Origin of the sequence: Phaeodactylibacter xiamenensis (assembly GCF_965229835.1) — a bacterium.
Classification (GTDB): domain Bacteria; phylum Bacteroidota; class Bacteroidia; order Chitinophagales; family Saprospiraceae; genus Phaeodactylibacter; species Phaeodactylibacter xiamenensis.
In genome coordinates this window covers 1,384,114-1,614,799 of the sequence record NZ_OZ245931.1, presented here as the reverse complement: position 1 = coordinate 1,614,799, position 230,686 = coordinate 1,384,114, and the positions used below count along the sequence as shown (strand labels likewise).

At 52.0% G+C, this 230,686-nt stretch carries 173 protein-coding genes and 2 tRNA genes (2 of these 175 running past the window's edge); 103 read left to right on the top strand and 72 right to left on the bottom strand.

Going from position 1 to position 230,686, the window contains the following annotated elements; translation table 11 throughout:
• Positions 1 to 581: the start of a T9SS type A sorting domain-containing protein gene (locus tag ACO08I_RS05885; protein WP_421948792.1), read on the bottom strand. The gene continues 5,281 nt to the left of window position 1, outside the view; the window shows 581 of its 5,862 coding nt (coding positions 1–581); the start codon lies at positions 579 to 581; its stop codon lies beyond the left edge, outside the window.
• A 549-nt stretch (positions 582 to 1,130) separates the two neighbouring features.
• Positions 1,131 to 5,141 (bottom strand): BspA family leucine-rich repeat surface protein, encoded by a 4,011-nt coding sequence (locus ACO08I_RS05880; RefSeq protein WP_421948791.1) that lies wholly within the window; start codon positions 5,139 to 5,141, stop codon positions 1,131 to 1,133.
• Positions 5,142 to 5,526: 385 nt separating this feature from the next.
• Between ACO08I_RS05880 and ACO08I_RS05875 the strand changes: the two genes are divergently transcribed.
• The 5 genes from ACO08I_RS05875 to ACO08I_RS05855 all read left to right on the top strand — a co-directional run bounded on the left by ACO08I_RS05875 (position 5,527) and on the right by ACO08I_RS05855 (position 11,574).
• Positions 5,527 to 5,976 (top strand): FKBP-type peptidyl-prolyl cis-trans isomerase, encoded by a 450-nt coding sequence (locus ACO08I_RS05875; RefSeq protein ID WP_282775454.1) that lies wholly within the window; start codon positions 5,527 to 5,529, stop codon positions 5,974 to 5,976.
• Positions 5,977 to 6,222: 246 nt separating this feature from the next.
• Positions 6,223 to 7,173 (top strand): GNAT family N-acetyltransferase, encoded by a 951-nt coding sequence (locus ACO08I_RS05870; RefSeq protein WP_421948790.1) that lies wholly within the window; start codon positions 6,223 to 6,225, stop codon positions 7,171 to 7,173.
• A 19-nt stretch (positions 7,174 to 7,192) separates the two neighbouring features.
• The gene (locus ACO08I_RS05865; RefSeq protein WP_421948789.1) at positions 7,193 to 7,687 is read left to right on the top strand and encodes a hypothetical protein; all 495 of its coding nucleotides are present in this window, start codon (positions 7,193 to 7,195) and stop codon (positions 7,685 to 7,687) included.
• Between the two features lie 38 nt (positions 7,688 to 7,725).
• Entirely contained in the window at positions 7,726 to 10,770 is a 3,045-nt protein-coding gene (locus ACO08I_RS05860) for a gliding motility-associated C-terminal domain-containing protein (RefSeq protein WP_421948788.1), read from the top strand.
• A 21-nt stretch (positions 10,771 to 10,791) separates the two neighbouring features.
• Positions 10,792 to 11,574 (top strand): hypothetical protein, encoded by a 783-nt coding sequence (locus ACO08I_RS05855; RefSeq protein ID WP_282775457.1) that lies wholly within the window; start codon positions 10,792 to 10,794, stop codon positions 11,572 to 11,574.
• 2 nt (positions 11,575 to 11,576) lie between these two features.
• Here the strand turns inward: ACO08I_RS05855 and ACO08I_RS05850 are convergent, their stop codons facing one another.
• The 7 genes from ACO08I_RS05850 to ACO08I_RS05820 form a co-directional block, all read right to left on the bottom strand.
• Complete coding sequence (locus ACO08I_RS05850; protein ID WP_282775458.1) at positions 11,577 to 12,587, bottom strand: patatin-like phospholipase family protein; 1,011 nt, start codon at positions 12,585 to 12,587, stop codon at positions 11,577 to 11,579.
• Positions 12,588 to 12,623: 36 nt separating this feature from the next.
• The gene (locus ACO08I_RS05845) at positions 12,624 to 13,394 is read right to left on the bottom strand and encodes a 3-hydroxybutyrate dehydrogenase (RefSeq protein ID WP_282775459.1); all 771 of its coding nucleotides are present in this window, start codon (positions 13,392 to 13,394) and stop codon (positions 12,624 to 12,626) included.
• A gap of 128 nt (positions 13,395 to 13,522) precedes the next feature.
• On the bottom strand, positions 13,523 to 15,544 hold the full coding sequence (gene glgB, locus ACO08I_RS05840; RefSeq protein WP_421948787.1) for a 1,4-alpha-glucan branching protein GlgB: 2,022 nt from the start codon (positions 15,542 to 15,544) through the stop codon (positions 13,523 to 13,525).
• Positions 15,545 to 15,647: 103 nt separating this feature from the next.
• The gene (locus ACO08I_RS05835) at positions 15,648 to 17,435 is read right to left on the bottom strand and encodes a sodium:solute symporter family protein (RefSeq protein ID WP_282775461.1); all 1,788 of its coding nucleotides are present in this window, start codon (positions 17,433 to 17,435) and stop codon (positions 15,648 to 15,650) included.
• A 69-nt stretch (positions 17,436 to 17,504) separates the two neighbouring features.
• On the bottom strand, positions 17,505 to 19,901 hold the full coding sequence (locus ACO08I_RS05830; RefSeq protein WP_282775462.1) for a beta-N-acetylhexosaminidase: 2,397 nt from the start codon (positions 19,899 to 19,901) through the stop codon (positions 17,505 to 17,507).
• A 102-nt stretch (positions 19,902 to 20,003) separates the two neighbouring features.
• The gene (nagB, locus tag ACO08I_RS05825) at positions 20,004 to 22,007 is read right to left on the bottom strand and encodes a glucosamine-6-phosphate deaminase (protein WP_421948786.1); all 2,004 of its coding nucleotides are present in this window, start codon (positions 22,005 to 22,007) and stop codon (positions 20,004 to 20,006) included.
• A 49-nt stretch (positions 22,008 to 22,056) separates the two neighbouring features.
• Entirely contained in the window at positions 22,057 to 23,010 is a 954-nt protein-coding gene (locus tag ACO08I_RS05820; RefSeq protein ID WP_282775464.1) for an ROK family protein, read from the bottom strand.
• 235 nt (positions 23,011 to 23,245) lie between these two features.
• On the opposite strand from ACO08I_RS05820, the gene ACO08I_RS05815 reads away from it, so the two are divergent.
• A complete protein-coding gene (locus ACO08I_RS05815; protein WP_044228590.1) occupies positions 23,246 to 24,331 on the top strand; it encodes a LacI family DNA-binding transcriptional regulator in 1,086 nt (361 codons plus the stop codon).
• Here the strand turns inward: ACO08I_RS05815 and ACO08I_RS05810 are convergent, their stop codons facing one another.
• From ACO08I_RS05810 to ACO08I_RS05795, 4 genes are read right to left on the bottom strand one after another with little or no spacing between them, the layout of a single operon-like run.
• Positions 24,332 to 25,957 (bottom strand): hypothetical protein, encoded by a 1,626-nt coding sequence (locus ACO08I_RS05810; RefSeq protein WP_421948785.1) that lies wholly within the window; start codon positions 25,955 to 25,957, stop codon positions 24,332 to 24,334.
• A gap of 11 nt (positions 25,958 to 25,968) precedes the next feature.
• Positions 25,969 to 27,051: a carbohydrate-binding family 9-like protein gene (locus ACO08I_RS05805; protein ID WP_282775466.1), complete on the bottom strand. Its 1,083-nt coding sequence runs from the start codon at positions 27,049 to 27,051 to the stop codon at positions 25,969 to 25,971.
• Complete coding sequence (locus ACO08I_RS05800) at positions 27,051 to 29,339, bottom strand: GH92 family glycosyl hydrolase (RefSeq protein WP_421948784.1); 2,289 nt, start codon at positions 29,337 to 29,339, stop codon at positions 27,051 to 27,053. The genes ACO08I_RS05805 and ACO08I_RS05800 overlap by 1 nt, the downstream gene beginning before the upstream one ends.
• A gap of 22 nt (positions 29,340 to 29,361) precedes the next feature.
• Positions 29,362 to 30,111: a DeoR/GlpR family DNA-binding transcription regulator gene (locus ACO08I_RS05795; protein ID WP_421948783.1), complete on the bottom strand. Its 750-nt coding sequence runs from the start codon at positions 30,109 to 30,111 to the stop codon at positions 29,362 to 29,364.
• A gap of 252 nt (positions 30,112 to 30,363) precedes the next feature.
• Between ACO08I_RS05795 and ACO08I_RS05790 the strand changes: the two genes are divergently transcribed.
• The 9 genes from ACO08I_RS05790 to ACO08I_RS05750 all read left to right on the top strand — a co-directional run bounded on the left by ACO08I_RS05790 (position 30,364) and on the right by ACO08I_RS05750 (position 47,601).
• On the top strand, positions 30,364 to 32,892 hold the full coding sequence (locus tag ACO08I_RS05790; protein ID WP_421948782.1) for a beta-mannosidase: 2,529 nt from the start codon (positions 30,364 to 30,366) through the stop codon (positions 32,890 to 32,892).
• Between the two features lie 14 nt (positions 32,893 to 32,906).
• The gene (locus ACO08I_RS05785) at positions 32,907 to 35,939 is read left to right on the top strand and encodes a GH92 family glycosyl hydrolase (protein ID WP_421948781.1); all 3,033 of its coding nucleotides are present in this window, start codon (positions 32,907 to 32,909) and stop codon (positions 35,937 to 35,939) included.
• A gap of 6 nt (positions 35,940 to 35,945) precedes the next feature.
• Positions 35,946 to 38,288, top strand: a complete 2,343-nt coding sequence (locus tag ACO08I_RS05780) for a GH92 family glycosyl hydrolase (RefSeq protein ID WP_421948780.1) — start codon at positions 35,946 to 35,948, stop codon at positions 38,286 to 38,288.
• Entirely contained in the window at positions 38,285 to 39,613 is a 1,329-nt protein-coding gene (locus tag ACO08I_RS05775) for a sulfatase (protein WP_421948779.1), read from the top strand. The genes ACO08I_RS05780 and ACO08I_RS05775 overlap by 4 nt, the downstream gene beginning before the upstream one ends.
• 249 nt (positions 39,614 to 39,862) lie before the next feature.
• On the top strand, positions 39,863 to 42,193 hold the full coding sequence (locus ACO08I_RS05770) for a PSD1 and planctomycete cytochrome C domain-containing protein (protein ID WP_421948778.1): 2,331 nt from the start codon (positions 39,863 to 39,865) through the stop codon (positions 42,191 to 42,193).
• Positions 42,194 to 42,204: 11 nt separating this feature from the next.
• Positions 42,205 to 43,683 (top strand): DUF1501 domain-containing protein, encoded by a 1,479-nt coding sequence (locus tag ACO08I_RS05765; RefSeq protein ID WP_421948777.1) that lies wholly within the window; start codon positions 42,205 to 42,207, stop codon positions 43,681 to 43,683.
• Positions 43,680 to 44,699 carry a 6-bladed beta-propeller gene (locus tag ACO08I_RS05760; RefSeq protein WP_421948776.1) on the top strand — a complete coding sequence of 340 codons (1,020 nt, stop codon included), beginning with the start codon at positions 43,680 to 43,682 and terminating at the stop codon, positions 44,697 to 44,699. The genes ACO08I_RS05765 and ACO08I_RS05760 overlap by 4 nt, the downstream gene beginning before the upstream one ends.
• Entirely contained in the window at positions 44,696 to 45,481 is a 786-nt protein-coding gene (locus ACO08I_RS05755) for a chitobiase/beta-hexosaminidase C-terminal domain-containing protein (protein WP_421948775.1), read from the top strand. The genes ACO08I_RS05760 and ACO08I_RS05755 overlap by 4 nt, the downstream gene beginning before the upstream one ends.
• Positions 45,482 to 45,483: 2 nt before the next feature.
• Positions 45,484 to 47,601 (top strand): c-type cytochrome domain-containing protein, encoded by a 2,118-nt coding sequence (locus tag ACO08I_RS05750; RefSeq protein ID WP_421948774.1) that lies wholly within the window; start codon positions 45,484 to 45,486, stop codon positions 47,599 to 47,601.
• Positions 47,602 to 47,603: 2 nt separating this feature from the next.
• On the opposite strand, the gene ACO08I_RS05745 is transcribed toward ACO08I_RS05750, so the two are convergent.
• From ACO08I_RS05745 to ACO08I_RS05705, 9 genes are all read right to left on the bottom strand, one after another.
• Entirely contained in the window at positions 47,604 to 48,236 is a 633-nt protein-coding gene (locus ACO08I_RS05745; RefSeq protein ID WP_421948773.1) for a Uma2 family endonuclease, read from the bottom strand.
• Between the two features lie 60 nt (positions 48,237 to 48,296).
• Positions 48,297 to 54,269: an alpha-2-macroglobulin family protein gene (locus ACO08I_RS05740; protein ID WP_421948772.1), complete on the bottom strand. Its 5,973-nt coding sequence runs from the start codon at positions 54,267 to 54,269 to the stop codon at positions 48,297 to 48,299.
• Between the two features lie 276 nt (positions 54,270 to 54,545).
• A complete protein-coding gene (locus tag ACO08I_RS05735) occupies positions 54,546 to 55,628 on the bottom strand; it encodes a septal ring lytic transglycosylase RlpA family protein (RefSeq protein ID WP_282777235.1) in 1,083 nt (360 codons plus the stop codon).
• 272 nt (positions 55,629 to 55,900) lie between these two features.
• Positions 55,901 to 58,774, bottom strand: coding sequence for a WD40/YVTN/BNR-like repeat-containing protein (locus ACO08I_RS05730; protein WP_421948771.1), 2,874 nt, complete (start codon positions 58,772 to 58,774; stop codon positions 55,901 to 55,903).
• Between the two features lie 110 nt (positions 58,775 to 58,884).
• A complete protein-coding gene (locus tag ACO08I_RS05725) occupies positions 58,885 to 59,409 on the bottom strand; it encodes a DUF4252 domain-containing protein (RefSeq protein ID WP_044228553.1) in 525 nt (174 codons plus the stop codon).
• Positions 59,410 to 59,442: 33 nt separating this feature from the next.
• On the bottom strand, positions 59,443 to 60,006 hold the full coding sequence (locus tag ACO08I_RS05720) for a DUF4252 domain-containing protein (RefSeq protein ID WP_160213954.1): 564 nt from the start codon (positions 60,004 to 60,006) through the stop codon (positions 59,443 to 59,445).
• Between the two features lie 74 nt (positions 60,007 to 60,080).
• On the bottom strand, positions 60,081 to 60,620 hold the full coding sequence (locus ACO08I_RS05715; protein WP_044228547.1) for a DUF4252 domain-containing protein: 540 nt from the start codon (positions 60,618 to 60,620) through the stop codon (positions 60,081 to 60,083).
• Between the two features lie 43 nt (positions 60,621 to 60,663).
• Positions 60,664 to 61,167, bottom strand: coding sequence for a hypothetical protein (locus tag ACO08I_RS05710; RefSeq protein ID WP_282777229.1), 504 nt, complete (start codon positions 61,165 to 61,167; stop codon positions 60,664 to 60,666).
• Positions 61,152 to 61,658, bottom strand: a complete 507-nt coding sequence (locus ACO08I_RS05705) for an RNA polymerase sigma factor (protein WP_282777227.1) — start codon at positions 61,656 to 61,658, stop codon at positions 61,152 to 61,154. The genes ACO08I_RS05710 and ACO08I_RS05705 overlap by 16 nt, the downstream gene beginning before the upstream one ends.
• A 314-nt stretch (positions 61,659 to 61,972) precedes the next feature.
• Between ACO08I_RS05705 and ACO08I_RS05700 the strand changes: the two genes are divergently transcribed.
• Genes ACO08I_RS05700 through ACO08I_RS05690 form a run of 3 tightly spaced genes read left to right on the top strand, consistent with a single transcriptional unit; the run spans position 61,973 to position 65,328 of the window.
• Positions 61,973 to 63,670, top strand: coding sequence for an LptF/LptG family permease (locus ACO08I_RS05700; RefSeq protein ID WP_282777225.1), 1,698 nt, complete (start codon positions 61,973 to 61,975; stop codon positions 63,668 to 63,670).
• On the top strand, positions 63,654 to 64,325 hold the full coding sequence (locus ACO08I_RS05695) for a phosphatase PAP2 family protein (RefSeq protein WP_282777223.1): 672 nt from the start codon (positions 63,654 to 63,656) through the stop codon (positions 64,323 to 64,325). The genes ACO08I_RS05700 and ACO08I_RS05695 overlap by 17 nt, the downstream gene beginning before the upstream one ends.
• Before the next feature lie 34 nt (positions 64,326 to 64,359).
• Entirely contained in the window at positions 64,360 to 65,328 is a 969-nt protein-coding gene (locus ACO08I_RS05690; protein ID WP_282777221.1) for a GNAT family N-acetyltransferase, read from the top strand.
• A gap of 47 nt (positions 65,329 to 65,375) precedes the next feature.
• Here ACO08I_RS05690 and ACO08I_RS05685 read toward each other — a convergent pair whose 3' ends face one another.
• A complete protein-coding gene (locus ACO08I_RS05685) occupies positions 65,376 to 66,926 on the bottom strand; it encodes an alanine/glycine:cation symporter family protein (protein ID WP_282777219.1) in 1,551 nt (516 codons plus the stop codon).
• 319 nt (positions 66,927 to 67,245) lie between these two features.
• Here ACO08I_RS05685 and ACO08I_RS05680 point away from each other — a divergent pair, with 319 nt between their 5' ends.
• Together ACO08I_RS05680 and ACO08I_RS05675 are read left to right on the top strand one after the other, a co-directional pair.
• On the top strand, positions 67,246 to 67,803 hold the full coding sequence (locus ACO08I_RS05680) for an RNA polymerase sigma-70 factor (RefSeq protein ID WP_282777217.1): 558 nt from the start codon (positions 67,246 to 67,248) through the stop codon (positions 67,801 to 67,803).
• A 125-nt stretch (positions 67,804 to 67,928) separates the two neighbouring features.
• On the top strand, positions 67,929 to 68,915 hold the full coding sequence (locus ACO08I_RS05675; RefSeq protein ID WP_282777215.1) for a FecR family protein: 987 nt from the start codon (positions 67,929 to 67,931) through the stop codon (positions 68,913 to 68,915).
• Positions 68,916 to 68,929: 14 nt separating this feature from the next.
• On the opposite strand, the gene ACO08I_RS05670 is transcribed toward ACO08I_RS05675, so the two are convergent.
• The 4 genes from ACO08I_RS05670 to cysC form a co-directional block, all read right to left on the bottom strand.
• Positions 68,930 to 70,027, bottom strand: coding sequence for a lectin-like domain-containing protein (locus ACO08I_RS05670; protein ID WP_282777213.1), 1,098 nt, complete (start codon positions 70,025 to 70,027; stop codon positions 68,930 to 68,932).
• A 171-nt stretch (positions 70,028 to 70,198) separates the two neighbouring features.
• Positions 70,199 to 71,458 (bottom strand): sulfate adenylyltransferase subunit CysN, encoded by a 1,260-nt coding sequence (gene cysN, locus ACO08I_RS05665; RefSeq protein WP_044228530.1) that lies wholly within the window; start codon positions 71,456 to 71,458, stop codon positions 70,199 to 70,201.
• A 36-nt stretch (positions 71,459 to 71,494) separates the two neighbouring features.
• Entirely contained in the window at positions 71,495 to 72,406 is a 912-nt protein-coding gene (gene cysD, locus ACO08I_RS05660; protein WP_345894618.1) for a sulfate adenylyltransferase subunit CysD, read from the bottom strand.
• A gap of 56 nt (positions 72,407 to 72,462) precedes the next feature.
• Positions 72,463 to 73,068: an adenylyl-sulfate kinase gene (cysC, locus tag ACO08I_RS05655; RefSeq protein WP_282777208.1), complete on the bottom strand. Its 606-nt coding sequence runs from the start codon at positions 73,066 to 73,068 to the stop codon at positions 72,463 to 72,465.
• Positions 73,069 to 73,325: 257 nt separating this feature from the next.
• On the opposite strand from cysC, the gene ACO08I_RS05650 reads away from it, so the two are divergent.
• The 4 genes from ACO08I_RS05650 to ACO08I_RS05635 all read left to right on the top strand — a co-directional run bounded on the left by ACO08I_RS05650 (position 73,326) and on the right by ACO08I_RS05635 (position 76,674).
• Positions 73,326 to 74,495, top strand: a complete 1,170-nt coding sequence (locus tag ACO08I_RS05650) for a trans-sulfuration enzyme family protein (RefSeq protein WP_282777206.1) — start codon at positions 73,326 to 73,328, stop codon at positions 74,493 to 74,495.
• A 132-nt stretch (positions 74,496 to 74,627) separates the two neighbouring features.
• Positions 74,628 to 75,665: a hypothetical protein gene (locus ACO08I_RS05645; protein WP_282777204.1), complete on the top strand. Its 1,038-nt coding sequence runs from the start codon at positions 74,628 to 74,630 to the stop codon at positions 75,663 to 75,665.
• 138 nt (positions 75,666 to 75,803) lie between these two features.
• Positions 75,804 to 76,274: a DUF2452 domain-containing protein gene (locus ACO08I_RS05640; RefSeq protein ID WP_282777202.1), complete on the top strand. Its 471-nt coding sequence runs from the start codon at positions 75,804 to 75,806 to the stop codon at positions 76,272 to 76,274.
• 43 nt (positions 76,275 to 76,317) lie between these two features.
• Complete coding sequence (locus ACO08I_RS05635; protein WP_282777200.1) at positions 76,318 to 76,674, top strand: DUF1573 domain-containing protein; 357 nt, start codon at positions 76,318 to 76,320, stop codon at positions 76,672 to 76,674.
• On the opposite strand, the gene ACO08I_RS05630 is transcribed toward ACO08I_RS05635, so the two are convergent.
• On the bottom strand, positions 76,671 to 77,201 hold the full coding sequence (locus ACO08I_RS05630) for a TrmH family RNA methyltransferase (protein WP_421948770.1): 531 nt from the start codon (positions 77,199 to 77,201) through the stop codon (positions 76,671 to 76,673). The genes ACO08I_RS05635 and ACO08I_RS05630 overlap by 4 nt on opposite strands.
• 134 nt (positions 77,202 to 77,335) lie before the next feature.
• Here ACO08I_RS05630 and ACO08I_RS05625 point away from each other — a divergent pair, with 134 nt between their 5' ends.
• A complete protein-coding gene (locus ACO08I_RS05625; protein WP_421948769.1) occupies positions 77,336 to 79,303 on the top strand; it encodes a gliding motility-associated C-terminal domain-containing protein in 1,968 nt (655 codons plus the stop codon).
• 229 nt (positions 79,304 to 79,532) lie between these two features.
• On the opposite strand, the gene pruA is transcribed toward ACO08I_RS05625, so the two are convergent.
• Together pruA and ACO08I_RS05615 are read right to left on the bottom strand one after the other, a co-directional pair.
• Positions 79,533 to 81,164: an L-glutamate gamma-semialdehyde dehydrogenase gene (gene pruA / locus ACO08I_RS05620; RefSeq protein ID WP_421948768.1), complete on the bottom strand. Its 1,632-nt coding sequence runs from the start codon at positions 81,162 to 81,164 to the stop codon at positions 79,533 to 79,535.
• Positions 81,165 to 81,233: 69 nt separating this feature from the next.
• Positions 81,234 to 81,989 (bottom strand): hypothetical protein, encoded by a 756-nt coding sequence (locus tag ACO08I_RS05615; protein ID WP_282777193.1) that lies wholly within the window; start codon positions 81,987 to 81,989, stop codon positions 81,234 to 81,236.
• An 87-nt stretch (positions 81,990 to 82,076) separates the two neighbouring features.
• Between ACO08I_RS05615 and ACO08I_RS05610 the strand changes: the two genes are divergently transcribed.
• From ACO08I_RS05610 to ACO08I_RS05600, 3 genes are all read left to right on the top strand, one after another.
• The gene (locus ACO08I_RS05610) at positions 82,077 to 84,077 is read left to right on the top strand and encodes an AMP-binding protein (RefSeq protein ID WP_421948767.1); all 2,001 of its coding nucleotides are present in this window, start codon (positions 82,077 to 82,079) and stop codon (positions 84,075 to 84,077) included.
• 9 nt (positions 84,078 to 84,086) lie between these two features.
• On the top strand, positions 84,087 to 85,538 hold the full coding sequence (locus tag ACO08I_RS05605) for an MBOAT family O-acyltransferase (protein ID WP_421948766.1): 1,452 nt from the start codon (positions 84,087 to 84,089) through the stop codon (positions 85,536 to 85,538).
• A gap of 357 nt (positions 85,539 to 85,895) precedes the next feature.
• On the top strand, positions 85,896 to 86,480 hold the full coding sequence (locus ACO08I_RS05600) for a hypothetical protein (protein ID WP_421948765.1): 585 nt from the start codon (positions 85,896 to 85,898) through the stop codon (positions 86,478 to 86,480).
• Positions 86,481 to 86,533: 53 nt separating this feature from the next.
• Here the strand turns inward: ACO08I_RS05600 and ACO08I_RS05595 are convergent, their stop codons facing one another.
• Positions 86,534 to 87,952 (bottom strand): DUF5009 domain-containing protein, encoded by a 1,419-nt coding sequence (locus tag ACO08I_RS05595; RefSeq protein ID WP_282777188.1) that lies wholly within the window; start codon positions 87,950 to 87,952, stop codon positions 86,534 to 86,536.
• Positions 87,953 to 87,992: 40 nt separating this feature from the next.
• A complete protein-coding gene (locus tag ACO08I_RS05590) occupies positions 87,993 to 89,519 on the bottom strand; it encodes an FG-GAP repeat domain-containing protein (RefSeq protein WP_421948764.1) in 1,527 nt (508 codons plus the stop codon).
• Between the two features lie 220 nt (positions 89,520 to 89,739).
• Between ACO08I_RS05590 and ACO08I_RS05585 the strand changes: the two genes are divergently transcribed.
• The 6 genes from ACO08I_RS05585 to ACO08I_RS05560 all read left to right on the top strand — a co-directional run bounded on the left by ACO08I_RS05585 (position 89,740) and on the right by ACO08I_RS05560 (position 97,105).
• On the top strand, positions 89,740 to 91,053 hold the full coding sequence (locus ACO08I_RS05585; protein WP_421948763.1) for a cytochrome-c peroxidase: 1,314 nt from the start codon (positions 89,740 to 89,742) through the stop codon (positions 91,051 to 91,053).
• Between the two features lie 271 nt (positions 91,054 to 91,324).
• Positions 91,325 to 91,618 carry a nucleotidyltransferase family protein gene (locus tag ACO08I_RS05580; protein WP_044228949.1) on the top strand — a complete coding sequence of 98 codons (294 nt, stop codon included), beginning with the start codon at positions 91,325 to 91,327 and terminating at the stop codon, positions 91,616 to 91,618.
• On the top strand, positions 91,608 to 91,961 hold the full coding sequence (locus ACO08I_RS05575) for a DUF86 domain-containing protein (RefSeq protein ID WP_421948762.1): 354 nt from the start codon (positions 91,608 to 91,610) through the stop codon (positions 91,959 to 91,961). Before ACO08I_RS05580 ends, ACO08I_RS05575 begins: the two co-directional genes overlap by 11 nt.
• Positions 91,962 to 92,065: 104 nt before the next feature.
• Positions 92,066 to 93,277 (top strand): DNA polymerase beta superfamily protein, encoded by a 1,212-nt coding sequence (locus ACO08I_RS05570; protein WP_421948761.1) that lies wholly within the window; start codon positions 92,066 to 92,068, stop codon positions 93,275 to 93,277.
• A gap of 254 nt (positions 93,278 to 93,531) precedes the next feature.
• Positions 93,532 to 94,191 carry a hypothetical protein gene (locus ACO08I_RS05565; protein ID WP_421948760.1) on the top strand — a complete coding sequence of 220 codons (660 nt, stop codon included), beginning with the start codon at positions 93,532 to 93,534 and terminating at the stop codon, positions 94,189 to 94,191.
• 16 nt (positions 94,192 to 94,207) lie between these two features.
• Positions 94,208 to 97,105: a CHAT domain-containing protein gene (locus tag ACO08I_RS05560; RefSeq protein WP_421948759.1), complete on the top strand. Its 2,898-nt coding sequence runs from the start codon at positions 94,208 to 94,210 to the stop codon at positions 97,103 to 97,105.
• A gap of 18 nt (positions 97,106 to 97,123) precedes the next feature.
• Here ACO08I_RS05560 and ACO08I_RS05555 read toward each other — a convergent pair whose 3' ends face one another.
• Positions 97,124 to 97,972 carry a tetratricopeptide repeat protein gene (locus ACO08I_RS05555; protein ID WP_421948758.1) on the bottom strand — a complete coding sequence of 283 codons (849 nt, stop codon included), beginning with the start codon at positions 97,970 to 97,972 and terminating at the stop codon, positions 97,124 to 97,126.
• Between the two features lie 51 nt (positions 97,973 to 98,023).
• Entirely contained in the window at positions 98,024 to 98,575 is a 552-nt protein-coding gene (locus ACO08I_RS05550; protein ID WP_282774831.1) for an RNA polymerase sigma factor, read from the bottom strand.
• Between the two features lie 625 nt (positions 98,576 to 99,200).
• Between ACO08I_RS05550 and ACO08I_RS05545 the strand changes: the two genes are divergently transcribed.
• Positions 99,201 to 101,339: a BspA family leucine-rich repeat surface protein gene (locus ACO08I_RS05545; protein WP_421948757.1), complete on the top strand. Its 2,139-nt coding sequence runs from the start codon at positions 99,201 to 99,203 to the stop codon at positions 101,337 to 101,339.
• 236 nt (positions 101,340 to 101,575) lie between these two features.
• On the opposite strand, the gene ACO08I_RS05540 is transcribed toward ACO08I_RS05545, so the two are convergent.
• The 4 genes from ACO08I_RS05540 to hsdR form a co-directional block, all read right to left on the bottom strand.
• Positions 101,576 to 102,130: a hypothetical protein gene (locus ACO08I_RS05540; protein WP_421948756.1), complete on the bottom strand. Its 555-nt coding sequence runs from the start codon at positions 102,128 to 102,130 to the stop codon at positions 101,576 to 101,578.
• Between the two features lie 148 nt (positions 102,131 to 102,278).
• Positions 102,279 to 103,886 (bottom strand): restriction endonuclease subunit S, encoded by a 1,608-nt coding sequence (locus tag ACO08I_RS05535; protein ID WP_421948755.1) that lies wholly within the window; start codon positions 103,884 to 103,886, stop codon positions 102,279 to 102,281.
• 83 nt (positions 103,887 to 103,969) lie between these two features.
• Positions 103,970 to 105,403: a type I restriction-modification system subunit M gene (locus tag ACO08I_RS05530; RefSeq protein WP_421948754.1), complete on the bottom strand. Its 1,434-nt coding sequence runs from the start codon at positions 105,401 to 105,403 to the stop codon at positions 103,970 to 103,972.
• 127 nt (positions 105,404 to 105,530) lie between these two features.
• The gene (hsdR, locus tag ACO08I_RS05525; RefSeq protein WP_421948753.1) at positions 105,531 to 107,891 is read right to left on the bottom strand and encodes an EcoAI/FtnUII family type I restriction enzme subunit R; all 2,361 of its coding nucleotides are present in this window, start codon (positions 107,889 to 107,891) and stop codon (positions 105,531 to 105,533) included.
• A gap of 128 nt (positions 107,892 to 108,019) precedes the next feature.
• Here hsdR and ACO08I_RS05520 point away from each other — a divergent pair, with 128 nt between their 5' ends.
• Complete coding sequence (locus ACO08I_RS05520) at positions 108,020 to 109,858, top strand: metallophosphoesterase (protein ID WP_421948752.1); 1,839 nt, start codon at positions 108,020 to 108,022, stop codon at positions 109,856 to 109,858.
• Here ACO08I_RS05520 and ACO08I_RS05515 read toward each other — a convergent pair.
• Complete coding sequence (locus ACO08I_RS05515; RefSeq protein WP_282783194.1) at positions 109,851 to 110,987, bottom strand: ATP-binding protein; 1,137 nt, start codon at positions 110,985 to 110,987, stop codon at positions 109,851 to 109,853. The two genes, ACO08I_RS05520 and ACO08I_RS05515, sit on opposite strands and share 8 nt — an antisense overlap.
• Positions 110,988 to 111,203: 216 nt before the next feature.
• Here ACO08I_RS05515 and ACO08I_RS05510 point away from each other — a divergent pair, with 216 nt between their 5' ends.
• Complete coding sequence (locus ACO08I_RS05510) at positions 111,204 to 112,214, top strand: hypothetical protein (RefSeq protein WP_421948751.1); 1,011 nt, start codon at positions 111,204 to 111,206, stop codon at positions 112,212 to 112,214.
• A gap of 36 nt (positions 112,215 to 112,250) precedes the next feature.
• Positions 112,251 to 112,715, top strand: coding sequence for a YybH family protein (locus tag ACO08I_RS05505; protein WP_044228449.1), 465 nt, complete (start codon positions 112,251 to 112,253; stop codon positions 112,713 to 112,715).
• A gap of 108 nt (positions 112,716 to 112,823) precedes the next feature.
• On the opposite strand, the gene ACO08I_RS05500 is transcribed toward ACO08I_RS05505, so the two are convergent.
• The gene (locus tag ACO08I_RS05500; RefSeq protein ID WP_044228446.1) at positions 112,824 to 113,309 is read right to left on the bottom strand and encodes a thioredoxin family protein; all 486 of its coding nucleotides are present in this window, start codon (positions 113,307 to 113,309) and stop codon (positions 112,824 to 112,826) included.
• A 158-nt stretch (positions 113,310 to 113,467) separates the two neighbouring features.
• Here ACO08I_RS05500 and ACO08I_RS05495 point away from each other — a divergent pair, with 158 nt between their 5' ends.
• Positions 113,468 to 114,697, top strand: a complete 1,230-nt coding sequence (locus ACO08I_RS05495; RefSeq protein WP_421948750.1) for a T9SS type A sorting domain-containing protein — start codon at positions 113,468 to 113,470, stop codon at positions 114,695 to 114,697.
• On the opposite strand, the gene ACO08I_RS05490 is transcribed toward ACO08I_RS05495, so the two are convergent.
• Positions 114,637 to 116,034, bottom strand: a complete 1,398-nt coding sequence (locus ACO08I_RS05490; protein WP_421948749.1) for a methyltransferase RsmF C-terminal domain-like protein — start codon at positions 116,032 to 116,034, stop codon at positions 114,637 to 114,639. The two genes, ACO08I_RS05495 and ACO08I_RS05490, sit on opposite strands and share 61 nt — an antisense overlap.
• Positions 116,035 to 116,099: 65 nt before the next feature.
• Here ACO08I_RS05490 and ACO08I_RS05485 point away from each other — a divergent pair, with 65 nt between their 5' ends.
• The 10 genes from ACO08I_RS05485 to ACO08I_RS05440 all read left to right on the top strand — a co-directional run bounded on the left by ACO08I_RS05485 (position 116,100) and on the right by ACO08I_RS05440 (position 127,862).
• Positions 116,100 to 117,896, top strand: a complete 1,797-nt coding sequence (locus ACO08I_RS05485) for a helix-turn-helix domain-containing protein (RefSeq protein ID WP_282784253.1) — start codon at positions 116,100 to 116,102, stop codon at positions 117,894 to 117,896.
• An 86-nt stretch (positions 117,897 to 117,982) separates the two neighbouring features.
• The gene (locus tag ACO08I_RS05480; RefSeq protein ID WP_421948748.1) at positions 117,983 to 118,975 is read left to right on the top strand and encodes an NAD(P)-dependent alcohol dehydrogenase; all 993 of its coding nucleotides are present in this window, start codon (positions 117,983 to 117,985) and stop codon (positions 118,973 to 118,975) included.
• A gap of 24 nt (positions 118,976 to 118,999) precedes the next feature.
• Entirely contained in the window at positions 119,000 to 119,686 is a 687-nt protein-coding gene (locus tag ACO08I_RS05475) for a DUF4386 domain-containing protein (RefSeq protein ID WP_282784249.1), read from the top strand.
• Positions 119,687 to 119,692: 6 nt separating this feature from the next.
• On the top strand, positions 119,693 to 120,550 hold the full coding sequence (locus ACO08I_RS05470; protein ID WP_421948747.1) for an alpha/beta fold hydrolase: 858 nt from the start codon (positions 119,693 to 119,695) through the stop codon (positions 120,548 to 120,550).
• A gap of 420 nt (positions 120,551 to 120,970) precedes the next feature.
• The gene (locus tag ACO08I_RS05465) at positions 120,971 to 121,549 is read left to right on the top strand and encodes an aryl-sulfate sulfotransferase (protein ID WP_421948746.1); all 579 of its coding nucleotides are present in this window, start codon (positions 120,971 to 120,973) and stop codon (positions 121,547 to 121,549) included.
• A gap of 163 nt (positions 121,550 to 121,712) precedes the next feature.
• Positions 121,713 to 123,113 (top strand): glycoside hydrolase family 53 protein, encoded by a 1,401-nt coding sequence (locus tag ACO08I_RS05460; RefSeq protein WP_421948745.1) that lies wholly within the window; start codon positions 121,713 to 121,715, stop codon positions 123,111 to 123,113.
• A gap of 91 nt (positions 123,114 to 123,204) precedes the next feature.
• On the top strand, positions 123,205 to 125,352 hold the full coding sequence (locus ACO08I_RS05455) for a TonB-dependent receptor (protein ID WP_421948744.1): 2,148 nt from the start codon (positions 123,205 to 123,207) through the stop codon (positions 125,350 to 125,352).
• Between the two features lie 28 nt (positions 125,353 to 125,380).
• On the top strand, positions 125,381 to 126,052 hold the full coding sequence (locus ACO08I_RS05450) for a hypothetical protein (RefSeq protein WP_421948743.1): 672 nt from the start codon (positions 125,381 to 125,383) through the stop codon (positions 126,050 to 126,052).
• The gene (locus tag ACO08I_RS05445) at positions 126,052 to 127,107 is read left to right on the top strand and encodes a sensor histidine kinase (RefSeq protein WP_421948742.1); all 1,056 of its coding nucleotides are present in this window, start codon (positions 126,052 to 126,054) and stop codon (positions 127,105 to 127,107) included. Before ACO08I_RS05450 ends, ACO08I_RS05445 begins: the two co-directional genes overlap by 1 nt.
• Positions 127,107 to 127,862, top strand: coding sequence for a LytR/AlgR family response regulator transcription factor (locus ACO08I_RS05440; protein ID WP_421948741.1), 756 nt, complete (start codon positions 127,107 to 127,109; stop codon positions 127,860 to 127,862). The genes ACO08I_RS05445 and ACO08I_RS05440 overlap by 1 nt, the downstream gene beginning before the upstream one ends.
• 80 nt (positions 127,863 to 127,942) lie before the next feature.
• Here the strand turns inward: ACO08I_RS05440 and ACO08I_RS05435 are convergent, their stop codons facing one another.
• Complete coding sequence (locus tag ACO08I_RS05435; protein ID WP_044228417.1) at positions 127,943 to 129,088, bottom strand: acyl-CoA dehydrogenase family protein; 1,146 nt, start codon at positions 129,086 to 129,088, stop codon at positions 127,943 to 127,945.
• A 428-nt stretch (positions 129,089 to 129,516) separates the two neighbouring features.
• Positions 129,517 to 131,694 carry a S9 family peptidase gene (locus tag ACO08I_RS05430; RefSeq protein ID WP_421948740.1) on the bottom strand — a complete coding sequence of 726 codons (2,178 nt, stop codon included), beginning with the start codon at positions 131,692 to 131,694 and terminating at the stop codon, positions 129,517 to 129,519.
• Between the two features lie 137 nt (positions 131,695 to 131,831).
• On the opposite strand from ACO08I_RS05430, the gene ACO08I_RS05425 reads away from it, so the two are divergent.
• The 12 genes from ACO08I_RS05425 to ACO08I_RS05370 all read left to right on the top strand — a co-directional run bounded on the left by ACO08I_RS05425 (position 131,832) and on the right by ACO08I_RS05370 (position 144,136).
• Positions 131,832 to 133,169 carry an MATE family efflux transporter gene (locus tag ACO08I_RS05425; RefSeq protein WP_282784232.1) on the top strand — a complete coding sequence of 446 codons (1,338 nt, stop codon included), beginning with the start codon at positions 131,832 to 131,834 and terminating at the stop codon, positions 133,167 to 133,169.
• Positions 133,170 to 133,227: 58 nt separating this feature from the next.
• On the top strand, positions 133,228 to 134,301 hold the full coding sequence (locus ACO08I_RS05420) for a T9SS type A sorting domain-containing protein (RefSeq protein WP_282784230.1): 1,074 nt from the start codon (positions 133,228 to 133,230) through the stop codon (positions 134,299 to 134,301).
• Position 134,302: 1 nt separating this feature from the next.
• On the top strand, positions 134,303 to 135,322 hold the full coding sequence (locus ACO08I_RS05415; protein WP_421948739.1) for a DUF1028 domain-containing protein: 1,020 nt from the start codon (positions 134,303 to 134,305) through the stop codon (positions 135,320 to 135,322).
• A 9-nt stretch (positions 135,323 to 135,331) separates the two neighbouring features.
• On the top strand, positions 135,332 to 135,784 hold the full coding sequence (locus ACO08I_RS05410) for a type I restriction enzyme HsdR N-terminal domain-containing protein (protein ID WP_044228402.1): 453 nt from the start codon (positions 135,332 to 135,334) through the stop codon (positions 135,782 to 135,784).
• Positions 135,785 to 135,882: 98 nt separating this feature from the next.
• A complete protein-coding gene (locus tag ACO08I_RS05405) occupies positions 135,883 to 136,833 on the top strand; it encodes an NAD-dependent epimerase/dehydratase family protein (protein WP_044228399.1) in 951 nt (316 codons plus the stop codon).
• A gap of 33 nt (positions 136,834 to 136,866) precedes the next feature.
• Positions 136,867 to 138,054 (top strand): glycine C-acetyltransferase, encoded by a 1,188-nt coding sequence (gene kbl / locus ACO08I_RS05400; RefSeq protein WP_044228397.1) that lies wholly within the window; start codon positions 136,867 to 136,869, stop codon positions 138,052 to 138,054.
• Between the two features lie 256 nt (positions 138,055 to 138,310).
• On the top strand, positions 138,311 to 138,538 hold the full coding sequence (locus ACO08I_RS05395) for a DUF433 domain-containing protein (protein ID WP_044228394.1): 228 nt from the start codon (positions 138,311 to 138,313) through the stop codon (positions 138,536 to 138,538).
• A 100-nt stretch (positions 138,539 to 138,638) separates the two neighbouring features.
• Entirely contained in the window at positions 138,639 to 138,875 is a 237-nt protein-coding gene (locus tag ACO08I_RS05390) for a DUF5615 family PIN-like protein (protein WP_421949708.1), read from the top strand.
• Between the two features lie 165 nt (positions 138,876 to 139,040).
• Positions 139,041 to 139,703: a beta-phosphoglucomutase gene (gene pgmB / locus ACO08I_RS05385; protein WP_044228388.1), complete on the top strand. Its 663-nt coding sequence runs from the start codon at positions 139,041 to 139,043 to the stop codon at positions 139,701 to 139,703.
• A 20-nt stretch (positions 139,704 to 139,723) separates the two neighbouring features.
• The gene (locus ACO08I_RS05380; RefSeq protein ID WP_421948738.1) at positions 139,724 to 142,048 is read left to right on the top strand and encodes a glycoside hydrolase family 65 protein; all 2,325 of its coding nucleotides are present in this window, start codon (positions 139,724 to 139,726) and stop codon (positions 142,046 to 142,048) included.
• Between the two features lie 102 nt (positions 142,049 to 142,150).
• The gene (locus tag ACO08I_RS05375) at positions 142,151 to 142,705 is read left to right on the top strand and encodes a hypothetical protein (protein ID WP_152605261.1); all 555 of its coding nucleotides are present in this window, start codon (positions 142,151 to 142,153) and stop codon (positions 142,703 to 142,705) included.
• A gap of 21 nt (positions 142,706 to 142,726) precedes the next feature.
• Positions 142,727 to 144,136 (top strand): alpha-amylase family glycosyl hydrolase, encoded by a 1,410-nt coding sequence (locus tag ACO08I_RS05370; RefSeq protein ID WP_421948737.1) that lies wholly within the window; start codon positions 142,727 to 142,729, stop codon positions 144,134 to 144,136.
• Positions 144,137 to 144,141: 5 nt separating this feature from the next.
• On the opposite strand, the gene ACO08I_RS05365 is transcribed toward ACO08I_RS05370, so the two are convergent.
• Positions 144,142 to 145,005: an NmrA family NAD(P)-binding protein gene (locus ACO08I_RS05365; protein WP_421948736.1), complete on the bottom strand. Its 864-nt coding sequence runs from the start codon at positions 145,003 to 145,005 to the stop codon at positions 144,142 to 144,144.
• Positions 145,006 to 145,040: 35 nt separating this feature from the next.
• Positions 145,041 to 145,670: an NAD(P)-dependent oxidoreductase gene (locus tag ACO08I_RS05360; RefSeq protein ID WP_421948735.1), complete on the bottom strand. Its 630-nt coding sequence runs from the start codon at positions 145,668 to 145,670 to the stop codon at positions 145,041 to 145,043.
• Between the two features lie 154 nt (positions 145,671 to 145,824).
• Between ACO08I_RS05360 and ACO08I_RS05355 the strand changes: the two genes are divergently transcribed.
• Entirely contained in the window at positions 145,825 to 146,175 is a 351-nt protein-coding gene (locus tag ACO08I_RS05355; protein ID WP_421948734.1) for a winged helix-turn-helix transcriptional regulator, read from the top strand.
• A gap of 35 nt (positions 146,176 to 146,210) precedes the next feature.
• Here ACO08I_RS05355 and rpsU read toward each other — a convergent pair whose 3' ends face one another.
• Entirely contained in the window at positions 146,211 to 146,402 is a 192-nt protein-coding gene (gene rpsU / locus ACO08I_RS05350; protein ID WP_044228369.1) for a 30S ribosomal protein S21, read from the bottom strand.
• 159 nt (positions 146,403 to 146,561) lie between these two features.
• Positions 146,562 to 147,617 (bottom strand): agmatinase family protein, encoded by a 1,056-nt coding sequence (locus ACO08I_RS05345; protein ID WP_421948733.1) that lies wholly within the window; start codon positions 147,615 to 147,617, stop codon positions 146,562 to 146,564.
• Positions 147,618 to 147,681: 64 nt separating this feature from the next.
• Between ACO08I_RS05345 and ACO08I_RS05340 the strand changes: the two genes are divergently transcribed.
• The 5 genes from ACO08I_RS05340 to nspC are packed head-to-tail and all read left to right on the top strand — an operon-like array spanning position 147,682 to position 151,069.
• The gene (locus tag ACO08I_RS05340; RefSeq protein ID WP_421948732.1) at positions 147,682 to 147,912 is read left to right on the top strand and encodes a DUF433 domain-containing protein; all 231 of its coding nucleotides are present in this window, start codon (positions 147,682 to 147,684) and stop codon (positions 147,910 to 147,912) included.
• 16 nt (positions 147,913 to 147,928) lie between these two features.
• The gene (locus ACO08I_RS05335; protein ID WP_421948731.1) at positions 147,929 to 149,134 is read left to right on the top strand and encodes a saccharopine dehydrogenase C-terminal domain-containing protein; all 1,206 of its coding nucleotides are present in this window, start codon (positions 147,929 to 147,931) and stop codon (positions 149,132 to 149,134) included.
• 12 nt (positions 149,135 to 149,146) lie between these two features.
• Positions 149,147 to 149,566 (top strand): XisH family protein, encoded by a 420-nt coding sequence (locus ACO08I_RS05330; protein ID WP_421948730.1) that lies wholly within the window; start codon positions 149,147 to 149,149, stop codon positions 149,564 to 149,566.
• Positions 149,554 to 149,892 (top strand): XisI protein, encoded by a 339-nt coding sequence (locus tag ACO08I_RS05325; protein ID WP_421948729.1) that lies wholly within the window; start codon positions 149,554 to 149,556, stop codon positions 149,890 to 149,892. The genes ACO08I_RS05330 and ACO08I_RS05325 overlap by 13 nt, the downstream gene beginning before the upstream one ends.
• A gap of 40 nt (positions 149,893 to 149,932) precedes the next feature.
• A complete protein-coding gene (gene nspC / locus ACO08I_RS05320; protein WP_421948728.1) occupies positions 149,933 to 151,069 on the top strand; it encodes a carboxynorspermidine decarboxylase in 1,137 nt (378 codons plus the stop codon).
• 71 nt (positions 151,070 to 151,140) lie between these two features.
• Here the strand turns inward: nspC and ACO08I_RS05315 are convergent, their stop codons facing one another.
• Entirely contained in the window at positions 151,141 to 152,025 is an 885-nt protein-coding gene (locus tag ACO08I_RS05315; protein WP_421948727.1) for a diacylglycerol/lipid kinase family protein, read from the bottom strand.
• Between the two features lie 96 nt (positions 152,026 to 152,121).
• Between ACO08I_RS05315 and ACO08I_RS05310 the strand changes: the two genes are divergently transcribed.
• On the top strand, positions 152,122 to 153,159 hold the full coding sequence (locus tag ACO08I_RS05310) for an App1 family protein (protein WP_421948726.1): 1,038 nt from the start codon (positions 152,122 to 152,124) through the stop codon (positions 153,157 to 153,159).
• Here ACO08I_RS05310 and ACO08I_RS05305 read toward each other — a convergent pair.
• Positions 153,147 to 153,653: a CIA30 family protein gene (locus ACO08I_RS05305; protein ID WP_421948725.1), complete on the bottom strand. Its 507-nt coding sequence runs from the start codon at positions 153,651 to 153,653 to the stop codon at positions 153,147 to 153,149. The two genes, ACO08I_RS05310 and ACO08I_RS05305, sit on opposite strands and share 13 nt — an antisense overlap.
• Positions 153,654 to 153,713: 60 nt before the next feature.
• The gene (locus ACO08I_RS05300; RefSeq protein ID WP_421948724.1) at positions 153,714 to 156,215 is read right to left on the bottom strand and encodes a glycoside hydrolase family 31 protein; all 2,502 of its coding nucleotides are present in this window, start codon (positions 156,213 to 156,215) and stop codon (positions 153,714 to 153,716) included.
• Between the two features lie 290 nt (positions 156,216 to 156,505).
• Between ACO08I_RS05300 and ACO08I_RS05295 the strand changes: the two genes are divergently transcribed.
• On the top strand, positions 156,506 to 156,934 hold the full coding sequence (locus tag ACO08I_RS05295) for a hypothetical protein (protein WP_421948723.1): 429 nt from the start codon (positions 156,506 to 156,508) through the stop codon (positions 156,932 to 156,934).
• Here the strand turns inward: ACO08I_RS05295 and ACO08I_RS05290 are convergent.
• On the bottom strand, positions 156,931 to 158,316 hold the full coding sequence (locus ACO08I_RS05290; protein ID WP_421948722.1) for an aminopeptidase P family protein: 1,386 nt from the start codon (positions 158,314 to 158,316) through the stop codon (positions 156,931 to 156,933). The genes ACO08I_RS05295 and ACO08I_RS05290 overlap by 4 nt on opposite strands.
• Positions 158,317 to 158,463: 147 nt before the next feature.
• Between ACO08I_RS05290 and ACO08I_RS05285 the strand changes: the two genes are divergently transcribed.
• From ACO08I_RS05285 to ACO08I_RS05275, 3 genes are read left to right on the top strand one after another with little or no spacing between them, the layout of a single operon-like run.
• Positions 158,464 to 158,967 carry a KdsC family phosphatase gene (locus ACO08I_RS05285; RefSeq protein WP_421948721.1) on the top strand — a complete coding sequence of 168 codons (504 nt, stop codon included), beginning with the start codon at positions 158,464 to 158,466 and terminating at the stop codon, positions 158,965 to 158,967.
• The gene (locus ACO08I_RS05280; RefSeq protein WP_421948720.1) at positions 158,968 to 159,909 is read left to right on the top strand and encodes a geranylgeranylglycerol-phosphate geranylgeranyltransferase; all 942 of its coding nucleotides are present in this window, start codon (positions 158,968 to 158,970) and stop codon (positions 159,907 to 159,909) included.
• A gap of 14 nt (positions 159,910 to 159,923) precedes the next feature.
• Entirely contained in the window at positions 159,924 to 160,499 is a 576-nt protein-coding gene (locus ACO08I_RS05275) for a Maf family protein (RefSeq protein WP_421948719.1), read from the top strand.
• A 4-nt stretch (positions 160,500 to 160,503) separates the two neighbouring features.
• On the opposite strand, the gene ACO08I_RS05270 is transcribed toward ACO08I_RS05275, so the two are convergent.
• Positions 160,504 to 162,258, bottom strand: coding sequence for a dynamin family protein (locus ACO08I_RS05270; RefSeq protein WP_421948718.1), 1,755 nt, complete (start codon positions 162,256 to 162,258; stop codon positions 160,504 to 160,506).
• Positions 162,255 to 162,896, bottom strand: coding sequence for a WbqC family protein (locus tag ACO08I_RS05265; protein ID WP_282774447.1), 642 nt, complete (start codon positions 162,894 to 162,896; stop codon positions 162,255 to 162,257). The genes ACO08I_RS05270 and ACO08I_RS05265 overlap by 4 nt, the downstream gene beginning before the upstream one ends.
• Before the next feature lie 120 nt (positions 162,897 to 163,016).
• Here ACO08I_RS05265 and ACO08I_RS05260 point away from each other — a divergent pair, with 120 nt between their 5' ends.
• Positions 163,017 to 164,507, top strand: coding sequence for an ArnT family glycosyltransferase (locus ACO08I_RS05260; protein WP_282774446.1), 1,491 nt, complete (start codon positions 163,017 to 163,019; stop codon positions 164,505 to 164,507).
• On the opposite strand, the gene ACO08I_RS05255 is transcribed toward ACO08I_RS05260, so the two are convergent.
• Complete coding sequence (locus ACO08I_RS05255; protein ID WP_282774445.1) at positions 164,488 to 164,733, bottom strand: hypothetical protein; 246 nt, start codon at positions 164,731 to 164,733, stop codon at positions 164,488 to 164,490. The genes ACO08I_RS05260 and ACO08I_RS05255 overlap by 20 nt on opposite strands.
• A 45-nt stretch (positions 164,734 to 164,778) precedes the next feature.
• Here ACO08I_RS05255 and glmM point away from each other — a divergent pair, with 45 nt between their 5' ends.
• The 3 genes from glmM to ACO08I_RS05240 are packed head-to-tail and all read left to right on the top strand — an operon-like array spanning position 164,779 to position 168,807.
• The gene (gene glmM, locus ACO08I_RS05250; protein WP_421948717.1) at positions 164,779 to 166,158 is read left to right on the top strand and encodes a phosphoglucosamine mutase; all 1,380 of its coding nucleotides are present in this window, start codon (positions 164,779 to 164,781) and stop codon (positions 166,156 to 166,158) included.
• Positions 166,159 to 166,169: 11 nt separating this feature from the next.
• The gene (locus tag ACO08I_RS05245) at positions 166,170 to 167,663 is read left to right on the top strand and encodes an aminotransferase class V-fold PLP-dependent enzyme (RefSeq protein WP_421948716.1); all 1,494 of its coding nucleotides are present in this window, start codon (positions 166,170 to 166,172) and stop codon (positions 167,661 to 167,663) included.
• A 1-nt stretch (position 167,664) separates the two neighbouring features.
• A complete protein-coding gene (locus ACO08I_RS05240) occupies positions 167,665 to 168,807 on the top strand; it encodes a cysteine desulfurase family protein (protein WP_282774439.1) in 1,143 nt (380 codons plus the stop codon).
• A 63-nt stretch (positions 168,808 to 168,870) separates the two neighbouring features.
• Here the strand turns inward: ACO08I_RS05240 and ACO08I_RS05235 are convergent, their stop codons facing one another.
• Complete coding sequence (locus tag ACO08I_RS05235; protein WP_282774438.1) at positions 168,871 to 169,419, bottom strand: SPOR domain-containing protein; 549 nt, start codon at positions 169,417 to 169,419, stop codon at positions 168,871 to 168,873.
• Positions 169,420 to 169,549: 130 nt separating this feature from the next.
• Here ACO08I_RS05235 and ACO08I_RS05230 point away from each other — a divergent pair.
• The 3 genes from ACO08I_RS05230 (at position 169,550) to ACO08I_RS05220 (ending at position 172,790) form a co-directional block, all read left to right on the top strand.
• Positions 169,550 to 169,624: transfer RNA gene (locus ACO08I_RS05230), tRNA-Val, on the top strand.
• 57 nt (positions 169,625 to 169,681) lie between these two features.
• Positions 169,682 to 169,903: a DUF2905 domain-containing protein gene (locus tag ACO08I_RS05225; protein ID WP_282774436.1), complete on the top strand. Its 222-nt coding sequence runs from the start codon at positions 169,682 to 169,684 to the stop codon at positions 169,901 to 169,903.
• Between the two features lie 319 nt (positions 169,904 to 170,222).
• A complete protein-coding gene (locus ACO08I_RS05220) occupies positions 170,223 to 172,790 on the top strand; it encodes an adenosylcobalamin-dependent ribonucleoside-diphosphate reductase (RefSeq protein ID WP_282774435.1) in 2,568 nt (855 codons plus the stop codon).
• Between the two features lie 251 nt (positions 172,791 to 173,041).
• Here ACO08I_RS05220 and ACO08I_RS05215 read toward each other — a convergent pair whose 3' ends face one another.
• Positions 173,042 to 176,107: a response regulator gene (locus ACO08I_RS05215; RefSeq protein WP_282774433.1), complete on the bottom strand. Its 3,066-nt coding sequence runs from the start codon at positions 176,105 to 176,107 to the stop codon at positions 173,042 to 173,044.
• 186 nt (positions 176,108 to 176,293) lie between these two features.
• On the opposite strand from ACO08I_RS05215, the gene ACO08I_RS05210 reads away from it, so the two are divergent.
• On the top strand, positions 176,294 to 179,503 hold the full coding sequence (locus tag ACO08I_RS05210; protein WP_421948715.1) for a M4 family metallopeptidase: 3,210 nt from the start codon (positions 176,294 to 176,296) through the stop codon (positions 179,501 to 179,503).
• An 80-nt stretch (positions 179,504 to 179,583) separates the two neighbouring features.
• On the opposite strand, the gene ACO08I_RS05205 is transcribed toward ACO08I_RS05210, so the two are convergent.
• Positions 179,584 to 181,968 carry a lysyl oxidase family protein gene (locus ACO08I_RS05205; protein WP_421948714.1) on the bottom strand — a complete coding sequence of 795 codons (2,385 nt, stop codon included), beginning with the start codon at positions 181,966 to 181,968 and terminating at the stop codon, positions 179,584 to 179,586.
• 217 nt (positions 181,969 to 182,185) lie between these two features.
• Between ACO08I_RS05205 and ACO08I_RS05200 the strand changes: the two genes are divergently transcribed.
• From ACO08I_RS05200 to ACO08I_RS05190, 3 genes are all read left to right on the top strand, one after another.
• Positions 182,186 to 182,258, top strand: a tRNA-Met gene (locus ACO08I_RS05200).
• Between the two features lie 388 nt (positions 182,259 to 182,646).
• A complete protein-coding gene (locus ACO08I_RS05195; RefSeq protein WP_421948713.1) occupies positions 182,647 to 184,113 on the top strand; it encodes a pyridoxal-phosphate dependent enzyme in 1,467 nt (488 codons plus the stop codon).
• Positions 184,110 to 185,000: a dimethylarginine dimethylaminohydrolase family protein gene (locus ACO08I_RS05190; protein WP_421948712.1), complete on the top strand. Its 891-nt coding sequence runs from the start codon at positions 184,110 to 184,112 to the stop codon at positions 184,998 to 185,000. Before ACO08I_RS05195 ends, ACO08I_RS05190 begins: the two co-directional genes overlap by 4 nt.
• Here the strand turns inward: ACO08I_RS05190 and ACO08I_RS05185 are convergent.
• Positions 184,997 to 186,424: a hypothetical protein gene (locus tag ACO08I_RS05185; RefSeq protein WP_421948711.1), complete on the bottom strand. Its 1,428-nt coding sequence runs from the start codon at positions 186,422 to 186,424 to the stop codon at positions 184,997 to 184,999. The two genes, ACO08I_RS05190 and ACO08I_RS05185, sit on opposite strands and share 4 nt — an antisense overlap.
• 306 nt (positions 186,425 to 186,730) lie before the next feature.
• On the opposite strand from ACO08I_RS05185, the gene ACO08I_RS05180 reads away from it, so the two are divergent.
• Positions 186,731 to 189,244 (top strand): Ig-like domain-containing protein, encoded by a 2,514-nt coding sequence (locus ACO08I_RS05180; RefSeq protein ID WP_421948710.1) that lies wholly within the window; start codon positions 186,731 to 186,733, stop codon positions 189,242 to 189,244.
• A gap of 631 nt (positions 189,245 to 189,875) precedes the next feature.
• Here ACO08I_RS05180 and ACO08I_RS05175 read toward each other — a convergent pair.
• On the bottom strand, positions 189,876 to 191,150 hold the full coding sequence (locus ACO08I_RS05175; RefSeq protein WP_421948709.1) for a replication-associated recombination protein A: 1,275 nt from the start codon (positions 191,148 to 191,150) through the stop codon (positions 189,876 to 189,878).
• Between the two features lie 115 nt (positions 191,151 to 191,265).
• On the opposite strand from ACO08I_RS05175, the gene ACO08I_RS05170 reads away from it, so the two are divergent.
• The 6 genes from ACO08I_RS05170 to ACO08I_RS05145 all read left to right on the top strand — a co-directional run bounded on the left by ACO08I_RS05170 (position 191,266) and on the right by ACO08I_RS05145 (position 198,451).
• Positions 191,266 to 193,389: a T9SS type A sorting domain-containing protein gene (locus ACO08I_RS05170; RefSeq protein ID WP_421948708.1), complete on the top strand. Its 2,124-nt coding sequence runs from the start codon at positions 191,266 to 191,268 to the stop codon at positions 193,387 to 193,389.
• Between the two features lie 87 nt (positions 193,390 to 193,476).
• Positions 193,477 to 194,040 carry an RNA polymerase sigma factor gene (locus tag ACO08I_RS05165; protein WP_044228259.1) on the top strand — a complete coding sequence of 188 codons (564 nt, stop codon included), beginning with the start codon at positions 193,477 to 193,479 and terminating at the stop codon, positions 194,038 to 194,040.
• Positions 194,040 to 195,326, top strand: coding sequence for a hypothetical protein (locus ACO08I_RS05160; RefSeq protein ID WP_421948707.1), 1,287 nt, complete (start codon positions 194,040 to 194,042; stop codon positions 195,324 to 195,326). Before ACO08I_RS05165 ends, ACO08I_RS05160 begins: the two co-directional genes overlap by 1 nt.
• On the top strand, positions 195,320 to 196,456 hold the full coding sequence (locus ACO08I_RS05155; protein WP_421948706.1) for a PKD domain-containing protein: 1,137 nt from the start codon (positions 195,320 to 195,322) through the stop codon (positions 196,454 to 196,456). Before ACO08I_RS05160 ends, ACO08I_RS05155 begins: the two co-directional genes overlap by 7 nt.
• 412 nt (positions 196,457 to 196,868) lie before the next feature.
• Positions 196,869 to 197,774 (top strand): hypothetical protein, encoded by a 906-nt coding sequence (locus ACO08I_RS05150; RefSeq protein ID WP_421948705.1) that lies wholly within the window; start codon positions 196,869 to 196,871, stop codon positions 197,772 to 197,774.
• The gene (locus tag ACO08I_RS05145) at positions 197,771 to 198,451 is read left to right on the top strand and encodes a DNA alkylation repair protein (protein WP_282774256.1); all 681 of its coding nucleotides are present in this window, start codon (positions 197,771 to 197,773) and stop codon (positions 198,449 to 198,451) included. The genes ACO08I_RS05150 and ACO08I_RS05145 overlap by 4 nt, the downstream gene beginning before the upstream one ends.
• Before the next feature lie 91 nt (positions 198,452 to 198,542).
• Here the strand turns inward: ACO08I_RS05145 and ACO08I_RS05140 are convergent, their stop codons facing one another.
• Positions 198,543 to 200,687 carry a right-handed parallel beta-helix repeat-containing protein gene (locus ACO08I_RS05140; protein WP_282774259.1) on the bottom strand — a complete coding sequence of 715 codons (2,145 nt, stop codon included), beginning with the start codon at positions 200,685 to 200,687 and terminating at the stop codon, positions 198,543 to 198,545.
• A 372-nt stretch (positions 200,688 to 201,059) separates the two neighbouring features.
• Here ACO08I_RS05140 and ACO08I_RS05135 point away from each other — a divergent pair, with 372 nt between their 5' ends.
• Entirely contained in the window at positions 201,060 to 202,337 is a 1,278-nt protein-coding gene (locus ACO08I_RS05135) for a hypothetical protein (RefSeq protein ID WP_282774261.1), read from the top strand.
• Between the two features lie 58 nt (positions 202,338 to 202,395).
• Here the strand turns inward: ACO08I_RS05135 and ACO08I_RS05130 are convergent, their stop codons facing one another.
• From ACO08I_RS05130 to lepB, 3 genes are read right to left on the bottom strand one after another with little or no spacing between them, the layout of a single operon-like run.
• The gene (locus ACO08I_RS05130) at positions 202,396 to 203,151 is read right to left on the bottom strand and encodes an SDR family NAD(P)-dependent oxidoreductase (protein WP_282774262.1); all 756 of its coding nucleotides are present in this window, start codon (positions 203,149 to 203,151) and stop codon (positions 202,396 to 202,398) included.
• Positions 203,152 to 203,164: 13 nt separating this feature from the next.
• The gene (locus ACO08I_RS05125) at positions 203,165 to 204,799 is read right to left on the bottom strand and encodes an aspartate:alanine exchanger family transporter (RefSeq protein WP_282774264.1); all 1,635 of its coding nucleotides are present in this window, start codon (positions 204,797 to 204,799) and stop codon (positions 203,165 to 203,167) included.
• A 9-nt stretch (positions 204,800 to 204,808) separates the two neighbouring features.
• Complete coding sequence (gene lepB, locus ACO08I_RS05120) at positions 204,809 to 206,419, bottom strand: signal peptidase I (RefSeq protein ID WP_282774266.1); 1,611 nt, start codon at positions 206,417 to 206,419, stop codon at positions 204,809 to 204,811.
• A gap of 469 nt (positions 206,420 to 206,888) precedes the next feature.
• On the opposite strand from lepB, the gene ACO08I_RS05115 reads away from it, so the two are divergent.
• Entirely contained in the window at positions 206,889 to 207,560 is a 672-nt protein-coding gene (locus tag ACO08I_RS05115) for a DUF697 domain-containing protein (protein WP_421948704.1), read from the top strand.
• Between the two features lie 21 nt (positions 207,561 to 207,581).
• Here the strand turns inward: ACO08I_RS05115 and tsaD are convergent, their stop codons facing one another.
• Positions 207,582 to 208,577 carry a tRNA (adenosine(37)-N6)-threonylcarbamoyltransferase complex transferase subunit TsaD gene (tsaD, locus tag ACO08I_RS05110; protein ID WP_282774269.1) on the bottom strand — a complete coding sequence of 332 codons (996 nt, stop codon included), beginning with the start codon at positions 208,575 to 208,577 and terminating at the stop codon, positions 207,582 to 207,584.
• A gap of 61 nt (positions 208,578 to 208,638) precedes the next feature.
• Here tsaD and ACO08I_RS05105 point away from each other — a divergent pair, with 61 nt between their 5' ends.
• The 7 genes from ACO08I_RS05105 (at position 208,639) to ACO08I_RS05075 (ending at position 215,460) form a co-directional block, all read left to right on the top strand.
• Positions 208,639 to 209,028 carry a bactofilin family protein gene (locus tag ACO08I_RS05105; RefSeq protein ID WP_282774271.1) on the top strand — a complete coding sequence of 130 codons (390 nt, stop codon included), beginning with the start codon at positions 208,639 to 208,641 and terminating at the stop codon, positions 209,026 to 209,028.
• 163 nt (positions 209,029 to 209,191) lie between these two features.
• Complete coding sequence (locus ACO08I_RS05100) at positions 209,192 to 209,779, top strand: hypothetical protein (protein ID WP_052516427.1); 588 nt, start codon at positions 209,192 to 209,194, stop codon at positions 209,777 to 209,779.
• Positions 209,767 to 210,603 carry a DUF3822 family protein gene (locus ACO08I_RS05095; RefSeq protein ID WP_282774274.1) on the top strand — a complete coding sequence of 279 codons (837 nt, stop codon included), beginning with the start codon at positions 209,767 to 209,769 and terminating at the stop codon, positions 210,601 to 210,603. The genes ACO08I_RS05100 and ACO08I_RS05095 overlap by 13 nt, the downstream gene beginning before the upstream one ends.
• Positions 210,604 to 210,613: 10 nt before the next feature.
• Positions 210,614 to 211,171 carry an RsmD family RNA methyltransferase gene (locus ACO08I_RS05090; protein WP_282774276.1) on the top strand — a complete coding sequence of 186 codons (558 nt, stop codon included), beginning with the start codon at positions 210,614 to 210,616 and terminating at the stop codon, positions 211,169 to 211,171.
• 98 nt (positions 211,172 to 211,269) lie between these two features.
• On the top strand, positions 211,270 to 211,704 hold the full coding sequence (locus ACO08I_RS05085) for a hypothetical protein (RefSeq protein WP_044228231.1): 435 nt from the start codon (positions 211,270 to 211,272) through the stop codon (positions 211,702 to 211,704).
• Between the two features lie 87 nt (positions 211,705 to 211,791).
• Complete coding sequence (gene argS, locus ACO08I_RS05080) at positions 211,792 to 213,738, top strand: arginine--tRNA ligase (RefSeq protein WP_421948703.1); 1,947 nt, start codon at positions 211,792 to 211,794, stop codon at positions 213,736 to 213,738.
• Between the two features lie 39 nt (positions 213,739 to 213,777).
• Positions 213,778 to 215,460 (top strand): glutamine--tRNA ligase/YqeY domain fusion protein, encoded by a 1,683-nt coding sequence (locus tag ACO08I_RS05075; RefSeq protein WP_282774279.1) that lies wholly within the window; start codon positions 213,778 to 213,780, stop codon positions 215,458 to 215,460.
• Between the two features lie 36 nt (positions 215,461 to 215,496).
• On the opposite strand, the gene ACO08I_RS05070 is transcribed toward ACO08I_RS05075, so the two are convergent.
• On the bottom strand, positions 215,497 to 215,847 hold the full coding sequence (locus ACO08I_RS05070) for a hypothetical protein (protein WP_052516426.1): 351 nt from the start codon (positions 215,845 to 215,847) through the stop codon (positions 215,497 to 215,499).
• 10 nt (positions 215,848 to 215,857) lie between these two features.
• The gene (locus ACO08I_RS05065) at positions 215,858 to 217,171 is read right to left on the bottom strand and encodes an SLC13 family permease (RefSeq protein ID WP_421948702.1); all 1,314 of its coding nucleotides are present in this window, start codon (positions 217,169 to 217,171) and stop codon (positions 215,858 to 215,860) included.
• Positions 217,172 to 217,671: 500 nt separating this feature from the next.
• On the opposite strand from ACO08I_RS05065, the gene ACO08I_RS05060 reads away from it, so the two are divergent.
• The 3 genes from ACO08I_RS05060 to ACO08I_RS05050 all read left to right on the top strand — a co-directional run bounded on the left by ACO08I_RS05060 (position 217,672) and on the right by ACO08I_RS05050 (position 224,842).
• Entirely contained in the window at positions 217,672 to 220,542 is a 2,871-nt protein-coding gene (locus ACO08I_RS05060; protein ID WP_282774283.1) for a SusC/RagA family TonB-linked outer membrane protein, read from the top strand.
• Positions 220,543 to 220,587: 45 nt separating this feature from the next.
• The gene (locus ACO08I_RS05055; RefSeq protein WP_282774285.1) at positions 220,588 to 221,895 is read left to right on the top strand and encodes a RagB/SusD family nutrient uptake outer membrane protein; all 1,308 of its coding nucleotides are present in this window, start codon (positions 220,588 to 220,590) and stop codon (positions 221,893 to 221,895) included.
• A 298-nt stretch (positions 221,896 to 222,193) separates the two neighbouring features.
• On the top strand, positions 222,194 to 224,842 hold the full coding sequence (locus tag ACO08I_RS05050) for a gliding motility-associated C-terminal domain-containing protein (RefSeq protein ID WP_421948701.1): 2,649 nt from the start codon (positions 222,194 to 222,196) through the stop codon (positions 224,840 to 224,842).
• 8 nt (positions 224,843 to 224,850) lie between these two features.
• On the opposite strand, the gene ACO08I_RS05045 is transcribed toward ACO08I_RS05050, so the two are convergent.
• The 4 genes from ACO08I_RS05045 to ACO08I_RS05030 all read right to left on the bottom strand — a co-directional run bounded on the left by ACO08I_RS05045 (position 224,851) and on the right by ACO08I_RS05030 (position 227,622).
• Entirely contained in the window at positions 224,851 to 225,909 is a 1,059-nt protein-coding gene (locus ACO08I_RS05045) for a sensor histidine kinase (protein WP_282774288.1), read from the bottom strand.
• 51 nt (positions 225,910 to 225,960) lie between these two features.
• Positions 225,961 to 226,647, bottom strand: coding sequence for a response regulator transcription factor (locus ACO08I_RS05040; protein WP_282774289.1), 687 nt, complete (start codon positions 226,645 to 226,647; stop codon positions 225,961 to 225,963).
• 124 nt (positions 226,648 to 226,771) lie between these two features.
• A complete protein-coding gene (locus ACO08I_RS05035; RefSeq protein ID WP_044228204.1) occupies positions 226,772 to 227,041 on the bottom strand; it encodes a DUF4296 domain-containing protein in 270 nt (89 codons plus the stop codon).
• Between the two features lie 83 nt (positions 227,042 to 227,124).
• Entirely contained in the window at positions 227,125 to 227,622 is a 498-nt protein-coding gene (locus tag ACO08I_RS05030; protein WP_282774291.1) for a SixA phosphatase family protein, read from the bottom strand.
• A 201-nt stretch (positions 227,623 to 227,823) separates the two neighbouring features.
• Here ACO08I_RS05030 and ACO08I_RS05025 point away from each other — a divergent pair, with 201 nt between their 5' ends.
• Positions 227,824 to 228,615 (top strand): SDR family oxidoreductase, encoded by a 792-nt coding sequence (locus tag ACO08I_RS05025; RefSeq protein ID WP_282774293.1) that lies wholly within the window; start codon positions 227,824 to 227,826, stop codon positions 228,613 to 228,615.
• Between the two features lie 86 nt (positions 228,616 to 228,701).
• On the opposite strand, the gene ACO08I_RS05020 is transcribed toward ACO08I_RS05025, so the two are convergent.
• Both ACO08I_RS05020 and ACO08I_RS05015 read right to left on the bottom strand, forming a co-directional pair.
• On the bottom strand, positions 228,702 to 230,150 hold the full coding sequence (locus ACO08I_RS05020) for a T9SS type A sorting domain-containing protein (RefSeq protein WP_421948700.1): 1,449 nt from the start codon (positions 230,148 to 230,150) through the stop codon (positions 228,702 to 228,704).
• Positions 230,151 to 230,279: 129 nt separating this feature from the next.
• Positions 230,280 to 230,686: the 3' portion of a DUF1853 family protein gene (locus ACO08I_RS05015; protein WP_421948699.1), read on the bottom strand. 403 nt of this gene lie beyond the right edge of the window; only the last 407 of its 810 coding nucleotides appear in the window; its start codon lies beyond the right edge, outside the window — the gene reads right to left on this strand; the stop codon is at positions 230,280 to 230,282.

The following is a 230,686-nucleotide window of genomic DNA, read 5'->3' as shown; positions in this document are numbered from 1 at the left end:
ATAGTGATTTCCCGGAATAAGAAAACGCCATTGGCATTAGTTGAACTAAACGTAAGCCGGATTTTATCAATATTTCCGAAGGAGGTATTGGAACTGAGATCAGCGGTCTGGTTGTTAAAATCACCTACCGGTATGGTCGTCTCAGCACCTTGTGCCTGTTCGCCATCTTTGTAACCTGTAATCGTCATATTACCATCATAGGTAGAGCTTTGTTTAAGGAATACGAAATTCTCCAGTTTAAATGCAGATCCATCTGAAGAGCCAATTTCAAAGTAACCGACAGATTGGTCGTTCGACAGTTTTATGTCCTGCCCATCACTTGATATGGTAGAAGTGCCAAAAAATGAAAAAACCTTGAACTCGTAACACTCTGCAATGCCGGATTGTGTTCCTGTCCCTGTCGCTATAGTCTCTAAATTATTCTCAAAGCTCTCCGTGCCGGTAGCAGGAGTACACTGAGACAATAGTGCATAAGGCATTGAAGTGAAAAAGAATAGCATAAGACAGAAGCGCCATAAGTGCCCTATCGATGCAGTGAGGCGTGTCACGCGGATAGGCGTGAGGGTTTTAACCGTGTACATGTGCATATTTGTTTAGTTATAAACGGGTATAGACTCCCGCCGGGCACAATAAGTGATTTTTGACTTTTTCTTTTTGTACCCTGCTGCGTTAAAAATGCTCGCCGTCTGCACGGATGCCTGTGCTTTTTGCCTTACAGGGCTCAAAAATATAGTCGTCAACATTTCACTTCTCGTGACCCAGGGTAGTATAGCTCCTGTTAGTACGCAGTGGCGTTGGAACAGGTTACCTATTTGTTTAGGTTTGTTCCGGGTGTTTGAATTTCGTGTAGACTATTTAATGCCATCAATGTATTGCACTGTAAATTTAAAAAGCTAGATCACTGCAGGTGACAGCAATTGGAAAGGGGGGAGAGGGGGAATTGAGATTATGGACTAAAAGTAGATAAAATCTGGCAATAATACGACTGCCGGGCGTCAACTAAGTTGAGTTTTTTAAACGGACTTGCTCCAACCAAAATAAAGGGGGGCAGAAGATATCAGGCACAAAGGGAACAGGTAGACAGCGCCTAATCGCCCTGCCCACCTGTTTTACTTTTCGCTTTTAAAAGCCTACTGTTTCAACAATTTCAGCGTTTCCTGATACCCATCACTTGTGGCAGTTCGGAGTAAGTAGAGCCCCGGAGGGAGCCCTGAGAGGTCGCCATCAATTTCCAGGTCGCCTGCATACAGGTCAAATTGCCGAACCCGCTGCCCCAGTTCATTAAGCAAGGTTGCGGTGCCGGCTACATGCAGCGGTTTGTTGAACGAGAGTGTGAACTGCCCGGATGCCGGGTTAGGGAAAATCGTTGCACTACACACAGAAACTGCGGTCACCTCATTGCCCCAGTCCGGAATGGAAAAGTTGCTGCTGACCTGGCTGCGCGTATTTACATTGCTGAATACGGCACTGGCATCCCCATTTGGGTCCGTTGTAAATACGGCCAGCCCCATTTCGACACACTCGTCCATGGGGAGGTATACCTGATGGAATAGCTGCCAGCTGCCAGTGTTTGTATTGCGGTAAAGGGCGCGGATATAATCGCCATTTCTTCTTAAGCGGAGCCAGGTAGCGAAAGGTGCCCATGAAGTGTTGGAAGTGCGCGGCCCATTATCCACGGTGCGCAGCTCCCGCCGAAGAAGGCTGGACAGATTGGAATACACGGCTACCATCTTAGCGCCCGGTGCATTGCTCTCTCTGATCATTAGCCCTGCATAGCCATTGCTGACACTTTCAATTTTAGCTTGAATCCCCCCGTTGCCGCAAAGGCTCTGCCAAATTAAACCTACTTCATCAGAAGTATTGGGGATCAGGTTATAGCCAACCGTGGAGATGGCAAATTCACCCCGCCCGGGGTTGTCCGTAGCACAAGGGTCATAGCCGAAGATGCTGCTTTCGCCCGGGCTGCCGATGTCGTTGCTGACCCATGGAGTTGGTAAAGCTTCCCCGGCCTTCACCGAAACCTGAGCGACACACTGATCAGTGTTTCCGCCTCCATCCTCTACGGTGACCAGCACATCGAATTGCATCTCCGTATCATCGCAGGTGTAAGTATTGCCTTCGAAATCGACGGATTCAATTGAGCCGTTATCGCTGCTCCCAATTGCATCAAAGACGTCGCTTTCCTGTAGCGTGTAGGTGCCGTTGGGCCCTAATTCTACAATAGGGCTGAGGCAGGCCGCAACTGGCGGAACGGCATCTACCAAAACATTATCGGTCGCTCCCACGCCCGATAGAGCCAGGTCTGCATCAGACCCCCAAACGCCTGTCATAGTGCCTTCGTTCAGGCCCAGGGTAGGGGTTACGGTGATGCCGTCTGTGTCTTCATCACCGTATGCGACCATGTAGGTAAAGATCAGTGCTTTGGTGCCTGTCCCTGAAGCATAATCCGCCTGTACTGTTGAGCCATCCAGGCTAATGGATAGCTGAGGCGTGCCCGATACGATGACGATCCTGTTGAAATTCACAACAAACTCCAGAACCGTACCCAAACCATACGTAGAATCGCTTGGAACGCTCACACTTATCACCTTTGGATTACAGGAAGTGCCCCAGTCTGGCTTATTGGAATCGGTAAGGGCACTATTGATAGCAAAGCCGTCAGGTTCGCTATTGAATTGAGTGACGCACCAGTTGGATAAGTCCTGATTGAAGAGGGGGGTATCTCCGAACATCCCGGTCATATCGGTCATACCGGACACATCCCAAAGTCCAAGGTCCTGGTTAAAGGCAGCCGCATCAAAGAACATCCCCGCTGCATTGGCAATGTTTTTAACATCCCAATCGCCAATGTCCTGATTGAAAGCCGAGGCACCCTGGAACATATTGTTCGTATTGGTCACGGCAGACACGTCCCAGTTGCCGATGGCTCCGTCAAAGGTTATCGCCTCTGCGAACATCCCCGCCATATTGGTGACACCCGACACCTTCCAATCGTTAAGGCTTTGGTTAAAAGAGGAGGCTTCGAAGAACATGCCCGCCATATTCGTAACGTTGACCACCTTCCAATCCCCAATATCCTGATCAAAGTCGGAGGCTCTCCCGAACATCCCATTCATGTCGGTTACGCTTGCTACATTCCAGTCCCCAATATCCTGATTGAATTTGGAGGCATCTCCAAACATGCCCGCCATATTCGTCACGTTTCCTACTTCCCAGTTACCTATGGCTCCGTTGAAGGCTGAAGCCTGGAAAAACATACCCGCCATGTTGGTGACATTTGCGACGTTCCAGTCATTAAGGTCTTGATTGAAGGCCGAAGCACCACCAAACATATTGTTCATGTTGGTAACGCTGCCCACATTCCAGCCCCCAATATCCTGATCAAACATAGTCGCCTCTCCAAACATACCAAACATGCTGGTAACGTTGCCGACATTCCAGCCCCCAATATCCTGGTTAAAGGCGGAGGCCTGGAAGAACATCCCTTGCATATTGGTCACATTGGCTACATTCCAGTCCCCGATATCCTGGTCGAAAGCAGAAGCCTGACCGAACATATTATTCATCAGCGTGACATTGGACACATCCCAGTCCCCGATGTCCTGATCAAAGGCAGAGGCCCCCTGGAACATGCCAAACATATCGGTTACATTCGATACCTCCCAGTTGCCAATGGGTTGATCAAAGGAGGAAGCCCCCAGGAACATGCCCGCCATATTGGTAACGTTAGATACATCCCAACTGCTGATGTCCTGGTCAAAACTGGCCTGATTGATAAACAGCGTCAGCATATTGGTCACCTTGGAAACGCAGACTTTGGTAAGGTCTTCATCGTTGGCAATCATAGTTTCCAGCATAGTGCGGTCTACTACAGTGTAACATTCGCCATCGAGTTCAAATTGGTCGCCCACATTGTAATTATCGCACTCCAGGCAGCCGTTGGCATTAAATGCTGCACCTGAGTTATTGGGCGGGCAGCTACCTGTACAAGCAGCACCCCACACTGGTTTTTGAGCACTGGTAAGATTAGTGAAATCTGCGAAATTATTCGGTTCAGAGGGGATATGCTCTACGCACCAACCTGACAGGTCCTGGCTAAAGATATAGTTTTCATATAACATGGCATTCATATTGACTACATTTGACACATTCCAGTCTCCGATATCTTGGTTGAAGTCATTAGCAAAATTGAACATATTGTTCATATCGGTTACTCCGGATACATCCCAGTTACCAATGTTCTGGTTAAAAATGAAAGCACCTTTAAACATCCCCGCCATATTCGTGACATTTGACACATCCCAATTGCTAATGTCCTGGTTGAAGGAATCCGCCCCAAAAAATAAATCTGACATATCAGTCACCTTGGAGACACAGACTTTGGTAAGGTCTTCATCGTTGGCAATCATGGTTTCCAGCATAGCGCGGTCTACTACGGTGTAACATTCGCCATCGAGCTCGAACTGTTCACCTACATCATAGTTGTCGCATTCAATGCAGCCACTGGCATTTTCGATAGCGCCTTTGGTGTTTTCCGGGCAACCATTTCCAGGGGCTGAAATTTCGATCTGATGGATTTCAAAGATGCCGGTTGGGTCACGGTCGGGAAAGGTTAGCCTTATGCCCTCAATGTTTTGAAATCCTGAATTGGAACTTAGGTCAACTGTTTGGGAAGAAGTTCCATTTATCGTGACTGTTTCTTCAGCTCCGTTAACAAGATTTCCATCTTTCAAACCATAAATGATCATATCTCCATCGTAAGATTCATCTTGTCTTGAAAACACGAAACTTTCCAGATTGAACGCTGAAAAATCAGAGGAACCAATATCGAAATATCCGATGCCGAAGGGGTTTGACAGTTCAATAGTCTCCCCGTTACTAGATATGGTAGAAGTGCCAAATCCTCCAGCTATAGTAAATCCATAACATTCTGCGATACCATATAATGCACCCGGTGCGGAGGCTATTTGCCCCAAGTTGTTCTCAAAGCTTTCCACACCAGTAGCAGGGGTGCATTGAGCCAGCGTGTAAAAAGGAATTAAAGAAAAGGAAACCAAAATGAGACCAGCGCGCCATAGTTGGCCCATTAACGCATAATGGTGTGCCACGCGCATAGGCGTGAAGGTTTTAAAGGTGTACATCTGCATATTTGTTTAGTTATAAATGGGTATAGTTCCAGTTAGTACGCAGCGGCATTGTAATGGGTTGCATTACAAGGCTACTGTTTAGTGTTTTTCAGCAAGTGTTTGAAATTAGTGTTGATTATGAGCGCTAATCAGGGCTCTGTACGCTAACTTTAGTATGCGTGTCCGTCATAGTTTTGGTGACTATATAAAGAGGCAGGGGATAATACGGGGTAAAAATATAAAAAGCCATCAAAACAAGAAAATGTCAGGTATGGAATAATCCTGGCCGTAGCTTTTAGTCTCTTCTCTGTCAGATTTGCAGCTACTACGGTTTTTGCAAGTACCTGTCCGGCACCTTTACTATTTTTGTAGTTTTACATTCAAACTTATCATTTTGAAGATGAAGCTAAAATATGTGTTCGCGATGCTTTTAGGCATTGCGCTGATCGCCTGCAACAAGGAGACCGATGACCGGCCTGATGAAGAGAAAATCCTGGACTTCCTGGCAGAGAACAACCTGACGGCTGACCGGCACGAGTCCGGCTTGTACTACCAAATTCAGACGCCGGGTTCGAGTGAACGGCCTGAGCTCACGGATTCTGTCACCGTGCGCTACAAAGGCACCCTGCTGGACGGGCACGTTTTTGATCAGACACCGGGCAGCAGTACCATTACTTTTCCGCTTAGAAACTTAATTCCCGCCTGGCAGATCGGCATCCCATTGGTAGGGAAAGGAGGAGAGGTTACCCTGTATTGCCCATCCAATCTGGGCTACGGCAATCGGGCTGTCGGGACTATCCCGGCCGGGTCTGTGCTGGTTTTTGAGATTGACCTTGTGGATTTCAATTAAGGAACGTTAAAAAATAGATTCGACATTTTGAGTCGGTTATTTTTGTGCTGGGCAAGGCGCGAAGAAAGAAGATAGCCAAAGCTACCTGACTGATGAGCAACGCAGACCAGCGCAAAAAGAAGCAGTCATAAATGGTGAAGTTATTATTTAAACGTTCCTAAGATAGTCTAACCGGGAAAACGTCTTGTCTTCTCAGCCCCATCATTGATATGGCAGTAGGCTTTTTGCCAATAAACCTAAATAATATTGTCGCCAAAACCAGTATACCAGGAATTCTGCCGGGACCAGGCCGTTCCTGCCTTCAATCACCCCTGGTGGCTGGATGCGGTATGCGGCCCGGACAACTGGGGTGTAGCGCTCGCTGAGGATAAGAAAGGCGAATTGGCAGCAGCATTGCCCTACCATATCCGGCGTGTTAAAGGCATACCTTTCCTGCTAACGCCACCACTGACGCCCTACCTTGGCTTGTGGCGGTATCGGGCGTATGATTCCCTTGCTCCGGCGGATCAGTTCACCTTCGACCGGCAGGTCATTCCGCAACTCCTGGAACAACTGCCCGGGCACTGGGGGCACATTCAGAAACTGCACCATGGGACCAAAAACTGGATGCCCCTGCTTTGGAAAGGCTTTCAGGCTCAACTGCGGTATCACTTTGTGGTGCCGGGACTTTCGGATAGGGAAACGGTCCACCGCCGCTTCAACCGCTCGGTAAAGTACAGCATCAAGGAAGGAGAGAAGGTCTTGGAGTTGGAAGAGAGTTCAGATCTGAATGCATTGGTGTCTATCATCGAGCATACCTTTGACCGGCAGGGGCTGTCTGCACCGGTCACCTTGTCTTTGCTGCAGCAAATGGATGGGCCCGCCCGGAAGTTTGGCGATGTGCAATTGCTCCTGGCACGTCATCAGGACGGAACGGTCCACAGCGGGGTGTACCTGATGCATACCGAAGGCGTTACTTACCCCATCACCGCGGGTAACGGGAAAGGTGCCCGGGAGAGCGGGGCATTTCCCTGGCTGATGTGGCAGGCTATACAAGCCGGTGCTGAGCAGGGGAGTGAAGCCTTTAATTTTTGCGGCAGCACCATGCCTAACGTAGCCCCGGTCCTGAATGGGTTTCGGGCGCTTCCTGTTCCTTATTTTGAAATCTATCGTGCCCGTTACCGCTGGGCGACGCCTTTTTTGCAGTGGCTTTTGTAAATTTGCCATAAAAAAAGCCATGAAAACACTGCTTGTCTTTCCTTCTCTGATTCTTCTCCTGTTAAGTTGTGGGAATAACCCTCAGCAGGCACCGCTCCCGCAGGCATCAGCGCTGCTGGCCCTGGAGACCATTCAGGAGACCGTTCAGGAGCCGGTCCGCAAGGTGACGCCGGTTGCCGCCGGGCGGAACGAAAAGTCGGCCTGCATTTTCACCATGCCTGCACGGGCAGAGATCCAAATGCTGCATTTCTATCTTTACGATCCTGCACCCGCACAAGACATTCCACAGTTGCAAATCATTGCCGGGGAATGGCAGGAGCACAATGCCGGCGCTGGCTATGAAATCCTGCAGGGGACTAGTGTGCCAATGGCCTGGTTTCCCGGTGAAACCGGCGTTTATCCAGCTACTACGATCGCGCTGTTCCGGCAGGCTACACTGGTCCTTACCGGTGTAAGTCAGGAACATGCCAAATCTCTGATCTATCAGATCATGCTGCAACATAACTGGAAATAATTTGTAGCGCACCTTCAACACTTGACAACACCAATTCCATGAAGCAATTACTACTCTCTACACTTGTTACGCTCTTTTTTGTCGGTCATCTTAACGCTCAGCTGGGAGAGTTCCGCGTGGAATGCACTACAGGGGATTCCGTGCGGGCTTTGGCCGCAACTGCCGGGCCGGATGGCAGTATTTATGTGCTTGGCTCTGTAGCTAATGGCTTTAATAACCCTGTCGGCAATGCCAACGATGCAATAGTCGCCCGTATCGACAATACCAACCAAATGGTATGGTCGCAGGAATATGATCCCGGGACTTTCCAGTCTATAACCGACATCAGCTCAACGGAAGATGGCGGCTTCGTGCTTTCCGGCACGTCCACGACCGTCTATTTTGATGGCTTTCTGGCCAAAGGCAATGCTGATGGCACCCTGCAATGGTCACAGTTCCCGGGCAATCCTGACCTTTTGGAACGGGGGTATGCCGGGCTTCAGACCTCTGATGGTGGCTATATCTTTGCTGGCCATCACAGCCCGAGTTTTGAAACAGCGCTTTATCTGGTCAAGTATGATGCCTCAGGAGCTGTGGAATGGGGGCAGTATTATCCGGTAGCCGGACAGGGTGCTACCGGGTATGATGTGGCGGAGGTGCCTGCGGGCGGGTACCTGGTGACGGGGAGCATTGGTTCGAATTTTGATAGCGAGACTTTTGTCGTCCGCCTTAATGAACAGGGCGAACAGCTCTGGGCTAATACCTATTCTTATCAGGGGTTCAACAGTGCCGGTGTGCAGATTGTACCCCTTCTGGATGGCACCTTTGCGCTGCTGCAGGGGACTTCCCTGAGTGATGCGGCTTTTGGTGGCCCGCAGGGCGCTGTTATTTCCCGGATTAATCTTGACGGTTCCGTAGTTTGGTCCAGGGTAGCCACCTTGGTGGAAGACCAGGTAACTGTAGAATTTAACGGGTTCAATTATTCTTTTTACGGACAGGCAGAAGACTTGATCGTAACGCCCGATGACCATATTTTATTCGTAGGCGGTACGGATGTGGATAACTCCGGAGACATCCGCCCCGCCCTTGCAAAAATCAGTAAGGATGGGGAAATGCTGTGGGGGCTTGAGCTTGCAGAAGAGGGCTTTTTGAGCGGCCCTTTCCGGTTTGGTGGAAGCCCGCTCACGGTCACTTCCGAGGGCTACTATGCTTACGTTTATGAGGATCTCTATGACCGCGATGGGTTCCGTTTGGTGAAGGTGGACGAACAAGGGCAGGGCATCTGCGCCGATCCTCTGCCGGATGCTTTTCTTACTCCTGTCAACCTGGACGTGGCCCCAATCTCCTTCGTTGGCAGTACGTTGACAGCCTCTACCGACCTTGATGTGAATGTTTCCGATCAGGATTTTTCCATCAATCCAAATAACAGTTCCTTTACGCTGGACCTTGGCAACGACACGCTAATTTGCAGCGGTGCGAGCTTGTTGCTCGATCCGGTGCTGGACAGCACCGCCGTCTATCAGTGGCAGGATGGTTCTACGGATTCCACATTCACCGTGAATGCCTCTGGAATTTACAGCGTGACGGTCACTCAGGACGAATGTACTGCTGTAGATTCCATTTCGGTGGTGACGCCGGAAGATGCTGTAGCACTGGGGCCAGATTTGGAAGTGTGTGACGGCGAACCTGTGACGCTGGGCCCTGTCTTTGAAGTGCCGGGTGACTATACCTGGAGCAATGGGGCCACTACGCCGCAAATCATGGTGACTGAAGATGGCACCTACACATTGGAACTCACCACCACATGTGGAGTAGTCACCGATGAGATCAACGTAGATATTCTCGAATTACCGGATGTCGGGGCGGAAGTTGTGCCGCCAAATTGTGGGGAAAACAATGGTGCTATCACCATCAATCTGTCAGGGGGGGATCCCGCGAGCGCTATTGAGTGGTTCGATAGCGAGGGTAACCTCATTGCAGAAGGCGTACAAACAATCGAAAACTTATCAGATGGAAGTTATGAGGCCATCATTACAGTAGGAGCGGATTGTTTTTCGACCTCCACTTTCTTTTTGGCCGCTCCTGATGTACCTCAGGCTGAAGCAAATGTGAGCCCACCTAACTGTCAGGGGCAGGCATCTGGTATTTTGACACTGGAGGTAACTGGCGGCATCACGCCTTATCAGTTCGAGTGGTCCCGCAACGGGCAGCCTTTCAACGAAAGTACAGCGACTATAAACGGGCTACTGCCCGGCTTGTACGCCTACACGGTTACAGACGCTACCGGATGCTCCATTTCGCAGGATAGCATCGCTTTACCGGATGTGCCCCCCATTAATTTTCAGGTGGAAACCGTAGATCCGGCTTGTCCGGGAGAAGCTACGGGCCTTATCGAATTTTCAGGGCTGAGTGGCAGCACTTCGCCTTATACTTTTGCCCTCAATGGCGGTGCCGGACAAACCGAGCCGGTATTCGAAGGCTTAGCGTCGGGGCTATATGAAGTAACCATTACCAACAGCAACAACTGCGATACAACGGTATCACTGACCCTGGCAGAGCCAAATAACCTGGCTATCGACCTGCTGGCTCAGCCCAATCCTGCTTCCTTTGGAGATTCCGTGCAGTTGGAAATTATTTCCAATGTTCCAATTGATCCTGCCTTATCAACTTTTCAGTGGGTGGCGGACTCCGGCGCTGTGCTGAGTTGTACGACCTGCCCTAACCCCAGGTTGCTGGCCACCAGCTCCGTGGATGTTGAGCTGACCTTAACGCTGGAGGGCGGCTGTACCTACTCCGCTGAGCTGTTCCTGCAAGTGGATGGCACCCGTCAGGTGTACATTCCCAATGCATTTTCCCCGAATGAAGATGGCATCAACGACCGCTTCGAAATTTATCCGGGAGCCGGCATTGCGGAGGTGCTCAACTTTCAGGTTTACGACCGTTGGGGCGGGCTGGTCTTCGAAGCCAAAGATGGCGTATCAGCATGGGATGGCACCACGAGGGGGGAAACGGCAGCGGCAGGCGTTTACGCTTACATCGTACAGGTCCGCTGGGTGGATGGATTTACCACACTTTACGAAGGAGAAGTTCAATTATTCCGATAAAATCAAGCTATGCATCTTTCCATGAAAATTATAACCTGGGCATTCCTGAGTGTTGCCCTTATGGCCTGCTCAGGAGGAACAGGTCAGGATGTGTCAAAGGCACCTGCAACCGACACAGATACCGCCGAAGCCATTCAGGAGCAGCCCGAAGCCTCCTCACCGCCATCCGATGAAGCTCCTGGAGCCGAAACGGATAAGCGGAAGAACGTACTGGATTACTATCGAAGCCTTGAGCCACCCTACAACAGCCCCTATGAGCTAACCCAAAAGGAGAATAAATGGATAGCAGAATCCACCCTTGAAATGGAAGTCGACGCGACAGTAGACCTAAAGAACGGCTTCATTGAAATCATTGACGAAGGCACCGGTGGCGGCACCTATCACGTACAGGTCGTCCTCTTTCGACTGGCCAACGGCAACCCCATGATCGCCGTGAGCAAAAAAGCCTATGATGGGTTTAGTGCTACTCAGGAATACCATTTCCTTCGCCCGGAGCATCCCGATCAGTACGATTGGACAGAGCACACGCTGGGCGCACTATCTGTTTTTGATTTCCTGGAACCGGACTATGCTGAGGATCCGAAAATACTGGAAGAAGCCTTGCCGGTGCTGCTGGATTTACCGCAGCAAGGCACTACACTCACAGCCTCCGTCTTCACCGGAAAGCGTTTTTACTACTGCGGGGATTCTGCCAGCCCGGAGGAGCAGGTTGCCTGCCCGGCCTTTGACCGCCTTCGCCGGGAGGAGATCAAGCTGCACTGGGACCGGGCGTCCGGGCAGTTTCTTTTTCCACCGGAAGAATAGTCCTACAGAAAAGTCTCCCGTATGTTACAGCTCGATGCCACGCCAACCTGATCGCTGTGCCGGGCAAGCCAGGCTTCTGCCTTCTCCCGGCCAATGGCTTTGAGCCGGAGGAGGAACTGCCAGTTGGCGTTGAGCTTGCTGGAGAGGTTCAGCCCCTGCACTTCGGCTTCCGGATTGATGTGGTGGATGAAGACTTTGTGGAAAGGCGCTCCGAGGTCTACACCAGATGACAATAGTTTGTCCACAAACGCGATGCGCCGCATCTCCAGCATCAGGCTGGAATTAAAGCTCAGCTCATTGATCCGGTCCCGGATTTCTGAGGAGGTCTGAGGCGTCCGGTCGATATTGATAGGATTGATCTGCACCAGCAGGATATCCTGACAGCCGGCATCAATGAGAGGGTAAATGGGGGGATTACCCATGAAACCGCCGTCCCAGTAGTCTTCGCCATCGATGGTAACGGCTTTGAAAACTTCCGGCAGACAGGCTGAAGCCATTACCGCATCCACCGAAATATGGGGCAGGTCGAATACCTTTGCCCGCCCCCGCCTTACATTTGTTGCACAGACAAACAACTGCGTGACCTTGCAATGCCGCAGGGCTTCAAAGTCGACAATATCTGCCAGGATATCCCGCAAAGGGTTGATGCCCATCGGATTGAACTGATAGGGCGAAACAAACATACTTGCGGCTTCTGCTGCCATAAAGCCCGGGGAGTAATCCATATTTCCACCACCAAAGAGCAAATCCCAGAGAGCAGGCTGTACCGGAGACAAAGCCGCTGATTCCGCTACCCGGCGCCAAAACTGGTCGAGCAGGGATTTCGCTTTATCCCGCCCGGAGATGTGAAGCCCGTAGGCTAATACGGCTGCATTCATGGCGCCCGCACTTGTACCCGAAAAGCCTTCAAGGTCTATGTTTTCCTCTTCCAGCAGCCGGTCCAGCACCCCCCAGGTAATGGCACCGTGCGAACCGCCACCCTGCAGGGCTAATGCTAACTTCTTCCCTTCCATATTGTGTCGTCTTTATCTTAGTTTCCTGATGTCCTGTTACCTTGCCGCCCAGCCTCCATCTACCGGAATAGCGGTACCGGTAACGGTGGCTGCGCCTTCACCCGCCAGAAAGAGAGCCAGCGCGCCCAGGGTTTCCACCTTTACAAAGTCTTTGACCGCATGAGCTTTAAGGAAGACCTTTTCCGTGACCTCTTCCTCGGTCATGCCATGGGATTTGGCCTGCTCCGGAATCTGTTTTTCAACCAGCGGGGTCTTTACATAGCCGGGGCAGATGGCGTTGGCGGTAATGCCGTGTTCTGCTCCCTCTAATGCCAGCACCTTGGTCAGGCCGACCATGCCATGCTTGGCTGCTACATAAGCTGTTTTGAAAGGAGATGCCTTAAGCCCGTGCACAGACGCGATATTGATAATCCGCCCGAAGCCCCGGCTTTGCATGCCTGGCCAGACGGCTTTGGTGGCATGAAAGGCCGCACTGAGGTTGACCCCAAGGATGAGGTCCCATTTGCTTTCCGGAAATTCCTCTATGGGGGCGACGTACTGCACACCGGCGTTATTCACCAGGACATCCACTCCGCCGAAGCGGGACTCCGCCTCTTCAACCATCTTCCTGATGGCTGCAGGGTCCATTAAATTGGTAGGGGAGAAGTAGGCTTCGATACCAAACTCCGATGCAACGCCTGCGGCAATTTCTGCGCCATTGTCTTCCAGCCCGTTAAATACGAGATTATACCCTGCCTCCGCGAAGGAGCGGGCAATACCGAGACCTATACCGCTGCTGCTGCCGGTAATCAATGCTGTTTTTGCCATGTCTACGCTTTTCCAGTTAAAAAAGCGTTAGGGCTGAGCAGGAATAAATCCTGATCGTTTGGTAAGTAATCCTGGGTTGCCTGCATCAACCGATATACAGTCTTGCAGGCAGCCCGAAGGTAGTGGATTTACTTCGATTTTTCTTTTTTAGTCGCCTTTTTAGTGGTTTTGGGTTTGACAGCGGCTTTGGCAGGGGCCTTCTTTTTAGCCGCCGTTTTTGTTGCTGTTGGTGCAATAGCTTTGTCCAGTTCCAGCACAATAATACCAAGGGGAGGCAGGGTCACTTCCGCAGAGTAAGGCCTGCCGTGATAGGTTTCCTGCGTTGTTTTGATGATTTTGGTATTGTGGTGGTCTCCTGATCCGCCGTAGGCTTTGGCGTCGCTGTTCAGGACTTCCTTCCAGTTGCCGTGCAGCGGCAAACCGATTTTATATCCCGGGCGGGCAACCGGTGTGAAATTGCAAATGACCGCTATAGGCTGATCTTTGTCTTCTCCGTAGCGGAGGTAGGAAATGGTGCTGTTTTGATTGTCGTTGTGATCAATCCACTGAAAGCCTTCGGGACTGAACTGTTTTTGGTGCAGGGCAGGGGCATTACGGTAGTAGCCGTTTAATGCTTTGATCCAGGTCTGCACTCCTTTATGGAAATCATGCTCCGTCAGCCACCACTCCAGCCCCCTCTCGATATTCCACTCGCTGGTTTGCCCAAACTCATCGCCCATGAATAGCAGCTGTGTGCCCGGGTGGGTAAACATATAGCCGTACAGCAGCCGTAGGTTGGCAAAGCGCTGCCATTCATCGCCCGGCATGCGGTCCATGATGGGGCCTTTGCCGTGTACGACCTCATCATGGGAAAGCGGCAGCATGAAGTTTTCGCTAAAGGCATAGACCAGGCTGAAAGTAATCTCCCCGTGGTGGTATTGCCGGTGTATAGGATCGTTTTTGAAATAGCTGAGGGTGTCGTGCATCCAGCCCATCATCCATTTCTGCCCAAACCCTAAGCCGCCTTCAAAGGTAGGCCGGGATACGCCCGTCCAGGCGGTTGATTCCTCCGCAATGGTAATCGTATCCGGAAATTCCTTATAGACAGTCTCATTGAATTCTCTCAGGAAAGCAATCGCTTCCAGGTTCTCATTGCCACCGTGGATGTTTGGAATCCATTCGCCTTCTTCCCGGGAGTAGTCAAGGTACAGCATGGAAGCCACCGCATCCACCCTTAGCCCGTCGATGTGGTAACGGTCCAGCCAGAACAGGGCATTGGAAATCAGGAAGGCCTTAACTTCGTGCCGGCCATAGTTGAAAATGGCACTCTTCCAGTCGGGGTGGAACCCCTTGCGTGGATCCGCATGATCATAGAGGTGCGTGCCGTCAAAATCTGCCAGTCCATGCGCATCGGTTGGGAAGTGGGAAGGTACCCAGTCCAGAATGATACCAATGCCGGCCTGATGGAAGGCGTCCACAAGGTGCATAAACTCCTGTGGTGTGCCGTACCGGCTTGTTGGGGCAAAGTAGCCCGTGATTTGATAGCCCCAGCTCGGGAAGTAGGGGTGCTCCATGACCGGCAGGAATTCCACATGGGTAAAGCCCATCTCCTTCACGTAGGCGACCATCTCATCGGCCATCTCCTTATAGCTAAGGCTGCGCAGCCCTCCGTGGGTCTTTTTCCAGGTACCCATGTGGACCTCGTACACGGAGTAAGGCTTGTCCAGCCCGGAGATGTCCTTGCGTTCGTCCATCCAGTTTTTATCCTGCCATGCATAGTCGCTGATGTCCCAAACTACAGAAGCAGTATTAGGCGGGATTTCCCAGAACAGCGCAAAGGGGTCTCCTTTTTCAAGATGGCGGCCGTCTTTGGCATGGACATGATACTTGTAAAGTTCTCCCTTGCCAATACCAGGAATAAACCCTTCCCAGATACCGGAACCATCCCATCGGGGCATAAGAGCGTGGCTCTCCCTGTTCCAGTAGTTAAAATTCCCGATCACGGAAACCGCCTGTGCATTGGGCGCCCATACAGCAAAATAGGTGCCGGCTTGCCCGTCCACTTCAAGGAGGTGGCTGCCCAGTTTTTCGTACAGCTTAAAATGGGTGCCGCTTCGGAACAAATGGATGTCAAATTCGGTAAAAAGGCTGTGGGTAAGGACGTTGGCCATGTGGGTCAGTGGTTTGTTGGTTGGCACCCAAAATAGGAATGTTTTTTTGAATCGGAAAATCCTATTCATCTAAAGCCGGAGCCAACGTCCTTACAGCCTGATTTTATACCTGTCTCAGGGCATTCAGCCGCCGCCAAAATACCATCAGTAAACCAGAACCTGTGGCAGCTACCCCAGTGGCAACTATTGCGGAAGCAGTATTGCCGTAAATCCAGAATCCAGTGGCAAAAAGCGCGGCATAAACAGTGAAGCAGGCAATGACCATAGCTGCAATTTCCATAGGCAGTTTGCCTGGCACAACATCGGCTTCCGTCAGCGCACCCTCAGCTTTGGCCTGATCGATGACCGGGCGCCAGCCACCGGGGGAGGGCTTGATGAGTTGGTAAAAAGATAACAACGTCTTATGGTCAGTAGGTGGCGTAAGGAAAGTAACGATTATCCAGCTTGCCGTTGTCACACCTACTCCAAGCAGTAGTTTGGTATGGCTGGCCAGCTCACCGGGGTGCAAAACTTCCAGATAAATGGCCATTAGGAAAGAGACGACCATCGCCGCAATTTCGCTGTATGCATTGATCCGCCACCAGAACCAGCGCAGAATGAAAATCAGACCGGTGCCTGCGCCAATTTGCAAGAGAATATTGAAGGCCTGAAGGGCATTTTCCAAAACCAGTGCAAAAAGCGCAGTAAGCACCATCAGCCCCACGGTAGACCAGCGCCCCAGGCGGACCAGTGTTTTTTCGGAGGCTTTCTCATTGATGAACCGGCGGTAAAAGTCGTGCACGATATAAGAGGCGCCCCAGTTGAGATGGGTGGATAAAGTCGACATAAACGCTGCAATCAGTGAGGCAATAACAAGCCCTAAAAGGCCACTGGGCAGGTAGGTCAGCATGGCTGGAAAAGCCAGGTCGTCTTTGACAACTTGCTCATTTATATTGGGGAACGCCTGACGAAGGGATTCCAGATCAGGAAAGACAATAATTGAAGCCAGTGCAATGAGAATCCAGGGCCAGGGGCGCAGGGCGTAGTGGGCAATATTGAACAACAGGGTAGCCCCTACGGCATTTTTCTCATCCTTGGCAGAAAGCATACGCTGCACGATATAGCCGCCCCCGCCTGGTTCTGCACCAGGGTACCAAACGCTCCACCACTGCACAGCAAGTGGAAGAATGAATAATGGGATAAGCTGGCTGCTGTCGTTGAAATCGGGCAGCAGGTGCAGCTTGGTGCGCACCTCCTCATGGCTGAAAAGCTTGTCCAGCCCGCCAACTTCAGGCAGGTTGACGATGACTATAGCCGCCCAGATGATGCCTACCATCGCCAGGATAAACTGGAAAAAGTCGGTCAGAATCACTCCGCGAAGTCCGCCCAGTGAGGTATAGACCACCGTCACAGCTGAAGCAATCAGCACGGTCTGAAGCGGGCTCAGCCCAAGCATGACGCCACCAATCTTAATAGCCGCCAGCGTCACCGTAGCCATGATCATAATATTGAAGAATACCCCCAGATAGATGGCTCGAAAACCTCGTAGGAAAGCAGCTGTTTTGCCGTGATAGCGCAGCTCGTAGAATTCAAGGTCGGTCATGATACCAGACCTTCGCCACAGCCGGGCATAGACGAAGACCGTGAGCATACCGGTAAGCAGAAACGCCCACCACACCCAGTTGCCGGCTACGCCGTTGTTGCGGACGATGTCCGTGACCAGGTTGGGGGTATCTGCCGAGAAAGTGGTAGCAACCATAGAGATACCGAGCAACCACCAGGGCATGCCCCTGCCCGAGAGAAAAAATTCCTTGTAATTCTTGCCCGACTGCCTTGAAACAATCAGGCCAATAGCTAGTGAAATCACAAAAAAGGCACCAATAATGCCCCAGTCAAGTCCTGCGAGATTCATAAGTCGTGTGCGTTGGTTTCGTTTTGAAAAATAGGGGCAGCCTGGTTTTATCCGGGCTGCCCCCTTTGGCTAATCTATTCTGATCTCATCGACAAAGAGCCAGGCTTCGTGGCCGGCGCCTTGCTTACCTGCTTCGATGTTGCCGTAGTTTTTGATCGCCACCCGAAGTTTTGAGGTACGTATGGACCCGAGGTCAATTTCGACTGTGGCAATTTTGCCGTCCGGGGTTTTTACGGTACTGTTACCTGCCGCTTTCCAGGTTTGGGCCGATTCGTCCCAGGTACTGATTTCTATGCTTTTGGGCACATAGATCCATTGGCCGGGGCTATGGAAAAATCGAAGGCTGACTTTGTTGGCAACCTGCAGTTTTTCCCACTCGATGGTGCCGACGAAGTCTTCTCCTTCAAAGCCCAGCCATTCTGAATCGCCATATCTTTCGTCGCTGCCATTCACGCCATTGAGGGCCACTTGTGGTTGACCGCCGTTGTATTTGGGGTGTGGCTTGCTCTCCAGCGTAAGCTTCTGGCCAGCTGCGAGGTGCCCTTCAAACTGAAGGGTTGCGGGGCGGCCTGTCTTAACGCCCTTCACGTAGCCCTGTACGGTATACATTCCGGATTCCGGTTCAAAGGGCTCCGTGTAGGGGAAGTCGGCATTGCCAGTTGCTGGCGCTTTGGTAACCGCAAACCGGCCTTCTTCCGCCGCATTGCTTACCGATATTCTGAGGGGGGCTCCCTGGCCGCCTACCACCTTCAGGTCTACATCGTAAATGTGGTTGGCAGCGTTGATGCCTTCTTTTTCCATCCATTTGAGATGGTGGCTGAGGCGCTTTACGAAGTTGCTGTAGCCTGGCTTTTTCTTACCCGTCCAGACCACTTCAGACAGTGCCTGCATCCTGGGGTAGGCCATGTACTGCAGTTTGGAAGGCGTGGGGATGTACTCTGTCCAGACATTGCCCTGCGCACCAAGTATGTGCTTAGCCTCCTCCTCGCTCAGTTCTTCCGGTACCGGATAGTAGTTGTATACTTTATCCAGGGGCAAATATCCGCCGATGGCCAGGGGCTCATCCGGATGGTTAGACTGATAGTAGTCGAAATAGCAATAGGTAGTAGGCGTCATCACCACGTCATGCCCCTGCTTAGCAGCTTCGATTCCGCCAGCTTCGCCCCTCCAGCTCATGACAGTGGCATTAGGGGCCAGGCCACCTTCCAGAATCTCGTCCCAGCCGATGATCTGCCGGCCCTTGCTGTTGAGGAAGCGTTCAATCCGTTGGATGAACCAGGACTGCAATTCGTGTTCGTCCTTCAAGCCTTCCTCCCCGATGATTTGCTGGCAAAGCTCGCTCTGTTCCCACTGTGTCTTAGGGCACTCATCGCCGCCAATATGGATGTATTCGCTTGGGAAAAGGGCCATGACTTCTGTCAGGACATTTTCGAGAAAGGTGAACGTCTCTTCGGAGGGGCAGTACACATCTTCAAAAATCCCCCATTTGGTAGCGACTTCCACCGGTTTGCCCGTACATCCCAGTTCGGGGTAGGCCGCAATGGCAGCCTGAGCGTGTCCGGGCAGTTCAATTTCCGGAATCACGGTGATAAAGCGTTCCTGAGCATAGCGGACAATTTCTTTGACTTCTTCCTGTGTGTAGAACCCGCCGTATCGCTTTCCATCAAACTGATGGGGCTGATCGCTGTAGTGCCCTTTCAGCGTTTCCTTGCGGTAAGCAGCCACTTCCTGCAATTTGGGGTACTGCTTGATTTCAATACGCCAGCCCTGGTCCTCGGTCAGGTGCCAGTGGAAGCGGTTCATCTTGTAACGGGCCAGCATGTCGATGTAAGACTTGACTGACTCAACGGGGAACATATGCCTGCCAACATCGAGGTGCATGCCCCGGTAGCTAAATGCTGGTTTGTCCTGTATAAATGCCATGGGCAGTTTCAGCAGGCGTGTTCTCATGATTTCCCAGGGCTCGCTGAGTTGTATGAGGCTTTGAATACCGTAAAAGACCCCTGCAGCATCAGAGGCTGAAATATTGACGCCATTCTTATTGACTAACAGGCGGTAAGCCTCCTGTTGTTCCAGGGAGTCAACAATCCGTATTCTGATTTTTGCTGCCTTCTGCCCGCTGGGTGTAGGGTCCAGGCGCTGCCCGGTAAGCCACCGCTCCAGATGTTGCACAGCTGTAGCAAGAGCTTTGTCTTCTTTGTCAAATTCGATCGTAACGTCATTGCCGATGATCGCAGCCTGGTTTTTAGTCACCTTTATGGTTTGCGGTTGTGGAATGACCGTGGGCTCCACAAGCTGCTCCGGGGGGATGTTTTTGATCCGTTCCCGCATTGCTTTTTCTTTTTCTCTTCTTTTATCTTCCTGAGTGGTTTTATCCTTGTTCTTCTGGTCCTGCGCAGAAGCCGGCAATGCTATAGCCAGCATGAGGGCAAGGAGGGGGATAAAAATGGGAATAGTACGTTGCATGAAATGTTATTTTGTTTCGTGCTGCCAATTTACAAAAGAAGGAAGGCGCAGGGCCTTCCTCTCTGAAAAATAGTGTATGAAACTTAAATTCTTAATAGTGGCTTAGGCCTTTGCTTTCGCTTTTTTTCGCTTTGAATCCGGCTCAGGGGCTTCCCTGGCCGCTTTTACAGGCTTTTCGCCAGTCTGCCAGTCAAACTTCCAGCGGCTAAAGGCTTCCATGGCTTCATACTCTGCCAGGCCCAAAGCGCGGTACTGATTGGCCAGGTGCTTGTTCCGGTCTTCGGCACGCTGCCAAAACTCCCGGGAGTCATTGCCGGGGAATGGCGGGCGGTCTTTTTGGGACTGATGCATGAAGATGGCATCCCGCTTCTTAAGAAGTTCCACCGGGCTGATAGGCACGGCCATTTCGATTTCATGTACCGGCCATTCATGCCATGCGCCGCGGTAGAGCCATAGCCATGCGTCCTGTGCCCAGTCTTTTTGCTTGATCCGGTCATAAGCCTGGAAGATGGCCTCCAGGCAGGTGGCATGGGTACCGTGTGGGTCTGCCAGGTCACCTGCAGCATACACCTGATGGGGCTTAATCTTTTCCATCAGGTCTACGATAATCTGAATATCCTGTTCGCCCAGAGGCTTTTTGCGAGTACGGCCAGTTTCATAAAACGGCATATCCAGGAAGTGGATTTGCTCATCGCCCAATCCGCAGAGACGGGCTCCCGCCCTTGCTTCCCCTCGTCTGACCAGCCCTTTGACGAGGCGGGTTTCCTGTGCGGCTATGCTGTTGGTATCTTTAGTAATCACCTGCTTCAGCATCTGGCGTACCCGGGCGTCAAGTTCCTTATAGTCGCCTTTCTCGGCGTCCATCAGCTCAATGCAGAATTCCAGAAAGTGGCGGGCATGGTGATCGTGCACAGCAATATTTCCGGATGTCTGGTAGGCTACATGCACTTCATGCCCCTGCTCAACAAGCCGCTGAAAAGTACCGCCCATTGAAATGACATCGTCATCCGGGTGTGGGCTGAATATAATGACCCGCTTTTTGGAAGGGGTTTTGCGTTCAGGGCGGGTGGTATCATCAGCATCCGGTTTTCCGCCCGGCCAGCCAGAGATAGTATGCTGCAGGCGGTTGAAAATCCGTATGTTGATATTGTAAGCCGAAGCGTGTTCTATCGTAAGGTCGCTTAGGCCATTCTCAGCGTAGTCTTCTGTAGTGAGTTTGAGAATAGGCTTTTGCACTTTTCTCGACAGCCAGGTTACAGCTTTGCAAATGAGGTCCTCATCCCAGTTGCAAATACCAATGAGCCAGGGCGCCTCGAAGCGGGTCAGCAGCTCCGCTGCACCGTAGTCCAGATGAACGCTGACATCTTTGTGCTTTTGCAGGAAAGTGGAAGGGATATTGGGTGTAATTTCCTCCTCGACAGCTTTTTGGAGAATCGCGGCTTTGTGCTGCCCCCAGCCCAGCAGGAAGATCTTGCGGGCTTCCATAATGGTCTGAATTCCCATAGTGATGGCCCGGTAGGGAATATCTTCCTCCCGGTCGAAGTCTTTGGCAGCATCCCGGCGGGTCAGGGCATCAAGGCGTACCATGCGGGTAACAGAGGTCTCCCAGGAGCCCGGCTCATTGAACCCGATATGCCCCGTCCGTCCTATACCCAGAAGTTGGATATCAATGCCTCCGTAGTATTTTATTTTACGCTCGTACTCTTCGCAATAGGATTCCACATCGTCCATTTCAAGGGTGCCATCCGGAATGTGGATGTTTTTCTTTTGGATGTCAATGTGGTCGAACAGATGTTCATTCATGAAGCGCACGTAGCTCTGCCGGGCATTGGGCTGCATAGGATAGTACTCATCAAGGTTGAAAGTGATGACATTTCTGAAGCTCAGGTCTTCTTCCTTGTGCATGCGCACCAACTCCCGGTATACCTGGATAGGAGAGGAGCCGGTTGCGAGCCCGAGCACAATGTGCTTGTTCTCCTGTTGGCGCTGCCGTATGGCGAGGGCAATCGACTTAGCTACATGAACGGAGCCATCTGTAGCTTTGGGCCAAACCGTAGTCCGCATCTTTTCTACAGATCGCAGCTGGTATTTCAGAAAATTCCTCATAAGTGAACTTGAGTTTTCGGTTTTGATTTCTTCTATTCTGTTTGTCTGTTTAGGTGACCGGGGCGCCAAGATAGACTTGTGCTGCTGCTCCCAGTGTGCCTGCGGTATCTGCGCCTAAACGGGAAACTTCTACTTTCACCTTGCCCCGGAAGGCTGGCAATAGCTGTGCATTCATATGGTGCGCCACCCGCTCAGCGAGCATTGGACCGGCATTGGAAAGCCCTCCTGATAAAAAGATGCCTTCGGGGTCGGTCTGCAAAACTATAGCCGCCAGAGCATGGCCCAGTCGCCGGGATAAATCCTCGAGAGCCATTTGTGCCAGGGGATCACCTTCCTTTGCTGCCAGGGAAATAGTCTTGGCGGTCAGTGCCGATTGGGGCAGCTCCCGAAGGGCACTGGGGATGATTTCCTGGCCCATTAGAGCCTGGCAGGTCCTGCGCAGGCCCGTTGCGGAGACGTAGGTCTCCAGGCAGCCGTGGCGCCCGCAGGAGCACTTCCGGCCATCTGGCACTGCTATGGTATGGCCCAGTTCGCTGGCCAGCCCGTGCCCGCCTTCCACTATTTTTCCGTTGATATAAAAAGCACTGCCCAGCCCAGTGCCCAGTGCCACCAGGACGAAGTTCTCCATTTGCCGGGCACCGCCCCACATTTTTTCGCCCAATGCAGCTGCGGTAGAGTCCTTTACCAATACTGTGTGCGCACACAGTTTTTGGGACAAAAAATCCCTTATTGGGAAGGGCGTAGAAAAAGGAAGGTTGACCGCATAGCTGATATAGCCGGAGACGGGATCGCAACCGGGAGCACCTACACCAATACCTTCAAGGGGATAAGGCGCGTACTGCAGCAATTTTTGCATAGCCTCTACCAAAGCAGTTGGGTAGTCTGTTTGCCCGTTACTTTGCGTGGGAAATACAGCACGCTGTAAGATGACGCCCGAGCGGTCCACCAAGCTTAGCTTGGTGCTCGTTCCTCCTATATCTACGCCTAGCGCAAGAGTGCTCAAGATGCTATTGGATTAACTGCCCAAACATGAAGGGCAATACTTGAAAAATTATGCTTACGTCTACAAAAGTATAATTTTTTCTAGTTTTAAGCGAGTAATTTGAAATATTTTAACGCTGTGTTCGGACACATATCCAATTTTATACGTATTATAGCCCCTGCGCCTGCTCACCCGGCTGTTGTAATTGCAGAGATTGCAGTTACACGTTTTAATAGGCTACAACCTAATAGGACTAATGGGAAATCGAATTCGAATAAAGGACATTGCTAAAAAAGCAAAAGTCTCCACGGGCACTGTTGACCGGGTCATTCACAACAGAGGGAACGTTTCGCCGGAGAAACGGGCAAGAGTGAAAGCCGTGATGGAAGAGTTGGGCTATGAGCCCAATATCATTGCCCGTACCCTTGCCACCCGCAAAATTATGCGTATCGCGCTGCTAATGCCGGACCCCAGCATTGACCCTTACTGGGAGTTGCCCAATGTTGGGGTGAACAAAGCCTGGCATTCGGTAAAGCACTATGGAGTGGAGCTTGAGCATTTTTATTTCAACCTTTTTGACCAGGCTGACTTTGCCCAAAAAGCCAAAGTCGCGCTCAAAACCATGCCCGAAGCTCTTGTCTTTCCTCCGGTATTCCTCAAGGCCGCCAACGAATTGCTCGAGGCTTGTGCCCGGCTTGGAATTACGGTGTCTCTGTTCAATACGGAGCTCTCGGGTGAGAATGTGCTGACTTACGTTGGACAGAATTCCTACCAAAGCGGGGTGCTGGCAGGCAAACTGCTGAGCTTCAGCATGGGGCCGACCGGACGGGTAGCTGTGGTCAACCTCTCTAAGGAACCTGCTAATGCAAAGCATCTTTCTGACAAGGCTCAGGGATTAGAAGATTACTTTCAGGCGCAGGGCATGGGCGACCGTAACCGGGTGGAAAAGGTGGTTTTTGAGGCTTTTGAAAACAAAAAAGCCCTGCGGGCTTTCCTGCTTGAACTCTTAAGAGAACAGCCTGAGCTAAAGGGCTTTTTTGTCACAAACTCCCGGGCGTATAAAATTCTGGACGCATTGGGGCAGGAGGCACTTCAGGATATCCGGATCGTAGGCTTCGATCTGCTACCGGAAAATATCGCTTACCTGAAAAAAGGCGCCATACAGTTCCTGATCAACCAAAACCCGGTGGAGCAGGGCTATCTCAGCCTGACGAGCGTCGTACAGAAACTCATTTTCGATAAGGAAGTGGATGCCATTCAGCACCTGCCCCTGGATATCGTAGTGGCCGAGAACGCCAGGTATTATCTGGAGCGGGAGGATAAGTACGCACTCGTGGTCTGATCAGGCTTTAATAGTGATCAGGATGGCAGTGGTTTCGGGTGGTGCTTCCCAGACGAGCCGTTGCAGGCGGGCCGGCAACAGCACAACTTGACCAAAGAGCAGCTGGTAACGGTCGCCATCACCGTAAGTAAGCCATGCTGTAGTGCCTTCCACCACGCATATTGCCCGCACTTGGTTGGCAGCTGCCAGTTCCAGTCTTTCACCCCCCGACAACTGTTGCAGTTCCAGGAAGTGGTCTTCATAGGGAGCACTTTCTATTGAAACAGGCTGAGACAGGGCAGGAGCCAAGGGGTAGAGGTGGCCGGCCATATCTTTCTCGGGCGCGCTCAGGTGCGGCCTTTTACCCGTCTTTTTGCTGATCAGGTGCTGCCTGAAAAAAGGAGAAGCGATCCCGATATTAAGTAGCTGGCAACCAGTACCTGTGCTATGCACCACACCCGCTGCAATACAGGCAACCGAACCTTTTTCGAGAGGGAAGGCTTGGAGTGATTTTGCCCACTCCTTGGCGTCTATATATTGTTTTTGGTCGGCAATCGCTTCCGTGGCTATGGCTCCAGCCAAAAGTGTGGCATTTTTGCGCGCCTTTACCACATAGTAGTAGTCTTGGTGCCGGGCAGTTTTGCCAAAATACCGGGCCATGGCCGAAGGGTCAGGATAGTAATTGATATCAGGGAGTTGCTGCTGAAGGTGGTCGAAAAACTGAATGTAAAAGGGCAGCCGGTCTCCATAGATTTGGCGGATGCCGGCCCCGAGGAATTCTTTGGACTTGTAGAACAAGAGATTAACAACGGGAGCTTCGATCAGCTGGTCACATATTTTAAAAAGCAGATTGTCCTCTTCTACCCGCAGGTGGAAATTGACGCCCAGCTCACCCGGTTGTTGTCGTGGGCTGGTTTCATCCCATAGCTCCGGGTCGAAAAAAGGAGAAGGATAAACCGGGCGCTCAAGGGCCAGCTCAAACCCTCTTCTGATGGCATCTCCTGCCACCATTTTCGGTCGTTGCCAGTTGTTGGTCTCCAGTATGTAGTCGCAGGCAGGTAAAAGTTGCTGCTTGATGTGGTCGCCCAGGGGCCAGTCAATGAAATAGCTCCAGGCATATTGCAAATCGTAGCCCAGCTCCCGGTTATCTACGCCGATATTGGTGATGTCTTTTCGCCTGAGCCGCTGAATCAGTTCGTAACGGCTGACATCCGAGTATACGAGTACATCGGGCCGGGCAACCAGGTGGGCCCCCACACCGTGGACAAGGATGATGCCGCTTTCAATCTCAGCAATGGTTTCCTGAATGGAGGTCAGTTTTTGGGGATCGAAGTAAGACGCAACCGTTGTGGGCAGGTTTGCATCTGCTCTTGGTGTTTTGGCAAAGCCCGTACCTATGCGCTGCCGGATTTCATTTTCCTCCAGGAAAAGGTCCTCTGCCCGGCACACCACATTGGGCGAAAGCGTTGACTTCAGGAAGCCCATATCTATACTGGCGTAGGTGCCGGGGTAGCACTCTACAGCCAATATGGTTTTAGCCTTGTCCAACTGCTGAAGATGCTGCTTCAGTGCCTTGCCAATGGCAGGCCAGCTGCCCCAGCAGGCGCCTTCCGATTCCGGTACTTCTATGTAGGGCGATTGTAGCATTCGTGGTTCGTTTATTCCTCGTCTTCCTTTGGCAGCATGTGGTCAAGTTTCCCGTCTTCCCGGATCCGCAGTTTCAGGTCGCCCAACTCGTAAATGGCCAAAAAGAAGTCGGCTCCGGCGACAACCTGAATGGGCTCGCCTTCCAGCCCGAGCTGAGCCGGGTCATCGGTGAAAGTGCCGTTGGCTTCCTTCCAGGCATGCTGTTTATAGTACAGCTGCCGCAGCTGCCAGCGGATGGCTTCCAGATTGGGCTGCCCGTTAAATCGTGCCCGCTTGCCTGCAGGTGTAGAGGAAAACTGTACCAGCCCCCAGGTTTCCGGTTGATGCATGGCAATAGCGCCCTGTGGGGACCACACCCAGTTGTGCTCGGGGTAGGGCTGTCCGGTGGCCGGGTCTTTTTCCTTTACATATTGGCCATCTTTCGCTTCGGTGCGCCATTGCACTCTTGAAAAGTTAACCCGCCAGATTTCCTGATCGTTGGGGGGCCCAGGGTGTGGAGCCAGCTCTTCAAGGACCGACCATGGGAAGGCCAGTTCCACCGTCCAGCCTTCATCTTCATCATCCGGGTTGTTAAGGGTGCCGTTCAGGTGTACGCCGGATTGCAGCCCTTTGATATCCCAGGCATCAACAGGCTGCCCGCCATCGCGGTAGGGGCGGGTGAGAATGAGGTCCCACAGCGTACCCAGAGCGTTGATTTCCAGCTCATAATAGTGATGAGTGTCCCCATCCGGATCAATGAACACTTCAAAGTCGTTCTCATGAAAAATGACCATGTCTCTTTGGTCGTAAGTCGCCCAGAGGTGGGGCTCCTCCAGCTCTACGGCAATGTAGAAATACTGGGAGTCCCAAAGCATTTTTGCCTTCGTATCGTAGTAGGGCAGGGGCCTGATGGTGCCTTCTATGTCCATGAACTTATCCGTGGATTCGGCTTGCTTCCAGGCTTTCTCATCCAGTTTGCCATCAATGGTAAGCGGGCTTTCCACGTATTGGCAAACGTACTGCCGGGGGCTGAATTGGTAGAGTTCGTGCTGTTGTGCCAGCAGACTGGCAGGCAGGATTAATGCGGCTATCCAAAAGTAAATGTGCTTTATCATTATTGTTTCTTTTTAGGTTTGGTCGTAAGGTCAAGTTGGAGCGTACCGCCTTCCACCAGCTTCTGGTGGCTCAGGAACAGCCGTTCGAGCGGTTGCCCTTCAAAGCGGGCTTTTTTGATGTAGATAGCGCTCTGCTCTTTGCGGGGCGCCTGTATTACCAGTTCCCGGCCCGGGTAGTAATCCGGGTGTAATTGCAGGCGGACTTCCTCCATAGCGGGGGTGAAGACCGCGTAGTCCATATCGGCAGGACAGACCGGATAGAGCCCCATCATGCTAAACACGAGCCAGGTGGAGAGGGTGCCGGTATCGTCGTTGCCGGGAATGCCGCCGGGTGTATTGGTGTAATGCTTGTCAATGATGTCCAATACTTGCTTTTGGGTACGCCATTCGGCACCAGGCACATAGTTGTAAAGGAATGGGTAGGTAATATCCGGTTCGTTGGCCACATCGTACTGATCATCGGCAAAGCAGGCCGTCAGGGCTTTAACAAAGGCATCTCTTCCGCCGAGGGTGTCAATCAGGAAAGGGATGTCATGGGGTACATAAAAGCGGTACTGCCAGGCGGTGCCCTCTACAAAGCCTGTCACTGGCTCGAAGTTTTTACCTTCTTCGGGGTCAAAGTTTTCGTAGAAGCGCCCATCTGCATATTTGGGACGCAGCATGCCGGTTTCGGGGTCGAAATAGTGCAGGTACCCTTTTGCCCGGCTTTCCAGCAGGTTGGCATCGGCCGTTTTGCCCAGAGCTTTAGCCAGTTGGGCGAGTGTCCAGTCTGAAAGATAATATTCGAGAGCGGTAGACACACTGCCACCGTACAGATCTTCTCCGTCCATAGGCACATACCCCAGCCGGGCGTAGGCATCAAAGTCCGGGCGCAGCGGGTTCTCTGCTTCCGGAGTGGTGGCGGCTTTCCAGGCAGCGGCATAGGCTTTCTCAACATTAAACCCTCGGATGCCCCGCAGATAGGTGTCGGCAATCACGGGGGTGGCGGGGTCGCCTACCATTACATTGGTTTCCATGCTCAGGAGCTCCCATTTAGGCAGCCACCCGCTTTCTTCGTACATGTCCACCATCGTCTGTACCATCTCTTCCTGCAGGTCAGGGTAGAGGAGGCTGAGCAGAGGATGGACATTCCGGTAGGTATCCCAGAGAGAAAAAACAGTGTACCTGTTTCGCCCGTCTTCCATTTTGCCCACGCCGGGCTGCTCCATGAGGGGGTATTCCCCGTTCACGTCCTGCAGGATATTAGGGTGGATAAGGCTATGATAAAGAGCGGTGTAGAACAAAGTTTTCTGCTCATCTGTGCCTTTCACCTGCGCTCTGCCCAGGAGTTCATCCCAGCGGTCCCTGCTGGCTTTTCGGACGCCCTCAAAGTCAAAGCCAGGTTGTTCGGCTTCCAGATTGGCCCGGGCATTCTCAATGCTGACGTAGGAAATGCCTAGCCTGACCTCAATGGATTCGCCTGCCTGCGTTTCGAAGGAGAAGTAGGCGCCAACATCATCGCCGGCCATTTCCTGTGTAAAGCCTTCATAGGGTTTCCAGGTGTTGTTGTACTTGGTCCACGCGCCTTCGGGGCCTTTGTATTCAGGCATTTTCTTCCAGGTACCAAAAGATTGTGAAGGCCGGCTGAGCTGTGCCACGAAATAGACCGGGCGCACGTCTTCCGGGTTATAGCAGAAGGTGCCAATCATGCGGTAGCCTTCCACTTCCTGAGGGGAGTTGACTTTGACCATGCCGCCGTTTTCGTTAGTCAGCCCGAGGCCGAGGTTGAGCAGGATGTGCGATTCTCCCGCAGGGAAGGTATAGCGGCTGATGCCGGTACGTAGTGTGCTGCTTACTTCAGCCTTGATGTCATATTCATTAAGGTAGCAACTGTAGTAGCCTGGAGAGGCTTCCTCGTCCTGATAAGTGCTGCCGTATGCTGCCGGGTCGAAACGGCGCTCGCCGGTGGTGGGCATCAGGAGCAAAACACCCAGTTCCGGGCAGCCCACCCCACTAAGGTTGGCGTGGCTGAAACCGGTGAGGAAGCCATTTTCCTGAATGTAGGACCGGGAGTTCCAGCCTGCGTCCTTTTCGATAGGGTTTTCGGCCCCTTCGCGGAAGGCTACATTGAAGGGAGTGACGGAAGCCAGTGCATGCGGGTACTGTGCACCGGGGTGAGTGGCACCAAAGTTAGAGGTGCCAATAAACGGATTGACCCAGTCTGACGGGGATTGCGCAGTCGTGCTTATGGCCCCGGGAAGAAGAGCGATGAAGCAAATGTATTTCAGGAGGTACCGTTTCGTATACATGAAGCAGGTGGTTTTTAGTAGATTATAGTATTTGCAAGTCCTGCCCATTCATGCCCTCCAGGGCGGAATCTTCGGGCAACAGATCAGTGATCAGTATTGAAAACCCATTAAGTTTGGCTACTTTAAAAGGCTGTATCTGGCCCAGGTGCTCAGAGGGGCAGCATACTGCGGTGTGGGCAGAGGAGGCGATCATGGCTCGTTTGACGGTTGCGATGTCCCGGTTGTTGCTCGTTAGGCCTATTGTTTCGTGCAGGCTTGAGGCATTGATGAGGCAAAGGTGAGCGTGCAATTCTTCAATAGCCCGTACGACTTCCACACCTGCGGTGAGCCGGTTGCGCCCCGTGATTTTGCCGCCCAGGAGGTAGGTGCTGATGTTGGGAAGCGTTGCCAGGCGTTCGGCAGCAGCGATGGAGTTAGTGAAAATCGTGAGTTCCAGTTCTGCCGGGATTTGGTCGATGAGGGAAAGGGTAACCGGCCCTCCGTCCATGAGCAGCACCATGCCATCACGAAGCAGGGTGGTTGCTTTCTGAGCAATAAGCGTTGCTTCCGGGCTGGGGGTACCATTTTGACGATGGACAGCCTCCGGCGTTTTAGGATTGGCCAGTGCACCGCCGTGCACCTTTTTTATAAAGCCGCCTTCTGCCAGTTCACGGAGATCACGCCGTACAGTATCTTCTGAGACCCCCAGGTGTTCACTCAGCTCCGTTGACTTGATTTTATTCCGCAGATTAATGATTTCCAGAATCATGCTCTGCCGTTCTTCCTTTAGCATAGTTTCTGTGGTTGCGGCAGGTTTTGTTTGGTTGGTGGGGCTGCCGGTTAGCACGGACTAAAGTACGTAAAAACTTGCGGGTTTTTTCTTGTTTGTGCATTTTTGAGTTAAAATCGGCAAAAAATATGCGCTTTATTGCTGGTTTTTACTTTTTTTAGTAATTTCATAGCCCAAATATCTCAAACTACGCAGTGGGCCTAATGAAAGCTGTAGCTGGCTATCAGACCGATTGCACTACTACTTAAGAACGACATGCCTCACACAAACTATCAACATCAAACAACCTCTGCATCAAGGCTGGTGCGCACCCCTCTGTTTCAGAACTGGGCTTTTCGAAAAGCAGGTGATATGGAGTGGCTGCCTGCACAAGTGCCAGGGAATAACTTTTCTGACCTCCTGCGGCAGGAGCGTATCCCGGACCCCTTTTATCGTACTAATGAAAATGAATTGCAATGGATAGAGAAAGAGGACTGGGAGTACCAAACCACTTTCGAGATAGAGGAGGGCAGGCTTGAACTGGGCCGGCATATGATGGTCTTTTATGGATTGGACACTTATGCAGATGTTTTCCTGAACGGGCAGCTCATCCTGAAAGCACAAAATATGTTCCTTGGTTACGAGGCAGAGGTTGGCACTATACTTCAAATCGGTACCAATGAGTTGCATATCCGCTTTCGTTCGCCTATTCGGGAGGTGCAGGCAAAGGCAGAGGCAGTTGGTTTTACCTACCCGGCGGGCAATGACCACGCCGAGGAAAAGCTAAGCGTATTTACCCGCAAGGCACCTTATCATTATGGATGGGACTGGGGCCCAAGGTTTGTGACTTCCGGCGTTTGGCGCCCGGTGGAGCTGATTAGTTTTGATACGGCCCGAATGAAGACGGCCAATCTGGTCACCCAATCCCTTACCGAAACAGGAGGTGTGGCACGTGCAGAGGTAACGGTAGTCACTTCGATAGCCGGCGCATATACTGTAGCGCTGAATATCGGTCAGGGTCGCTGGGTTTTTGAGCATACCGTTCAGCTGCAGCCCGGTGAGCATACGATTGCTTTTGACGTGGCCTTGCAGGGCGCAGACTATTGGTGGCCCCGCAGTTGGGGAGAGCCGGTGCTTTACGATTTGAACTGGCAGTTGAAGCATGCTGCTGAGACCATCGATCAAAAGCCGGGCCGGTTTGGTTTGTGCACTATACAGCTCATACGAGAGGCCGACGAGGAGGGCCGCAGCTTCCATTTTGAGGTCAACGGGCAGCCTCTATTCGCCAAAGGAGCCAACTATATCCCGCAGGACAGTTTTCTGGACCGGCCCACGGAAGCTCATTACCGGCAGGTATTTGAGGACATGGCGGCTGCCAACATGAATATGGTGCGCATTTGGGGCGGCGGCATTTATGAATCTGACCTCTTTTACGACCTGGCCGATGAGTACGGCATTATGGTGTGGCAGGATTTTATGTTTGCCTGCACCATGTACCCGGGCGATCCTGATTTTCTGGACAATATCAGAGCCGAAGCCATTTACAATATCCACCGTTTGAAAGGGCACCCGAGCCTGGCACTATGGTGTGGCAATAACGAAATCGCCGTGGGCTGGCAGCACTGGGGCTGGCAAAAAGAATATGGCTACAACGAATCGGACTGCCAGCTTATGGCTGATGATTACGAGCGGCTGTTTGAAGCAGTCCTGCCTGAACTTGTAGAGGGGAACGATCCGACACGCGATTACCTGCCTTCTTCACCGGTATACGATTATTCTGACCACGATAATTACGATAAAGGCGATGTCCACTATTGGGGTGTTTGGCACGAAGAAGCGCCATTTTCCACCTACAAATGGGCGGTGCCCCGCTTCATGAGCGAGTATGGGTTTCAGTCCTTCCCACTGCTGGATTCGGTCCGGCGTTATGCAGAGCCTGAAGACTGGTCGATTGAGTCGCCGGTCATGCAGCTCCACCAAAAGCATCCCCGGGGCAACGGCATTATACGTAAGTACCTGCTGCAGCACTACCGGGAGCCTAAAGACTTTGAAACCTTCCTCTACCTTAGCCAACTACTGCAGGCGGAGGGAATACGTATTGCTATCGAAGCCCACCGCAAAGCCAAGCCCTTCTGTATGGGCACGCTCTACTGGCAGCTCAATGACTGCTGGCCGGTGGCGTCCTGGGCAGGCATCGACTACTACGGGCAATGGAAAGCCCTGCATTATGCGGTCCGGCAGGCGTTCAGCCCCTTACTGGCGGTATTGGAAACAGATGAAGAGGAATGGTCGGTCACGGTGGTTTCCGATGAGCCTCAGGATAAACGCCTGCGCCTGAGCATCGGGCTCTACCGCCTGACTGGCGAACGCCTGTGGCTGGAGGAGAAAAGCCTGAATGTGCCGGCTAACGGTAAAGCGCTGGTCGGGCTGGAAGAGTTGAAAACAGCAGCAGCAGACTACGATGCCGCTGATTTGTGGATAAGGATACAGCTATCTGATACAGAAGCGGTCGTCTACGACCACACGGCCTATCTGGTGCCTGCCCGCGATTTGCACCTGCCTGCGCCTAAGGTTAAAGTCAGTACAGAGGCCAATGGGGCGCAACTCAGCGTTACCTTACAATCCAGTGTGTTGGTGATGGGGCTGTACATCAGCCTGGAAGGCCTGCCGGGCAATTTCTCCGACAACTTCTTTGATCTCTGCCCTGGTGAGCCTAAAACAGTGGAACTCACCTTGCCCGAACCACCGGAGCATGGCTGGCCGCCGGTCCGCCTGCTGTCCGTCTATGATTCCTATACCGAATAATGCAATACTCAACGATGCAGAAAAATCTAATCCTTCTCTTGCTGATGGTTATGATGGCTGCCTGCAGTGGCAGCTCAAATGAGCAAGCTGCACCATCCGGTGAAAAGTACCTGCCTTTTGTGGACCCCATGATTGGCACGGGCGGCACCGGGCACACCTTTCCCGGAGCGACGACGCCCTTTGGGATGGTGCAGCTGAGCCCTTCCAATGAGTATAAGTCCTGGGACTATTGCTCCGGCTATCACTACAACGATACCATCGTTAAAGGCTTTGCACATACGCACATTAGCGGGCCTGGCTTGTCCGGTCTGGGGGATATCCTGGTGATGCCTGCCCGGGAGGCGCATACGAGCTCAGGGGAGGACGGAAAGGCCGATTCAGGCTACCGTGCCCGGTTTTCCCACGATAACGAATCGGCCTCAGCCGGGTATTATAAACTGCTGCTGCACGAGGAAGAGGTACTGGTGGAACTTACAGCAGGTACGCGCATGGGCTATCACCGCTATACCTTCAATGGGGAAGGGGAGGATTACCTGCTCTTCGATCCCAATCATCAAATCAACGAAAACATACAGGACACCTACCTGGAGCTGATTTCCGATACCGAGCTGGTTGGCTATAAAGATTGTGATGGCTGGTCGGCAGGAGACCGGACGCAGTACTTCTATGCAAAATTTTCCCAACCGGTGGCTGGCTTTAACCTGGTACGCAAAGGGGAGCCGGTAGAAGGTAATAAAGGCAGTGGGAAAGGTCTGCTTGGGCAAGTCCGCTTCGATCTGGCACCCGGGGAAAGCGTGGAAGTCCACCTGGCGCTGTCCTCCATTTCCATAGAGGGCGCCAAAGCTAATTTTGAAGCCGAAGCGGTGGACGGATTCGATCTGGCCCACGAAAATGCCCGCCGGGAATGGGCGAAGGTCCTGAGCAAAATCGAAATTGAGGGCGCGACCGACCGTCAGATGAAGTTGTTTTACACCGGGCTCTACCACGCCTTTATCTCTCCCAACCTCATCTCTGATGCGGACGGGCGGTACTACGTTGAGGGAAAGGTGCGCCAAAGTGATATCCCGCAGTACAGTAATTTCTCCACCTGGGATACTTACCGCGGCTTACACCCCCTCTTTACCATCATTGAAACGGAAAAGACAGCCGGGTTTGTAAACAGCCTGTCCTCGCGGGTAGCCGTGGATGATGTAGGCCTGCCAAGCTGGGAGTGCCTGGGCTACGACAACCGCTGCATGATCGGTTACAGCGCCGTTTCACCCGTAGCGGATGCCGTGCTGAAGGACATCCCAGGAGTGGATGTGGAAGCTGCTTACGAAGCCATCCGCTATGCTGCTTTTGACCGCACCAAGCACAGTCAGGTGAGCGACCTCAACGGCATGGACGAATACCTCAAATACGGATATGTGACCGCAGAGACCGGCGTATCGGTTTCTAAAACCACAGAACAGAATTATTGCGATTGGGCGATAGCCCGGGTAGCCGAGAAGCTGGGCAAAACGAAAGACCAAACTTTATTTGACCGCCGTGCGATCGGCTACCGCAATTTTTTCGACCCGCAAACGGGCTATTTTATGCCCATCACGGCTACCGGAGAGCACCTGCTGCTGGATACAACGAAGTGGAATTCCCTCAAAGGGCATTACATCTCGGGCAATATCTGGGCGTATTCGGCTTACTCCCCCCACGATATGAAAGGCGTGATGCAGCTCCACGGCGGACGGGAGGCTTATGCGCAGTGGCTACAGGGGGTTTTTCAAAATGAATCGCCCCTTGAAGGGCATCAGCATGTGGATATTTCCGGATTTATCGGGAAGTACGGGCACGGGGATGAGCCCGGGCACCATATGCCTTACCTGTTCAACTACGTGGGCAAGCCCTGGCTGGCACAGCGCTACATCAATGAAGTACTGACCACTATGTACCACCCCAATCCGCAGGAAGGCTTCATCAACAACGAAGACCTGGGGCAGATGTCGGCCTGGTATATGCTCAGCGCGCTGGGAATGTATCAGGTGGCACCGGGCGATGGGGTTTTCCAGCTGACCGCGCCTCTTCATCCCAAAGCGGTCATCCATCTTGAAAGCGGCGATGACTTTACCATTCTGGCCAACAACGTTTCGACGGAAAATATTTATGTGCAGTCCGTCACCCTCAACGGGCAGCCCTATGAAAAGAACTACATCGATTACAAAACGATCATGCAGGGGGGCGAGCTGGTCTTCGAACTCGGCCCCGAGCCCAATAAGCAATGGGGCAGTGACCCGGCAGCGACCTTCCCCGGCGACTTTGAGGACACCGCTATGGCGGAAATTCCGGTGGTGGGCACACCTGCGCCCTATGATGTGGCGCCCGGTGCCTTTTTCCGGACCGAGCGTACCATTGAGCTGGCTTCCAAAAACAAGGACGCTAAGATCTACTACACCCTGGATGGGAGCGAACCAGACGACAGCAGCACGCCTTACAACGGCCCATTCACCATTCGGGAAAACACCACGGTAAAGGCCATCGCCTACGAGGAAGGGCTCAATCCAAGTGCCTTCTTTGAAAAGCCCTATTACCAGAGCATTTTGGCAGGATTGCCGGCCGGCTATCCCAAATACAGCGTAGCGCAGCACGACTTTCCCTACGGAAAGGAGGGCGCAGAGCTGATTTTTGATCAGGAAATTGGTTCCGAGAGCTACAACGACAACCGCTGGACCGGCATCAAAGACAACATCTTTCTGGATATTGACTTCGGGGAGCCTACTAATGTTAAGGAACTGGAAGTGGGCGCCCTCAAGGATACCCAATCTTACATTTTTCCACCGGATAAAATCGAAGTGCTGGCCGGGAATCAGCCCGGCGCCCTGCAGCCCATCGGCAGCCTGGATCTGCCGCCTCAGGAAGAGCATGAGCTTAAGGTTTACCGCTACAAGCTGGACCTCGAACCCGGGCAATACCGATACGTGAAAGTCAAAGTGTACAACTACGGTGCTCCTCCGGAATGGCACGGAGCACGGGGCAATGAATTGTGGACTTTCCTGGACGAAGTTATTCTCAACTAAACGAATATGAAGTACATCATTTACATCTCCCTTTTTTGTATGGCCGGGCTGGCTTTGATGCCAGCCTGTACTACTTCTGAGGCGGCTGAAAGCCCTGCCAGCGAGCCCGTAGACTACGTGAGCTACGTCAATCCGCTCATGGGCACCGATTCCGAATTCAGCCTGTCCAATGGCAATACCTATCCGGCGATTGCGATGCCCTGGGGCATGAATTTTTGGACGCCAATGACTAACAAAATGGGTGATGGCTGGACCTATCAGTACGATGCGTATAAAATCCGGGGCTTCAAGCAGACCCATCAGCCCAGCCCCTGGATTAATGACTATGCGGCTTTCTCCCTCATGCCGGTGACGGGCACGCTGAAATTTCAGGAAGAGGAGCGGGCGTCCTGGTTTTCGCACAAAGCGGAAGTGGTACAGCCACATTATTACAAGGTATACCTTGCCGACTACGATGTGGTGACCGAGATGGCCCCAACGGAAAGGGCGGTGCAATTTCGCTTTACTTTCCCGGAAACAGACTCGGCGTACATTCTGCTCGATGGCTTCTTCCGGGGCTCCATGGTGAAAATTTTGCCGGAAGAGCGGAAGATCATCGGCTACTGTCGCAACAACCACGGTGGCGTGCCTGACAATTTCCACAACTACTTTGTAGCGGAGTTCGATAAGGATTTTTCCGTCCACCACACCTGGGGCGATGGCTGGCAGCTTATGCCGAATACCCTGGACAGTGAAGGCGATCACGTTGGGGCAATCGTAGGCTTTGCAACGGAGCGGGGCGAGCAGGTAAACGTGAAGGTGGCGTCTTCCTTCATCAGCCCCGAGCAGGCACAGCGCAACCTCGATCAGGAAATCGGCAGGGCTACCTTTGAAGCTATCAAACAAGCCGGTCACGACCGCTGGCAGGACGAGCTGAGCCGCATCAAAGTGTCAGGCGGAAAAGAAGCCGATATACAGACCTTCTACTCTTGTCTGTACCGGTTGCTCCTGTTCCCGCGCACTCTGCACGAAATTGATGAAAACGGGCAAATCATACACTACAGTCCTTATAACGGAGAAGTCCGCCCCGGATACCTCTACACCGACAACGGTTTTTGGGATACTTTCCGGGCGGTTTTTCCTTTTTTTAACCTCATGTACCCTGAGCTGAACAGCCGGATCATGCAGGGGCTGGAAAACACTTACGTGGAATCGGGCTGGCTGCCGGAATGGGCAAGCCCCGGGCACCGGGATTGTATGATTGGTTCGAATTCAACGCCTATTATCGCTGATGCCTACCTCAAAGGCGTGGAAGGGTATAATGCGGAATTGCTGCTCGATGCCATGCTCAAGAATGCTGATCAGGATGAAGGGCGCCCCGTACAGTCAGTTGGGCGGGCCGGTGTGGATTACTACAACAAGCTGGGGTATGTGCCCTACGATGTGGGGATCAATGAAAATGCGGCCCGCACCCTGGAGTACGCCTACGCAGACTTCACCCTGGCGGAGATGGCCCGCGCCATGGGCAAGACGGAAGTGGCCAAACGCTTTTATCAGCAAAGTCAGCGTTACCGCAACCTCTTTGACCCGGAAACCGGGTGGATGCGCGGTAAATTGGAGAACGGTGCATTTCAATCACCCTTCAATCCGCTTAAGTGGGGCGATGCCTTTACGGAAGGCAACAGCCTGCACTATACCTGGTCGGTCTTTCATGATATTGCGGGCCTGATGGAATTGATGGGCGGGGAGGAAGCCTTCGCAGCCCGGCTCGATGAGGTGTTCACCATGCCTCCTAAGTTTGACGACAGCTACTACGGCTTCACCATTCACGAAATCCGGGAGATGCAGATTGTCAATATGGGTAATTATGCGCATGGCAATCAGCCCATACAGCACATGATTTACCTGTACAATTTTGCCGGTCAGCCCTGGAAGGCACAGGCCCGGTCCCGGGAAGTCATGGAAAAGCTCTATCAACCCGCACCCGATGGGTACTGTGGCGATGAGGACAACGGGCAGACTTCCGCCTGGTTCGTCTTCAGCGCTATGGGCTTCTATCCGGTATGCCCGGGCACGCCTCAGTATGTGCTGGGCAGCCCGCTTTTTGAGTCAGTGGAGCTGCAGTTGGAGAATGGCAATACCTTCCGGGTCAGTGCTGCGGGCAACAGCCCCGAAAATATCTATATACAGCAGGCGAGCCTCAACGGCAAGCCTCATCCTTATACCTGGCTGGACTACGATGCAGTGCAGGCTGGAGGAGAACTGCAATTCCAAATGGGCGCAGCCCCCAACCGGGAATGGGCTACCGATGCTGCCGCCCGCCCGTACTCATTATCTACCGATCCGGAACTGGAAAACTACCTGAAATGATACGCTTGTTTATAGCCCTCCTGGCACTAGGGATTTGGAATACTGCGAAAGCTCAGCAGCGCCCCAACGTCATCCTCATTTACACCGATGATCAGGGCACCCTCGATATGGGCTGCTACGGCGCCCCGGATTTGTACACGCCCAATATGGATGCGCTGGCAGCAAGCGGCGTGCGTTTCACGCAATTTTATGCGGGCTCCTCGGTCTGTTCTCCCTCCCGGGCGTCCCTGCTGACCGGGATGACGCCCACTAAAGCCGGGTTGAACAACAACGCTACCTCACAGCCGGGCGCTCACGAAGGGCTGCCCGGAGAAGCCTTCACGCTGGCAGAGGCCCTAAAGGCAGAAGGTTACCAAACCGCACACATCGGCAAATGGCACCTGGGCTATCAGCCTGATAAAATGCCAAACGCCCAGGGATTCGACTATTCTTTTGGGCACATGGGCGGCTGCATTGACAACTATTCCCACTTCTTCTACTGGAACGGCCCCAACCGGCATGACCTCTGGCGAAACGGGGAAGAAGTCTGGCACGATGGGGAATTCTTCCTTGACCTGATGGAGCAGGAAGCCCACGATTATATCCGGGCGCACCGGCAGGCGCCTTTCTTCCTGTACTATGCCATCAATATGCCGCATTACCCTTTGCAGGCTAAATCGCAGTGGCGGGAATACTATGCGGATTTGCCATCGCCCCGGAAAGAATATGCCGCATTCATCAGCACGATTGACGAGAGCCTGGGCGGCCTGATGGATCAGTTAGACCGCTACGGGCTTCGGGAAAACACCATCGTTATTTTACAGTCCGACCACGGGCACAGCACCGAAGTCCGCACCTTTGGGGGCGGGGGCTACGCGGGCCCTTACCGCGGCTGTAAGTTCTCCTTATTCGAAGCAGGCATCCGTGTGCCGGCTATGATTAGCTATCCTAAGGCAATTCCTGCCGGGCTGGTACGGGATCAAATGGCGGCGGGCATGGACTGGTTTCCGACCGTACTGGATTATGCAGGCGCGGAAAATATTTCCGGTCACCTGGAAGGCCGGTCTCTACGAGATGTCCTTGAAAAAGATGCTCCCTCACCCCATGAACATCTGATTTGGGAAGGCCCCCACCGGTGGGCGGTCCGCAAAGGCGACTGGAAGCTGCTGTATGCCCCCATTGACCCGGCAGGCAACACAGATGCGCCCTGGGAGCCGGTTGCGGATGGACTTTTCTTAGTCAACCTGACGGATGATGCTGGGGAGTCAGAAAATGTGATAGACCAATATCCTGAGAAGGGGGAAGAGCTTAAAAAAATATACCAGAAATGGTCGGAAGAAAAATAGCCGTACTTCATGCTTTGCCAGCAAGGTTTCTGAAAGCATCAACCCCAACCGGACCAATGAGCCTGCGAGGATATATTATTCTACCGCCGCAAGGGTGACAAATCCAATATAATTCCACCAAATTTCTTTGGGAGCATCGGTAAAATTCATACTTTTGATTAACCGCTAAACCGGTTTAGCAAAAATTAAAGACTGGTTTGGTGTGATGCTAAGAAAGCATCATGATACAAGTCAAAAAAGCCATCCGAAATGTCAACATTGAAATCCTGTTGCTTTGCTGTTCTTTGCACCGCCCTGTTTTTTAGCTGTGAGCAAGCGTCTACTACAGACCCAACGCTGACAGCCGCCACCCTGCCGGAAGTAGTAGATTTCAACTTCCACATCAAGCCCATCCTGTCCGACCGCTGTTTTAAGTGCCACGGGCCGGACGAGGCTACCCGGGAAGGCGGGCTGGGGCTGCATACCGAAGCCCATGCTTTCGCAGCATTGGGCAAGGCGCAAGACCACTACGCTCTGGTGCCTGGCAATCCGGAGCAGAGTACCCTCATACAGCGGATTTATACCGATGACCCGCAGGAAATCATGCCGCCTCCGGAATCTAACCTGACCCTTACCGAACACGAAAAAGCGCTGCTGCGCCAGTGGGTGGAGCAGGGGGCAGAGTGGAAAAAACACTGGGCGTTCCTGCCTCCGGAAATGCCTGAAGTGCCCGAAGCCGGGGCGGGCTGGGCGCAGAATGAGATCGATCACTTTGTTTACGCCAAACTGCAGGAACAGGGGCTGCAGCCTTCCTCAAAAGCGGAAAAAGCCAAGCTCATCCGCCGTCTCTCCTTTGACCTGCGGGGCTTACCACCTACATTGGAAGAAATCGACGCATTCGTTGGGGACGACCGCCCGGATGCCTGGGCGCGCCTGGTGGATACCTTTCTCAACTCCACCGCCTACGCTGAGCGCATGGCCCTGGACTGGATGGACATCGCCCGGTATGCCGACACCCACGGCTATCAGGATGACTTCGAGCGGGTGATGTGGCCCTGGCGTGATTGGGTTATTCATGCTTTCAAGGAAAATATGCCCTACGATCAGTTCGTCACCTGGCAGCTGGCCGGTGATCTGCTGCCGGAGCCTACCCTCGAGCAGCGTATCGCCACCGGGTTCAACCGCAATCATAAAATTACGGCCGAAGGGGGCGTTATTGATGAAGAATACAGGGTAGAGTATGTGGCGGACCGCGCACAGACCTTAGGCACTGCTTTTCTTGGACTGACTATGGAGTGTGCCAAATGCCACGACCATAAGTACGACCCTATCAGCCAAAAGGACTATTTCAGCCTCTACGGTTATTTCAATACCATCCCGGAGAAAGGCTTTGTAGGGCAGCTCAATCAGAACTTCCGCTATGCGCCCAAGCCATCGGTCCGGATCACGCAGGAAGAGATAGAAGGCATTGTCACCTTCATCAACAACCGGGACAGCCTGCCGTACATTGACCTGATGGTGATGGAAGAGCAGGAACAACCACGCAAGACCTATATCCTCAACCGGGGCAAATACGATCAGTACGGAGACGAGGTACAACCTGCCGTTCCTGCACAGCTGCCTCCAATCCCGGAAGGGGCGCCCAATAACCGGCTGGGCCTGGCGCAGTGGCTGTTTACTCCGGAGAATCCCCTGACCGGCAGGGTAACGGTAAACCGGCTCTGGCAGCAGCTGTTTGGAACGGGCATCGTAGCCACCCCCTTTGATTTTGGCAATCAGGGCGCGCTGCCTACGCACCCGGAGTTGCTGGACTTCCTGGCCATCAAGTTCCGGGAGGAGGGCTGGGATGTCAAAGCTATGCTCCGCTATATGGCGCTTTCGGCTACCTATCAGCAAACCGCAGCGGCCAGCCCTGAACTGCTGGAACAAGACCCCGAAAACCGCTGGCTGGCCCGTGCGCCCCGCCTGCGGCTCCAAGCCGAGATGATCCGGGATCAGGCATTCGCAGTCAGTGGACTGCTCAATGAGGAAGTGGGCGGCCCAAGTGTCAAGCCCTATCAGCCGGCAGGGTTGTGGGAAGAAACCACCGGAGGCGGAGGCGGAAGTACAGCCCGCTACATGGTCAGTGAGGGCCCCGACCGCTACCGCAAAAGCTTGTATACTTTCTGGAAACGTACCGTCCCCCCGCCTGGCATGCTGATTATGGACGCCCCTTCCCGCGATCTGTGCTCTGTCAAGCGGCAGGAGACCAATACGCCCCTGCAGGCTTTGCTGCTGCTCAATGACCCGCAGGTGCTAGAAGCCAGTAAAGCACTTGCGCTGCAGGCCTGGGAACAGGGTGGGGCAGATGCTGCAGAGCGAATTGCCTTCATGTTCCGTGCTGTTACCTCTGCCAGTCCGGAAGAAGCAGAGCTGCAATTGTTGCTGGATTACTTTGAAGAAGAGCGGGCGGCTTATACGGAAAAGCAGGAAGAGGCAAAGTCTTATCTGTCGGTTGGGGCTTACACCCTCCCGGACACCCTGCCGCTTGCAGATATGGCCGCCTACACCCTGGTGGCGAACACTATTTTTAACCTGGACGAGGCGATCACTCGTGGCTAAAACAATGACCAATGAATCCATTCGAAGAACGATCCTTACAACTGAACCGCCGCGCTTTCCTCTCCAAAACCGCCTTAGGGCTTGGGTCTGCCGCTTTGGGCTCTTTGCTCGGGCTGCGCTGCTTCCGGGCCAATGACAAAGGCATTATTACCGAATCCGGGCAGGGGATAGAAGGCGTACTGAAAGCCCTGCACCATCCGGCGAAAGCCAAGCGGATTATCTACCTGTTCCAAAGCGGAGGGCCTTCACAGCTCGAATTGTTTGATTATAAACCCTTGCTGCAAAAGCGGCGTGGTGAAGACCTTCCGGAATCCGTCCGGCAGGGGCAGCGCCTGACGGGCATGACCTCCGGGCAGGACAGCTTCCCGTTGGTGGGCTCTCAGTTTGGCTTTCAGCAGCATGGGCAGAGTGGTGCCTGGATTAGTGACCTGCTGCCTTATACCTCCAAGATTGCCGACGAGCTGTGCATCGTAAAGTCCATGTACACGGAGGCGATCAATCACGACCCGGCCATCACCTTCTTCCAAACCGGATCTCAGCAGCCGGGGCGGCCAAGTATTGGCTCCTGGCTGAGTTATGGTTTGGGCAGCGATAATGAAAATTTGCCTGCCTTTACCGTACTCCTGTCCCGGGGTACCGGCCGCCCGAACGGACAGCCGCTCTATTCCCGCTTGTGGGGCAACGGCTTTTTGCATTCCCTGCATCAGGGCGTGCAGTTCCGGGCAGCGAAAGACCCGGTGCTTTACCTCAATGACCCGGCGGGGCTGGGGCGTTCCGGACGTCGTAAGATGCTGGATAAACTGGAAGCCCTCAACAGCATGCACCACGAAGAAACACAGGACCCGGAAATTCAAAGCCGGATCGCGCAATACGAGATGGCCTACCGGATGCAGACTTCCGTGCCTGATGTGATGAGCGTAGAGGACGAGCCGGACTACATTTACCAGATGTATGGCCCGGATGCGATGACGCCCGGCACCTACGCAGCCAACTGCCTGCTGGCCCGGCGGCTGGCCGAGAAGGGCGTCCGCTTCATTCAGCTCTACCACATGGGCTGGGATCAGCATGAAAACCTGCCCACCGCCATCGCCAAACAAGCCAAAGATGTGGATCAGGCATCCGCTGCACTCGTGATGGACCTCAAACAGCGGGGCATGTTGGATGACACTCTGATCATCTGGGGCGGAGAGTTCGGCCGCACCAATTACTCACAGGGCACACTCACCGATACCAACTACGGGCGCGACCACCACCCCCGCTGCTTTACCATGTGGATGGCAGGAGGCGGCATTAAGCCCGGTATCGTATACGGCGACACCGATGATTTCGGCTACAACATCACTGAAAACCCGGTGCATGTCCACGATTTTCAGGCTACGATGCTACACCTGCTGGGCATCGATCACGAACAACTGACCTACAAATATCAGGGGCGGCGCTTCCGGCTCACTGATGTGGAAGGGCATGTGGTTAAAGACCTGTTGGCATGATGAAAAGACGTGAATTTCTCAAAAGCAGCCTCTGGGCAGCGGCTGGTATGGGGCTGGTTTCCTGGACGAGCCGGGGCGAGCTGGTACTCGGGCATGGCGACTTCAGGTATAAAGTTGACCTTAACTGGGGCGCGCTGAATGCACAGTTTTACCCGGTGAAAGACTGCCACGAACTGGTACAGGACAAGCAGGGGCGGATCATTTTGCTGACCAATCACACCCGCAACAACGTCCTGATCTATAATCGTGATGGCCGGCTTTTAGATGCCTGGGGTACCGATTTTCCCGGAGCCCACGGCCTGACGCTCAAAGATGAGGGCGGGGAGGAGTTCCTCTACATCACTGATACGGAGCGGCACGAGGTGATTAAGACTACGCTGAACGGGAGAGTCGTCTGGGCCTGGGCGTACCCTAAAGCATCCGGGGTTTATGATTCCCCCTCCCAATATATCCCCACGGAAACAGCAGTGGCGGATAATGGTGATGTGTATATAGCCGATGGATACGGCAGTCAGTACATTTTGCATTACAATCAAAAAGGCGAGCTGCTGAATGTCTTTGGAGGCAAAGGCGAGGGCGAGGCGCAGTTCCTGAACGCCCACGGTATCTGCATCGACCAACGCGGGCAGGCTCCGGAATTGCTCATCACCGCCCGTCAGCAGAATCAGTTGAAGCGCTTTGGTATGGATGGCGCGCTGAAAGGGGTCATCGATCTGCCCGGTGCATACATTTGCCGCCCCGTGGTGCACGGCTCTAATGTGTACCTGGCCACGATCTGGTCGGGCGATGGCAGCAGCGGTACCGGGTTTGTTTCGATTTTGGATGAACATAACCGGCTGGTCTCTGCACCCGGCGGCGTGGCTCCTGTCTATGAAGAGGATCAGCTCCGGCCGATGTATCAGGTCTTGCGCGTCTTCACGCACCCCCACGATGTATGCGTGGACGAGGATGAGAATCTCTACGTAGCGCAGTGGAATGCCGGATTTACCTATCCCATAAAACTTACCCGGGTATGAGGCGCATGTACTTTATATTTTTGATGCTATGTAGCGGGCTGGCTTTAGCGCAGCCCCGGATACAACTGAGCCCGCCCCAGGCTGTAGTGGATTCGGTGTTTTTTACTGAAACCACAACGGTACGCCTGGAACTGGATTACCCCGGCGTGGAGCTGCGGTATACCCTGGATGGAAGCCCGGTGGGTTCAAACAGCTCTGTTTACAAAGGGCCGCTTGCTTTATCTCAATCGGCTACCGTTAGCGCAAAAGCTTTTCACCCGGACTTTGAAGACAGCCCGCAAGTGAGTATAGCTGTTCGCAGCCTGAAATACAACCAGCCGCTAAGCATTACGAATGCCACCCCAAGGCCCGCGCCTCAATACACCGGAGCCGGCTTATCTGCTTTGACCGACCGCCAAAAAGGCGCCCTGAATTTTGCAGCTACCCCCAAGGCATGGCTGGGTTGGGAAACAGATACCCTGCGCATGCAGTTGAATGCCCCGGAAGCCGGAAAAGCCAATATGCTGGTATTCAGTCTGCTGGACAATGCCGGTGCCTGGATTATGCCCCCGGCGGTTGTAAAAGTTTATGATGCCGGAGAACAGATTGGGCAGATTGAAACTGCACGCCCTGAGCCTGGTGGGCCTACACAGTATCACTTTTTGGAGGTGCCACTGAAACCCCGGAGCTCTGATACCCTGGAGGTCCTTGTGCTTGCCCGGCAGTTGCCCGATTGGCACGATGGTGCCGGCCGACCGGCCTGGATTTTTCTGGATGAAATTTTGCTGACTCAAAAGCCCTGATCATGGACGTTCTTTCCATCAATTTAGCCCGTTTGCACCCACTGATTGTTCACCTGCCTATCGGCTTCCTGTTGCTGGGAATGCTAATGGAGGGGCTGCAACGATGGCAGAAACACAATAACTACCAACCGGCCATTGGGCTTTCCCTGCTGCTGGGCACGCTGGCTTCCATAGTGGCAGCGGCTACCGGCTGGTGGCTGGCGGAGGAAGGAGGGTATGAGGAAAACCTCCTGCAGTACCACCGTTGGTTAGGGATTGCAACTACAATCAGTGCCCTGCTGCTCTTCCTCGGGCATCTGGAATTTACCCGATTGCTGACCAAACTGTACCCCTACCTGCTGTGGGTTTGTGGCTTGGCTTTGTTCGCTGCCGGGCACTTCGGCGGTGCAATGACCCACGGTACCGATTACCTTTTCGAAAAACCGTCAGCGCCCCAAACGGTGGAAAACATCGAAGAAGCGCTGGTCTACGACCTCATCATACAACCCATCATGGACCAAAAGTGCACCGGCTGCCACAAGCCTTCCAAATCAAAGGGCGGGCTGGTCCTCACCGATCAGGCGGGGCTAATGGCAGGAGGCGATAGCGGGCCGTTGTTCAATACCGCAGTGCCGGCTCAGAGCCTTTTGCTGGAGCGCGTGCATTTGCCGATGGAAGTGGAGGAGCACATGCCTCCGGAGGGCAAACCTCAATTGTCAGCGGGCGAAATCCAACTGCTGGAATGGTGGATGGGCAATGGTGCCTGTTTCGACTGCAAGGTGAAAGATATGGAGGACAGAGCCGCGGTAGCCACTCTCCTGGAAGCTTATCAGGCCCCGGCAGATCACTGGGCGAAGCTGGATTTACAGCCTATGCCGCTTGAAACGGTCCAACAACTGAATGCACAAGGCCTGCGTGTGGCACTAGCTGCGGAAGAAAGCCCCTTTTTGCTGGTGGATATGGCGCGGGATACGGCGATCATTGCCCGTAGTTTTGCGCCCCTTCGCAAGTATGCTGACCGGGTCATTGAACTTCACTGTGGGCACAGTAACTTTTCGGATCAGCTGTCGGATCAGCTCGCAGCGTTTACCAACCTGAAAAAGCTCCAGCTGCAAGGCACCCGGATTACGGATGCGGGGCTGGGCTTTCTGGCGGAGCTGCCTCACTTGCAGGTGCTCAACCTGTACGGGACGGCCGTGACTGATGCAGGGCTGAAGGCAATCGGGCAATTGCCGGAGCTGAAGCAAGTCTACCTGTGGCAAACGGCCGTTTCTGATGCCGGGCTGACCGAATGGAAAGAGGCGCACCCGCAGGTGGTTGTGCAACAGGAAGCAGACCGGGAAGTCTTCGGGACGGCTGCGCTTAACCCACCTCTGCTGGAGGCCGCTTCCACGCTATTCCATGACTCCATCGTCGTGCGGGCTATCTCCAACTTTAAAGGCGTAGAGGTGCGCTACACCATTGACGGAACGCCTCCGGGACCTGGCTCGCCCCTCTTCCCGGATTCTCTTATCCTGCGAAAGACCGCAGAGGTGCAGGCCTTTGCCGTAAAGTCAGGCTGGAATGACAGCGAGGTGTCCTCCGCCCGATTTGTGAAAGCCGGGCTACGGGCGAAAACAGGGCGACTGCTCAATCCCCCTTCCGGGAAATTTCAGGCAAATGGAGGAGCATCCCTGGTCGACTTGCAAAAAGGCACAGCAGTCTTTACAACTGGCAACTGGTTGGGGTACGAAGGGGAGCACATGAGCGCGGTGATGGAATTGCCGGAGCTCACCTCCGTTAATGAAGTCACCATTAGCGCTTTGTCCAGACCGGTCAGCTGGATTTTCTTCCCGAAAAGCGCCGTCGTCTCCGTCTCTGCGGATGGGCAGCAGTTCCGGGAGGTAGGCAGGGCAGACTGGCCAACGATTGATAAGGAAGTGGTTGAAACGGAGCTGAAATACTTCCCGATCGCATTTGATCCGGTGGAGGCCCGCTATGTGAAAGTGGAAGTCCGCAGCCCCTTGCGCAACCCGGACTGGCACCCTAATCCGGGCGGCAAAAGCTGGATTTTCCTGGATGAGATTTTATTGTCCGGACCTGAGGAAGTTTTTGATCACGGAGGGATTAGCGCTTCCACCGATTATAAAACCACGAAGTAAAACTACTTTCGGCTAAAAACTTCCGCAACCGGTATCTCCAGTTCCTTCAGGATCTCCGAAGTGAGTTGGCTACCGGGTGCGAAAGGGCGTGACCCCGCGTATCGGCCACTGCTGTCCGGACGGTAAACGGTAATCGTTTGCTCATAAGGGTGAACAATCCAATATTCCGGGACGCCAGCGGATTCGTAGATGGTAAATTTTTCTTCGGTATCCTCCTTGTTATTACCCCGGGAGAGGATTTCAATAATCAGGTCCGGAGCGCCCAGGCAGCCCCGGTCATCAATTTTTGAGGGGTCGCACACCACCAGGATATCCGGTTGGACCACTGTTTCTATCTCTTCATCTGACAGGGCGGTGGAGCTTTTTCTTCTCCGGCTGGACAGGGGCGTATCAGATGGGATGATGAGCCGGACATCATAGGGCGCATGCCGGACTTCACATTCCTTTTGCCGCAAGTGATACCATATTGTCCCATGAAGAAAACTGCTGATCCGCTGATGTTCATCGCTGGGGGCGGGCGCCATTTTGCGTACATACCCCCTTAATAGCTCCACCCGCTCCCTGAGGTTCCAAGTCAGGTAGTCCGCGTAAGAATACTTTTTGTGCAAATCCAGTTGGTCCAATGAGGTAATCATAGGCGTGGGTTATGCTGTTCGCAAGATATTACGATCCTGTTTCAATAGCAATACGCAAATCTACTCCACCTTCAATCGCACCCCGGCTGAATGGCTGCTGAATTCCGGCGCGTACATGCACTGCAGGCGCGCCATGCCGTTGGTGAAATCCCCGCGATGGCTGACCCGCAGCGGGTATTCCAGCGTATAGGTTCCTTTAGGCAGGTACGAAATAAAGAAGTCGGTAGAGGCATCCCGGGTACTTTGGTAATAGCCGAGTCCTCCCTGCCATTGATACCGGCTAAGTACATTGACCGGCTCCAGGCCACTTGCCCGCATGTCCTGCAGGTGGACGTACTCCATCGCCCGGTCCACCTTGATATCGATGCGCACCACAAGCTTATCGCCAGGTTGCAGCGCCATTTCGGGCGTGACCGGTACCAAAATGGGGCCGGTGTCGCTTAGCTCTTCCCGGTAGAGCGTACGGTTCATCACCAGCGGTGTGGACTTGAAGGTTTCCACTTTATCCAGGTCTTCAAAGTACTGCCAGTAGGCGGCACCCCAGGCAATGCCGGGGTTAGGGTTGTCCACCTTGATTTGACGGAAGCCCGGCTGAACAGCTTTGCCGTCCCATTGGGTTTTGAAATAACCAGTGCCTGCCTCAGCGTTTTTTTGCGCTTCTGTGAGTTGTGCCTGGTAGACATCTTTATCCAGCTTCGGGAAGGAGACCTGCACGGGCTCGTCGTAAGCCAGCCAGTTTTCGCCGAAGCGGAGCATAGCGTAGACCGCACTGGCAGTGGCCTTGGTAGTCTCCCAGTGGTTGGTCTGTTTGTTTTTTAGCAGCCACACTTTGAGTTGCTCCACCGCTTCCTCATCCTTAGCAACGGTAGCGAAGGCCTCGATGAGCATGGCATGGGTTTCAATTGGCAGCTGATACCAATAGAAGCCATAATCGTACTTCCAGTACATGCCCATTTCCTCGTTGTGCAGGGCACGCTCGCGCAGGGACTTCATGACTTTGGTGGCTTGTTCCGGCATATCCTGCTTTTGGAAGACCACTGCCAGCATAGCCTGTTCGTAGAGGTTGCGCTCTAACCACTTATCCTCAGCCTGGTTCAGGTAGAAGTTGAATGCCTCCTTCGCAGTCCCGGAAAGTTCCTGATCAGCGGTAAGGGATCGGGTGTAGAGGTAGTGAATGGCGATATTTGGCAGCAGGCTATCCTTTCTGGCCATAGCCTTAGTGTAGTAATCTGCCATTTCTTCATCGACAAAGGCGAGGCCGCGCTCCATGATGTTCCGGGCGTTGCGGTCATTCGCAATGTCTTCTACGCCAAGCAGCTGCAGCCGTGCCAAGCCTTCCACCAGGTACTGCGTGATGTACCAGCTTTCGCGCCCGCCGGGGAACCAGGAGAACCCACCGTTAGCGGATTGGCGTTCTTTGAGCTTATTCAGGGCCTCCGCTTTTTCGTACCCCATGCGGTTGAGGTCGAACAGCAGGCCGATGCGTTTGCGCTGTGCGGTTTCGCTTTGGGCATTGCGTACCCAGGGCGTCTGCTCCAGAATGATGTTTTTCAGGTCCTGGTTTTGCTCCAGTTCGCTTAGCAGGGCATCGGTTGAGCGCCACTGCTCGAACACACGCTGCACTTCCGGGTACTGATTCGCCACGGACGAGGCCAGGCTGTTGGCGTAGTAGCGGCTGAAAATTTGCTCAGTGCATTCGTGGGGGTACTCCATGAGGTAGGGGAGTGCCTTCACTGCGTACCAGGCCGGGTTGGAGGTGAACTCCAGGGTGAACTGATGCTGCTGTAGTGTTTTGGACTGCTGCGCCTTTTTCATGGCGCTAAAGTCGAAGGTCTTACTTGCTGCCCCACTGATCGGCAGAGGCATCGTTTCCGTGACGAGGGTCCGGTTGGTCAGCACCGGCAGGGCACTTTCTTCCCCATCGGCATAGCTGCCGGCCTCAGCTGTGACCCGGTGGACGATCGCGCCGGTGAAATCTTCCGGCACTTCAAGCATCCACGAAAGCCCCTGTGACTGCCCTGCTTCGGCCGTAAAGGGCTGCTCCTGATCGGTATTTCCAAACAACGCATCAATGGGCTCCATGCTCACCGCATCGAACAATTGAAGGCGTGCGGTGCCCTGCAATGGTCCTTCCGACAGGTTGCTCACCTTAGCGGTAAAGGCAATGCGGTCGCCCTGACGCACAAAGCGGGGCGCGTTGGGCTGTACCATCAACTGCTTTTGCGTGACCACCTCCTGCTCCGAAAGGGCATACTGCAGGGAGGTCGTATGGGCAAAGGCCAGGAATTTCCAGCGCGTAAGGGCTTCGTTCATTTTGAACTGCAGAATGATATTGCCCGCCTCATCGGTACGCAGTTGCGGAAAGAAAAAGACCGTTTCCTTTAGGTTGCGGCGGATGACTGGCTCGGGTTTAGGGGCTTCCGGTTCGGCATTAGCCATCGTATCGGCTTCCGGTGCTGCCATAGCGGCTTCCGGAGCGGCGGCAGTTTTTTCTACTGATTTAGAAGAGTAATTGGCTATCTGATCACTGAATTCGACAGCTCCGTCATCAAAAGCCCGCGATTCGGCCATTACAGGTACATTCCCCCGGGCAAACCTATACCAACGGTTCCAATTGTGCCAGTCGAGCTCCCGGTACTGCCGTGCATCAGCGCTAAAGTAAGCCCCTCTGTTGTAGAAAAAGGAACGGCCATAGTCGGCTGAAAAACCCTGCTGTGCCCAGTTCGAACGGCTGTAAGCACTTGGGAAAGGGCTGAAATGCCAGTTGTGCATGCGGTAAGCATCCAGCGAAGCATCATACATGCCCGCCACCAATTCCGCCGCTACTGCTTCCTTCTCCGGGCCGCTGATTTTGAGCTCCCATGTTTCTTCCGCTCCGGGCAGTAGCTTATCCCGGAAGGTCTGATAGGTGATTTTGAGTTCCTTGTTGCTCCAGGGCACCGTGATTTGCTGCTGGAATTTGAAGAAGCGGTTGTACTGCATACCCTGAATATGGAGGAATAAATTGCCCCGGTCTTTTTCCTCAATCTTCTGGTTGATCCGTTGCCAGCGCGCTGCTTTCAGCCATTCCTGCCGGATCGTTCCACTGCGGTCTTCTACTTCGATCAGGTAGGGGATTTCCGCTGTGGCGCTGCCCAGCAGGTGCTGGTAGGTGTCGCCGGGTTGGAAAGGGCCTTCTTTAGCTGACTTTTCCCAGGCTACCATGCCATCGGGCAGGCGTTGTTTTTTGCTGTCAAACAGTGCAAAATACTTGATGGACTCTACCGTTTCGCCGCTTTCGTCCCGCAGACGGAGCGTGGCGCGGTAGTGGCCGGTCTTCCAGCCGGAAAAATTAAGGAAGAGGGTGTCTTGGCCATTGACTTCTACCGATTCTTCGAAAACAGTACCTGTGGTTTTCCAGTTTCGCTGCTCATTTTCATCTGCATAGGGCAGGTGAGGAAAACGCTGTACAAATTCTGCCTCCTCCAGCAGGTAGTAGTCCGGGCGTTCCCAGTAGCGCTCCACCAGCGCGCGTGGCGGCGGTGCCAGTGCGGTTATGATTAGATCACCACCGGCAGCAGTAGGATTGCCATCGAGGTTTTGGGCATAGAGCTGTAGTGCCATCATGGGATCAGCCAGGTCTGCCTGAGCCGGGAGGTCCATTTCAGCCTTGAGCTGCAGGTAGCCCAGGCGCACGGATCGGGTAGCGGATCGGGTCTCACCATTGGCATCGGTAACATCCACTGTTACGGTATAGGTGTATTCCGGGCGGTTGTCGGGGCTGATGGTGGGGTCAGGCAGCGCAGGGAATTCGATGGAGAAGCTGCCGTCAGGACCTGTTTGTGCAACGCCATTCGCGATTTCCATACTACTGCTGCTTGGCATACGGTACCACCAGGAAGACCAGGGGAAACGGGCATTGCGCTCCACCCGGTAGGTGACTTTTGCCCCATCAATTACGTTGCCGGCGTAGGCTTTGGCCATACCGGAAACCGTTACGATGTCGCCCAGTCCCGGCTGGCCATCCAGCGGTTGGAGCTCCACTTCAAATTTGGGGCGTTTGTATTCTTCTACAGAGAAAAAATGCGTACTTCCTCCCGGGCTGGACTGTATAGACATTTGCCCCAGCAGGCCACCCTGCGGTGCCGTGAAGTTGCCCTGTACAGTACCAAATTCGTTGGTTTCCAATTCCAGGGTTTCCACTTCCTGCCGGTTGGCATCCCGGAATGTCAGCGTGATGGACTGATTGGGCAGGATAGCCGGGAGGTCATTCGCGTCTTTGGTTAAAGCAAGGGCTTTGAAGTAGATGGTTTGCCCGGGCCGGTAAATGGAGCGGTCCAGGAAAAAATGAGTGGTTTCTGTCCGGATATCTCTGTCGTAAGACTGGTAATTAGAGAAGCCCCGGCCCAGGATTTGCACATCTGCGCCGCGTGTGAGCTGTATGACAAATGACTGCCTGTCGTCACCGGGAAGGGAAGCCATGCCCATGGCGTTGGTTTGGGCTTTGCTATGCGGGACAAGCTCCTGCTGATTTTTCCGTCGATTGTACCGGGTGGTGAAGAACTGTAGTTCCACGCCAGCCAGGGGCTGCCCATTCTCCCGGTGGGCGACCAGTATTTGGTTGTCGGCACGTTGATAGAGTGCGCCCAGTTCAGAAATGCTGAAAAAAGCCGCACTAACTTCAGCAGCCTCATCAAAATCTTCATTGGTAGCATAGAGGAGGGCGTAACTGCCGAACCCTTGCCCGTCAAGGGCAAATTCGGTTCGGTGCTGTTGCAGGTCGCCTTCATCCGGTAGCTTGAAGTGTCCCTCAAGCCGTGGCGCTTTGCTTTTCAGGATTTCGAGCGTTTCTTCCCCCCGGTTGCGCTCTAGTTGGAAGGCATCTTCCGGGGCAAGGGGGATGAGCCGGTAGTATAACGAATCCGTATTTCGGTAGGTGAGGGAGAAGAGCATCGACTGGTTAGGAAGGTAAACTTCTTCAGCCTGTAGGGTAAGTTGTTGGTCCAGAAGCTTGGCCTGTAGGTTTTTAATGGGTTGAGCCCAATAATGGTCGGGGTAGTTCTTGAGCGCCTTAGTTGTCAAATCCAGGGCCTCCTTTGCTTTCCAGCGGTGCGTGGTATCGCCAAAGGGTTGGTAACTTTGCCCAAGTTGCTGATAATGCTGCGCTAAAGCATACCAGGCCTGCATAACTTCAGGTGTGCCCTGATATTGCTCAATAGTGCGTTGCAGGGCCTGGGTATACAGGGATTCTTTTTCGGCATTGACCAGCTTTTGGTAAGCAAACTGCAGGCGTTTGAGGTCCAGGTCGAGCAAAGCCGCAGCATTGTCATTCTCCAGCCGCACACGCAGTAAGTTTTGCAGGAGATGGAGTACCTGAAGGGTATACGCTGCTGAGTCTTGTCCGCTGAAGCTGGTTTCGACAAAAGTTTGGGCAGGAGCGAGAGCGGCTTCCTCCCGGAGTACGTACTTGTACACCGGTTCGTTGAGGTACGACTGGTCGTTGGAGAAGTAGTCAATAGCCCGGTGCATGAGGAAGTCGTAAAGCGTTGGGCGCAGCCCTTCGGTAGCCGGGCTGCTGGGGGTGGTGATGGGCGCCCATTCTTCAATGGGGATGTTGAGTAAACCCTGGCCCTGTACAGACAAAAGGTATTGCTTTGCCGTTTCATCCAACAGGTCACGGGTAGTCCAGAGGCTGATATCCTCCGGGCGTTCTCCGGAAATGGTGGTACGCTGACTGATTGTCCAGCGGTTTTCCTCCAGGTAGCGCTGATACAGGCCCGCCAGCAAGGTATGGAGCACCGGTTTTACAGGAAAAGAAGCCGAATCGGCTTCCGATTGCACACGGCGGATCGCTTCCGCCAAGCCTTCTTCTTCGATTTGGCTTTGGAATTTATTGAGGTAGATGATGGTTTTGACCCATTCGGCTGGTTCATCATCCGCTTTAGCTTGCTGGTAGAGTGCTTCGGTGGCCTCAAGTGCCGACCGGGGCAGGCCATTCTGCTCCAGCGAGTCTATTTTGGCCCAGGCATCGGCGTATGGGCTGTTGTCGTTCATAACTGGTTTTGGCGTTTGGGAAAATAAGGGGGCGGAGCACAGCAGTGCGGCGAAAAGCCCCGAAATAATGCGTTTTAACATAGAATTTGTCTTTTGGGAAGGCGGGGTGCTGAATAATACCGCCCGTTACCTTACTAATACGCAGCAAGGCAGGGCCGAATTACATAAATGTAGGGAAAATGTGGCGAATAGCCTGTGGAAAAGGTAGGGAAGGGGAGAAGTGAATGTAAATACCGGAGCGGCGTAAACCTTTACGCCGCTCCGGTAACCGAGATATTACCGGATCATCGTGACTAATCCGTCAATCATAAAGGACCGGCGGAGGTCGTCCAGGTAGTTTTGTGCAGCTGCCTTTTGGGGGAATGCAGCAATGACTACTTTTTGGAGCCCGTTGGAATCCATGATAAAGACATTGCTTAATCCTTTAGCCTGCAACTCTTCTACCTGGCGGGCAGCATTTTCTGCATTTCGGTAGGAGCCGACTTGCACAGCGTAGCCCTGAGTGCCGCGTGGTAGGGTCGTGGCTGAGGTGCTGCTACCGGAAGAAGTTTGTGCCGCGCCCGGCGCACGGCTGGCGAGTGAGCCACCGACCTGTCCGTACGATTGGGGCTGATTAGTGGGGTAGCCACCCTTTGCAGTCAGGTTCGCATTGTTGCTGTAAGGCTCGGTGTAGGTCCTGCCCGATTGTGTAGGCTGGCTGTAAGCCATGTTTTCATTGCTGTAAGCCCGCCCAACCGGTGGTGCGGAATTGTAAGCGGAATAACGGTTAGTACCCCCCTTCGCCGTGTAGTCAGAAGTATTGGTACTGCGGCTGGCATAGCTGTTTTGAGTGGCAGCTGCCGGGTACTGAGGCTCATAGGAAGAGGAACTGTAAGCGGGCACACGGTTACTCCGGCTGGCGTAGCTATCGTAGGATTGGGGGGCTGACCGGGCGGTGGTTTGAGCAGTCAGCTGGCCCCCTCTGGGGTTTTGGTCAGAATGGCCGACCGGCTCTATGCGGACCTGAGCTTTACCATCTCTGAGCAGCCCAATATCCATTGCTGCCGCTTTGGAAATATCAATCATAAGGCCCTCTACGAACGGGCCGCGGTCATTGACCCGCACCACGGTAGACAGGCCGTTATCCAGGCGGGTTACCTTTAGCAAGGTGCCTTTAGGGTAAGTTTTGTGCGCAGCCGTGTATTCTTCGCGCCGGTATACCTCGCCCATAGCGGTAATGCGGCCGTGAAGATAGTCGGCATAGTAGACCGCTGTACCAGTCTCGCTGTTGTTGGAGGAAGAAGCGTAACGGCTGCTGTATTGCTGTGCCGATAAGCCTGTCGTCATCAGGAACAGGCCGAAAATCATGTAGAAGCGCATATGCGTTTTGTTTAGTGGACTTTGTTTTAAGAGCTTGTTTGGATTTTACACTTCGGGCTGCTCTTGCCAAATTTTGTCCTGCTCTTCGTTGTTCTTCGGTCACGTAGCTAAGGCTATGCTCCCTCATCACGCCTTGATCAGAATAAAATTTGGCTTCGTTCGCTTCAAAAGCAAAATCCCAACAAGCTCTTAACAAACAAGAAGTTGGTTAAGATCATATTAACATTCAAAATCGGCAATAAATTGTTGAGGGTCAAGTTTTTTTATACGTTTTATTCCAATTTCAGCGTTTCCTGCACGGTCTGCTCTCCAAATTGGATCTCCAGGCTGTAATTCCCCCTGTATAAATAGGCATTGCCGTTGTCCATGACTTTGATACGGACCGGCTTCTCGTCTGACTTTCTGTCTTTATTTAGTGTTTCATTATACTCATCCAGAATTTCCTCGCTAATTGTAAGGCCGTAAGCAATATAGTTTAGCCCTTTTGAAAGTTGAACCTCAAAATTTTGCAGCTCCAGACTGTCCGGGGTGGAAACTGTTACGGAAGCCTTACCTGGCCTGTTGGCATACACCGGAATTTGCGCCTCGGGTATGGTCTGCTCCCAAACCGACTTTTTGCCCCAATTGGAGCGGTACCGGATGGGGTCAGGCGGGAAGGCGTGGAGTGCCTTTGCCATCAGGCTGCTGTCCAGTTGCTGGAGCTCTTTAATGCGCCCGACGTAAATGGACCGGCCGTGGGTGCCCACCACCAATTCCTTAGCAGTATTTTGAATCGCCAGGTCATGGACGGCTACGGCAGGCAGGTTGTTGTCGAGCAGCATAAAGTGCTTGCCTTTGTCCAGGGAAATATACAAGCCATGATCTGTACCTACGTAGAGCAGCTCAGGGTGCTCCGGGTCTTCCCGAATGACATTTACCGGCTCCAGAGGCAGGTCTGTTCCAATACGCTGCCAGGTACTTCCATAGTCTTCTGAGACGTAGAGGTAAGGCGTGAAGTCATCCCACCGGTAGCCATTCAGTGCTACATACACCCGGCTTTTCTGATGGGCAGAGGCTTGCACCCGGCTCACCCACAAATCTCCGGGCAGGTTACTGGTGATGTTGGACCAGCTAAAGCCTCCGTCCCGGCTCAGGTGCACCGTCCCGTCATCAGAGCCAGTGTACAACAGCCCGAATTGCAGGGGCGATTCATGAATGCTGCTGAGGGTACCATAGGGCACATCGCCGGTAACTCCGCCCTGTGTGAGGTCTCCGGAAATTTCTTCAAAATGCTCACCCTGGTCCATAGAGCGCAGCATTTTATGAGCGCCCATGTACAGAATATCGGGATTATGGATGGACAAGTGGATAGGCGCCTGCCAGTTCCAGCGGTAGGGGCGCTCTCCCAGGTCGGGCTTAGGCGTAATGTAGGTGGTTTTTTCTGTGGAAGTGTTGATGCGGAAATAGTTGCCAAACTGGAACCCGGTATACACGGTTTGGTTGTCTCTTGGATCAATGGCGACCTGCATGCCATCCCCGCCCATGATTTCCTTGTAGGGATACTGCCCGGTGGCGTGCCAGCGATCGCTTGCTTCATAAGTGCTGGGGCCCATCCAAACACCGTTGTCCTGTAGTCCTCCGTAAATCCGGTAGGGCTCGGCATGGTCAACGGCAACCGTATAAAATTGTCCGACAGCCGGGCTGTTACATTTGGCCCAATGCGCACCGTTGTCGTAGGAAATATTGATGCCACCATCGTTGCCCAGAATAAGGTGCTCCGGCCGGTTGGGATTAATCCAAAGGGCGTGGTGGTCGGCATGTACGTTGTCTTGCATGATATTGGTCCAGGTCTTACCGCCATCATCGGAGCGTAGTACGGGTACGCCCATCACGAAAATCTGATTAGGGTCCTGTGGGGCCACCCGGATTTGCCCAAAGTAATAGCCGTAGGAATTGTAGACCTGATCGATATAATCATCGTGAGTTTTCTTCCAGGTCCGCCCGCCGTTATCGGAGCGGTAGACTTCCAGCCCGATGACTGGGGTGTCAAAGAGCAGGGAGTTGGCATCCTCCACGTAGGCCACCAGGTCCTGTGGAGTGATTTCATCTGTTTTGACCATTTCCAGTACCGTCTCCAGGTCGTATTTTTTAGGGAAGCCATTGCTGCGCAGGTAGGCTTTGATTTGATAGGGTGGGAGTTCGAGGAAAGCTTCTTTGGACATGGTGCGCAGTTCAGCCTTAGTCAGTTCATCTTCTTTTTCCTTAGCGGGGCGGCGGCCGTAGTTGTCGATAGCGGCGTAGAGTATGGTGTTGCCATCTGCCTGTATGATATCAAGGCCGATGCGCCCGGCACCTTCGCCGGTAGGAAATCCGCTGTTGATGTTCGTCAGGCGGGTCCAGGTATTGCCTCCGTCCGTACTTTTGTAAATGGCAGATGCTGCACCGGACTCCACGAAGTTCCAGGCTCGCCGTTCCCGTTGCCAGGTGGCGGCGTAAAGCACGTCAGGGTTGCCCGGCTCCATGATGAGGTCAACCACACCGGTTTCCGGGCCGGCGTAGAGGGTGCGGTCCCAGGATTTGCCACCATCAGTGGTTTTATAAAGACCCCGTTCGGGATTGGAAGAATAGAGATGTCCAAGGGCAGCTACCCAGGCGATATTCGGGTCATCGGGGTGCAGGAGGATGCGGCCAATGTGATGGGTCTCCGGCAGGCCGAGGTGTGTCCAGGTTTTGCCCTCATCGGTACTTTTGTAAATGCCGGTGCCTGCATAGGAAGAGCGGCTGGCATTGACTTCTCCCGTGCCTACCCAGATGGTGCCGGTTTTCCAGTCCACTGCGATGTCTCCAATCGTCATGACCACTTCCTTTTCAAACAAAGGCGTGAAAGAAAGGCCGTTGTTTTCCGTTTTCCAGAGCCCCCCGGAGGCATAAGCGACGTAAAAATGGGTGGGGTCTTCCTCCCAAACGTCAATATCGGCCACGCGCCCGCTCATCACGGTTGGGCCCACATTGCGAAATTCAATAGCATTGGCGATGGAAGCGTCCCGAAGAGACTGCCGTTGGGCATAACTTTGGATACGGGATTGGGCGGGAGTGGCAGGAACCGGGTTTTGGGCAAACACCACATTGAGGGCAAAAAGGCAGAGGGTGAAAAGGGTAAACCGCATGTTTTAGGCGAAAGATAAATAAAATCTCTGCATTCAGGGGCAAATCAAAATACCCCGGACAACTAAGGTTGCCCGGGGTAAGGGTCGGGTGAATGATCTACAAGAACGGATTACACACGTGGAATATCTTCCTTTTTGTCTGGCAGGTTTTCAAAGTGCTCCATGCCTTCAATGTCCAGATGCAGGTCATTAAGATCGCTGAACTTCAGCAGACCTTCCAGACTGAGCAGGATGAAGTTGTCCTGTCCGTGAACGGTCAACAGGACGTTGGTGACCTTTTTATTTTCCTCCCGGATGTAGAGCCCCACATCTTCATGGCCTTCGCGCACCCGGAAGAGCTCTTCGAAGCCGTTTTTGCGCATGTTCTTCAGCAGCTTTTGGTACTCCTTCGGCGTGACGAGGTTGCCATCGTCCATCGTCAGGATGCGCAGCTGAGTGATTTTATCAATGATTTTTTCTGCACCTTCTGCTTCCTCCGCATTGATTTTCAGCTTGAGTAGCCAGCCTTGGATGTCGATATGGCTGACCTGATCCTGGTCTTTGTACTGATCATAAAACTCAGAGATGAAATGAGTTTGGCTCATGCCAAATACCGGAATGAGGGCCAACAGGCACAATAGAATGAAATCTCGCATGATATAGAGTGGTTTCGGGTGATTTAAATAGGGTTATACCCTTGGGATAACAGGGGCAGGCTCGGGTTGTTCTGCTTCTTCCTTTTCCTCTTTCTGCTCGCCCATTTTGATGAAGTAATTGATGAGGTCTGAAATCTCCGAGTATTTGATCCGGGACTTCATATCCATAAACACAAAGCCATCTTCATCACGGACCAGTAGCAACAGGTTCTTGATTTTATTGCGGTTGTCTCGTGCCATGATCCGGACGGAAGAGCCTTCACTGTCCACCTGCAACAGGTCTTCGTACCCATTGTCCTGAATGTTCCTGACAAAAGCTTTGAGTTCGGACTCTGGCAGGGCTGCCCCCTTTTCAGAAGCCAGCATACGGAACTTGCCAATCTTACGGGCATAGCGCAGGGCTACTTTGGTTTCCTCGTCTTTCACACTGTTGTATACAATGCCTCCGCCCAGCCACATGACCCAGCCGGGCAGCTTGAAGTTGACTACTCCGGGCTGCTTTTTGTGGGTTTGGTAAAACTGAGCTGTTGTTTTGGGGCTGCTGCAGGAAGTAAAAGCAAAAGCTGCTGCACAAAAAATAAGAATAGGCAGTCTCATAGCGGTTGGGTTTGTGGTGGAGTAAACAGCATTGGTGGGGTACAAGACCCCAACCATGGCTTTGACAGATTATTTTACTGTTTCTGCTCGGCAGGCTCTTCGTTGTCGTCAAACTCATTGATGAGTCTGGAGATTTTCTCCATGTCGATTTTGCCTACAAAGCTCATCAGCACGAACTCTTCCCCACCGCCGACCAGCAGCAGGAGTTCTTCCATAGTGCCGGCGGCGTCTTCCTTGACCAGGAAGTCGACGTTTTGCTCGTCGGCATTACGGACAGTCATGAGAATTTCGTATTCGGTGGTATTGATCTTCTGCTTGGCTTCCTTGTAAAAGCCGGCACCATTTTCCTCTGCGACGAGGATTCGGATGCCCTTGAGGTCGGAGGCCAGGTCAATAATGGCAGCGGTCTCGTTGTCGTCCATTTCCATAGATTCCACATCCAGCTTTCCGAACATGCTCATCAGTTTGGAGCTGATGTAGACCACGGTGAAGCGGTCGTCGTCAAGGTATTGCTGAAAGTACTTGTCAATGGCATTGGCATTGGAGGTCTGCGCTGAGGCGATGCTGACGATGCCCAGCATCAAGGCGGTAAAAATCCACTTTGAGGTCTTCATGATTCAAAATTTACGGATAAACAATCGGATGAGTAAAGGTTGGTTATTCAAAAAAGCGGCTGATCTCTTTGAGGTTGCGCTCAAAGCCCTGAGCAGCCACATCTGTTCCCTGATTGAGTTCTAAGGACGCCCTTTTCAGTGCGCTGCTGGTAATCGCAAACGCCTGTTTGGGGTCTTCCACTTCGTATTTGGACCAGTCAACGCCGGCCACTTCCTGATGCTGCGCGGGCTGATAGCCTTCGTACATCCAGAAAGCGCCGATGGCAAGGGCTACAGCGGCTGCTACCCGCAATACCCATGTTCTGGCAGAAAGGTGCCGGACTTTGGCTTCCTGAGGCTGCAGTTCCGCCAGTAATTTGGCGTCAAAGGCATCGCCCAGTTCCGGGGCGGCATTTTGCTCCAGGTACCCAAACAAGGGGCGGTACCCCTTTAGATCTTCCGGCAGGTCTTTGCGCTGAAACGCACGCCGGAGTTGGGCTTCTTCTTCAAGGCTCGTCTGCCCTTCGAAGTAGCGGTCTAGTAATTGCCGTATCAATTGGTGGTCCATAAGGCGGTTAATTTATTTCGGATGCTCTTCCGAGCTCTGAAAATATTCGTTTTTACCTGTGCCAGGGGCATTTCCAGGGTGTCAGAGATTTCCTGATAGGTAAACCCATCCACATCCCGGAGCTGCATGGCCATTCTTTGGTTTTCGGGCAGTTCCTGCATCAGTTTCTGAATTTGCAGGTAGCTGTCCGAGAGTTCCGCTTGCTGATCGGGCGTATGTGCTGAGCTGCTCAGCCTGTAGGCACCGTCCAGCCCTTCGTTTTGGTTGAACCGAAGGCGGCGCTTGTCGATGGACCGGTTTTTGGTCAGCTGCATACACCAGGCTTCGATGTTGCGGACTGTACTCAGCTCCTGGCGTTGTTCCCAGACTTTGATCAGGGTTTCCTGCACCACATCCTCTGCCTCCTGTGGGTTCCCCGTTATGCGAAGGGCGACCCGGTAGAGTTTGGTTTTGATGGGCAGTATGTCTGATTTGAAAGTTTCCAGGTTCATTACGCTCTCTAAGTAGTTTGACGGAAATAAGTTAGACCGTTTTCTCTTTAGGTTTTTGTTTCCCGGTTAACCGGGATCAACTCAGCTTCCAAGTTTTCAGCTGCTAATGAAATTGCCCAAAAACTCAAACGGTCTAACTTATTTTGTTTCCGTCTCTAAGCTGCGTTCACTAAGGTGACGGCAAGGGTTAACGGAAAGTTACAGCCATGCCGGAAAAAATTTAAAGTTAATATAAAGTCAACCTTTGGCACACCATATAGAGTTGTTATGAGACGTTGTACCTTTGCGCAACGCAGAAAGTCTATTGTGAATCTATGAAGATTGTCGACCGCTTACTGATCAAGAGTTTTATCCCGCCTTTCATTGTGACGTTCATGATTGCGATGTTCGTTTTGGTGATGCAGGTACTGTGGCTGTATATTGATGATATAGCGGGCAAGGGCCTGGGGTTGTTTATCATCCTGGAGCTGATGGGGTACAAAAGCCTCTCCCTGGTGCCAATGGCCCTGCCGCTGGCGGTGCTGATTTCCTCCGTGATGGTAATGGGGAACATGGCAGAGCGGTATGAGCTGTCCAGCTTCAAGTCTGCGGGTGTGTCCCTGGCCCGCATCATGCGGCCCATGATTGGGTTTGGTTTTTTTGCCGTTCTGGCTTCCTTTTTCTGTTCGAACAACCTCATTCCGGTAGCGAACCTCAAATTTGGCTCCCGGATGTACGATATTCAGAAGCAGAAGCCTGCCCTGCGCCTGGAGGCCGGTATTTTCAATGATGACTTTGACGGGTATGCCATCCATATTGGTAATAAGCCCGGCGATGGAAAGCGTATAGAGGATGTACTGATTTATGATCATACCGATGCCAACAAAGGGCAGCTTTCCCAGATTATAGCCAGTGATGGCGAAATGTACGCTACCGAAGATGGCAGCTACTTTATGATGAACCTCCACAACGGCCATCAGTATATGGAGGGGGATCCATCAGGTTCTGGCAACAGCCGGTCCTATCCGTTTGTGCGCACTAATTTCAAAAGCTGGTACAAAGTCTTCGACTTGAGTGAGTTCAACCTTAACCGGACCAACGAAGACCTTTTTAAGTCCAACCGGAGTATGCTGACAAGCGGTCAGCTGGCCGATGCAGTAGACTCACTGGAGCAAAAGATCCGGCGCCGAGAGGTAGGCATTTCCAATCAGTTTAGTTCCTACTTTGATTTGCTGGAGCTGGACAGCACCTTCCTGGATAATCCGGATGAAGAAGATAAACTGGCCGCAGCAGAAGCCGAACGGATCAGAGCGGAGGAGGAAAACCTGGAAGCCAAAGCGAGTGAGGCTGCAGAGGAACAGAATGAGGAGGCTGACTCTACTGAGGCTGAAAACGTTGTCGGGGATGCTGAAACCGATGACCAGCAACCGGCATTCGCACCAGATGAAAAAATCAACCGTAAACCCATCAAGTCCTTTGAAGGGCGGCCCATCAAGCAGGAGATTGAGAAACCGGTTGAAGAGTACGAGAGTATCCTGATGCTGTTCACGGAATCAGAGCGCCTGAGGTTGGTCAATAAGTCCAAGTCTTTTATCCGCAGCATACAGGCGCATGCCGAATCCGCCACCCGCTCGATTGACCGGTTGCAGGAAAGCCGGGTTCAGCACATTTATGAGCTTCACACCAAATACAGTATGGCACTGGTGTGTTTTATTTTCGTCTTTATCGGCGCACCTATGGGTGCTATTGTACGCAAAGGTGGTTTCGGATACCCCATTCTGATCTCCATCATCTTTTTTATGGTCTTTATTGTACTGACTATTTTCTGCCGCAAAATTGCTGAATCCTTCGTGCTTCCCGCTGCGGTTGCAGCCTGGGTACCCTGTACTGTGCTTTTTCCCATTGGGGTTTTGCTGACCCGCAAGGCGATGAATGACAGCAAGCTGGTCAACATCGATCAGTACGCTAGTTTTTTCAAAGCCATCATCAACTTATTCAAAAAACGAAAAGCCGAGCATGACGCCGCTGTCTGATTTATGGCAAACGAACCGCTGGTTTTTTTCCGGTATGGTTCAATTTCTTTTATTCGGAGCTGTATTGTTATTCCTGATGGAAACCGGTGCTTTTGTTTGGTTTTTCAGCCGGCACCGAAGCGGGTTGCTGGACCTTCTGTTTGTGAACGGCACTAAGCTTGGCGAGCCCATCGGGTTCATTGCGGCCGGACTGGTCTTGTTGTTTATAAAATTCAGGCATGCAATTGCACTGCCACTGCTTGGTTTTAGCGTATCTGTTATTTCTTATGTGATAAAGTCTTTCTTTGCGCACGACCGCCCCTTTGCCTATTTTGAGAAACTGGGCATCGCCGGGCAGCTCAACCTGGTGGAAGGCATCAAAGTGCACTCGGGCGCTACCAGTTTTCCAAGCGGCCATACGATGGCAGGCTTCGCTCTTTTTGCCTTTATGGCCTTCTGTGCGCCAAATAAAAAGTCTACCGGTGCCTTGTTTTTCCTGCTGGCACTCATCGTAGGCTTGTCCCGGATTTACCTCACTCAGCATTTCTTTAAAGACGTCTACCTGGGGGCATTTTTGGGGGTTTTAATTGCTATGTTTTGGTACTACATTCAGTATCTCCCAAAGGTGTCATGGCTTGATAAAAGCCTTAAAATGCCCTGGGGGGGAACTTCATAATACAGGTGAGGGTTTTTTCAAAAACAATAATGGCATGCCTGATTTGAATTTGCCTGCACTAGAAACCGGGCGGCTCCTCCTTCGTACGCTTAATCCGGCTTCCTTTAAAGCATTGACTTCCAAACATGATGACGAGACGCTGGGGGCAGCCCTCAATTGCCTCACACCAGAAATGTATGCTGGCATTAAAGAGCGCTTCCTGACCTATGGCCTGGACAATCCGCGTCTGAGCATGCACAACTGGTTGTTGTACCGTAAAGATACCGGGAAGCTGATCGGAGACTTTTCCTATCACATTATCTTTCGTCGGCACCTACGGGCAGAAATTGGCTACAGTCTGTACGATACGGAAGACCGTGGGCAGGGATTTATGCAGGAGTTGCTGCCGGTCACCCTGAAGTTTGGCTTTGAAGAACTCGGGCTGGAGCGAATCGAAGCCTTGACTGCGGTTGACAACTGGGCATCTATGAGGCTGTTGCATAAATTTGGCTTTCGCAGAGAAGGCTATGCCCGCCGGCATTACCGGTTCGAAGGTAAGAATACGGACTCATTCAGTTTTTCGCTGGTACCTGAGGAGTTTATCCCGGAACCAGCGCTGCCTCCTGTTGAAAAGTTAGTGCGTGGTTTTGAAAGGCATACCATACCGGAAGAAGGATGGACGCATGAGGCACATTTGAAGGTGGCGCTTTGGTACTTGTTCCACCAAGGAGAAGAGGAGGCGCTTTGCCGGATGCGAACTGGCATTATTGCCTACAATTTATACCTCGGGCATCAAAACACTCCCGAAGCGGGCTATCACGAAACGCTCACTGTATTCTGGATCACTGTTTTGAAGCACTTTCTGGAGGCGCATCCACATCTGAATTATGATGAGGCTTTGAGTGAGTTCCTACAGTCCCCCCAGTCGGCATCCGCCTATCCAAAAACCTTTTTTAGCGAAAGTTTACTACAGTCGGTCAGGGCCAGGTCACGGTGGGTCGCACCTGATTTGCAGCCGCTGTAAAGCAAAAGAGCGCATCAGTTTTAGTAGCTGATGCGCCCTTTGCTATTTTACTTTGTAGTTGCTATTTCCCCGGACTTAATCCGTCTCATATAATCCTTGTAGGCCCGCATCACATTGGGCATGAGTACATAAAGCCCCATCACATTAGGGAAGCACATCGCAAAGATCATCGCATCGCCAAAGTCGAATACGCTTTTGGCAGAGATCGCTGAACCAATTACTACGAAGGCACAGAATATTGCCTTGTAGATCAACTCATTGGTTTTGTTCTCCCCGAAGAGGTAAGTCCACGCCTTCAGGCCGTAGTAAGACCAGCTGATCATAGTGGACAGAGCGAAAAGAATAACCGCCACGGAAAGAATAGGCGGGAACCAGGCCATCACCGTTTCGAAAGCGGAAGAAGTCAGCGTGATGCCATCCAGGTCGCCATTTTGGTCGCTCAGGAAAGCCTGCTCAGCTCCAATGCCGCCGTAGTTGGTGATAACAATAACTAAAGCGGTCATCGTGCAAATGACAACGGTGTCAATAAAAGGCTCAAGAAGCGCTACAACACCTTCCGAGATCGGCTCGTCTGTGCGTACTGCCGAGTGGGCAATAGAAGCAGAGCCCACACCTGCTTCATTTGAAAATGCGGCACGCCGGAAGCCCTGTATCAGCACACCGATGAAGCCGCCGTAGAGGGCATCTGAGTTGAAGGCGCCACCAATGATTTCTCCAAAGGCAGCAGGAATATCTGCGTAATGGTAGGCCAATACGACAATTGCGCCCAACACATAAATGCCCACCATGAATGGGACAATCTTGTCGGTCACCCGGGCAATAGATTTGATACCTCCGATGATAATGATGGCTACAATGACGGCCATAACCGCGCCGAACATCCAGGAGCTGTCCGCAATAAAGCTCTCCTTTCCGCCGGTTACGTCAATGAATTGCTGTGCGGCCTGATTGACCTGCACCATATTGCCACCACCGAATGAACCACCAATACAGGCGATCGCAAAAAGCACGGCCAGCACTTTACCGATGACGCCCATAGTGGGCCCTTTTTCCTTAAAGCCTTTATCGAGGTAGTACATAGGGCCACCGGAAACGGAGCCATCGACGTTGTAGTTCCGGTACATAACGCCCAGGGAGCATTCCACGAACTTCGACGTCATCCCGAATATGCCGGCAACGATCATCCAGAAGGTGGCACCAGGCCCGCCAACCGATACTGCGATGGCTACCCCGGCAATATTGCCGATTCCAACAGTACCCGAAAGTGCGGCTGTAAGTGCCTGGAAATGAGAAACCTCACCTGCGTCATTCGGGTCATCATACTTACCGCGTACCACGTTGATGGCGTGACCAAAAGCCCTGATATTCACAAAGCCAGTATAAATCGTAAAAATGAGTGCTCCGGCGATGAGCCAGACCAGCACAAAAGGTATGGTAAAGCCTGCTACCGTAATGGGGACGAATACGACGCTCTCCACCACCTGGGTGAGCGGCTCCATCACAGAGTTGATTTTGTCATCAATAGTTGAGCCACCATCTTGCGCCCAGATTGCAAAAGGGGCAAAAAGGCTGAGGATAAAAAAGAGAAGTTTCTTCATGGTTGTGAGTGATTTGCCTTTGCCGGAGAGCCATTTTGTTCAGGGCCAGCTCAGGCATCTTGCTTGCAGGTGTAAAGTTTGGTTTAAAGTCGTTATCGGTATCTACAAGAAGTTTTTTGAAGCACTTAGTTGAATAATGCCGACTAAGGTATTCGATTATTTTTACTTATTCAAAAGATCAAGCTGAATATTTGGCAGCGTTCAAACCAGTACCGTCTATGTTCTGGGGATGTATTATCTTGTGGTTGGGAATAAGTAAGCAGCTTTTGCAGCTGTCCTGGCCAGTTACTGGCTTACTATCTTAAAAGCATGATTTAAATTGCAACAGCAACCGACAGATCAGGAGTTACTGGATTTGCTGAATCAGGGGGATGAGAGAGGCATTGAGCTGATTTTCAGACAGTACTACGCCTATATTTGCAAAGCGGTGTATAAAATCATTCCGGATAGCAATCTCGTGGAAGACCTGGCCCAGGATGTGTTTTATGAGCTTTGGCGGAAGCGGGACCGCATTCAGGTTGCTTCATCGCTGAAGGGCTATCTGCGGCGGGCAGCTGTGAACAAAGCCCTGAATTACGTCCGCGATCAGCGCATAAAGTTCACTGAGGAAGCGCAGGCGCCTGTGCAGAAGAGTTCAGAAGCTACTGCCCCGGAACTTTTGGCTGCGGAGCATTTGCAATCAAGAATAGATGCAGCTATTGACGCGTTACCGGAGCGATGCCGGATTATATTCGTGCTCAGCAGGTTTGAAGATATGAGTTACCGGGAAATAGCAGAGCAACTGGAGATTTCGCCAAAGACGGTAGAAAATCAGATGGCGAAAGCGCTGAAGATACTCCGGGAAATGTTAAAGTTCAATCCGGGGAAGGAAGCCTGAAATGGGCAGTAAATGTCACGTTTGGGCGGGCAGATGACATTTCAGGCATTATTCTGAAAAAGGAAAATATAAGATAGGGGAGGGCGGTTATGCCTGTGTCCTATTGACGAATGAATCAAATGAGAATGAAATTATCACAATATATATCATTGTTTCACCGGCAGCAAACTGGTCAGCTGCTACCGGAAGATGAAGATGCCCTTCGCAATCAGCAGGACCCCGGGCTGCATCGGGAGCTGGAAGAGCTGTGGTCGGAGAGCCTGTCCTATCAATCCGGTTATGAGCCGGATGTGGACAAAGGGTTCTCCCGACTGAAGTCCCGCATGGATGCTGATCAGGCCAGGGATACCCAAACCGTCCGGCTGACTTCAACGTCCCGGAGTTGGATGAGTATTGCTGCAGCGATTGCACTGGTAATAGCCATTGGTACGCTCTGGCTGATCAACCGTGGGCAGGGCGCGTCTGCCCTGGCCTTCACTACCGGTCCGGCGGAACAATTGGAGGTCGCTCTGCCTGATGCCTCTGCTGTTTACCTCAATGAGGACTCTTACCTGAGTTTTGATATTGTTGACGGCCAAAGACAGGTCTCTCTCTCCGGCGAAGCATATTTCAAGGTGGCACCCGATCCCGATCGTCCCTTTGTGATTCATTCTAATGGAGTGCGTACAACAGTTCTGGGTACGGCATTCAACCTACGGGCTTATCCGGAAGAACCTACCGTTGAGGTGGAAGTAACCGAAGGCCTGGTGCGCATGGAAAATGCACAAGCCGGGCAGCAGGTGGAACTAAAGCCTAAGGAACGAGGTGTTTTTAGCTCCGATGAGCTAAAGCTGGTCAAGAAGCCTGTGTCAGAGCTCAACGCGCAGGGATGGCATAGCCAGAAACTAGTCTTTCGTAATGCAGAGCTGGGCAATGCCCTGCAGGAAATTGGCCGGTATTATAAAGTCGAATTCAAACTGGGTAGCCAAGACCTGCAATCGTGTGCATTATCTACCGAAATTGCAGGAGATCCTTTGCCAGATTTTCTACAGGTTTTGGAAACCATTTACGGGCTCGACGTTGAGCAAACCGGAGCTTCCAGTTACCACCTGAAAGGAGGGCGTTGCCGCTAAGGATTGCTCTGATACTACGCAATAGGCTCAAGCAGCCGTAGTTCTACTCGGCGGTTGCGCAAGCGTCCGGACTGCGTATCATTAGAGTGGCTGGGGTATTTTTCTCCCATGCCCCGGGAGTTGAGCCGTTTTGGGGAGATGCCTTTTTGCTTCAGGTATTCCGCCACCGCTCTCGATCGTTTTTCTGATAATGATAAATTGGTCGCAGCTGAGCCCACGTTATCGGTATGCCCGATGATGTCCAGTTGCATGTCCGGATGCGCTTTCATAATCCGCGCCAGTTCATCCAGTTCCTGACGGGATGCCGGCGTCAGTTGTGCTCCACCGGACTCAAACTGAATATGGTCCAGGGTGATAAATCGCCCGCGCATCAGTTCCTTTAGCTTTTGCCCCTGTAGTTCCAGCGTGGGCAGTTCTTCCACCAGCTCAAATTCCAGCTTTTCAAAGCAAACAGCCTGACGGTTGTTGTAATTGCCGGTGGCGGAGGTAACGCCCCAGTACACCTTGTCTTTGCCCCTGAAGATCGTCCTGACCAGGTCACGCTGCAGCGAAATCACCTCTTTTCCGTCTATGCGTACACTCAAGGTGCGGGAGTCCGCATTCCAATTGATGTTTAGGTCATGCTCCCGGCAATCTTCAATGTTGGGTATACGGTTGGGGCCAGCCAGGTTGAAGCCATGATTCACACTGCCGTCCCTGAGAATAGCCACATGGTCTTCCCAGGGGTCGCCCAGGTGCTCATTTTGCCAGGTGTCAATTTCGATGCCAATAGCCGGATTCAGCCCCGCAAAGCCCATGCCTTCCCCCCGGTACCCGGTCCGTTCGGCATAAGGGTGGAAAACAAAGACCATGCCATCCGCCCCGTCCCGGTCTTTACACCCGAGCATAACGCGTAACTGCATGTCAAAGGAAGACTTGAGACTGATGGCTTTCTTGTACCAAATTGATCCGGAAGACCACTGATGATCAGGGGTTAGGGTGATGCAATTCTCGCCTGATTGGCGGGCATCGCCGTCCAGCCTGAAATCTGTAATCTGGGGCGTCTGAGCAAGCAAAGGGAAACCGGGGCTAAATAAATACAACAGGAAGGTGTAGAGGGCAAGGTGTTTCATAGCTATCGGGTTTTGCGAAAACGAATATGTTGTCAAAACGCGAGATTGCCTGCTTTGGTTTTTTAATCTCTGATTTTAGCAAGTGATGCTTCCGGAACATAAAAAAGCCGCCTGTCTGAAAACCGAATTCAGACAGGCGGCAAAGGTTGAAATGGGAATGTACCTTCGGGTTTAAATGATCATGCCCGCACCCACTGTTTCATTTGTCCCTTCATCCACGAAGATGACGCTGCCGGTAATGCGGTTCTTGCGGTAGGCATCGTAATAGAGCGGCTTGGTGGTCCGTATCACCACACGTGCGATGTCGTTCATACCGATCGTCTTGTCTTCTTCGTTGCGGTGGAGAGTATTGATGTCCAGTTTGTACCGAATCTCCTTGACAATACAGCGCACCTCTTTGGTGGTATGAAGAACAGCGTACTTTCCCCGGGGTTGCAGCGGGCGGTCAGCGAACCAGCACACCATGATTTCCAGGTCCTGCTCCACTTCAGGCTGATTGTTTTCCCGCACAATCATGTCGCCCCGGCTTAAATCCAGGTCGTCCTCCAGCAGGAGGGTCACCGACATGGGCGGGTATGCTTCATCGACTTCCCCGTCAAAGGTGTCAATCTTTTTGATTTTACTGGTGAATCCGGAAGGCAGCAGCATCACATCATCTCCTTTTTTGAAGATGCCACCGGCGATGCGTCCGGCATAGCCCCGGTAATCATGGTAGTCATCAGAGTTGGGCCGCACCACATACTGTACCGGGAAGCGGCAGTCAATGAAGTTGTGGTCGCTGCCGATGTGTACATTTTCCAGATAGTAGAGCAGGGTGGATCCGTCGTACCAGGGGGTGTTTTCGGACTTGGTCACTACGTTATCCCCCTTTAGTGCAGAGATGGGGATGAAGTGGACGTCGTTGACATTCAGCTTGTAGGAAAACTCCTCGAAGTCCTGCTTGATCTTTTCGTAAGTCTCCTCCGAATAGTCGACGAGGTCCATCTTATTGATACATACGACAAGGTGCGGGATTTGCAGCAGGGATGCGATAAAGGCATGCCGGCGGGTTTGTTCCAGTACGCCCCGGCGGGCATCAATGAGGATGAGTGCAACGTTAGCCGTAGAAGCCCCGGTCACCATATTTCGGGTGTACTGAATGTGGCCCGGGGTGTCCGCGATGATGAATTTGCGCTTGGGCGTTGAGAAATAGCGGTAGGCCACGTCGATGGTAATGCCCTGTTCGCGTTCAGCCTTCAGGCCATCGGTGAGGAGGGCCAGGTTAACGCCTTCTTCCCCCCGCCTTTCACTGCTTTCCCGTACCGCATCGTACTGATCTTCAAAAATAGATTTGCTATCGTACAGCAGCCGCCCGATGAGGGTAGACTTGCCGTCGTCTACACTGCCCGCTGTGGTGAACCGGAGCAGTTCCATATTATCGTAATTATCCATTTCTTTTGTTTTTCTTTGATTGATCGATTAGGGAGTCTAGAAGTAACCTTGTTTCTTCCGGTCTTCCATAGCTGTTTCAGAGCGCTTATCGTCAGTCCGGCCGCCACGTTCTGTTTTACGGGCAATGGAGACTTCCTTGATGATATCCTCAATGGTTTTGGCCTCAGACTCCCAAACGCCGGTGCAGGTCATATCGCCAATTGTCCGGCAGCGTACCATGCGGGTTTCCACTGCTGCTTCTTCTTCCGGGCGCTTGTGGATGTATTCGCAATCTGCGAGCAGGGTACCTTCCCGGGCAAAAACGGGGCGCTCATGGGCAAAGTATAGGCTCGGCAGCTCTACGCCTTCCATAGCCAGGTACATCCACACATCCAGCTCCGTCCAGTTGCTGATGGGGAAGATGCGGAAGTGCTCCCCGTAGTTTTTCTTACCGTTGAAGAGGTTCCAGAGCTCCGGGCGCTGATTCTTGGGGTCCCATTGCCCAAACTCATCGCGGTGGGAGAAGAAGCGCTCTTTGGCACGTGCTTTCTCTTCGTCCCTGCGGGCACCACCGAGGGCTGCATCGAATTTGCCTTTCTCCAGCTCTTCGAGCAGGACATGGGTTTGCAGGTAGTTGCGGCTGGCGTTGTACCCTTTTTCTTCTGCGATAGCGCCGCTGTCTATGGCCTCCTGCACGGAGCCAACAATCAGGCGGGCACCCGTCTCTTCGACCAGTTTATCCCGGTATTCGATCGTTTCCGGGAAGTTGTGCCCGGTATCTACATGCAACAGAGGGAAAGGGATATTAGCCGGGTAAAAGGCCTTTCGGGCCAGGTGCACCATCAAAATGGAATCCTTGCCACCGGAAAACATGAGCACGGGGCGCTCAAACTGAGCCGCTACTTCGCGCATAATAAAGATGGATTCTGATTCCAGCTCTTTGAGGTGATTGAGATGATAACTCATAATTGTAGGGTTATTCGCGATAATGAACAGGTGGCTCCTGAGAGGAAGAGCAACTGTGGTTATGCTTTAGATAATTCAATATGTGGTTTTAGAAACTGGAAGACCGCCTCCACGCTCTCTTCCAGGGACTGTTCGTCGGTTTTGATTTCAAGTGCCGGGTGGAGGGGGGGCTCGTAGGGCGCGTCAATGCCGGTGAAACCTTTGATCTGCCCGGCTCTCGCTTTTTCGTAAAGCCCTTTGACATCGCGGGACTCACAGACTTCCAAAGGAGCATTGATGTAAATCTCCAGGAAGTCTTCCGGCCCGATAATCTGACGAGCCATCTCTCTGATTTCCACAGTTGGGCTGATGAATGAGTTGAGGGTGATAATACCGCTGTCCAGGTACAGCCGGGCTATTTCCGCAATGCGGCGGATGTTTTCCTGCCGGTCTTCCGGGCTGAAACTGAGGTTGTTATTAATACCGCTGCGGATGTTGTCCCCATCGAGCACCTGCGCAAAGAAACCATTATTATAAAGGTAGCGTTCCAAATGCTGAGCAATGGTGCTTTTGCCTGATCCGGACAAGCCGGTGAGCCATAGGACTTTACTCCGTTGGCCAAGCCTTCGCTCCCGGTCACTGCGCTGCAGCAGGCGGTCGAAAATAGGGTGGATATGTTCTGTCAAAACGGGTCCTTTTTGTACCCGGAGTGGCCACCGTACAGGTGTTTTCTGGAATTGGCGAGTGCTTGTCAGCCTTGTTGCTGATGTTGGCCGCCCCGGAATACGTTTAACAATTGACACACAAATGAATCGCAAAGAAATAGGTTTTTTACTATTTGCCCAAACCTTTGCCCGCTTGTGTCTGCTGCCCTCGCTTTTGCCGGTGCAAATTTGATAAATTATTTTTACTCTATAGGTTTTATAGGAAATTAAAATCGCTTATGTCCTCTAACCATTTTGAAACCAATGCCATCCGCGGGCAGATGAAGCGCACGGAGCAACGGGAGCACAGTGCGCCACTTTTCCTGACTTCCAGCTTTGTTTTCCCCGGTCCGGAACAGATGGAGCTGGCTTTTCAGGGCGGTACTGATGATAACATCTACAGTCGCTACAGCAACCCGAATACTGACGAGCTGATCCATAAGATTTGTAAAATGGAAGGCGCAGAAGATGGCTTTGCGTTGGCTTCCGGTATGTCGGCGGTATTTGCGAGTATGGCCGCTTTTTTAAAGGCGGGTGATCATGTACTGGCTTCCCGCGCAGTTTTTGGCTCGACTCATCAAATCCTTACAGAGCTCCTGCCGCGGTGGGGCATCACGCATTCTTACGTAGACCCGCTCGATGTGGGCAGCTGGGCAGCGCATCTGCAGCCATCCACTAAGATGCTGGTCCTGGAAACGCCTTCCAATCCCGGCCTTCAACTGATAGACCTTGAGGCAGCGGGCGATTTTGCGAAAGCGTATGGCCTTATTTTCAACGTAGACAACTGCTTCGCCACGCCTTATTTGCAGCAGCCCGGCCGGTATGGTGCCGGGCTCATTGTGCATTCCGCTACCAAATGGATGGACGGGCAGGGGAGAGTCCTTGGCGGTATCGTCGCAGGGAAGGCTGACTTAATCGAAGAACTGCGGTTTTTCTGCCGGCATACGGGCCCTGCCATGTCCCCTTTCAATGCATGGGTGTTATCGAAAAGCCTGGAAACCCTAAGTGTGCGCATGGACCGGCATTGCGCCAACGCCCTGGAAATAGCCAAATGGCTGGAAGCACGACCGGAAGTGGAGCGGGTACACTATCCGCACCTCGAAAGCCATCCACAGTATGCCCTGGCTAAAAGGCAGATGAAGCATGGAGGAGGTATCGTTGCATTTGACCTGAAAGGAGGGCTGGAAGCTGGCCGGCAGTTTCTGAGCCGCATTCAGATGTGCTCCCTGTCTTCTAACCTGGGGGATACGCGCACTATCGTCACCCACCCGGCTACAACGACCCACTCGAAGCTTTCTCAGGCTGACCGGTCATCCGTAGGCATAGGGCCGGGTATGATCCGGGTTTCTGTAGGGTTGGAGCATGTGGAGGATATCCGGCAGGACCTGGCACAGGCACTGGAAGCGTAGCTTTTGGCCTACTTTTTTTTCGCTTGGGCAATAGTTCGCCCATGGCACTCGTTAATGCCGTGTTTAGTAAGTGACGCCCAGCATGGCTTTGCGTCTCAAACCTGACACTTCTAACAAACTAACGATTCTATTATGTCAACCACCAATCCAACGCCTAATCCTTCCGGCCCAACGCCTAATCCCGGACCTGGCAAGAAAGATGACGGGCAACAAAAGTTGAAAATTGCAGCAATCGCTACCATCGCAGTGCTGGCCATCGTGTGTATTGTACTGGTGATTAGCCTGGTCAACAAGAACAACGCTAACGACAGCCTGACCTACGAGCTGAATGAATCGGAGCAGCTGAAGGCTGAACTGGAAAAGCAGTACTACGAGGCCCTTTCTGAGCTGGAAGAGATGCGCGGCAGCAATGAAGAGCTCAACGCACTCATCGAAGCCCAAAAGGCGGAGCTTAAGGAGTCGAAAGACCGTATCGATGTACTCCTCCGCGATAGCCGTCAACTGGCAGAAGCCCGTAAGCAGATCAATGGTATGAACGCTAAGGTTGAGCAATATCTGGCGGAAATCAATCAGCTCCGTCAGGAAAACGAGGAGCTTACAGAGCGGACTGCCGCCCTGAGCCAGGAGAACTATTCTTTGAACTCCAACCTCGACTCTGCCCGCATGCGCAATATGGAACTGTCCTCCGCCCGTGCGGCACTGGTCAGCGAGAAGGAGGCTGTTGAAGCCGACCGGGCTCGCCTGGCTAAGAAGGTAAATATCGCCTCTGTGGTCAAAGTAACGAATGTAGAGGCAGAAGGCCTGAAGCTTCGGGACAATGGCAAAACGACTTCCCGCCGGAGCGCCAAGAACGTAGATCAGCTGAAGGTATGTTTCAACACCACTGCCAATCAGGTGGCTGAATCTGGCGTGGAGGAATTCCTGATCCGTATTGTCAACCCGCTGGGAGAGACCCTCGCGGTGGAGTCTATGGGGTCAGGCGTTTTTGTTAATAATGCCAACGGGGAGCAAATCCGTTACACCATGATCAAGGAAGTAGACTACGACCGCGACGAGCAGCGCCTCTGCCTCACCTGGGCTCCAAGCGAAGCATTTCAGGAGGGTAACTACGAGGTGGAAATCTACAACAAAGGCTACCTCGCCGGCACAAGCAGCTTCCAGCTGAGATAGGAACCGCTAATAGACAGAGCAAACTACGCAGCAGCGCCCGGGCATTATTCGGGCGCTGTTTTTACTTGAGGGCAAATGATTTTGAACAATACCCGGGCCAAATTGATTTTTACGTTTATATAATCTGAAAAAGCTTGTATGAGCGAAAAGAAGGAAGAATTTATCAACCCCATTGACCCGGACAAAATCGCGGAAAACCCGCACAACCTGCCCTATGCCCACACCGTAAGCGGTGTGGAGATCAAACCCATCGACAAAGGAAAGGTGAAGGGCAGGGCGGTCAAAGCCATGTATAAGCAATCGGATATGCAACTGGAGCAAATCCGCAAGCAGATAGAGCTGCTGGCGCAACAGGCTAAAGGTATTCAGGACCGCATCTCCATATCCGAGCAAATCTATAATGCTCAAATGAATTTTGAGCCCTTGATTGGCTTTGTTTACCACCTGTACGAGCGCCGGGACGGCAGCGAATATGTGCTCTCCATGGTCAGCCCGGAAGAGTGGGGCCCTAACCCGCCTTATCGCTTTGTAGCCACGGTGGAGCTGTTGGCAGACCATACCTGGGATGTTTTGCGCAAGGCTTCTGAAACGGAAGAGGACGAAGCTTGATTTTTAATTGCTTCCCGGATCTTCCGGTCTTAAAAAATCAGCTATGCGACTTTTAATTTTTATGTCAGCCTGTTTGTTCCTGATAGGATCAGTAGTCGAGTGGGAGGGGGAGACCTCCCATGAAATGGGCGACCTCATTCGAAATCAGCCTTCGACCCATGAATTTGTTTTCCGGAACGTCAGTGGTGAGCCTGTGGTCATCGATAATGTCCGGACTTCCTGTGGCTGCACAGTACCGGAATGGGACGAAGTGCCAATCGAACCGGATTCCACAGGCGTCATCGCTGTCACCTACGATGCCCGCGACCTGGGCTATTTCAAAAAGAAAGTCAAAGTCTACTTCAGCAATCAGCGAAAAGCGGAGGTGCTCTTCATTGAAGGGTGGGTGGAAGAACTTTAGTGTGTTTTCAACTGCCTGATCTGATCATAGACCGCTATCCCCGCTGCCATTGCCACATTCATTGAGGTATTGACCCCGTACATGGGCAGGTGCATGGTTTGACGGCATAACTCCAGTATTTCCGGTGGGATACCATGCGCTTCCTGTCCGACCACCAAGACGGTTTCCGCCTGCGCTTCCACCTGCGTATAAGGCAGGCTTTGATCCGTGATTTCCAAACCCAAAAAAATATGGTCTTCGGCGAGAGCCTGAGCGCTTTCGAGGTCCACCACGCTATGGGGTACATAGTCTAAGGTAGCCCGGGCGACCCGCCTCACTTTGCGGTGTTCCAGCAGCTCCGCCGGCCCATAGAAGTAAAGGTGGGCCAGGCGTGCCGCATCAGCCAGGCGGAAAAGGCTGCCGATATTCCGCACGTCGGTAATGCCTGCCAGGAGCAGGCTCAGGGGATGCCGGTTGTTGCTAATATTTCGGATATAGGCTTGCAAATCTTCCGGACGGTCATCGTAAAAGGTAGATTGTTTCGGCATAATCGCTGCATCAGTTGGTGCGGAAAGGTAAGGCTTCCTGATTGAAAATTAGGTTGGGCGATTGAAATTGGGCTTCTTAACTTTGGCACTACCGCCCGAAAATCCTCGTTCTTTTTTCAAGTAACACCTCTTTCATGAAAGCCCCGTTATTAATTTCCCTCCTGTTTTTTTGTGGTTTGCCTGGCTTCGGGCAGACCCATATTCAGGTGCTGGGCACTGAGCGCCCTGAAACGGGTCAGCGAATAGTCTGGCACAACAACGCCTTCTATCTCCTGCTTCAGGTGCAAGCCGAGATTGGTGGGGAGAATGCCGTGCTCCTTAAGCTGGATGCGAGTGGCAATATGCTTTGGGCCAGAGCTGTAGGTACGCCCGGGCGTGATCTTATCAACGATCTGGCGCCCCATCAGGATGGTGTCCTTGTCCTGGGCCGGATGGTGGAGCCTGGTAATCCCAATGTGATTGATGATGTTTTTCTGCATTATTTTGAATCCGATGGCACCATTGGCTGGAGCCGCTACTTTGGCCGTACCACCGGCGGGGACGATGAACATGCGGATGCTGTTTTTACAACTGAATCCGGCAATATCGTTGTGGTGATGCATGAGGCCGTAGGACAGGACCGCCCGGCATACGTCACGCTGCTGCAGGACAACGGTAGTCCCATCTGGGGGACACAGCTTCGTCATGAAAGTCTGGACTGGATATTTCCGGCACACGGATTGGAGCACGCCGGCCGGTTTTGGATTGCGGGGGCTGCTTCTCTTGCGGATGGCACCGAGGAAGCCTTTTGGGTTACGCTGAATACGGCTGGTCAGCCCTTGTCCTGGTATTCTATGACGGTAACGGACAATCAGCCCTGCAGCTTCCGCCAGATTATCCCGCTGGAAGAGGGGTGCCTTTTGGTGGGCACTGTAGGTGCGGATACCCCTGATTTATTATTGGTATGGGCGGACGAGAATGGCAATCAGGTCCTAGCCCGGCGTTTCCACGATCCCGAGGGGGCAAATTTGCTGGAGGCCTCCGGAGGGTATCAACAGGCAGACGGCCGGGTAGTAGTCGCAGCCAATCGCTTCGAAGCATCGGGTGGGGTAGAGGGTACGGGCCTTTGGTTGCTGATTGAAGCAGATGGAACGCTTGCTGAATGCCGAAGAATTGGGAAGGGTAAGGAAGTCATTCTGCAACTGATTCCCGGGCCTGCAGGTACCATCGCTGCAACGGGTAGTACTTTCCCGGTTGGTAGCACTGCCGGTGATGCCGCCTTTCTGCAATGGCCGGAAAACTGGTGGGAAGCCCCTGAAAATTGCTTGTCCGTATCTGGTCAGCTGGAGCCAGCGGCTATAGCCTGGAACAGCCGCTCCGGTGGGGCATTCTTGCAGCCCTGGCTGGCAGAAGCCAATCATCAGATGGTGGATGTGCCGTATTTTCCGGATGAAAAATCACCCCTTTGCTGCCCGGATAAGGATACACTCTATGCTTCCATCTGTGCAGGGGAGGCATTTGAAGGCTTCACTACCGCGGGTACGCACCGTTACCAAATTGATAGTGCGGGAGACTGCGGGCTGGACCGGCTTCTGGTATTGGAGGTAAAAGACACTGCAGAGTTCCTTAGTCTGGAAGTGGAACCCTCAGATTGTGATCAGCCGAATGGAAAAATTCGTGTAGCGGCGGTAGGCGATAGCCTTCAATTTAGTTTATCGGGCGGTCCCTTTCAGGCTGAGCCACAGTTTGAAGCGCTTTCGCCCGGTGTTTATACCGTGGCTGTTGAACCGCCCAATGGGTGTATGGCTACGATGGATTCGGTCATTGTCGCTGCAGATTGCCCGGTTTATCTGCCCACCGCTTTCTCCCCCAATGGTGACGGGCGCAATGATGTACTTCAGCTATACACTCCCTTAACAGGAAATGCTGAAGTCCTGATCTTTCAGGTATACGACCGGTACGGTGGGCTGATTTACGAAGCCTCGGGCCCCTTGTCAGCTGTGCAATGGGATGGGCGGGTGAACGGGCAGCTGGTCAATCCGGGCGTCTATACCTGCGTGGGCCGGGTGCAATTGCCTTTTAAGGAAGTAGAGATCGCTCAGGCAGTCACGGTGACGCCTTAGACCGTGTTGGGACTTTAGTAATCGGTCTGTCCCGGTGCACCGGGACACTTTTTTGCTTATACTTCGCCCCGAAAATCCTCATCCGTACGGACTCCGGTTTTCGGCTCTTGTCTAAACAAAAAATTGTTAGTTTTCGACTAGAAGACCAAAATCCCAACACGGTCTTAAAAAAATACCCGGAGCGGCCATTGGCTGCCCCGGGCTTTTTAGCTTGTCATTACGTTTGCGGTTAGCCCATGTAAGGATAGCGGTAATCCGAAGGTGGATTAAAGTTCTCCTTGATAGAGCGGGCAGAGACCCAACGGTAGAGGTTGATGATGGAGCCGGCTTTGTCGTTCGTACCCGAACCTCTGGCACCACCGAAAGGCTGCTGTCCGACCACCGCACCGGTAGGCTTATCGTTGATGTAGAAATTACCTGCCGAATGGCGCAGGCGCTCGATCGCTTTGTGTGCCGCGTAGCGGTCGTTGGAGAATACCGCACCGGTAAGGGCGTAAGGAGAGGTGCTATCCACAAGATCAAGCGTTGCCTCGAAGTCCTCATCTTCGTACACGTAGATGGTCAGTACCGGGCCAAAAATTTCCTCCTCCATAGTGGTGAAGTGCGGATTGCCGGTTACGATGACCGTGGGCTCTATGAAGTAGCCTTCCGATTTATCATAGCCACCACCCACGATGATTTCGGCTTCATCGCTCTTTTTAGCGATTTCGATGTAGTTGGCAATTTTGTCAAAAGCCCGCTCATCGATCACGGCACCCATGAAGTTGCTGAAGTCCTCCACGGTACCCATTTTCACCGTTTTGATGTCCCTGATCAGCCCCTCTTTGAGCGCAGGCCATTTGCTTTTGGGCAGGTAGGCACGGGAAGCAGCAGAGCATTTTTGACCCTGATACTCATAGGCACCACGGACCAAAGCGGTCACCACCTGCTGCACATCAGAGGAAGGGTGCATAACGAGGAAGTCCTTACCGCCTGTTTCGCCAACGATGCGTGGGTAACTGCGGTATTTGGGCAGGTTTTTTCCGATGGTTTGCCAAAGGCTTTGAAAGACTTTTGTGCTTCCGGTGAAGTGCAGCCCGGCGAAGTCCTTGTGCTCAAAAATAATATCACCGGCAACGGGTCCGTCTACCAGCACCAGGTTGATGACGCCATCCGGCAGACCGGCGGCTTCCAGTACCTCCATCAGCAGGCCTGCGGAATAAATCTGAGTTTCTGCAGGCTTCCAGACGACGGTGTTGCCAAGGAGGGCAGGCGCACCGGGCAGGTTGCCGGCAATGGCGGTGAAGTTGAACGGCGTAATGGCAAAGACAAAGCCCTCCAGCGGCCGGTATTCCACCCGGTTCCAGATTGCAGACTCTGGCTCGCTCAGCGGCTGGTCTTCGTACATCTCGGTCATGTACTGCACATTGAAGCGGAAGAAGTCGGCGATCTCAGCCACCGCCTCAATTTCAGACTGATGGGGTGTCTTGGACTGTCCCAGCATCGTAGCCGCGTTCATTTTGTAGCGGTAAGGGCCGGAGATGAGGTCGGCAGCGCGCAGGAAAATGGCAGCGCGTTCCTGCCAGGGCATAGCCTCCCAGGCCGGCTTAGCTTCCAATGCAGCATCAATGGCCATATTGACGTGCTCCGGGCCACCCTTGTAGTAGTGGCCCAGGGTATGCTTTAGCTCATGCGGAGGGTGCATGGCAATTTTGGTGTCAGTTGTAATTTTTTTCCCGCCGATGGTCATGGGGACATCCCGCTGTTCTGCCTTCATGGCTTTGAGCGTCTCCTTGAGGGCTTCCCGTTCCGGAGTGCCGGGTGCGTAGCTCAGAGAAGGTTCGTTGACCGCAGGTGGCGGTGTGAAATATGCATTAGCCATATCACTGGTTTTATCGGTTATGTAATTTTGGCGCGAAGTTAGGGGTTTCCCTTTGCTATTAAAAATGGATCAGTAGGCCGTTTGGTTGAGGTAGGTCCGGATAAACAAAATGGTATCGTATTCGCCTACGTAAACTTTGGTGTCGCTATCGACGGCTTGCTGCAGGCTGACTTTGTATTCCTTGTAAATAGACCGTACAGCGGCAAAGTTGATCTGGGCACGGTCTTCACCAGTGTAAAGCGTGTTTTCATCCTGAATGAGGCCCATATCCCCAAAGATTTCAATCAACAGGCGGTATACGGATGCTTTTTCTTCTGCCCGCCAGGCCAGGTTGATGAAGCCGCCGTACTGGCTGATATAGTTGCGTAGCTTGGTGATTTTGGTATAAAACTGCTGCCCCAACTGTTTGAGTTCAGTCTCCAGCGCTTCAATTTCGGTATTGGCAGCCTTCAGCAGGGAATCCCGCTCCTGCAACTGGGCGGCGAGCAGGGCCTGATCGCCCGTTGCGGCATCCAGGACAGACAGGCGTTTGAGTTGTTCCACCAAAAAATCTGAGGCGTTGGCAGCCTGCCCCGCCTGTGCCGCAAGGCCGGATCGGGTAATCACCTCCTCCAGGCAAGGCCCATCCTCTATGGGGCCTGTTAGGAAATCGGTATTCTGAAAGAGCAGGACTACTGCAGCGACGACTTCCAGGATGAGTGCCGTAAAGAGGGCATTCAGGTAGTTTTCCTTGATGGTTTTAATAACGCCTGTAATCCCAAGCAGGGTGATGATCGCAGTGAGGGAGAAGATGATGATGAAAATCCAGAACAGTGCTTCTTTCATAAAGGGGCAGTAGTTTTCATCGAAACTACGGAAAAAAATACGAGTTTTGCCAGATAAACATTAATCAGATACCACATTTTCTCCGATATGGAAAATCTCGTTGACCTGTTACAGCGTCGTGCAAAAGAGGCACCTGAGTTCACGCCTTTCATTTTTTTGAGGGATGGCGTGTCTGATGAGCAGCCACTGAGCCATCGCCTCTTTGATGAACAGGCCCGGTGTGTAGCGGCTCATTTGCAGGCACGGGGGCTGAAGGGGGAGCGGCTGCTTTTGCTTTTTCCGCAGGGGATAGAGTATCTGATTGCCTTATTTGGCTGTTTCTACGCCGGTGTGATTGCCGTGCCTGCCTACCCCCCCCGTAATAACCGGAACCTACTTCGGCTGCAAGCTATTATGAAGGACTGTGATGCCAGGTTTATTCTGGCAGACCAGAAAGGGGTGGAGTATATGGAAGGCATGCGGGAAGATTTCTCCGCTTACACCTTCCTGCCTATGGAGGAATTGACAGGTACGCCTGCCGAATGGGTGCCGCATCAGGTAGGCCTTGACGATGTGGCCTACCTGCAGTATACTTCCGGCTCTACGGGTGACCCTAAGGGGGTCATCATCCGGCATGAGAATGTTATGGCCAATGTTTACGGCTGTATGCAGACTCACATCCCTAACCTGAAGCGAGTGGTTTCCTGGATTCCTATGTACCACGATATGGGTCTGATTTCCATGCTTTCTTACTTCGTTCTCGGTAATGTGGAGTGCTACTTTATGGCGCCGGTACATTTCATACAGCGACCGGTACGTTGGTTGATGGCCGCAACCCGATATCGGGCAGAATTTATACTTGGCCCCAATTTTGCCTTTGACCTATGTTGCGAGAAAATTGCGGACGAGCAACTTGAAAATATAGACCTCAGCAGTATTCGTAGTGTGGTTTCCGGCTCCGAGCGGGTACGGTGGCGGACCATTCAAGCCTTCTGTGAGCGTTTTGGCCCGGTGGGATTCCCCAAAACCGGATTCCTGCCTTCCTTTGGCCTGGCAGAAGCCACCCTGATTGTAACCACCTCTGCTCTGGATAAAAAGGCGAAAGTCAAAGCTCCCGAATCCGGCCAATCTCTACTGGCATGGGATGACCCGGCGCTGCAAGGCGCTAATCCCGAGCAGGTACAGGTCAGTAATGGAGAGCCAGTAAACGGAGCTAAGGTGGTTATTATTGCTGCCGGTACCACGGAGCCCTGCCCGGAGGGCACGGAAGGGGAAATCTGGGTCAGCTATATCAACTCTATTGCTTCCGGGTACTGGGAACGGCCTGCGGAAAGCAAGGATATCTTCGACAATTATACAGCTACCGGTGATGGCCCCTACCTCCGCACCGGTGACATGGGCTTCCTGATGGATGGGGAGTTGTTCATTACCGGACGGGAAAAAGACCTGATTATCATCCGGGGCGCCAATTACTACCCGGATGATATTGAAGAGGTGGTGGAGCATGCCCATCCTGCCCTTCAGGACAACGGCTGTGCAGCCTTTGCAATAGAAAAATCAGGCCGTGAGCGCCTCGTCCTCGTACAGGAAGTCCGCCGTACCGAGTGGCGCAATGCGGACGAGCAGGAGGTGGTGGACGCCATACGTCAGGCGGTGAGCGAAGTGTTTGAAATTCAGCCCTACGCGATCGCGCTGATCCGGCCTATGAGCCTGCCAAAGACCTCAAGCGGCAAGGTGCAACGCTATGCGGCCCGGGAGGATTACCAAAACGGCGCCCTTAGGATAATGCACGAGTGGATTCAACCTGAAGCAACGGCTATCAGTGCAGGTCCTGTTCCGGAGCCGGGAACGGCTGAATTTGGCGTGCCAGCTATCGTGCAATGGCTGCAGCAGCAAATTGCCGAAAAAGTAAAAATGCCAGTAGCCCAGATCAAAGCCACTGACCCCGTGAAAGCCTATCCGCTGGAATCCGTGGATGCGGTCTTTATCTCCGATGAGCTGTCAGACTGGCTGAAGCTCCGGCTCACCCCGGACACCTTTTGGGCGTTTGATTCCATACAGGAGCTGGCCGAGCATTTGCTCAGGCAATATCAGGAAAACCACGCCTAAGCAGCAGCCATGTTATTTACATCCCTGGATTACTACCTCTTTTTGCCGATTGTCGCCCTGGTGTTTTTCCTTACGCCGGTGCGTTTCCGCTGGGCGTGGTTGCTGGTGGCCAGTTATTACTTTTACATGGACTGGAACCCCTGGTACATCTGGCTGATTGTGGGGTCCACGCTGATTGACTATACAGCTGCCTTGCAGATAGAGGGGGCTGCCAACCGGCAACGAAAAAAGGCATGGCTATGGCTCAGCATCGTGGCCAATCTGGGGTTGTTGTTCACCTTTAAGTATTTCAATTTTCTGAGCGGGGAGGCGGCTAAAGTGGCCCGCCTGTTTCAGCCGGAGTTCGAAGCCTACCATTTGGATATACTCCTGCCGGTGGGGATTTCCTTTTACACCTTTCAGACGATGGCGTACACCATTGATGTGTACAAGGGCTTTACGAAAGCCGAGCGCCACCTGGGGCGTTATGCGCTGTACGTGAGCTTTTTTCCGCAGCTGGTGGCTGGTCCTATTGAGCGCTCCCGGGATTTACTTTCCCAGTTTCATTTTAACTACCAATTCGATTATCAACGAATAGTGGGCGGGCTTCAGCTCATCCTCTGGGGGCTCTTCAAAAAACTGGTCATTGCGGACCGCCTGGCGCTCTTTGTGGACGAGGTTTACGGGCACCCGGCACAGTACGAAGGGTTTACGGTATGGCTGGCATCGGTCTTTTTTCTGTTCCAGATTTTCTGTGATTTTTCTGCCTACACGGATATAGCCATTGGCAGCGCGCGGATACTGGGTGTGCGCTTGTCGCAAAACTTTGAAAACCGGGTGTATGCCATTACCTCTTTCAATAAGTTCTGGCGGGGCTGGCACATCACGCTGACCAACTGGTTCCGGGACTACGTATTTTTTCAGCTGACCCCTATGGGGCGGGGTATGGCGTGGATACTCGTCGCCACGGTCATTTCCTTTACGCTGAACGGCATCTGGCACGGAGCAGAGTGGACATTCCTGATCTGGGGCGGGTTGAATGGCTTGTTTGTGGCACTGGAAGCCTTGCTGTCAAAGCCCGCCGACCGGTGGTTGAGCCAATTCGGATTGTCTAAGGGGAAACCAATACGCTGGCTGGTTGATTTTGCGTTGTTTTTTAACCTGGCGGTGGTAAGCATTATCTTTTTCCGGGCGGTGAATATTCAGGACGCCTTTATGCTCATTGGGCAGTTGCCGAAGGTTAGCCCTATTCAACTGCACGAAAGCATAGCGGATATTGTGGGCGTAAGAGATTTTTTAATCGCAGCAGGTATGTTGATATTTATGGATGTGATGCACCGATTGTTTAGGGGGCAGGATATTGATGCCTATTTCCGCCAGATACCCTGGTGGGCACGTTTAGGCTTTTATGTACTGCTCATCAATTTGATTTTGTATCTGAGAGTACCGGAGCAACAGGCGTTTATCTATTTTGAGTTCTAACGAAATTGAAGTATGAAACAAGCATTGACTGTTGTATCTAAATTGACTTTTTTGTTTTGCTGTACCCTGCTTCCCTTCTTGCTGATTCAACTTCGGGAGGTGCCAGAAAATGATCCTTTTTACCGAAAACTAACTCAGCCTGCCGATCATTTTGTTGCGGGCGACTCAAGAGCATTCCGCGGGGTAGCGCCTACGGTAATAAAATCAGCTTTAGAGCTCGAAGGGGCGTTTTTAAATCTAGCATTTACAGGGGTGCATTCGCCCTATGGACCGTATTACAACCGTTTTCTGAAACGGAAGTTAGCCCGGGGCAACGCTGAATCATTGTTTATACTTGTTGTTTCGCCCTCATCGTTGATGGATTTCAAATTAGCAAAGGCGCCAAGAGAGTCGGATTTTAGGGTTTATGACCTCTACTTTGTCAATATGGACCCCAATCTGGAGTACTTGCTTCGTAGCGGAAATATGGAGGAGCCATTGCTCAATGTTCTGCTTGACAGGGGCAAAGGCAGGGGTGAAGTCAGTAAAACTAAAGAAGACGGTTGGGGGATTCGCATTGACCCTCCCCGGTTACTGGCACCGGAAGAAATAGGGCCGGCTTTTAAAAAGCGCTCAGAACGAAACGCACTTGTGCCCTCGCCGGAGCGCGAAGCAGCGTTTGAGCTACTGGTCCGTGAACTGCAGGAAAAGGGAGAGGTGGCCATTGTACGCATGCCGTTGCCTGGTCAGGTTTGGGCCTATGAACAGACTTTTGCTCCGTTTTTGGACCCGTTTTTGGAAAGGATTGCGGGGCAGGCTAATGTGCATTACCTGAACTACGCGCCTCTGGGCGACGAGTACACTTACCACGATGGACTCCACCATCTGGATAAGAAAAGTGCTATTCGCTTTTCGGAAAAACTGGCATACGATCTAAAGGCTACAGGCTTAGGCTCTAACTAATAACCGTTGTTGATCAAAAGTATGGTTAGTGGCTGTTTAACACAGATCGCCACTTACGTCTTCCACCGCCACCCCCAACGCGTCAGTGCCACCGTAGCCAACAGCGACAGCCCGGTAATGACGACGCCCCGAAGCAATCCCAGCAGCGCATTGCCATTCATACCCTCCACAAAGCCGGCAAGCCCGGAAATTTTTAAGATTGGCCACACCAGCAGCCAGGGAGCTACGTAGGCTATCATCGGGTTGCGGCCCGTACGGGTCAGCCACTGCCAGCCCCGTGCCCGGTAGTGGTCGAGCAAGAGGAAGAAGGCTATAAACAGGAAGGTGGACAGCCCGGCAGTCACGTAGTAGTAGCTCATTGTGGCGTGATCCTTCCGAATGCCACCTTCGTAGGGCTCAAAAGCCATACCTATGATTAGGAAGGCACTGCCCCAGGCCAGCAATTGGCGCAGGAAGCGGGCGGTGGTAGAGCCGTCTTTTCGAAGCAGTAGGGCTGTAAGAGTCAAAATGCCTAACTGCAGCAGGAACAACGGAAAACCCCAGCGGCCAAATAGACCAGTAAGAGATAAAATGACCAGGGCGACCATCAGCCATCCGGTAGCAGTCAGAGAGGAAGAACCATCGCCGGTCTCTCTTTTGGCAGCATAGGCTTGTGCCAAATCACCCACAATGGATCCGGCAAGCACGATATGCAGGTACTGTAAAAAGCTAAAATTGAAGAACCAGGGCAGGGGAGAGCCGTTCCAAAGCACAGCAGTCCAGTTGTCGCCGGCAGATTGGCTGAGGCGAAGGGCGAGCAGTACTGCCAGAAGGGCCAGCCGGGGCAGCACGTTGTTGCGGGTCAACAGCCAGGCCACTGCGCCAAAGAAAGCAACGTTGGACAAGATTAGGATGATGATGTCGGTCCGTTCCAGTGATAAGTAGCGGCTGTCCCCGGGTTTGGGCTCACCGGGTAGCAATAGCAGGTACGCAATGGCCAGTAAGAGCCCGAGGGTATTAAAGTGTTCGTGGTACTTCCACTGCCGTATGCGCGGGTGCGTGCCATAGATGGCAAACAGCAGCACAAAGCCCCCCAAAGCCAGCAGTTGCTCCACGGTGCCCGGGCTGCTTGTCATGTATTGCGGGATCAGATGCTGGTAGAACAAGGCAAAAAAGAACAACCAGCCCCACCGCTTGAAGGCCTGTAAGACGATACGCCACTCCGCCACGCCTTTCCCCAACCGGCTGCGCAGGGAAAACGGAAAAGCCATCCCCATGGCAAAAAGAAACATCGGAAAAACCAAATCCACCCAGGTTATGCCTGCTATACCAGGGGTGAACTGATGTTCAGGAGGCGGTACCTGTGCGTGGTGCATCCATGCGGGCAGCACACCGCCGTGCGCAATATGACCGGATAGGATCATACCGATAATGGCCAGCCCACGGAGGGCATCAAGGGCGGAAGACCGCATTGGAGTTATTGCTGTGCTCAATTTTTGAACTAAAATAGTAAAAAATGAGGCAGTTGCCCCTCTACTTTAGCTGATTCTCAAGCACCACAAACGGGATGCCCTTCTGCACCCAGCCTTCTATTTCTCCACGATCCGGAACAACTTCAAAGGCGAGGGACCCCAAAACCAGGTCGTCGTCCCCATCTGAGTCGATATCGGCACTGTCCATGACGATCCATCTTCCAAGCTTGGATTGTGGAAAGGTGGAAGCCTGCATGGTCCAGCCGCCCAGATTTTCAAAAAAGACAAAACCGGCTTCCGGCTGCCGCTTGAAATCCGGGAAAAAAGAGATCGCTGCCAGGTCAAGGTCTCCATCCTGATCAAAATCCCCGGGAATGGCATCGTAAGCACCGGGCAGTGGCTGAAAAAAGGCCTGCTCAAACCCCAACTCTCCATTATTTTCGAATAGATAGATACCATGGTAAGGCTTCAGCACAGGCGGGTAGTCGGCATTATCGCCAGCCGTGTAGAGAATGTCGGTATGCCCGTCCTTATTATAGTCGAGCAAACGGAAGGTGCTTGAGCCGTAGGAGGCCGGCAGGCGAAGGATTGATTTTTCCCGGAAGGTGGCATTGCCCTGATTTTCATACAGCCAGAACCCCTCATCGCCCTGCCCGAAGAGCGCCAGGATATCCGGCTGTCCATCCCCGTTAAAGTCCTGAATGGCGGTTTTGATGGCGCCGGGCTGCGCGCGCAGGGTGTGTGGGGTAAAGGTGCCATCCGGATGTTGTTCCCACCAGGCCAGCCGTCCGGTCCATTTGGCAAATTCGGCAATCACCACATCCATGCGGCCGTCACCGTTCAGATCAGCATAGGCACTATGCACGGGCCGTTGCAGGCTGTCGATGAGGATTTGGGGAGGCTGCCCACCGCCTTTTGGCAATTGAAGCAGAAAACCTTCGGGCGCATCCGTAGGGGAGAAGGAGCCCATGACCGTCAGGAGCAGATCGGCGGGGTTGTCTTGCAGGCTGACCGCCCCTTCCCGGACTTTGGCTTGTTGCCGGAGCTGTAGGTTTTGGTCGAAGACCATCAGCCGTTCTTTGTTGGCATCGCCCAGGTATAGCCCTCCTGGAAAGGCATCGATCAGGGTGGTGGATGGAGGGGAGAGGAAGTAGTCGGGAAAGCGGGCCTGAAAAAGTGAGGTAGTGTCCAATGCTAGTATAGCAGGCAGGTCCCATACGGTGGGTGCATTTTCCAGGTAAAAGCCCTGAATAGCCAGCCAGGTTGCCGAATCAATCAGCGGTTGTTCGGGGAAAATCCGGCGGGCTTTCACCGCCTGCCCTCCCGGTCCGCTTTCAATGAGTTGCTGACGGGTGTCGGCGTCCGGATAATGCCCCAGAAAGTAGCCCATTCGGGGCAGTACGTGGGCGGCCCATGTTGATTTGGGCAGTAGCTCCGGCTCGGGGTATTGATGGCAGGCAGCGCAGTGGATGCGGGCCCATTCCTCTCCGATAGGGGTAGATTGGGATGGCCCGGCAGTAGGCTTGCAGGCATGAAAAACAGCCAAAAAACCAACTGAAAATAGTAAAGAAAGCAGGTAGCCGCGCATTTTTCCGCAAAGGTAAAGGGCTACAGGTTAACAGCATGTTATTTCTTGGAATATGCCGAAGTGAAGGTTCCCGGTCAGGGCTATTGATAAAAAAATATTAAAAGATGAAACATCAGGTCCGCCTCCCCGTACTATATTATATCCCTCCCCCCGGTGAATCTCAAAACACAGCCCCCCGCTCAGCACCATGAAAGCACAATCAAGACAAACATTAGTATTATTGATATTTGCTGTACTGGCTTTTTTGGCCGGCTGTACCAGCGAGCAATTACCTAATCCACTGGATACCCGTTTGGAGCGGCGGTTGGTGGAACTGTCACCGGACGGTTCATTAGATTACTTCCGTTTGCCCGATAGTGAAACAGCATTAGGTGCTGTTCCGGCAGGAGTGGGCAATCCATTAACCAGAGAAAAAATAGAATTGGGCCGGATGCTCTTTTTTGAGACCGGCCTGGCAGCCGATGCCATGCACGAAGGTGGTAAGGGCACTTACTCCTGTGGCAGTTGCCACGTGCCTTCCGCCGGGTTCATGCCTGGTGCAAAGCAAGGCATCGCAGACGGAGGCGTAGGGTTTGGCCAAAACGGGGAAAGCAGAGGCAAACTCATCGACTACGCCGAAGAAGAGCTTGACGTGCAAGGCGCTCGTCCACTCAGTGTGCTCAATACAGCTTTTGTTACCAACTCCACCTGGAGCGGTAAGTTTGGCGCTAATCACGTCAACAAAGGCACTGAACACGCCTGGGTGGGCGACGCCGAAGTCAACGAGCGGGGGCTGGATGGGCTGGAGGCTCAAATTATCGAAGGGCTTGCCCTGCACCGCATGCGGGTGACGATCAGCTGGCTCGACACCCTGGGCTATCTGCCGATGTACGATGCTGCCTTTGCGGATTTCCCGGAAGGGGACCGCTATTCTCCACTCACGACGAGCTTTGCTCTTTCCGCTTACCTGCGGTCGCTGACCACCACGGAGGCGCCCTTTCAGCGCTGGGTGCGCGGTGAGGAAAATGCCATGAGCGATCAGGAAAAAGCAGGCGCAATGGTCTTTTTCACTAAAGCCGGGTGTTACCGCTGCCACAAAGGCGCCGCACTGAGCAGTAACGAGTTTCATGCCCTCGGAGTGCGCGATCTGTGGGAATCCGGTGCTTTTGCTACCGGTCCCAACGATATCCGGAACTTCGGGCGGGGCGGCTTTACCGGATTTGAAGCGGATTTCTACAAGTTTAAAGTGCCTCAGCTCTACAATATGAAAAATTCGCCCTTTTATTTCCATGGCAGCAGCCGGCATTCCCTGCGGTCCGTTGTGGAATACTTCAATGAAGGCGTACCCGAAAATGACCGGGTGCCGGAAACACAAATTTCTCCCTTCTTCCACCCGCTGAACCTCACAGCGCAGGAAATTACCGACCTCGTGGAATTCCTGGAGCACGGCCTTTACGACCCCAATCTGGACCGGTTTGTACCGGAAGAAGTCCTGTCGGGCAATTGCTTCCCGAATAACGACCCGCTGTCTCAGGAGCAGTTGGGGTGTAATTAAGAATTTTAAATAGGCTTCTACAGCCTGGATATAATTGCAACTATCTTGGGAAGGCGGCCTTCGGGCTGCCTTTTTTGTTTTTTCTGTAATGTGCCAAACCTGGGGTGCGTCTGCCAGATGCATCCGCAAGCCCTAACCGCAGAGCGGCAGCGTAAAGATAGACAGCTGTTGGAGATCAAGCGGATTCCGTTTGCGGAGCAGGTTGAGCTTTGGTAACGGGCGCTTGTAATTAGTGAGAATTAATTGTACTTTTCTGGTTAATAAGTTTTGTATGCAGCTTAAACAACAACATATCGATATTATTCAACGATACTTCAGCCAACAACCGGTCAAGCGAGCCTATTTGTTTGGCTCTTATGCTAAAGCAGAAGCTGACGCTAATAGTGATGTTGATATATTGGTAGACTTAGAGTATAAAGAAGGTATAGGTCTTCTGTTCATAGAAATGCAACTGGCGCTAGAAGATTTGTTAAAAAAGAAGGTGGACTTGGTTTCTACCAAGGCTTTATCAAAACATATTGCTCCGCTAATTGAAAAAGATAAGCGCTTGATCTATGAAAAGTAGATTGGGGGACAAAGTTCGCCTCTTGCACATCAAAGAGGCAATTATCGAAGTGCTGTCATATGTAGATGGCGTTAATTTCGAAGCATTTGAGGCGAACTCAATGATATACAATGCTTCCATCCGTCAACTAGAAGTAATTGGAGAAGCATCCAACCGACTATCCGATGAATTGAGAAAACAGTATCCCAATATACCCTGGAGGCAGATAGTTGGTTTACGAAATATGCTAGTACACGAATATTTTGGAGTAGATATTAATATAGTCTGGGATGTTATAAGAAACGAACTCCCACCTTTTCTTATCACAATTAATGAGATGATAGACGTTCTCGAAGAAGAATAATCTAGCGGGTCGTAGATAGCTAAGCAGACAGACAGGGAACTCTGTTTCATATGTTCCATGTTATACGCAATACGAAGTGGTCACCGACGATAAATGTCGGGATCTTGGATTTGCAACACCGGGGCAAGCTACTTCTTAGCGTGAATGCTGACCTGCCTGCCGAAGTACCGACACGCAGGCAGGCATTGAGTAGGTTTGCTGTGGCAAACCACTTAATCGTCAGTATACTTGCTGTAGAAAGAGAAGAAATGACCTACAAAGACCTTCAATCTAACCCTGACCTTTTACTCTACGACTGCATCACCGGCAGCCGCGCCTACGGTACCGATTTGCCCACTTCCGATACCGACATCCGGGGCGTTTTCATCCTCCCGCAACCGGAATTCTACAGCTTTAGCTACACCCCACAGGTAGCGGACGATACGAATGATACGGTCTACTACGAGCTCGGCCGTTTCGTGGAACTCCTGGCCAAGAACAACCCCAATATGCTGGAGCTGCTGGCTACACCACCGGAATGCATCCGCTACCGTCACCCCATCATGGACCACCTGAGCCCGGAGCTCTTCCTCTCCAAAAAGTGCAAAGACACCTTTGGCGGCTACGCCTACGCACAGATCAAAAAAGCCCGTGGGCTGAATAAGAAAATCGTCAATCCCATGCCCAGGGAGCGGCAGACGCCTTTGGATTTCTGTTACGTGATCAAAGGCAACGGCTCCGTCCCCCTGCGGCAATGGCTGGACGACAATGGGCTGGAGCAGTCCCGCTGCGGCCTCTCTGCTATCCCGCACTTCCGGGAGGTCTACGCCATTCATTACGATACCACAGGCGATCTGGACTACGCCGGTATCCTCCGTAAGCCTAACTCCAACGACCTGTCGCTCAGCAGCATTCCAAAAGGCGCGGAAATCCTCGGCTACCTCCACTTCAACAAGGACGGCTACGCCACCTACTGCAAGGACTACAAAGCCTACTGGAACTGGGTGGAGGAACGCAACGAAGCCCGCTACCAAACCAACCTCGCCCACGGCGCCGAGTACGATTCCAAAAATATGATGCACACCTTCCGCCTGCTGGATATGGGCATTGAAATTCTGCGCGAGGGCATCATCCGCGTGCGCCGGCCGAACCGGGCCGAATTGCTGGACATTCGCCGGGGGAAGTACGATTACGATACCTTGCTCGGGATGGCAGAAGATAAAATGGCGGAACTGGAGGAGGCTTACGCCCAAAGTACCCTGCCGGCGGCGGTGGACATGGAGCGGGTGAATGGGGTGTTGGTGGGGATGCGGGAGCGGTGGTACGCAGGGGCCTAACACAGCCCGCCGTGCCGAAACTTCTTTGATTTCCAGAACGGATATTGTATCTTGTACAATGTTAGACCCGTATCTTCGCTGAGGTGCGGGCCACTTATACTTCCCAGTCTCATCCGGAAAAGACAAGCTGTCGAACAGCACCCTCAAAAAAAATAAAAAAATAGTGTGACGAACCGCTGTACTGCGGTATAGGGTAGGTAGAGAACGAATATCTCGTATACGATAACTTATTCCTAAATAAACTCAAAACAGTCATGACCAACCTATTTTTCAAACCCATGTTATGGGGCTTGCTGTCCCTGTTTGCCCTGTATTCCTGCCAGACCCAAACAGCCGTGACCGAGGTCGATACTTATACATTGTACCCTGATTTCAGTATGGCCCAGGAAAAAAATCAATTGGTCCTCGAGCAAGTCTCCATGCGCCTGGATGCGTACAGCCAACGGCTACTTGAAGACCCTAAAGCGGCAACGGTCATTGCAAAAGAATTGGAGGGACTCCGAAGTACAGTAGATAAGCAAAGGGAAGAGAATCAACAATATAAGCACATCAAGGATATAATTGACAGAGCCCGGGGTGCTATTGCCAGTTGGGCCCCATGTATTCCGGAGTGCCCGCCTCCACCGCCCTGTGAAGTGGCCGGCAAATGCCGGGAAATCCGACTAAAAAGGGATCAGCTCGTCCTGTTGCTTCCTGCGCCTTTCGAAAAGCATACATTTTCATTGGAATCTGCGGAAGGAGCGCTTATCGCTAAGCCAACTGAAGTTAAGGCTTTACCAGGCGGTCAGGTCCGGGTAGAAATGACGATGCTACAACCCGATTATCAGGGAGCGGCTGCTTTTTATGCTAAAGGGGCGGAAGGAAGCGAGATATCTGATTTTTTCACCAGCTTTGATTTCCAGCCACCACGATAGGCACTAAACCCCAGTTATGAAACCTATTTTTCAATTTTTTTGCCTTAGTTGGTGCCTGATGCATGCCCCGGTAAATTTGCCGGGGCAGTTTGCTTTATCCGAAGCCTTAGAGCAACGTATGAGCGCTTGCAGGCAACACAATGACTTCCCCTGCGCCGCCCGCTTGCTTGACTCTCTAATCCGCGTTCAGTATGAGGCGGGAGACCATGATGCGGTGTTCCATCTCTTTCGCCGCAAATCGGATGTTGCCAATAAAATGGACGCCATGCGCGCCTATCTGGCCACCTACCGGGAGCTGGACTCTTTGTTTACAGCCGGCCATGTCAGCCTGGAAGAGGACTACATCTTTTTTGTCCACCTTTGGAACGACACCAATCTGGGCAACTACTACAACAAAATCGGTGCCTTCGAACAGAGCAAAGCCGTTTTCAACCGCCACCTGGAAATCCTGGATTCCATCCCCTTGAAGCTGTACAGTTATTATTCCAATGACCATCTGCACCTCGGAAATATCTATAAGAAGCAGGGGCAATACGACCTTGCGCTCGGGCATCTGGAGCGGAGCCTTGTCTTTGCAGATTCCTTTGAAGCCGAAGCCACCTATAAAGGGCTGGTCCATAAGCACTTTGGTGATGTGTACAAGGAAATGGAAGATTACCCAAAGGCCAAGGGGCATTATGAAACTTCTCTGGCGCTTTTTTCCAACGTGGCCGCACAAGCAGATACCAACCGCCTCATCAACACCTGCAATGCGTACGCCGATCTGCACCGAAAATTAGGCGAGGTCAATGCAGCGCTGCGGTTACTGCGCACATCGCTGTCTTATCAGCTGCCCAAAGACCCTTTCCGAACCGAAACTTACCGGGAGCTGGGCATCACTTACACCCAAATGGAAGATTGGGACAATGCCGCTTACTATTTTCATCTGGCCCTGGAGCACGATCGCTATCAGGTCCGCAATCAACAAACCGCGCAGACCTATCTGGCCATTGGGGACATGAACCGGAAGCGGGGGCGAATGGGGGAGGCCCTGGAATATTATGAGGCGGCTGTTCAGCAACTGGCCGGGCGCTCACCGGGAAGCGGCTACTGCAGGTTGCCCAATGGACTGGACACAGCCTACGACCAAAAGACCTTACTCCTGGCTTTGTACCGGCTGGCGGAGGTGTATTATAGCTTTGAAGACAAGAGCAGCCTGTATTGCGCATGGGAGGCGGCCGACCGCGGGCTGCGCCTGGCCGCCCACATCAAAAGCGGGTACATCGGCGATTACGATAAACAATACCTGATGGAAGAGTGCTACGGGCTTTTCGAAACCGCTATCGAGGTCAGCTATGCCCTGCACCGGCAAATTCCCAGCGATACTTTCTACATCAACTATGCCTTTTCCGTCTCTGAGCGCAGCAAGGACTTACTGTTGCTGGAGGCTTTCCGGGATGCGCAGGTCAGCGATTTTGATCTGCCCGGCGACCTGCTACAACGGGAACGGCTGCTGAAATTTGATATTCAGTACTTGTCAGAGCAATTGCACGAGTCAGAACAGAGCGGGGCCGTACGGGATACCCTCAAGCAACGCCTGTACCGTGCGCAGGCAGGCTGGAAGGCGCTGATGAAAAAGCTGGAGGAAGAGGCACCACGCTACTATGCCGCCAAGTTTGATACCACCACAGCCACGGTGGGCTCAGCCCTGGAACACCTTCGCCCTGGTCAGGCTCTGTTGGAGTTCTTCGTAGGGGAAGATTCCACCTGGATGTTTTACCTCCGGCCGGGCGCTGCCCCTGAAGTCTTCACCCTGCCCATACCCAGGGCCTATTTGGCGAAAGCTGTGCAGGAAATGGTGCACGCTATCTACCTTCCATTTTACGATGGGGAAGACGCTTATTTGAAGCAGCTTAAAGCGGATTACCCTTCCGGGACCGCTAAAGCCATTTACGCCCACCGGGCCCATCAGCTTTACGAATGGTTGATCGCGCCACTGAATACGTTGGGATCCGGTATGCCACAACAGCTCATCATTATCCCCGACGATATCCTGAACGTACTACCCTTTGATGCGCTGCTGACCCGGCCGGTGCCCGAATCCGAATACGGTTATTACCGTAACCCCAGCTATAACTATCTGGTAGAAGACCTGGCGCTGAGCTACTGCAGCTCAGAAAGCCTGTTGGAAGAAATGATCGCTGCACACCGCCACGACCGCCGCCCCCGGGAGCTTTTGGCATTGAACGGAGCCGGTTTTGAGGAGGAAATCGAAGTCATTCAGGATGAGTTTTCCTTTTTCAACCTGTTCCATTGGTTTGTGCACCCGCTCTGGGAGCGTTCCAACAAGCAAGAGCTGGAGGCCGTGGGAGGCGACTACCGCTTCCATCATTACACCGCTCACGGGCAACTCAGCAACCGGTATCCCAGCCGGTCGCGCTTTATGTTACAGCCCGGGCAGGCCGGAAGGGACAGTGCCTTGTACCTGCACGAATTATACCGGTTGCCCATGCGGCAGGACATGGTCGTGACCAGCGTTTGCAATGCCGGTATTGGCGAAATCCGGCGCGGGCAGGGCATGCTCAGTATGGCCCGGGGCTTTTCTTACGGAGGTGCCCGGAGCCTGATTACCACGCTCTGGGAGGTATCGAGCGGGCATACGACGCAGATTATGCAAGGCTTTTACCGCAACCTCCGCAACGGTATGCCCAAGCACCTTGCGCTGACCCTTGCCAAGCGCGATTATGTGCGCAGGGTAGGGGACGTGGAAGCTCACCCATACTACTGGTCCTCCTGTGTGGCGATTGGGAGCATGTCGCCGGTGTTGTCTAAAGGAGCCGGTTGGCGGAAGCCGATTGCTGCCGGTGTTCTACTTGCTGTAATCCTGATTTGGGGTTTTCGCCGGTTGCAGCGTGACCGGAGCGCAAGGGCTTAGGTATGGATTCTCTAAGTTCTAATCGAACAGGACGATACGGAACGGGCTGTCGAGCTTTTGACGCAGTCGTTCTGCCTTCTGTGCATAAAAGGTGCTTTTGCCCTTTAGGAAAAAGTCCAGTTCTTCCCGGAAGCGCAGGCTGTCTTCGGCCCCTATGCCCAGCAGGGCGAGCAGCCGGGACCACCGCAGTTTTTCTTCACTTTTGTAAGCCTCCGGGAGTTGGCTGAAATGCACCTGCAGCAGCTGATCGAAGTATTGGAGGGCCGGCTCGTACTTTTTCTGGTAGAAAAGGCTGTAGGCCAGCAGTGCCTGAGCCTCCGGGAAGTTGGGGCTTTCGGGGCTGATTTGCATCATGGCCTCTTCTGCTTGCTGATACCGGCCGTTGAAGAAATCCTGCCGTCCGGCGCGGAACACCTGCTGCTCGGCTTCCGCACTCCTTACGATCGTGCTCAGCAAGGGTTCCTGGAAGGACTGCGCAATAGCCGAGTCGGAGTAATTCAGATTGGCCCATAGCACTCCGCCAAGCGCTACCATCAGCAGAAAGCCCGCCGCCCATAGCAAAATCCGGGCCGGCCGGTTGGCTGTAGAAAGGGGCCTGACTTCAGCAGCGGCCGTTTTCGCCCGCCTTGCCTCCGCTTCGTGGTAGCGGTCTGCAACGGCCTTGATAGTTTTGCGCAGGTCCTCGTCCTGTAGTTCACGGCTAAGCCCCTTTTGAAGGTAAGCCTGCTGCTCCCAGGCCTGCCGGAAGTTGTCCTTACCGAGCAGCTGTGTGAATTCCTGTTTGTCCACTTCAGACATTTCTCCCTCGTAGTACCGGAAAATCAAATCCTGTTCCTGTTCTGTTATGGGATCAAATTCATTGTTCATGTAGCCAGTTTTTTTGCTTTGGAGCGGTTATTGATTATACAGCCGAAAGCGTTAGCGGTAAAAATTTCGAAGTTTTTCCATGCACCGGTAAAGCCGGGTGCGGATGGTCCCTTCCCTGATCGGCGTTTCCTCCCGGGTTTCCATTTGCAGGATGGATGCGATCTCCTTTGCCTCCAGGTTCAGCGCAACTTTGTAAAACACCAGCCGTTGACAGGGGTGCTTCAGTTGGCCAAAAGCCTTTAACGCCCGCTCAACGAGTGCTTCCGATTCCGGAGCATCGGCAGGGGGCGGGGGCGGCAGTCCCGGCTTGGGCAGAGCCCGGACCAGGATACGAAGGCCAATTTTAGCTATGAATTTCCGCAGTGGTACCCACAGGCCGATCAGCTGGCCATTTTCCACCCGAATCCGCCCGGTACGGATAAATTTCAGGATAAAAACCATGATGGTCTCCTGGAAGGCGTCCTCTGCGTCCTCCAGTTGTGCCCGTTGTACCTCGCGCCTTGCCCGGCCGATAAAGTACGGGTAGCATTTTTCATAGACCAGCGTTGTGCCCCTTGACTCATCCTGCTGCAGCATAGCGATGATCTCCTCGTCTGACGACATAAATAGTGGTTTAGTGCTTGATCATTAATATATACCGCAACGCCTGATGTGTCACGCTTCAAGGCCGATTTTCTTCATTTTTTGCGCTTTTCGCCTCCCCAACCTTCTTTTTTCGAAAAAATCCTATGGTCAGGTGTGACGCCGCCGTCCTTTCTGTATATAACAGTAAGGTCATTTAACCAGCCCGGAAAACACCTAAAACCCCTTTCCCCGGCCTGCCGATGACCGGTGCCGGCAGGACTTCTAACCCAAACACCCGCCTGCCTGGCGTCAAAAGGTTTCTATGTATAACCCCAATTTATTATCAGGCCCTTTCCGGGAGGAGGGGGCTTTTTTGTTTGACAGGGAATAGCTAAGAGCATAAGCCTTCCCCAAACCACAGATAAGCCCACGGCAGCCTTTCAAACAGGGCTTGATATTCTGATTTTTTCGAAGAGTGCCCGGAAAACAGATCTATTTTTTGTCTACCGTTTGGGTTAAGAGTTTGATAAACAACTCTTTAGTTAAATGTGGTGGAGCCGACTTTTCGTAGGGTATCCTAATATGTTCTTCTAGCTTTACGGCTGCTTACTCGCACCTATGTACCGTAGGTGTTATGTTTTTAATTTCAAACAAATATGCAAAAATGAAAATGACCTTTTGTAGTATTAATTCATGGGCACTGATATTAGCTTGTGTGGTGGTTTGCCTTCAGGCCCGGCAAGGCAGCGCCCAATCTACCACTTTCACTAAACTCCCTTTTATCATCAAAATTGACACCCGTGGGACACACCAATCCATTACGGGTGACCCGAATCAGGCGGAACTAAAAAATATTAACTGGTCAGGAGAAGGAACTCTCGGTATCGATTGGGAGCGTGACGGCACAATTGATACGTTATTTGAGCACCCACTAGGGTGGGGCTTATCCCTGGGACATGTTTACAGCACTCCCGGCGTTTATGAAGTTATGCTTTACGGCGATGGGGAAGTAGAATTTGAAATAAAAGACGCCTCGAAACAGCTTGTCAGTGTCGAAGATTGGGGAGAAGTAACATGGAATAACTGTAGCTGGATGTTTTTGGGTGCTAATCACTTAAGGTCTGTTGATGAATTCTATGCTCCTGTATTATCGACTCCAAACCTTGATTGCTCTAATATGTTTGACGGCTGTTCCTCCTTGCAGGTGAGCTCGCTAAATCACTGGGATATGTCCAACGTTGTAAATATGAATAGCATGTTTGCCAATTCTTCTTTTAACGGAGCCATAGGCGATTGGGATGTTTCTAACGTAACTCAAATGTATCAGGTATTCCAGGATAACACCTCCTTTAATCAGGATATTGGCAATTGGGACGTATCGAGCGTGGAATTTGCTAACTTTATGTTTCAAGGTGCCACCGCATTCGATCAAAATCTCGGAAGCTGGGATATATCCAATATATCCAATATGTTTAATATGCTTTCTTCAAGTGGCATGAGCACAGAAAATTATGACGCTACGCTCACCAGTTGGGCGAATCTGTCTTCGCCACCGCAAGGTATTTCGCTTGGTGCCTCGGACCTGACCTACTGTGCTTCCGAAGCCAGCCGGCAGGTACTGATTGACCAATATAACTGGACGATTAGTGGGGATTCCAAATTTTGTGGCAATCCTCCTGTTGCGGTTTGTAAGGATTTGGATGCAGATATTTTTGATGTCTACCCCTTTTGCTTACCAATTCCACCACCATTCGCACTATCATTCTTTGATTTCGCTAACAACCCCAATCCGACTATATTCGGTCTTACTTTTTCTCTTTTGGAAGAAGATAGCTTTTTTGAAGTTGGCAATCATGAAGTCAATCTTGTTGTTACCGATGAAAACGGTTTGTCAGATACCTGCCAGGCTAACTTGAATGTCACGGCTAATGAGATACCCAGCCCCTACTCTGCACAGGACATTGGTTCTCAGGGCTCTGGCAGTACCTACAGTTTTGATGGCTGCGGAACAGAATGGTATACGATCACGACCGGCGCCCAAACGACAAATGGAGCTGCATTTGATAATTTAGCTACAATAACCGGTTCAGTTTGCCACAGTGGAAATGGCTTTGTATTTACAAATATTGAATATGCAAGTGGTGGCTATGCAGGAGTAGTCGTTAGAGCTGGTGATACCCCTTCCGCCCCAGTTGTGGGTTTTTTTAAGGGTAATGGACTTGTCCATCAAACAATAGTAAGAGGAACTGAAGGTGCCCCTGTTAGCGTGAAAAACCACATTGCTTCCAACAGTACCATAGTTGGTTCTGTGGCTATCATAAAAGAAGGGAACTACCTTCGGACTTTCACTAGAGGGTACGGGGATACTTGGATTTCACTTGGTAATCCTATCTATTTCCCATACTCTTGCTATAATGTCGGCATCGCAGCCTATACGTTTCCGCATACAAGCAATGTTGAAGCCGTATTCCGTAATATTCGAGTTAGCCGTTCTCTCCCCGGTAATTATCTCAGCGAAGGACCGGCGCCAACCCTGGCTATTGCTCAGCAGGATAGCGCCATTAAAGCTAAGCTTGTGCCTAACCCCGCCACCCATCAGGTGCAGCTGCAACTGCCGGAGCCCCTCAGTGCACCGGCGCTCGTTAGTGTGGTCAATCAGCTCGGGCAGCCCCTTGTCGAAAAGCAGGTGGCAGATGGTGCTGCCACGGTGGACCTACTCCTGGAAGGGCTCCCCGCTGGTATGTACCACGTGCATGTCAATACGGGCAGTCAGCTCGTCAGCCTGCCCTTGGTAAAACAATAAAGAACAGCCTGTAGTAATTATGATGCCCTGGCAGCACCTCCTGGTGACAGCCGGGGCATTCCTGCGATTATAGGTGTGTTGATATGCTCTGTTTTAAGCACAAGCGCAAAAACAGAAAACCCGCCAAACCTACGCATTGCGCTGAAACCGGAAGAGGCGGGTCGGGTCTTGATTATGCAAAATACGGTTTTCTTAATCTATTCGCAACAGGCAGTACTTCTGTGGCATTTATGAGGCTATCCACTTCGAAAAAAATAGACACGCCCAAGTGTATCGATCTCTGCTACCTTTTCCTTAGGACCTATCGGTACGCCAATAACGGCTGCTTTGCCATCTTGGAAGTTGTCGATACCAATGACTTTTAGAGCATCGGGAAATTCGATTTTATCACTTTGCATGCCGTCTGACTTTCTAACCAGTACCCAGGTTGATTGTTGGTCATAGGTACGACACAAGCAGTAGCCTTCCCGAAAACGAGTACATTTCTTAAAAACCTCTAACAGCTTGCTTCTGCTGATACCACTTGATTCAGATGTTTTACCATAATCAAATTTATCCCGGAACCCAATAAGCAACAGGGCTATCCCGAGTACGAAGAATGAGTAGGTGCTGATTGCCGATCTGCGCCTGACAATCCTGCTTTTACTTATTCTTGCCTTGCCATATTTACCTACAGAAACAGAAGAGCTTCTGGAAATAATCTTTGAAAGAACGGCAAACAATAGGCAAATGCTCCCTACGAATACAAAAGAGTTGTAGAAAATCCAGTTCGTAATATTGAATGACAGCATAAACCAGGGATTAGAGAACTGTATAGCCCGTTATTGAATATGTAGAAAAACCATATGCAATATACTCATTTTGTGTTTTTTGCTGGTCACATGAGGCAATGTTCTGCTGTAGGTCCCTGCAAAGAAGTGGAAAAGAGCTTAAATGATCCTACCCCCCAGCCACCACCGCCCGCACCCAATCCCCCAACACCACATCCCGCCGCCCGGCAGCTTCCTCCAATGCCGTGCACAAACCCAGTAATTCCTCCACCGCCTGTACGATGGCGTGCTGCTCGGGGAGGGGCGGGAGGGGGATAATAAGTCGTTTTAATTTGCTTGCCTTTATGCCTCGTGCAGTCATTCCCGTTGCTTTTTGTTTAATTGACTCCTGTATTCCATCGCTCATAATAGAGTACATTAAAAACTTGTTTTGTATTTCTGTGATATAAGGCTGTAGGGTGATTATTCTTTGCGCTAGACCTACCTTTTCATCAAGACTAAGTTGGCACACGTTTCCCAGAGGAGCTTCAGTAGTAAATAATAGATCTCCTTTGCGTGGAAAGCCTCTTGTCATCCAATTAATGTATTCTTCTTCACTCATGAACTCTTCGGGTTCCAGCTTCAAAAAGCCAGGTCGAACATTTTTGGCAGTTAAAAGCCGAATGCCTTCCGAAATTTTTTTTGGCGTCTTTCCTCTGTAATCGATAAACCTAAAAATATTTATCATCCGGCACCAAACCCACCCCTCCGGCACCCCAAACGGCACCTCATCCATATCCACCGGCGGCAGGGGCTTCTCCTTTTTGATTTTCTTCGCCTTCACCAGGGCTGCCTTTTCCGCCTGTATGCGGGACAGCAGCTCGGTGGCGGGCTCCACATCGGGATGCGCTTTGCGCCAGTGGGCGGTGAGCTTGCCCTGTACGGCCAGCTGCAGGATGGCGGCGCGCAGGGCCTGTACATTGCCCGTTTCATCGAAGAAGGTGCGGAAGTGCGGGGCCAGGGCCTCCCAGGCCGGGCCCACTGCCGGGGCGGTGGTGAGGCGGCGCAGTGCGGCGGTGGCGTAGTCGGCCTTGAGCTGCAGGCGGGTCTCGGTGCGCTGCTGCAGTCGGTCGAGCTCTTGTAGCAGGGCGTCTACGGTTTGGACGATGGCTTGTTGTTCGGGTAGGGGTGGGAGTGGAATGGGAGCATTCATCAATTTTTTGTCATTAATTGCAGGGTAAGCCACACCTTTCATTTTGGATTCCACATACGCATTAAAAAAGTTGGACCTCAAAGAATAAAAAAGATACTCTGGTGAGATTTTACAAAATGGATTTAACACAGCAAATGCAGTACTCGCAATAGGTTCAGGAGTGAATTCCTGATCAACTACTACTATATTCATTAAGTACGGGCGTACTGTGGAATAAAGCACACATCCTTTTCGGATTATCTTTCTGGCCCTTGAAGGAGCTTCTTCGGAAGGAACAACTGCAACGTCATTTGAAATTCTGCCAATTTTGTTATCGATTGTACCTACATCAATATAGCTAAAATCATCTTCCGGTTTTTTCTGGCCAAAGTTATGGGTGAACTCTCCTAGTCTTAACCAAACCCAACCCTCCGGCAATTCAAACGGCATTTCCTCCTCGCTCACCGGCGGCAGCGGCTTACTCTTTTTAATCTGCTTCGCCTTCACCAGCGCCGCCTTTTCCGTCTCAATGCGGGCTAATAGCTCGGAAGCCGGTTCTACATCCGGATTTGCCTTCCGCCACTCGGCGGTCAGCTTGCCCTCCACGGCCAGTTGCAGGATAAGGCTGCGCAGTTCGGGCAGGTTCTCGGGGCGCAGGCTGAGCTGCGGGAAGTATTGGAGCAGGTGGGTCATGCTTGCAGGGCGTTTTGGAGTACGGCTACGATTTTATCTTGCAATTGGCGGATGTCTTGTTCGGCTTGCTGGTATTCGGTCAGCAGTTCCTCGGGCGTGCCCAGGTCATCGGCTTCCTCGTGCGGGTTCTTGATGTCGAGGTTGTAGTTGCGGTCGATGATGTCCTGTAAGGGGACGCGCCAGGCGTGCTTGTTTTCCTCCCGTTGGCCCCACCAGGCTTTCTCCGCATCAAACTCTTTGATATGGATGGGGCGGGTTTTGTTGTAGCTCTTCACCCCATCCGGGTAGGGGTGCTCGTAGTACCAGATGTCCTTGGTCGGGCTGCCTTTCTCAAAGAAGAGCAGGTTGGTCTTGATGCTCGTGTAGGGATTGAAGACGCCATTGGGCAGGCGTACGATGGTGTGGAGGTTGCAGCGGGCCAGCAGTTCTTCCTTGAGGCGGGTCTTGACGCCTTCCCCGAAAAGGGTGCCATCGGGCAGGACCACGGCCGCCCGTCCGCCATCCTTCAGCAGCCGGATGATGAGGGCGAGGAAAAGGTCGGCGGTTTCCTTAGTACGGAATTTCTGCGGGAAGTTGGTCTCTGTGCCGTCTTCCTCCACCCCACCAAAGGGTGGATTGGTAAGAATGATGTCGACTTTGTCGTTCGCGCCCCAGTCGCTGTAGGGCTTGGCGAGGTAGTTGCCGCGCTTGACGCCGGGCACTTCAAAGCCGTGCAGCATGAGGTTGGTGGTGCAAAGCAGGTGGGGCAGGGGCTTTTTCTCTACTCCGCGTACGGTCTGTTGTAAGGTTTTGCGTTGGCTGGGCTTTTGTATCTGCTTATCGAGATGATCGATGGTGCAGGTGAGGAAGCCGCCGGTGCCGCAGGCGGGGTCGAGCACGGTTTCGCCCAGTTGGGGGTTGAGGATGTCGACCATGAATTGGGTGACGGCCCGGGGCGTGTAGTATTCTCCGGAGGAGCCGGCCGATTGCAGTTCCTTGAGGATGGTCTCGTAGAGGTCATTGAAGAGGTGGCGGTCTTTGCTGCTGTTGAAGTCGATCTTGTCAATTTCGTTGATCACCTGCCGGAAGAGGGTGCCGTTCTTCATGTAGTTGTAGGTGTCTTCGAAGACGGCGCGTACGATTTTGGCCTGTGGGCCGAGGTTGCGGTCGAGTTCCTTCAGGGTGGGGAAGAGCTCGTTGTTGATGAAGTCCATGAGGGCATCGCCGGTGAGGCCTTCGTCGTCTTCGGCCCAGTTTTGCCAGCGCAGGGGCTCGGGGACGGGGCTTTGGTAGTCGGGGTTGAGGAGTTCCCACTCGGCTTCCTGGTCAGCGAAGATTTTGAGGAAGAGCATCCATACCATTTGGGAGATGCGTTGTGCGTCGCCGTCTACGCCGGTGTCTTTGCGCATGATGTCGCGCACGCTTTTGATGATGGAGGTGATACTGCTCATTGGTTATGGTTGTGCGACCTCGCTGAGGTCGGGTTTAAGCTTGGTCTTGGGGTTACAAAGGTATGACTTCTCCGAAGTCAGGGGCGAAGGGGCTAAAGCATAGGCCTTTTAACCAGAGGCATTTCGGTCACGCGCTTTTGTAAAGTTCGGCTTCGAGTTCCCGTACGGCGGCGTCAAAGGCTTTTGCGGAGCCGAAGGCGCGGACGAGTTCGATGGGGGAGCCCATTTCATTGAGCGGCTGTACCTGCAGCACTTCGCGTTTTTCGAGCGGGAAGATACCTTCTGCTTCGTATTTTTCCAAGAGCTTGCCGAGTACGTCTTTGGCCAAGCCACTGTATTTGGCGAAGTAGTTGCGTTTGCGTACGCTATTGGCCCGCTCTTTGCGCGTAAGCGGTGGCTGATCGAAAGCGATGTGGCAGATGAGGTCGAATTCGTCCAAATCCTGCCCGACTTCCTCCCGCAGGGCTTCGATGAGGACGCCCTGCTCGGCCAGTTCTTTGACCAGGGCTTCCTTTTGAGGGCTGCTGTGCCATTTTTGCACGAAGGTGTCGAGGGAAGCAAACTCCCGGCGGACGTTTTTCTTGGTATAATCCCGGAGGGACTCGGTGATGAGCTTGCCGTCTGCGCCATAGTACTGCACCCGCTCGTGCGCCAGGGTGACTTCCACGTTGTTGATGTGGAATTTGCGGCGCTTTTCCGGTTCGTCTTTGATGCTGATGTCGGGCCGGCTTTGCGCCTTCCGGGCAGCTTCGGCGGCTGCTTCTACTATATCCTCTACCACATCCGGTGGCACTACGTCCTCCTCCGGCCCCGGCTCGTAGATCTGCACCGGCTCCCCGTCAAAGTCAGGATCCGCAAATAGGTTGGTCGCTTTGCGGAAGTCCATAATGGTGAAGTAGACCTTCCCCTCGGCTTCCCGTATGCGCGTACCCCGCCCGATAATCTGCTTGAATTCGGTCATGGAGCCAATATTGGCTTCCAGCACGATGAGCTTGACCATTTTGGTATCCACGCCGGTGGTGAGCATCTTGGAAGTGGTGGCAATGACCGGGAAGTGTTCCTCCACATCCATGAAGTTGTCGAGCTCACGCTTGCCAATTTCATCGTCTCCGGTGATTTTTACCACGTAATTCGGGTGCTTTGCCACGAGGTCGGCATTCTCATTGATGAGCGCCTGCCGCATGCGGTTGGCATGGTCGATATCTACGCAGAAAACGATGGTTTTCGCATACCGGTCTACCTGTTTGAGGTAATCCGAAATGCGCTTGGCGACCACCTGTGTCCGCCCGTCGATGACGAGGTTGCGGTCGTAGTCCTTTAGGTTGTAAATGCGGTCTTCCACCTCGTAGCCGTACTTGTCGGTTAGCCCTTTGGTCGGCCGCCAGCTATCGTCTACAGAAGTCGATACCCGCACCACTTTGTAAGGCGCGAGGAAACCGTCGTCAATGCCCTGCTTTAGCGAATAGGTGTACACCGGTTCGCCGAAGTAGGAGATATTGGAAATATCGCGCGTCTCTTTGGGCGTAGCCGTCAGCCCAATTTGCGTGGCTTGGTCAAAATAGTCCAGTACTTGCCGCCAGGCCGAAGCCTCCGCCGCGCTGCCCCGGTGGCACTCATCGATGATGACCAGGTCGAAGAAATCGCGGCTAAACTCCTTATACGCATTCATGGACTCCTCCTTGCCCGTCAGCCCCTGGTATAGCGCAAAGTAAATCTGATAGGACTTGTCGATGCGCCGGTTCTTGATGATGTGCATAATGTCATTGCCGAAAGGCGAGAAGTCCCCATTTTTGGTCTGTGTCAGCAGCGCATTCCGGTCCGCCAAAAAGAGGATCCGCTTTTTCACGCCCGACTTCCACAGCCGCCAGATGATGTTGAAAGCCGTGTAGGTCTTACCCGTCCCGGTAGCCATTACCAGTAAAATCCGGTCCTGCCCCTTCGCCACTGCCTCCAGCGTCCGGTTGATGGCAATCTGCTGGTAGTAACGCGGACTTTTGCCGCTCTCATCCTGAGGGTAATCCTGCGCTACGATCTCCTGCGCTTTAGGCGCTTCCAATCCTTTGTACGACAGGTATTTCTTCCACAGCCACCGTGGGGTAGGGAAGGCTTCCAGCGGTATTTCCTGCTCCCGTGCCCCATCCGTCACCGTCTTATCGTGAAACACAAAAGCATCGCCATTGGAAGAAAACACAAAGGGGATATCCAGAATCTCCGCATACACCAGCGCCTGCTGCATGCCCGCGCCCACCGATTTGTTATTGTCTTTCGCCTCGATAATCGCCAGCGGCAGATTAGGCTTGTAGTAGAGGATGTAGTCGGCCCGCTTCCGCCGCCCCCGCGTATGCATGCGCCCCTGCACGATGATGCGCCCGTCGGTGAAAGTCACTTCTTCACGTACCTGACGGCGCAAGTCCCATCCGGCCTGCTGTACAGCGGGGGTGATGTATTGGGTGCAGATGTCGCGTTCGGAGAGGTGTTTTTTGTTCATGTGGTGTCGCTTGTGTGGGGGCTGAACATTGTGGGGTAATGATACGGAATTTTGGGGATATGAGGGAACTCCGGCAAAACTTAACCCCCAATTAACCCAAAACCCCGTATTTTAGCCTCAAAAACAACATGTACCGCCAATTTTGCCTCCTGACCTTCGCTTTGCTGATAACGGTATCCGCATACAGTCAAAACTGCACCTCCGACACCCTGCGCATTGATACTACCGCCGGGCCCCACCCCTTCACCAGCCTGGAGCTGAATAATGACGACTGCCAGTTTCAGTTTGCCATCGTCACCGACCGGACCGGCGGGCACCGCCCGGGCGTATTCATGGACGGGGTGCGCAAGCTGAATCTGCTGCAGCCGGAGTTCGTGATGTCGGTTGGGGATCTGATCGAGGGGTACACGAAGGACACGATGGAACTGCAGCGGCAGTGGGAAGAGTTCACCGGCTTTACAGCCCAGCTACAGATGCCGTTTTTCTATGTGCCCGGCAATCATGACATCACCAACGAAGTCATGGAGCGGGTGTACCTGGAGCGGTTCGGGCAGACTTACTACCACTTTATCTATAAGGATGTGCTGTTCCTCTGCCTCAACTCCGAAGACCAGTACCGGGGCTCCAACCGGGGGACGATCTCGGACGAACAATACGAATACATTGAGCAGGTACTGGCGGAAAATGAAGAGGTGCGCTGGACCTTCCTCTTCATGCACCAACCGCTGTGGATCCTCAAAGACACCGAGCGCTGGGTGGATGTGGAGAAGCTGCTTGCCAACCGCAAGCATACCGTTTTTGTAGGGCACCATCACCACTATGTGAAGTACGAGCGTAATAACGGGCGCTACTTCATGCTGGCGACTACCGGAGGCGGGAGTGCCCTGCGTGGCCCGCAGCTGGGTGAGTTTGACCATGTGGTGTGGGTGACGATGACAGAAGAGGGCCCGGTGCTGGCGAACCTGCTCCTCGATGGTATCTGGGATGAAAATGTGGTCACTTCTGCGTCCAGCGACTTTGTGAAAACCATCACCGCCCAGCGCCCCATCCGTGTGGAGCCGCTGCTGATGGAAGGCGCTGCTTTTGAGGAGGCACAAATGGTGGTCAAAATCTTCAATGATCAAAACGTGCCCATGCAGGTGAAGTGGGATCAGCAGTTCAGCTGGGGGCTGACAGGTGTGCTGAGTGCGCCTGAAATGACGGTAGCGCCTAATTCCGTAGACACCCTGCTAGTAGACCTAAAAGCACGCAAAGGCGAAACCGCACTCTCCAACCTGGAAGCCCTGCCCCTGAAAGCAGAGGTGAGCTTTGACACCGAAGACTTCCCGGACCTGTCCATCCCTTTCTCCTTCAATCTCCGCCCGGCACAGAAGTACCTATTGGAGCAGGCACCAAAGCGTGTCAAGGTGGACGGAAAGCTGAAGGAATGGGCGAACCTGCCTTATACCCTGCAGGACTTGCCCGGCGAAAGCCTGAATGCCCGCTTCAACCTTGGCTATGACGACGACTACCTCTACATCGCCGCCCGGGTGGAGGACGATCAGATCATGGTTGATACCGCTGAAGTCTCCTGGCAGCAGGACTTCATCGGATTTGTGGTGAATGCCGAGCCTGCCGCAGTTAGTGCCAGCCGGACGGGGCAGGGGTGGTACGAAAATTCTATCCTGTTCACGGTGGCACCGGAAACGAAGGAACTGCCGGCTTCGATTTTTTATGAGGATAAATTGCCGGAAGGTGCCGAATACCGCTGCCGGGTGGAAGCCGAAGGCGTCTATGTGCTGGAAGCGGCCATCCCTATGTCCTACCTCACAGAGCGGCAAGGTGAGAACTGGCGCTCCATCCGTTTCAATATGGTGGTGCAGGACCGTGATGGCGAAAAATCCGAAAATGGCTGGCCCCGGTATCAGTTCATGCCCGACTGGCGGGGCGGGGAGAATTTTGTAGGCTCGGGGCTGTTCTTTAGATAAAGTCAAGAACCTGTTCGGGCGTGATGCATTGGTAACGGGCTTCAGGGTAGGCATTCTGCCAGGGAGCGTAGCTGTTGCGGTACTTTTTGGGATTCCACTTGAACTCGAAGCCGTTCAGGTGGCCGCCCATTTCCTCCACGTAGTCAATTTCTGCACCAGTGTGGGTATTCCAGAAGTAAGTATTTGCAAATTGAAGGGTATAGCTTAGGTGCTTTTTGCGTTCAGCGATCAGAAAGTTTTCCCAAAGGCTTCCCTTGTCCTTCCGCAGGTGAATGGGGCTGAAGTCATTGATAACTGCATTGCGTACGCCTAGGTCATAAAAATAAATCTTGTTCATTTTTGTCATTTCTTTGCGAAGGTTTCGGCTGAAGCCCCCGAGCCGGAAAAGGACAAACCCCTTTTCTAAAAGGTCAATGTAGTTGTTGATCGTGTCTCGATTGACTTTCAGGCTTTTAGCGAGTTCCTGAATGGATACGAACTGTCCCATCTGGTAAGCCAGCAATTGAACTAACTGATTGAGTTTCTCAGGATAGCGAATGTTACCCAGTGCCAGTACATCTTTGTAGAGGTAGGCCTGTTTTAACTCGTTAAGGTATTGTACTTTCCGTTGCGTTCCTTCCAATGTAATGGCTTCAGGGTAGGAGCCGAAAAGCATCAAGCCTTCAAGCTTTGCGATGTTGAGCCCGGAAGAAATTTGGTTATGCTCCAGCCATTCCCGAAAGGAAATGGGGAATAGCGTGTAGGTCCAGGTACGCCCGGTCAGTGGTTCTGAGATCCGATTGGCCAGGTCCAGGGAAGATGAACCGGTAACGATGACACGCTTTTCGGGCATGGTGTCATGTATGATTTTCAGGTTGATACCGATATCGGTAATGCGTTGTGCTTCATCAATAAAGAGCAAATCCGCTTCACCAATGAACCGTTTGAGTGCTTCAGGAGACCGGCTGGACAATACGGATAGATCCTCCCCACTATCGGCATTGACTTTGAGCGTTTTATAGTTTAACTTTTGAATGAGGTCATTAATTAGCGTTGTTTTGCCAACCTGACGGCTGCCGTACAGAATGATTATTTTATTGGAGTGCTGTAGTTCCTCTAAAAGGGTCGGTGCAAGGGCTCGCGCTATCATTTTTATTATAAAGATATAAAAACAGCACAATTCGCGCAATTTCCAACGGTCAACCATCGCAAATCGCGCGATTTGCGATGGTTTTTTGACGCTGTGCCCTTTTGCCCCCCTTCTCTGCGTGCTTTGCGCCCTCCTCTCCGCGCTCTTTGCGTGAACCCCAAAAAACCTCCCCAAAATTCCGTATTTTTCACCCCGAACCAACCACCTGAAAACCGCATGCACTACGAACAAGCCAAGGAACGCCTCATCAACGGCAAAACCCGCGAGGCCATAGACATGCTCCGGGAGCCTCTGGAAAAGACCCCGCTCTACGATGAATGGATGATGGTCCGCGCCCGCTACGAGACCCTGCGCGAGCGGGAAATGAAAGGCCTGCTATCGACTGCTGAGGCCCAACTGGAGCACAACCGGATCAACGATGCGGTCCTGCGCCTGCTCGATAAGGCAGAGCAAAAAGAAGAGGTACCGGTGGTACGGCAGCAGGCAACAGCTTCCACCGCCCCGCCCAGTCAGGGGCTTCCCAGATGGGTCACGATGCTGATCGCAGCGGTAGTCGCCGTGGGAGCGCTCATTTTTATCAGAGGGCAGTTTGGGGAAGCTCAGGAGCCTGCGGCAGCAAAGACGGAGCGGGAAATTATACCTGAAACCGTAGAAAAGCCGGAAGCTGCAAGCATAACCCCGGAGAAAAAGCCCGCTACCAAACCCAACCGGGTAACACCTGAAACCAGGGCCATCGTGCCTCCAAACCAGTCGGTAGCAGAAACGAAGATCAATGAAGAAGCCAGCCGGGTGCTCTCGGATGTAACCAGGGAAATGCCCAAAACAGACCTGAAAAAAGTGGTAACCCTGGAGCCGGGCGCGTTGATCGCCAAGTATGATGTCAGCAAAATCTCCGGCAACCGTGACTTGCCCTTCGAAATTCATACCCTCAGCCACACCCAAAACATGATTCTGATGGAAATGACCCTGACCAACCGGACAGGCAAACCGGTGAAGCTGGGCGAAATGGAATTGCTGCACACGGGCGACCGCTCAGTGGGCAAAAGCCAAAGCCTGAACGGGACGATGCTGGAGGCGGGGGATAAAATTACGGAAACCTTCAGGTTCGCATGGGCTATTCCCGGCGAACTCCGGGCCTTCCGGATGAAGATGGACTACGCCATTCAGGGGGGCGAAGGCATCCGGGCCCTAAAGACGGATTTTGGGCTCTACAAGAAAATTCAGTAAACCTCTGGTCTTTTCGCCAAAATAAAATCACCCGCGATGAAATTTGTAATGCTTTCTGTTCTTGTTGCCTGTTTCACCTGTTCGCTGCATGCTCAGGTCTATACGGGGGACTCTACCGAAATCCAAAGCATCCTGAAGCATATTGATGCTTTTTCCCAGGCCTACATGAACGGCGATTATGACGCTATCGCCAATGCATACACCAGGGATGGGAAAATAATGCCCGCCGGCACTAAAATTATTGAAGGCCGGACTGCCATCAGGGAACGCTGGGTTCTGCCGGAGGGCGTTACGGTCCCTTACCACAAAATCAAGCCGGAAGAAATTAATATTTTAGGTGACACCGCTTACGATATCGGCTACTATGAGGGGCGTACCCGCCGCGCCAACGGAGAGGAATCAAGCTGGCAGGGGAAATACGTCATCATTTGGAAAAAGGTGGAGGGAAACTGGAAAATCTACGTGGATATCTGGAACAGGGTAACGGAGCCGGAAAAATAAACCGGAAGGGGTAAGGGACAGTAGAACTGGTTGGAGCAATAATGAAAAAGGATTGGAAAACGGCAATCGGGCTTCCCAATCCTCTTTCAGAATAATCTTTCTATTTACTTATTTGCCTTTGGCAATCATCTGTTCCACACCACCGGTAAACTGCTCTACGGTTGGGGTATAGCCGGTTTTGCCAAGTGCTTCTATTTCGTAATTGCCCGACTCTTTGTTGCGGTTCAGATTGAATACCCAGATAGTAGGGTAGCCGCGCACGCCAAAGCTCTGCTGCAAAGAATAGTTCTGCTGACGGATTTCTTCGGGGATTTGCTTGCGGCGTGGGAAGTCCAGCTCTAGTAGTACCACATTTTCATTGGCCCACTTTTTGAAATCCGGCTTTTGGAATACAGCGGCATCCAGACGTTTGCACCAACCGCACCAGTCACTGCCGGTAAAATTGGCCAGGATGGGCTTGCCCGTCTCTTGCGAAATCTTGTAGGCTTCATCAATATCCACCAGCCATCCGGCTTTGGTTGCTTTGTAATCATCCTGTGCGCATGCGAAAGTGCCCATGAGCAGGAATGCAAAAAGAATGCTGAATTGTCTCATAAATGTATTTTCGGTTTTGAACTTCCTGTGCGGTTTACTATACAAAATTACAATATTACAAAAGAAAAGATGCATTCCACACAGTTAGCGTTGTGTTAAGGCAGGGATTACTTGATCCGAAGCAGATATTCCACTATTTTTCTCAAAATGGAAAATGTATGCTAATCACTCGCCTGATTTTCACCCTGGCATTAAGTCTGTTAATGGGTGCCTTTGCCTATACCCAGCAATTATGGATAGAAGAAACGCTCGGCTACGATGATGTCACTCAGTCCTGGCTACCGGTAGAGCGTATTCAGTATACCTACGAAGGAGGGGAGCAGGTAAAAACCAAAACCTGGTACTCCTGCGAATTTGGGGATAGCACATTGACATTGGTACAACGGGAGACTTACGATTATCTGCCTGAGGGCAAACTGCTCCGAACCACTGGTGAAAACCCGGGAGACAACGGCGCTCTGCAGCGTACCTACCAATGGGATTACTTCTACTACGATGACGGGGGGATGGCGAAAGAGGAACGAAGAACATTCCGAGAAGGGGTAGCGGACCGCCTGGAGGTTACTCATTTTGATGCTGCCTCCGGGCAAAAAGACGCTGTGTTGTACTTCTCTTTCGGGGAGGACGGAATGCCTAATCTCCGGCAGCGCTCACTTTTTACCCATGAGGGAAGGCTGACCACTGAGGAAGTGTACATTTTGCAAAACGGCGAGTGGGTGATCGGAGGCAGAAGAGAGCAGGAAGTCGATGAATTTGGAAATCTTATCCGCGCATGGACCAACATTAGTGATTATATGCAGGAAGAAGCTTTCCTTTTTGCGTACGATGATTATGGTAACCAAGTGCTTTCATCCTATCTCGTGGACCCGGGAGGCCCTGAACCCGGACTTAGACCAAGCTATCAGATTACAACGGCATATGAGTACGAAGGCGGGCGTATTCAAACGGCTATCAGGAATAGTACTTTTTACCATCTGCACAATGGAGCGGTTGAGTCAGAAAGTCAGCTGGAGGATCAGTATGCCTACTTTTGCGACGGTGTTTTAAAATCCATCCATAACTTTGATGTATCCGGCAACCTCATTGGCCAGACCCGCTACTATTACCTGAACGGGACCGAATGTGACCCCCTAAAGAGGAGCAGTTTTGAGGTGCGGGCCTATCCTAACCCCACCTCCGGGCTGCTTATCCTTGAAAGTGACGGGCTTTTCCTGAAAGACAGTGAGGTTCAGGTTTATGACAGCAGCGGCAGATTAATGAAAAGCCTAACCGCCCGCAACCGAATTGATTACCTGGAATTAAACCTTACAAACTTACCCTCCGGCGTCTACTTCTTATCGCTAAGGTCAGGGGCTGAATCCTCCACCGTCCGCGTGGTGAAAGACTGAAGTTTGATTTTCAGGTGATTGGGAAAGTAATTATTGACCCGGTTGGGCAGCATCTTGCCCCAGCCAATGCCCCAGCCATCGTAACGCATCAGGTGCCAGCCTTTTTGCCCGGGGCGGGCAGGGAGGGCCGCTTTGCGCAAATAGTCCAGTGCGGTGTCTTGGTCGAGGTCCGCTACGGGCGTATCCGGGTGCAGGTGCAGGGATAGGCTCAGGGCGTGGTCCGGTATCAGGTGCTTGCCTTTCATTAGCCCCACCGGCGTGCCAGGGTCTAGTCTGGGCAGGCTTTGCGATAAGATGCTGAGTAGTGGAAGTGCGCCCTCCGGCACGGCATACAGTTGCCCCTTTGGGGTGGTAAGGATATTGAGTTGGGCTTCAGGGTCGAGCCAGGATAGGGCAGCCTGTTCAGTAGCCTTAGGCACTTTCGTGAAATAGCGCAGTGGGGTCTTTGTTGACCGGTTGGTTGCTTTTCCCTCTTTGCGCAGCACCGCCAGGTAGAACCCTTCGCTGCGGGTGCGGTGCGGGTAAAACTGGTACCCCAGGCCAGTAGGCGTAATTCCCCAGTCTTCCGGCAAATCAAAAGAGACGGTCTCAAAGCCTCCTTTTTCAAGGATTCGGGCCACCTGATCGTCGTTTTCCCCCTCATTATAGGTACAGGTACTGTAGATGAGGATGCCACCCGGCGCGATGAGGGGCAGCGTATTATCAAGGATATCCTGTTGCCGGCTTTCACAAGTGGCCACATTTTCAGGATTCCACTCCTTTGTGGCATCTGGCGTTTTGCGGAACAAGCCCTCACCGGAGCAGGGGGCGTCCACCACCACCAGGTCGAACCGGCGCGCCAGGGGCGAAAAGCGCTCACTATCCGCATGCGTCGCAATCACATTGGCCCGCCCCCATTTGGCCAGGTTCTCTCTAAGAATGGCGTAGCGGCTTTTAATCACCTCATTGGCCACCACAATGCAATCATCAGGGAGGGCATTGAGGAGCACAGTGGTCTTGCCGCCCGGTGCCCCGCAGAGGTCCAGCGCGGTGCTGAAATCCTGCTCCTGCCGAAGCTGCTCCACCACATAGGCCAGAAACATAGAACCGGCTTCCTGCACATAGTAGCGGCCAGCGTGAAAGTGTGGGTCTAATGTGAAGGAGGGGCGTTCCGGCAGATACTGCGCAGTGCGGTTCCAAAGCACAGGGGAGCCTTCATAAATGGGCGCTTCCGTTTTGGCCCGGTTGTAATTGATGCTCACCGGAGCCGGGCTGTTGAGGGCTTCCGCAAAGGCAGCCCAGTCAGGGCCCAGTTGGTCTTGCATGCGTGCTTCAAACGCAGCGGGTAATGCCGGCATAGTTTATGATTGAGCGGTAAAGATATAAAGTACTATCTTTATTGCCTACTCATACTTCACAAGGCATGACTTCCAACACCATCGCTGTCCTCCCTTTCGTCAACCGCAGCCCGGACCCCGACAATGAATATTTCTGTGACGGCATCACAGAGGAGATCATTAATGCCCTTGCCCGTATCGAACAGCTCAAAGTCACTTCCCGGACTTCCTCTTTTCAGTTTAAGGGGCAGGCGATGGCTGTCAGGGACATTGCCCAACAGCTTGGCGTAGAGGTCATTCTGGAAGGCAGCATCCGGCTCTCCGGGCGTAAAGTCCGCATCATGGCGCAGCTTGTGCAGGCCGAGGAGGATTTCCACTTTTGGTCGGAGACCTGGGACCGGCAGCTGGATGATATTTTCGCCATACAGGATGAGATTAGCCTCTTGATTGCTGACAAACTCCGCGAACAGTTCGGGCACTTCGAAATTGAAGACCACCTCGTGGAGCCTCAAACCGACAGCCTTGATGCCTATGCCTACGCCCTGAAAGCCCGGTACTACCACAATCAATGGAACCCGTCTGATGTCAAAAAAGCCATTGAGCTCTTTGAGAAAGCCATTGTGCTGGATCCCCGGCACACTGAATCCTACGTAGGCCTCGCGGATGCTTATGGCTTTTTGGCGACCACGCAGTTTATGGATCCGGGTGAAGGCTGGCAGAAAGCTGCGGCCTACACGCAACAAGCCTTCGAGCTCAACCCTAAAAACGCCGGGGTACATTATCAGCTGGCCAACCTGGCTTTTTTCACGGAGTGTGACTTTGCGAAAGCTTTTGAGCACGCCCTGGAATCCATCCGCTTGAAGCCCAATTATCCGGAAGCGCAGCAGTTTGTCGCTTTTCTCTATACCCTGGAGGGCAGCATGAAGGAAGCGGAAGAACACCTGGGGCTGGCACTCCTCATCGACCCGCTCTCGCAGGAAACCCTGTTTTTCAAAGCTTTTTTTGATTACCGCAACGGCGATTACAAAAGTGCACTCCGGCAGCTTGATGCCTGCCTGCAAGCCAACCCCAATAATATACCCGCTTACGTACAGCGGTCTTACTGCCTGCTTATGGAAGGGCATTATCAGGAGACTCTCGATTTTATCCATCAGATTCCAAAGGATATTACGGTAGAGGGTGATAAGCTGGGCATCATTTGCATAGCGCATATCCTGGCCGGGCACCAAAAGGAAGCGGCCGCCACCCTGGAATTACTCCGGGCTGAAGCGGCAAAACCAGCTGCTTTTCAGGCGCATTCCTACCTGTTTATGGCTTATGCCTGTCTTGAGGAGGCGGATGCTGCCTTCGAATGGCTGGAAGAGGCCCTCAAGCTTAATTCCTCCGTGTTGCTGCTGAGCTACAGCGGACAATTGTCCAAAAGGCTGAGCCGTGACCCCCGCTATCAGGTTTTCCATGAACGCCTATACGGCAGAGGGGGGCGGGAAGAAGATGCCGAACAAAAATCAGCTTTGCTGGATGAAGCTACCTCGGAAGAATACCGTCAGCGGCTCCTGCAATTCATGGAGGAGGAAGAACCCTACCTGAATCCGGGCTTATCCCTGCGCAGCCTGGCCGAGCAGATCGAAGTCCACCCCAATAAATTGTCCTGGCTGCTCAACGAGAGCCTGGGCAAAAACTACAACACCTTCATCAACGAATATCGCGTGGCGCACTTCAAAAAGCTCGCCCTCGATCCGGCCAATGCACACATCTCTCTGCTCGGGCTGGCTTATGAGAGTGGATTCAACTCCAAGACGGTCTTCAACACCTATTTCAAGAAGGCAACCGGTATGACGCCCCGGGCTTTCCTGAAAAGTGCGGATTCCGGTTCGGGAATATAAATCCGAACGTCTGCCTGCTTTTTCAGAACGCAGCGCCCTGCTAAAGGGGCTTTCTTTGCATCATGAATCAGAAAAACACCACTATCATGACTGCATTGAAAATGAAAGCCGTCGTCATGACGGGCTACGGTTCCCCCGACGTTTTGACTTTTCAGGAGGTGGACAAGCCTGCTCCCCAACCCCACGAAGTTCTCATCCGGGTACACGCCTCCTCCGCTACCACTGCCGACGGCATGATGCGGACTGGCACGCCCTACTTTGGGCGGTTGATGCTGGGGCTTACCAAACCAAAGCATCCGATTCCGGGCACAGGCTTTGCCGGTCAGGTGGAGGCAGTAGGGGCGGAGGTGACAAAGTTTCAGCCGGGCGACCGCGTGTTTGGCGAAACCACTCTGGGCTTTAGCACCAACGCAGAATACGTTGCCGTTCCGGAATCCGGGGTCATCAGTTTGATGCCCGATCAGTTGAGCTACGCTGAGGCTGCCCCATTTTGCGACGGGGCCATCACCTCCTGGAATTACCTTCGCCACCTGGCTAAATTACAGCCGGGGCAACATGTGCTGGTCAACGGTGCTTCGGGCAGCCTGGGCACTGCAGCCGTTCAACTGGCTAAATTTCTGGGTGCCAAAGTGACCGCTGTTTGCAGTACCCGCAATCTTGGCCTGGTGCGCGCTCTGGGAGCCGATGAGGTGATCGACTATACCCGCAAGGATTTTACGAAAGGCACAGAAACCTATGATTTCATCTACGATACCGTGGGCAAAAGTTCTTTCAACGCCTGTAAGCCAGTGCTTAAGGACAACGGGCAATACCTCTGCCCGGTGTTGGGGCTGCCACTGCTGCTGCAAATGTTGGCCACCAATATCACGGGCGGCAGGAAGGCGGTTTTTGCAGCCACCGGCTTGCGGTCGGACGAAGAACTGCGCGGCATGCTCAAGGAGCTCATCGAAATCTACGAAGCCGGTAAGCTCAAAATGGTCATCGACCGGCAATATCCACTCGAAAAAGTTGCGGAAGCCCACACCTATATTGCCGCCGGACGTAAAAAAGGCAATGTGGTCATCACCTCTGCCGAATAAATCCAACCCTTCAAATCTTTAAGGATGAACCCCAATTATAATTATGCTGCCATCGCAGGCGGTACTATCGTTGCCATGGCGCTGGCTGCCGGATTTTCCTACGGTTACGTCTGGACGACGCTGGTTGACTTTTCAGCCCCGGTACAAACGATCACCAATATCAAAAATGCCCTGCCTGTCTTCAGGGCAGGCATTGCCGGCTGGTTGTTCATTGCCTTATGTGACGTAGTGGCTGCCTGGTCTTTGTACCTGCTGTTTAAAAGTACTCATCCCGGCCTGGCCCTTCTGGCCGCTATGTTGCGGCTGGCTTACACTGGTTTTTTGGAAATGGCTATTGGCGACCTGCTCTCTGCTACCGCTTTACTGGATAACGGTGCAAGCCTTTCCCCGGACCTGCTGAATCAGCAAGTATTGCTTCAACTGGAATCCTTTGAGGATACCTGGTCGCTCGGGCTGATACTGTTTGGGCTACACCTGGCAGCGTTGGGTTTGTTAGTCCGGCAGACAAAGGCTGGGCATTGGATTTGGGGAATTTTGCTCCTGATTGCAGGATGCAGCTACACTTTACTTCATTTGCAAAACCTTCTTGGCATTGCACCGAATTTGCCCTGGGGCACTATTGAAAATATCTTAGCGGTCCCAATGACCATAGGAGAGCTGGGGTTCGCCCTGTGGTTGCTGATAAAACGGCCGCAATTCAATTCAAAATAAAACAAAATGTCCACATTTTTTAAATCTGAAGCGGGCCGGGCAGCAGTCTTGTCCCTGTACGATCAAAAACTGCAAGACCTCGGTATTGAATACCAGTCACAAACCGTACGTACCCAATTTGGAGAAACCCACCTGCTGGTCACCGGCCCGGTCGATGGGCCTCCGCTCATGATTGTGCATGGGTCCAACGGCTGCGCCCCAATCGCCCTGGAAACCTATCCCAACCTGACCAAAAAATACCGGGTCTACGCGGTGGATGTCCCGGCACAACCTAATAAAAGCAAAGGAGAGCGCCTGAGTATGTCCGACTTGTCCTATGGGCAGTGGATGAACGAGCTGCTTATCCACCTTGAGCTGGAAGACGTCACCCTGGCTGGCTTTTCCTTCGGGGGGCTGATCATACTCAAAACCCTGGCTTTTGATGAATCCCGTATCAAAGCCGCCTACCTGGCTGCTCCCGCTTATATTGTCAACGGCAACCCGCTGAAGTTGCTCTGGAAGATGTTTATTCCAATGAAACGGTATATGAAAACAGCGAAGCCAAAGCATATCCGCCGGTTTTTAAGTGAAATCTTCACCGATGATGACCCGTTCGCGCTGGCATTTCTTTCACAGGTATTCCTCCATTTTGAAATGGATTTCACACCGGTCCCCGTCATTTCAAAAAAAGAAGCGGGCCGTATCCGGACGCCGGTCACCCTCTTTGCCGCCAAACAGGATTTGGTATTCCCCGGTGAAAGAATGATCAAACGGGCTAAAAGAATATTCCCAAGCCTTCGGCAGGCCGTTTTATTTGAAGACTCCAAACATGTGCAGGCCCGTGTCCATAATGATCAGATTGAAAAGTTCATCATGGAGGCCTGATGTGCCGGATCAGGTCGAAAAGCCGAAATTTTTTGGCGGAACCGTGCGGGAAGGGGGGCACGCAGCGTCCGCAAAGTGTCACGCGAAGCTCGCAAAGAGCTGCGCGAAATCTGTTTCATACTTAGGGGGGCATTTCCCCTTTGTGTGTATAACGAACTGCACAAAACAGAAAGTGACTACCGGCTATCAACATCAGGGATGCAACCCTCTGTATTTAAGCGCAATAGCTGCTGGGGTAGAGCTTTCCGCTCTGCTCCAGCTTATCCACGAATGCTGCCAGGCTTTCAAGTAGTGCTATTTGTTACGCACACTTCTCCTCTGCGTCAACTGAGTTGCTCTAAAATAGCTACCTTGAAGCCTAACCGAAACCAAAACCTATGAAATTCGGAGCCTTCTCAGTCAGTCTGAGCGTTATAAGCCTTGAATCCTTTTAAGGATGAATCCCGAAAAATATTCCAAAAGTTGTATTTTGTGCTATTGGTGCATTCTATTGGAAAGCGCTCATTTAAATTTGATTTGGAAGGTAATTTAATCTGGCAGGAAACGATTGTAGAATCAGGACCGGTTTACCCCAATTCCGCCCGTATTGTAAGCGTGCAGGATGATGAAATCATGGTTAGCTTTTCCTTAGGATACGATGTGGTGTTGATAAGAATGGATACCGCTGGAAATGTAATTTGGGAGCGAAAATTTGAAGGAGAGCGTTTGGATATCTCTGTAGGAGGGATTCAAACACTTGATGGTCATTATCTTTTACTAGCGAATACCTCTAGCTATGGGAATGGAGAATTTGATGTGATGCTTACAAAAGTTGATCGCCAAGGTGAGATTATTTGGGATAAGGTTTATGGTGGCACTGAATCTGATGCAGCTTTCAAAGTAGTAGAAAAGGCCAATGGCGATTTGTTAGTGCTTGGCAATGTCAGGAGAGAGATTACTGCTCTGTCAGAGACTAATTTGTTTATTCTTGAGACCGATAGTGAGGGGAATCCAAAGTAGCCAATGCGCATAATCCCTGGGTGACGCTGACGACGTACATGTGATACAGAAGCCCTAAAAGCCAGGAGACTGAAACTGGCTCAGGAAGCAAAAGAAGCAGTCAAAGCTCCGGCGAGTGTTGCATTGGCAGAGACGGACAGGAATCGGATTTTAATTGATCAACATGTTTAGAATGCTTTACCGGCTTTGTTTCATCGCGCTGCTGCTGCCTTTTTGGGGCAGCGCCCAGGAAGATTTCCTCCGGGGAGCAGATTTATCCTACGTCAATGAAATGGAAGATTGCGGAGCCGTCTTCAGTTTGAACGGGGAGGCCCAAGACCCCTACGCTTTGTTCGCCAATGCGGGCTGTGATATCGTCCGCTTACGCCTCTGGCATACGCCAAGCTGGTATGACACCCTCAACGCCGGGCGGCGCTACAGCGATTTTGAAGACGTTTGCCGTTCAGCAGAGCGGGCGAGGGCAGCGGGTATGCAAATCCTGCTGGACTTTCACCTGTCTGACTTTTGGGCAGACCCTGGCCGGCAGTGGATACCCGCCGCCTGGGCACCGGTGGCTGATGATCTGCCGGTACTGCAGGATTCTTTGTACAACTACATCCACGGCACCCTCATGGCGATGCACGGGCGCGGGCTGCTCCCGGAAATGGTACAGGTGGGCAATGAAACCAACCGGGGAATCCTGTTGCCCATCGCCGTGAATGATGCTGGCTGGGTGCTAGACTGGGACCGCAATGGCCCCCTGTTTCAAACCGGACTACAGGCTGTGGCCGATGTGGAAGCCGCAACCGGGCAAAATATCCGCACTGCCCTGCACATTGCCGGCCCCACTAATGCCCACTGGCTGATGGAAGGCTTCAGCGATCATGGCGTTACGGATTTTGACATCATCGGGCTTTCGTATTACTGGCAGTGGCACATGCCCGCCACCATTCAACAAACGGGCAGCATTATCAGCAGCCTTCGGGAAGCCTATCCGGACAAGGAAGTAATGATCTTCGAAACCGGATATCCCTGGACGTTGGATTGGGCAGATGAGGCTTCCAATATTCTTACCACCGCCCACCCGGACTACGCCCCGATCAGCCCGCAGGCCCAAAAACAATGGATGCTGGACTTGGATGCAGCAGTCCGCAGCAATGGTGGTTCCGGGCTTTTCTATTGGGAGCCGGCCTGGGTGAGTACGGATTGCCATACCCCCTGGGGGCAGGGCTCGCATAAGGAGAATGCTACCTTTTTCGATTTCAGCGGAGCCGTTTTGGACAATGGCGGTATGGACTGGTTTGGGGCAGCAACGACATCCGTTGAACCACAACCCATACAGGAAACGCCCGCTGTTCAGCTAAATTACCTGGGGAACCGTACCCTTTCGATAAAAGTGCCGCCCGGTCTTCCCGACAGCCTCACCTGCCAGGTGTTCAGTATTGATGGCAAGGGCGTGGCAAGCTATGCTCTAGCACAAGGGAGCAACACCCTGCGATTGTCTGAAGTGCCACCGGGGCAGTACGTGGCTTTGGTGCAGGCGGAGCAGGTTATTTATTTTACGCGGTTGATTCCAATACGCTAATTTGCAATTCAGCCACCTCTGAGTGCAATTCAGCCAGTTGTTTTTGCCCAAACGCTGTATAACCAGCAGTTTTGGATCAAAAGCAACCGAGATGAAACCGACATTTTTCCTTGCTGCATTTCTAATCCTGACTACCGCCCTGAACGGGCAGTCCATCCTGGCCGGGCGGGTACTGACTGGCAAAACAGACCCGGCAGTAGGAGCGAACTTGTACATCAAAGGCACTTTCGATGGCACTTCCACGGATGCGGATGGACAATTCCACCTGCCTTACCTGCCCGGCGACAGCCTGACGCTTGTGGTGTCCTACATCGGTTTTCAGCAGCTTGAAAAGCAGATCCCCACCGGTAAGGACAGCCTTTGGCTTGAATTCCGCCTGAAACCACAGGCCAGCGAACTGCAGCAGGTCGTCATCTCTGCAGGGGCTTTTGAGGCGAGCGATGAGAAAAAAGCGGTATTGCTGAAGCCCATCGACATCGTCACCACGGCGGGCTCCAACGGCAATATCGTAGCCGCCCTCAATACCCTGCCGGGCACGCAGTCCAATGCTGAAGACGGGCGCATATTTGTACGCGGCGGTGATGCCCATGAGACACAAACCTTTATTGACGGGCTTCGGGTGCCCAATCCTTACACGAGCAATGTGCCGGATCTGCCGGTCCGTGGGCGCTTTTCCCCCTTCCTGTTCAAAGGGACTTCCTTTAGCACAGGCGGTTACTCTGCCGCATACGGCGATGCCCTTTCCTCCGCCCTGGTTTTGCAAACCAAAGACCTGCCGGAAGCTTCCGTTACAAGCTTGTCTATGATGACTATCGGGGCGGGGGTTAGCCATACCGAGCGTTGGGAAAACAGCGCACTTTCGGCAGGCGTGGACTATACCAACCTTGGCCCCTACACCCGGCTCGTCCCTCAGAATATCGACTGGGAGGACCCGGTCACGGCACAGGGGGCTCAGGTGGGCTTCCGCCAAAAAATGAGCAATGGCGCTCTGCTCAAAGCACAGGCCAATGCACAGTGGTCGGGCTTCTCCATGCGGCACCCCTTGCCGGAAAATCCCACAGAGCAGTCCCTGCTGAGCCTGCAAAACGACAACTACTATGGCAGCGCTACCTACCATCAGCTGATTGATGAGGAATGGCAATTGGACGCAGGCCTTGCCGCCGGATACGATAGTGAGCGCATTGATCAGCATTTTTCGGTTGACCGGTCAAACGCCATGATGCAGGGCCGCGCCGTTGCCATCCGCTACTTTGAAAACGACTGGGCCCTAAAGCTCGGGACCGAGTGGATACACAGTGACTTTGACGAGCACTATCAGGACACAGAATCGGACATCCAAAGTGCCTTTCAGGAGGACTATATCTCCGCTTTCGCAGAAACGGAAGGCTACCTGGGTGAAAAAATTGCCCTGCGGGCAGGACTTCGGGCAGAGCGGTACAATCTGCTTGACGCCAACCGGTTGTCCCCGCGCCTTTCCCTGGCCTATAAAGCTGGTCAGGGCGGACAGTTTGCCTTCGCCTACGGGCATTTTTACCAGGCGCCACAGCAAGACTGGCTGCGGTTTACCCAAAACCTGAGCCCGGAGCGGGCCGATCATTATCTGGTCAACTATCAGTACCGCAAAGGGGGGCGTACGATCCGCGCTGAGCTTTACCATAAGGAATATCAAAACCTGGTGCAGTTTCCTGCCGGCACTCCCTGGCTGGCAGAGAACTCCGGTGAGGGCTACGCCCGCGGGCTTGACTTATTCTATCGGGACCGGGTGAGCATTCCCAACGGCGACTTCTGGGTATCCTATTCTTACCTGGATACGGAGCGCCACTATGAAGATTTTCCGGTGGCTGCCACGCCTGATTTTGCGGCAAAGCACAACCTGTCGGTGGTCTACAAGCACTGGATTCAGGAGCTACAGACTAATGTGGGGCTAACTTACACGCTCGGCAGCCCACGCCCCTATGACGATCCAAATACCCCCCGGTTTAACGATTTGCGTACCCCAACTTTCCAGGACCTCAGCCTAAACCTGAGTTACCTGACCGAGCTGTTTGGGCACTTTACCATCGTGCACGCCTCAGTGAGTAATGTGCTCGGGTTTGAGCAGTCCTTCGGGGAGCGTTTCGGCAATCAGCCGGACCCCAACGGGCGGTTTACTTCCACGGCTATCCGCCCGCCGGCCCCAAGGTTCTTTTTCGTGGGCGTCTTTGTCTCCATAGGCGAAGGCAGCACCTTTAGCAACTAATTTTTTACATCATAAAAATCCAACTATCATGAGAGCTTTAATCATTCTTTTCAGCTTAGCATTGTCCATTTCCACCTTCGCACAAAACGACCGGTACACCGCCGCCATGGAAAAAGCAGTGGGCGAGCTGCAGGCGGCCGAGCAAACCCGCGACTTTTCCGCTCCGGCCAATACCTTCGAGCGCATCACCGCTGCTGCTCCGGAAGGCGAGTGGCTGCCGGCCTACTATCAGTCTTACTGCCACATCATGCAAGCGGTAGGCGCTATGCAGCAGGGCAAGCCGGACCAAATCACCGCTTTCCTGGAAAAAGCGCAGAGCGCATTGGATAAAGCCAAAGAGATCTCTCCCGAAAATCCGGAAATTCTCGCCCTGCAGGGTTATATTTACACAGGGCATATCTGGGCGGACCCTATGGGGAATGGGCCAATGTACAGCCCGCAGAGCGTAGCCGCTTACCAAACAGCTATCGAAGCCGGGCCTGATCATCCAAGAGCTTACCATCTGATGGGCATGCACTTGTTTTATATGCCTGCTATGTATGGCGGCGGCCCGGCGCGCGCATTGCCTTATTTGGAAAAAGCAGCGGAACGGTTCGAAAGCTACGAGCCTGCGTCGCCAATGCACCCAGCCTGGGGCAGCTATTTCAACAAGCAACTACTGGAACAGGCTACTGCTAAACTGGAAAAAGAAGAAAAATAATGGCAAATCGAGATGCTAGCTGGACGCGAGACCTGAGGTGGAAAAGCCTCCTCAAACAATTCCTGCTGGGCGGGGGGGCAATCACTCTTACCTTCGGCTGGTATTTGCTTGCCGAAGGGGAGTGGGTGGAATTTCTGTCCAATTTCACGGTGAACGGTATCCTTTGGGTACTCATCGGAATAGGTAGCGGAATGCTGGTAGAGTGGTTAGACACTAAAATACCCTGGCTGGAAGCCCCCGCAAAAAGGGTAGTAGTAAGCCTGGTACTGATGGTGCTCTATTCGCTCGTTGTGGCCATGCTGGTGCTTTTCCTTTATGCAGGCCTGGTTTACGGCATCGCTCCTTTGCAGGCTCTGAGAAATGTGGGCTATACCTTCCCGCTGACGGTAGTGCTGATTACTTTATTCGTGGGGACTTTCCTGCATGGCCGCGGCTTTTTCCTCGCCTGGAAAGCCTCATTCAAGGAAGCCGAGGAGCATAAACGGGCCGCCCTGGCAGCCAAGTATGAAGCCCTCAAAAACCAGGTGAATCCACATTTTCTGTTCAACAGTTTCAATGTGTTGTCTAACCTGGTCTATAAAGATGCCGATCTCGCGGCGGAGTTCATCCAACAGCTGTCTAAAGTGTACCGCTATGTTCTGGAAACGCAGCAACAGGAGCTGATTTCACTGGAGCAGGAGATGGAAATGCTCAAAGCCTACCTCTTCCTGCTGGAAATCCGGTTTGGAGAATCGCTGAAAGTGGAGACCGCAGTGGACGTGGAGCCAACCGATGCCGTAGTGCCCCTGACTCTTCAAATGTTGGCGGAGAATGCAGTAAAACACAACATCGCTTCCAAAAAGCAGCCCCTGCACCTGTCGATCACCCGGCAAAATGGGACGCTAACGATCAAAAATTCCCTTCAGCTAAAGGGAAATCAGCAGACCTCCCTGGGCGTAGGGCTGCCTAATATTCAGGAACGCTACCGCTATCTGTGCGGGCAGTCCCTGGAAGTGAAGACAGAGAACAACACTTTCTCTGTCAAAGTACCTATCCTTCAACTCAACGAACAATAATGCGTGCACTCATCCTGGAAGACGAAGCACTCGCAGCAGAGCGCCTGCAGCTAATGCTGGAAAAATTGCGGCCTGATATTGAAATCCTGGCCATTTTAGACACTGTAGAGGATGCAGTGAGCTATTTTAGTACCGGTGTCCGGCCTGATCTGGCTTTCTTTGATATTCAGCTGGCAGATGGGGCGAGTTTTCAGGTATTTGAATCGGTAAAGGTGCCCTGTCCGGTCATTTTCACGACGGCTTACGATCAGTACACGCTGAAAGCCTTCAAAGTCAACAGCATTGACTATTTGCTCAAACCCATTGGAAAGGCCGACCTGGAGCAGGCGCTGGCACAGTATGAAGATTTGAAGGAGAAATTTGGGCAGCCTACGGTTCAGCTAAAGCAGGTGGAGCAGTTGCTGCAATCCATGCAAAGGCAATACAAAGAGCGTTTTGTGGTGAAAACAGGGCATCAGTTCCTGAGTATTCGGGCAGAAGACATCAGATATCTATTTACGGAGCATAAAACAACCTGGATCCGCCACGCTGACGGAAAAAAGCATGCGCTGGAGTACACCCTGGAGGAACTCGAAGCGCTGCTTGATCCAAAGCACTTCTTCCGGACCAACCGGCAGTACATCGTCCACATTGAGGCGATTGACCAAACGACGGTTTACTCCAATGCCCGTCTGAAAATTAAGCTGCAGGATGGGGAAGAGACGACTGTAAGCCGGGACCGGGTAAGTGATTTTCGGACTTGGCTGGGCGGGTAGAGCGCAGTGTGGCGTGCTTTTGAAAGGGTAGAAATCAGAATTGGGAAACCAGCGAACATGCTGGTTTCCCAATTGCCGGTTTACCCTTCTTTCAACACCTCGCGGGAGATGACCAGTTTCTGAATCTCAGAAGTGCCTTCTCCGATGGTGCAAAGTTTGGCGTCCCGGTAGTATTTCTCCACAGGGAAATCTTTAATGTAGCCATAGCCACCAAATATCTGAACAGCCTCATTGGCAATCGCCACGGAAGCTTCAGAAGCGTAGTACTTGGCCATAGCGGACACTTTGGTTACCCGCTCGCCATTGTCTTTCATGCGCCCGGCTTTGCGGGTGAGCAGCTCAGCTGCCTGGATTTTAGTCGCCATATCAGCCAACTTGAAGCCGATGGCCTGGAAAGAAGAAATCGGCTTGCCAAACTGTTGCCGCTCCTTGGAGTATTGTACGGATGCCTCGTAGGCGCCTTTGGCAATGCCAAGTGCGAGAGCAGCAATGGAGATCCGGCCGCCATCCAGGATTTTCATGGACTGAATGAAGCCATCGCCTACCTCACCGAGAATTTGGCTTTTGTGCACCCGGCAGTCATTGAAGATCAGCTCTGCCGTTTCGCTGGCGCGCATGCCCAGCTTGTTTTCCTTTTTGCCGGCTTCGAAGCCCGGTGTGCCCCGTTCAATGATGAAGGCGGTCATACCGTGGCTGTCCAGTGGCTCGCCGGTACGGGCAATCACAACGGCTACGTGGCCCGATTTGCCGTGGGTGATGAAGTTCTTGGCGCCGTTGAGCACGTAATAGTCGCCATCTTGTTCTGCGACAGTCTTCATGCGCCCGGCATCACTCCCGGTATTGGGCTCTGTAAGGCCCCAGGCACCGATAAATTCGCCGGTAGCCAGTTTGGGCAGGTACTTTAGCTTTTGCTCCTCATTACCAAACATCAGGATATGATTGGTGCACAGAGAGTTGTGGGCAGCCACGGAAAGCCCAATCGATCCGCATACCTTACCGATCTCTTCGATCACGGTGATGTATTCCTGATAGCCCAGCCCGGAACCGTTGTATTTTTCCGGAACCAATACGCCGAGGAAGCCATACTGTCCCATTTGCTGGAACACTTCTACCGGGAACTCCTGGGACTCGTCCCATTCCATAACGTGAGGACGGATGTAGTTTTCAGCGAAGTCGCGCGCACTTTCTTTAATGAGCTGCAGATTATTGATGGTTTCAACACTCATACAAATAACGATTTGAGATAATTTGAGAATTGGTTAGGGTAATTGGGCAATATACGGAAAAATAAGGTTTCCTGAAACGGGCTTTGCGTCCGGGCGTGTATAACAAATTGCACAAAACAGAAAGGCAAACCTCTGCACTTAAGCGCTAGGGCTGCTGGGGTAGAGCTTCCCGCTCTGCTCCAGCTTATCCAAAAGGCAAACAACAAATGCTGCCAGGCTATTCAAAAAGTGCAATTTGTTATTCAGACTTAGTCCGGGAAGTATTGCACCAATCCAATTTAATAAATGGCAGAAACCCTGACTTGGTTCAGGCAGGGGTGTCAGAAACAGGCAATTTTGAAGCGTAGAGCGTGGTAACGTAAGCGGGAGCGCTCTAACCTTCGAAGAAGGTGAAGCGCTCCCGCTTGCAAAAACAGTTTTACTACTTCTTAATCCTTAACGGGCTCTGTCACTTCTGCCCGGCCAGCCAAATCAAGCAGGAAGGCATACTCCATAGCGGTTTCCTTATAGCGTTGGTAGCGGCCCGAAGCGCCCCCGTGGCCTGCCTCCATATTGGTATGCAGCAGCAGCGGGTTCTGATCGGTTTTGACTTCACGAAGCTTGGCAACCCACTTGGCGGGCTCCCAGTATTGCACCTGAGAGTCGTGCAGCCCGGTCGTGACCATCATAGCCGGGTATTCCTTAGCTTCCACATTATCGTAGGGCGAGTAGGACTTGATGTATTCGTAGTAGGTTTTGTCTTTTGGATTGCCCCATTCGTCAAACTCACCGGTCGTCAGCGGGATAGACTCGTCGAGCATCGTTGTGACCACATCCACAAAGGGGACCGCCGCGATTACGCCTTTCCAAAGGTCGGGGCGCATATTGATTACCGCGCCCATCAGCAAGCCGCCGGCGCTGCCGCCCATGGCAAACAACTGCTCTTTGCTGGTGTAGTTTTCGGCAACGAGGTGGTCTGCAACGTCAATGAAATCAGTAAAGGTGTTTTTCTTGTTAAGCAACTTGCCATCTTCGTACCAGTGGCGGCCCATTTCCTCCCCGCCCCGAATGTGGGCAATAGCATAGGCGAAGCCCCGGTCGAGCAGGCTAAGGCGCACCGAGCTGAAGTAGGGCTCCATGCTGTTGCCGTAGGAACCGTAGCCGTACAGTAGCAGGGGCTGAGTGCCATCCTTTTTGAAGCCTTTGCGGTACACCATGGAGACGGGCACTTCCACGCCGTCCCGGGCTTTGACCATCAGCCGCTCTGATTGGTACTCCTCCGGGTTGAAGCCGCCGACCACTTCCTGCTGCTTGAGCAGTTCGAAGGTCCGCCCTTCCATGTCGTAGTCGTAAGTGGTATTGGGGGTAGTCATGGACGTGTAGCCAATGCGCAGAATTTTAGTATCAAATTCCGGATTGACGGACGTGTAAGCCAGATAGGCGTCCTCCCCGAAGTCGATGTAGTGCTCTTCACCTTCCCAAGGGCGTACCCGTAGCTGAGTGATGCCGGCCTTGCGCTCAGAGAGCACGAGGTAGTCCTTGAAGATTTCCATGTCTTCCAGCAGCACATCTTTGCGGTGGGGGATGACTTCTTCCCAGTTGTCCTTTGTAGTCTTTTCTTCCGGTGTTTTCATGAGCCGGAAGTTTTGGGCATCCAGGTTGGTCCGGATGTAAAAATGGCCGCCAAAGTGGGCTATGCTGTACTCCAGCCCGCGTTCCCGGGGCTGAATAATGCGGAATTCCCCTTCAGGCTTATTGGCGTCCAGAACCCGGTATTCCTGGCTAAGGGTAGCATAGGAGCCCACTACGATATATTTATCCGATTTGGTTTTGTAGGCAAATGCCAGGAAGGTGGCATCGTCTTCACTGTAGACTTCCACATCTTCCTCAATTGGTGTGCCGAGGCGGTGGCGCATGACCCTATGACTGCGCAGCGTGGTCTCGTCCTTGAGGGTGTAAAATACCGTTTCGTTATCATTGGCCCACACCGCACTTCCGGTAGTGCCGGGGATGGCATCGGGCAGCATCTCTCCGGTTTCCAGATTTTTGAAGCGGAGGGTGTAAATGCGGCGGCTTAGGGTGTCTTCCCCGTAGGCCAGCAGGCGGTTGTCGGGGCTGACTTCCCGACCGCCAATATTGAAGTAATCAAAACCCTCCGCCAGTTCATTGGCGTTGAGCATAATCTCCTCCGGGGCATCAAGGCTGCCTTTTTTGCGGCTGTAAATCGGGTACTCCTTTTCTTTTTCGAACCGGGTAATATAAAAATAGCCATTATCCTTGTAGGGTACGGAGGTATCATCCGGCTTAATCCGGCCAATGATTTCCTGATAGAGCTTTTCCTGGAAGGTATCCAGGTGGCTCATCATGCTTTTGGTGTAAGTGTTTTCCGCATTCAGATAGGCGAGTACTTCTTCGTCCTCCCTTTGGTTGAGCCAGTAGTAGTCGTCTATGCGTGTATCCCCGTGAATGGTAAGTTCTTTAGGTTTTTTGGCGGCTTGTGGAAGTTCAAGCCCGGTTTTTTCGTACATCTTGCTGGTTGTTTTTTCGGTTTGGCCAGCGGGGTCGTTCCCGCAGGACAGCAGCGCAGCCGTTAGCATTAGCGCCATCAGGAAAGTAGATAATCTCATGATTAAAAATTAAGGTCCGGTGAAAGTTTAGTAAGAGACACGATAAATGAATGTAAGTATCAAAGATTGCAGGAAAATTTTGAAAATTGAGGGTAAATTAGTGCTAATCATTTTCTGCCTGCCTACTTTTGCCACCCATGCGCCTACGCACGTCATATCGGCAGATCCTCTCCATTTCGGCTCCTATCATGTTGGGCAGCGCCGCACAGAACGTGGTGGCGCTTAGCGATAGCGTGTTTTTGTACCACCTGAGCGAGGAGGACTTTGCCTCTATTGGCTTCGTAGGCGTCTTCTATCTGGTCATCGCTGCCATTGGCTATGGGTTCTCACGGGGCGGGCAGATTATGATCGCGCGCCGGGCAGGAGAAGGCACCCTGGAAGAAGTGGGGCGGACGTTCTACTCTATGGTCTACTTCGAGCTGGCGCTGGCAGTGGTCATGTTTTTTATCATGCAGTACGGCTGCTACTACTTTTTCGGGCTGTTTGTCAATTCGGAAGTCGTTTTCACGAAAAGCCTGGAATACCTGGATACCCGCTCCTGGGGCGTCTTTTTCAGTTATACCGGGGTGGCTGTAATTGCGCTGTATACCGGGGTGGCCAGGACCACCTTTATTATTGTGGATACTATTATTCTGGGCATTGTCAATATTGCGCTCAACTACGGGCTGATCTTCGGGCACTGGGGCTTGCCGGCCATGGGCATTGCGGGGGCCGGACTGGCGAGCACAATCGCGGAAGTTGTTGCCTTTGCCGTATTTATGGTATACATTTTCTTTGACCGGGAAGCGCACCGCTACCGGCTGTTCAAGCTGCCCAACGTGGACCTGGAGCTTATCAGGCAGCAGTACAAGCTGGCCCTGCCCATTGTGGCGCAGTCTTTTGTCGGGCTGGGCAGCTGGTTCGTCTTCTTTGGTATTGTGGAGAACCTGGGCGAACGCGAACTGGCCATTACCAATCTGGTGCGCATGGTCTACCTTATTCTGTCTATCCCCACCTGGGGCTTTGCCAGTGGGGTGAATACGATGGTGAGCAACTTCATAGGGCAGCGCAAGCGGCAGGCGGTCGTTCCCATCATCTGGAAGACAGCAAAAATCTGTTGGCTGACTACGATGGTGCTGACTCTTCCGGTGGTCCTTTACCCGCACGAACTGCTGTATCCGCTCCTGGGCGGGGCTGACATGTCGCTGATTTCCGACGCACAACCGGTTTTCTATGTGCTGGTGGGCATTCTGACGGCCTTCAGTATCGGTAGTGTGTATTTTAATGGATTGGCCGGGACGGGAGCGACCTTCTTCGGGCTGGTCATACAGACCATCTGCGCCGTTGTCTACCTCGCATACATCTACATCGTCGTCAACCATACCAACCTGGGGCTACCCTGGGCGTGGGCTTCTGAAATCCTCTATTGGATTGTGATGATGGGCATTGTCTTGTGGTACATGCGCTCTCAACGCTGGCATGGGCTGGAAGTGTAGCCCCATGGTTTTTTATTGCCGGAATTCCCCGTACTTTTACCTCAAAATACAGACTGCTATGAAACGAGCCTTTTTACTTTTTTGCCTGTTTGTTTTGACCCTGCCGCTGCTGGCACAGGAGATTGAAGTCCCTCAGACCCATCACCCGCTCATAACCAAGCGTACGGCCACCTGGTGTCCCAAATGCGGTGGCTACGGCTGGGAACTGTTCCGTGACCTGCTGGCGGACAATCAGTCAGAGGCGCTGGTGGTTGCCGCCCACTTTGGCAGCAGCATCCTGACCAACAGTGTCTCCAATGAACTCACAACCGCACTCGGTGGCTTCGGGCAGCCGGTTTTCTTCCTGAATACCGAAAACCTCGGCGTTACGAGCACCAATATCGCAACGGTTCGTCAGGATGCAGCCACAACAGTTGATGATTTCAATGATATGCAGCCCATAGCCCAAACAGGACTACTGGCACAAGTCACGGACGACAGTCTTATCGTGCAGACGAAGACGCATTTCTTCGAAGGTATTGACGGAGAGTCGGTTAATCTTTCTGTCTATCTCATTGAGCCTACCGTTATTGCTAATCAATCCGGGCAGGGGGCAATGGCAGAGCACAAAAACGTACTCCGCCATTCTATGACGGGTACAGCTTTTGGAGAAACCATCGCAAGCGGTGGCGCGAATGCGGGCGATGAGGTGGAAAAACGCTACAGCATAGCAATCAATGACCTGCAGGTGCAGGATATCAATACGGATAACCTGGGCAACAACAGCCTTATCGTGGCCGCTGTACTTTGGCGTGGCAATGCCGGAGGATTTGAGGTGCTCAATACCAATCAGGTGCGGGAGTCTATGCTGACGGCGGCCCCTGATTTTGAATCCCGGGCCAGCCTTGAGGTATTCCCTACGCCGGCTGTATCGGATATGACGGTATCCCTTGAGCTCCAACAGCCGCTCCCTGGTGCTCAGGTGGTGCTCATGAACAGCAATGGGCAGCGAGTGCGCAATATATTCAGCGGGGCACTGTCAGCTGGGGAACATACCTTCGCGCTGCCCCGTTTGCAGTTAGCTGCTGGTGCTTACTGGCTTCAGCTAACCGATGGATTGGAAACCATAAGCCGTAAACTGATCATCCAATAGTATGAAATCTGTAATTTGGACAGGGTTGCTGTTTTTGTTGGCCGCGCAAAGCACCTGGTCACAGGATACTTTCTCGATTGTGGCCGTTGATCCGGCTACGGGTGAGGTAGGCAGTGCCGGTGCCACTTGCGTGGAAGGCATTGGCAGCCTGGGCGGGGTGATTTTGCTGAGCGGGATTATTCCGGGGCGGGGCGGGATTAATGCACAGGCTTATATTTGTGTTAATCCCCACATCAATTTGGATAACGGAGTGGCTCGCTTGTCCGAAGGCAATACGCCGCAGGAAGTCATCGACTGGCTGGTCGCAAATGATGCCTGCTTTTCGCAGAATTTCAACCCGGAGTACCGGCAGTACGGGGTAGCAGCCCTGAATGCTCTTGGTGAACCGGAAGTAGCAGCTTTCACCGGTCAGAATGCTGATGACTGGAAGGGGCACCTCCTCGGAGCCAACTATGCGATACAGGGCAATATCCTGCTAGGCCCGGAAGTACTGGAGGGTATGGAATCAGGTTTCCTAAATACACAAGGTACCCTTGCGGAACGCCTTATGGCCGCCATGCAGGGCGCCAATATCCCCGGAGCGGATGCCCGTTGCCTGGATGCCGGGACGTCTTCGACTTCTGCCTTTTTGCGGGTGTTTAAGCCCGATGATGACCTGGATAATCCCTGGCTGGAGCTCAATGTAGCTGAAGCGCCCGCTGGCGTGGAGCCCATCGATTCCCTGCAGGCGTTGTTTGATGCCTGGCTGCTGACCTCTTATGAGGAAGCGGAAGGTATCTACGGCTTCAGCGTTTTCCCCAATCCAACTCAATCGGCCGTAGAGGTCTCTGTTGCAGGCCTTGAGCAACAGGAGGAACTCTCTGTCAGCTGGTACAATGCCAGCGGGCAGCAGTTGGGGCAGCAACTGTTACGAGCCGGCCGCAGTATGGTAACCTTGCCTAAACAAGCCGGTATATACTGGATTTGTCTTCAGGGCCCACAGGGACAGGTGCTGCGACAGGAAAAAGTAATCGTACGATAACCGGGCTGCATGGAGATAAATATTGACTTGCTCCGTTACAAAGATCAGCTTCGGGTGAAGCGCCAGGCCGATAAACGGCTTATCTTTGACCGCATCCGAAAAAAGTGGCTGGTACTGCAGCCTGAGGAGATGGTACGGCAGCTGATACTGGAGTACCTTTTGCAAGAGCGGGGATACAACAGCAACCGCATTTCCATGGAGCGGGGGCTGAAGGTCAATACCCTGGACCGGCGGTTCGATCTGCTGGTTTATGATAAAGAGGTAAAGCCCTACCTGCTTATTGAGTGCAAGGCACCGCAGGTAAAGATTAGTCAGGCGGTATTTGAGCAGGTCTCCTGGTACAATTCCAGCCTGCAGGTGCCCTACCTTATGGTCACTAACGGTCGGGAAAACTACTGCTGCTGGATGGACTACGAAGCGAAGAGCTACCGGTTTCTGGACGCTGTTCCGGACCCGGGCTAAGATAACCAAAACCGCAGCTGTTTTACTGCGTTATTAAGCTGTAGGCGGTTCATCTAACCATGAAAAGCCGAAGTATTTTATAGCACTGACCAAATTATATGAAAACCGAAACCATCCTCATTACGGGCGCGAACGGCCAGATCGGTACCGTGCTCGGGCAAGCCCTTCGTGAACGGTTTGGCACCGCTAATGTCCTGTCTACAGACATCCGCGAGCCGGCTGCTTACGATTTCCCTTTTGAAACCCTTGATGTGCTCGACCGCAATGCGATGTTCGAGCTTGTCGGGAGCAGGGGCGTCACCCAGATTTATCATCTCGCTGCTATTCTATCGGCCAAAGGCGAGCTGAATCCACAGTGGGCCTGGGAGGTCAATATGTCGGGCCTGTTCAATGTCCTGGAAGCGGCTAAAAAATTTGGCTGTAAAGTCTTCAACCCCAGCTCTATTGCAGTGTACGGTGGGGAAACGCCCAAAATTGACACCCCCCAACATGCGGTACTGCAGCCCCAGACCGTCTATGGTATCAGTAAGGTAGCCGGCGAGCACTGGAGCAATTATTTTTACCAAAAGTTTGGCGTCGACGTGCGATCGGTGCGTTATCCGGGCATCGTAGGCTATCAGTCGATGCCGGGGGGCGGCACGACGGACTATGCAGTGGATATCTTCCACCATGCGGTACGCGGGGAGCGCTATACCTGTTTCCTGGCTGATCACGCCCGCCTGCCCATGATGTACATGGACGATGCGGTGCGGGCGACCATTGAAATCATGGATGCGCCAGCAGAACAGATTAAAATCAGGACCTCCTACAACATCTCTGGCATGAACTTCACACCCGCTGAAATTACTGCTGCCATACAGGCAGAAGTGCCCGGTTTTGAAGTCGCCTACGAGCCCGATTTCCGGCAAAAGATTGCTGAAAGCTGGCCGGAAAATATTGATGACGCAGAGGCCCGGGCTGATTGGGGCTGGAAGCCTGCCTATAACCTCCCGGATATGACCAGGGATATGCTCGCTAATTTGCGGGAAATGGCGTCCGCGGCATTATAAATATTCAATTTCTAAAGCACTCAACTTCAACTTATGTATAAGAATGTAGAGCCTGCCCTGGAGCAGGAACTTAGTGAAATCAAAGAAGCCGGCCTGTACAAGGAAGAGCGGATCATCACGACTCCGCAATCGGCGGCTATCAAGACACAGAGCACCGGCGAAGTCCTGAACTTCTGTGCCAATAACTACCTCGGGCTATCGTCCCATCCGGATATCCTCAAAGCCGCCAAGGATGCTATCGATACCCATGGTTTCGGGATGTCGAGCGTGCGGTTTATTTGTGGTACGCAGGACATTCATAAAGAACTGGAGCATAAAATCGCCGACTTCCTGGGCATGGAAGACACCATCCTCTACGCAGCGGCTTTTGATGCTAATGGCGGGTTATTTGAGCCCCTGCTCACTAAGGAGGACGCCATCATTTCAGATGAGCTCAACCATGCCTCCATTATTGACGGCATCCGCCTGTGCAAAGCATCCCGTTACCGCTACAAGCACAGCGATATGGCTGACCTGGAGGAAAAACTCAAGGAAGCCCAGTCTTCCCGCCGCCGCCTGATCGCTACAGATGGGGTATTTTCTATGGATGGGGATATTGCTAAACTGAATGAAATTTGCGACCTGGCAGACAAGTATGACGCCATGGTAATGGTCGATGACTGCCACGCCACCGGCTTTATCGGCAAGACTGGCCGGGGTACTCATGAATTCCATAATGTTATGGGCCGGGTGGACATCATCACCGGTACGCTTGGTAAGGCGCTGGGTGGTGCTTCCGGTGGCTTCACAGCCGCAAAGAAAGAAATTGTGGACATGCTGCGGCAGCGTTCCCGCCCGTACCTGTTTTCCAATACCCTGGCACCGGCAATTGTAGGCGCTTCCATTGAGGTGTTTGACATCCTGAGCAAGTCTACCGAGCTGCGCGACAAGCTGGAGGACAATACCACCTACTTCCGTAAAGAAATGACTGCCGCCGGTTTCGATATTCTGCCCGGGGAGGCGCCCATCGTGCCCATTATGCTATACGATGCCAAGCTGTCGCAGGACTTCGCCAACCGCCTGCTCGATGAAGGTATCTACGTGATCGGCTTCTTCTATCCGGTAGTACCTAAAGGCAAAGCCCGTATCCGGACTCAACTGTCGGCTGCTCATGACCGGGTGCACCTGGATAAGGCGATTGCTGCCTTCACGAAGGTGGGGAAGGAGCTGGGGGTGATTTAAGCACTCAAGTCTATCAGACATGTCAGGGTTGATGTTGGGCTTTTAGTAGGTTTTTCGAAGCTTTTACATTTGCGCTTCCATGCTTAAAGCTCAACCTCAGCCTTGGCTGTTTCTTTTTCAAAGATGTCTTTAAGTTGAAAACATCCTGAAGTCAGTATAATCCAAAAACAGGCAACTGTTGAGACTTTGTTTTTAGTCTGGAATGAATTATCTTGACTCTATTATAGTTTCAATCAAGTGAATAGTAAATATAAAAATGGAAAACCTTCAACAATACATAAGTATCAATCCTAATATCCGCTTTGGCAAGCCTTGCATTAAAGGGACTAGAATTGCTGTTGGAGATATTTTGCAATGGTTGGCATCAGGTATGAGTTATGAGGATATTTTGAATGACTTTCCTTCTCTCCGTCAGGAGCATATTTTGGCTGCATTATCCTTTGCAGCTTATAGAGAGCAGGTTTCTCAGATCATAGCTGCCTGAAATGAATTTATTGTTAGATGCCAATATTTCCTGGCGACTAATAAGGTTGCTTACGCCTCACTTCGAACAAATCCATCATGTAGAATAGTGCGGGCTTCCTATACCAGCTAGTGATATCGAAATATGGAATTGGGCGAAAGCTAATGATGCTATTATTGTGACAAATGACGACGATTTTTATCACTTTTTAGCCCAAAAAGGATTTCCGCCGAAAATCGTTTTACTTAGGATTGGTAACCAATCTACTAGTCATATTCAGGAATTGGTTATTCGTAATCGACAGCAAATATTGGCATTAAGCGAGAGTGAGCAGCACGGTATTCTTGAAATTGTTTGACAGGTACACTTAAGATGATACCGAAATGAGTAACGCGTCACAATTAAGTCGTTCGGGAAATTCTGCTAGTTTTACATTATTTGTTTTCTAAGTGTAATTAAAACACTATCCTTTCCCGCCCTCAAAAAATCCCTTATCTTAGGGCGCAAATACGAATTGTTAAGCATGATCAAAGCTTTTATTTTTGATTTGGACGGTGTGATTGTAGACACCGCCAAATATCACTTTATCGCCTGGAGGCGAATGGCAAATGCAGTGGGCTCGGATTTCACCGAAGAAGAAAACGAGAAGCTCAAAGGGGTCAGTCGTATGGAATCTCTCGATCTTATCCTGGAATGGGGCGGCGTGGAAAAAACAGTGGCCGAAAAGCAGGAGCTGGCTACCCAAAAGAACGAGTGGTACCGGGAGTACATTCTGAAGATGGACGATTCCGAAATACTGGAAGGCATCCTGCCCTTCCTGGACGCTGCTGAGGCACAAGGGCTGAAACTGGCGGTAGGCTCAAGCAGCAAGAACGCCACTACTATCCTTGAGCAAATCGGATTGAAAGACCGCTTCGAAGTCATCATCGATGGCAACAAACTCACCCGCAGCAAACCTGACCCACAGGTTTTTGAGATGGGCGCGGAGGCCATGGGGCTGAAACCCAACGAATGCGTGGTTTTTGAAGATGCCGAAAAAGGCGTGGACGCTGCGCTTTCCGGCGGTTTCTATGCCGTCGGCGTAGGTGGCGACAACCTGAAGCACGCCCATCATGTGGTACCTGATTTTACAAACCTCACCCCTAACGATATCCTGCAGGCCCTGCCCGCAGCAGCCATTCAATAACACGAAAAGCCTAAACCAATATGAAGGAATATTTGAAACACGACGAGTGGAGCATTATCGAAGAAGGCTTCATCCCGGAATACAACCGTATTTCCGAAAGTATTTTCAGCATCGGTAACGGCCGCTTCGGGCAACGCGCCAACTTCGAGGAGCAGTACTCCGGCGATACGCTGCCGGGCAACTACCTGGCGGGCATTTACTATCCCGACAAAACCAAGGTAGGCTGGTGGAAGATCGGCTATCCGGAATACTTTGCCAAAGTACTCAACGCTTCCAGCTGGGCGGGCATCAATATCGACTTTGACGGGGAAGCCCTTGACCTCGCAGAATGCAAAGTGGAAGACTTCCGCCGCGAGCTGAATATGAAGGAAGGCTACCTGCTGCGTACCTTTACGGCAAAAATGAAGAGCGGCCGGCGGGTGAAGGTGGAAGCTAAACGTTTCTGCAGCATCGTCCGCGATGAGATTGCCGCCCTGGAGTATCGCATCACGCCTCTGGACTTTTCCAGCCCCATCAATATTACGCCTTACGTGGATTTTGACGTCGAAAACGAAGATTCCAACTACGATGAGAAATTCTGGGTGGAGGTCGACAAGAAAGTCAAGCGCCGGCAGGGCTATGTGACAGCTGAAACGAAGAAAACCGCTTTTCAGGCTTGCACGGGCATGAAGTTTAGAATCGAGCAGGGCGGAAAGGAAGTGGACTTCGACGCCTACCGCATCGAAAAGGAGAAATATGTGGCCTGTTCGGTAGACCTGGCCTGCAAAGAGGGGGAGACCACGGTCATTTACAAGTATGCCGCCAACGTCACCTCTCTCAATTATAAGAAAAAAGAACTGATGGACCGCTGCAAGGCGGCGGTGAAGGAAGCTTATAAAGAAGGCTTCCAGTCCCTGCTACGCGAGCAGGCTATTGCCTGGGGCAATAAATGGGAAGAAGCGGATATACGCATCGAAGGCGATGTAGCCGCTCAGCAGGGCATCAGGTTCAATATTTTCCAGCTGTACCAAACTTACACCGGCGAGGATGAGCGCCTGAACATCGGCCCGAAAGGCTTCACTGGCGAGAAGTACGGGGGCAGCACGTATTGGGATACCGAAGCCTACTGCTTCCCCTTCTACCTGGCTACCGCTGATCAGTCCGTGGCTCGCAACCTGCTGGTCTACCGGTACAAGCATTTGCAAAAAGCCATCGAAAACGCCGAAAAACTCGGCTTCACCGACGGTGCTGCGCTTTACCCCATGGTGACGATGAACGGCGAGGAATCCCACAATGAATGGGAGATCACCTTTGAGGAAATTCACCGGAATGGCGCCATTGCCTACGCGATTTATGATTACATCCGCTACACCGGCGAGCAGGAGTACCTCAGCGAGTATGGGCTGGAAGTCCTCATCGGCATTGCACGCTTTTGGGCACAGCGGGTGCATTTCTCCAAGCGCAACGGACAGTACATGATGCACGGCGTTACCGGCCCGAACGAGTATGAGAACAACGTCAACAACAACTGGTACACCAACTACATCGCCAAGTGGTGTTTGGAGTATGCCATGGAGGCTATTGAATACGTAGCGCAAAACCACCCGGAGCGCTACCAGGAGATTGAAGAAAAGATCAAATTCTACCGGAACACCGAGACCGGAAAATGGAAAGACATTGCCGGTAATATCTACCTGCCGAAGGACGATGAACTGGGCATTTTAGTGCAGCATGATGGCTTCCTCGACAAGGAACTGCTCACGGTGGATGACCTGAAACCGGAAGACCGCCCCATTAACCAAAACTGGTCGTGGGACCGTATCCTGCGCTCGGTCTTTATTAAGCAGGCCGATGTATTGCAGGGGCTTTATTTCTTCGAAGACCACTTCGATACGGATACCATCCGCCGTAACTTCGACTTCTATGAGCCACGCACCGTGCATGAGTCATCACTGTCCCCCTGCGTGCACGTGATCCTTGGCGCACTGCTGGGCCGGGAGGAGAAAGCCTACGAGATGTACCTGCGCACCGCCCGCCTTGACCTTGATGATTACAATAACGATACCGAAGACGGCTGCCACATTACAAGTATGGCAGGTACATGGATGGCTTTCGTCAAAGGCTTCGGTGGTATGCGGGTCTTTAATGATACGGTGCAGTTCAGCCCGTTCATTACCAAAAACTGGCAATCTTACGCCTTTAAGGTGCGCTTCCGGGGGTACTATCTGGAGGTAAAAGTAGCCGGAGAGCAAACGCAAATCATCAATCATACCAATAAGCCATTGGAAATTATGCTCTATGGCGAGCGCCGGGAGCTGCCTGCCAACGGTACGGTTGAAGCCGCAGTGGTACACCGGCAGGGGTAGTGTTAATTCACCTGTTCTGTTAAAACAAACCTTAAGCCCCTACTTTGTAAAGTGGGGGCTTCATTTTATCTTCCCGACCAAAATTTAAACCATCTTCGCGATATGAGACGATTAAGCTGGTCTTTGCTTTTGATTTTTGGATTACTGGCCTGTACAGACGATAAACCTGCAGGTGAGGCCGGTACGGAAACCACCTCAGCGCCAACGGCAGCTGAAACGAATACATCCGGCGAAGGAATAGCTATGAAAGGTTCCTTTCAGCCTCCGGTAGCAGCGGAGCCCTCTGCACTGGTTAATACCCTGACCACCGATTTCTGGGTGTGGGAATACTATGTTGTAGATGATAAAGCGACTCGCCTGGCCAATAAGGGGCGCTGGTTTAAGTTGTCTGCAGATGGCACCTACGAAACGGGCCGCTGGGAAGATAAAACAGGCCATGGCTCCTGGCGCCTGCTGAATCAGGATGGTAAGAAGATATTGCAGTTTGATAATATTGACGACCGTCAGGATGAACAATGGGAGATACAGGGCATTAATCAGGAAAATGATACGATGACCTGGGCAGGCATCAAAGATTCAAAAACGGAAGGGGCTATTCTTAAAGCAATCAGCTTGCTGACCCGACCCACCCGACAGCAGTTTGGTGTTGCTGAATAACTGGTCTTAAATTCTATTACCATGAGAAGCCTGTTCTTTCTTCTGACTGTACTTTCTCTGTCTGCCTGCGGTAGCGGGGGAGAGGCTGAAGCTGACAATTCATCTGAGCCTATGGAACAGCCGGATCTGCTGCCTTCTGCTGCCACACCTGAGTGGGCGGCACGGGCAAACATCTACGAAGTCAATGTACGGCAATATACGCCTTCGGGTACGCTGGAGGCTTTTGCCAAACACCTGCCCCGCCTGAAGGAAATGGGGGTGGATATTCTTTGGTTTATGCCTGTGTACCCCATTTCTGAGGCCCGGCGCAAAGGCAGCCTGGGCAGTTATTATGCCGTTGCGGATTATACGGCAGTGAACCCTGCTTTTGGTACAATGGAAGAATTTAAGGCATTGGTGAAAACCATTCACGACATGGACATGCGGGCGGTTCTGGATTGGGTACCCAATCATACCGGTTGGGATCATCCCTGGATTACCGAGCATCCCGAGTACTATACTCAGGACAGCATGGGCAATGTGATAGACCCTGTTGATCCGAAAACCGGAGAATCCTGGGGCTGGACTGATGTAGCCGATTTGAATTATGATAATGCAGCGCTTCGAGAAGCTATGATCGGTGAGATGTTATTCTGGCTGGAAGAGGTAGGTGTAGATGGATTTCGTTGTGATGTGGCGGGAGAGGTGCCCGATGATTTCTGGGCACAGGCAGTTCCACGGTTGAGAGCCGCAAACCCCGGGCTGTTTATGCTGGCAGAGTCTGACCATCCGCCTCACCGGAATGAGGAATGGTTCGCTATGAATTATGGCTGGGAATTTCACCATCTGATGAACGCCATTGCCAAAGGCGAGCGGTCTCCACTAGCTATTGATACGGTCCTGGCTAAAAAAGCAGAAGTATACAACCGGGGCTACTTTATGAACTTTCTAACGAACCATGATGAGAACTCATGGCAAGGCACTATAGAGGAGCGCATGGGGCCCGCAGCAGATGCTATGGCTGTTCTGGCCTTCACCATTGATGGCATGCCTTTGATGTACAGCGGGCAGGAAGCCGGGCTCAATCACCGCCTGAAGTTTTTTGAAAAAGATACCATCCCCTGGAATGGGTTCAAAAAGACAAGGTTTTATAAAACACTGCTCGATCTGAAGCACAGCAACCCGGCATTGGGCAACGGGCTTGCCGGCGGTGTCCTGGAGCGCATTACCGTTGAAAATGCAACAGAAGAAATCTACGCCTACCGGCGCGTAAAAGGGGCGCATCAGGTAGTGGTCTTGCTCAACCTGAGCGAGGAGCCTCAAACCTTCACCCTGAGCCAGAAAGGCCTGGCCGGGGAATACACCAATGTCTTTGCAAACAGCACCGTTAAGCTTACCCCGGAAATGAGCATGAACCTCAATCCCTGGTCTTACTTGCTGCTGGAACAGTAAATGAGCTAAGGCGTTAGTTCATCTCTATGCTCCAGGAAAAAGGCGTTGAGCGATTTGGGAGGACGGTGAAGCAGGCGTTGCAATGTATGCCGGTACTGATCCGAAGGAGGGACCCGGTTGAACCGGTAGAGCACCACCTGTATAAAGGCAAACATCAGCTTGCGCCCCCGGATTAGTTTCTTAATGATAAACCACAGCGGATTAGGGTTGCTGTAGCGTATTCGGCGGTCCAGTGATTCTGATGCTATAGTGGCTACCCGGTAGTAATCCATAGGAGACGTGCCCGTAAGCGTATACTTTTGAGGCGCATCAGTCCCTTCAAGCAATACTCTTGCAGCCACTTCGGCTAATTCTTCCGTATCAATAAAAGAAAAGCGATTGCTCCCTGCCGGCACGAAAATCTCATTGCGCTGCACAATATCTTCTTTGATTTCCTGAAGAAAATTTTGCATAAAAAAACCAGGGCGCAGAAAAATGTAATTCAGCCCGCTCTGCTCAATGGCTTGTTCAATTTTATAGTGAGGCGTCCACTTGTTTTTATCTGCACTCTGAATAGACAAAAAGACGATCAGCTTTGCTTCCGCTTTAACAGCAGCTTTCAGCAAGGGCAAAATATACCCTTTGATGTCAGTCAGATTGGGTGGACGGAGTAAAAAAAGCCGGTCGATATCCTTCAGCGCGGGCTGATAACTGTAAATATCCTCAAAATCGAATTGTCTTAATTGCCAGGTCTTGGCAGCAATCTCATGGCGTGCAATCGCAGGACGTCTCACCGCAAAAAACAGACGATGCTCTGATGAAGCTTGCTGAAGATAACGGACAACGGACTTTCCTACGGTCCCTGTAGCGCCGGTAATGAGGATATTCATGTTTAATATTTTCGGTATTTTAAGGTACCAAATTTCTAGTAGCTTACAAAAGGCATTTGGTGAATGTACTCATCACTTCCCACTTGTGTAAGTATAAAATCTGCTAAATCAGCCCGCCCGATACTGGTACTGGCATTGACGCCTACCCACCCTACGCGGTAGGATCCCTTCTCGGGCTCGTCCGTCAGGCGTGGTCCGCGGACAATCACCCATTTCTGACCGCTTTCCTTCAAAACTTCGGCATGGCGTACAGCGTCATTCAATACCTTGGGTACCGCTACTTTCATGATAAACCGGATGAGCTTGTCCGGAAACTTTGGCTGGTCTTTCTCAAAAGGCAGTCCGCCCCCCGACAAGCTGATGATTTTTTTTACGCCATAAGTCTTCATTGCACTTAAAAAATTAAAAGTGCCGTCGCTTTGCAGCCATTTGGGTGACCCTTTAACATGTCCGAAAAGACTAACCACAACGTCCGTACCTTCCACCGTCCGGCTTACATCTCCTGCGTTGAGCACATCGCCCTTTACAATTTCCAGCTGAGGCGAATTTGTACTTACTTTTGAGGGGGTGCGGGCCAGCATCTTAACCTGATAGCCTTCCTCCAAAGCCTTTTTTAGAAATTCCTTCCCTGTGCCTCCGGTTCCTCCAAATAATGCGATTTTCATAGTTCTTTTTTGTTGTTCGCTACAAAAGTAATAGCTTTACTTACCTTTTGTAAGTTTTGATATGCTAACAAATTTGTAAGTGATGGGAATGAATGATACCATTATGATTCATTAAAGAAAATGGTATCATTTATTACCGTCAAACTACCAAGCTATGGAAGAAAGAAAAGTGACCTCTACCAACTACGAGAATGAGCAGGAGCTACTACAGTGCCCGGTAACTTATACCTTATCCATGATAGGAGGGCGATGGAAGGCCGCCATCATCTGGCAGCTATCGGAAGGACCAGTAAGGTTTGGTACCCTGCGCGACCGGGTAGGGAAGGTTTCCGACCGGATGCTGTCCAAGCAGCTTGGGGAGTTGCAGGAGGATGGACTGGTATGCAGAGAAGCTTACCCCGAAGTACCGCCGCGCGTAGAATATCGGCTGACGGAGAAAGGGCAGTCTTTGGAACCGGTTTTGGAAGAAATTCTAAAATGGGGGCTGGCTAACCGTGGGGCATAAAAAAACCGCCTCAGTGGGCGGTCTTCGCGAGAATTTTAATTTTCATCCTCTTGTTTCTTCAAAATGTAGGCGGCTTTAAGCACTTCTTTGCGGCGTTCTACAGAGGGTTTGGTAAAATGTTTGCGCCTACGGACTTCCTGAAGGACGCCTACTTTACGGTGCTTCCGCTTATAGCGCTTCAGGGCGCGGTCAATATTTTCTCCGCTTTTCACATCAATAATGAGCATAGATTCGATTTTCTATTCAAAAAAAATTGGGCAACGCTATCCATCGGAGCCAGGCTCCGGGTAAGAATAAGCACACTTGTCAGAAGTTTGCAGCGACAGCGCAATTGCCCTTTACAATATAACTAACAGAAAATCAAAGCATAAAGTTCCTGGTGCTCCTTAACCGGTTTGCAGCCCCTGGCTTTTGCCCATGAGGTTAGCGAGTTTATATAGTATTCGGGCTCCGACATTGGCGTCCCATTCGTGAGGATGACCGGCGGTTTCGCAAAGATCGAAGCCAATGATGTTGCGGCCGCTTTCCACTACCGCTTGCAGCAGGTAGATAGCCTGATCAAACGTAAGCCCGCCCGGTACCGGTGTGCCGGTGTTTGGGCAGAGTTCCGGCAATAGCCCGTCGATATCGAAACTGATATACACTTTTTCGGGCAGGGTGTCTACCATTTCCCGGCATAAGTTGGTCCAGGTATCGCCTTCGAATGCTCTTCTGTTCAGGTCGTGATTGAAAAATACCGTACAGCGGCTATCCTGATCTGCCAGTTTTGCTTCTGCCTCACAGTAGTCGCGTATGCCCACCTGTGTGAGTTGTGCCAGTCCTTCCAACCGGAGGGCATTATAGAAAATAGAGGCATGGGAGTAGGTGAAGCCCTCGTAGGCGGCCCTGAGGTCCATGTGCGCATCAATTTGCAGTACACCAAAGCCCGGATGGCGCTCGGAAAGGGCTTCCAGAAAGCCAAGGGGCACGCTATGCTCTCCCCCCACTATGCCAACGGCTTTGCCCTGTTTGAGCAGGGCAGTGGTTTCTGCTTTCACCCAGGCTTTGAGTTCGGTGCAGGCTTGGTTGATGTGCGTGAGCGTAGCCTCATCCACAGGTAGCCCTTCTTCCAGCTGCTCGATGTAGCGGGCGGCACCTGGCCGGAGTTCCTGAGAACGATGGAGCCAGAATTCGTCGGGCTGCCGCATAAACAAGCCCATCTTCCAGGCCTCCGGTACATCCGGGTCGTAAAGATCGAGCTGCGGAGAGGCCTCGAGGATATTGGCCGGCCCGGTAGCCGTACCTGCCCCGTAGGAAACGGTCACATCCCAGGGCACCGGTAGCAGCACGATCTGCGCGTCCTGCTCCCCGAAGGGCAGCCCGATAAAATGGCCGTTTTTCAGCCCGACACCGTTGGGGTCGAAGTTTTTGATTTTTTCTGCTTTGGAGTTGCTATTTCCCATTTATCTTTGTTAATAGTGTGACTGCTTCAGCAATGAAGGTGCAATATCTGTAAAATACCGGATTATGGAAAAAGAGACTATTCTGGAACGTATTGTAATTGATCCTAAGGTCTGTCATAGTAAGCTATGTATCCGCGGCATGAGGTATCCGGTTGGGGCTATTTTGGAATACCTGGCGGGTGGAGATCGTATTGCTGATATCCTGGAAGCGTTTCCGGATTTAGAAGAGGCAGATATTCAAGCATGCCAGCTTTATGCAAACGGGAAATTAAGAAGCAATCCATTCATTGGATAAAAACCAAAAATAGATAATGTCAAAAGTACTCATCATCGGGGCCGGCGGAGTAGGCCGGGTCGTTACTTACAAATGCGCGCAGCATCCGGAGGTATTTTCCGAGATCATGCTCGCCAGCCGTACCAAATCCAAGTGCGATGCTATTGTAGCGGATGCACAGAAAGCCACCGGGCACACCAAAATGCAGACCGCACAGGTGGATGCGGATAATGTACCGGAACTTGTCGCGCTGATCAACTCCTTCCAACCGGCATTGGTGTTGCACGTTGCGCTGCCCTATCAGGACCTGACCATTATGGAGGCCTGCCTGCAAACCGGGGTTCATTACCTCGATACCGCCAACTACGAGCCCAAAGATGAGGCGAAGTTTGAATACAGCTGGCAGTGGGCTTATCAGGACCGCTTTAAGGAAGCCGGCCTGACCGCGGTTTTGGGCTGTGGTTTTGACCCCGGCGTGACAAGCATCTTCACCGCCCGGGCCGCTAAGCACCACTTTGATGAGATGCACTACCTCGATATTGTGGACTGCAATGCAGGCGACCATGGCAAAGCCTTTGCCACCAACTTCAACCCCGAGATCAACATCCGGGAAGTCACACAAAAAGGCCGCTACTGGGAAAATGGACAGTGGGTGGAAACCGAGCCTCATGAAATCATGAAGGTGCTCAACTATCCGGACATTGGTCCCAAAGATTCCTACCTTATTTACCACGAGGAACTGGAGTCGCTGGTCAAGAACTTCCCAACCCTCAAGCGCGCCCGCTTCTGGATGACCTTTGGGCAGGAATACCTGACCCACTTACGCGTGATTCAGAATATCGGCATGGCAGGCATTGAGCCTGTGAAGTACAAAGGCATGGACGTGATCCCGCTCGAATTCCTCAAAGCCGTATTGCCTGACCCCGGTGGGCTGGGCGAAAACTATACGGGGCAGACCTCCATCGGCTGCCGCATTAAAGGCATCAAGGACGGTAGAGAGAAGACCTACTACATCTGGAACAACTGCAGCCATCAGGCCGCCTTTGACGAAACAGGCGCGCAGGGCGTTTCCTACACCACCGGTGTGCCCGCTGCACTCGGCGCTATGATGGTGCTGACCGGACAATGGGGCGGTGCCGGCGTTTTCAACGTAGAAGAATTCAACCCGGACCCGTTCCTGGACAAGCTGGGAGAGATGGGTCTGCCCTGGCAGGAGGAGACAGGAGTAGATTTAGAACTGTAAAGCGATATTCAAATGCCTGCGAAAGACTTTTACCATGGTCATGTCAAGTCTGCACTCGAAGCGGAAGGGGGGAAGATTACCCATGATCCCTTTTTTATTCGGGTAGGGCGCAGGAAAAGCTTTATTGATCTGGGCGTCGAGAAAGCAGTAATTGGAGCTGAGAAAGAAGGCTTGAAGATTGCAGTGGAAATTAAAAGCTTTCTCGGTGCTTCTGATTTGGATGAATTTGAAGACGCCTTAGGACAATTTATTATTTATTTCAATGCCCTTGAAGAAAAGGATCCTGATCGGCACCTATACATGGCTATGCCTGGTGATTTTTACGAGCGGTTCTTCGAAGATGGGTTTTTCAGGAAACTGGCTGAGCGCTATAGCCTTAAAATGATTATTTTTGATGAGAACACTAAAGCAATCCACCAATGGATAAAGTAGCGAAATACAAGGCAGTGGTAAAGACTCTGGTGGAAGATATCTATGCAATGATACCCTCTGATGAAGCAGTCGAAACGCAACTGATCCTGGATAAAGAGCGAGGGCATTTTCTTCTGTTTTCTGTAGGCTGGGAAAACGGCCACTGGGAGTACGGCAGTTTTGTCCACATAGATGTTAAATCGGATGGTAAGGTCTGGATACAACATAACGGCACAGACCTCAAGCTGGGAGACGAGCTGGAGTCTAAAGGTATTCCAAAGTCAGATATCGTCATTGGATTTCATTCCCCGCACAGCCGAACGCTCACAGAGTATGCAGTAGGGTAGTAAATCATAAACGATTCTGCTGTAATTTTCAAAAAATAATATGATCAACTACGCACAAGCCCCCTCCCCGTCCTTCCTGCTCGACGAAAGCCGCCTGCGCCGCAACCTTGAGCTCATTAGCAGCGTGCAGGAGCGCGCTGGCGTGTCGGTAATACTGGCCCTCAAAGGATTTTCCATGTGGCGGGTCTTCCCACTGGTAAAGCAGTACCTGAAAGGCGCTACCGCCAGTTCCCTGCATGAAGCCCGGCTGATTTACGAAGAGATGGGCGTGCGGGCGCATACTTATTCACCGGCGTACATCCCGGGCGAACTGGAAGAAATCCTGAAGTACAGCAGCCACCTTACCTTCAATTCGGTAGCCGAATACGAACGCCACGCCGGGCATTTGGCGAAAGCCGGTCATAAGGTATCCGCCGGCCTGCGTGTCAACCCGGAATACTCTGAGGTGGAAACGGACCTCTACAACCCGGCCGCACCCGGCTCCCGCCTAGGCATCGCGCCGGACGGGCTGGGCGAGCGCTTGCCGGAAGGCGTGGAGGGGCTGCACTTCCATACCCTCTGCGAATCGAGCTCCTTTGATTTGGAGAAAGTCCTGGCGGCTTTCGAACACCACTTTGGGCGCTTCTTCCCGCAGCTGAAGTGGGTCAACTTTGGCGGTGGCCACCTGATGACGCGGCAGGGGTACGACATCCCCCATCTTATTCAGCTCTTGCAAAAATTCCGCGAGCGCACCGGGCTGGAAGTCATTATGGAGCCGGGCAGCGCCATCGCCTGGGAGACAGGGGAGCTGGTGACCACTGTGCTGGATGTGGTGGAAAACCGGGGCGTGCGCACCGCTATCATTGACGCCTCCTTCACCGCGCACATGCCGGATACGCTGGAGATGCCCTACCTGCCGAAGATTATCGGCAGTAAGCCGGAAGGAGAGGGGCTGTATACCTACCGCATCGGTGGGGTGAGCTGCCTGGCCGGCGATTATAAGCAGGCCTATCACTTCGACCGCCCCCTTGAGCCGGGCGACCGCCTGGTGTTTTGGGATATGATCCACTATACCATGGTGAAGACCACCACATTCAATGGTGTCAGGCATCCCGACATTTGTATGTGGCGGGAGGATGGCGAGCTGGAGGTGGTCAAGCGCTTCGGGTATGAGGATTTCAAGGGGCGGTTGTCGTAATGGACAGAACTAACACAGTGGATTGAGTGGGTTTCAAATACCGGAGTCATACTCTTAGTTTGCAGATCCGTTCAATCCTCTGCTGGCCGAAGCACCTGTACCTTATCTTTCAAGACCTCAACCGAAATCGAACGGGCTTCCCCCACCAATTCTCCGTCCACCTGTAATGGCATTGGGCGGTCTGCCTCAAGCTGCAGGGTGCGGCATGGGATAATCTTCACGTAGCGCGATTTATCAATCTGCCCAATAAAGAACAGCACGCTCATCCATACCAGGTACCAACGTGGCCAGGGCAGGAAGAGGCATAGTTCGAACTGCCCGTCGTCGGTCCGGCCATCCGGGTTAACGATAGCGCCAGTGCCATAGCGGCGTGCATTGGCGAAAGTAGCCATAACACTTCGGCGGCTAAAGGTTTTTTGGTCGGTCCGAATTTTGAATTTGGCCAGTGGGCGGTTGCGGGCGACGCGGAGGAAGCTACGTGCGTACCCCAGTTGACCGCGTTGATCACCGGATTCGAATTCCTGAACAAGACGTGCGTTATACCCTGCATCCGCCAGGTGGAACGCGTGATGTTTTCCGTTGATAAGCAGCCCGTCAAGCGGTAAAGGTTGGCCCTCCAGCAGAACATCGAGCGCCTTGGGCACGTTTCCGGGAATACAAAGTTCTGTAGCAAGGCCGTTGGCAGAGCCCAGTGGTAAGATCCCCATATTTATGGGCGTCCCAAGCAGGGCACGGGCTACGAGATTGACGGTGCCATCACCTCCACAGGCGACTACTGTTTCAGGTTTTTCTTCCTGTATTAAGGTGTTGATCCGTTCAAGGTCACCCTCTCCGGTGGTTTCCATCCACTGTCCGTTGAGTTGATGTTGTTGCCACCACTTTTCTACGGTTGCTTTACAGTCCTCTTTTTCATTGCCCCCGCTGATGGGGTTGATTACGAAAAGTATTTTCTCCATAAAGATAAAACCGGTATGGCCTGCACTTGTGCGCTGGCCGCTAATATGAGTTTACTGAGCCGACATATAAGCCTTAACATAAAGAAGTGGTTAGGTATGGAAACCCCGCCGGTGGTCCTGGCTTACCGGGGTTATGGTACGCCTGACCGGGTATTCGTAAGAGGGCATGTACTGGACGACCGCCTGCTTTATGATCCGGAGCCAGGCGATAGCCTTTGGCGTAATCTGCGGGCCATGCTGAGCCGCTATCTCAGTACAACCATCCCTGATACAAAGGTAGATATTCAGTTTAACGGGCAGAGCTATCAGGTGCGGACTGATGAGCGGGGGCAGTTTGAGCTGCTGGCAGAAGGGCCGCACAAGCTTCCGGAAGGCTGGCACCCGGTGGCATTTAGGGTCCACAACCCGCTTGATAAGGGCCCATCTTTTCTTGAGCACCAGGAAGAGGTCTACATCAGTCATGGTACCCATGAGTTTGGGGTGATCTCTGATGTAGACGATACGATTCTGGTTTCCCACGCTACGGAGACTTTTCGGAAGCTGAGATTGATCCTCACCAAAAATGCGGCTACCCGGTTGCCTTTTCCGGGCGTCCCTGCGTTTTATCAGTCCCTTTGTGCAGGTAAAGAAGGGGACTGCAACAACCCGATTTTTTTTATCAGCAGCAGCGAGTGGAATTTGTATGATTTTCTGGTCGACTTTTGTCAGGCCAGGAACATCCCCAAAGGCATTTTCCTGTTGCAGGCCCTCAAGTCGGGGTTAAAAGACTTTTTCAGGACAGGTGGCGGCACGCATTCGCATAAACTGGACAAAGCGCGGCATCTTATGGAAGTCTTTCCCGATTTAAAGTTCATTCTGATAGGGGATAGCGGGCAGCACGATGCACAACTGTATGCTCAGCTATCAGAGTCTCACCCCGGCCGGGTGCTGGCTGTCTACATCCGGGATGTAACCAACCGCAAAAACAGCGAGACCATACATGCGCTGTACGCTGACCACCCTCATCTGGAAGGCAAGGTATGCTTATCAGACGATACGCTTAGGGTGGCCCGGCATGCCTTTGAACATGGCTGGATTTCAGAAGCAGGCCTCCAAACTGTCGCGCAGCAGGTTGAGGGGCATCAATCCAAATAGGCCGAAATTTTGTCAATTTCCAACTGAAATGGGCCGGCTTGCTTATCGGCGATTAGAAAACCTACCTCCCTAATGTCATCAGGTGTAATCGGAGGCACATCATTTAACGTTCGTCCTCTAAAGGTGGGCTCGAAGGCACTCCAGGGCAATTCTACTGTATGCCAGTCGCCGTCATTAGCTGTAAAGCCCGCCCGGTAAGAGACCCGGCTGTAAGGGCCACTCAGCCGTACCCTGAAATCATAGCGCTGCCCGTCACCCCGTACCCTAAGGCGTACGCCCCGGGTCCCACTCATGTCAATCTTTTCAACAGTTGCCCGGCAGGAAGCAAAGCCACCGTTATTTTCCAGTGAAACTGTACCGGAGAACTGCCCGTAACTCTCAGCATTTACGGTCATCCGGCTTTTGGAAATGCCCCCCATGACACCGTCATTAACGATTTGCCAATCGAGTTGGGTGGGATGGAAGGTTTCAATGGTAGTTTGTCCGGTCAGCATAGTACTTGTGATTAGGAAAAGCCAAAAAAGCGGTCTCATCTTTTTTCTGCCTCCAACAGTCTATCGCACCACAAGTTCATGAAAACCAGCGGGGAGGGTACAGGCAAATCCGCCCTGCTCCAGCGCTTCTGTTTTTAGGTCTTCCCCGTCACAGGTCGCTTTGGCGGGCTTGCCTGTCAGGCCAAAGAGTTCCACCCGGTAAGTGAGGTAGCCGGGTTCGTAAGTCCCTGTCTGTACCTGTCGCAGGGTAAGTTGCCCTTTGTCCTGCTGCATATTGAAACTGCTAAGCCGGTAAGCTTCTTCCTGATAGGCATAACCATCGCCGGCATCTTCGTAAAGCTCGCTTTGGCCGTTGCCGGCAAAAGCCTTTAAAGTAATTTGATCGAAGTTTTTCTCACCGGTATATTGCTGTACAGGATAGTGGGGGATGACTGCCCCCGCCTTCACATAAAGCGGGATGCGCTCCAATCCGCAGGCATTCTTTACCAATTGCCGCCCCTGATAGCGTACTCCGCTGTAGTAATCGTACCACTCGCCAGCCGGGAGATAGCCCTCGGCCTGCGTAACACCTGCTTCCAGTAGCGGCACCACCAACAAATGTTCCCCAAAGAGGAATTCTGCCTCCCGGTCTTTGACCTCCGGATTCGCCTGATCGGCAAAGGCCAGGCTGCGCAGCACCGGGCGGCCATCCTGTGTGTATTGCCGGAAAGCGGTATACAGATAAGGAAGCAATTGGTAGCGGAGTTCTACAGCAGTTTTGGAGATGCTTGTGTAGGGCTCTCCGAATGACCATGGCTCCTGGTCCATACGGTTGGCACGCTCTGCTTCGTGAATGGCATCCGCATCGGCTTCGGCAGCTCCATCCACGTTGTTGCCCATGGAGTGCACCCTGTAGAGCGGGTGAAAAGCAGCCAGCTGCATCCACCGCGCAAACAGTTCTCCATCCGGTTGCTGGCTGAAGCCTCCTACATCTGTGCCCACGAAAGAAAAACCGGATATGCTCAGCCGCTGGCATTGAATGTTGGCCAGTCGGAGGTGCTCCCAACTGGCAATATTATCGCCTGTCCAGACACTGGCGTAGCGCTGTCCGCCGCTGTAGGTGGCCCGGGTGAGGACAAAGGGGCGCTTTTGGGGCTGTAGGTTTTTTAGGCCCTCGAAGGTAGCACGGGACATTTGCTGCCCATACACATTATGCGCTTTGCGGTGGTCGCAGGGGTGCCCGTCGTAATCGTGGCGCACATTATCCGGGAAGGTAGCGATGTTGACCTTGAAGACAGCCGGTTCATTCATATCATTCCAAAAGCCACTGACCCCCTGTTCGTTGTACAATTGCTCGTAGAGCGGGCCCCACCACTCGCGCACTTCCGGGCGGGTGAAGTCCGGGAAGACACAATCCTGCGGCCATACCGGGCCACGCATAAGCTCACCGGAGGTGCGGTAGCAGAACATGTCTTTTTCTATACCCTCTTTGTACACATGGTATTCGGGGTCGACCCGAATACCCGGGTCAATCATGACGATGGTGTGAAAGCCCTGATTACGCAGGTCTTTGATCATTTTTGCCGGTTTGGGGAAATGCTCCTCATCCCAGGTGAAGCAGCGGTAGCCGTCCATATAGTCGATATCCAGATAGATGGCGTCGCAGGGGATTTGCCGGTCCCGGAATTCCTTTGCGATTTCATAGACCCGTTCTTCCGGGTAATAGCTCCAGCGGCATTGGTGAAAGCCCAGTGCCCACATGGGGGGCATCTCCGGGCGGCCAGTCAGCCAGGCATAGCGTTGAGCAACATCTGTGAGCCCGGGGCCGGCGATAAAGAAATAGTCCATTTCTCCACCATCCGCCTTAAGCAGAACCTCTCCATCATTGGTTTGGGCAAAGTCAAAGTGCGTACGGTAAGAATTGTGCAGAAAGATCCCATAACCTTTTCCTTCCTGAAGCCCGAAGAAAAAAGGAATGGTCCGGTAAAGCGGGTCGGTGTCCTTTCCGTAACCAAAGGAGTCGGTATTCCAGTGCTGCAGCCGTTGCCCGCGGAGGTTAAGGGTTCCACTCTTGTCGCCCAGCCCGTAGTAGGCGGTTTCAGAGGGTGCTTTTTGGGTAATGCTCACCTGTTCTATGCCGTTAAGGATGCTTTTCCTGCAGGCATAGGGGGCAGCGTCTTCACAGAGCAGGGTGTTACCGGGATTATCATACATGGCGACCTTAAGCCCGTCCTTAGCGATCTGGCAAATCAGGCTGTTGGTGCGTAGGGTAAGATGCTCCTCTTCTTCACTAAAGGTGAGGTCCGGCGATTGGTAGGCAGCATTAGGGTCAAGGGCATAGGAAAAGTCTGTTTCGAATTGTCCTTCCGGGGCATAACGAAACCGCATTATGTCATCTGATACAGCCTGAATGCGCAGGGCAACGCCGTTTTTTGTGGTAACGAGCAGGAGGTTGCCTTTATAAGTCGCGCGGTCAAAAGTATCCGGTGAAAGGATATCATAAACATCGGGGTATCGATCGCCGGTGGTGGTTTCGGAAACGTGTACGGGGTGTGTTGCCTTTGGAGGCTGCTGCTTGGCCATTTTGTTAGTGGTTGCCGGTTAAAAAAGCACAGCGCAAGGGTAGTGGCTGTGATTGGCAAATATAGGGTATGTTTTGTATTTGAGGCGGGCTCAGTGTGGCAGATCAGTGTCATCAGTAAGATGAGCGTCATCAGTGTACGCTTTGTCGTACTTAGAGGATGGGCAGACAGATTACAGGTGTGAGACACAATCTTATCCATGATTTCCTTTAGAGGCAGCAATCCCGAAGCCATAATCATCATCATGAATTTCAGCCCCTGCAAGATAAGATTCTATCCAGAAGCCTCGTTATGGAAGAAATAAAAAACGAGCACATGCGCTATTCCATTCTTTTACTTACCAGTTTTGCCTTTTTGCTATCCATGCCTGCCGCCCATGCCCAGCTTTTTAAAGGAAAAAAGGACACCACAGAACAGTCCACGGAAGCAAAGCCTGCAAGCCTGCAAGAGCGCCTCTTCGGCAACAAAGCCAGGCAACAGGACCTCAAGTCGGATCACCGGGAAGCAAAAGATGACCACCGCGCCGCCAAAAAAGACCGGAAGGCTGCTGAAGCCAGAGAACGGGCCGCAAGATTGCGCAAGGAAGCCATTAAAGCCGAACGCCGCGCCACCCGTGCCGAAAAACGTGCCATGAAAAAGACCGATAAAGCGGAAAATGCACAGCAACAGGCAGCCGGGGAGCACGAGCCCTTTCTCAAGCGGGTATTCAAAAACGATTAACCCCTCCGCAAAGCCTCAATTTCCTCGATGGTCTTTGGAATGGGTGGGCCCAGCACCCGGTGGCCCTCTTCGGTAACCAGTACGTTGTCTTCGATCCGGATGCCGCCAAAGTCGAGGTAAGCTTCCACTTTGTCATAATTGATAAATTCAGCATGTTGCCCTTCTGCTTTCCACTGGGCGATGAGCTCCGGAATAAAGTAAATGCCAGGCTCTACTGTGAGGACAAAGCCAGGTTGCAGGGCACGGGCCAGGCGCAGTGATTTTAAACCGAACTGTGGACTGCGTTTGAGATCATCGGTATAGCCTATATAATCTTCGCCCAAATCTTCCATATCGTGCACATCCAGCCCCATCATGTGGCCCAGGCCGTGGGGGAAGAATAAAGCGTGCGCGCCCGCTTCCACGGCAGTATCGGCATCGCCTTTCATAAGCCCCAGTTGGGTCAGTCCGGTAGTGATGATCTTCGCCGCCAGCAAGTGGATGTCTTTGTAAGGCACACCGGGTTTGATGGCCTGAATGGCTTGTTCCTCCGCATCCAGAACAATCTGGTAAATCGCTTTCTGCCGGTCTGTAAAGGTGGAGCTGACCGGGAAGGTACGGGTGATATCGCTGGCGTAGTCGGTCCTGGGAGCTGCTGCTCCAAAGTCGCAGAGGACGAGGTCGCCCTCTTTCATGATATTGCCGTGGTAGTGGTTGTGAAGGGTCTGGCCATTAACCGTAAGAATGGCGGGGTAGGCAAGGGCGCCTTCTGTGGCCAGCGCAATGCCTTCCACCATACCAGCCAGTTGTGCTTCCTTCATACCAGGTTGGGCGGTTTTGGTCGCCTGAATGTGCATTTGGCGGGTGATCGCCAGTGCGGATTCGATTTCGGCAATTTCCTCTGCCGACTTGACGGACCGCTGCGCAACGATGGCTTTGATCAATGCTTCAGAAGGTTGCAATGCCTCAACGGGCGTGCTCAGCCACCGGCTTAATTGCAGGCTGCGGTCAGCCCGGTAGGGGGGGAGGAAGTGAATAGTGCGCCCGTCTGCCCTGGCTTTTTTTAGCAATTCCTCCAATTGCTCCACGGGCAGTGCCTGTTCTGTGCCTGACAGGGTTTTGAGATCACTCAGCCCGGGCTGCGGTCCCATCCATACCACGTGCTCCACAGTCATTTCAGGAGCGAACAAAAGGGCTTCTCCGGAATCGGCATCTAATACTCCGGCTACTCCCGGCTGATTGATCCCAAAGTAATACAGGAAGCTGCTATCCTGCCGGAAGCGGTAGACGTTGTCTGCGCAATTCATCGGGCTTTCGTTGTTGCCGGGGAGTAAAATAAGGCCGCCGGGAACAGAGGCTTGTAATCGCTTTCGGCGTTCCTGATAAATGCTGGCTTTGAACATGTTGACTGTATTTTGAAGCAGGCCATAACCGCCGGCCTGCTTTGTTGAGAAAATTCCGCGGATGGGAATATATTGAATCCTCCTCATTTATTCGCCAAGTTCTTACCCTATTCCTGTACATTTGTTGAAGTAAATCGAAAAGCCAAAATGAATCAACTGGAACAATTCAAGGACATTGAGACCTTTATTTTCGATGTCGATGGGGTACTCACCAACAGTCAGGTCCTGGTCACAGAGGAAGGGCAGCTCCTCCGCAGTATGAGCATCCGGGACGGCTATGCGCTCAAAACTGCCGTCCGGCAGGGCTTTAATGTGGCGGTGATTACCGGAGGGCGGTCAGAAGGCGTCCGCTTGCGGCTGGAAGGCCTGGGGATAAAGGATATTTATACGGGTATAAGCGATAAATTATCGGCCTACGAGGACTACATCGATAAATACGGGCTGGATGAGCGAAAAATCCTGTACATGGGAGACGACCTGCCTGATCTGCCGGTGATGCGGCGGGTGTGGGTGCCTACCTGCCCCACCGATGCTCAGCCGGAGCTTTTCGAAGTAGCGACCTACATTTCCCCCCTGAAGGGAGGAGCTGGCTGTGCACGTGATGTGATCGAGAAAGTACTCCGCCTCAATCAGGAATGGCCAGAAGTATAGATGATGAACGTATTTTATGCCTTCCTGCGCCTGATCCGCCTGCCTAATCTTATTATCGTGGGGTTGACTCAGTACCTGGTTTACGGAGCACTGTTACAACCTGCATTTGAGCAATACGGCATCGGATTAACCCTGCCGCCGAGGACTTTCTGGTTATTTGTGCTCGACACCCTCCTGATCACCTCAGCGGGCTACATCATTAATGACGTTATCGATTTCCGCATTGACCTGCAAAACCGTCCCGAAAAAGTAGTGCTTGGGCGGTACATCCGGAAGCAAACGGCCTATTGGCTCTATTTTTCCACTATTCTGCTGGGTTTCTTTCTGGCATTTTACCTGGCGCTGAGTGTGCAAAATATGCCGCTGGTAGCGATTTATCCGGCAGGGGCAGGGCTGTTGTTTTGGTATTCCTACCAGCTCAAGAAGCTGCCGTTGTGGGGCAATCTGCTGGTTTCGCTGTTTTGTGCAGGGGTGCCAGGTATAGTCTGGTTCGCGGAGCGTGAAGGGTTTGCTAAGCTGGCTGCCGTCGATCCGAAGCTGGCCGCTCAGCTGGCCGTGATCATGGTGTGGTACCTGATTTTTGCGTTCGGGTCCAACCTGTACCGGGAGCTGATCAAGGATATGGAAGACGTGGAAGGAGACCGGAGTGCACAATGCCGCACCGTACCAGTCATCTGGGGTATGAACACTGCAAAGGGGCTGGCGGCAGCCATTGGCGTGGGGTTGCTGGCCTTGATTGTGGCGATGGTGGTGCATCAGGGCGAACTTTTCACGCTTTTAAGCCATCTATACGTGACTGTAGCGTTGATCGCCCCGCTTGGGCTGAGTCTGTTTTGGTTGTTCCGGGCAAAGGTACCTGCCGATTACCACCGGGTGAGCACAATGGCCAAACTGATTATGCTCAGTGGGCTGATTTTGCTGCTGTTTTTTGCTGTAACTTAAATTTTAACTGACCTATGCAAACATTGGAACTCCCGATCATTCTGGTGTCCAAATCTCCCCGCCGCCGCCAACTTTTGGAGCAGGCGGGCTTTCCATTTACCATAAAGCCACAGGATGTACCCGAAGACTATCCGGATGAAATGCCGGTGGAGGAAGTCGCTCCCTTTCTGGCTCAGAAAAAGGTCCGGGCATCGATGCATGCGCTGCAAGGCAATGGGGTGCTGTTGGGGGCTGATTCCGTAGTGATTCTCGATGGCGTGATCTACGAAAAGCCCAAAGACCGGGCTGATGCGCAGCGCATCCTCCGGGAATTGTCAGGGCGTGAGCATACCGTTATTACCGGGGTTTGTCTGGCGAATGCGAAACAGGAGCGGGTCTTTTCCGGCGTCTCCCGGGTCCATTTTGATAAGCTTTCGGATGAGGAGATCGACTTTTACATCGACAAGTATCAACCTTACGATAAGGCAGGAGCTTACGCCATTCAGGAATGGATCGGGCTTTGCAAGATCAACAAAATTGAAGGCACTTACGCCAATATTATGGGGCTGCCGGTAGACCTGGTGTACCAGGAACTACAGCATTTCCTGTAGGGCTTTATTCCTCTTCTGCTTCAGGAGGTGCCGAATCGCTTGCAACGGAGGCCTGAAGGGTTTCCAGCCTGGCTGTAATATTTGTACTGCGGGCGGTGAGTTTTTCAATCTGCTCGCCTTCCTTTTCCAGCAGCAGGTCGAATTTGACGAAGTTCTCATCAATGCGGCTGCGCAGATTCGTAATATAGGTCTTGAGGTTAGTGCTGACTTCCTCTTCCAGCCGGGTGCCACCCTTGTCAATTTCCTTACTGAATTCACGCAGTACTTGTTTGCGTTTGGAGGAGGTGGTAAAGCCTGCGAAAATCAGGCCTACTGTGGTGAGAATGCCCCCGGTGATGTCAAAAACAGCCCCTTGCGTCACCGCCGCCAGCACAATACCAATTACCGCCAGGCCACTGCTTGCCGCCAGGCTTGGTGAAACGGAGCTTTTGTCCGGGAAAAGGCTCTCGTCTGTGAAGTTCTCTGTCCGGCTCACGAATCGGGTAAACTGTTCCTGCAGTTCCCGGAGGATATTATTGCGTTTCTCGGCGATATCGCTAAACAGCTCATGGTCATCCCGAAGGATGGTCTCGCTGCTTCTGATTTTCAGGTCGATCATCTTGGCCATTTGCTGAATGCTGTCGGCCAGGTCCACCACGCCGTCATTGAGTTTCGCTTTGAGCTCTTTATTCAGGTCGGTTTCGAGCTCCCGGGCCAGGTCTTCCAGCCATTCCTTCAGGGATGCTTTTTTGCTGAAAATGGATACAACCGATCGCCGGAGTAAGGGGAAGAACGAAAGCCCGTCGCTCAGCTCCTGTTTTTTGCTGCGGGTGATGCGCTCGTAACCGGCAATCATATTCTCTACCAGCACGTCTACCTGTTTCAGGCTTTTGGCTTCCTGCTTGACCAACGTCTCCCGGATGTCGTTGCGGAATTCAGTGTCGGCCTCGTACTGTTTCTGACGAAGGGCAACCCCTGCCGAAATCCGGTCGTTGATATTCGCAGCGGTGTCGATGTTGTTGTTGAGCTTTAGGATGGGCGCTCTGCCTCCGGTAATGTGCTGATTGATGTAGGAACGTACTGGCGCAAAGCCACTTTCTTCCTTTTGCCCTTCCTGCTCCTGTTTGGCGGAAACGGTGAATACCACCGGGTCTTTAATACCCTGCTTTTCCGCATATTCCATCACCCCGTTGCGGTTAACTTCGAGGTCTTCGGCAGGCATGAGGTCTTTTTGCTGCAGCACAAAAATGATTTTCTTGCGCCAGTCGCTGTGGATGTAGTCAAAAAACTGCCAGGCGGACTGCCGGTAGGGGTTTTTGGCTTCAAATACGAAGACGATCAGGTCAGAAGCCGGGATAAAGCTCTCGGTGATCTCCTGATGGTGCTCCACGATAGTATTGGTGCCCGGGGTGTCCACGATGGCAATTTCCTTTAGGATCTCAACGGGCAACAGGATTTTCTTTAGGTAAGGGTTGATCTGCACCTGTTCGGCTTCCTCCCCATAGAGAATCTGCTGAATGGTATCGGTCATCGGCTGAGGGGCGACTTTGGTTACCTCCTTGCCGGTATCGAGCAGGGCGTTGATGAAACTGCTTTTTCCGGCTTTCACTTCCCCGACTATCACAAACATAAAGGGTTCGTGAATGCGGCTTCGGAGGTCACTAACGGTCTGCGTCAGCTCCTCACTGTCTATACGTATGGCCAGTTCATGCAGGTCTTTGACGATTTCGTCAACCTGTGCCCGATAGGCCTGTAAATGTTTATTGATCAGTGGAGTCACACGATGGGGTTTTGATCAGCAAATTGCTTTAGCAGCAGCGGCGCCTGAGGCCCGGTACAGAAAAGCAGGTCTAAAATACTCAAATTCGGGATAAACCCATGCCGTTCCTGAAATACCTGCGGGTAGGGCAGAGGTTCGAAATCCAGCTTTGGGTGTTTGGGGTGGATGGCCTCGCGCAGGTCGAGGGTGCCTTCCGGAACAGCTCCGTAATCAGCAGTCTGCCGAATGTCGATTTCCAGTTGAAGTGCCCTGAGCAGCTGAACAAGCAATGCCCGGTTGAGGTCAAAAAGGTTATCCGGTTTACTGCGCAGGATGGCCTCGATAGGCTCGGCATAGAATTCGAAGAACGGGGATTTCCCGTAAGCGGATTTGATACTGTGCCAGTGTTCGCCAAACCAGGGCTTTTTATAGTCCACCTTCACCTGATGAATGGGCATCTGTTGGTGCTTGCCCTTTTTGAGGGGGACAGAAAGCAGCATCGGCCCGTTAGCGCCAGCCAAATATGCCCGGTTTCGGTAGCTGCGTTTTTGATAGTGCTCCTGAGCTTCGAGGTAAACCGTTTTCACTTGTGCCAGTACCGAAAAGTACTGTACAGGCGGCAGGTATTGCGCTTCGATAAGTACGGATAAGTTGGTCATCGTTCGCTATTTAGACGCTGGTTGCAGCAGGCGGCCACAAAGTAGGCAATTTTAAACCAGTTATCCATTCCCGCGTTTGGCAAATGATGGTTTTCTTTGCACCTGCAAACTCACATCTACATGACAGCCAAGACTTCTTATTTGTACGCTATCGCTTTACTTTTGCTGGTCGTCAACCTGCTGGTTGGCAATGGGATGACCACCATCTGGGATGGCGTGGAAGCCATGCTGGCCTGGCAAATTCAGCATAATGTGGCAGGGCCCACTTTTCACGAGCAGCTGGCTGCTTTGCTGATGGGCGATACACTTGACCCTTTCTTTCTCAGGTTTTCCGGAGCTATAGCGGTGATTCTTGGATTGACCGCTTACTATATTTTTGCCCGCCGTCTGGTGGGTACAGAGATTGTACTAAATACGCTGGCGCTGGCTGCCTCTTCTTTGCTGATGTCAAATCTGGGCAAAGTCGCTTCCGGAGATATCTGGGCTATGATGTTGCAGTGGCTGGCGTATGCGGCTATGATCCGTTATCTGAAGCAGCCGCAGCTGAGCTGGCAGTTGAGTTTCTATGCCCTTGCTGCACTGGCAATATGGGTACAGCCTTTGCAGTCGCTGATCTTCCTGCTGGGTACAGGAGCCTTCCTTTATTTTGTGCATGCGGATGGGCGTCGGCTCCTTCGCCTCAATCCCTGGGCAATGGGCCTGCTGACGGCAGGCGGGCTTTATGCCTTGCAATGGCTGGATACAGCGGGAGAAACCTTTTATATAGGTTTCCGCACAGGAAGATTCCTTTGGGTGAATGCCGTAGGCATACTCCCTTTTCTGGGGCTTGTGCTGGGCGGCATCGTGGAGCATAGCCAACGGTTGGGCAAACGGGATGAGCAAGCGGTGCTCTACATGGGGGCATTGATTTTTGCCTTGCTGGGGCACAGCCTTGCGCTGCAGCCTTTGCTGGCCATGGTTGCGGCCCGGCAGATGCGCAACTATTTCCACAAAGGGTATCCGCACCGGGGGCTGGTCAAAGCGGGGGCGGTGCTGCACCTCGTTGCTGCAGCTTGTTTCCTGATCCTGTTTATGATTGGAAGCTTTGTGCAGTTTCGCGGGCTGGGCTTTCAGGCCGGGCTGGCTACGGGTGGACTGTATTGGGTGTGGAGTTTTGTCGCGGTGGTGGGGTTCGTAGGCGCACGAGCTTCTTATGCCCGCCTTGGGACTATCATGAGCGGCGTACTGCTGACCACCTTCTTCTGGATCCAATTTAGCCCGTTGCTGGAAGTGCAGCGCAACTGGGCACAGGAAATCATAGAGCCGGAAGGGCCTTTCCCCAAGCCGGCAGATCAGTTTATCGTTGGCAGGGGAGAAGGGGCTTTCCCGGGAGTAGCGACGTACGCCTATGCCGCAAATTCCAATACGGCAGTTTTGAGCAATGCCGCTTCCCTGCAGCAGGCAGTCAGCGCGCAGCAGGCCGGAACCGTAATCCTGGCGCCTCAGAGCTGGCTCCCGCCGCAACTGGATACCTTACAGACCGATACCACAGTCTACAAAGGCTGGAATGCGCCCCTGCAACCTGCAGTATGGGTCCGCTGTGAAGTAAAACCTAAGCTGTCTGGAAAATAATGTACATCAGGGCTAATAAAGCCAGCGTCGAAATCAGAAAAATATTCAGAATACGCTTGCCTTCCCGTTTGTCCTTAGTTGCAATTTTTTGTTGTCTTCTCGAACGTGCCATAGTATCTTGGTTTTGGTTAGCAGAATAAAGAATTGCGTTTGGTAAAATAAGGTTTATACCGAAACTTCGCAAGTTTTCCAGAGTCAAGCCGTTTATGGCCGCTGCGATTTGCACGCTAATTTTTCTATTTTTACCCGCAAATCAAACTACATCTATCTCTTGGCACTTATCAAATCAATCTCAGGAATCCGGGGCACCATTGGCGGCAAAGCTGGCAACAACCTGACCCCTCAGGATATAGTGGAATCCACAGCCGCCTTCGGGCATTGGCTGCTCAGTAAAGGGGCAAAGCCTAAAGTGGTTATTGGCCGGGATGGCCGTATCTCAGGCTCTATCGTTAATGAACTGGCCAGCGCTACCCTGCGTGCTATGGGCATTGATGTGGTCGATCTGGGCCTTTCCACCACCCCCACTGTGGAAATGGCCGTGACGATGGAAGAAGCCGGGGCTGGTATCGTCATTACAGCCAGCCACAACCCACGCGAATGGAATGCACTCAAGTTCCTCAACGACAAAGGCGAATTTATCTCAAAAGCAGATGGGGAAGCCTTGCTGGAAATCATCGATAGTGGTGATATAGAATATGCCGGGGTGGAAGAGCTTGGGAAAGTCCTGCACGATGACCGCTACATCAAGCGGCACGTAAAAGCAATCCTTGATTTGCCTTATGTGGACGCAGCGCTGGTCAAAAGCAAAAAGTACAGGGTGGTGGTCGACTGCATCAATAGTTCCGGCTCGGTAGCAATGCCGCCATTGCTCAAAGCCCTGGGCTGCGAAGTGGAGTTGCTTAACAAAAAGCCTAACGGCCGCTTTGCACACAACCCGGAGCCGCTGCCCAAGCACCTCAAGGATCTGAGCCGGGAGGTGGTCGAACTAAAGGCGGACCTTGGGGTCGCAGTAGACCCGGATGTGGACCGCCTTGCTTTTGTCTGCGAAGATGGCAGCATGTTTGGCGAAGAATACACCCTGGTAGCCGTCGCGGATTACATCCTGCAGCAGCAACCGGGCAATACCGTTTCTAACCTGTCTTCCACCCGTGCTCTGCGCGACATCACGGAGCGCCACGGCGGACAGTACTTTGCCAGTGCGGTGGGCGAAGTGAATGTAGTCACGGAAATGAAAAACCGCAATGCTGTAATCGGTGGGGAAGGCAACGGCGGGGTCATTGTGCCCGGTTTGCACTACGGCCGGGATGCTATGGCCGGTGTGGCTATTTTCCTGACCCTCCTGGCAAAATCTGGCCAAACGGCAAGCGCCCTAAAAGCTAGCTACCCGGAATACCATATGGTCAAAGACCGCATTGAGCTAACGCCACAGATTGACGTGGACGGCCTGCTGAAAGACCTGGAAAACAGGTTTAAGTCAGAAGATTACAGTACGATCGATGGCCTGAAAATTGATTTTGCCGATGGATGGGTACACTTGCGCAAGTCGAATACTGAGCCTATCATCCGTGTTTATGCCGAAGGGCAAAGCCCGGAAGCTGCCCAGGCTTTTGCGGACCGCATGAAATCAGCTGCCCTCGAATTGATCGTATAAAACCTTTAGTTATGGAAGCCCTAACCACTACCTCTTTAGAAACTTACTTCGCGCCGTACCGCAAAAATGTCATCGGGCAGGACTTTGTCTTCGATACCCCCGATGGCCCCAGGCGTATCCTCTATGCAGACTGGACGGCAAGCGGCCGCCTGTACAAACCCATCGAAGAATGGCTGATGCAGGAAATTGGGCCGTTCGTAGCCAATACGCATACGGAAACCTCCGTCACAGGGACTTCCATGACGATGGCTTACCACAAAGCCAAGGAGATCATCAAGGCCCATGTGGGGGCCAGGCCAAAGGACGTGCTGATTTCCTCCAACTCTGGTATGACCGGAGTGGTCAATAAGTTTCAGCGTATCCTCGGGCTGAAGGTGCACGAGAAGTTCCGCGACCGGGTAGAGGTGCCGGAGGAAGAACGGGCGATCATCTTTTGTACTCACATGGAGCACCATTCCAATCAGACCTCATGGCTGGAGACGCTGGCGGACGTAGAGGTCATCAGGCCTACGCCGGAAGGTTTGGTGGACCTGGAGCACCTGAAAACGCTGCTGCAGCAGTACCAAAACCGGAAGACAAAGATCGCGGCCATCACGTCCTGTTCCAATGTGACAGGGCTGAAGACGCCTTACCACGAGATTGCCGGGCTGATGCACGAACAGGGTGGGCTGTGTTTTGTGGATTTTGCCTGTTCTGCACCTTATATTGATATCAATATGCGGCCGGCGGAGCCTTTACAGCACCTCGATGCCATCTACTTCTCTCCCCACAAATTCCTGGGCGGGCCCGGCTCAACGGGTATCCTGGTCTTTGATCCCAAGCTGTACACCAACCGGGTGCCCGATAACCCCGGCGGCGGCACGGTAGACTGGACCAACCCCTGGGGCGGGCATAAGTATATCGACGAAATTGAAGCGCGGGAAGACGGCGGCACACCGCCTTTTCTGCAAACCATCAAGGTCGCCTATTGCGTCCGGCTCAAAGAGGAAATGGGCGTGGATAACATCCTTGCCCGGGAGCATGAGCTGCTCAACCGGGTTTGGAAACGCCTGGATCAATTACCCAACCTGCATATCCTCGCGCCTCACCTGCGAGACCGCCTCGGCGTGGTCTCTTTTTATATTGACGGGCTGCACTATAACCTGGGCGTCAAGCTGCTCAATGATAAATTTGGGGTACAAACCCGGGGTGGTTGCTCCTGTGCCGGCACCTACGGGCACTACCTCCTCAATGTGGATCAGCAGTATTCCAAGTCTATCACCGATGAAATCAGTCAGGGTGTGCTGACCCACAAGCCCGGCTGGATACGGATGTCCATTCACCCGGTCATGACCGATGCGGAGATGGATGCCATTCTTGATGCCATTGAGGCGGTGCATAATCATCATGAGGAGTGGGCGAAGGACTATGCGTACAACCCCACGACAAACGAGTATCAGCATAAAGACTTTGCAGGCGATGAAACCGAACGGGTTGCTCGCTGGTTTAGTGCAAAAATGGCATAACATGGACCGTATTTATTTTGACAACGCTGCGACCACTCCGCTACTCCCGGAGGTCATACAGGTAATGACCGAAGCGATGGGGACTTACTATGGCAATCCTTCCTCCATCCACAACGAAGGGCGTACAGCCCGGTCGGTGATAGAGCAGGCCCGGCGGACGATTGCGGAGCAGCTGGGTGCTTCGATTGGTGAAATCTTCTTCACCTCCGGCGGCTCAGAGTCGAATAATATGGCTTTGAAATGTGCGGTTAGGGACCTTGGCGTTACTCGTATCATCAGCAGTCCACTAGAGCACCACTGCGTGCTCCATTCTATTGATGCGCTGCAGCGGGAGCACCAAATAGAGCGCGTTGAGGTGAATACCGATCAGGCGGGCCGGATAGATATGGCACACCTTAAAGCACTTTTGTCTGATAGTGATCAGAAGACCCTGGTTTCCCTCATGTACGCCAATAACGAAATTGGCACCCTGATTGATATGGAAGGCATAGCTGCCTTATGCCAGGAGCATGGTGCGCTCTTTCATTCTGATACCGTACAGGCGATCGGCTATTACCCGATCAATGTATCCAAAACGCCAATAGCTTTTTTGACCGGGGCGGCTCACAAGTTCCATGGCCCGAAAGGCGCAGGCTTTGTATACATCAATGGCGATAATACTGTGAAGCCTTTCATTGACGGGGGGGCACAGGAACGCAACATGCGGGGGGGCACCGAAAATATCTATGGTATTTTGGGCATGGCAAAAGCCCTGCAGCTGGCCTACGCGGAATTGCCGGAGCGCCGTGCCAAAATAACCGAACTGCGCGATTATCTGCGCGAACAGCTGGAAGCCAATTTCGATGACCTGGAGTTTAATGGGGATGCCCAAAACGGTCATTACAAGCTACTGAGCGTTAGTTTTCCACCCTCGCCTAAAGCGGAGCTGTTGTTGCTTAGCCTTGATATTGCCGGCATTAGTGTTTCCGGGGGCAGTGCGTGCAGCTCAGGAGCCGATGCGGGCTCTCATGTGGTCAGTGCCCTGCACGGAGATTCGCCCCGTAAGACCATGCGGTTCAGCTTTTCTCACCTGAATACCAGGGCTGAAGTGGATCAGGTCGTGGCAAAGCTCAAGGAAATCCTGCCGGTTGGGGTAGCTGGCTAAAAGTGCAACAGGCCATCCGGAGTGGTCCGGACAGCCTGTTTAAGTGTATGATTTCTGTTGGCTTTAGTTGCCGATAACCTGCTCGATAGGTACCCGTACACCATCTTCATAGGAGGCGATCCAGGCATCCTTGATGCCAAGGTTTTGGATTTGAGATTGCAGCTGCTTGGCTTTCTGGTAATCCCGGAAGCGCCCAAGGACGATTTTCTGGAGGCCATCCATAGTCTTGACGCCCAAACCATCCTCGTTGGTCTGTAAATCAGAGTCGATCTTTGGGTCCTGATAAGCACCAATCTGCACGCGGAACCACGTGCCGTAGTCATCGGAGGTAGCCTGCAGTTCGCGGGTAACGGATTCCAGGGCAGCCTGTGCTTCTGCGAGTTCGTTACGCATATTTCCGTACTCCTGCTGCATTTCGGCCATTTTTTCCTGATAGCTGTTGGCTTCCCGGCTCATATCTTCGGCCTTGGCAGCGTAGTGTTGTGATTTTTCGCGGCAGTTGTCCAGTTCCTGCTGTGCGGTTTCGTACTTCTGTGCCAGCTCAGCCGATGACTTGCAGGAGAAAGTAAAAAAGCCAAGGCTAAGAGCAAAAAGAGTCAGTTTAATCTTCATATTAATTTTCATTGATGTTTGGCCCACTAAACTAGGCAAGATTTTTCGATTTTCCCACGGGTAAATTTTTAGGGTAAATCTTGCATATTAGCGGGGAGGTTATTTATCTTTGCCAACCAATTCAAAATTAGGGCATTTAGCTCAGTTGGTTTAGAGCGCTGCCTTGACAGGGCAGAGGTCACTGGTTCGAATCCAGTAATGCCCACTGCACGGGGTCCGGTTTTGCCGGACCCTGTTTTATTAAGCTCCTTCACGCTTCCTTATGCCTTCAACCGGGAAATTAATTATCTACTTTGGTCTTTTCATCGTTTTGGCAGGCGTAATTGTTTACTTCTTTGGCGACAAACTGAGTTGGCTGGGCCGCTTACCCGGCGATATTCGGGTGGAAGGGGAAAATGGCCGGTTCTATTTTCCCGTCACAACGATGATCCTGATCAGCGTTTTGCTTTCTCTGCTCATCCGTTTGATACAGCGGGTTTTGTAGAGTGGCAGGCCAGGTTATCAACATTTTGTGGAAAACTACTACCACTTCTTGCACGCATTTTTAAAATAAGGCCCTTACATTTATCGTAGATAACAGAGCTTCCCAACTTCAAGCAAGAATAACCACCCTAAATGAGAGAAGGCCTGAGCCCTGTGTGTCGCCTGATGTCAGGCTTACGCTTGGGTACGGTCTGGGTTTCCGCCTTAAAATGGCCAAAACGGTCACCAATTTAAATAATCATTGCTAACACAATTCCAGGCGAATTAAGCCTGTGGATTGCCAAAATAGTTTTACCAAAACCAGCCAAACAGATATTAAAATGGAGACGCCAGCAGTTTCGACCCCAAAAGTTAAGTCTTACACTAAGAAGTACACCTTCGAAGAAGCCCTGAAGGCTTCAGTGGAGTACTTCAATGGCGATGACCTCGCCGCCAATGTATGGGTAAATAAATATGCCCTGAAAGATTCCTACGGTAATATTTACGAGCGCACACCAGATGATATGCACCGCCGTATCGCTGCTGAAATAGCCCGTGTTGAGACCCGTTACCCCGAGCCCCTTAGTGAGGAAGAAGTCTACGCTGTTTTAAAGGATTTCAAGTACATCGTTCCACAGGGTAGCCCAATGGCTGGCATTGGCAACCCATTCCAGATTTCCTCTTTGTCCAATTGCTTCGTTATTGGCAGCGGCGCAGATTCCTACGGCGGTATTGCCAAGGCGGATGAAGAGCAGGTGCAGCTGATGAAGCGCCGGGGCGGTGTGGGGCAGGATCTTTCCCACCTGCGCCCTAAAGGCTCGCCGGTTATGAACAGTGCCCTTTCTTCCACAGGTATTGTGCCATTCATGGAGCGCTACTCCAACTCCACCCGTGAGGTGGCGCAGGACGGCCGCAGGGGGGCATTGATGCTGACAGTTTCCAGCCGCCATCCGGATGCAGAAGGCTTTATTGATGCCAAGCTGGAGCAGGGCAAAGTGACCGGGGCTAATGTTTCGGTCCGGATCGACGATGCCTTTATGAAAGCAGCTATCGAAGGCAAGCCTTATCAACAGCAGTACCCGGTGGATTCGCCAAACCCGGATTTCAGGAAAGACGTTGACGCTCAGAAGCTCTGGAAGAAAATCATTCAGAACGCCTGGAAGTCGGCTGAGCCCGGAGTCCTTTTCTGGGATACGATTATTCGGGAGTCGGTGCCGGACTGCTATGCCGATCTGGGCTACCGTACCATTTCAACAAACCCTTGCGGGGAAATTCCCCTTTGCCCCTACGATAGCTGCCGCCTGTTGGCTATCAACCTGTACAGTTACGTGGAAAACCCTTTCACGCCTGAGGCTAAGTTCGATTTTGAAAAATTCGGGCAGCACGTACAGATGGCTCAGCGGATCATGGATGATATCATTGATCTGGAAATTGAAAAAATTGACCGGATTCTGGAGAAAATAGAGAAGGACCCGGAAGCAGAAGACATCAAAGCGACCGAATACGAGCTGTGGAAAAAGATCCGCAAAACCTGTGTGCAGGGCCGTCGTACCGGCGTAGGCATCACCGCAGAAGGCGATATGCTGGCTTCGCTGGGTCTACGCTATGGCAGTGATGAAGCGATCAGCTTCTCCGTTGACGTTCACCGTACGCTGGCCGTCAATGCTTACCGCTCCTCTGCAATTATGGCAAAAGAGCGGGGCGCATTCCCTGTTTTCGATGCGGAACGCGAATCTGACAATCCTTTCATCAATCGTTTGCGCGAAGCAGACCCGGCATTGTATGAAGAAATGCTGGCTCACGGCCGCCGCAATATTGCCTTGCTGACCATCGCGCCCACCGGTACTACGAGCCTGATGACACAGACGGCCAGCGGCATCGAACCGGCCTTCCTGATTACATACAAGCGCCGCCGTAAGGTCAATCCGAACGATAAGGAAGCCAACGTAACCTTTATCGATGAAGTAGGCGACCACTGGGAAGAATATAATGTTTTCCACCATAAATTCCTGGTTTGGCTGGAAGCTAATGGCTACGATGTGGAGAAGGTCCGCCGGATGCCTTCGGAAGAACTGGACCCGATCATCGAGCAGTCCCCTTACCATTTGGCTACAGCCAACGATGTGGACTGGGTGCAAAAGGTGAAAATGCAGGGGGCAATTCAGAAGTGGGTAGACCATTCGATTAGCGTAACGGTCAATATACCGGAAGAAACTTCTGTGGAAATGGTGCAGAAAATCTACGAAACAGCATGGAAAGAAGGGTGCAAGGGCTGCACCATCTACCGTGACGGCTCCCGCTCCGGCGTGTTGGTATCCGATAAGGAAAAGAAAACAGGTGCCGCTAATGAGTTTCAGGAGACAATGCCGCCTAAGCGTCCCGAGGTGCTCGAAGCAGCCGTGGTCCGGTTCAAGAACAATGCCGAGGATTGGATTGCGGTAATTGGATTGTATGCCAACCGCCCCTACGAAATCTTTACCGGCAAGTCGGAGGATATTTTTATTATTCCAGGCTACGTGACAAAAGGTTGGGTGATGAAAAATACAGATGATGAGGGCCACAACCGCTACGATCTGCAGTTTGAAGACAAGCAGGGCTACCGGGTGACGATAGAGGGGCTGTCCCGCTCCTTTGACAAAGAATACTGGAACTACGCCAAGCTGATTTCCGGAGTGCTCCGTCATGGCATGCCTATCCCGTATGTGGTGGATTTGGTTGAAGGGCTCAATGTTGAGGAAGACTACATCAATACCTGGAAAAATGGCGTGGTGCGTGCGCTAAAGCAGTTCGTACCCGATGGCACCAAAGCTGCTGAAAGTGCCTGCCCCAGTTGCAATGATGCCGACGGGCTGATTTACAAGGAAGGCTGTCTCATCTGCAAGAGCTGCGGATACTCTGAATGTGGCTAAATCAGGTGAGGTATTAAAAGCGTATGGTTTATAGCACCTTATGCTGGCCTTGATATACCATTCTCGTTAATGAAATAAATCTGCAGGCACTATCTGATAACTTCGGATAGTGCCTCTTTTTTCAGCTGCTGAAAAGTACGTACATGAGTCAGAGGGCAGATGGGGGGGAGGGGCAGCTCAGTACGGGCACACGCTCATCGTCACGAAAGATAAGCCCGTGTTGTTCACTGCCATTAATGCACTCTCCTGGCTTAGGCCGGTTTACTGGCCATCTCCTCCAGTACTTCCACTTCATTTGCGATGCGGTTAGAAAGCATTTGCGCTGTTCCTGTCTCGTAGGGAGAAAGGTCCTCAAGGTCAATGGCGTATTTTGCCAACCGGTCGAAGGAAGCGGTCAGCCCCGTACCCTTAATTTTGTGGGCGTGCCTTTTGACCTCTTGCTCAGGAGCTTGGTTTTGGATAGCCAATTGAAGCGCTTCTGCGTCTTTCCGGAGTTCGCCGGACCGTACAATGCTCCAAATTTCCTCAATGACTTCCTCTAAAATGGCTTCATTCCCGCCAAATCGTTCCAATAGAGTACTTCGGTTGAAAACCGGCGTTGAAGATTTTGGTGTTGTAGCCGAAGCAGCTTCACCCGGTTCTTCGGCATCTCTTCCTTGTTGTGTTTCCAGCCATTTTTCCAGCATTTGCTGAAGCTGACTGGCGGTTATCGGTTTGCTCAGGTAGTCATCCATACCTGCCTTCAGGCAACGTTCCCGTTCTCCTTTGATAGTGCCGGCGGTCAGCGCGATAATCGGGGTGCGGCCATTTCGTTCGGATTCCCGTATAGCCTGCGTTGCCTGATAACCGTTGAGTATAGGCATTTGGACATCCATCAGTACAAGGTCGGGCTGAACCTCCTGGAATTTATCAATGGCAGATTTGCCATTACCCGCCGTATGGATTGTTACCTGATCGAGGATATTGTTGATGAGTTCACGAGCCAGGATGACGTTGACGTGGTTGTCATCAACGATCAGTATGGTAAGTGATTGGCTCTTTACCGTTACAGGAGGTGCCGGAGCACTCGCGATGACTGCCGGCATCGCCTCTTCCTGCCGGTTGACTAGCGATAAGGCATCAAACAGGCGTCGAATAGTAATTGGCTTATTGATTTGCTGCAAGACCTTATGTTTTTTGCAGGCTTTGTTGATTAAGCGGTCATCTGAAGCACTATGCAACAGAATGATTTTGAGGTCATCGGCTGTAAGCTCCAGTTCTTCCCTGATTCTCCTTATGACCTCAATGCCATCCATATAAGGCATATGATAATCGGTGATCAGGACGTCAATACTGCTATCGTGTTTCAGTTTTTCAAGCGCAGCGATCCCATTTGATGCAGAGGAAGTATAAATCTGTTGCAGGTGCAGCATTTCCCTGAGAATATGGAGGTTGTTGGGGTTGTCATCAACAATAAGCACATGTTCGATATCTGAAAGCCCATCCCATTGATTGCAGTCTCCTTCTTCAGTTTGTAAGTAAACCACAAAGGAAAAGGTACTCCCCAGGTTCAATCGGCTTTGGATTTCAAGCTGAGACCCCATCAGGTGCAGGAGTTTGTTGGAGATCGTGAGCCCGAGCCCTGTGCCCCCATACTTACGGGTGGTGGAGTTGTCTTCCTGAGTAAAAGCTTCCAGGATTTTATCTTTTCGTTCTTCGGCGATGCCAATACCAGTGTCACGGACTACAAACCGAAGCCCCTGATAACCATTTTCATCTTTGCCCGGCAGGGCAGAAATACCGATTTCTATTTCGCCCTCTTCCGTGAACTTGACGGCATTCCCAACCAGATTGACCAGGATTTGCCGGATGCGTACCGGGTCTACCCATGCATAGCGGGGCAGGTTGGGAGAGAGGTTGAGCAGTAGTTCGATACCCTTCTCATTGACTTTATACTTGACGATATCGCCTACCTGACTGACCAGCTCCCAGAGGTCGGTTCGTTCGTAGGAAAGCTCCAGCTTGCCTGCTTCGATTTTTGAGAAATCCAGGATGTCGTTGATCAGGTCCAGCAGAATGTTGCCCGACTGATGGATGAGGCTCATATACTGCTGTTGGGTTTCATTGAGCCTGGTCTTCAGCAGCAGGTCTGTGAAGCCGATAACGCTGTTGAGTGGCGTACGGATTTCATGGCTCATGTTGGCCAGGAAAGAAGACTTGGCGATATTAGCAGCCTCTGCCCGTTCCTTAGAGGCTTTGAGCTCTTCCTCATACTGAATGCGTTGCGTGACATCCTGCCGGATAGACAGGTATTTTTCGATCTGTCCGTCTTTTCCCTTAATCGGCGTGATGGTGGAGTCCACCCAGTAAAATGATCCATCTTTGGCTTTGTTCCTGACAATACCCCGCCAGATTTCGCCCTGATCAATGGTATCCCACATGTCTTTCCAAAAAGCTTTATCGTGGTAGCCCGAGTTAATCATCCGGTGGTCATTGCCTAGCAGTTCTGCTTCTGAATAACCGGAAATTTCTGAAAATTTGGAGTTGACCTCAATGATTTTGCCGTTTTTGTCCGTTGCGGACACCAACGCATTCAAATTCAGAGCAGAGTTGATAGACTTCATGGCATTGACCTGGACAACCAGTTCGCTCTGTGCTTTGCCCAGTTCTTCATTGCTGTTCCGGAGGTGGTCATTCAGGCTTCTTAATTTTTTAGTGTACGAGGCAATTTGTCCCAACAGCGGGTACATGATAAAGGTGGCGATGAACCCCACCAGGCACAAGCTCAGAACCAGCAGCGTACGGTTGAGCACAATCAGCCGGTCATTCTGAGCACTGCTGTTGTATTCGTAGCGGTTGACAATTTGCTCCATCCCTGATAAAAAAGTCTGTTGGTCCTCAAAGAGCATCTTCAATCTGGAAGGCTCCTTCTCTCCCTCAAAACCAATAGCATAGGCATTGCTGATCAGGCGCATTCGGGCATCCTCTATGCCGTTGTTAATGGCAAAGGTCAGGGAATCATTCAGTGGATTGTGGAAATTGTTGCCTGGGCTGGCATCAAACAGGTAAAGGTGGGCATCGGTAAAGCGGGAAATACTCTCTCTTAAATTCTGCCGGATGACCTCCTGGTCTTCCTGGGGGATTTCATAGAAGAAACGAAGGGATTGAAGCGCAATTTTCTGAGAATGTGTCCTTTGCCGCCCGGCAAGATTGATGAGAGCAGCACTGTCCTTGTTCTGTTTGAGGGCATTTTGGAGGGACAGGAAATAGAAAATGAACATGGCCCCAATAAAGGAGACAGAGACAAAGAAGGTTAAGCGGTACTTCCTGGAATTCATTGTGCATATTCGTTTGGGGGAGTAGGGGAACTCCTTTAGAGCCGTAAAATAGGCTTTTTTTGCAGAAGAGTAAAGCCCTGACTTAAAAGAAGCGCTTGATTTTTTCCGGAAAATTGACAAAAGTCAGGATTTAATGTTGCAACTTTAGGTTGTCTCTGAATCATTTCTGTGATTGTAAACTATAGTATGAAAAAGCAACTATTATTCCTTTTAAGTGTAGCCGTAGTTATGGGATTGGGGTTCCGGCAGCTGCCTTCCGGCCCGGCTCTGGCAGATAACCCGTTCGTACCGGTTGAAGGCCACCAAAACTGGCTGCGGGTCAGGCCTGGTATTGCGCTTGGAGCTGAAGAAGCGCTGCGCTATTTTGAAAACATGCAAAACTGGCCACAGGGTGCAGTGTGGCAACGGGTGAAAATCCGTGAAGAAGGAGAGAGAAGCCACCATCTTTACCAGTTGTCTTACCAGGGCTTTCCCGTTCAGAGCAGTCAGTTGTACGTGCACACGAGGCAGGGCCAGGCTACTCTGATTAATGGTCAATGGCCTAAAGATTGGCCTTCCGTTCAGGGGGTGCCGGTTTTGTCGCCGGAAGAAGCATTGGATCAGGCGCTGTCGGTTGTCCCGGCTGAAGTGTACGCCTGGGAAAACGAAGGGCTGGAGGGAATGCTAAGAAAGGTGCGCCGCGATCCCAACGCTACCTACCTGCCAAAGCCTGAACTGGTATGGGCGGGCACACGTGCGAGTGCCCGTAGCGGATTGACATTGGCTTACCGGATGACCATAAACGCTCAGCGACCGCTGCAACGGGAGCTGGTTTTTATCAATGCCAAAGACGGTACGGTACTCAACCGCATCAACCTATTGCATACTCATAATACACCGGGCACAGCCGAAACCAAATACAGCGGGCAGCGCACCATTATGACCGACTCTATGGACAATGGGCAGTTCCGGTTGGTGGAAACCACCCGCGGGCACGGTATTGAAACCTACAACATGCTGCGCGGTGATGATGCTGAACAAGCCGAAGATTTTCTGGACGATGATAACTTCTGGGATAATTTTAACGCCAATCAGGATGAAGTAGCAACCGACGCGCACTGGGCAGCCGCTGCCACCTTTGACTACTTTGCCGAGCACTTCGGTTATATCGGGGTGGATGGCGATAGCATGGCGCTGATCAGCTACGTGCATTACGAGCGGGATGTGATTAATGCCTTTTGGAATGGCGACTGGGCACTTTTTGGCGATGGCAATGGCACAAGCTTCACTTCTCTGGCCACTACCGATGTGGTTGCCCATGAATTCATGCACGGCATTACCCAAAGCAACGCCAACCTGATTTATCAGGACGAAAGCGGTGCACTGAACGAGTCTTACAGCGATATTTTTGGCACCGTCATCGAATTCTATGCCTCCCCGGAGCTGGCAGACTGGACCATTGCGGAGGATGCGGATCAGCAAGGCAACGGCTTCCGGAATATGCAGGACACCAAAGAAGACGGCCACCCGGACACTTACCTGGGGCAGCACTGGTTTACCAGCTCGGGCGATAACGGCGGGGTGCACACCAACAGCGGCGTGCAAAACCACTGGTTTTACCTCCTGACCGAGGGCGGCAACGGAGTCAATGACCGTTTAGACACCTTCAATGTGGCTGGTCTGGGCATGGATACAGCAGCCCTGATTGCTTTCCACAACCTGCGGTACTACCTCACAGAGTCTTCCAACCATTATGATGCCCGCCTTGGGGCTATTCAGTCGGCGGAGGACCTGTTTGGGCCTTGCTCGGCCCCGGTGGTTCAGGTCACCAATGCCTGGTACGCAGTAGGAGTAGGTACGCCTTTTGCCGATTCGGACCTGCAGCCGCTGTCCATATCCAATCTTGACTCCCTGTCCTGTGGCTTGCCGGAAGAAACTTTCTTAACCGTCGAACTGGCCTACACCAGCTGCTTCACTGATGCGGGCGCAGGAACGGCAATTCCACTGGCCTTTCAGGTCAACGATGGTGCTGTTTTAGAGGATACTTTGGTCCTGGAAGAAGCTTTGGTGCATCAGGACATCCTGAGTTTTACGTTTAGTATGCCAGCCGCCGCACTTGCCGAGCCGGCAACGCATGAAATTAAGGTATGGGCCGCCTATGGGCCAGACAATATTGCCGCGAATGATACGCTCACTGTTGCGATCGAGAATATTCTGGCTCAGAACTCCGACCTCAGTGTGGAATCGGTCCGCCACCCGGTTTCCGCCTGCTTTATGGGAGCAGAGACTGTCGAAGTGGAGGTGCGGTTTAATGGCTGCGATTCTATAGCGGCGGGCACGCCCATCACCTTGCATTATCAGCTGAATGATGGGGCCATCGTTGCTGAAGAAGGCACGGTACCGGTGACGACTATCCGGGGAGAAAGTTTCTTTTACAACTTCCAGACTCCGGTTGATATTCCCATTCAGAATGCTAATACTATTGATGCCTGGGTGGCTTACCCTTCTGACTTTCTCAATCAGAATGACACGCTGGCATTAGCGCCGGCCTCCAATCCGGTCCCGGTGGTCGACTACGGCGTGCTCACCTTTGAGGCAGGAGCAGCTTCTCAGGACTCCTTCTTTGTAGATGCGGGCCCTTTGGCTCAGGTCAGCTTCTCAGAAAGTGCCGCCTTCACAGGTGGGTTTGGGCTGCTTATAACGGGTACAAACAGTTTTGAAGCCTATCAGCAGGGGGCGTACACCCTGCCAATAGGCAGCAACGTTTGGAAGGTGAATCCTGATTATGGGGCGCGGGTCTGTTTCTGTGCGGACCTGACTAATGTGGAGGACCCGCTGCTGCAATTCGACTTGCAGCAAAGCTGGTCGCCGGTGTTCCTGGCCAATGGGGTGCAGGGCAGTACCCCATTCGCTTCCGCGCTCCGGGTGCTGGTGAATGGCGATTCGGCTTCTCTCACGCTCAAGCCGGAGACCATAGTACCTGGCCCCTTTGAGGCACGGCAGGTAAGCCTCTTACCCTACGCTGGCCAAAAGGTAGAGGTTTGTTTTGAGACCCGTACCGGGATAAGCCAGGAAGCCGACCCTTTTAACCGTGGCGATAAAATCCATCTGGACAATATCATAATTGGGGAGGCGCTGGTGAATACATCAGCTCCTGTTAGCCTTGGAAATCAACTCAAGGTTTATCCCAACCCCGGAAGGGAGGCGGTCACGCTTGAAGTAGCTGTAGCGACTGCCGGGCCTGCAGCCCTTAGCGTAACGGCCCTTACCGGACAGGAAGTGCTGCGGCAGGAAGTGGTGTTGAGCCCTGGTGCCCAACTACTGAACCTGAATACGGAAAGCTGGGCAGCCGGTGTTTATCAGGTGGTGCTGGATGGTGAAAGCTACCGTATCGTCCAAAAGTGGGTGAAGCTCTAATCCCTTTGGTGAAGGATCAAAATAACAAAACCGCCTGGTGCATTGCGCGCCAGGCGGTTTCGTGTTTTTAAGGCAAGTAATTATTGTATGCTAAACCGGCCGCTGCCTTGCCGTTGATGGCTGCTCAGGCGGTAAAAGTACAATCCGGCGGGCCATTGTGCAGTGGGTAATTCAACGGAGTTGCCAGCGATGGACTGAGCATAGAGCAACTGCCCGTTGGCGTTCCGCACCTCCAGTTGGTAAACATCTCCGGCAGGATTCTTAAACTGAAGCGAAGCTGGCCCGGAAGCGGGGTTGGGAACGACCTTTGCCTCTAATTGTTGAATCAGATCCCGGGTGCCGGTAGGGGCCTCGTATTCCACACAAGGGTCCAGCAGGTAAGTGACGGTCTGCTCCTGATCGAGGTTGATGATCTCATCAATAACAGATATGCAAATGAAATCCTCCGTGACTTCACTGAAATGCACCCGGCAGAGGGGCTGGAAAGCATTACTTTTGTTAATGGTTGAATCCTGGTAGGAAATACCGATGACGGTTTGCCCGGCACCATAGGGTGAGATCGGGTAAATGGCATCGTCCACCAGATTTTCCACTTGCTGCACGACCACGCCCTCCATCGTAAATTGGTAAGCATTGATCCGGGCAGAGGAATTGTAGAGCCCGATATCCACGTAGCCTTCCTCGAAATTGGTATCAAGAATGGTGAGCAGGGTGGTGTCCGTGGTGTTCAGTACGCCCGCCGGAAAGTTGCAGTGGTCATGCGCGCCTCCTCCGGTATGCGGGTGCAGCGTGCCATACAGATAGCAGTTGGATAACAGACTGGCATCGTAAACGGTGATGCGGCCATCTTCGTTGAGGTCATTACATGGCGTGGGAGTCAGGTCACCATCCAGCGCATGCCCAACGTAGGCGTAGGCATCGGCCGTTTCCTGATTGCCGTTTTGATCGAGGTCGCCGCGCAGGGTAGTGCCGCCACAGTTGCCTTCACAGTCAATTACAGCATTGCCATAAGGGGTGCCTTCGCAGTCGATGTAGGGATCGCATTCCTCATCGAGGCTCATTTCCAGGCTGCCGGAAGAACGGTCTAAAAGGATGCAAACCTGTGCCCAGTTGTTGAGGGTATCTTTTTCAATGCGGCCCAGCTTGTCGGGGGCATTATCCCAGTTGACACGGGTGACGAAGATGTAGCGCCCGTCTGGTACATCGGTCACATCTATCCACTGGCACTCCAGAGCGGAACTGTATATGTCATGACAACCAGCCGTGATGCCCATGTTGTTGCAGCCATACTGCGGGGAGCCGGTGGTGCAGCCGAGGTCGATCACGCAGAATCCGTTTTTAAAGCCAATCGGGATTTCCGTGCCATCTTCCTGGTAGAGTACGTACTCGGCGTAGCCATCGTAGTGGAAGTGTTCATGGCAGTTGTCGTAAGTGAACTGTGTATTGTCTGTACTGGGTTGCCCAATAAAGTAGTCGAGCTCCCCTTCATTGGCAATCCAGGTGGTAAAGCGGACAATATCGCGCTGCCCATAGCCATGCAGGCAGCCCTCTTCGATCAGGCAGGGGTCGGTGGAGTTGATGGTCGACAGATAAATACTGGAGGCGAGAATGCCCTGATCGACAACGAGGTCAGGCGCAGCCGGGCAATTGGGGTCGCCCTGTGGCAGGCAGGAGCCATCGTCAACGGTGGCCAGTGGGTTGAAGTTGCAGGCGTTGGGGTCGGTACAGCCTACCACCGGGCCAAGGTAGGTCAATTCCCAGTTGATGCTGTCTGCACAGGCGTTTTCGTGGTCCCCGATCCGAATGTAATAGGTGAATGCCGGGTCAAAAAAAGCTTCCACCGTAGCTGCGGGCGCACAATCTCCCTCATCGTTATTATAAAATATGGTGCCTTGGTTATCCTCGGCTATCTCCCCCCCACAGCCATCATAAATCCAAATCTTGGTATCACAATCATTCAGGCCACAAGTGGAAATGAGGTAAGTACCCACCGAATCCGGGGTGAAGGCATACCAGCTGTCGTCATAATGAGCGGTATAAAACCCTTCAGAGACGGGCACGGCAGAATCACATTCTTCCCCGGGCGCGCAGTTGAAACTGTGGGCAGCTTCCTCTGTAAAGTTCTGCCCGCCCTCGGCAAGGGTATCCTGCCCAACAATCAACCGGTAGAAGCCAGGGGCAAAAATGCCGTCCCCAAAGCTGTCCTGAATCCGGAACCGAAGGCAGGTAGAGTCGGGTACACAAAAAGTAGACTGATAAAAACTGTGGTTGGCGTAATCAAAAAAGCTGGCCGATCCGTACACGGTACCCGCTTGATCGGATACTGTCCATGCCGTTTCGTAACCATAGCTGTCGGTTTGCACTTCAACCGTGACCGAGATTTGCCCTTCGGCACAAGGGTCTTGCCCAAAGGCAGCAGTTTGCAAAAGTAGCAGTAGCAGGGGATAGAGTATTCGTCGCTTCATATTTGTGGGTGTTTTGACAAAAGTAAGGTTTCATCCCGGTTTAGAAACACAATTATAAATGTATGTCCGACAAAAGCCTTTTTTGGGGCGCTCTGTCTTGATTATCAAGGGGCTAACAAAAAGCGCACGATTTTTTTGACTCTAAGCTTGCATGGAAAAAATATCTCCCCTATATTTGCAGTCCGCTACGAAAGATGTGGCGTGTTAAAACTAAAATCGCGGGGTAGAGCAGTAGGTAGCTCGTCGGGCTCATAACCCGGAGGTCGCAGGTTCGAGTCCTGCTCCCGCTACTAAGTAAAAGCGTAACAGTCGTACTGATTGTTGCGCTTTTTTTGTGCCCCTTACCTGCCTGACGGGTTTCCAAGCCTGCTATACCTGCCAACGTTTGCATAACAAATTACAATTTTTGAATAGCCTGGCAGCATTTGCTGTTTGCCTCTCTTGGATAAGCTGGAGCAGAGCGGGAAGCTCTACCCCGGCAGCATGGCGCTTCAATACAGAGGGTTGCCGCCCCCGGTATTGATGGCTAGTGGTCACTTGGTATGGCGTTTATAATCTGCGGTATCACTTTCTGTTTTGTGCGACTTGTTATGCAAACCCTGCCCACCTCAAAATTGGAAAATCCAATTTTTCTGCTAAATTAAAGGCAACCAAAGATTCTTAACCAAAGCCAACCTTTTGGACCAGTGGAAACGGTGCCTGTACTGTGGGGCAGAAAACAACACAGCCAACTACACCTGCTCCTGCATTGCAGAGGAGCCGGCGCATGCCTACCGCGCCCTTGGGCTTCGCTTCCAGCTCAACCGGCAGGAAATAGCGGAAGTGAAAGCAGCTTTTCAGAATTATTGCTTTGAGGATGAGCGGGGGATGTTGCAGTACCCGCTATTGCCCAACCGGAAATACGCCGGTGGCATCAACCTGAAAGTCGGTCTAACGCCCCTTCACCTCCTGAAATCCTTTAGCAAAAAGTCTGGAGTACAGGTGTTTATCAAGGATGAGGGGCAAAACCCAAGTGGCTGCTTTAAGGACCGGGAGACCTTGTCCTGCCTGCTCAATACCCGGCGGCGCAAGCGAAGAAAAGCGGTAATTTACTCTTCGGGGAACGCGGCAGCCAGCGCGGCATTGTTTGCCCGGCAGCAAGGGTTGCAGCTCATCACCTTCGTGCCGGGGGACACCTACGCAGAAAAGATCACCTACATTCAGAAATGCGGCTCCGACGTGGTGGTGCTGGGCAAAGCAAGCACGTCCTTTGAGGAGGGCTTCCGGCTGTTTGTAGGCCTGAACGAAGCCAATGTCTTCGAGGAAGCCGGCTTTGACAACTGGGCGGTCCGCAACCCCTACCGGGTACAGGGCGACAAAACCACAGCGGTGGAAATCGCCCGGCAGCTGGAATCACAGATGCATGAACCGATCCCCGATGTCGTCATTGTGCCTTCCGCCAACGGCAGCAATCTGGCGGGCATATGGGAAGGCTTCAAAGAGCTTAAGCACCTCGGGATAACAGATAAACTGCCCCGAATGGTGGTAGCGGGCATTGCTAATGCCAATCCCATTTGCAAAGCGGTCCGGATGCAGGAACAGGAAGTACCGGTTGCGTGCGATCTTTCAGGCTTGCAGGAACAGGATGCAAAAATTGGCAGCATTATCGTGGCCGAAGAAGGGTACGACTCGGTGGAAGCCGCCAAAGCCGTACTTGAATCCGGGGGCACTGCGGTGGAAGTAGGGACGCAGAATATCCGCAAGGTGATGGTCCGCTTTTTGCACCGGGAGCGCAGATTGGCGCTAAAGCATGGGGTATTGCCGGAGCCGGCCTCCTATATCGCTATGGCCGCGGTGGAACAGTTGAGGAGCCGCCGGAAATTACGCTTCGGGGAATCCGCCGTAGCTATTGTGACCGGGCACGGCATTAAGGCGCAGGGCACTACCCGAAGACTACTCAAAGGATACCCGGGGCTGCTCCGTACCGTACAGCAAATCATTGGGCGGAAACGCCGCGAAAACCCGGTGCTCGGCGGGAAAGTCCGGACCGGGCAGCGCCGTGTGGTTGCCGCCAATTTATCCGCCGTACAGCAGGCATTCTATGATCTGGCAGAGACCGCCCCTGCTTTGGCACCTTATCAAATGAATAGCTTTTTTACCACATGATACAGAATGCTTTCCAGCAATACGCAGAGACCGCACCATTAAGAGAAGTGATTATTGGCCGTTACGAAGGCTACCGGGCGCATTCAGCCTATGAGGAAATTGTGAATGAAGACCAGAAAAAAGGGCTGCCCGATGAAGCCACCCTGCGGTCTGAATTCCAGGCTTTCCGCTCGGCCCTTGAGGCAGAAGGGGTTACGGTTTACGAACCGGCCTATGTGGGCAAAATGGTCTACGACCAGCTGACGCCCCGCGATATCGGTGTGACGATAGGGCAGCGGTTTTTGATGTGTAACATGGCGCGCCGTAGCCGGCGGTACGAAATTGCCGGTGTATTCCCATTCATTCTCAGTCGGGGAGGGGAGGAGCCCAATCTGATCATCCCTGATGACCCCGCTGCCCTGATGGAAGGCGGAGACATTATGGTAGACAAAGGACGCTTGCTGGTGGGGCTTTCCCAGCGTACAAATGAGGCCGGCCTGGTTTTCCTGAGGGCCACCTTCGGGCATGAATTTGAAGTCGTTCCGGTACACTGCCGGCCTCTTTCTGAAGGCGAAAACGTGTTGCATCTCGATTGCACCTTCAACCCGGTAGGCCAAAACCACTGCCTGATCTACCCGGATGGATTCCGCGAAGTGCCTGAGGTAATACGAAAAGATTACCAATGGATTGAGGTCCGAAAAGAAGAGCAGGCGGCCCTGGCGACCAACGTCCTCAGCATTAGCCCCGAGGCGGTCATCAGCCGTGACCATCCGGCCTGCGAGCGGGTCAATCAGGAAATGGAACGTATCGGGCTGCGGGTTATCCGCATTCCCTTTGACGGGGCACCGGCTACGGGCGGTTCCTTTCGGTGTTGCTCTTTGCCGTTGGTGCGGGGAGGAGGTGGTTAGTCCTCCAGCTCGGCAAGCTTTTCTTTGAGCCAGTTGAGGCTGGCAACGTTTTTTGTCTCTTTCAGTTCCTTCTTAAATTTATCGACAGCAGACTGATCGCCCGGCATGATCCGGGTTAGTTTCCGGGTGAAGCGGATGAGGTTGCCATAGTTTTTTCGGCGGTTGACCGGTATGTCTTTATGCCGGTTAAGGTAGGCGCGGAAACTTTCGAAAAGGCTGTACAGCGGTTCCATTTCATCTGTTTCGTAGTAGGTGGCCAGGAGCATGGCCTTGGAGCCGAGGTTGTAGGCAACGTCGTCGTATTCGACATTTCTGAGTTGCTCAAGTACTTTATCGTACTCTTTTCTGAAAAAGAAAACTTGAGCAAGATTGTAGGTCAGGGAGTTTTCACGTAACAACTCCGGAAGCATCGAAGAATACTGATTAATGAAGTTTTCGGCCCAGTCATATTCACCTACTCTTAAGGCAATATTTACTATGTTTTTGAAATACCATGGTGATAATTCACCTTCTTCAACCAATATATCCTTTGATAAAATGTCTTTGTAGAGATTGAAAAGCTCTTGGGTGAATTGCCTGTTTCCTTGGTTAATCTTTCTGATACAATAATTCTGAGCGGCCATGTAGAGCACGTCTTTGGCTTCTCTGGGTGGGAAGAGACTACCATATTTAGTCAGCAAATTTCTTAGTATATGGTAATGATTCTCATTTTCAGCTTCTGTTAAAGTGAGGTAAATCTGATGATATAAAGCAATAGGAGGATAAGCATCAAAATCGTCTTCGTTTAAAGTTTTTATGATTTCTTGTACAAAGAGGAAATCATAATCTATTTTAACGAAACTTTTCTGTGTGATTGCAGCACATAAAATACGGAGCTTTTCGGCCAGGTAAAAAACATCGAGATTGAGTGCAATTTGTTCAATATTAGTCCTGTGCGAACGTTTGGTCTCAAACTCGGTTAAATCATAGAGGGTTTGTTCTATCTGATATTGTTTTAAATAGAAATCAGCAGATCTGTATTTTGATTTCTTTGACAGCCTTTTAGCAGTGCGTACTGCAGTAGAAGAAAGTTTTTCCAGTTTCTTACTCTCCACAGCCTGCATAAAATAAGTAGCCTGTTCTACAGGGTTTTTCTCATATATCTGCTGAGATAAGTACCCTTCCACCAGCTTTAGCAAATCTGAGCAGTATTTTCGGAACCTTACATCATCGTAGGGCTTATCCGGCTGAAGCAATGACCACAAATAGGTTTTATCCAGCCCGCCGTTCTTTTTACTGCTGTTGATAGCCTTGAGAAAGGCCTCGTACAGGGTAAGTAGTTCCTCGCTTCTGTTGAAATAGGGCGACTGAATGTACTTCCGGCACCGGTTCTGTTCGTACTTATCGAAGTGCATTAAAATTGCAAACAGCTTACTATTGTACATGTCCATCAGATTGTATATATTTGTCGATAGCAACGAATAGGAAACTACATCAAATCTACTCAGGCGCACCCTCCGAAGTCTGAGCCTTACAAAAGTAACGATATTTTTTTCACAACTGATACCTTTTTTGGCATCAAATGCCATTTAGGGGTTTTGATTTTAGGGCTAGGGGAGAAAAAATTCAGGACCTATTTCGAAACAGAGCCTCCTAAATAGCGTAGAATTAACAGAATTGTTGTATTTTAGTCATACAATAGCAATGCACGTCTCTTTGAGTCCACGGCAAAGGGAACAAATTCACAATCCATGAATGTATTTTTACGAAAGCAAAATCTAATCCTGCTCCTCGTTCTGCTGGGGCTCCCTGCGTTGGGGCTTAGTCAGACTACGGTGAGGGACACGATTTATGAGTCCCAGGGGTACCATCAGATCAACACCACACTTTCCTTTACCTCCGAGCCAAACGATCCGGCATTGGTTTCTGCACCTGAGTATGGCTCTGTAAGCTGGACGGAAGTTTCCCCTTTCAACTACGAGTTGACCTATACACGTACGGATGGGCAGATGGGGGCAGATGATTTCACGATGCTGGTCTGGACCAATGTCTTTTCTTACGAGCAAGTTAATTTTCACATTGTCGTCAAGGCTTCAGCGGTGGAGTGCCTTCACGATCACGCGACCACCAACATCAACACACCGGTTAGTATCGACGTGCTGCAGAATGACCTGACGACCACCGGAATTATTTACCTCAAGAATATTCCGCTGGCCAACAACGGCTTCGCCACTTATTCAGCAACGGATGGTACAATTACCTTCACCCCGAGTACAGATTTTGAAGGTACGGCCTACCTTAACTATGTCGCTTGTGACAGTACAGGGACCTGTGATAATGGCACCGTAAGCATCAGCGTATTGGGCCAGAATGCAAGGCAATCAGACACAACAAGACTTTTTACAAAAAAGAATACAACGCTCCCGGTTTTTATCCCTCAGGAGTATACACTAACACAGTCACCTGCTGAAGGTACCTATACGAATGATGGGTTTATTCCATATTACGAGCCGAACACCGACTTTGTTGGTACTGATTACCTCGCCTTTGATTATCAGGGCGCCGATAAAGTTATTGAAATTGACGTGATGGACCTGGAGGATAATTCCTTCGCGGTTGATGACGAGTTCCATATGACGCCTTTTGAAGGGCAGGTGGAAATTGATGCTTTGGAGAATGACTTCTTTGGTTCAGATGCCAGCTGCGTGCAGTTGCAGGCTCAGCCAGAGTATGGGACCGCCTCCTACAATCCTCAGGCTGACGGGCGGGGCGTATTCCGCTACACACCGCCGGCAGGCTTTACCGGCGTAGATTGGTTTACTTATACTTCCTGTCCTCCGGGCGGTACCGGCAGTCAGTCTGAATCGGCAACGGTGTACGTCTTTGTAAGCAAATACGAGCCTTCTGCTACCAATTTCCGGATGAGTACGCCCAAGCTGACCCCACTTGTGGTGGGCTACAGCGTGCCTATTCAGTCCTATTCCTTTGATATTATCGAGAGCGGTAACCTGGGGTCTACCATTTTCCTGGAAGGTGAAGTGGATACAACCATATTGGGTCAGCCAATCACCGGTCATAACCTCATAATCTACACTCCTAATGATGGTGTAGACAGCGGGCTGGATGAAATTGAACTGGAATACTGCGTTAAGATCAATGGCAGCTGCGCTTATCTGAAGACGGTGAAAATTGATATCGATATCCTGAATATAGGAGACGGCTCCGAACCCATGTGTTTTGATGATTGTATATGGTCCGGCGATGCCAACTTTGACGGCATTGTGGATATGGAGGACCTGCTGACAATCGGTTGGGCAATTGGTGAGGTAGGTGTCCCACGTGCCGATGCTAACCCTGACCTTTGGTACGGCAAGTATGGTGATGACTGGAATGACCCATTCCAAAACCTGCCTATCGACCTGAAGCACCTCGATACAGATGGGGATAGCCTGATTACCGCTGCAGATACCACGGCCATTAGTAACTTTTATGGTAATGCCCACTCTATGACGGCTTCCGTTATCCCGTTTTATGAAGACGAGATCGTGCTGGAAGGTGACCTTTATGTCAGCCCGGGCGATTTGGTAGAACTGAAAATGAAAATGGGAACGCCCGGTAATCCGGCAGAGAATGTCTATGGGTTTACTTTCCCATTCTCTTATAATTCAGACCTGGTGGTACCAGGCTCCGTATTCGTTGATTTTGAATCCAACAGCTGGGTGACCTACAATTCGCCCATTTTGTATATGCAGCGGGATGATCAGGAGGGTACGCTTAATGCTGGCTTTACCCGTACCAATGCAATCGCTGCGAATGGATATGGTACAATTGGGGCTGTAAGTTTTATTATTTCTGACGATTTGGACGGCTTCCGTGACGACGACGGGGCACTAGCCCTGCAGGTTGGCGGCGGTTCTTCTACCGTTATGAATGGTAGTGGCAGTTCTTACGGCATCAATATAGGTGGGGCAACGATCCACATCCGTTTGGATGAGGAAGCGAAAGATGAGCCGCTTGATGCTGATCAGTTGAAACTTTATCCAAACCCGACCAACCGGGACTTCATCAATGTCCACCTGAACGGGCAGCAGGACTTCGAACGCATCGTGGTGCATGACCTGACTGGCCGCCCAATGTTCGACTCCGATAATGTGCTGACGAACCGCATGCAGATATCTGTAGGGGACTTTGCCAATGGTATCTACGTTTTATCTGCCTACACCGAGCGCGGTGTGGTCAACAAGAAATTCCAGGTGATCCGGTAAAGCATGCCGGATTGTCCTTTCCCCGTTAAGCCTTTCATTTCGTAAATCATCGAAAAAAGAGGGTGTATCGGGAAGTATGCAGGAAAAATATATACTATTTTGTACCTGCAAAGCGTTAATAGCGCATCAAACTTGGTAATACATTCATTGTATATACATTCGTGGAATTATAATCATTGCTATTGAGTCGCACAGAAATGTGCGACTTTTTTTTGTGCGATCCTGAGTTTTTTTCACAAGCTAACTTCCTACTGCCTGTTTATTCTTGGCTTCTGCTGCGGATTCGCCGTTTTCATTTTTCACAAACCCTTGTTTTTGTCTTTGTTCTTCCCTGGATAATGTTGAATATTTGTAGTGTGAGAGGGAAGAAATGTTGTCAACGGGCTGCAAAACACCTTTCACCACTAAGATTTGAATATGTTCATGGGATTATAATTTGTTAGTAGTGAGCCGTTCGCTACAATGGCTGAACGGCTTACTATTTTTTATAATCTCCGATTAAAATACAAGAGTACGATTCCAACTAGGTTAAACAAAGGTCGTTTACGTTTGGATACGTACTATTCGTGAGATTTTTTTAGATATGTTCATGGGATTATAAGCTAAGGCTGTGCTTTTCGCACAGCCTTTTTTAATATCCGTACCAATCGCTCCACCACTCTTTCAGCTGCCGCTTCAACTTCTGCTCTGCGGCATTATCCTGCGGCTCGAAAAGCTTTTGCCCCTTTAGTTGATCCGGGAGGAAATCCTGCTGTACAAAGTTGCCTGGGAAATCGTGGCTGTATTTATAGTCCTTGCCATAGTCCAGGTCTTTCATCAGTTTAGTGGGGGCGTTACGGAGGTGCAGGGGCACTGGTAGGCTGCCCGTCTGCCGGACCAGCTGCTGGGCCTGATTGATAGCCATATAGGCCGAGTTGCTCTTTGGGGAGCTGGCCAGGTAGATAGCCGCCTGGGATAAAATAATCCGGCCTTCGGGCAGTCCGACCGCCTGCACGGCCTGGAAAGTGGTGGTTGCCATCAGGAGGGCATTGGGGTTGGCCAAACCAATATCTTCTGCCGCTGATATCAGCAGCCGACGGGCAATAAACTTCACATCTTCCCCTCCTTCGATCATGCGGGCAAGCCAATAGACGGCTCCATTTGGATCGCTGCCCCGGATGGATTTGATAAAGGCCGATATGATATCATAGTGCTGCTCTCCGCCTTTATCGTACCGGCTGATATTCTGCTGTAACTTTTGGGTCACCATTTCATTGGTCACGGTGATGGGCTCGGACGCCTTGCCGTAATTCGTCACCAATTCCAGAATGTTGTAAAGCTTTCGGGCGTCTCCACCGGAGTGGAGGAGTATGGCATCATAATCTTTGATGTTGATTTTCTGCCCTTTCAAAAACTCATCTTCTTTGAGGGCCCGCTCAATAAGCCCGATCAGTTCTTCCTTGCTAAGTGGTTCCAGCACATACACCTGGCAGCGGGAGAGGAGGGCCGGGATGACCTCAAAGGAAGGGTTTTCCGTAGTGGCTCCAATAAGCGTGATGACGCCTTCCTCTACTGCCCCGAGCAGGGAGTCCTGCTGGGATTTGCTAAAGCGGTGGATCTCATCGATGAACAGGATTGGGTTGGGGCTATCGAAAAAGCGCTGGCTTTTTGCCCGCTGAATGGTTTCGCGCACATCCTTCACGCCGGAGTTGATCGCTGACAAGGTGTGAAAGGGCCGGTCAAGCTCGTTGGCGATGATTTTCGCCAGGGTGGTCTTGCCGATGCCCGGCTGCCCCCAAAGTATAAAGGACGGGATTTGGCCAGACTCAATAGCCTGCTGCAAGACCGCGCCCGGTCCTACTAAATGTTGCTGCCCTACGTAATCTGCCAATTGGCGGGGGCGCATCCGTTCTGCCAGTGGTCTCATAAAAAAATATTTTTTTCTTTTCTAACCCAACGCTTCACCCAAATTGCCCGTGAAGGTAACTGAAAGCTTTGCAAAGCTGAATGAATTATCAACAACTGTAGTACAAAAAACGAACATGAAGAAGATTATTACAATAACAACCGCGCTTTTACTAAGCGTTTTTGTTTTTGCTCAGAATCAGGTGACCGTCAGTGGAACGGTTGCCAATACAGATGGCACGCCGGTAGAAGCACTGGTCGTTGAAGTCTTTACCGACTCTCTGATAAGCGGCGGCTTTTTATCCGCTGTTGCCCTTACCGATGAAAACGGCGCCTACTCGGTTGAGTTCACCCTCGATGATGCCGATACGCAGGGATGGGCATACGCCAGGATAACCAATTGTGATCAAAACTTCCTCTTTGGTGACGGGACTTGGTTCCCGGGAAATAGTGAGGTGGTTATTGACTTCACTTACTGTGATGTTCAGATTACCTGTCAGGCTTTTGTTTATCCGGACTGGCAGGATAATGTAGTGGCTGCCACAATGATTGGAGTAGCGCCGTTTAGCTACGAATGGAGCACGGGAGCAACCACTCAGAGTATTGTGCCAGATGGCAGTGGGCTATACTGCGCTACGGTTACCGATGCCTTAGGGTGTACGTCCACTGCATGTTATGATGCAACCGGAGGCAACGGTTCAGATTCCACTTGCGTGGTCAATCTGGTTTCTACCTCAACCGCTGCCGGGTTGGAAATCGAAGCCTTTGCTTACGGGTTGGGCGCGATTGATTACTCCTGGAGTACAGGTGAGGCGACTTCCTCTATCGAAGTAACAGAAGCAGGGACCTACTGTGTGACCACTACGGATGCAGAAGGCTGCGAAGCTACGGCCTGCGCAGATTACTTCCCGACCCCATGTGGCGTTAGTATCGAGATAGGTGCATGGGGCATGGAACTACAGGCATTTCCGGAAGGCGTTGCGCCCTTTGCGTACAACTGGAATACGGGATCCACCTTTTCTTCAACAGATATAGACCCGAATGTGAACTTCTATTCTGTTACCGTTACTGACGCTGCAGGTTGCACGGCCACGGCTACTTACTGGTATCAGGGCGGGACAGACTCCTGCTCTGTTGAGATTATCACAGTTCAGAATGGTACGATGTTGGAAGCCGTTGTTTCCGGGGCGACCGGGGCAGTTACCTATAACTGGAGTACCGGAGCGACTACAGCAACCATTCAGGACGTAGAGCCTGGCAACTACTGTGTGACCATAACGACCGACGATGGTTGTACTTCCACGGATTGTATTTTTATCATTAACCCCTCAGCACCCTTCATCATTGACGGGTATGTTTACCTGCCCGACAGTATTAACGGTGGTGAGATGGAAGGTTGGGTTTATCTGATTGTGTACGATGAGGAAGAAGGCACCCTTACGGCCGTAGACACTACGGAAATGGAGAGCCTGGGCTTTGAGGGCGCAGCGTATTACAAGTTTGATGCACAGCCTGCCGGTGAGTACCTGATCAAGGCTGCGCTGGCACCCGGTACGAATGGGTATGAAAACCATCTGCCAACTTACTACAGCCATGTCCTTTGGTGGGACGAAGCCAATACGGTCACCCTGCCATTTAATGGCTGGGGCTCTTTCAATTTCACCCTGATCCCCGGCGACAACCCTGGTGGTCCAGGATTTATCGGTGGCTACGTTGCAGATGGCGCGAACTTACAATCTGGTGAGATCGAAGTCCGGGGCAGTGAACCGATGGAAGGTGTTTCCATAATTCTGCTGGACGAAGAAGAAAATCCGGTAAGCTATACCTACACCGATGCCAATGGCGAATTTATGTTCCCAAGCCTGGCGTACGGTACCTACAAAGTGGTCATTGAGCACATGGGATACGAGCAGCAGTACTATTGGGTCACCCTGAGCGAGGATAACCCAGGTGCAGAAGGCCTTTATTTTGAAATCGGAGAAGAAAGCATCACCGATACGGACAAGCTGGCTGCGGAAGCTGTACTGTCTGTTTTCCCTAACCCGGCAACCTCCACGCTAAAGGTGGTTGCTGCCGAAATGCAGGGGCAGGGCGCTATTCAGGTGTGGAATGCGCAAGGGCAGATGGTCCTTAGCCGCACGAATGTAGAGATGAGTAGCACCACTACTACGCTTGACGTAAGCACACTGCCTGCAGGAATGTACTACCTGCAAGTCACCGCAGAAGGTCAGCTGCTGACCCAAAAGTGGATGAAACAATAACACCCTTTACGATACGGGCTCAATCAGGGAATACCCGGTTGAGCCCGGTTTTTGCTATTTTACACCAGAACAACCTATTAGTATAGCTTGGAAATAGACCCGAAGCTGATCAAGGATTGCCAGAATGGAAACCGGAAGGCACAGTTTGCCCTTTACCGGCTCTGCTATCCTTTGCTCATGGGGGTTTGTCTTCGCTACCGAAAAAACGAACCGGATGCGGCAGCCATGCTCAATCAGGCTTTCCTGAAAATTCTGGATAACCTGGACCGGCTACCCGGGCATGTGCCCTTTGCGGCATGGGCTAAGCGGATTACTATTAACACCTTGATTGACGATTTCCGTAAGAACCGGAAGGTTAAAGAATTAATCGCCTCCACCTCTATCCAAGACCTGCCGGAAGCGCAGGGCGGGGTGGATTACAATGAGGCAGACAAACAGTTTGACGCGGAGCAACTGGAAGGCTTTATCCGCCAATTGCCCCCAATGAGTTCCAAGGTGTTCAACTTATTTGCAATAGATGGTTATCCGCATACGGAAATTAGTAAGATGCTGGACATCAGTGAGGGGACTTCCCGCTGGCATTTGGCTTCAGCCCGCAAAAAACTACAGGAAATGATACGCAACGCTATGAATGCTTCAAAGATCGTGTGATGATGGAACCAATGGACGAATTTTTCAGGAAGAAAATGGATGGGCGGGACTTGCCCTTCAACGAAGCGCACTGGGTTGCCGCTCAGCAATTACTGGATGACCGCGATGCCCGGCGCGGGGCGATCTGGTGGTGGCGGTCCGGGTTATTGGCCATTGCACTAGCGGTAGTGGTCGTTGCCCTATGGCCTTCTACATCGAAGCCAGGATCCACTGCTTCTGCGACATTATCAGAAAAACCGGTTGCAGAAAAGAAGGCGGTGGAGCGCTCGCTATCAACTGATGTCTCTGCAGAGCCTGATCAGGCTGCCGGTCTTGAAAAGCTTGTTGATTCAGCAGAGGCCGCTGCCGCTGGCGATAAAAAAGAGCCTGTCTTATCGGCTGCATCCACTGGCAGTGTAAAACCGCCACAGATAGCCCAACCCGCAAATAGCGCTCCAAAGCCGGTCGAACGCAGTGTTCAGGCTGAAGCTTTTAAACTCGAAAATGATATCTTTAAAACGCTAATCTCACCGGGAAAAGCACCTGCCGCTGAGTCCACTGCCCCTCCTGTAGCGATGGAAAGTCAGGAAGAGCAACAGCCGGAAAGGCAAATGGTCGCCGTTTTTGATCCAATGCCTGTGCTCTCATTTGCGGTGGAAGGAGGAAGTCGCAGGGATGTGGGCGAATTACCGGATCCTTGCTGGCCGGTCCGCAAGCGCTGGTCTGTACAAACGATATTGGGAGGCAGCCTGCCTGCTCAGGGCAATCAGGCTGGTGCACTGTTGGGGTTGGGCGCAAGCTGGCCGGGGCGTGATGGCTTCGGGCTTTACGCCGAAGGATTATACCGGATCAGGCCGTTGTCTGGTCTGCCAACGCAAGCCTCCCTGCAGCGGACCTACGGGTTCGGCCTTACAGAAAATGCGTTTGAACTGAGGGCCAACAGTCTGCACTATGTCGATGTTAATGCGGGTGCCACCTATGCGCTTGGCCGTCATCAGTTGCACGCCGGTGCTGGTGCTACGTATCTGTTTGGTGCAAGGGGACAGCTGGAGCAGGCGCAAAAGCCGGAAGCTGAGCTGGATTACGGGCCGGTTTCTGCTATTTCAGAAGGGTGGATCGCAACAGAGGGGCTTTCCCAATGGCTGTTCCGGGCACAGGCAGGGTATACATTTGAAATCTTTCCCAATCTACAGCTGGCAGGGCGTGTGCAGTATAGCATTACCCCCATCCTTACAGAAATGGCCCCTGAACAGCCCCGGTTATCCCCGGTTTCATTTGATCTGATGCTTAAATACAAACTATGGTAAATTACAGATGGGCAGTGGTGCTTTTTGGGAGTATGGTGCTTGCCTTTATGGCATGCGATCCGACGGAGCTGCCGGAGCCCACCGATGGTGATCCTGTATTTCGCTTGGAGGGCAATCTCGACAGTACTGCATTTGAGTTGGCTGCCGGAGTAGACAATTATTTTATGTTTACAGAATTGTCCCCTACCAACGATGGGAATTTACAGTCGTTAAGCCGCCTGGAAGAATTAGATTGCTCCACGGACTGCGCTCCCGGCTGGCAGTTTGAGTTCAGTGGTAGCATTGCCGCCCTGGATAGCCTGCTGGGCGTAGGGCAGGTCCCATTCATACAGCCCGGAACTATAATTACCGATACGACCTACACGCTTAATCTCACTGCTAATTCCAGCCACTCTGCCGGCGCACCGGCCCTCAGCCATGAATGGGCTTTTTATGATGGTTCCGCGGCAGGTACCTCTACCGTGGAAAAAGAAATTCCGGGACCGGGGACCTATGAGGTGGAGCTTACCACCATTACAGAGGGCGACTGCCAAAGCTATACCAGAAAAAGTTTCTCTTTTAACACCGTTCAGCAGGGTTGTGAGGTGAGCTTTACCGTTGACACTACGATTCTCTTTGATTCGCTTATCGTGGCAACGTATGATCAGGGTGGGGCCCCCGAGCAGCTTATTTGGCAAGACTCTATTATTAGTCAACCCGGTTCCATTTTTAGCTTTTTACCCCCACAGGGTACCGGTCAGTTTACGCTTTGTTTAGAGGGGCTGTTTCCGGATGATTGCATCGCCGCCTCCTGCCAGACCATTCTTTTACAGCAAGCTTCAGTTTGCCGCAATCGCATAGACGGCGGCATAGAAACTGAAATAAATACAGTAGTGATCCCGGGGCCCTCCAGTGGAGTAGTCATCCGGTATCAAGATGAGCAGGGCAACCTCTATTCCACCGCAGCAGGTAGCCAGGCTCCGTCATTCAGTTTCAGTATTGAAAGTGCCGGGCCTTACGAAAACAACAGCCTCGGACAGCCAACCCTTCAGTTGGGCATCCGTTTTCAGTGCCAGCTATACGATGAGGCCGGTGCGCCCTGGAAAACAGCCGAAGCAACAGGCACCATCGCCGTAGCTATTCCTGACTAATGCGAATTAATGGCTGGTACGGCCTTTATAACTTACCTGCACAAGGAGAAAATTATTCCTTGAATAACCCCTCTAATCTTAGTATCTTTGAAAGGCACTATGAATCACACCCTATTGCTTTGGCGTAGGGAGAAAAATGGTGACTTTTTTGCAACCTTTGCTATTGCAGTGCCGTAAAAGCTGCTATACCCTCCATATACTCCCCGTTCAAGCATACATTCCTATTCCAGATTGAACAAGCAGCAGGCTACGGATGCGCCTTGCATGCCGGTTGTGCATCAATAGTCACTTAGTTTAGCTGCTTTGGCATTTACCTCCCTGAATATGTCCCTGCGTTGGCTACAGGCAGCGCACAGTTAACTATTACGGTCTAATTTACCGGGCATGTATGGCTAACCGTACAAGTCCAACTATGAGAAAACAAAAAAGTATGATACCTGGCCACGTACCCAGGGTGCTGACCTATTCAGGCAGCCCCTATCGGACATTGGAGGAGTTTTTCTTGAAACACCGCCCGCCTGAGCAGGCCTTTCTGATCAATGCTGCCCGCAACAGCACTATCGTTGGGGAAAAAGGGACCCGTCTTACTTTCCCCGCGCATTCGCTTTCCACTACCACCGGTCAACGGATTGACGGACAGATTCAGGTCCGGCTTACAGAAATCAGCAGCCCGCTTGAGCATCTGCTTGCTGCACGGCCCACCGCTTCGGAAGATCGCGTTGTGGATGCGGTCAGCCAGGTACAGTTCAACATATTTAAGGACGGTGCCCCTTTGCAACTCAGCGAGCCGGTGATGATGGAAATTCCGGTAAGCCCGCACAGCGTTCATCCTCCGGGCAGCGCTAAACTATTCGCCCGCAGCCTGCCTACGATACGTTCTGTAAAGAGTAATACTTTACTCGACTGGCGCCCGGTCAAAACCCAGGTGGAAGTACGCAAGGTAGGAAACCGGCGTTACTTTGGCTTTGCGGTGCAGCGCTGCTCCTGGTATCAGTGTGGTCATTTTTACGCCCGAAAAGATGCTAAGGTCATGGTGACCGCCAAAATTATTGCCAATACCGATAGTTTCGAAAGCCAGGAGGCCTTCCTTTGGCTGGATGATTCCAATGTAATCACTAAATTGTACTCCAGTGACCGCCACTTCAGTGGGTTGAATATTCCGCGGCGGGCCTCCGGGCAAGTCATCGCTTATGGGATGTCGAAAGGGCAACTGCATTTTGGTGCTGCCCGCCTGAAAAAAGCTGCGGACAAATTGCTGAATGTTTATATGCGACCCATGGCGGAAGCCGAAATTATCGAAGCTATACAGCATTTATGACCACCCCCGAAGCCTATGTAAGCCTGCTAAAGGATGCCTTTCAAGCCAACGCTAACCCCGGGCAAGCTGCTCAGATGGAGGCCTATATGAAACACAACGCCCGGTTTTATGGGATCAAAACTCCGGAGCGCAAAGCTATCGTCAAAAACCATATCGCTTCTGTGGGCATGCCGGAAGGAGCGGAGCTAAAAGCTGTATGCCGGTTGTGTTTCAAACCTGATGCCCGCCGGGAGCTGCAATATGCCGTCAACGATTTGCTGCAAAAGTCACTCCGAAGGCTTACCCCTGATTTTCTGGATCTCGTGGAAGAACTAATTCCCCGGAATTGTTGGTGGGATACCGTCGATTTCCTTTCTCCCAAAATTGCCGGTGGGCTCTTATTGCGCTTCCCGGAGTACCAAAAAGATTACCCTGACCGGTGGATAGAATCTGACGACTTTTGGTTTCAACGTGCCGCAATCATTTTCCAGTTGGGGTATAAAGAAAAGACAGACACCGATCGCCTTTTCCGCTACATCCTCCGCCGGGCGGACAGCACGGAGTTTTTTGTGCAGAAAGGTGCAGGCTGGGCGCTCCGGCAATACGCCCGAACGGCACCCGAAAGCGTTCGTGGTTTTGTCCGCCAGAACCCTCAACTACCCACGCTTACCATCCGGGAAGCCACCAAGCACCTTTAGCCCCGCCATTATCCATGGTCATTCCTGATTTATAAAACCAGAGCAGATCATTACCTGCTCTGGTTCGAATGGTATCTGATTCCTGGACAGCTTATTGAATCATAATTTTATGGGCACTCAAGCCTTTTTCGGTTAGGCATTCCAGCGTGTAAAGCCCAGTGGTTAGACCGGCAACCATGATTCCATTGGCAGGAAGTGTTCCATTCTGCACTACCTGTCCCTGTGCGTTGAGCAAGCGGTAGGATTTAACGAATTCCGCTTCACCACGCAGGAAAATACGATTGCTGCTTGGGTTGGGGAACGGAGAAATGGTTGTTGGATTTAGTGTTTGTTCCTCACTGTTCGTGATTTCCTGAGGCGTATAAGTGGTGTTGATATGGATACCTTCGTGAGTGATAGCTGCCACATCGACCAGATCCAGATAGGGTAATACTTCGTTACCGAATCCAGCCGACTGAATGGAGATGATCAGGTCTTCGCTCATCACAAAGTTAAGTTCGGCAATTAGGCCTTCACCGCTGACGGCTTGCCCATCTTTGCGGACGATAGCTACTTCGATAAGGTTTTTGTCGGGAGCTTCCTGGAAGATGTACAGCAGCTCTTCTTCTGAACCTAACCAGGAATCCGTAAAATCAAGGCTAAAGGAACCAGTCTCAAAGAATTTGGTATCAGCAGCTATGGCAAAGGCAATACCGTAAAAATCAGGTAGCGGATTGCCGATATTGCCTATACTCAGTGGCAGGGACAGGGATTGGTTCGGGACGATAATTTCAGGGAGTTCCAAATGCAGCTCATAAGGGCCATCATCATTGTAAACTGCAGGCAGATCGGCGGAGTAGTTATGAAAACGGTCATAATTGATCGCTAGGACTTCGGCATCACCCTCGTCAATGAGCCCGTTGCCATCCGCATCAGCATGCTTAAGGTTTAGGCCATTGATGGTAGTTGCATCCCAGTCTTGTACTTCCAGTCCAGTCCAGCTGGTATTAGGTTCCTCATGTGCCGGTCCTTCCTGCCCGAAATGAACACCAATATTGAGTAAATCCCAGGCGTTAGCAATCCCATCGCTGTTGATGTCGCCAGCGTAGAAAAGCGGACCGAGGCATTCCATATCCAGCGGTAAGAAAACGGCAATGCCGGAGGCTACATCATCGTTGGCATCAAAGATAGCATCGTGGATATCTGTTAACTCAGTTGTGCACCAGCAATTCTGAGAGATGTTGACATTATTGGGCGTAGCGATATAAATGCCGATGCTGTCATTGTCACAAATAGTATTGTTTCGGACGATAGCTCCCGGACCATCCAGCTGAATACCAATGGTATTGTTGGTAAAGGTATTATTAATGATATTGCTTTCCGGGGAAGTCTCCGTAGTTCGGACCCCCAGCGCATTATCCGAAAAAAAACAGTTGCGGATATTGGTCCGGTAGGCATAAATTCCATACTCCGTACTGCCAATGAAAGAGGAGCTGTCCGCATCGATTAATAGGGCTGTGGCTACCTGACCGTTATCCTGAAAAGTAGAGTTCCGGATAATGGCCCGGTTGATGACGATGTTATTATTGATGAAGCAGAACTCATTATTGGTGAAGATACAATCTACGACCCGTGCGCCTTCGCTGCCATCCGAAAAAGTATAAAGGTCTTCAGTAGCACGTTCGTTATTGCTGAAATTACAATTAAAGAAGGCCGCTCGCCCGCGCACCCCTACAGTATTGTCAGAGAAGTTGCAGTTGGTCATAGTCGGCCAATCGTAACCCTCATCGCCGTGCTCGATGGCTACAGTATTGAATTGGAAGGTGGCATCATTGACGAATCGATAGCCACCACCATTGTATTTTATTCCTTTGTCTGCATATTCCATAGTGAAGTGGCTAAACTCCATCGCGATGGTAGTCCATAGAGGGGTGGTACTGAAGATGCCTTGCCAGGTGCTCTCTTGTGGTGTAGTAGGGGCCAGGGTGAACAACAAGGGTTCAGTTGCTGTGCCATTGGCGAATATAGAACCCGATCGAAGTTCAATGCCCGTATTTTCAGTAAACTGAACCTCAACGCCAGGCTCAATAGTTAAGCTTGCACCCGGGAAGACCACTACATCTCCGGTGACGAGGTATGGGCTTCCTGACTGAGACCAGACAACCGGATTGAAAATGCCACCACTGACTTCCGTTTGTGCCTGCAGAAACGAATAGCTCAGTAGGGTAAAGAGAATGGGGAATAGTTTACAACGCATAATGCACATTTTTTGATGTTAGAAAGTCATGGTGGCTGCTCATTGTTGGAGGAGCCTTCTATCGACGATTACAAACATGCAGGTTTATTAGGATTCAATAAAATACATTGATTGATAATTATTCCTTATCTTTAGAAAAGACTTTTTTATTAAAAGTTGATTATCAGTGATATAAAGTGATTGTCAGTGGGGGATAATTCCTTAAATAATACCAAAGTTGTACGTCTGCTTCAAAGCCTTTCACCCAAAGAAGCGAAAGATTTTGCGCAGTGGCTAACTTCCCGATCCCCATCAGGTAACAGTGCGCCTCAAAAGTTGTTGGCTGTGCTGTTGTCGTACCATCCGGATTTTCCCGCAGTAGCGCTTGAAAAAATGGCAGTTTTTAAAAAAAGCTTTCGGGGCAGAGGCTTTTCGGGCAATTATCTGCGCAAACAGTGCAACGCCCTTTACGTGGCTTTGCAGAGCTGGCTGGTGCAGCAACAAGCTAATCGGCAATGGGAGGAATTGCTGTTTCTCAGGCAATTGCAGGAGCGGAAATCTGATCATGATTTTCAATTGTTCCTTAACCCAGCAAAAGAATCCCTGGAGCAGTACCCTTATCGCGATGCGGAATACTTTGAAAGAACTTATCTACTGGCTCAGGAGCAGGACCGCTTTTTTGGCCGGCAGCAGGAACGCCGCTATGATCCTGCCTTGCAACGACAATCGGATGCGTTGGATCATTATTTTATTATACAAAAACTACGGCTTGCCTGCGAAATGCTCAATCGCAACCGAATTATTCAAGCCGAGTATGCGCCGCATTTATTACCCGAAATATTAAAGGTCATTAAACAGGAAACCCGATTCCGCGAGGTTCCCGCTATTGCGATTTACTGGCAGGTTTGGCGCAGTTTACAGGCGGATTTTTCGATGGAAGATTACCAGGAATTTGTCGACTTGCTGTTGGTACATCCTTCCACTTTCCCTCCTGAAGAAATGCGTGAGATTTACCGCTATGCACAGAATTACTGTATTCGTCAGATCAACGGGGGGCAGCGAGATTTTTCACAACACCTGTTGAAGCTCTACCAGTATCAGCTGGACCGTGGCTTATTCTTACTGGACGGTATTTTTCCTGCTAATGATTTTAAGAATATCATCACTCTCGGGCTACAGCTAGAAGCTTTTCCATGGATACGAGAGTTTCTGGAGGATTATCGACAGTACCTGTCTCCTGTCCAAGCCGACAATATCTATAATTACTCCTTAGCACAGTTTTATTACACCACAAAGACTTATGACAAGGCGGTGGATCTCTTGCGCGAAGTCCAGTTTACTGACCGATACTATGATATTAATGGAAGTATTATGCTCCTGAAAATCTACCTGGCCCAAAAAGACTATTTTTCCTTTCATTACTTCCTGGACGCCTGCAAGATCAGAATGCAACGCAATCGCGAGGTGGCGGCAGACTATCGAAAGTCGATCATTAATTTCCTCAAAATCTGTAAACGAATTGCTGACCTGCAAGAGCGGAGCCCTTATCTTAGTACCGCTCAGTACCAGCGGCGCCACCAAAAAATTGAGCAGCAAATGACAACAGTCAGGCCACTTTTTGACCAATGGTGGCTGCAACAAGAACTGGGGAAACTAGCTCGGGGGAATTGATCTACTGAGCTTTGGGGAGGGAACCCCATCAAATCTGCATTCTGTTTATCCCTTGCATTTACCTCAGGTAAGATGCGCCGTTTGCATCCAAGATGCAGCCAGTGGTATACATGGCTTGTTCAGAAGCCAAAAAAAGGATACAATGCGCCATTTCCTCAGGTTGGGCGACTCTGCCATTTGGGATTTGACTGCGGATGGCATCCCCGCTTTCGCCCTGCAGGTGCTCCGTTGTCATGTCTGTTTCCACAAAACCTGGAGCCAGCGTACCAATGAAAATATTGTGAGGTGCCAGCGCTTGCGCCAGGGACTGTGCCAAAGCATTCATGCCGGCTTTTGATGCACCATAGGCAGGGTGCGTAGGCTCTCCGCGGAAGGCGCCACGGGAGGATACGAAAACGATACGTCCGCCGCCCTGCTCAATCATCTGTTGCGCAACGCAGTAGGTGACATTCGCGGCCCCCGTCAGATTGGTGTCCAGGGTCTGTTGCCAGGCTTCCTGCCATGCCTGATAACTCACTTCGGCAATCGGGTGAGGTATGAAAACCCCCGCGTTATTGACCAGGATATCGATACCGCCCATTTCTCCAGCTACTGCTTCCACCATGCGTTCCACCGCTTCCGGATGGCTGATATTGGCCCGGACCGCAAAGTGGCCTTCGCCAGTAAGGCTGTTGATGGCATCGGTCGCAGCAACTTTATTGCTGTTGAAATTGATGGCCACGCGTGCACCTGCTTCCGCAAAAGCCTGAGCCGTAGCTTTGCCGATACCACGGGAGCCGCCCGTAATCAGAACTCGTTTGCCTGTAAAATTCATAGACTTGGAGGGTTTATCGCAATAAAGCGAATAGGAATTGAACGTAGACGATTTTGGTAATTAAAGATACGGGCAACATCAACGTGAAGCCAATATTGGGCAGTTTATTACCTGCTTTCTCCAGGGCAAAATCGAGTACCGCCGGCTGACTGGCCACCATACCCGTCAGGAAACTGAAGGGTATCTTCAGTAGTTTGTAACCGATGAACAGGGTCGCAATAGCCGTGATAAAACTGATGATGGTACCAGCCAGGAAAATAATACCGCCGCCGCCCTGCGCAACGGTATCCACGAAGGTGTGCCCGGAATTCACGCCCACTCCTGCCAGGAGCAGGATCAGGCCAATCTGCCGGAGCGTCAGGTTAGCGCTATAGGGCAACGTCCAGACAATTGGGCCCGTACGCCTCAGCGCTCCAAGGATTAGCGCCACGATGATAGGCCCACCAGCAAACCCCAGCTTAAAGGAAGCATCGCCGGGCAATTGAAAGGTAATCATGCCCAACAGCAGGCCAAGGGCCATGCCCAGCCCAAAACTTAGCAGGTTGATGCGGCTGAGGGCATCGTAGGAGTCCCCGAAGAGTTTGGAAATCTTGGGGATGTCCTGCCGGCGGGCTACAAAGCGGACCCGGTCGCCCAGCTCCAGCACAAGCTTAGAGTTGGCCAGCAGGTCAATATCGCCTCTTCTTACGCGGGTGATGATGGCGGCAAATCGCTCGTTGAGGTTGAGGGTAGACAGGCGCTCGCCCGCAATATCAGGATTGGAGACAAATATCCGGCGGGTGTCATATTCCGACCGGTCGGAGGACAGGCGGAAAGGCATATTTTTACCGAGTAGCTGAGTAACCCGTTCAATTTCCTCCTCATCGGCGATCAAGGCAACCTGATCACCAACCTGTAAGTTGGTATCGTAATTGGTCAGGAGGGTCTCATCTCCCCGGACCAACCGGCCAAAAACCACATTTGCATTGAGTTTCCGCTTCAAATCCCGCAGCGGGATACCGGTAACATCAGGTTGGGTGATTTCTACCGTCTTGCTGGTCACCGTTTGCCGCACCGGGTATTCTTGCTTGAGTTCCCGCTCCTCAGCCAGGTAGTCGATCTTCAGCAACCGGTGCATGACATTGATCGCAATCATCACCCCGATGACGCCCATAGGGTAGGAGAGGGAGTAGCCAATTACAGCGCGTTCGCTCATCGATTTGGAGTCAACGCTGCTCAGATTAGCATTGCTTATGGCATCCAGCAAACCAGCCAATGCAGGGGTATTGGTCGTGCTGCCTGCGTACAGCCCGGAGGTGGTGCTGGCATCGAAGCTGAACAGGAAATGCAGCCCGAAGGCAATGGATGCCGAAAGGGTGAGCATGACGATCACAAATACAATATCCCTTGACCCCCGTTGCCGGAACGTAGCGAAAAAGCTGGGCCCGCTGCTTAGCCCAATCGTGTAAACAAACATGGCCAGCCCCAGAAAGATGATAATATCCGGAATATGGAGCTCCGGGCTGAGCCCGCCAACGCCAAGCCCGACGAACAGTACCGCGGCTACACCGAGGTTGCTGCCGCGTATCCGGATACTGCCCACACCGTAGCCCAGGCCAGCTACTACGAATAATAGCAATAGAGGGTTTTCGATGAAGGCGTCAACCATGCAGCTGTTTTATTTCAGGTTACCTACATACTTGAAGAGGCGGCTCCAGTTGATGCCGTTGCCAATCGACCCTTCTTTTGTAGAGAACCAGATGATGATAGGCTTTCCGACGATGTGGTCTTCGGGGACAAAGCCCCAAACCCGGCTGTCTTCAGAGTTGTGCCGGTTGTCGCCCATAGCCCAGTAATAATTCATTTTGAAGGTGTACTCGTCCGTTTCTTCCCCGTTGATGAAAATCTTTCCGTCCCGGATTGCGAGCTCGTTGCCTTCGTACACTCCAATAATGCGTTTGTAGAGGCTAATGTTTTCAGGGCTGACCTTTATTGTGGCCCCTTTTTCAGGCACATAAACCGGCCCGTAGTTGTCCACTGTCCAGCCGGGGAAGTTTTTCGGGTCGTGCGGGAAGAGCTTCTCCGGGTTGGTATCCAGTTCACCGATGTTCATAGGCTCCATAGTGATGCCTTCGTCCAGGCCCTGGATTTTGGCTTTTTGTTCATTGGAAAGAACGATAATGAAAGTGGTATTGCCCTGCTGAGCGATGATGTCCTCCGAAGAGATGCCCCAGTCTGAAAACTGACGGGTATTGATCGCTGCATTGGGGAAGGTCACCTGATACATATACTGCAGGTGCTCCGGGTTATCTGCCGGTTGCCCATTGATGTACACCTGCCGGTCGCGGATTTCCAGGCTGTCGCCACCTACTGCAATTGCGCGCTTAATATAGTGGTCCTTTTTGTCCATAGGGCGGACGACCAGCTTCTTATTGCCCGTCTTGATCTGCCGGGCGTACTGTGGCGGGATAGCGCCCCTATTGTAATCGTGTATGCTCCAGGTCCGGCCAGGGAAAATGTAGACGCTATCTCCCTCCGGATAGTTGAAAACAATGGGATCGTTACGGTCAATGCTTTCGAGAGCAGGCAGGCGGTAGTAAGGCAGCTTGGGCTTTTTCAGGTACGACTCTGCGTCGATAACCGGCGCACGGTTATGCAGCAGCGGGATCATGGCCACCGTTTCCGGCGTACGGATGCCATAGTGGGCTTTACTGACAAACAGAAAATCCCCAACCAGCAAGGATCCCTCCATAGAAGAAGTTGGGATAACGTAGGCTTCGATCAGGAACATCCGGATGAAAGCGGCTGCAAATACAGCAAAAATCACCGCCTCCGCCCATTCCCTGACCTGAGACTTATGGTAAGGGTTGCTGCTCTGTAGTTTCTTCAGCTTGCGGGTTTGGTTCTCCTCCTGTGCTTCCAGAAGTTGTTGTTTGTACTCCGCCTCTTTGATCAGTGTGGGGCCATCGTACTGTTCCTCCGGCTTGAAAGCCAGGTAAAAAAAGTAAAAGGGCGCGAAAAGCACCGCCAGCACACTGTCCAGAAAACCATAGTGCCGGAACGAGCGCACCATATCGATGGCCATACCGGCATAGATGAAGATATTGACAATAGGGAAAAGCAGCCAGGCAGCATGCGTACCTTTCCGGCCGATGAGCTTGCACCATTCCACAAAATTCAGGCCAGGGACCAGGCCCTTCCACCCATCTACCCCCGCCTTGGGAAACAAAAAGAAAAGGCTGATGGAGAGCAGAATATAGCTGATCAATAAAAAGAGAAAGAAACCCATGCCGTGTTGATTTACTTTTGGTAACGCGCAAATATACTCCTTCGGGACGGAAAAAAAATATACGGCTGCACTTTCGGCAGTTTGTAGCGGTGACAGCTACCGCTGCGGAGGTGCTTGCCAAAGCCGGTAAAGTGCGTTCCGGAGGATTCGCATAAGGGAAACGCCGGGCAAGGGTTTCGATTGCAGGCGCCTGGACGAACACCAGCGAATATCAGATGAATTACTGAATTTATGGTGAGTGCGCTCCAAATAAGGCACAATATGGAGGACAGAACCAGGGGGTGTTCGTGTTGTTTAAGATAAAAGCAAGCGGGCCTGTTCCCAGCATGCCAATCGCTGTTTTTCGGATAGTAGTCGAAAAAAGTGGCAGCTTCAGGCAAAAGCACTTATTATTGGAACCGAATCAATTCAGTCTATGGAACCGAAAGATTTCTTCGATTACGGTATCAAAAAAGTAAAATCGCAGTTTATGAGCGAATCAACAAGCGAGCGGAGCAAACACGTTGACACCATTATTCGTAACCACGTGGTATGGTCAATGGGCTCCGGCCTGATTCCGGTGCTGATTGCTGATATTTTTGCAGTCAGCGCGGTACAGTTGGATATGATCCGGCAAATGAGCAAGGTGTACGATGTGGATTTCTCAGAGACGCAGGGCAAAGCGATTGTCACTTCCCTGACGAGCTCTACCCTGGCCAGGATCGGCGCCGGCAGCCTTGCGAAAATGATCCCGGTGGTTGGTTCAGTAGTAGGCGGCATTACGGTTTCCGTATTTGCTGGTGCTTCTACCTACGCCCTCGGGCAGGTATTTAAGCGGCATTATGAGTCAGGTGGCACCATTTTAGACTTTGACCCTGCCCGACTGAAGAAGATGTACAAGGAGCAGTTTGAGAAAGGTAAAAAAGTAGCAGAGCAGTTGCGTAAAGAGAAGACGTCGAAACCAACCACTGAGGAAGCAGTAAAGGACAATCCGGCAGATTACACTCAGCCGGAGGCTACCGGTGCCGCTGCAACCGAACCGCCTAAAAGTAAGGAAGACGTGCTTGACCGCCTGCGGGAGCTGGGCAAACTACGGGACGAAGGCATCCTCTCTGAAGAAGAGTTCCAGTCGATGAAGGCTAAGCTGATTGCGTCTTTTTAGCAAAAGATTTTCACCAATCCATCAAAACCGGGCTGCCGGCTGCACCGACTGATCTGTGAATTGCCCGGCCTGATATTTAAAATAGCCCGCAACGGCAATCATAGCCGCATTATCGGTACAGTATTCAAATTTGGGAATATAAGTCTGCCAGCCTTCTTTTTGCCCCATTTCCGCCAGTCCACTCCGTAAAGCCGAGTTGGCGGACACGCCACCGGCAATAGCGATTTCTTTGATCCCGGTGCGCCGGGCTGCCTTGCGTAGCCGCTTGAGCAGGATGCTGACGATACGGTCCTGTACGGAGGCACAGATGTCACTCAGGTGATGCTGAATAAAGTCCGGGTCCTCTTTAATTTGTTCCTTTAGAAAGTAAAGAATGGAGGTTTTCAGCCCGCTGAAACTGAAGTCCAGATCCGGTATCCTCGGTTCCGGAAAGTCGTAAACAGGTTTGCCTTGTTGGGCCAGCTTATCAATGATTGGCCCGGCAGGGTATTCCAGCCCAAGCAATTTTCCGGTTTTGTCAAAGGCTTCTCCTGCCGCATCGTCCAGGGTTTGTCCGAGGACTTCCATGCGGTCAGGCGCATCCACTTTAACGATTTGGGTATGCCCACCCGAAACGGTCAGGCAGAGGAAAGGGAATCGGGGCTTGGGGGCCTCCGCAAAATGTGCCAGTACATGCGCATCCATGTGGTTGACCTCAATAAGCGGAATATCCAGGCTGAGAGCCAGCGATTTAGCGAAAGCGACCCCTACAATGAGGGAGCCCATCAGGCCCGGGCCCCGGGTGAAGGCTACTGCATCAAGGTCGGTTTTTTTGATCCCTGCCTGCCTGATGGCCAGGTCCACAACCGGAATAATATTAATTTGGTGAGCGCGGGATGCAACCTCGGGCACGACCCCTCCGTATAAACGATGCGCATCCTGACTGGCAACACAATTGCTCAGGATTTTCCCATCCATAAGCACAGAAGCAGAAGTATCATCGCAGGAGGACTCTATCGCCAGTATGGTGGTAGGCATATTGCTGAATTTATTTCATTGACTGCAAACATAAGTAACAATCCCAAAATCAGTATAGATTATGGCAGCGCCAGCATTAAGAAAGAAAAAGCAACCATCAGCATCTAACGCTTCATCAGCTGCTCTGCGCGGCACAGATGCTAACTGTGTGGTATCGCCCGGCACGCACATTGAAGGCGATTTTAAATCAGAAGAGAACATCCGGCTTGATGGCTCCGTACAAGGGACCGTTCACTGCAGCAAGCGCCTCGTAGTGGGTGAGAAAGGAGCTATTGATGGCGAGGTAAAGGCAGGTACAGCCGTTATTTCAGGCCGGATTACGGGCAATCTCACGGTGGATGGGGCTTTGCAGCTTACCAGTACCGCAAAAATTAAAGGAGATATACAGGCCAAACGCATGTCCGTGGAAGAAGGCGCAACCTACAACGGGAGCTGCCGAATTGGAGAATAAGCAGGGTTGGCCTGTCATTAGCTAGCAGGCTGAAGGTCAGCAAGATTTGTTCCGGGAAGGTCTGAGCCAGTGCCTTTCTGCCACGATAGGGTAAAATTGCTCGTGGGCTGATACCAGTTTTTCGGGGGAAATTATTTATACTTGCGTCAAAACAAACCGAAAAATGAGAATAGTCATTAACCTGATTCTAGCCGCCATCGTAGTAGGTTTGGTCTGGGTACTGATCAGCAGTATTCAGGAGCCTATCGCTTTTAAAGCCGAGAAAGAAAAGCGGGAAAATGCTGTGATTGACAAACTGATGAAGATTCGTACGGCTCAGGAAGCCTTCCGGAACATCAAAGGCGGGTTTGCGCCATCCTTTGATTCTTTATCTTATGTCTTGAAGAACGACAGCTTTGCCATTGTTAAAGTGATTGGTGACCCTGATGATCCGAACTTTACCGGTAAAATCATTTATGACACGACTTATCTCCCTGCCTATGATTCCATTCGTGCGGTGATGGGAATGTCATTAGATTCTCTGCGTTATGTCCCTTACGGTCGTGGTCAATCCTTTGATATCAAAGCGGATACCATTACCTACCAAAGCACAACGGTACCTGTTGTTGAAGTGGGCGTGCGCCGCAAAGAGTTTATGGGTGCCTTTAAGGACCCCCGCTTTGCTCGTTATGACAGCGGCTATGACCCCAATAGCGTACTGAAGTTTGGTAACATGAATGCACCAAACCTCTCCGGCAATTGGGAAAGATAATCCAACAGCTCATATCGCCAACTTTTGAAGCAAGTCATACGAAGACCTATGAACTGTCCATCCTTGTGGGGGTGGACAGTTTTGGTTTTGCCATACTTAGCGATCAGCAGCGGCTTCTGGCGCTTCGGCAGTATAGCCTTGAAGATAGGCCCTTAGATGCGGATATGCTGGAGCAGCTTCACCGAAAGGATGAGCTCTTATCTGCCTCCTTTCGGAACATCCGCCTGGCTTTTGCCACCCCGAGGCAGGTCATTGTTCCGGACCGGCTTTACAACCCGGATGACCACCTCACTTATCTGGAAGGTACTACCCGGCTTTCGGATCGGGATACCGTCCTTGCCGATCAGGTGGCATCACTCCATACCTGTTTTGTTTATGCGGTGGAAGATTCGCTCGAAGCGGCTGCCCGCCGCCTCTTTTCGGGTTGCAGGATTTTCCATCTGGGCCATGTGCTTCTGGAAGGACAGCGCCGGTTGGTCAATCATAAAGATGGAGCCTATTTTCACCTGTTGGATGGGCATCTTTTTGCCAGCGTACTGCAGAATGGGGCTCTGGCTTTTTTCAATGCCTACCGTTACCGGAGCGCCAAAGATTTTGTCTATTACGCTATGCTGGTCTTCGAACAGGCCGGGCTTAGCGCAGAATCCACGCGGGTGTATCTGAGTGGCCAATTGGTCGAGGCCTCCGAAATCTATCGCTTGCTTGCCCGTTATCTTCCCCTCATGGAGTTTATGGACACCCGGGCCATTTTTAAGTTTGATTTGGAAAACGACCGCGAGGTGGCTTACCAATACTTTGATTTGCTCAGCCTGAGCTTGCTATAATAATCTGTCTATGCGCATTATAGGAGGAGCCTTTAAAGGACGGCGCTTTAACCCGCCAGCGAAGAACTGGCCCACCCGGCCTACCACTGACTTTGCCAAAGAGGGGTTGTTCAATATCCTTTACAACACGTTTGACTTTGAATCTCTGAGGGTTCTTGACCTTTTTGGTGGCACGGGCAATCACAGCTATGAGTTTATTTCCCGGGGCTGCCGTGATGTTACGTATGTGGATAAGTTTCCAGGATGTGTCAAGTTTGTTAAAAAAACGGCACAGGAGCTGGGAATCGAAGACCAACTCCGGATCGTGCATAGTGACGTATTTAAATTTATGCCGCTGGACGGCCAGCAGTACGATTACATCTTTGCCGGCCCGCCTTATGGTTTGCCCGTTATTGACAGCATCCCTGATCTGGTATTTGAGCATGGCCTGTTAGCAGCTGATGGCTTGTTTGTGATGGAGCACAACCCCAACCACAGTTATCAGGATCACCCTAACTACGAGCAGGAGCGGCATTACGGGAAAACCATTTTCAGCTTCTTTGGCCATACTGCGGATGAACAAGCCTGATCTTCGTTTTTAGCTTGAAGGGAACTACCCACCAGACTGAGGTGTTGTCCAGTCAACCCGGTTCCTGAAAATGTAAGAAATCTAATTTGCATGCTGCTATGAAATGGTCTTATCTACTACTGATCCTGGTCTTTCCGGCGCTTACTCAAGCCCAATATGACTTCACTGGTACTTGGACTGGCACTCTCACTCAAAATACAGGAGGGTACGCCCCGGAGTATGATTTTACGCTTTACCTGCAACAGGAAGGGAATAAAATCACCGGTCGTTCCTACGTTAAATATGGAGATATTTTTGCGGAAATGAAGCTGGAAGGGCAGTTGGTTGGCGATAAAGCCATTCACTGGGAGGAAAGTAAGATCATTGATCACTGGAAGCACGAAAACATGGAGTGGTGCTTTAAGCAAGCCACTCTTTTCATCGTATCTCAGGGTAAGGAGGATAAGCTCGAAGGCCCCTGGAGCGGCAATACCGGCGATTCAGAGTGCATCCCCGGCAAAATCATACTCAGGCGTACTTCTCCCCGCGCCTGATACGGTTATGCAAATGGGCTGCAGAAAGCTGCACGAAACTCCTCAAAAATTGATACTTTTGGCGCTTTGCCGCAATACCCTTATTAGATGAATATTATAGAAACGATTCAATCTGGCGTAGTACAGGCTGTTAAAAGCCTTTATGATGCTGACGTTACCGCTGATTCCGTGACCTTGTCTCCGACACGCAAAGAGTTTGAGGGCGACTATACCGTGGTGGTATTCCCCTACACGAAGATAGCGCGCAAAAAGCCGGAACAAATTGGGGAAGAACTGGGGCAGTACCTGAAAGATCAGGTGGCGCATGTTGCCGATTTCAATGTGATCAAAGGTTTCCTTAATCTGGAAGTCAGCGATAGCTTCTGGGCAGCTTTTGTAGGCGATATCTATGCGAAAGAAGACTTTGGCCGCTTGCCGGCTAACGGGCAAAAGGTGATGATAGAGTTCTCTTCCCCTAACACCAACAAGCCGTTGCACCTGGGCCACATCCGGAATATCCTGCTGGGCTGGTCGACTTCCCAAATCCTGGACGCGGCTGGCTATGAGGTGGTGAAAGTGCAGGTGGTCAACGACCGGGGCATTGCCATTTGCAAAAGCATGCTGGCCTGGCAGCGGTTTGGAAATGCAGCCACACCTGCCTCCGCCGGTCAGAAGCCTGACCACTTCGTAGGGCATTTCTATGTAAAGTTTGAGCAGGCCTTCAAGGAAGAATACAAAACCTGGCAGGCTTCCGAAGCCGGACAGCAGGTATTCGCAGCCTGGAAAGCGGATGAGAAGGCTGTGAAAAAAGCGGAGAAAACGCTGGACGAGAAAGCCCGCAAAGCTATGGCGAAAGCAGAGCGGGAAGGCAAAGGCTTTGAGCCGGCTGAATACACGCTGGAAAAGCATTTTTTCGGAACGATTTATAAAAACACTTACTTCAACGAACACAGTGAGCTCGGGCAGGCTGCCAAAGCTATGCTGTTGAAGTGGGAAGCAGGCGATGAAGAGGTGATCGCGCTTTGGAAGCAGATGAACGGCTGGGTATACGAAGGCTTCGACGAGACCTATGAACGGCTAGGTGTGGAATTTGACAAATTGTACTACGAGTCTGATACATATCTGCTTGGCAAAGACACGATCAAGACGGGCCTTCAGAAGGGGATTTTCTACGAAAAGGAGGATGGCTCGGTATGGATTGACCTGACGGATGCCAAGCTTGATCATAAGCTGGTGCTGCGGAGTGACGGCACCTCCGTTTACATCACTCAGGATATCGGTACAGCACAGGAACGGTACAAAGATTTCGGCGTGGACAAAATGGTCTACGTGGTAGCCGATGAGCAGGACTATCACTTCAAGGTCTTGTTTGAGACCCTGAAGCGGCTGGGCGAGCCCTATGCTGAAGGGCTTTACCACCTCAGCTACGGCATGGTTGACCTGCCTTCCGGCAAAATGAAGAGCCGGGAAGGAACCGTGGTGGACGCGGATGACCTGATGGCTGAAGTAATTGCTGAGGCCCGGCAAAATACAGAAGAACGGGATACCCTCAATGATCTGAATACAGAGGAACGGGAAGCCATCATCCGGCAAATCGGACTGGCGGCGCTGAAGTTTTTCATCATCAAGGTGCAGCCGCAGAAGCGGATGGTATTTGACCCCAAGGAATCGGTGGACATGCAGGGGCAGACCGGGCCCTATGTGCAAAACGCCTATGTGCGGATTCAGTCGGTGCTGCGCAAAGGCGGAGAACAGGATCTGCAGGCAGCCGCTGAATACGCGACACTGGAAACCATCGAAAAGGCTCTGGCTGGCCAGTTGTATGCCTTTCCTGCTGTGATTCAGGAAGCTGCGGCTAATTATGATCCTTCAGGCGTGGCCAATTACTGTTATGATCTGGCGAAACAGTACCACCGGTTCTATCACGACTTCAGTATTCTGAATGCAGAGTCGGATGCGGCTAAAGCCTTCCGGCTGAAATTGTCACAGGCGGTGGCGCATACGCTGAAGACCGGGATGCAACTCCTGGGCATCGAAATGCCAGCCCGGATGTAAACCGCCGATTTCCCAAAAAGACTATTAGAATCTAAAGATATGAGCAACGAAACCAAAGAATCTCTAAACTTCATTGAGCAAATCATTGAAGAAGATATCAAAAATGGCAAGCATGGCGGGCGCGTACATACCCGTTTCCCACCGGAGCCTAACGGCTACCTGCATATCGGGCATGCCAAGGCTATAACGGTCAATTTCGAAATTGCTCAACGGTACGGCGGTAAAACCAACCTCCGCTTTGACGATACCAACCCCAGTACGGAGGAAACCGAATACGTGGAGAGCATCAAGCGCGATGTTAAATGGCTGGGTTTTGACTGGGAAGGGGAGGCTTTGTTCACCTCCGATTACTTTTCGCAGTTGTACCAGTTTGCAGTGGACCTCATCCGGAAAGGCCTGGCCTATGTAGACGACTCCTCTGCTGAGGAAATTGCGGAGCAGAAAGGGGATATTGGCGTACCGGGTAAGGAAAGCCCCTACCGGAACCGCAGCGTGGAAGAAAACCTGGAGCTTTTTGAAGGGATGAAGGACGGGAAGTTTCCTGACGGTTCCAAGGTACTGCGCGCTAAAATCGATATGGGCCACGACAACCTGTTGCTCCGCGACCCGGTGCTCTACCGTATTAAGCGGGAAGACCACCACCGTACTGGCAGTGATTGGAACATTTATCCCATGTACGACTTCGCGCATGGGCAATCGGATTCCATTGAGGGCATTACCCACAGCTTATGTTCGCTGGAGTTTTTCCACCATCGGCCATTGTACAACTGGCTCATCGAAAAGCTGGAAATCTTCCCCAGCCGGCAGATTGAGTTTGCGCGTATGAACGTGGCCTATATGATCACAAGTAAGCGAAAGCTGCTCCGGCTGGTCAAGGAAGACCACGTGCACGGCTGGGATGATCCCCGTATGCCAACGCTTTCCGGTATGCGCCGCCGGGGCTATCCACCAATGGCTATCCGGACATTTTGCAACAAAGCCGGTACGACAAAGCGGGAAAACCTTATTGATCTCAACCTGCTCGAATTTTGTGTGCGCGATGAACTGAATAAGACCGCTCCGCGAATTATGGCGGTGCTTGATCCGCTCAAGGTGGTAATCACCAACTATCCGGAAGGGCAGGTAGAGCAAATGGAAGTGGAGAACAACCCGGAGGATGAGTCGATGGGCACCCGGGAAATGCCATTCTCCAGAGAGATTTATATCGAGCGCAAAGACTTTATGGAAGACCCGCCGAAGAAGTTCTTTCGGATGGGGCCTGGTCGTGATGTCCGCCTGAAAGGCGCATATATTCTGCACTGCGAGGATTATGTAAAGGATGAGGCTACGGGCGAGATTAAGGAAGTACACTGCACGTACTACCCAGACAGCCGTTCCGGTGATGACACTTCCGGCATCAAGGCGAAAGGCACCCTTCACTGGGTTTCCATTGCACATGCACGAAAGGCAGAAGTGCGGCTTTATGACCGCCTGTTTACCGATCCTACGCCAGACCGCCACGAGGACAAGGATTTCCTGGAGTTCCTCAATCCGGAATCGCTGAAGATACTCGAAGAGGCGTATGTGGAGCCTAATGTTGGAAACCTGGAAGCCGGGCAGCAATTCCAGTTCTTAAGGATGGGCTACTACTGCGTGGATCCTGACTCGACGGCTGACCATTGGGTATTCAACCGGACGGTGACGCTGCGGGATACCTGGGCGAAGCTGCAGAACAAAGGTTAGGCAGGCTGAGTGTAAAAAGGTTTAAAACCCCGGAGATTACTGTTTTTCTCCGGGGTTTTCTTTTGGATCATCGATATGGTCCTTCTTTTGGATTAGCCGCAGGACCTCCTTAAACTCTTCGATATCCTGCTCTTTGCGGTCTTCGAACATGCGGGCAATATTTCTGCCGCTCATGAACTCGCCGCTTCGGTGTATGCCCCGCAGGAAGGAATCATACCCTTTGCCGTGGTGGTAGTAGCCCAGGGGGGCAATCACATAACTGGCCACGAATGACCCGCAGGACTGGCACTGCACAAAAACCTTATCTGACTCGCCGATTTTCCGGACCAGGATATTCCTCATATCCGTGGAATCACAAAATTGGCAATGCTGAGCGTGAAGTTCCATAGGTTAGGGTTTAAAAGAATAGGGGAATATAGAAAATACTTGTGATCGCAGTACCGATCAAAGCCAATAAAGTTAGGATAAGGCCTGCAATTAGCATATCCTTTGCCTGCAATAGGCCGGAACCGAAAGCAATTGCGTTGGGCGGGGTACTCACAGGCAGTGCCATGGACGTGGAACACATGATAGCAATAGCAATGGAGAACAGCAGCTCATTGCCAGGCAGAGAGACGGCAACCGGTATCAGGAGGTTGGCCGTAGCTGTATTGCTCATCACGGTAGTCATGCCGGCCGCCATAAGGAGTAGAATAGCAAAGACAAACAGGAATCCCTGGTCCATAGGTAGGGCATGAGCGATCGTATCGGTCAGGCCGCTTTCATCGAGCACCACACCCAGGCAAAGGCCACCACCGAGCATAAACAGAATGTCCCAGGATATATTCCGGAAATCGGCCGTATTGAGCAAACCAATACCGAAGCTGGTGATAATGCACAACAGCCCTACAAAACCAGTGCTGAGCCCTGTCATTCCACCGGTAAGCCAGCCCAGAATGGTTAGGACGAATATGACCATGACAATCTTTTGTCTCACGGTAAAGTTATCGGCTGAGGCAGGGTCTTCGTCTATGGTAATTTCAATTTCTCCGGGAGGATAGAGCCGCAGCAACAGTTGCCAAAGCGCCGCAAGCAACAGTAGCAATAGTGGAATACTGATGATCATCCAAAGGGCGAAGGAAATTTCTATGCCCGCCCGGTTGAGGTATTCCATGGCGATGGCGTTGGGCGGCGTACCAATAGGCGTACCCAGCCCGCCAATATTACAGGCAAAGGGAATGGCCAGAGCGATGGCTTTGGAAAAGGCAGACCCTGCCGGGATTTGAAGAATCAGGGGCCCCACAATAGCAAACATCATTGCAGCTGTAGCTGTATTGCTCATCCACATGGACAAGAGTGCAGATATGGCAATCAGGCCCAGGAGTACCCGTTCGGGCGCACTGCCGGTCTTTTGGATCATCCAGTTGGCGATGCGGCGTGCCAGCCCGAATTTGTTGAGCAGAGCAGACAACACAAAGCCACCCATGAATAAAAGGGTGATATCTCCAAAAAAGGCTTGAAGGAAATCATCCTTTTCTGCTGTTTTGCCTAGTCCTTCGAGGACGGGGAGCAGCCAAAGGACACTCATTGCCAGTACCCCCATACTCGTAATATAAAGGGGGACTGTTTCTGTAATCCAGAAAAGTGCTGTGATCAGAAGAATAGTCAGCGCCACAGATTCGCCCGGCCCCAGCCCCAAGACAGCCCGGTACAGACCGAATGAATGGGCCAATAAAAAGGCGATTGCGATGCTTAAAGCAGGCCAGTGAGGCCGTAGTCGTTGGAAAATCAGTTCCATCTCTTTAGAATTAAGCGTCAATATTAGGTGATATCACCGGGATGCCAAAGTTTGGCCTGGCTGATATTTATCACTTTGAAAATGAGTGTATTCTGCATTGTTTGTTTTGAAGAGGTATTTGCCAATTATTGACGGGCGAATTGCCAATTTTATCGAAAAAAATAGAAGAAAAATGTAAGCGTGAGAAAATTTACTATATTTATCCCCCAACTAACAGCAGGGCTAAATCACAAATCTGCACCCCGGTTCCAGCCCGTCAGGTTATTGGGACACAAGCAAAATTAGCGATTCATAAGACCGGAAGCTGTCTGGCTTTTTCAGTTCAGCAGTATAAAAACCATGTGCCACGGATGTGTACGTGGCTCTATTATTATGTCAAAGTGGCTTAATGCCACCGTGCTTTGCATTCATTAGTTCATTAAACTCAAAATTGTATGAATTACGCTACAAAGTTCAGCATGCTGCTGGCTTTGCTGTTCACTACGGCAACAGCAATGGCTCAGTTCAATGTGACTGGCAACGTAACCGATGGGAGTGGAGAACCTCTGATTGGGGTTTCTATCATTGTCAAAGGTTCCACAACAGGTACCGTTACTGATTTTAACGGTGACTTTAATCTAAATGTCAAAGGAGAGCGTGCTGTCCTTCTGTTCTCCTACACCGGCTTTGCCTCCCAGGAAATAGAGGCTACTCCGGACAACAACCGCCTGAATGTTACCCTGGAAGAAGACATAGCCGATCTCGAAGAGGTGGTGGTGACGGGCCTTGCTTCTGGTGTGAAACGCTCCAATCTGGCGAACAACGTATCTACCATTTCGAGCCAGGAACTTACCGAGGTGACCACTCAGCAAACGATAGATGGTGCTTTGTACGGTAAGATGACCGGCGTGAACATTATTTCCAGCTCCGGTGCGCCCGGTGGTGGTATTGCTATGCGCCTGCGGGGTATTTCCTCCCTGACCGGTAACAACCAGCCGCTGTTTATTATCGACGGGGTATACATCAGCAATGCTGAAATTCCAAGTGGCTTGCGTTTTGCCTCCGGTGCGAACTCCGGCTCTGAGGAGAATGCTTCCAACCGTCTGGCTGACCTAAACCCTGAGGATATTGAAAGCATTGAGGTGCTGAAGGGCGCTTCAGCCGCTGCTATTTATGGTACCCGGGCAAATGCCGGTGTGGTTATCATTACGACCAAGCAGGGGCAGGCTGGAAAAACCAAGGTACGCTTCGAGCAGGACTTTGGTGTGAACACCATTCAGCGCTTCGTAGGCCGCCGTCAGTACACGGCTGCTGAAGTGGAAGAAGCCTTCGGTCCGGATGAGCGGGCTCGCTTCGAGCGTGCTGTAGCAGATGGTGAAGTCTTTGACTACGAGCAGGAAATTTATGGCAATGACGGCTTCATTACAGATTCCCGTATGTCCATTTCCGGTGGTAATGAGAAAACGACGTTCTACTTCAACACCAGCTACCGGGATGAGGAAGGCATTATTGAAAATACTGGCTTTGAGCGCTTCTCCATGCGTTTGAATGTGGACCACCGCATTTCTGATAAGATCAAAATGGGCGTTAATGCCAACTACATCAACTCTTTTGCGAGCCGGAGCTTTACCGGTAATGAAAACGAGGGCGGCCTGAGCTATGGCTACAATCTGGCATTCACCCGTGACTGGGTGAACCTGTTCCCGGATGCGCTGGGCAACTACCCGACGAACCCTAACGCGGCGGGCAACCCCATTTTTGTACGCGACAATACCTGGAACGAAGAGCGCAACAACCGCTTCATTTCCGGTGCGAATATGGAAGTTAACCTCTATCAGACGGACCGTACGATCTTTAAGCTGACGGGTAATGTGGGCGTTGATTTTCTGATGAATGAGACTTCCGTTTATGTGCCGGAGACCCATCAGGCGCAGGCAGGCGGCAACAACGGCTTTATTGGTGAGGGCCGCAATGGCTTGCTGAACTATAACTATCAGGCTTTTGCAGTGCTGGACCACTACACAGAGAGCAATATCAATTTTAATACGCAGATTGGTATGACCTATCTGAACTTTGACCGGGATCTGGTCCTCAACCGGGCTACACAGTTGATCCCCGGTCAGACGAACCTTCAGAACTCCGGTGCACAGCAAATCAGCCAGGCCCGGGCAACGGAAGAAGACTTCGGTATTGTCGCTCAGGAGCAAGTCAACTGGGATGACAAGATCATCGGTACGGTGGGTATCCGCTTTGACAAGTCGAGTCTGAACGGTGATCCCAACCAGTTTTTTGCTTTCCCGAGGGCATCGCTGGCGGTCAACGTAGCCAACTTTGACTTCTGGAGCATCAATAGCATGAATCAGTTTAAGCTGCGGGTTGCTTACGGTGAAACGGGCAGCAGTGCTTCATTCGGTTCGCTGTTCACGACGCTGGCTTCCACTAATATTGGTGGACAGGTAGGTATCCGTGCAGGTGGTAGTCTTGGTAATCCAAACCTGGAGCCTGAAACTTCTCAGGAACTGGAATTTGGAGCTGACTTTGGTATCCTGAACAACAAACTGAATCTTGGCGTAACTTACTACATCCGTGATGTAGAGAACCTGCTTTATGACTTTGACATCCCATCTTCTACAGGCTGGGCGGATGAAAGCCGGAGCGATTTTGACCTTCGTAACCAGGGCTTGGAGGTACAGCTGGGCTTCACTCCGGTCAATCGTGAGAAATTCCAGTGGAACTCTACAGTAAACTACTGGTACAACCGCTCGGAAGTGACTCGCCTGGGCGTGCCGCCATTTGTTCCAACCGGTGTTGCGTTTGGTTTGGGCCTGGGTACTTTCTTTGTTGAAGAAGGCGAGCCTATCACACAGCTAAAGGGTAATGGTGCAGAGGGCCCTGTAACCATTGGTGATGTGGAGCCTGACTTCCAGTTGGGCTGGTTTAACCAGATTAAGATTGGCAATAACATCGACTTTACCTTCCTGACCCATTGGAAAGAAGGAGGCGATGTACTCAATCTGTCCCGCCTGCTAACCAACCTTGGTGGTACAACACCTGAGGAGTATGCCGATCTGGTCGGGTTTGTAGAGGATGCTTCCTACTTCCGTTTGCGTGAGGTTGGTCTGTACTACACCCTGCCTAAATTCAGCAATACCATTAGCCGTCTGCGTGTTGGTGTTTCCGGCCGTAACCTGCTTACACTGACTGACTACAGCAGCTACGACCCGGAAGTATCCACCAAAGGAACTACCGGTCTGTCGACGGGGATTGAGGTAACGCCTTTCCCAAGTACGCGTCAGGCTTACTTCCACGTTACTGCTGAATTTTAATCAGACCAGACCAATCTATTTTTGAATTTAAAAGGAAACATTCCTATGAAAAATATAAATCTGATCATAAGCACATTATGCCTGCTGGTCCTTGGTGCCTGTACCATCGACGAGCAGTTTGATCCCAACGCGCCTAGTGTGAGCGCTATTCTTTCCGAGGCAGAGCCTAATGAGCTGGACCTCTTGGTCTACGGGGCAGAAGCCCGGATGCGGACGGCCTGGGATACGTATATTACCTCCACGGGTTCAGTCGCCCGGGAGCTATATCTGTTTGATGCAGACCCTCGTAATACAGAGGACCTGCTGGGCAAAGAAGGACGCAGCCTGGATAATAACACCTTTTATCTTACTGCGCCATGGGGGACCCGTTATCAGGTAGTGAAGAACGTTAATCTGTTGCTGGATGCACTTCCCAATGCTCAGGGGGCTTCTGAAGCAGAGCTCGCCGGCTACCGTGGCTATGCAAGAACCGTTAAAGCACTGATGTTCCTGCAGGAGCTCATGCGCCTCAACGATAACGGTATCCGGGTGGATGTTGCCGACCCGGAAAACCTCGGGCCATTTGTCAGCAAAGCAGATGCTTTCACTGAGATTTTCAGCCTGCTGGACGATGCCTATGATGATCTTCAGGGTGCCGAATTCCATTTTGCACTCTCGGCAGGCTATGCCGGCGGCTTTGATACACCGGAAGGTTATGCTGAGTTTAACCGCGCTATAGCAGCCCGGGCGGCTACCTATGCACAGCAATACGGTAATGCGCTCAGCTACCTGGAGGATTCCTTCCTGGACCTGGATGGCGATATCACTGTCGGGCCGGAAATGATCTTCAGCACCGCTTCCGGTGATGTACTGAATCCGGTATTCAAAATTCCAGGGCAGAGCGGCGACCAAATTATTGTCCACGACTCCTATATCGAAGATATCCGGGAAGGCGATATGCGTTTGTCGAAGTTCCGCCCACGGGTGGATGCTACCTCTCAGGACGGGCTGAATGGTACGCATGAGACAGCCCTGTATGAGTCTGCGCTTTCGTCAATCGATATCATCCGTAACGAGGAGCTGATCCTGATCTATGCGGAAGCGAGCATTCAGGAAGGTAGCCTGGATGATGCAGTGACGGCCCTCAATGTGATCCGCAATGCGCATGGACTGGGCGATTATGATGGAGATGTTAACCGCGATGCACTGATCGACGAAATGCTGTACAACCGCCGCTATTCTTTCTGGGCGGAAGGGCACCGTATGTTTGACCTGCGCCGCTATGGTTTGCTGAATGCGGATAACCTGCCGATTGACCGGCCTGGTGATCAGGTTTTCCAGCAGTTCCCGATTCCGCTCAATGAGAATCAGTAAATAGCAAGTAAGTGCCTTAGGTACTGATTGCAGTATGCCCCGGAAGCGAAATAATGGCTTTCGGGGCATTTGTATTTTAACAGGCCGAAACCGACCGTTCCGTAAAGCTTCATTTCAACCGGGCTGTACTTATGGCAGATTGTTATATCTTTGCCGCTACTACAGCAACAAATCAAATCTCCAATCTTTATTACCCCGGTCAGCCTTAAATCAATTTCCAGGTATTGGAAACGGGCGGTCTGATCTATAGTACAGGCCGGGCTCCTTATGCTTTTTGTTTCCGAAAAAATGAATCGCTATGAATATTCGCTTAGCAGGCTTTTGTCTCTTGTTGCTGCTGTTTGGAAGGGTAGGTTTTGCTCAGGATTGTGATAATTTCACCATCGAGGTATCAGCGGACACCACACTGTGTACGCCTGGCGAGCCAGTGCCGGTTGCTGCTTCTTTTTCTACTACTCCGTTTAGTTTTCAATGGTCGCCCTCTACAGGGCTGGCCGACCCATCAGCTGCCGTGACAACCGCAACACCGGCAACGACCCAAACCTACACCATCACTGCCCAGGCGATAGGCGAAAACCTCATTTTCAACGGTGACTTTGCGCTGGGTAATGTAGGGTTTACTACCGATTACGGGCAGGGGAGCGGTGGGCCAAACGGGCCCCTGCATAACGAAGGTGAGTACCTGATTAGCAACAACCCGATGTCTACCCATGAGGACTTTGCCCCCTGCGGCGACCACACCACCGGCAATGGCAATATGATGGTGGTGAACAGCTCCGATCAGCAAAACGACGTCTGGTGTCAGGTGGTGAGCGTTACGCCCGGTACAGACTATGCCTTTTCGGCCTGGGTCGCTTCCGTGACTACCGAAAACCCTGCGAATCTGCAGTTCTCCTTCGATGGGGTTTTGTTGGGCAATACCGCAGCAGCCACCCCGGTGACCTGCGAGTGGGTACCCTTCTATGCCACCTGGAATTCGGGGGGCGCCACTGATGTGGAAATTTGTATCACCAATGTCAACAGTGAGTCTACAGGCAACGACTTTGCACTCGACGACATCAGCTTTGGCCCGGTTTGTGAAGCCACTGCGGAGCTAACCATCACCGTGGGCGAAACGCCGGGCACAGTACCCTCTGTAGATTGTGAGGCTACTGCGAACAGTATTCTGTTATCCTGGTCGCCTACGATGGGGGCAAGCACTTACCAAATAGATGTACTCGACGGGCCGGTAGGGACCTTCACTTCCGATACGACCTATCTTATCGAAGGGCTGACGGAGAATCAGCAGGTCAATTACGAGTTGTTTGCTTTGTCAGCAGAAGGTTGTCTGAGTGATGTTTATTCCGGAGGGTGCACCACGCTGGAATGCCCGGGTTACACGTTGGAACTGGAAGGGGCAACCGAGATTTGCGAAGGGTCGCCTCTGGACCTGGCCCTGCTGATTGAGACAGAAAGCCCGGGCCCCTTTACTTTGGAGTATACTTACAACGGCCTGACGAGTACCCTCCCTGGGTTGCAAGCCGGGGAGAACACCTTGTCTGTGCCGGTTCCCGGCAGCGGGAGCATCGCCATTTCCAGCTTTTCTGACAGTAGTGCCCCGGCCTGTACCTACGATGGCCCCTTTCCGGCTCTGGAATTTACTGTCGTGCCTTTTCCAGCTGCCGGGGTGGGGAAAGATCTGGACTTTTGCGCAGGACTGGACAGTCTGTTAGAGCTGAGCGCCATTCTGGCCGGAGCTGACACAGGAGGGACATGGGCGGTTACAGGAGGAGGTGTGCCCGATGATGCACTTGATGCCTCCACCGGACAATTAAACCTGGCGCAACTGGCTATTCCGGGAGCGGTTCAAATTGCCTACCTGCAAAACAATGGCATTTGCCAGCCGGACTCAGCCTTTTTCAACCTGGATATCCTTCCGGTTCCAATGGTGGAAACCGGTGGGCCATACAGCCTGGACTGCGATACCGATGAGGTCGTTGTTGGCAGCCCCGCTATGGCCGGGTTTGCTTATACATGGACGACCCTGGATGGAGGCGTGCTTTCTGATACAGGCATCGCCAACCCCACTGCCTCGGAAGCGGGCGATTACGTGCTGGAAGTTACGAATACGAGCACCGGATGTGCCAATGCCGACACTATAACTGTAGCCGACAACCGCGCTACCCCTGAATTGGTCGTCAGTGTCACTAATCCGGGGTGCACGCCTGATGGTACCGGAAGCCTAAGCGTGGATAGTGTCGTTGGTGGTCAGGCGCCCTATTTATTTGGCATAAATGACCAACCGTTGCAGCAGTCTCCTTCGTTTACGGGGCTGGAAGCAGGGAGTTACAGCCTGCGTGTTCAGGATGGCGGTGGCTGTGAGGGAGTTGCGCTATTTGACTTAGAATCTGAGGCTCCGGCAGGTTTTCGGCTGTTCTCACCCGGGCAGGGGGATGAGCCTATCATTATCCCAGGCGATTCTATCGACCTGGTAGCGCAACCGCTGGACGCAGGCATGGAGCTGCCCGATAGTCTGGTTTGGGAGCCGGCAGTATGCCAGGGTTGTGCAACGGTGAGGGTGAGCCCGGAGCGTACCACCACCTACACCGTTACCGGCCTAACGAGTGAAGGCTGTACCGTTACGGCAAGGATCGTAGTGGAAGTGAATAATGTGGAGCGGATTTATGTACCTACGGCCTTTTCACCGAATAACGATGGTATCAATGATGTGCTCCGGCCCTACGCCGGTCCGGAATTTGTCCGGGGGGTCAGCCTCCGCGTTTTTAACCGCTGGGGCAGCCTGGTTTATGAAGCAAGCGACTTCCGGCTTCCTGCCAGTCAGATTGGCTGGGATGGGCTGTACAAAGGAGAGCCGGCACCATCAGGAGTCTACGGGTACCATTTGGTAGTGGAAAGAGGCAATGGCGTTGCTGTGGAGCGGTCAGGAGAAGTTAACCTGATCAGGTAGCCGTCAAATTAAGTGCCTTTTTTGAGGGTGAAGCCAAAAGTAGAGCCCAGGCCGGGCGTACTGCGTACATTGATGGTCTGCTTGTGCGCCTCAATGATGTGCTTCACAATGGACAAGCCCAGTCCCGAGCCGCCACGTTCTCTGGAACGGCTTTTGTCCACCCGGTAGAAGCGGTCGAAGACGTGGTTGAGGTGTTTTTTGGGGATGCCCAGCCCATTGTCCGCGACTTCGATGAGGATGTTACCGTCCATATCATAGAAACCGATGCGGGTGCGTCCATTTTCTTCCCCGTACTTGATGGAATTGCTTACCAGGTTGGTCAGCACCTGACGGATGCTTTCCCGGTCAGCCTGCACCTTGAAGCCCTGAGAAGCCCCATCCTTAAACTCCAGGGTGATGTTGCGCTGCTTGGCCTTGAACTCCAGATCTTCAAAAACCTCTGCTGCCAGGGCGTGTATGTCGAAGCTTTGAATTTCCAGCATCAGCTCTCCGGATTCGAGGCGGGAAATGGCTTCCAGATCCTCCACTATGATGTGCAGGCGTTCCAGGTTTTTGGCGGCTTTTTTGAGAAAGGTGGTGTTAACGTTCGGGTCTTCCAGTGCCCCGTCGAGGAGGGTATGAAGGTAGCCCTGAATATTGAAAATAGGTGTTTTGAGCTCGTGGGAGATGTCGCCAACAAAGTTGCGGCGGTACTCCGCCCATGCCTTATACTTGTCCAGTTCCTCCTGTTGTTGTTCGGCCCATTCTGCGACTTGTTTTTCTACCTCATCAATGATGTTTTCGCGCACGTCAATGTTCTTATTTTTCTCCTGTGGGGAGACTTTGTGCTTATGGATGGTTTTATAGATGAGTTTGATCTTGCGGTAGATATACTTACGCAGGTAAAAAATGGTAATCAGGTAAGCAGAAGCAAAAAGGGCTATGCCAAGCAGTGCCAGGGTGAACATCCAGGTGAGCTCAAAGCGGGCACGGAAGCCCTCAAGCACGCCCCAGACCAATAGGGAAGAAACCGTAATATACAGCGCTACAATTTGTGCGATTTGCTGTGGCGTAGGGTTTTTCAGCATTAGGTTGCGGTGGTTATCTTTAAAGGGGATTATGAGGCGGCTGTACCGGGCTTAAAACTCAAACTTATAGCCAATACCTTTGATGGTCTTGATGTAGTGGTCTCCAATCTTTTCCCGAAGCTTCCGGATATGAACATCGATGGTGCGGTTGCCGACGATGACATCGGTGCCCCATACTTTGTTGAAGATTTCCTCTCTGGAAAAGACTTTGCCTGGCTTGGAAACGAGCAGGAAAAGGAGCTCGAATTCCTTTTTGGCCAGTTCGATAACCTCTTCCCCCTTGGTAACGGTGACCCGGTCCCGGTCAATGATGAGGTCTCCTATGGAGAGGGTGTTCGGTTCTTCCCGTTCCTCTTCCCGGCGTTCGGAGCGCCTCAGCAATGCTTTGATACGGCTGAGGAATACCCTGGGGCGGATGGGTTTGGTAATGTAATCATCACCGCCAACATCAAGCGCTGCAATTTGGGAATAGTCCTCCTCCCGCGCAGTGAGGAAGGTGATCAGTGTACTTTCGAACTCCGGCTTGTTACGCAACTGCCGGCAGACTTCCACGCCGTCCATTTTTGGCATCATGATATCCAGGATGATCAGGCGGGGTTTGACTTGTTCGGCAGTCTTGATGCCATCTTCCCCATTGGATGCGGTAAAGACTTCAAATCCTTCCTTAACGAGATTATACCGGATGAAATCAAGTATATCTGGTTCATCATCCACAATGAGAATTTTGACAGGGTCCATCTATGTGAGGATTGGTTGAAAAAGGGGCTATATAGAGTAGCCAAAGTCGCATGCCGTCAAAGTTAATGGCTTCGACAGCTGGATTTAGCGAATGAGGCATTAAGTATATGTTAAGAAATGGAGGTCAGTCCCGCTCTTCCGGTTTTTTGGCCTTGGCGTTGAGTTGTTCCACGCGCTCCATCACCTTGTCATAGAGGTCCTTCATTTCTGCCGGTTTTTCGCGCATGGTTTCCAGGGTTTCCTGCACCTCCACTGAGTCTACCCCGTGTATGGTGTAGATTTGCTGGTAATAGGCCTGAGACATGCTGTCTTTGGTTTGCCCTCTGAGGGCCTGCAGGGCAGCTTCTGCAATATGGATATCAGCCAGCACCTCAACCAGCTTTTCCTCTGGCATAGTAGGTTTTTCTTCTGGGGTATGACAGCCAGAACACCATAAACCAAGGAAGCAGGTTAGCAATAAATAGGCAGGATATCGCATCAGGAAAAATACTGTTTAGGGTAATGAAATTCACTCAGGCGGCCGGTTTGAGCGGTAAATGCAGCCCAGTCGTCCACTTCCGCATCTACTCTAAACGTCCCACAGGTCGGAATATTGGCAATAAAAGTCTCGGCAAAGGAATTGGCTATCGTGGTCCAGGTAGGGTTGTGCCCGAAAAGGTACACCACTTTCCATGCAGGATCAAACTTTTCGATCAGCCGCAAAATATCTTCCGGGAAGGCTTCGTAAATGAGGGGCTCCTCCTGCACCTGGGCTTCCGGGTATTGAAATGCTGCAGCATAGCATTTAGCAGTAGTACGGGCGCGAACGGCAGGGCTTGTGATGATGCGGTCAGGGGCTAAGCCCTTGGCATGCAGCAGCTTGCCCATGAATGGTGCGTCCCTGAGCCCCCGCTTATTCAGGGGCCTTTGAAAATCTCTTAAACTGGCATCCTCCCAACTGGATTTTGCATGTCTGACAAAATAAATGGTCTTCATAGTTTGATGTGCGGATCGGAGGTAGCCTTTTTGCAGGCGCCTCAGGGTTATGGGAAGGTAATTTAAGGCTTTTTGCAAAAGATCAAATCGTTTACAGTTGCAATGTCGTTTTGTGGGTTTCGAAGGTGCCCCTAAGAGAGATTTTGGAGGCAGCATCTGAGGATTCGACTTTTTTCGGTTAATTTGCAAAAAAAACGAGGGATGCATTTTAAGGACAAAGTGATTTGGATTACGGGGGCTTCTTCCGGAATAGGCGAGCATTTAGCGTATGCTTTTGCTGAGCACGGAGCAGATCTGGTATTGTCTGCCCGTAATGAACAGGAATTGGAGCGCGTGCAGCAAAATTGCCCCCGTAGCAGCCGGGTATTGCTCCTGCCGATGGATGTCACGGAATACGATAAGGTTTCTGGTATAACTGCCCGGGCGATCAACCATTTCGGTAAGATTGATGTGCTGGTCAATAATGCGGGTATCTCTCAGCGCTCCCTTGTGGCGGATACAGATTTGTCAGTAGACCAAAAGATCATGGATGTCAACTTCATCGGTACGGTGGCGGTAACGAAGGCAGTACTGCCGTACATGTCGCGCCGTAAGCAGGGGCAGATTGTTGCCATCAGTAGTGTGATGGGCAAAATTGGCACGCCACGAAGATCTGCGTATGCGGCCTCCAAGCATGCACTGCACGGTTTTTTTGATTGCCTGAGGGCGGAGGTCTATGACAAAAACATTCAGGTGACCCTGATTTGCCCAGGCTATGTGCACACCAATGTAAGCATCAACGCGCTGACTGGCGATGGTTCCCCTAACAATAAGATGGCACAAACGACGAAACAGGGGCTGGAGCCCAATGATTTTGCCCGAAAAGCACTGCTGGCGATCTATAAAAAGAAAGAAGAGGCTTACATTGGCGGTAAGGAAATTATGGGTATTTACCTAAAGCGTTTTCTGCCGGGTGTACTGTCCCGTGTGGTGCGGGGCATGGATGTAAACTAGTGCAGCGCTTCTTTCCTTCCGGTTGTTGTATCGCAGGCAAAAAGCCCCGGCAGAAATTTCTTCCGGGGCTTTTTCAGCGTTGTTTCCTACTGCTTTACTACATTTTTCGTGCTTGTCCCGTCCTGAGTTATGATTTGGACCCGGTATAGGCCGCCCGGCAGGCCGCTCAGGTCAAATGCTGCCTGATGCGTGCCGGAAGGCAGTGTCGTGAACTCCTGTGTGAGGAGGGCTTGGCCTGTAGCATTGATGAAGTTGAGTTGCACCGGGCTACTTTCATTCAGCACATACTGCACCTGCACCAAATCCTTTGTGGGGTTTGGGAAGACGGACCACCCGGCTACCGCTTCCGCATTAGGAGTACTGCTCACATTGGCTGCAGCCAAAAACTTCACAAATACTTCTGTACCCTGAAAATTACTAATGTCGGCAATAGAGGTGCCATACTCATCCAACACGAGAATAAACCCGCCTTCATTGATGCCGTCACCTTCCTCATCGTAGAATCGCAGTTCATAGCAGCCTTCCGCTTCAAGGGACAGGCTAACTTCTTCATAGGTACTGTTGGCCAGAGTACCTTCTGCTACCGCATTGCCATTCTCATCGACAATTTGCCAGCGGTTGTTATGGTCTTCTGCATCGCTGTCAGATTGGATATAAAGATCAAGGTTCACAGAGACAAGAGGGGCTTTGACGAAAGGTACCAGGACCTCGTTGTTGGAAAGGTCATCATCGTCAGAAGGGAGTACCAGGGAGAAGGTATTCAGTCCCGGCTGTAAGTCTACGTTTTCAAAAAGGACAGGTGCTTCTGCACCGGTAGGCAATTCGCCAATCCAATCGTAAGTGTCTACAAGTTCTCCATCGCGCCGAAGTTCTATTGTAGCAGCGGTTAGCGGTTCGCTGCCTGTGTTGTAGAGGTTAGCGCTGACAAAACCATCGTAGCAGGAGCTGTTGCCGATTTCATAGGTGTGAATGGCCGCGTCCTGTTCCAGTAGAGGCTCATCATTGCAGGAAAAAGCCTGACTGACCACGTAGTTGACAGTCCAGGTATTTATTCCAGACCACATCTGCGGAACTTTTACTTGCATATCAGGACAGATCATGACCACCGTGGGGTACCCCAGCAAACCATAAGCCGCCTGAAGCTGAAAGTCTTCCACATCAATTATAGGGTAGGGGGTGCCATTGATCCAGTTGCCTTGTGAGGGCCAGGCTTGCCCGGTGAGTTGTTCGTAGGAAGTGCTGGGGTCCCCCTCTATGAAAAGGACCATGATTTCGTCGCTGCCATCCGGGCCATAGGTTTCATAGACTTCTTCCATTACACCACTTGTATGCAAATTCCAACAGGGCGCGCACCACGTTGCTGAGATGATCATTACCACGGGTTTGCCTTCGCTAAGGTAATCGTAGAGCCTGTGGTCATTGCCATAGATATCAGTTAGGGTGAAAGGGGTTGCCCAATCGCCAGGCTGTAGCTGGGCTTTGCCTGCAAATGAAGTGATCAGGGAAAGAAGGAGAATGAGGTAGTGTTTTTTCATGTTGATTCAGGTGATTTAATGGTGAAAAATTACCACTTAAAAATACCTGAATTGCCGGTCTGTCGCAACAGGATTTGACGAACACCATCCTTTGACCGATAAAAGGTTGGCGTGAATGCCTGAAGCGGATCACCAGAACACAACAAAGCATCTGATTATTTTACCGCTGTTCTGCCGCACCCAAACCATGGGTGACCGTTTCTGATCTGTTTCGGTTTTTAGAATCGGGCGGGCCTCAGGGTAGGGGAGCCATTGTACCTTAGGGTGAGGCGAGATCAGCCAGTCGGGCTTTTGCGGGATGAAGAAAGCTGCATTCCGGAAGGCCTCTAATTCAGGCAGGGTTAAGTAACAGCCCGCAATACAGTCCTGGTTAAGTGGGGCAACGTCAAGTTCCTGTTGCTGATAAGGCAAAAAGAGTTGTGCCTTAAAGCATAGCCTTTGTTCCAGCGCCCCGGCCACCAACCCGTATGGTTTCAGGTACGTACTTGTTACTTCACTGTGCAAAAGGGGGAATTGTTTGCGGTGCAGCTTTTTCA

Excerpts from the sequence above, each read along its gene's own strand:
- ACO08I_RS05880 (WP_421948791.1), bottom strand. The coding sequence starts at position 5,141 with ATGTACACCTTTAAAACCTTCACGCCTATGCGCGTGGCACACCATTAT.
- ACO08I_RS05875 (WP_282775454.1), top strand. The coding sequence starts at position 5,527 with ATGAAGCTAAAATATGTGTTCGCGATGCTTTTAGGCATTGCGCTGATC.
- ACO08I_RS05865 (WP_421948789.1), top strand. The coding sequence starts at position 7,193 with ATGAAAACACTGCTTGTCTTTCCTTCTCTGATTCTTCTCCTGTTAAGT.
- ACO08I_RS05860 (WP_421948788.1), top strand. The coding sequence starts at position 7,726 with ATGAAGCAATTACTACTCTCTACACTTGTTACGCTCTTTTTTGTCGGT.
- ACO08I_RS05855 (WP_282775457.1), top strand. The coding sequence starts at position 10,792 with ATGAAAATTATAACCTGGGCATTCCTGAGTGTTGCCCTTATGGCCTGC.
- ACO08I_RS05850 (WP_282775458.1), bottom strand. The coding sequence starts at position 12,587 with ATGGAAGGGAAGAAGTTAGCATTAGCCCTGCAGGGTGGCGGTTCGCAC.
- ACO08I_RS05845 (WP_282775459.1), bottom strand. The coding sequence starts at position 13,394 with ATGGCAAAAACAGCATTGATTACCGGCAGCAGCAGCGGTATAGGTCTC.
- glgB (WP_421948787.1), bottom strand. The coding sequence starts at position 15,544 with ATGGCCAACGTCCTTACCCACAGCCTTTTTACCGAATTTGACATCCAT.
- ACO08I_RS05835 (WP_282775461.1), bottom strand. The coding sequence starts at position 17,435 with ATGAATCTCGCAGGACTTGACTGGGGCATTATTGGTGCCTTTTTTGTG.
- ACO08I_RS05830 (WP_282775462.1), bottom strand. The coding sequence starts at position 19,901 with ATGCAACGTACTATTCCCATTTTTATCCCCCTCCTTGCCCTCATGCTG.
- nagB (WP_421948786.1), bottom strand. The coding sequence starts at position 22,007 with ATGAGGAATTTTCTGAAATACCAGCTGCGATCTGTAGAAAAGATGCGG.
- ACO08I_RS05815 (WP_044228590.1), top strand. The coding sequence starts at position 23,246 with ATGGGAAATCGAATTCGAATAAAGGACATTGCTAAAAAAGCAAAAGTC.
- ACO08I_RS05810 (WP_421948785.1), bottom strand. The coding sequence starts at position 25,957 with ATGCTACAATCGCCCTACATAGAAGTACCGGAATCGGAAGGCGCCTGC.
- ACO08I_RS05805 (WP_282775466.1), bottom strand. The coding sequence starts at position 27,051 with ATGATAAAGCACATTTACTTTTGGATAGCCGCATTAATCCTGCCTGCC.
- ACO08I_RS05800 (WP_421948784.1), bottom strand. The coding sequence starts at position 29,339 with ATGTATACGAAACGGTACCTCCTGAAATACATTTGCTTCATCGCTCTT.
- ACO08I_RS05795 (WP_421948783.1), bottom strand. The coding sequence starts at position 30,111 with ATGCTAAAGGAAGAACGGCAGAGCATGATTCTGGAAATCATTAATCTG.
- ACO08I_RS05790 (WP_421948782.1), top strand. The coding sequence starts at position 30,364 with ATGCCTCACACAAACTATCAACATCAAACAACCTCTGCATCAAGGCTG.
- ACO08I_RS05785 (WP_421948781.1), top strand. The coding sequence starts at position 32,907 with ATGCAGAAAAATCTAATCCTTCTCTTGCTGATGGTTATGATGGCTGCC.
- ACO08I_RS05780 (WP_421948780.1), top strand. The coding sequence starts at position 35,946 with ATGAAGTACATCATTTACATCTCCCTTTTTTGTATGGCCGGGCTGGCT.
- ACO08I_RS05775 (WP_421948779.1), top strand. The coding sequence starts at position 38,285 with ATGATACGCTTGTTTATAGCCCTCCTGGCACTAGGGATTTGGAATACT.
- ACO08I_RS05770 (WP_421948778.1), top strand. The coding sequence starts at position 39,863 with ATGTCAACATTGAAATCCTGTTGCTTTGCTGTTCTTTGCACCGCCCTG.
- ACO08I_RS05765 (WP_421948777.1), top strand. The coding sequence starts at position 42,205 with ATGAATCCATTCGAAGAACGATCCTTACAACTGAACCGCCGCGCTTTC.
- ACO08I_RS05760 (WP_421948776.1), top strand. The coding sequence starts at position 43,680 with ATGATGAAAAGACGTGAATTTCTCAAAAGCAGCCTCTGGGCAGCGGCT.
- ACO08I_RS05755 (WP_421948775.1), top strand. The coding sequence starts at position 44,696 with ATGAGGCGCATGTACTTTATATTTTTGATGCTATGTAGCGGGCTGGCT.
- ACO08I_RS05750 (WP_421948774.1), top strand. The coding sequence starts at position 45,484 with ATGGACGTTCTTTCCATCAATTTAGCCCGTTTGCACCCACTGATTGTT.
- ACO08I_RS05745 (WP_421948773.1), bottom strand. The coding sequence starts at position 48,236 with ATGATTACCTCATTGGACCAACTGGATTTGCACAAAAAGTATTCTTAC.
- ACO08I_RS05740 (WP_421948772.1), bottom strand. The coding sequence starts at position 54,269 with ATGAACGACAACAGCCCATACGCCGATGCCTGGGCCAAAATAGACTCG.
- ACO08I_RS05735 (WP_282777235.1), bottom strand. The coding sequence starts at position 55,628 with ATGCGCTTCTACATGATTTTCGGCCTGTTCCTGATGACGACAGGCTTA.
- ACO08I_RS05730 (WP_421948771.1), bottom strand. The coding sequence starts at position 58,774 with ATGCGGTTTACCCTTTTCACCCTCTGCCTTTTTGCCCTCAATGTGGTG.
- ACO08I_RS05725 (WP_044228553.1), bottom strand. The coding sequence starts at position 59,409 with ATGCGAGATTTCATTCTATTGTGCCTGTTGGCCCTCATTCCGGTATTT.
- ACO08I_RS05720 (WP_160213954.1), bottom strand. The coding sequence starts at position 60,006 with ATGAGACTGCCTATTCTTATTTTTTGTGCAGCAGCTTTTGCTTTTACT.
- ACO08I_RS05715 (WP_044228547.1), bottom strand. The coding sequence starts at position 60,620 with ATGAAGACCTCAAAGTGGATTTTTACCGCCTTGATGCTGGGCATCGTC.
- ACO08I_RS05710 (WP_282777229.1), bottom strand. The coding sequence starts at position 61,167 with ATGGACCACCAATTGATACGGCAATTACTAGACCGCTACTTCGAAGGG.
- ACO08I_RS05705 (WP_282777227.1), bottom strand. The coding sequence starts at position 61,658 with ATGAACCTGGAAACTTTCAAATCAGACATACTGCCCATCAAAACCAAA.
- ACO08I_RS05700 (WP_282777225.1), top strand. The coding sequence starts at position 61,973 with ATGAAGATTGTCGACCGCTTACTGATCAAGAGTTTTATCCCGCCTTTC.
- ACO08I_RS05695 (WP_282777223.1), top strand. The coding sequence starts at position 63,654 with ATGACGCCGCTGTCTGATTTATGGCAAACGAACCGCTGGTTTTTTTCC.
- ACO08I_RS05690 (WP_282777221.1), top strand. The coding sequence starts at position 64,360 with ATGCCTGATTTGAATTTGCCTGCACTAGAAACCGGGCGGCTCCTCCTT.
- ACO08I_RS05685 (WP_282777219.1), bottom strand. The coding sequence starts at position 66,926 with ATGAAGAAACTTCTCTTTTTTATCCTCAGCCTTTTTGCCCCTTTTGCA.
- ACO08I_RS05675 (WP_282777215.1), top strand. The coding sequence starts at position 67,929 with ATGAAATTATCACAATATATATCATTGTTTCACCGGCAGCAAACTGGT.
- ACO08I_RS05670 (WP_282777213.1), bottom strand. The coding sequence starts at position 70,027 with ATGAAACACCTTGCCCTCTACACCTTCCTGTTGTATTTATTTAGCCCC.
- cysN (WP_044228530.1), bottom strand. The coding sequence starts at position 71,458 with ATGGATAATTACGATAATATGGAACTGCTCCGGTTCACCACAGCGGGC.
- ACO08I_RS05650 (WP_282777206.1), top strand. The coding sequence starts at position 73,326 with ATGTCCTCTAACCATTTTGAAACCAATGCCATCCGCGGGCAGATGAAG.
- ACO08I_RS05645 (WP_282777204.1), top strand. The coding sequence starts at position 74,628 with ATGTCAACCACCAATCCAACGCCTAATCCTTCCGGCCCAACGCCTAAT.
- ACO08I_RS05640 (WP_282777202.1), top strand. The coding sequence starts at position 75,804 with ATGAGCGAAAAGAAGGAAGAATTTATCAACCCCATTGACCCGGACAAA.
- ACO08I_RS05635 (WP_282777200.1), top strand. The coding sequence starts at position 76,318 with ATGCGACTTTTAATTTTTATGTCAGCCTGTTTGTTCCTGATAGGATCA.
- ACO08I_RS05630 (WP_421948770.1), bottom strand. The coding sequence starts at position 77,201 with ATGCCGAAACAATCTACCTTTTACGATGACCGTCCGGAAGATTTGCAA.
- ACO08I_RS05625 (WP_421948769.1), top strand. The coding sequence starts at position 77,336 with ATGAAAGCCCCGTTATTAATTTCCCTCCTGTTTTTTTGTGGTTTGCCT.
- pruA (WP_421948768.1), bottom strand. The coding sequence starts at position 81,164 with ATGGCTAATGCATATTTCACACCGCCACCTGCGGTCAACGAACCTTCT.
- ACO08I_RS05615 (WP_282777193.1), bottom strand. The coding sequence starts at position 81,989 with ATGAAAGAAGCACTGTTCTGGATTTTCATCATCATCTTCTCCCTCACT.
- ACO08I_RS05610 (WP_421948767.1), top strand. The coding sequence starts at position 82,077 with ATGGAAAATCTCGTTGACCTGTTACAGCGTCGTGCAAAAGAGGCACCT.
- ACO08I_RS05605 (WP_421948766.1), top strand. The coding sequence starts at position 84,087 with ATGTTATTTACATCCCTGGATTACTACCTCTTTTTGCCGATTGTCGCC.
- ACO08I_RS05600 (WP_421948765.1), top strand. The coding sequence starts at position 85,896 with ATGGATTTCAAATTAGCAAAGGCGCCAAGAGAGTCGGATTTTAGGGTT.
- ACO08I_RS05590 (WP_421948764.1), bottom strand. The coding sequence starts at position 89,519 with ATGCGCGGCTACCTGCTTTCTTTACTATTTTCAGTTGGTTTTTTGGCT.
- ACO08I_RS05580 (WP_044228949.1), top strand. The coding sequence starts at position 91,325 with ATGCAGCTTAAACAACAACATATCGATATTATTCAACGATACTTCAGC.
- ACO08I_RS05575 (WP_421948762.1), top strand. The coding sequence starts at position 91,608 with ATGAAAAGTAGATTGGGGGACAAAGTTCGCCTCTTGCACATCAAAGAG.
- ACO08I_RS05565 (WP_421948760.1), top strand. The coding sequence starts at position 93,532 with ATGACCAACCTATTTTTCAAACCCATGTTATGGGGCTTGCTGTCCCTG.
- ACO08I_RS05560 (WP_421948759.1), top strand. The coding sequence starts at position 94,208 with ATGAAACCTATTTTTCAATTTTTTTGCCTTAGTTGGTGCCTGATGCAT.
- ACO08I_RS05555 (WP_421948758.1), bottom strand. The coding sequence starts at position 97,972 with ATGAACAATGAATTTGATCCCATAACAGAACAGGAACAGGATTTGATT.
- ACO08I_RS05550 (WP_282774831.1), bottom strand. The coding sequence starts at position 98,575 with ATGTCGTCAGACGAGGAGATCATCGCTATGCTGCAGCAGGATGAGTCA.
- ACO08I_RS05545 (WP_421948757.1), top strand. The coding sequence starts at position 99,201 with ATGAAAATGACCTTTTGTAGTATTAATTCATGGGCACTGATATTAGCT.
- ACO08I_RS05540 (WP_421948756.1), bottom strand. The coding sequence starts at position 102,130 with ATGCTGTCATTCAATATTACGAACTGGATTTTCTACAACTCTTTTGTA.
- ACO08I_RS05530 (WP_421948754.1), bottom strand. The coding sequence starts at position 105,403 with ATGAGCAGTATCACCTCCATCATCAAAAGCGTGCGCGACATCATGCGC.
- hsdR (WP_421948753.1), bottom strand. The coding sequence starts at position 107,891 with ATGAACAAAAAACACCTCTCCGAACGCGACATCTGCACCCAATACATC.
- ACO08I_RS05520 (WP_421948752.1), top strand. The coding sequence starts at position 108,020 with ATGTACCGCCAATTTTGCCTCCTGACCTTCGCTTTGCTGATAACGGTA.
- ACO08I_RS05515 (WP_282783194.1), bottom strand. The coding sequence starts at position 110,987 with ATGATAGCGCGAGCCCTTGCACCGACCCTTTTAGAGGAACTACAGCAC.
- ACO08I_RS05510 (WP_421948751.1), top strand. The coding sequence starts at position 111,204 with ATGCACTACGAACAAGCCAAGGAACGCCTCATCAACGGCAAAACCCGC.
- ACO08I_RS05505 (WP_044228449.1), top strand. The coding sequence starts at position 112,251 with ATGAAATTTGTAATGCTTTCTGTTCTTGTTGCCTGTTTCACCTGTTCG.
- ACO08I_RS05500 (WP_044228446.1), bottom strand. The coding sequence starts at position 113,309 with ATGAGACAATTCAGCATTCTTTTTGCATTCCTGCTCATGGGCACTTTC.
- ACO08I_RS05495 (WP_421948750.1), top strand. The coding sequence starts at position 113,468 with ATGCTAATCACTCGCCTGATTTTCACCCTGGCATTAAGTCTGTTAATG.
- ACO08I_RS05490 (WP_421948749.1), bottom strand. The coding sequence starts at position 116,034 with ATGCCGGCATTACCCGCTGCGTTTGAAGCACGCATGCAAGACCAACTG.
- ACO08I_RS05485 (WP_282784253.1), top strand. The coding sequence starts at position 116,100 with ATGACTTCCAACACCATCGCTGTCCTCCCTTTCGTCAACCGCAGCCCG.
- ACO08I_RS05480 (WP_421948748.1), top strand. The coding sequence starts at position 117,983 with ATGACTGCATTGAAAATGAAAGCCGTCGTCATGACGGGCTACGGTTCC.
- ACO08I_RS05475 (WP_282784249.1), top strand. The coding sequence starts at position 119,000 with ATGAACCCCAATTATAATTATGCTGCCATCGCAGGCGGTACTATCGTT.
- ACO08I_RS05470 (WP_421948747.1), top strand. The coding sequence starts at position 119,693 with ATGTCCACATTTTTTAAATCTGAAGCGGGCCGGGCAGCAGTCTTGTCC.
- ACO08I_RS05460 (WP_421948745.1), top strand. The coding sequence starts at position 121,713 with ATGTTTAGAATGCTTTACCGGCTTTGTTTCATCGCGCTGCTGCTGCCT.
- ACO08I_RS05455 (WP_421948744.1), top strand. The coding sequence starts at position 123,205 with ATGAAACCGACATTTTTCCTTGCTGCATTTCTAATCCTGACTACCGCC.
- ACO08I_RS05450 (WP_421948743.1), top strand. The coding sequence starts at position 125,381 with ATGAGAGCTTTAATCATTCTTTTCAGCTTAGCATTGTCCATTTCCACC.
- ACO08I_RS05445 (WP_421948742.1), top strand. The coding sequence starts at position 126,052 with ATGGCAAATCGAGATGCTAGCTGGACGCGAGACCTGAGGTGGAAAAGC.
- ACO08I_RS05440 (WP_421948741.1), top strand. The coding sequence starts at position 127,107 with ATGCGTGCACTCATCCTGGAAGACGAAGCACTCGCAGCAGAGCGCCTG.
- ACO08I_RS05435 (WP_044228417.1), bottom strand. The coding sequence starts at position 129,088 with ATGAGTGTTGAAACCATCAATAATCTGCAGCTCATTAAAGAAAGTGCG.
- ACO08I_RS05430 (WP_421948740.1), bottom strand. The coding sequence starts at position 131,694 with ATGAGATTATCTACTTTCCTGATGGCGCTAATGCTAACGGCTGCGCTG.
- ACO08I_RS05425 (WP_282784232.1), top strand. The coding sequence starts at position 131,832 with ATGCGCCTACGCACGTCATATCGGCAGATCCTCTCCATTTCGGCTCCT.
- ACO08I_RS05420 (WP_282784230.1), top strand. The coding sequence starts at position 133,228 with ATGAAACGAGCCTTTTTACTTTTTTGCCTGTTTGTTTTGACCCTGCCG.
- ACO08I_RS05415 (WP_421948739.1), top strand. The coding sequence starts at position 134,303 with ATGAAATCTGTAATTTGGACAGGGTTGCTGTTTTTGTTGGCCGCGCAA.
- ACO08I_RS05410 (WP_044228402.1), top strand. The coding sequence starts at position 135,332 with ATGGAGATAAATATTGACTTGCTCCGTTACAAAGATCAGCTTCGGGTG.
- ACO08I_RS05405 (WP_044228399.1), top strand. The coding sequence starts at position 135,883 with ATGAAAACCGAAACCATCCTCATTACGGGCGCGAACGGCCAGATCGGT.
- kbl (WP_044228397.1), top strand. The coding sequence starts at position 136,867 with ATGTATAAGAATGTAGAGCCTGCCCTGGAGCAGGAACTTAGTGAAATC.
- ACO08I_RS05395 (WP_044228394.1), top strand. The coding sequence starts at position 138,311 with ATGGAAAACCTTCAACAATACATAAGTATCAATCCTAATATCCGCTTT.
- pgmB (WP_044228388.1), top strand. The coding sequence starts at position 139,041 with ATGATCAAAGCTTTTATTTTTGATTTGGACGGTGTGATTGTAGACACC.
- ACO08I_RS05380 (WP_421948738.1), top strand. The coding sequence starts at position 139,724 with ATGAAGGAATATTTGAAACACGACGAGTGGAGCATTATCGAAGAAGGC.
- ACO08I_RS05375 (WP_152605261.1), top strand. The coding sequence starts at position 142,151 with ATGAGACGATTAAGCTGGTCTTTGCTTTTGATTTTTGGATTACTGGCC.
- ACO08I_RS05370 (WP_421948737.1), top strand. The coding sequence starts at position 142,727 with ATGAGAAGCCTGTTCTTTCTTCTGACTGTACTTTCTCTGTCTGCCTGC.
- ACO08I_RS05365 (WP_421948736.1), bottom strand. The coding sequence starts at position 145,005 with ATGAATATCCTCATTACCGGCGCTACAGGGACCGTAGGAAAGTCCGTT.
- ACO08I_RS05360 (WP_421948735.1), bottom strand. The coding sequence starts at position 145,670 with ATGAAAATCGCATTATTTGGAGGAACCGGAGGCACAGGGAAGGAATTT.
- ACO08I_RS05355 (WP_421948734.1), top strand. The coding sequence starts at position 145,825 with ATGGAAGAAAGAAAAGTGACCTCTACCAACTACGAGAATGAGCAGGAG.
- rpsU (WP_044228369.1), bottom strand. The coding sequence starts at position 146,402 with ATGCTCATTATTGATGTGAAAAGCGGAGAAAATATTGACCGCGCCCTG.
- ACO08I_RS05345 (WP_421948733.1), bottom strand. The coding sequence starts at position 147,617 with ATGGGAAATAGCAACTCCAAAGCAGAAAAAATCAAAAACTTCGACCCC.
- ACO08I_RS05340 (WP_421948732.1), top strand. The coding sequence starts at position 147,682 with ATGGAAAAAGAGACTATTCTGGAACGTATTGTAATTGATCCTAAGGTC.
- ACO08I_RS05335 (WP_421948731.1), top strand. The coding sequence starts at position 147,929 with ATGTCAAAAGTACTCATCATCGGGGCCGGCGGAGTAGGCCGGGTCGTT.
- ACO08I_RS05330 (WP_421948730.1), top strand. The coding sequence starts at position 149,147 with ATGCCTGCGAAAGACTTTTACCATGGTCATGTCAAGTCTGCACTCGAA.
- ACO08I_RS05325 (WP_421948729.1), top strand. The coding sequence starts at position 149,554 with ATGGATAAAGTAGCGAAATACAAGGCAGTGGTAAAGACTCTGGTGGAA.
- nspC (WP_421948728.1), top strand. The coding sequence starts at position 149,933 with ATGATCAACTACGCACAAGCCCCCTCCCCGTCCTTCCTGCTCGACGAA.
- ACO08I_RS05315 (WP_421948727.1), bottom strand. The coding sequence starts at position 152,025 with ATGGAGAAAATACTTTTCGTAATCAACCCCATCAGCGGGGGCAATGAA.
- ACO08I_RS05310 (WP_421948726.1), top strand. The coding sequence starts at position 152,122 with ATGGAAACCCCGCCGGTGGTCCTGGCTTACCGGGGTTATGGTACGCCT.
- ACO08I_RS05305 (WP_421948725.1), bottom strand. The coding sequence starts at position 153,653 with ATGCTGACCGGACAAACTACCATTGAAACCTTCCATCCCACCCAACTC.
- ACO08I_RS05300 (WP_421948724.1), bottom strand. The coding sequence starts at position 156,215 with ATGGCCAAGCAGCAGCCTCCAAAGGCAACACACCCCGTACACGTTTCC.
- ACO08I_RS05295 (WP_421948723.1), top strand. The coding sequence starts at position 156,506 with ATGGAAGAAATAAAAAACGAGCACATGCGCTATTCCATTCTTTTACTT.
- ACO08I_RS05290 (WP_421948722.1), bottom strand. The coding sequence starts at position 158,316 with ATGTTCAAAGCCAGCATTTATCAGGAACGCCGAAAGCGATTACAAGCC.
- ACO08I_RS05285 (WP_421948721.1), top strand. The coding sequence starts at position 158,464 with ATGAATCAACTGGAACAATTCAAGGACATTGAGACCTTTATTTTCGAT.
- ACO08I_RS05280 (WP_421948720.1), top strand. The coding sequence starts at position 158,968 with ATGATGAACGTATTTTATGCCTTCCTGCGCCTGATCCGCCTGCCTAAT.
- ACO08I_RS05275 (WP_421948719.1), top strand. The coding sequence starts at position 159,924 with ATGCAAACATTGGAACTCCCGATCATTCTGGTGTCCAAATCTCCCCGC.
- ACO08I_RS05265 (WP_282774447.1), bottom strand. The coding sequence starts at position 162,896 with ATGACCAACTTATCCGTACTTATCGAAGCGCAATACCTGCCGCCTGTA.
- ACO08I_RS05260 (WP_282774446.1), top strand. The coding sequence starts at position 163,017 with ATGACAGCCAAGACTTCTTATTTGTACGCTATCGCTTTACTTTTGCTG.
- ACO08I_RS05245 (WP_421948716.1), top strand. The coding sequence starts at position 166,170 with ATGGAAGCCCTAACCACTACCTCTTTAGAAACTTACTTCGCGCCGTAC.
- ACO08I_RS05240 (WP_282774439.1), top strand. The coding sequence starts at position 167,665 with ATGGACCGTATTTATTTTGACAACGCTGCGACCACTCCGCTACTCCCG.
- ACO08I_RS05235 (WP_282774438.1), bottom strand. The coding sequence starts at position 169,419 with ATGAAGATTAAACTGACTCTTTTTGCTCTTAGCCTTGGCTTTTTTACT.
- ACO08I_RS05225 (WP_282774436.1), top strand. The coding sequence starts at position 169,682 with ATGCCTTCAACCGGGAAATTAATTATCTACTTTGGTCTTTTCATCGTT.
- ACO08I_RS05220 (WP_282774435.1), top strand. The coding sequence starts at position 170,223 with ATGGAGACGCCAGCAGTTTCGACCCCAAAAGTTAAGTCTTACACTAAG.
- ACO08I_RS05215 (WP_282774433.1), bottom strand. The coding sequence starts at position 176,107 with ATGAATTCCAGGAAGTACCGCTTAACCTTCTTTGTCTCTGTCTCCTTT.
- ACO08I_RS05210 (WP_421948715.1), top strand. The coding sequence starts at position 176,294 with ATGAAAAAGCAACTATTATTCCTTTTAAGTGTAGCCGTAGTTATGGGA.
- ACO08I_RS05205 (WP_421948714.1), bottom strand. The coding sequence starts at position 181,968 with ATGAAGCGACGAATACTCTATCCCCTGCTACTGCTACTTTTGCAAACT.
- ACO08I_RS05190 (WP_421948712.1), top strand. The coding sequence starts at position 184,110 with ATGATACAGAATGCTTTCCAGCAATACGCAGAGACCGCACCATTAAGA.
- ACO08I_RS05185 (WP_421948711.1), bottom strand. The coding sequence starts at position 186,424 with ATGTACAATAGTAAGCTGTTTGCAATTTTAATGCACTTCGATAAGTAC.
- ACO08I_RS05180 (WP_421948710.1), top strand. The coding sequence starts at position 186,731 with ATGAATGTATTTTTACGAAAGCAAAATCTAATCCTGCTCCTCGTTCTG.
- ACO08I_RS05175 (WP_421948709.1), bottom strand. The coding sequence starts at position 191,150 with ATGAGACCACTGGCAGAACGGATGCGCCCCCGCCAATTGGCAGATTAC.
- ACO08I_RS05170 (WP_421948708.1), top strand. The coding sequence starts at position 191,266 with ATGAAGAAGATTATTACAATAACAACCGCGCTTTTACTAAGCGTTTTT.
- ACO08I_RS05160 (WP_421948707.1), top strand. The coding sequence starts at position 194,040 with ATGATGGAACCAATGGACGAATTTTTCAGGAAGAAAATGGATGGGCGG.
- ACO08I_RS05155 (WP_421948706.1), top strand. The coding sequence starts at position 195,320 with ATGGTAAATTACAGATGGGCAGTGGTGCTTTTTGGGAGTATGGTGCTT.
- ACO08I_RS05150 (WP_421948705.1), top strand. The coding sequence starts at position 196,869 with ATGAGAAAACAAAAAAGTATGATACCTGGCCACGTACCCAGGGTGCTG.
- ACO08I_RS05145 (WP_282774256.1), top strand. The coding sequence starts at position 197,771 with ATGACCACCCCCGAAGCCTATGTAAGCCTGCTAAAGGATGCCTTTCAA.
- ACO08I_RS05140 (WP_282774259.1), bottom strand. The coding sequence starts at position 200,687 with ATGCGTTGTAAACTATTCCCCATTCTCTTTACCCTACTGAGCTATTCG.
- ACO08I_RS05135 (WP_282774261.1), top strand. The coding sequence starts at position 201,060 with ATGGCAGTTTTTAAAAAAAGCTTTCGGGGCAGAGGCTTTTCGGGCAAT.
- ACO08I_RS05130 (WP_282774262.1), bottom strand. The coding sequence starts at position 203,151 with ATGAATTTTACAGGCAAACGAGTTCTGATTACGGGCGGCTCCCGTGGT.
- ACO08I_RS05125 (WP_282774264.1), bottom strand. The coding sequence starts at position 204,799 with ATGGTTGACGCCTTCATCGAAAACCCTCTATTGCTATTATTCGTAGTA.
- lepB (WP_282774266.1), bottom strand. The coding sequence starts at position 206,419 with ATGGGTTTCTTTCTCTTTTTATTGATCAGCTATATTCTGCTCTCCATC.
- ACO08I_RS05115 (WP_421948704.1), top strand. The coding sequence starts at position 206,889 with ATGAGCGAATCAACAAGCGAGCGGAGCAAACACGTTGACACCATTATT.
- tsaD (WP_282774269.1), bottom strand. The coding sequence starts at position 208,577 with ATGCCTACCACCATACTGGCGATAGAGTCCTCCTGCGATGATACTTCT.
- ACO08I_RS05105 (WP_282774271.1), top strand. The coding sequence starts at position 208,639 with ATGGCAGCGCCAGCATTAAGAAAGAAAAAGCAACCATCAGCATCTAAC.
- ACO08I_RS05100 (WP_052516427.1), top strand. The coding sequence starts at position 209,192 with ATGAGAATAGTCATTAACCTGATTCTAGCCGCCATCGTAGTAGGTTTG.
- ACO08I_RS05090 (WP_282774276.1), top strand. The coding sequence starts at position 210,614 with ATGCGCATTATAGGAGGAGCCTTTAAAGGACGGCGCTTTAACCCGCCA.
- ACO08I_RS05085 (WP_044228231.1), top strand. The coding sequence starts at position 211,270 with ATGAAATGGTCTTATCTACTACTGATCCTGGTCTTTCCGGCGCTTACT.
- argS (WP_421948703.1), top strand. The coding sequence starts at position 211,792 with ATGAATATTATAGAAACGATTCAATCTGGCGTAGTACAGGCTGTTAAA.
- ACO08I_RS05075 (WP_282774279.1), top strand. The coding sequence starts at position 213,778 with ATGAGCAACGAAACCAAAGAATCTCTAAACTTCATTGAGCAAATCATT.
- ACO08I_RS05070 (WP_052516426.1), bottom strand. The coding sequence starts at position 215,847 with ATGGAACTTCACGCTCAGCATTGCCAATTTTGTGATTCCACGGATATG.
- ACO08I_RS05060 (WP_282774283.1), top strand. The coding sequence starts at position 217,672 with ATGAATTACGCTACAAAGTTCAGCATGCTGCTGGCTTTGCTGTTCACT.
- ACO08I_RS05055 (WP_282774285.1), top strand. The coding sequence starts at position 220,588 with ATGAAAAATATAAATCTGATCATAAGCACATTATGCCTGCTGGTCCTT.
- ACO08I_RS05050 (WP_421948701.1), top strand. The coding sequence starts at position 222,194 with ATGAATATTCGCTTAGCAGGCTTTTGTCTCTTGTTGCTGCTGTTTGGA.
- ACO08I_RS05045 (WP_282774288.1), bottom strand. The coding sequence starts at position 225,909 with ATGCTGAAAAACCCTACGCCACAGCAAATCGCACAAATTGTAGCGCTG.
- ACO08I_RS05040 (WP_282774289.1), bottom strand. The coding sequence starts at position 226,647 with ATGGACCCTGTCAAAATTCTCATTGTGGATGATGAACCAGATATACTT.
- ACO08I_RS05035 (WP_044228204.1), bottom strand. The coding sequence starts at position 227,041 with ATGCCAGAGGAAAAGCTGGTTGAGGTGCTGGCTGATATCCATATTGCA.
- ACO08I_RS05030 (WP_282774291.1), bottom strand. The coding sequence starts at position 227,622 with ATGAAGACCATTTATTTTGTCAGACATGCAAAATCCAGTTGGGAGGAT.
- ACO08I_RS05025 (WP_282774293.1), top strand. The coding sequence starts at position 227,824 with ATGCATTTTAAGGACAAAGTGATTTGGATTACGGGGGCTTCTTCCGGA.
- ACO08I_RS05020 (WP_421948700.1), bottom strand. The coding sequence starts at position 230,150 with ATGAAAAAACACTACCTCATTCTCCTTCTTTCCCTGATCACTTCATTT.